218 protein-coding genes and 1 riboswitch (2 of these 219 cut by a window edge) are annotated in these 230686 nt (G+C 37.8%); of the genes, 170 read left to right on the top strand and 48 right to left on the bottom strand.

All coding sequences use genetic code 11. The features are described from left to right. From LG276_RS22855 to LG276_RS22840, 4 genes are all read right to left on the bottom strand, one after another. On the bottom strand, nucleotides 1-60 hold the start of the coding sequence (locus tag LG276_RS22855; protein ID WP_404293019.1) for a hypothetical protein. Its footprint begins 603 nt before the window's first position; 60 of the gene's 663 nt are visible here — the first part of the coding sequence; the start codon lies at nucleotides 58-60; its stop codon lies off the left edge, out of view. 130 nt (nucleotides 61-190) lie between these two features. Further along, complete coding sequence (locus LG276_RS22850; protein WP_224936917.1) at nucleotides 191-1537, bottom strand: GntP family permease; 1347 nt, start codon at nucleotides 1535-1537, stop codon at nucleotides 191-193. 15 nt (nucleotides 1538-1552) lie between these two features. Beyond that, nucleotides 1553-3100: a gluconokinase gene (gene gntK, locus LG276_RS22845; RefSeq protein ID WP_341105249.1), complete on the bottom strand. Its 1548-nt coding sequence runs from the start codon at nucleotides 3098-3100 to the stop codon at nucleotides 1553-1555. After that, nucleotides 3097-3822 (bottom strand): GntR family transcriptional regulator, encoded by a 726-nt coding sequence (locus LG276_RS22840; RefSeq protein ID WP_224936915.1) that lies wholly within the window; start codon nucleotides 3820-3822, stop codon nucleotides 3097-3099. The genes gntK and LG276_RS22840 overlap by 4 nt, the downstream gene beginning before the upstream one ends. Nucleotides 3823-4136: 314 nt before the next feature. Between LG276_RS22840 and LG276_RS22835 the strand changes: the two genes are divergently transcribed. The 3 genes from LG276_RS22835 to LG276_RS22825 all read left to right on the top strand — a co-directional run bounded on the left by LG276_RS22835 (nucleotide 4137) and on the right by LG276_RS22825 (nucleotide 6917). Continuing rightward, nucleotides 4137-4493, top strand: a complete 357-nt coding sequence (locus LG276_RS22835; RefSeq protein ID WP_341105253.1) for a cupin domain-containing protein — start codon at nucleotides 4137-4139, stop codon at nucleotides 4491-4493. A gap of 248 nt (nucleotides 4494-4741) precedes the next feature. Continuing rightward, nucleotides 4742-5014 (top strand): GNAT family N-acetyltransferase, encoded by a 273-nt coding sequence (locus LG276_RS22830; protein ID WP_224936913.1) that lies wholly within the window; start codon nucleotides 4742-4744, stop codon nucleotides 5012-5014. Between the two features lie 532 nt (nucleotides 5015-5546). After that, on the top strand, nucleotides 5547-6917 hold the full coding sequence (locus tag LG276_RS22825; RefSeq protein WP_095371414.1) for a sodium:alanine symporter family protein: 1371 nt from the start codon (nucleotides 5547-5549) through the stop codon (nucleotides 6915-6917). Between the two features lie 93 nt (nucleotides 6918-7010). Here the strand turns inward: LG276_RS22825 and LG276_RS22820 are convergent, their stop codons facing one another. Beyond that, complete coding sequence (locus LG276_RS22820; protein ID WP_224936912.1) at nucleotides 7011-7772, bottom strand: STAS domain-containing protein; 762 nt, start codon at nucleotides 7770-7772, stop codon at nucleotides 7011-7013. Nucleotides 7773-7955: 183 nt separating this feature from the next. Between LG276_RS22820 and LG276_RS22815 the strand changes: the two genes are divergently transcribed. Then, nucleotides 7956-8780 (top strand): methyl-accepting chemotaxis protein, encoded by an 825-nt coding sequence (locus LG276_RS22815; RefSeq protein ID WP_095371416.1) that lies wholly within the window; start codon nucleotides 7956-7958, stop codon nucleotides 8778-8780. A 159-nt stretch (nucleotides 8781-8939) separates the two neighbouring features. Here the strand turns inward: LG276_RS22815 and LG276_RS22810 are convergent, their stop codons facing one another. Beyond that, nucleotides 8940-10028, bottom strand: coding sequence for a sugar diacid recognition domain-containing protein (locus LG276_RS22810; RefSeq protein ID WP_095371417.1), 1089 nt, complete (start codon nucleotides 10026-10028; stop codon nucleotides 8940-8942). A gap of 185 nt (nucleotides 10029-10213) precedes the next feature. Between LG276_RS22810 and LG276_RS22805 the strand changes: the two genes are divergently transcribed. After that, the gene (locus LG276_RS22805; protein ID WP_341105256.1) at nucleotides 10214-11350 is read left to right on the top strand and encodes a glycerate kinase; all 1137 of its coding nucleotides are present in this window, start codon (nucleotides 10214-10216) and stop codon (nucleotides 11348-11350) included. A gap of 23 nt (nucleotides 11351-11373) precedes the next feature. Next, nucleotides 11374-12720 carry a GntP family permease gene (locus tag LG276_RS22800; RefSeq protein WP_224936910.1) on the top strand — a complete coding sequence of 449 codons (1347 nt, stop codon included), beginning with the start codon at nucleotides 11374-11376 and terminating at the stop codon, nucleotides 12718-12720. Between the two features lie 130 nt (nucleotides 12721-12850). Here LG276_RS22800 and LG276_RS22795 read toward each other — a convergent pair whose 3' ends face one another. Then, nucleotides 12851-13759 (bottom strand): LysR family transcriptional regulator, encoded by a 909-nt coding sequence (locus LG276_RS22795; protein ID WP_281202847.1) that lies wholly within the window; start codon nucleotides 13757-13759, stop codon nucleotides 12851-12853. Between the two features lie 222 nt (nucleotides 13760-13981). Between LG276_RS22795 and LG276_RS22790 the strand changes: the two genes are divergently transcribed. The 7 genes from LG276_RS22790 (at nucleotide 13982) to LG276_RS22760 (ending at nucleotide 19870) form a co-directional block, all read left to right on the top strand. Next, nucleotides 13982-14530 (top strand): TetR/AcrR family transcriptional regulator, encoded by a 549-nt coding sequence (locus LG276_RS22790; RefSeq protein WP_281202846.1) that lies wholly within the window; start codon nucleotides 13982-13984, stop codon nucleotides 14528-14530. 185 nt (nucleotides 14531-14715) lie between these two features. After that, nucleotides 14716-15429 (top strand): 5-oxoprolinase subunit PxpB, encoded by a 714-nt coding sequence (gene pxpB / locus LG276_RS22785; RefSeq protein ID WP_341105262.1) that lies wholly within the window; start codon nucleotides 14716-14718, stop codon nucleotides 15427-15429. Further along, entirely contained in the window at nucleotides 15426-16415 is a 990-nt protein-coding gene (locus tag LG276_RS22780) for a biotin-dependent carboxyltransferase family protein (RefSeq protein ID WP_341105264.1), read from the top strand. The genes pxpB and LG276_RS22780 overlap by 4 nt, the downstream gene beginning before the upstream one ends. A 10-nt stretch (nucleotides 16416-16425) precedes the next feature. Continuing rightward, on the top strand, nucleotides 16426-17190 hold the full coding sequence (locus LG276_RS22775) for a LamB/YcsF family protein (RefSeq protein ID WP_251162410.1): 765 nt from the start codon (nucleotides 16426-16428) through the stop codon (nucleotides 17188-17190). After that, complete coding sequence (locus tag LG276_RS22770) at nucleotides 17190-18380, top strand: NRAMP family divalent metal transporter (protein WP_224936904.1); 1191 nt, start codon at nucleotides 17190-17192, stop codon at nucleotides 18378-18380. Before LG276_RS22775 ends, LG276_RS22770 begins: the two co-directional genes overlap by 1 nt. Before the next feature lie 23 nt (nucleotides 18381-18403). Further along, nucleotides 18404-19192 (top strand): putative hydro-lyase, encoded by a 789-nt coding sequence (locus LG276_RS22765; protein WP_281202844.1) that lies wholly within the window; start codon nucleotides 18404-18406, stop codon nucleotides 19190-19192. A gap of 12 nt (nucleotides 19193-19204) precedes the next feature. Beyond that, entirely contained in the window at nucleotides 19205-19870 is a 666-nt protein-coding gene (locus LG276_RS22760; RefSeq protein ID WP_341105270.1) for a DUF3885 domain-containing protein, read from the top strand. 146 nt (nucleotides 19871-20016) lie between these two features. Here the strand turns inward: LG276_RS22760 and LG276_RS22755 are convergent, their stop codons facing one another. From LG276_RS22755 to LG276_RS22745, 3 genes are all read right to left on the bottom strand, one after another. Further along, nucleotides 20017-20901 (bottom strand): D-alanyl-D-alanine carboxypeptidase family protein, encoded by an 885-nt coding sequence (locus tag LG276_RS22755; RefSeq protein WP_404293015.1) that lies wholly within the window; start codon nucleotides 20899-20901, stop codon nucleotides 20017-20019. Between the two features lie 95 nt (nucleotides 20902-20996). Then, complete coding sequence (locus tag LG276_RS22750) at nucleotides 20997-22106, bottom strand: HAMP domain-containing sensor histidine kinase (RefSeq protein WP_341105274.1); 1110 nt, start codon at nucleotides 22104-22106, stop codon at nucleotides 20997-20999. After that, a complete protein-coding gene (locus LG276_RS22745; RefSeq protein ID WP_224936899.1) occupies nucleotides 22099-22788 on the bottom strand; it encodes a response regulator transcription factor in 690 nt (229 codons plus the stop codon). Before LG276_RS22745 ends, LG276_RS22750 begins: the two co-directional genes overlap by 8 nt. Nucleotides 22789-22925: 137 nt before the next feature. On the opposite strand from LG276_RS22745, the gene LG276_RS22740 reads away from it, so the two are divergent. The 4 genes from LG276_RS22740 (at nucleotide 22926) to LG276_RS22725 (ending at nucleotide 26188) form a co-directional block, all read left to right on the top strand. Then, nucleotides 22926-23750: a class I SAM-dependent methyltransferase gene (locus tag LG276_RS22740; RefSeq protein ID WP_404293013.1), complete on the top strand. Its 825-nt coding sequence runs from the start codon at nucleotides 22926-22928 to the stop codon at nucleotides 23748-23750. A gap of 87 nt (nucleotides 23751-23837) precedes the next feature. Next, the gene (locus LG276_RS22735) at nucleotides 23838-24470 is read left to right on the top strand and encodes a LysE family translocator (RefSeq protein ID WP_224936897.1); all 633 of its coding nucleotides are present in this window, start codon (nucleotides 23838-23840) and stop codon (nucleotides 24468-24470) included. 129 nt (nucleotides 24471-24599) lie between these two features. After that, on the top strand, nucleotides 24600-25157 hold the full coding sequence (locus LG276_RS22730) for a class I SAM-dependent methyltransferase (protein WP_404293011.1): 558 nt from the start codon (nucleotides 24600-24602) through the stop codon (nucleotides 25155-25157). Between the two features lie 314 nt (nucleotides 25158-25471). Further along, the gene (locus LG276_RS22725; RefSeq protein WP_404293009.1) at nucleotides 25472-26188 is read left to right on the top strand and encodes a sulfite exporter TauE/SafE family protein; all 717 of its coding nucleotides are present in this window, start codon (nucleotides 25472-25474) and stop codon (nucleotides 26186-26188) included. A gap of 84 nt (nucleotides 26189-26272) precedes the next feature. Here LG276_RS22725 and LG276_RS22720 read toward each other — a convergent pair whose 3' ends face one another. Beyond that, on the bottom strand, nucleotides 26273-27319 hold the full coding sequence (locus tag LG276_RS22720; RefSeq protein ID WP_404293007.1) for a ketopantoate reductase family protein: 1047 nt from the start codon (nucleotides 27317-27319) through the stop codon (nucleotides 26273-26275). Nucleotides 27320-27462: 143 nt separating this feature from the next. Here LG276_RS22720 and LG276_RS22715 point away from each other — a divergent pair, with 143 nt between their 5' ends. From LG276_RS22715 to LG276_RS22700, 4 genes are all read left to right on the top strand, one after another. Further along, complete coding sequence (locus tag LG276_RS22715) at nucleotides 27463-28950, top strand: methyl-accepting chemotaxis protein (protein WP_404293005.1); 1488 nt, start codon at nucleotides 27463-27465, stop codon at nucleotides 28948-28950. A gap of 130 nt (nucleotides 28951-29080) precedes the next feature. Continuing rightward, nucleotides 29081-29265, top strand: a riboswitch (Lysine riboswitch). A gap of 129 nt (nucleotides 29266-29394) precedes the next feature. Next, nucleotides 29395-30240, top strand: coding sequence for a transporter substrate-binding domain-containing protein (locus tag LG276_RS22710; RefSeq protein WP_341105284.1), 846 nt, complete (start codon nucleotides 29395-29397; stop codon nucleotides 30238-30240). A gap of 197 nt (nucleotides 30241-30437) precedes the next feature. Then, on the top strand, nucleotides 30438-31196 hold the full coding sequence (locus LG276_RS22705; RefSeq protein WP_095371435.1) for an amino acid ABC transporter permease: 759 nt from the start codon (nucleotides 30438-30440) through the stop codon (nucleotides 31194-31196). 24 nt (nucleotides 31197-31220) lie between these two features. Beyond that, nucleotides 31221-31955 (top strand): amino acid ABC transporter ATP-binding protein, encoded by a 735-nt coding sequence (locus LG276_RS22700; RefSeq protein WP_095373573.1) that lies wholly within the window; start codon nucleotides 31221-31223, stop codon nucleotides 31953-31955. A 239-nt stretch (nucleotides 31956-32194) separates the two neighbouring features. Here LG276_RS22700 and LG276_RS22695 read toward each other — a convergent pair whose 3' ends face one another. Next, nucleotides 32195-33403 (bottom strand): iron-containing alcohol dehydrogenase family protein, encoded by a 1209-nt coding sequence (locus tag LG276_RS22695; RefSeq protein ID WP_404293002.1) that lies wholly within the window; start codon nucleotides 33401-33403, stop codon nucleotides 32195-32197. A 134-nt stretch (nucleotides 33404-33537) separates the two neighbouring features. Here LG276_RS22695 and LG276_RS22690 point away from each other — a divergent pair, with 134 nt between their 5' ends. The 4 genes from LG276_RS22690 to LG276_RS22675 all read left to right on the top strand — a co-directional run bounded on the left by LG276_RS22690 (nucleotide 33538) and on the right by LG276_RS22675 (nucleotide 36382). Further along, the gene (locus LG276_RS22690; protein ID WP_404293000.1) at nucleotides 33538-34014 is read left to right on the top strand and encodes a methylated-DNA--[protein]-cysteine S-methyltransferase; all 477 of its coding nucleotides are present in this window, start codon (nucleotides 33538-33540) and stop codon (nucleotides 34012-34014) included. Nucleotides 34015-34058: 44 nt separating this feature from the next. After that, nucleotides 34059-34619 (top strand): nitroreductase, encoded by a 561-nt coding sequence (locus tag LG276_RS22685; RefSeq protein WP_281202835.1) that lies wholly within the window; start codon nucleotides 34059-34061, stop codon nucleotides 34617-34619. A gap of 181 nt (nucleotides 34620-34800) precedes the next feature. Next, nucleotides 34801-36024 (top strand): hemolysin family protein, encoded by a 1224-nt coding sequence (locus tag LG276_RS22680; protein WP_224936887.1) that lies wholly within the window; start codon nucleotides 34801-34803, stop codon nucleotides 36022-36024. 28 nt (nucleotides 36025-36052) lie between these two features. After that, a complete protein-coding gene (locus LG276_RS22675; RefSeq protein WP_224936886.1) occupies nucleotides 36053-36382 on the top strand; it encodes a thioredoxin family protein in 330 nt (109 codons plus the stop codon). A gap of 56 nt (nucleotides 36383-36438) precedes the next feature. Here the strand turns inward: LG276_RS22675 and LG276_RS22670 are convergent, their stop codons facing one another. The 5 genes from LG276_RS22670 to LG276_RS22650 all read right to left on the bottom strand — a co-directional run bounded on the left by LG276_RS22670 (nucleotide 36439) and on the right by LG276_RS22650 (nucleotide 41384). Beyond that, nucleotides 36439-38397, bottom strand: a complete 1959-nt coding sequence (locus LG276_RS22670) for an FtsX-like permease family protein (RefSeq protein WP_404292998.1) — start codon at nucleotides 38395-38397, stop codon at nucleotides 36439-36441. Then, a complete protein-coding gene (locus LG276_RS22665; RefSeq protein ID WP_404292996.1) occupies nucleotides 38387-39148 on the bottom strand; it encodes an ABC transporter ATP-binding protein in 762 nt (253 codons plus the stop codon). Before LG276_RS22665 ends, LG276_RS22670 begins: the two co-directional genes overlap by 11 nt. Before the next feature lie 100 nt (nucleotides 39149-39248). Then, the gene (locus tag LG276_RS22660) at nucleotides 39249-40259 is read right to left on the bottom strand and encodes a sensor histidine kinase (protein ID WP_251162397.1); all 1011 of its coding nucleotides are present in this window, start codon (nucleotides 40257-40259) and stop codon (nucleotides 39249-39251) included. 1 nt (nucleotide 40260) lies between these two features. Further along, on the bottom strand, nucleotides 40261-40947 hold the full coding sequence (locus LG276_RS22655; RefSeq protein ID WP_224936882.1) for a response regulator transcription factor: 687 nt from the start codon (nucleotides 40945-40947) through the stop codon (nucleotides 40261-40263). Between the two features lie 101 nt (nucleotides 40948-41048). Then, nucleotides 41049-41384, bottom strand: coding sequence for a heme oxygenase (locus LG276_RS22650; RefSeq protein ID WP_281202833.1), 336 nt, complete (start codon nucleotides 41382-41384; stop codon nucleotides 41049-41051). A 105-nt stretch (nucleotides 41385-41489) separates the two neighbouring features. Here LG276_RS22650 and LG276_RS22645 point away from each other — a divergent pair, with 105 nt between their 5' ends. After that, the gene (locus LG276_RS22645; protein WP_404292994.1) at nucleotides 41490-42164 is read left to right on the top strand and encodes a GntR family transcriptional regulator; all 675 of its coding nucleotides are present in this window, start codon (nucleotides 41490-41492) and stop codon (nucleotides 42162-42164) included. Between the two features lie 21 nt (nucleotides 42165-42185). On the opposite strand, the gene LG276_RS22640 is transcribed toward LG276_RS22645, so the two are convergent. Beyond that, nucleotides 42186-42701: a hypothetical protein gene (locus LG276_RS22640; RefSeq protein WP_404292992.1), complete on the bottom strand. Its 516-nt coding sequence runs from the start codon at nucleotides 42699-42701 to the stop codon at nucleotides 42186-42188. 436 nt (nucleotides 42702-43137) lie between these two features. On the opposite strand from LG276_RS22640, the gene phnG reads away from it, so the two are divergent. From phnG to LG276_RS22580, 12 genes are all read left to right on the top strand, one after another. Further along, entirely contained in the window at nucleotides 43138-43560 is a 423-nt protein-coding gene (gene phnG, locus LG276_RS22635; RefSeq protein WP_251162395.1) for a phosphonate C-P lyase system protein PhnG, read from the top strand. 13 nt (nucleotides 43561-43573) lie between these two features. Continuing rightward, on the top strand, nucleotides 43574-44164 hold the full coding sequence (gene phnH, locus LG276_RS22630) for a phosphonate C-P lyase system protein PhnH (RefSeq protein ID WP_404292990.1): 591 nt from the start codon (nucleotides 43574-43576) through the stop codon (nucleotides 44162-44164). Further along, a complete protein-coding gene (locus tag LG276_RS22625) occupies nucleotides 44164-45255 on the top strand; it encodes a carbon-phosphorus lyase complex subunit PhnI (RefSeq protein WP_404292988.1) in 1092 nt (363 codons plus the stop codon). Before phnH ends, LG276_RS22625 begins: the two co-directional genes overlap by 1 nt. 5 nt (nucleotides 45256-45260) lie before the next feature. Next, nucleotides 45261-46127: an alpha-D-ribose 1-methylphosphonate 5-phosphate C-P-lyase PhnJ gene (locus LG276_RS22620; RefSeq protein ID WP_224936876.1), complete on the top strand. Its 867-nt coding sequence runs from the start codon at nucleotides 45261-45263 to the stop codon at nucleotides 46125-46127. Further along, nucleotides 46120-46959 carry an ATP-binding cassette domain-containing protein gene (locus tag LG276_RS22615; protein WP_404292986.1) on the top strand — a complete coding sequence of 280 codons (840 nt, stop codon included), beginning with the start codon at nucleotides 46120-46122 and terminating at the stop codon, nucleotides 46957-46959. The genes LG276_RS22620 and LG276_RS22615 overlap by 8 nt, the downstream gene beginning before the upstream one ends. A gap of 15 nt (nucleotides 46960-46974) precedes the next feature. Then, a complete protein-coding gene (gene phnM / locus LG276_RS22610) occupies nucleotides 46975-48180 on the top strand; it encodes a phosphonate metabolism protein PhnM (RefSeq protein WP_404292984.1) in 1206 nt (401 codons plus the stop codon). Next, nucleotides 48177-48887: a phosphonate C-P lyase system protein PhnL gene (locus LG276_RS22605; RefSeq protein WP_095371454.1), complete on the top strand. Its 711-nt coding sequence runs from the start codon at nucleotides 48177-48179 to the stop codon at nucleotides 48885-48887. The genes phnM and LG276_RS22605 overlap by 4 nt, the downstream gene beginning before the upstream one ends. Then, nucleotides 48884-49717 (top strand): PHP domain-containing protein, encoded by an 834-nt coding sequence (locus tag LG276_RS22600; RefSeq protein WP_404292982.1) that lies wholly within the window; start codon nucleotides 48884-48886, stop codon nucleotides 49715-49717. The genes LG276_RS22605 and LG276_RS22600 overlap by 4 nt, the downstream gene beginning before the upstream one ends. Before the next feature lie 117 nt (nucleotides 49718-49834). Continuing rightward, the gene (locus LG276_RS22595) at nucleotides 49835-50860 is read left to right on the top strand and encodes a PhnD/SsuA/transferrin family substrate-binding protein (RefSeq protein WP_404292980.1); all 1026 of its coding nucleotides are present in this window, start codon (nucleotides 49835-49837) and stop codon (nucleotides 50858-50860) included. Between the two features lie 21 nt (nucleotides 50861-50881). Then, nucleotides 50882-51643 (top strand): phosphonate ABC transporter ATP-binding protein, encoded by a 762-nt coding sequence (phnC, locus tag LG276_RS22590; protein WP_281202824.1) that lies wholly within the window; start codon nucleotides 50882-50884, stop codon nucleotides 51641-51643. A gap of 11 nt (nucleotides 51644-51654) precedes the next feature. Further along, the gene (gene phnE / locus LG276_RS22585; protein WP_251162387.1) at nucleotides 51655-52443 is read left to right on the top strand and encodes a phosphonate ABC transporter, permease protein PhnE; all 789 of its coding nucleotides are present in this window, start codon (nucleotides 51655-51657) and stop codon (nucleotides 52441-52443) included. Beyond that, the gene (locus LG276_RS22580; RefSeq protein ID WP_251162386.1) at nucleotides 52443-53282 is read left to right on the top strand and encodes an ABC transporter permease subunit; all 840 of its coding nucleotides are present in this window, start codon (nucleotides 52443-52445) and stop codon (nucleotides 53280-53282) included. The genes phnE and LG276_RS22580 overlap by 1 nt, the downstream gene beginning before the upstream one ends. Before the next feature lie 27 nt (nucleotides 53283-53309). On the opposite strand, the gene LG276_RS22575 is transcribed toward LG276_RS22580, so the two are convergent. Continuing rightward, nucleotides 53310-54479: an MFS transporter gene (locus LG276_RS22575; protein WP_224936944.1), complete on the bottom strand. Its 1170-nt coding sequence runs from the start codon at nucleotides 54477-54479 to the stop codon at nucleotides 53310-53312. A gap of 346 nt (nucleotides 54480-54825) precedes the next feature. Here LG276_RS22575 and LG276_RS22570 point away from each other — a divergent pair, with 346 nt between their 5' ends. Both LG276_RS22570 and LG276_RS22565 read left to right on the top strand, forming a co-directional pair. Next, nucleotides 54826-56115, top strand: a complete 1290-nt coding sequence (locus tag LG276_RS22570) for an MFS transporter (RefSeq protein ID WP_095371459.1) — start codon at nucleotides 54826-54828, stop codon at nucleotides 56113-56115. 82 nt (nucleotides 56116-56197) lie between these two features. After that, nucleotides 56198-57187: an ornithine cyclodeaminase family protein gene (locus tag LG276_RS22565; protein WP_224936868.1), complete on the top strand. Its 990-nt coding sequence runs from the start codon at nucleotides 56198-56200 to the stop codon at nucleotides 57185-57187. Nucleotides 57188-57236: 49 nt separating this feature from the next. Here LG276_RS22565 and LG276_RS22560 read toward each other — a convergent pair whose 3' ends face one another. Then, entirely contained in the window at nucleotides 57237-58724 is a 1488-nt protein-coding gene (locus tag LG276_RS22560) for a peptide MFS transporter (RefSeq protein ID WP_404292977.1), read from the bottom strand. Between the two features lie 722 nt (nucleotides 58725-59446). On the opposite strand from LG276_RS22560, the gene LG276_RS22555 reads away from it, so the two are divergent. From LG276_RS22555 to LG276_RS22530, 6 genes are all read left to right on the top strand, one after another. Further along, complete coding sequence (locus LG276_RS22555; RefSeq protein WP_224936866.1) at nucleotides 59447-60622, top strand: ParM/StbA family protein; 1176 nt, start codon at nucleotides 59447-59449, stop codon at nucleotides 60620-60622. Nucleotides 60623-60632: 10 nt separating this feature from the next. Beyond that, a complete protein-coding gene (locus LG276_RS22550; protein WP_289434951.1) occupies nucleotides 60633-61211 on the top strand; it encodes a hypothetical protein in 579 nt (192 codons plus the stop codon). A gap of 1091 nt (nucleotides 61212-62302) precedes the next feature. Continuing rightward, nucleotides 62303-63199, top strand: coding sequence for an NAD(P)/FAD-dependent oxidoreductase (locus LG276_RS22545; RefSeq protein ID WP_404292975.1), 897 nt, complete (start codon nucleotides 62303-62305; stop codon nucleotides 63197-63199). Nucleotides 63200-63219: 20 nt separating this feature from the next. Further along, nucleotides 63220-64881, top strand: coding sequence for an alpha-glucosidase (locus LG276_RS22540; protein ID WP_404292973.1), 1662 nt, complete (start codon nucleotides 63220-63222; stop codon nucleotides 64879-64881). A 46-nt stretch (nucleotides 64882-64927) separates the two neighbouring features. After that, nucleotides 64928-65404 carry a Cys-tRNA(Pro) deacylase gene (gene ybaK, locus LG276_RS22535; protein WP_251162380.1) on the top strand — a complete coding sequence of 159 codons (477 nt, stop codon included), beginning with the start codon at nucleotides 64928-64930 and terminating at the stop codon, nucleotides 65402-65404. 131 nt (nucleotides 65405-65535) lie between these two features. Next, nucleotides 65536-65868 (top strand): hypothetical protein, encoded by a 333-nt coding sequence (locus LG276_RS22530; protein ID WP_224936861.1) that lies wholly within the window; start codon nucleotides 65536-65538, stop codon nucleotides 65866-65868. 61 nt (nucleotides 65869-65929) lie between these two features. Here LG276_RS22530 and LG276_RS22525 read toward each other — a convergent pair whose 3' ends face one another. Beyond that, entirely contained in the window at nucleotides 65930-67270 is a 1341-nt protein-coding gene (locus LG276_RS22525; protein WP_224936860.1) for a YjiH family protein, read from the bottom strand. A 206-nt stretch (nucleotides 67271-67476) separates the two neighbouring features. Between LG276_RS22525 and LG276_RS22520 the strand changes: the two genes are divergently transcribed. From LG276_RS22520 to LG276_RS22510, 3 genes are read left to right on the top strand one after another with little or no spacing between them, the layout of a single operon-like run. Continuing rightward, nucleotides 67477-68280 carry an ABC transporter permease gene (locus LG276_RS22520; protein ID WP_404292971.1) on the top strand — a complete coding sequence of 268 codons (804 nt, stop codon included), beginning with the start codon at nucleotides 67477-67479 and terminating at the stop codon, nucleotides 68278-68280. Between the two features lie 8 nt (nucleotides 68281-68288). Continuing rightward, complete coding sequence (locus tag LG276_RS22515) at nucleotides 68289-69086, top strand: ABC transporter permease (RefSeq protein WP_404292969.1); 798 nt, start codon at nucleotides 68289-68291, stop codon at nucleotides 69084-69086. Nucleotides 69087-69131: 45 nt separating this feature from the next. Continuing rightward, nucleotides 69132-70151 (top strand): ATP-binding cassette domain-containing protein, encoded by a 1020-nt coding sequence (locus tag LG276_RS22510; RefSeq protein ID WP_404292967.1) that lies wholly within the window; start codon nucleotides 69132-69134, stop codon nucleotides 70149-70151. A gap of 34 nt (nucleotides 70152-70185) precedes the next feature. On the opposite strand, the gene LG276_RS22505 is transcribed toward LG276_RS22510, so the two are convergent. The 3 genes from LG276_RS22505 to LG276_RS22495 form a co-directional block, all read right to left on the bottom strand. Beyond that, nucleotides 70186-71919: an ABC transporter ATP-binding protein gene (locus LG276_RS22505; protein ID WP_289434942.1), complete on the bottom strand. Its 1734-nt coding sequence runs from the start codon at nucleotides 71917-71919 to the stop codon at nucleotides 70186-70188. Then, the gene (locus LG276_RS22500) at nucleotides 71894-72688 is read right to left on the bottom strand and encodes a MerR family transcriptional regulator (protein ID WP_404292965.1); all 795 of its coding nucleotides are present in this window, start codon (nucleotides 72686-72688) and stop codon (nucleotides 71894-71896) included. The genes LG276_RS22505 and LG276_RS22500 overlap by 26 nt, the downstream gene beginning before the upstream one ends. Before the next feature lie 444 nt (nucleotides 72689-73132). Next, complete coding sequence (locus LG276_RS22495; protein ID WP_404292963.1) at nucleotides 73133-74452, bottom strand: short-chain fatty acid transporter; 1320 nt, start codon at nucleotides 74450-74452, stop codon at nucleotides 73133-73135. 97 nt (nucleotides 74453-74549) lie between these two features. Here LG276_RS22495 and LG276_RS22490 point away from each other — a divergent pair, with 97 nt between their 5' ends. Then, nucleotides 74550-75614 (top strand): PQQ-dependent sugar dehydrogenase, encoded by a 1065-nt coding sequence (locus tag LG276_RS22490; RefSeq protein ID WP_404292961.1) that lies wholly within the window; start codon nucleotides 74550-74552, stop codon nucleotides 75612-75614. A 117-nt stretch (nucleotides 75615-75731) separates the two neighbouring features. Then, nucleotides 75732-76244: an SRPBCC family protein gene (locus LG276_RS22485; protein ID WP_224936854.1), complete on the top strand. Its 513-nt coding sequence runs from the start codon at nucleotides 75732-75734 to the stop codon at nucleotides 76242-76244. A gap of 58 nt (nucleotides 76245-76302) precedes the next feature. Here LG276_RS22485 and bshB2 read toward each other — a convergent pair whose 3' ends face one another. The 5 genes from bshB2 to LG276_RS22460 all read right to left on the bottom strand — a co-directional run bounded on the left by bshB2 (nucleotide 76303) and on the right by LG276_RS22460 (nucleotide 79213). Next, complete coding sequence (bshB2, locus tag LG276_RS22480) at nucleotides 76303-76974, bottom strand: bacillithiol biosynthesis deacetylase BshB2 (protein ID WP_251162374.1); 672 nt, start codon at nucleotides 76972-76974, stop codon at nucleotides 76303-76305. A 21-nt stretch (nucleotides 76975-76995) separates the two neighbouring features. Next, a complete protein-coding gene (locus LG276_RS22475; protein WP_370873353.1) occupies nucleotides 76996-77349 on the bottom strand; it encodes a YojF family protein in 354 nt (117 codons plus the stop codon). A 189-nt stretch (nucleotides 77350-77538) separates the two neighbouring features. Further along, the gene (pdxK, locus tag LG276_RS22470) at nucleotides 77539-78366 is read right to left on the bottom strand and encodes a pyridoxine/pyridoxal/pyridoxamine kinase (protein WP_224936852.1); all 828 of its coding nucleotides are present in this window, start codon (nucleotides 78364-78366) and stop codon (nucleotides 77539-77541) included. A 105-nt stretch (nucleotides 78367-78471) separates the two neighbouring features. Beyond that, nucleotides 78472-79029 (bottom strand): peptide deformylase, encoded by a 558-nt coding sequence (gene def / locus LG276_RS22465; RefSeq protein ID WP_224936851.1) that lies wholly within the window; start codon nucleotides 79027-79029, stop codon nucleotides 78472-78474. Beyond that, a complete protein-coding gene (locus tag LG276_RS22460; protein WP_251162373.1) occupies nucleotides 79013-79213 on the bottom strand; it encodes a helix-turn-helix transcriptional regulator in 201 nt (66 codons plus the stop codon). Before LG276_RS22460 ends, def begins: the two co-directional genes overlap by 17 nt. Nucleotides 79214-79329: 116 nt before the next feature. On the opposite strand from LG276_RS22460, the gene LG276_RS22455 reads away from it, so the two are divergent. The 13 genes from LG276_RS22455 to LG276_RS22395 all read left to right on the top strand — a co-directional run bounded on the left by LG276_RS22455 (nucleotide 79330) and on the right by LG276_RS22395 (nucleotide 91583). After that, nucleotides 79330-79965, top strand: coding sequence for a molybdenum cofactor guanylyltransferase (locus tag LG276_RS22455; RefSeq protein ID WP_281202813.1), 636 nt, complete (start codon nucleotides 79330-79332; stop codon nucleotides 79963-79965). A 30-nt stretch (nucleotides 79966-79995) separates the two neighbouring features. After that, on the top strand, nucleotides 79996-80460 hold the full coding sequence (locus LG276_RS22450; protein ID WP_095371483.1) for a molybdenum cofactor biosynthesis protein MoaE: 465 nt from the start codon (nucleotides 79996-79998) through the stop codon (nucleotides 80458-80460). Next, nucleotides 80453-80686: a molybdopterin converting factor subunit 1 gene (moaD, locus tag LG276_RS22445; RefSeq protein WP_224936849.1), complete on the top strand. Its 234-nt coding sequence runs from the start codon at nucleotides 80453-80455 to the stop codon at nucleotides 80684-80686. Before LG276_RS22450 ends, moaD begins: the two co-directional genes overlap by 8 nt. Before the next feature lie 4 nt (nucleotides 80687-80690). Further along, nucleotides 80691-81710, top strand: coding sequence for a thiazole biosynthesis adenylyltransferase ThiF (locus LG276_RS22440; protein WP_404292958.1), 1020 nt, complete (start codon nucleotides 80691-80693; stop codon nucleotides 81708-81710). A 521-nt stretch (nucleotides 81711-82231) separates the two neighbouring features. Continuing rightward, nucleotides 82232-82624, top strand: a complete 393-nt coding sequence (locus LG276_RS22435) for an Lrp/AsnC family transcriptional regulator (protein ID WP_233435367.1) — start codon at nucleotides 82232-82234, stop codon at nucleotides 82622-82624. 560 nt (nucleotides 82625-83184) lie between these two features. Then, nucleotides 83185-84126, top strand: a complete 942-nt coding sequence (gene nikB, locus LG276_RS22430; RefSeq protein ID WP_224936846.1) for a nickel ABC transporter permease — start codon at nucleotides 83185-83187, stop codon at nucleotides 84124-84126. 21 nt (nucleotides 84127-84147) lie between these two features. Continuing rightward, nucleotides 84148-85041, top strand: a complete 894-nt coding sequence (locus LG276_RS22425) for an ABC transporter permease (protein WP_251162369.1) — start codon at nucleotides 84148-84150, stop codon at nucleotides 85039-85041. Between the two features lie 19 nt (nucleotides 85042-85060). Further along, nucleotides 85061-86599 (top strand): ABC transporter substrate-binding protein, encoded by a 1539-nt coding sequence (locus LG276_RS22420; protein WP_224936844.1) that lies wholly within the window; start codon nucleotides 85061-85063, stop codon nucleotides 86597-86599. 8 nt (nucleotides 86600-86607) lie between these two features. Continuing rightward, nucleotides 86608-87591, top strand: coding sequence for an ABC transporter ATP-binding protein (locus tag LG276_RS22415; protein WP_251162492.1), 984 nt, complete (start codon nucleotides 86608-86610; stop codon nucleotides 87589-87591). Continuing rightward, entirely contained in the window at nucleotides 87588-88604 is a 1017-nt protein-coding gene (locus LG276_RS22410) for an ABC transporter ATP-binding protein (RefSeq protein ID WP_404292956.1), read from the top strand. The genes LG276_RS22415 and LG276_RS22410 overlap by 4 nt, the downstream gene beginning before the upstream one ends. Before the next feature lie 233 nt (nucleotides 88605-88837). Then, a complete protein-coding gene (locus tag LG276_RS22405) occupies nucleotides 88838-90442 on the top strand; it encodes a gamma-glutamyltransferase family protein (RefSeq protein WP_404292954.1) in 1605 nt (534 codons plus the stop codon). Between the two features lie 74 nt (nucleotides 90443-90516). Beyond that, nucleotides 90517-91047, top strand: a complete 531-nt coding sequence (locus tag LG276_RS22400) for a chromate transporter (RefSeq protein ID WP_404294475.1) — start codon at nucleotides 90517-90519, stop codon at nucleotides 91045-91047. Continuing rightward, complete coding sequence (locus tag LG276_RS22395; RefSeq protein ID WP_224936841.1) at nucleotides 91044-91583, top strand: chromate transporter; 540 nt, start codon at nucleotides 91044-91046, stop codon at nucleotides 91581-91583. The genes LG276_RS22400 and LG276_RS22395 overlap by 4 nt, the downstream gene beginning before the upstream one ends. 274 nt (nucleotides 91584-91857) lie before the next feature. Here LG276_RS22395 and LG276_RS22390 read toward each other — a convergent pair whose 3' ends face one another. Further along, complete coding sequence (locus LG276_RS22390; RefSeq protein ID WP_095371491.1) at nucleotides 91858-92184, bottom strand: general stress protein; 327 nt, start codon at nucleotides 92182-92184, stop codon at nucleotides 91858-91860. A 219-nt stretch (nucleotides 92185-92403) separates the two neighbouring features. Between LG276_RS22390 and LG276_RS22385 the strand changes: the two genes are divergently transcribed. The 10 genes from LG276_RS22385 (at nucleotide 92404) to LG276_RS22340 (ending at nucleotide 101743) form a co-directional block, all read left to right on the top strand. After that, a complete protein-coding gene (locus LG276_RS22385; protein ID WP_289434925.1) occupies nucleotides 92404-94350 on the top strand; it encodes a transporter substrate-binding domain-containing protein in 1947 nt (648 codons plus the stop codon). Continuing rightward, the gene (locus LG276_RS22380; protein ID WP_251162366.1) at nucleotides 94347-95690 is read left to right on the top strand and encodes a sigma-54 dependent transcriptional regulator; all 1344 of its coding nucleotides are present in this window, start codon (nucleotides 94347-94349) and stop codon (nucleotides 95688-95690) included. Before LG276_RS22385 ends, LG276_RS22380 begins: the two co-directional genes overlap by 4 nt. A 142-nt stretch (nucleotides 95691-95832) precedes the next feature. Beyond that, nucleotides 95833-96801: a TAXI family TRAP transporter solute-binding subunit gene (locus LG276_RS22375; RefSeq protein WP_404292952.1), complete on the top strand. Its 969-nt coding sequence runs from the start codon at nucleotides 95833-95835 to the stop codon at nucleotides 96799-96801. 1 nt (nucleotide 96802) lies between these two features. Continuing rightward, nucleotides 96803-97903: an ABC transporter substrate-binding protein gene (locus LG276_RS22370; RefSeq protein WP_251162363.1), complete on the top strand. Its 1101-nt coding sequence runs from the start codon at nucleotides 96803-96805 to the stop codon at nucleotides 97901-97903. Nucleotides 97904-97924: 21 nt separating this feature from the next. Next, the gene (locus LG276_RS22365; RefSeq protein WP_404292949.1) at nucleotides 97925-99025 is read left to right on the top strand and encodes an ABC transporter ATP-binding protein; all 1101 of its coding nucleotides are present in this window, start codon (nucleotides 97925-97927) and stop codon (nucleotides 99023-99025) included. After that, a complete protein-coding gene (locus tag LG276_RS22360) occupies nucleotides 98986-99927 on the top strand; it encodes an ABC transporter permease (RefSeq protein WP_251162361.1) in 942 nt (313 codons plus the stop codon). Before LG276_RS22365 ends, LG276_RS22360 begins: the two co-directional genes overlap by 40 nt. Continuing rightward, entirely contained in the window at nucleotides 99927-100724 is a 798-nt protein-coding gene (locus LG276_RS22355; RefSeq protein ID WP_095371498.1) for an ABC transporter permease, read from the top strand. Before LG276_RS22360 ends, LG276_RS22355 begins: the two co-directional genes overlap by 1 nt. A 129-nt stretch (nucleotides 100725-100853) precedes the next feature. Beyond that, complete coding sequence (locus LG276_RS22350; RefSeq protein ID WP_224936833.1) at nucleotides 100854-101183, top strand: hypothetical protein; 330 nt, start codon at nucleotides 100854-100856, stop codon at nucleotides 101181-101183. A 42-nt stretch (nucleotides 101184-101225) separates the two neighbouring features. After that, the gene (locus tag LG276_RS22345) at nucleotides 101226-101390 is read left to right on the top strand and encodes a hypothetical protein (protein ID WP_404292947.1); all 165 of its coding nucleotides are present in this window, start codon (nucleotides 101226-101228) and stop codon (nucleotides 101388-101390) included. A 185-nt stretch (nucleotides 101391-101575) separates the two neighbouring features. After that, nucleotides 101576-101743 carry a hypothetical protein gene (locus LG276_RS22340; RefSeq protein WP_404292945.1) on the top strand — a complete coding sequence of 56 codons (168 nt, stop codon included), beginning with the start codon at nucleotides 101576-101578 and terminating at the stop codon, nucleotides 101741-101743. Nucleotides 101744-102070: 327 nt separating this feature from the next. Here the strand turns inward: LG276_RS22340 and LG276_RS22335 are convergent, their stop codons facing one another. Next, complete coding sequence (locus LG276_RS22335; RefSeq protein ID WP_404292943.1) at nucleotides 102071-102487, bottom strand: DUF2798 domain-containing protein; 417 nt, start codon at nucleotides 102485-102487, stop codon at nucleotides 102071-102073. Between the two features lie 423 nt (nucleotides 102488-102910). Here LG276_RS22335 and LG276_RS22330 point away from each other — a divergent pair, with 423 nt between their 5' ends. Next, nucleotides 102911-103408: a MerR family transcriptional regulator gene (locus LG276_RS22330; RefSeq protein WP_224936831.1), complete on the top strand. Its 498-nt coding sequence runs from the start codon at nucleotides 102911-102913 to the stop codon at nucleotides 103406-103408. A gap of 170 nt (nucleotides 103409-103578) precedes the next feature. Here LG276_RS22330 and LG276_RS22325 read toward each other — a convergent pair whose 3' ends face one another. From LG276_RS22325 to LG276_RS22305, 5 genes are all read right to left on the bottom strand, one after another. Then, nucleotides 103579-104229, bottom strand: a complete 651-nt coding sequence (locus LG276_RS22325; RefSeq protein ID WP_095371501.1) for a hypothetical protein — start codon at nucleotides 104227-104229, stop codon at nucleotides 103579-103581. A 13-nt stretch (nucleotides 104230-104242) separates the two neighbouring features. Then, nucleotides 104243-104743 (bottom strand): PadR family transcriptional regulator, encoded by a 501-nt coding sequence (locus LG276_RS22320; protein WP_095371502.1) that lies wholly within the window; start codon nucleotides 104741-104743, stop codon nucleotides 104243-104245. A gap of 60 nt (nucleotides 104744-104803) precedes the next feature. Further along, the gene (locus LG276_RS22315; protein WP_404292941.1) at nucleotides 104804-107272 is read right to left on the bottom strand and encodes an ABC transporter permease; all 2469 of its coding nucleotides are present in this window, start codon (nucleotides 107270-107272) and stop codon (nucleotides 104804-104806) included. After that, nucleotides 107235-107966 carry an ABC transporter ATP-binding protein gene (locus tag LG276_RS22310; protein WP_224936829.1) on the bottom strand — a complete coding sequence of 244 codons (732 nt, stop codon included), beginning with the start codon at nucleotides 107964-107966 and terminating at the stop codon, nucleotides 107235-107237. The genes LG276_RS22315 and LG276_RS22310 overlap by 38 nt, the downstream gene beginning before the upstream one ends. Nucleotides 107967-108098: 132 nt before the next feature. Beyond that, a complete protein-coding gene (locus tag LG276_RS22305) occupies nucleotides 108099-108797 on the bottom strand; it encodes a 4'-phosphopantetheinyl transferase superfamily protein (protein ID WP_281202806.1) in 699 nt (232 codons plus the stop codon). Between the two features lie 164 nt (nucleotides 108798-108961). On the opposite strand from LG276_RS22305, the gene LG276_RS22300 reads away from it, so the two are divergent. Genes LG276_RS22300 through LG276_RS22255 form a run of 10 tightly spaced genes read left to right on the top strand, consistent with a single transcriptional unit; the run spans nucleotide 108962 to nucleotide 130931 of the window. Then, entirely contained in the window at nucleotides 108962-110227 is a 1266-nt protein-coding gene (locus LG276_RS22300; protein WP_224936827.1) for a cation:proton antiporter, read from the top strand. 16 nt (nucleotides 110228-110243) lie between these two features. After that, nucleotides 110244-111806 carry an NAD(P)-binding domain-containing protein gene (locus LG276_RS22295; RefSeq protein WP_224936826.1) on the top strand — a complete coding sequence of 521 codons (1563 nt, stop codon included), beginning with the start codon at nucleotides 110244-110246 and terminating at the stop codon, nucleotides 111804-111806. Between the two features lie 60 nt (nucleotides 111807-111866). Continuing rightward, the gene (gene fabF / locus LG276_RS22290; protein WP_404292938.1) at nucleotides 111867-113108 is read left to right on the top strand and encodes a beta-ketoacyl-ACP synthase II; all 1242 of its coding nucleotides are present in this window, start codon (nucleotides 111867-111869) and stop codon (nucleotides 113106-113108) included. A gap of 14 nt (nucleotides 113109-113122) precedes the next feature. After that, the gene (locus tag LG276_RS22285; protein WP_404292936.1) at nucleotides 113123-121264 is read left to right on the top strand and encodes an amino acid adenylation domain-containing protein; all 8142 of its coding nucleotides are present in this window, start codon (nucleotides 113123-113125) and stop codon (nucleotides 121262-121264) included. Between the two features lie 4 nt (nucleotides 121265-121268). Further along, nucleotides 121269-125252: an amino acid adenylation domain-containing protein gene (locus tag LG276_RS22280; protein WP_404292934.1), complete on the top strand. Its 3984-nt coding sequence runs from the start codon at nucleotides 121269-121271 to the stop codon at nucleotides 125250-125252. Then, nucleotides 125221-126714, top strand: a complete 1494-nt coding sequence (locus tag LG276_RS22275; RefSeq protein WP_341108246.1) for a lyase family protein — start codon at nucleotides 125221-125223, stop codon at nucleotides 126712-126714. Before LG276_RS22280 ends, LG276_RS22275 begins: the two co-directional genes overlap by 32 nt. After that, nucleotides 126707-127630, top strand: coding sequence for a kinase (locus LG276_RS22270; protein WP_224936822.1), 924 nt, complete (start codon nucleotides 126707-126709; stop codon nucleotides 127628-127630). Before LG276_RS22275 ends, LG276_RS22270 begins: the two co-directional genes overlap by 8 nt. Then, nucleotides 127624-128679, top strand: coding sequence for a cysteine synthase family protein (locus LG276_RS22265; RefSeq protein ID WP_341108248.1), 1056 nt, complete (start codon nucleotides 127624-127626; stop codon nucleotides 128677-128679). The genes LG276_RS22270 and LG276_RS22265 overlap by 7 nt, the downstream gene beginning before the upstream one ends. After that, entirely contained in the window at nucleotides 128657-129895 is a 1239-nt protein-coding gene (locus tag LG276_RS22260; RefSeq protein WP_404292932.1) for an ATP-grasp domain-containing protein, read from the top strand. Before LG276_RS22265 ends, LG276_RS22260 begins: the two co-directional genes overlap by 23 nt. Beyond that, nucleotides 129876-130931 carry a GntG family PLP-dependent aldolase gene (locus LG276_RS22255; protein ID WP_341105379.1) on the top strand — a complete coding sequence of 352 codons (1056 nt, stop codon included), beginning with the start codon at nucleotides 129876-129878 and terminating at the stop codon, nucleotides 130929-130931. The genes LG276_RS22260 and LG276_RS22255 overlap by 20 nt, the downstream gene beginning before the upstream one ends. On the opposite strand, the gene LG276_RS22250 is transcribed toward LG276_RS22255, so the two are convergent. Beyond that, nucleotides 130918-131928 carry a helix-turn-helix domain-containing protein gene (locus LG276_RS22250; protein WP_251162348.1) on the bottom strand — a complete coding sequence of 337 codons (1011 nt, stop codon included), beginning with the start codon at nucleotides 131926-131928 and terminating at the stop codon, nucleotides 130918-130920. The two genes, LG276_RS22255 and LG276_RS22250, sit on opposite strands and share 14 nt — an antisense overlap. A gap of 112 nt (nucleotides 131929-132040) precedes the next feature. Here LG276_RS22250 and LG276_RS22245 point away from each other — a divergent pair, with 112 nt between their 5' ends. From LG276_RS22245 to LG276_RS22180, 14 genes are all read left to right on the top strand, one after another. Further along, complete coding sequence (locus tag LG276_RS22245) at nucleotides 132041-132190, top strand: hypothetical protein (protein ID WP_224936817.1); 150 nt, start codon at nucleotides 132041-132043, stop codon at nucleotides 132188-132190. 11 nt (nucleotides 132191-132201) lie between these two features. Continuing rightward, nucleotides 132202-132873, top strand: a complete 672-nt coding sequence (locus tag LG276_RS22240) for a LuxR C-terminal-related transcriptional regulator (RefSeq protein ID WP_251162347.1) — start codon at nucleotides 132202-132204, stop codon at nucleotides 132871-132873. A 224-nt stretch (nucleotides 132874-133097) separates the two neighbouring features. Further along, on the top strand, nucleotides 133098-133748 hold the full coding sequence (locus LG276_RS22235) for a GNAT family N-acetyltransferase (protein ID WP_095371516.1): 651 nt from the start codon (nucleotides 133098-133100) through the stop codon (nucleotides 133746-133748). Further along, complete coding sequence (locus LG276_RS22230) at nucleotides 133738-134487, top strand: SDR family NAD(P)-dependent oxidoreductase (RefSeq protein WP_404292929.1); 750 nt, start codon at nucleotides 133738-133740, stop codon at nucleotides 134485-134487. Before LG276_RS22235 ends, LG276_RS22230 begins: the two co-directional genes overlap by 11 nt. A gap of 19 nt (nucleotides 134488-134506) precedes the next feature. Continuing rightward, entirely contained in the window at nucleotides 134507-135454 is a 948-nt protein-coding gene (locus LG276_RS22225) for an ACP S-malonyltransferase (RefSeq protein ID WP_224936814.1), read from the top strand. A gap of 3 nt (nucleotides 135455-135457) precedes the next feature. Continuing rightward, nucleotides 135458-136366, top strand: coding sequence for a hypothetical protein (locus tag LG276_RS22220; protein ID WP_404292927.1), 909 nt, complete (start codon nucleotides 135458-135460; stop codon nucleotides 136364-136366). A 13-nt stretch (nucleotides 136367-136379) separates the two neighbouring features. Beyond that, nucleotides 136380-137816, top strand: a complete 1437-nt coding sequence (locus LG276_RS22215; RefSeq protein ID WP_224936812.1) for a class I adenylate-forming enzyme family protein — start codon at nucleotides 136380-136382, stop codon at nucleotides 137814-137816. Further along, nucleotides 137798-139024: an aldehyde dehydrogenase family protein gene (locus LG276_RS22210; RefSeq protein WP_404292925.1), complete on the top strand. Its 1227-nt coding sequence runs from the start codon at nucleotides 137798-137800 to the stop codon at nucleotides 139022-139024. Before LG276_RS22215 ends, LG276_RS22210 begins: the two co-directional genes overlap by 19 nt. After that, nucleotides 139017-140693 carry a thiamine pyrophosphate-binding protein gene (locus LG276_RS22205; protein WP_404292923.1) on the top strand — a complete coding sequence of 559 codons (1677 nt, stop codon included), beginning with the start codon at nucleotides 139017-139019 and terminating at the stop codon, nucleotides 140691-140693. The genes LG276_RS22210 and LG276_RS22205 overlap by 8 nt, the downstream gene beginning before the upstream one ends. Nucleotides 140694-140702: 9 nt before the next feature. Then, nucleotides 140703-141743, top strand: coding sequence for a 3-oxoacyl-ACP synthase III family protein (locus LG276_RS22200; RefSeq protein WP_404292921.1), 1041 nt, complete (start codon nucleotides 140703-140705; stop codon nucleotides 141741-141743). Nucleotides 141744-141747: 4 nt separating this feature from the next. Next, the gene (locus tag LG276_RS22195) at nucleotides 141748-142002 is read left to right on the top strand and encodes an acyl carrier protein (protein ID WP_095371523.1); all 255 of its coding nucleotides are present in this window, start codon (nucleotides 141748-141750) and stop codon (nucleotides 142000-142002) included. Between the two features lie 4 nt (nucleotides 142003-142006). Next, nucleotides 142007-142402, top strand: a complete 396-nt coding sequence (locus LG276_RS22190; protein ID WP_251162343.1) for a 3-hydroxyacyl-ACP dehydratase FabZ family protein — start codon at nucleotides 142007-142009, stop codon at nucleotides 142400-142402. Between the two features lie 146 nt (nucleotides 142403-142548). Beyond that, on the top strand, nucleotides 142549-145629 hold the full coding sequence (locus LG276_RS22185; RefSeq protein ID WP_404292919.1) for an efflux RND transporter permease subunit: 3081 nt from the start codon (nucleotides 142549-142551) through the stop codon (nucleotides 145627-145629). Between the two features lie 122 nt (nucleotides 145630-145751). Continuing rightward, the gene (locus LG276_RS22180) at nucleotides 145752-146978 is read left to right on the top strand and encodes an MFS transporter (protein ID WP_289434899.1); all 1227 of its coding nucleotides are present in this window, start codon (nucleotides 145752-145754) and stop codon (nucleotides 146976-146978) included. 168 nt (nucleotides 146979-147146) lie between these two features. Here LG276_RS22180 and LG276_RS22175 read toward each other — a convergent pair whose 3' ends face one another. Next, nucleotides 147147-147782, bottom strand: a complete 636-nt coding sequence (locus tag LG276_RS22175; RefSeq protein ID WP_404292917.1) for an aspartate/glutamate racemase family protein — start codon at nucleotides 147780-147782, stop codon at nucleotides 147147-147149. A 122-nt stretch (nucleotides 147783-147904) separates the two neighbouring features. Here LG276_RS22175 and LG276_RS22170 point away from each other — a divergent pair, with 122 nt between their 5' ends. The 3 genes from LG276_RS22170 (at nucleotide 147905) to LG276_RS22160 (ending at nucleotide 149546) form a co-directional block, all read left to right on the top strand. After that, nucleotides 147905-148570, top strand: coding sequence for a uracil-DNA glycosylase (locus LG276_RS22170; RefSeq protein ID WP_404292915.1), 666 nt, complete (start codon nucleotides 147905-147907; stop codon nucleotides 148568-148570). Between the two features lie 236 nt (nucleotides 148571-148806). Further along, entirely contained in the window at nucleotides 148807-149112 is a 306-nt protein-coding gene (locus LG276_RS22165; protein WP_251162341.1) for a YwdI family protein, read from the top strand. A gap of 62 nt (nucleotides 149113-149174) precedes the next feature. After that, nucleotides 149175-149546 (top strand): DUF423 domain-containing protein, encoded by a 372-nt coding sequence (locus tag LG276_RS22160; RefSeq protein ID WP_095371531.1) that lies wholly within the window; start codon nucleotides 149175-149177, stop codon nucleotides 149544-149546. Nucleotides 149547-149875: 329 nt separating this feature from the next. Here LG276_RS22160 and gerQ read toward each other — a convergent pair whose 3' ends face one another. The 3 genes from gerQ to hemQ form a co-directional block, all read right to left on the bottom strand. Further along, nucleotides 149876-150319 carry a spore coat protein GerQ gene (gerQ, locus tag LG276_RS22155; RefSeq protein ID WP_224936801.1) on the bottom strand — a complete coding sequence of 148 codons (444 nt, stop codon included), beginning with the start codon at nucleotides 150317-150319 and terminating at the stop codon, nucleotides 149876-149878. A 20-nt stretch (nucleotides 150320-150339) separates the two neighbouring features. Continuing rightward, nucleotides 150340-150762 carry a cell wall hydrolase gene (locus LG276_RS22150; protein ID WP_224936800.1) on the bottom strand — a complete coding sequence of 141 codons (423 nt, stop codon included), beginning with the start codon at nucleotides 150760-150762 and terminating at the stop codon, nucleotides 150340-150342. Nucleotides 150763-150897: 135 nt separating this feature from the next. After that, nucleotides 150898-151650: a hydrogen peroxide-dependent heme synthase gene (gene hemQ, locus LG276_RS22145; protein ID WP_404292913.1), complete on the bottom strand. Its 753-nt coding sequence runs from the start codon at nucleotides 151648-151650 to the stop codon at nucleotides 150898-150900. A 290-nt stretch (nucleotides 151651-151940) separates the two neighbouring features. Here hemQ and pta point away from each other — a divergent pair, with 290 nt between their 5' ends. Together pta and LG276_RS22135 are read left to right on the top strand one after the other, a co-directional pair. Further along, nucleotides 151941-152918 carry a phosphate acetyltransferase gene (pta, locus tag LG276_RS22140; protein ID WP_281203249.1) on the top strand — a complete coding sequence of 326 codons (978 nt, stop codon included), beginning with the start codon at nucleotides 151941-151943 and terminating at the stop codon, nucleotides 152916-152918. 27 nt (nucleotides 152919-152945) lie between these two features. Continuing rightward, nucleotides 152946-153788: a lipoate--protein ligase family protein gene (locus LG276_RS22135; protein WP_224936797.1), complete on the top strand. Its 843-nt coding sequence runs from the start codon at nucleotides 152946-152948 to the stop codon at nucleotides 153786-153788. A 215-nt stretch (nucleotides 153789-154003) separates the two neighbouring features. On the opposite strand, the gene LG276_RS22130 is transcribed toward LG276_RS22135, so the two are convergent. Further along, nucleotides 154004-154735, bottom strand: a complete 732-nt coding sequence (locus tag LG276_RS22130) for an RsfA family transcriptional regulator (protein WP_263624192.1) — start codon at nucleotides 154733-154735, stop codon at nucleotides 154004-154006. Nucleotides 154736-155089: 354 nt separating this feature from the next. Here LG276_RS22130 and LG276_RS22125 point away from each other — a divergent pair, with 354 nt between their 5' ends. The 3 genes from LG276_RS22125 (at nucleotide 155090) to LG276_RS22115 (ending at nucleotide 157469) form a co-directional block, all read left to right on the top strand. Continuing rightward, nucleotides 155090-156391: an HD domain-containing protein gene (locus LG276_RS22125; protein ID WP_404292911.1), complete on the top strand. Its 1302-nt coding sequence runs from the start codon at nucleotides 155090-155092 to the stop codon at nucleotides 156389-156391. A 45-nt stretch (nucleotides 156392-156436) separates the two neighbouring features. After that, nucleotides 156437-156949, top strand: coding sequence for a YwgA family protein (locus LG276_RS22120; protein WP_224936795.1), 513 nt, complete (start codon nucleotides 156437-156439; stop codon nucleotides 156947-156949). A gap of 178 nt (nucleotides 156950-157127) precedes the next feature. Continuing rightward, nucleotides 157128-157469: a hypothetical protein gene (locus LG276_RS22115; protein WP_404292910.1), complete on the top strand. Its 342-nt coding sequence runs from the start codon at nucleotides 157128-157130 to the stop codon at nucleotides 157467-157469. Nucleotides 157470-157847: 378 nt separating this feature from the next. Here LG276_RS22115 and LG276_RS22110 read toward each other — a convergent pair whose 3' ends face one another. Continuing rightward, the gene (locus LG276_RS22110; protein WP_095371543.1) at nucleotides 157848-158033 is read right to left on the bottom strand and encodes a 2-hydroxymuconate tautomerase; all 186 of its coding nucleotides are present in this window, start codon (nucleotides 158031-158033) and stop codon (nucleotides 157848-157850) included. 222 nt (nucleotides 158034-158255) lie between these two features. Between LG276_RS22110 and LG276_RS22105 the strand changes: the two genes are divergently transcribed. Next, on the top strand, nucleotides 158256-158912 hold the full coding sequence (locus LG276_RS22105) for a site-2 protease family protein (RefSeq protein WP_224936793.1): 657 nt from the start codon (nucleotides 158256-158258) through the stop codon (nucleotides 158910-158912). Nucleotides 158913-158930: 18 nt separating this feature from the next. Further along, a complete protein-coding gene (locus LG276_RS22100; protein WP_224936792.1) occupies nucleotides 158931-159437 on the top strand; it encodes a YwhD family protein in 507 nt (168 codons plus the stop codon). Between the two features lie 195 nt (nucleotides 159438-159632). Here LG276_RS22100 and LG276_RS22095 read toward each other — a convergent pair whose 3' ends face one another. Further along, nucleotides 159633-161711 (bottom strand): transglycosylase domain-containing protein, encoded by a 2079-nt coding sequence (locus tag LG276_RS22095; RefSeq protein WP_281203252.1) that lies wholly within the window; start codon nucleotides 161709-161711, stop codon nucleotides 159633-159635. 419 nt (nucleotides 161712-162130) lie between these two features. Here LG276_RS22095 and speE point away from each other — a divergent pair, with 419 nt between their 5' ends. The 5 genes from speE to LG276_RS22070 all read left to right on the top strand — a co-directional run bounded on the left by speE (nucleotide 162131) and on the right by LG276_RS22070 (nucleotide 167140). Further along, on the top strand, nucleotides 162131-162958 hold the full coding sequence (gene speE / locus LG276_RS22090) for a spermidine synthase (protein WP_224936790.1): 828 nt from the start codon (nucleotides 162131-162133) through the stop codon (nucleotides 162956-162958). A 12-nt stretch (nucleotides 162959-162970) separates the two neighbouring features. Beyond that, nucleotides 162971-163843 carry an agmatinase gene (gene speB / locus LG276_RS22085; protein ID WP_224936789.1) on the top strand — a complete coding sequence of 291 codons (873 nt, stop codon included), beginning with the start codon at nucleotides 162971-162973 and terminating at the stop codon, nucleotides 163841-163843. 272 nt (nucleotides 163844-164115) lie between these two features. Then, on the top strand, nucleotides 164116-164556 hold the full coding sequence (locus tag LG276_RS22080) for a DUF1934 domain-containing protein (RefSeq protein ID WP_224936788.1): 441 nt from the start codon (nucleotides 164116-164118) through the stop codon (nucleotides 164554-164556). Then, nucleotides 164557-166227 carry an arginine--tRNA ligase gene (gene argS / locus LG276_RS22075; protein ID WP_281203253.1) on the top strand — a complete coding sequence of 557 codons (1671 nt, stop codon included), beginning with the start codon at nucleotides 164557-164559 and terminating at the stop codon, nucleotides 166225-166227. Between the two features lie 403 nt (nucleotides 166228-166630). Next, on the top strand, nucleotides 166631-167140 hold the full coding sequence (locus LG276_RS22070; protein ID WP_404292907.1) for a hypothetical protein: 510 nt from the start codon (nucleotides 166631-166633) through the stop codon (nucleotides 167138-167140). Nucleotides 167141-167221: 81 nt separating this feature from the next. On the opposite strand, the gene uvsE is transcribed toward LG276_RS22070, so the two are convergent. Both uvsE and cls read right to left on the bottom strand, forming a co-directional pair. Beyond that, nucleotides 167222-168178 (bottom strand): UV DNA damage repair endonuclease UvsE, encoded by a 957-nt coding sequence (gene uvsE, locus LG276_RS22065; RefSeq protein WP_404294472.1) that lies wholly within the window; start codon nucleotides 168176-168178, stop codon nucleotides 167222-167224. A 17-nt stretch (nucleotides 168179-168195) separates the two neighbouring features. After that, nucleotides 168196-169413, bottom strand: a complete 1218-nt coding sequence (gene cls, locus LG276_RS22060; protein WP_281203255.1) for a cardiolipin synthase — start codon at nucleotides 169411-169413, stop codon at nucleotides 168196-168198. Between the two features lie 241 nt (nucleotides 169414-169654). Between cls and LG276_RS22055 the strand changes: the two genes are divergently transcribed. The 9 genes from LG276_RS22055 (at nucleotide 169655) to LG276_RS22015 (ending at nucleotide 183665) form a co-directional block, all read left to right on the top strand. Continuing rightward, the gene (locus LG276_RS22055) at nucleotides 169655-171763 is read left to right on the top strand and encodes a (Fe-S)-binding protein (RefSeq protein ID WP_251162329.1); all 2109 of its coding nucleotides are present in this window, start codon (nucleotides 169655-169657) and stop codon (nucleotides 171761-171763) included. A gap of 243 nt (nucleotides 171764-172006) precedes the next feature. Then, entirely contained in the window at nucleotides 172007-173194 is a 1188-nt protein-coding gene (locus tag LG276_RS22050; RefSeq protein WP_404292905.1) for an acetyl-CoA C-acetyltransferase, read from the top strand. Nucleotides 173195-173216: 22 nt separating this feature from the next. Continuing rightward, a complete protein-coding gene (locus tag LG276_RS22045; RefSeq protein WP_224936781.1) occupies nucleotides 173217-174068 on the top strand; it encodes a 3-hydroxybutyryl-CoA dehydrogenase in 852 nt (283 codons plus the stop codon). Nucleotides 174069-174163: 95 nt separating this feature from the next. Continuing rightward, the gene (locus LG276_RS22040) at nucleotides 174164-175294 is read left to right on the top strand and encodes an acyl-CoA dehydrogenase (protein ID WP_224936780.1); all 1131 of its coding nucleotides are present in this window, start codon (nucleotides 174164-174166) and stop codon (nucleotides 175292-175294) included. A gap of 23 nt (nucleotides 175295-175317) precedes the next feature. Beyond that, on the top strand, nucleotides 175318-176457 hold the full coding sequence (locus LG276_RS22035) for an acyl-CoA dehydrogenase (RefSeq protein WP_224936779.1): 1140 nt from the start codon (nucleotides 175318-175320) through the stop codon (nucleotides 176455-176457). A gap of 150 nt (nucleotides 176458-176607) precedes the next feature. Next, nucleotides 176608-177240, top strand: a complete 633-nt coding sequence (locus LG276_RS22030; protein WP_224936778.1) for a TetR/AcrR family transcriptional regulator — start codon at nucleotides 176608-176610, stop codon at nucleotides 177238-177240. A gap of 107 nt (nucleotides 177241-177347) precedes the next feature. Continuing rightward, nucleotides 177348-180611 (top strand): fused isobutyryl-CoA mutase/GTPase IcmF, encoded by a 3264-nt coding sequence (gene icmF / locus LG276_RS22025; RefSeq protein ID WP_404292903.1) that lies wholly within the window; start codon nucleotides 177348-177350, stop codon nucleotides 180609-180611. Between the two features lie 630 nt (nucleotides 180612-181241). Continuing rightward, a complete protein-coding gene (gene rpoE / locus LG276_RS22020; RefSeq protein ID WP_224936776.1) occupies nucleotides 181242-181781 on the top strand; it encodes a DNA-directed RNA polymerase subunit delta in 540 nt (179 codons plus the stop codon). 282 nt (nucleotides 181782-182063) lie between these two features. Beyond that, on the top strand, nucleotides 182064-183665 hold the full coding sequence (locus LG276_RS22015; protein WP_095371561.1) for a CTP synthase: 1602 nt from the start codon (nucleotides 182064-182066) through the stop codon (nucleotides 183663-183665). Between the two features lie 674 nt (nucleotides 183666-184339). Here LG276_RS22015 and LG276_RS22010 read toward each other — a convergent pair. Next, nucleotides 184340-184867, bottom strand: coding sequence for a DUF2529 domain-containing protein (locus LG276_RS22010; RefSeq protein ID WP_404292901.1), 528 nt, complete (start codon nucleotides 184865-184867; stop codon nucleotides 184340-184342). 266 nt (nucleotides 184868-185133) lie between these two features. On the opposite strand from LG276_RS22010, the gene LG276_RS22005 reads away from it, so the two are divergent. From LG276_RS22005 to LG276_RS21970, 8 genes are all read left to right on the top strand, one after another. Beyond that, on the top strand, nucleotides 185134-185502 hold the full coding sequence (locus LG276_RS22005) for a response regulator (protein ID WP_095371562.1): 369 nt from the start codon (nucleotides 185134-185136) through the stop codon (nucleotides 185500-185502). 228 nt (nucleotides 185503-185730) lie between these two features. Further along, the gene (locus LG276_RS22000) at nucleotides 185731-186588 is read left to right on the top strand and encodes a class II fructose-bisphosphate aldolase (protein ID WP_095371563.1); all 858 of its coding nucleotides are present in this window, start codon (nucleotides 185731-185733) and stop codon (nucleotides 186586-186588) included. Between the two features lie 459 nt (nucleotides 186589-187047). Further along, on the top strand, nucleotides 187048-188334 hold the full coding sequence (locus tag LG276_RS21995; RefSeq protein ID WP_095371564.1) for a UDP-N-acetylglucosamine 1-carboxyvinyltransferase: 1287 nt from the start codon (nucleotides 187048-187050) through the stop codon (nucleotides 188332-188334). Between the two features lie 92 nt (nucleotides 188335-188426). Then, entirely contained in the window at nucleotides 188427-189389 is a 963-nt protein-coding gene (gene glpX / locus LG276_RS21990; RefSeq protein ID WP_095371565.1) for a class II fructose-bisphosphatase, read from the top strand. A 307-nt stretch (nucleotides 189390-189696) separates the two neighbouring features. Then, on the top strand, nucleotides 189697-190965 hold the full coding sequence (gene rho / locus LG276_RS21985; protein ID WP_095371566.1) for a transcription termination factor Rho: 1269 nt from the start codon (nucleotides 189697-189699) through the stop codon (nucleotides 190963-190965). 155 nt (nucleotides 190966-191120) lie between these two features. Beyond that, entirely contained in the window at nucleotides 191121-191327 is a 207-nt protein-coding gene (gene rpmE, locus LG276_RS21980; protein WP_095371567.1) for a 50S ribosomal protein L31, read from the top strand. 192 nt (nucleotides 191328-191519) lie between these two features. Next, nucleotides 191520-192134, top strand: a complete 615-nt coding sequence (locus LG276_RS21975; RefSeq protein WP_095371568.1) for a thymidine kinase — start codon at nucleotides 191520-191522, stop codon at nucleotides 192132-192134. 144 nt (nucleotides 192135-192278) lie between these two features. Continuing rightward, the gene (locus LG276_RS21970; RefSeq protein WP_251162320.1) at nucleotides 192279-192725 is read left to right on the top strand and encodes a hypothetical protein; all 447 of its coding nucleotides are present in this window, start codon (nucleotides 192279-192281) and stop codon (nucleotides 192723-192725) included. Between the two features lie 12 nt (nucleotides 192726-192737). Here the strand turns inward: LG276_RS21970 and LG276_RS21965 are convergent, their stop codons facing one another. Continuing rightward, the gene (locus LG276_RS21965) at nucleotides 192738-193715 is read right to left on the bottom strand and encodes a multidrug resistance efflux transporter family protein (RefSeq protein ID WP_224936771.1); all 978 of its coding nucleotides are present in this window, start codon (nucleotides 193713-193715) and stop codon (nucleotides 192738-192740) included. A gap of 216 nt (nucleotides 193716-193931) precedes the next feature. On the opposite strand from LG276_RS21965, the gene prfA reads away from it, so the two are divergent. The 39 genes from prfA to murA form a co-directional block, all read left to right on the top strand. Continuing rightward, nucleotides 193932-195005 (top strand): peptide chain release factor 1, encoded by a 1074-nt coding sequence (gene prfA / locus LG276_RS21960; protein ID WP_191816256.1) that lies wholly within the window; start codon nucleotides 193932-193934, stop codon nucleotides 195003-195005. Next, complete coding sequence (gene prmC, locus LG276_RS21955; protein WP_341058100.1) at nucleotides 194998-195864, top strand: peptide chain release factor N(5)-glutamine methyltransferase; 867 nt, start codon at nucleotides 194998-195000, stop codon at nucleotides 195862-195864. Before prfA ends, prmC begins: the two co-directional genes overlap by 8 nt. Nucleotides 195865-196296: 432 nt before the next feature. Beyond that, nucleotides 196297-196980 (top strand): stage II sporulation protein R, encoded by a 684-nt coding sequence (gene spoIIR, locus LG276_RS21950; RefSeq protein WP_224936768.1) that lies wholly within the window; start codon nucleotides 196297-196299, stop codon nucleotides 196978-196980. Nucleotides 196981-197065: 85 nt separating this feature from the next. Continuing rightward, nucleotides 197066-197518: a GNAT family N-acetyltransferase gene (locus LG276_RS21945; protein ID WP_224936767.1), complete on the top strand. Its 453-nt coding sequence runs from the start codon at nucleotides 197066-197068 to the stop codon at nucleotides 197516-197518. 165 nt (nucleotides 197519-197683) lie between these two features. Then, entirely contained in the window at nucleotides 197684-198727 is a 1044-nt protein-coding gene (locus LG276_RS21940) for an L-threonylcarbamoyladenylate synthase (RefSeq protein WP_251162317.1), read from the top strand. Nucleotides 198728-198974: 247 nt separating this feature from the next. Then, nucleotides 198975-199562, top strand: coding sequence for a hypothetical protein (locus LG276_RS21935; RefSeq protein WP_404292897.1), 588 nt, complete (start codon nucleotides 198975-198977; stop codon nucleotides 199560-199562). Nucleotides 199563-199712: 150 nt separating this feature from the next. Next, complete coding sequence (locus LG276_RS21930; RefSeq protein WP_095371577.1) at nucleotides 199713-200264, top strand: manganese efflux pump MntP family protein; 552 nt, start codon at nucleotides 199713-199715, stop codon at nucleotides 200262-200264. Between the two features lie 163 nt (nucleotides 200265-200427). Then, entirely contained in the window at nucleotides 200428-200889 is a 462-nt protein-coding gene (locus LG276_RS21925) for a low molecular weight protein arginine phosphatase (RefSeq protein WP_224936764.1), read from the top strand. A 23-nt stretch (nucleotides 200890-200912) separates the two neighbouring features. Next, on the top strand, nucleotides 200913-202202 hold the full coding sequence (locus tag LG276_RS21920) for a methyl-accepting chemotaxis protein (protein WP_281203296.1): 1290 nt from the start codon (nucleotides 200913-200915) through the stop codon (nucleotides 202200-202202). 100 nt (nucleotides 202203-202302) lie between these two features. Then, entirely contained in the window at nucleotides 202303-202749 is a 447-nt protein-coding gene (gene rpiB, locus LG276_RS21915; protein ID WP_281203297.1) for a ribose 5-phosphate isomerase B, read from the top strand. A gap of 108 nt (nucleotides 202750-202857) precedes the next feature. Continuing rightward, nucleotides 202858-203394: a TIGR01440 family protein gene (locus LG276_RS21910; protein WP_281203298.1), complete on the top strand. Its 537-nt coding sequence runs from the start codon at nucleotides 202858-202860 to the stop codon at nucleotides 203392-203394. Nucleotides 203395-203672: 278 nt separating this feature from the next. After that, on the top strand, nucleotides 203673-204914 hold the full coding sequence (gene glyA, locus LG276_RS21905) for a serine hydroxymethyltransferase (RefSeq protein WP_095371582.1): 1242 nt from the start codon (nucleotides 203673-203675) through the stop codon (nucleotides 204912-204914). Between the two features lie 210 nt (nucleotides 204915-205124). Then, entirely contained in the window at nucleotides 205125-205754 is a 630-nt protein-coding gene (gene upp, locus LG276_RS21900; protein ID WP_095371583.1) for a uracil phosphoribosyltransferase, read from the top strand. A 145-nt stretch (nucleotides 205755-205899) separates the two neighbouring features. Further along, a complete protein-coding gene (gene wecB, locus LG276_RS21895) occupies nucleotides 205900-207054 on the top strand; it encodes a non-hydrolyzing UDP-N-acetylglucosamine 2-epimerase (protein ID WP_341058084.1) in 1155 nt (384 codons plus the stop codon). A 295-nt stretch (nucleotides 207055-207349) separates the two neighbouring features. After that, on the top strand, nucleotides 207350-209596 hold the full coding sequence (locus LG276_RS21890) for a S8 family serine peptidase (protein WP_404292894.1): 2247 nt from the start codon (nucleotides 207350-207352) through the stop codon (nucleotides 209594-209596). Between the two features lie 313 nt (nucleotides 209597-209909). Then, on the top strand, nucleotides 209910-210131 hold the full coding sequence (locus LG276_RS21885; RefSeq protein ID WP_404292892.1) for an AtpZ/AtpI family protein: 222 nt from the start codon (nucleotides 209910-209912) through the stop codon (nucleotides 210129-210131). A gap of 6 nt (nucleotides 210132-210137) precedes the next feature. Next, nucleotides 210138-210527, top strand: a complete 390-nt coding sequence (locus LG276_RS21880) for an ATP synthase subunit I (protein WP_095371587.1) — start codon at nucleotides 210138-210140, stop codon at nucleotides 210525-210527. Between the two features lie 7 nt (nucleotides 210528-210534). Next, nucleotides 210535-211245, top strand: a complete 711-nt coding sequence (gene atpB, locus LG276_RS21875; RefSeq protein ID WP_341058076.1) for a F0F1 ATP synthase subunit A — start codon at nucleotides 210535-210537, stop codon at nucleotides 211243-211245. 79 nt (nucleotides 211246-211324) lie between these two features. Then, nucleotides 211325-211537 carry a F0F1 ATP synthase subunit C gene (atpE, locus tag LG276_RS21870; protein ID WP_095371589.1) on the top strand — a complete coding sequence of 71 codons (213 nt, stop codon included), beginning with the start codon at nucleotides 211325-211327 and terminating at the stop codon, nucleotides 211535-211537. Nucleotides 211538-211668: 131 nt separating this feature from the next. Further along, nucleotides 211669-212187: a F0F1 ATP synthase subunit B gene (locus tag LG276_RS21865; protein ID WP_404292890.1), complete on the top strand. Its 519-nt coding sequence runs from the start codon at nucleotides 211669-211671 to the stop codon at nucleotides 212185-212187. Then, the gene (locus LG276_RS21860) at nucleotides 212184-212720 is read left to right on the top strand and encodes a F0F1 ATP synthase subunit delta (protein WP_224936756.1); all 537 of its coding nucleotides are present in this window, start codon (nucleotides 212184-212186) and stop codon (nucleotides 212718-212720) included. The genes LG276_RS21865 and LG276_RS21860 overlap by 4 nt, the downstream gene beginning before the upstream one ends. Before the next feature lie 24 nt (nucleotides 212721-212744). Next, entirely contained in the window at nucleotides 212745-214253 is a 1509-nt protein-coding gene (gene atpA / locus LG276_RS21855; protein ID WP_095371592.1) for a F0F1 ATP synthase subunit alpha, read from the top strand. A gap of 146 nt (nucleotides 214254-214399) precedes the next feature. Beyond that, on the top strand, nucleotides 214400-215260 hold the full coding sequence (locus LG276_RS21850) for a F0F1 ATP synthase subunit gamma (protein WP_224936755.1): 861 nt from the start codon (nucleotides 214400-214402) through the stop codon (nucleotides 215258-215260). Nucleotides 215261-215292: 32 nt separating this feature from the next. Then, a complete protein-coding gene (atpD, locus tag LG276_RS21845) occupies nucleotides 215293-216714 on the top strand; it encodes a F0F1 ATP synthase subunit beta (RefSeq protein ID WP_224936754.1) in 1422 nt (473 codons plus the stop codon). Nucleotides 216715-216736: 22 nt separating this feature from the next. Continuing rightward, entirely contained in the window at nucleotides 216737-217144 is a 408-nt protein-coding gene (locus LG276_RS21840; protein ID WP_224936753.1) for a F0F1 ATP synthase subunit epsilon, read from the top strand. A 442-nt stretch (nucleotides 217145-217586) separates the two neighbouring features. Further along, nucleotides 217587-217961 (top strand): NADH-quinone oxidoreductase subunit A, encoded by a 375-nt coding sequence (locus LG276_RS21835; protein WP_095371596.1) that lies wholly within the window; start codon nucleotides 217587-217589, stop codon nucleotides 217959-217961. After that, nucleotides 217952-218464 (top strand): NADH-quinone oxidoreductase subunit B family protein, encoded by a 513-nt coding sequence (locus tag LG276_RS21830; protein ID WP_157733862.1) that lies wholly within the window; start codon nucleotides 217952-217954, stop codon nucleotides 218462-218464. The genes LG276_RS21835 and LG276_RS21830 overlap by 10 nt, the downstream gene beginning before the upstream one ends. Nucleotide 218465: 1 nt before the next feature. Next, nucleotides 218466-219755, top strand: coding sequence for an NADH-quinone oxidoreductase subunit C (locus tag LG276_RS21825; protein ID WP_404292888.1), 1290 nt, complete (start codon nucleotides 218466-218468; stop codon nucleotides 219753-219755). 6 nt (nucleotides 219756-219761) lie between these two features. Further along, nucleotides 219762-220862, top strand: a complete 1101-nt coding sequence (locus LG276_RS21820) for an NADH-quinone oxidoreductase subunit D (protein ID WP_404292886.1) — start codon at nucleotides 219762-219764, stop codon at nucleotides 220860-220862. Next, nucleotides 220862-221869: an NADH-quinone oxidoreductase subunit NuoH gene (gene nuoH, locus LG276_RS21815; protein ID WP_095371600.1), complete on the top strand. Its 1008-nt coding sequence runs from the start codon at nucleotides 220862-220864 to the stop codon at nucleotides 221867-221869. Before LG276_RS21820 ends, nuoH begins: the two co-directional genes overlap by 1 nt. Nucleotides 221870-221884: 15 nt before the next feature. After that, nucleotides 221885-222304: an NADH-quinone oxidoreductase subunit NuoI gene (gene nuoI, locus LG276_RS21810; protein ID WP_224936750.1), complete on the top strand. Its 420-nt coding sequence runs from the start codon at nucleotides 221885-221887 to the stop codon at nucleotides 222302-222304. Further along, on the top strand, nucleotides 222301-222816 hold the full coding sequence (locus LG276_RS21805; protein ID WP_251162308.1) for an NADH-quinone oxidoreductase subunit J: 516 nt from the start codon (nucleotides 222301-222303) through the stop codon (nucleotides 222814-222816). Before nuoI ends, LG276_RS21805 begins: the two co-directional genes overlap by 4 nt. After that, nucleotides 222809-223123, top strand: a complete 315-nt coding sequence (gene nuoK / locus LG276_RS21800) for an NADH-quinone oxidoreductase subunit NuoK (protein ID WP_095371603.1) — start codon at nucleotides 222809-222811, stop codon at nucleotides 223121-223123. The genes LG276_RS21805 and nuoK overlap by 8 nt, the downstream gene beginning before the upstream one ends. A 48-nt stretch (nucleotides 223124-223171) precedes the next feature. Continuing rightward, complete coding sequence (nuoL, locus tag LG276_RS21795; RefSeq protein WP_224936748.1) at nucleotides 223172-225037, top strand: NADH-quinone oxidoreductase subunit L; 1866 nt, start codon at nucleotides 223172-223174, stop codon at nucleotides 225035-225037. After that, nucleotides 225037-226530, top strand: coding sequence for a NuoM family protein (locus LG276_RS21790; protein WP_289434861.1), 1494 nt, complete (start codon nucleotides 225037-225039; stop codon nucleotides 226528-226530). The genes nuoL and LG276_RS21790 overlap by 1 nt, the downstream gene beginning before the upstream one ends. A 7-nt stretch (nucleotides 226531-226537) precedes the next feature. Beyond that, complete coding sequence (nuoN, locus tag LG276_RS21785; protein ID WP_404292884.1) at nucleotides 226538-228037, top strand: NADH-quinone oxidoreductase subunit NuoN; 1500 nt, start codon at nucleotides 226538-226540, stop codon at nucleotides 228035-228037. Nucleotides 228038-228246: 209 nt separating this feature from the next. Continuing rightward, nucleotides 228247-228483, top strand: coding sequence for a DUF1146 family protein (locus LG276_RS21780; RefSeq protein ID WP_224936937.1), 237 nt, complete (start codon nucleotides 228247-228249; stop codon nucleotides 228481-228483). A gap of 220 nt (nucleotides 228484-228703) precedes the next feature. Further along, nucleotides 228704-229453, top strand: coding sequence for a YwmB family TATA-box binding protein (locus LG276_RS21775; protein WP_224936745.1), 750 nt, complete (start codon nucleotides 228704-228706; stop codon nucleotides 229451-229453). A 33-nt stretch (nucleotides 229454-229486) separates the two neighbouring features. Continuing rightward, nucleotides 229487-230686 carry the 5' portion of a UDP-N-acetylglucosamine 1-carboxyvinyltransferase gene (gene murA / locus LG276_RS21770; protein ID WP_095371609.1) on the top strand. The gene runs 117 nt beyond the window's last position, so the window shows 1200 of its 1317 coding nt (coding positions 1-1200); its start codon is at nucleotides 229487-229489; the stop codon falls past the right edge of the window.

Genomic DNA, 230686 nt, shown 5'->3' with positions numbered 1-230686 from the left:
TCTTTTGGAGGAGGGAGTTTCAGTTTCTGCCACTATTCCTAGGGTTACTTTGTTTTTCATTTTTTCCATCCCATTCAAGCTTTTATAATTTCGGATCGGCTTTTTGACACGTTAACGTTTCTCTCCGAAATAAAAAGCAAAAAGCCGAGTGAGTGGATCGTAACTCTCTCGTCTTTTTGCTCTTTGTCACTTAAACAATCAAGCTTAATAATAAAGTAAATACTAAGCCTGAAATGGAAATGATGGTTTCTAATAAAGTCCATGTAGCAAACGTTTCTTTCATTGATAAACCAAAATACTCTTTAAACATCCAGAAACCTGCATCATTGACGTGGGATGCAATTAAGCTACCTGCACCTGTTGCGAGTACAACGAGAGCAAGGTTAACGTCTGTTTGACCGAGTAAAGGGATAACAAGTCCAGCTGTTGTTAATGCTGCAACTGTCGCAGAACCTAAAGAAATTCTCAAGATGGCTGCGATGGTCCAGGCTAATAAGATAGGTGAAAGGGTCGTGCCTTCGAATAATTGGGCAACATAATCACCAACCCCACCGTCAATCAATACTTGCTTGAAAGCACCACCGCCACCGATGATCAGTAGCATCATTCCAATTTGTGTGATGGCTGTTGTGCAAGAGTCCATTACTTGTTTAATTGGAATATTACGGCCAATGCCCATTGTGTAAATGGCCACAAGTAGAGAGATCAAGATCGCGATTGAAGCATCACCAATGAACTTAATCACGATAATGATTATGCTATCGCTAAAGCCCATCGTTTCTTGAAGTAAAGTAACGATTGTTGCAATCGACATAAGGATAACTGGTAACATCGCTGTAAATACACTGATACCAAACCCTGGTGTGTCTTCAAGTTTAAATTGTTTTTGCTCACCTAAAGAAGCAATATTTCCGCTCTTTGTGAAAGAGTTGGGTACGATTTTCTTCGCAATTTTAGTGAAAACTGGGCCAGCAATAATCACTGTTGGGATAGCAATAATCATCCCGTATAATAGAACTTCACCGATATTTGCACCGTACTCCCCGGCAATGACGGTTGGACCAGGGTGAGGTGGTAAGAAACCATGTGTAACAGATAATGCTGCTGCCATTGGGATACCGAGGTAAAGAATCGATACTTTTAATTCTCTTGAAATCGCAAATACGATGGGAATAAGTAATACAAGACCTACTTCAAAGAATAGGGCAATCCCGATAATAAAGGATGATACGACAACTGCCCATTGGATATTTTTCTCACCAAACTTATTGACAAGGGTCATTGCAATTCTTTGTGCACCGCCAGCATCAGCGATTAATTTACCAAGCATAGCACCTAGACCAAAGATTAAGGCGATATGTCCAAGTGTTCCACCAAGACCGCTTTCAATCGTGCCAACAATTTCTGATGCAGGCATGCCAAGAGCTAGGGCAACACCAAATGAAACGATAATAAGTGAGACAAATGTGTTGAGTTTAAGCCCCATAATAAGGAGCAATAGGGCGATAATACCTAAAGCAACAATAAATAATGGCATAGTTTTCTCTCCTTTTTATTCGCTATCTTTTCCTATCAAGCCTCTTTGGTAGTTAGCGATTTTTGTATATTCCTCTGTTAATACTCTTGTCAGGTTGATAAAGCTAGGCATTAGTTGACGATACGCATTAGCTGCATCTTCATCTGGTGTATGTTTATGTGTGCTACCGATCATGTCAGAAGCTACTGCAAAATTTTCAATTTCTCCTGTAGCGTATAACCCAAGGATACATGCCCCTAAGCAGGAACTTTCATAGCTTTCAGGTACGACCACTTCAGAATCAAAAATATCCGCCATCATTTGGCGCCAAACAGCAGAGCGGGCAAATCCGCCTGTCGCTTGAATACGCGTAACAGGTTCGTCCATACACTCCATAAGTGCGAGGAAAACAGTGTATAAGTTGAAAATGACACCTTCTAATGCGGCGCGAATCATATGTTCTTTTTTATGTGAAAGGGTTAAACCAAAGAATGAGCCTCTAACATCTGGATTCCATACAGGTGCTCTTTCACCCGCAAGGAAAGGATGGAAAATAAGTCCATTTGCACCTGGTCTCACACGTTCAGCAATTTTCGTTAACACTTCATATGGATCGAGTCCTAAACGTTTGGCAGTCTCTACCTCGGATGAGGCAAATTCGTCACGAATCCAACGGAGGACAATCCCACCATTATTAACAGGGCCACCAATGACCCAGTGATCTTCCGTTAGTGCATAACAGAAAATCCGGCCTTTTTCATCTGTTTGCGGACGATCAATAATCGTACGAATGGCTCCACTAGTTCCGATGGTGACGGCGATTTCCCCTTTGCCAATCGCATTGACTCCGAGATTAGAGAGGACACCATCACTTGCACCGATAACAAAAGGGATATGAGGATCAAGTCCCATTTGTAAGGCAAGCTCACTGTCACAGTGTGTGAATATCTGAGTTGTGGGAACAAGGGTGGATAGCTGGTCCTCGCGAATGCCCGCTATCTTTAATGCTTCTTTGTCCCATGTTAATTCAGTAAGATTCATCATTCCCATTGCTGATGCGATAGAATAATCAACAACATATTGGTTAAAGAACTTCTTGAATATATACTCTTTTATCCCAATGTATTTTTTCGTTCTTTGGGCTATTTCTGGGCGTTCATTTGTAATCCATGTTATTTTACTCAATGGGGACATTGGATGAATAGGGGTCCCTGTACGTTTATAAATCTCATGGCCACCCCATTCATCTTTAATTTTATGTGCCCATGATTCACTGCGGTTATCGGCCCATGTAATACATGGAGTCAATGGTTGATCATTCTCATCGATAGCAATTAAGCTATGCATGGCACTACTAAAGGAAATGAATGCTGGCATCATTTCACTATTTTTTTTCATAATGTTCGTTATCGCCTGCTTGACCGCTTGATAGATTTCTTCAGGGTCCTGCTCAGCTGTAGACATATCTGGTGTATGCAATGGGTAGCCGATGTTTTCTTTTTGAATGACTTTCCCGTCTTTTGTAAAAAGAACAGCCTTTGTGCTGGTTGTTCCAATATCTACACCTAACATATAGGTTGTCATTTTGTTCCGCCCCCTTCTGCAAGAATTTCTTGGGATTTCCACATATCTTCAACTCTTCCTTGCACATCATCAAAATTTTGATGGAGAGATTGAATCATTAATGCTTTATCTTTTTTCTCAATCGCTTCAATATAGAGTGCGTGGTTTGTGAATATGCGTTCGAAATCGTGCTGGTTTTCTTTAAAACGCTTGCGCATGGATAATAGAATTAACCCCTCCATGACTGGTTTTAAATTATTCCAGATCATTAATATATATGAGTGATTAGCGGCTCGAATAATGGTCTCATGAAATTGTAAATCCTGAAGTGAGAATTCATCCGCATCATTATATTTAATAGAGACTTTCATCATTTCTAAAATCTTATTGAGTTCTTTTACAAGGTCTGTAATATCTGAACGTACAAGTCGTTGATAGATAAACGTTTCAATAAGAATGCGCACATCGTATATTTCTTCTATTTCTTTTTCGGATAAACCAATGACGACTGCACCCATTCGTTCTTGGCGAATAATATTTTCAGCAGAGAGAATTTTTAATGCTTCTCTTATTGGTGATCGACTTACTGAAAAGTCAGCAGCTAATTTATTTTCTGAAAGAATGGTACCGCTTTCAATACGTCCTGAGAGAATTTGCATCCTTAATTCACTTACAACGCGCTCACCTGTCGAAGCTTTCGTGAGCCATTTGGAAGGGTAGAGAAATTCTATTGGTTCGTTCATCATAACACCTTCTCATTTTAGTATACTTGTATACAAGTATTATATCTCGAATTTTCGATTATTCAAGGCGTTAATAAGAATTGTTTTTTTTCAGTATGGAGGAAATGGGGGAAGGGTGGTGGACGAATCCTCATAGAAAGGTATTCTTAGCTCAAATAAAGATTTAATTATTATTCACTATTTAAGATAAATCATTCGTCATTATTCCATTTAGGTTACATATAATGAAGCAATTTGATGTTGAAGGAGTGGGAAGGGTGTTTTGTAATGGTGAGAATATTATCTTATTGATTGTCTCCTAAGAGAAGGGTCAAGTGACACCCATTCAATGTCACCTGAATGCTTCTTCGCTCTTATATTGTGTACAGGGGCGAATAGAAGTATCATTTGTTTTACCAGATGTACATCAAATCAAGGTGTTCACTATTTCCCCCAACCAAGTAGTTAATATCCCCAAAGGATGTTGGCACCTTATACAAGCTAAAAAAGATAGCCAGTGGTTTAATGCTTTAGATTGTCCTCTACCTCAAACCATTTTTGCATCGCAGGTACAAGAGTTAAATGAGCATAGAATACTCACGTCAAAAGCACTTCGTCAACATACCGTAACGGCAATTGAAAGCGAACCCTACTATTATCATCATGGTAACTTATCATTTCCAAAAAAATAGAGCCATCGTTCTACCAGGATAAACAGGTGGGACCATGTAGGGCCCCTCCATAGAAAGCAAAGGTGAAGGCCGAACAAGTAGGATTTGCCCGTCACTTAGAGGATAAATACAAAGCGTAAAAAATACATATCCCATTAATCATTCGTACATACTATAATTAAAAAGGTACGCTGCTCTTATAACATGTACGGTTCGTGTTTGAGAAAAGCATAATGAAGGCCATCATATAAAAGAAGGAGGTGTGAGGCGTGGAAATTAAAAAAGCTAGCAATCGTCATTATGGTATTGATGATAGTGGGAAGGAACAAGGAGAAGTTACTTTTTCGGAAAGAAACGATCACACCATTGTTATTGAACATACATATGTAGAGGAAGAAGCGAGAGGTACTGGACTTGCTGAACAACTAGTGGATTCGGTTGTACAAGAGGTGAAAAGTCAAAACAAAAAAATTGTCCCAGCTTGTCCCTTTGTCGCTGCTCTATTTAAGAAGAAAGCAGAATATCGGGAAGTGCAAGCTTAAACCAAAAAAAGTAGGCGACCCCTACTTTTTTTATTTGCTTCAATCAGGTGATCCCTCCCATGTAATGTTCAAATTTAAAACACTATCGTTAGATATGATAGGAGGGTCTACCACTTATGTTTTTCATGAGGTGTTTGAATAAATACAACCCATTCTAGGTTCTTTAAAGGACTCCTATGGGGTAAATCACCTCTCCCTTAAGGCATTGTTCCCGCTTCAAAAGATTTAATTTTACAGTAATATATTCTTAAAACAAAAGTATTGGTTATTTGTTCGACAGAATTCATCATTATTTTGAAGAAAAAAGAGGTGATTCTTATATAAGAAGAGAATTATAGGCTAATAGTTTAGAATTTTTAGACTTTATAAGTTAAGTTAATTTTCTTACTATGATAAAAATTTAGAAAATGTTCAACAAAATAACGTGGTAATGCTTTAATTCGTATTTATTTTTTGTAAAGAATCTATTATAATATAATAATTCAATCTAATTGTTTATTGTTGTATAACAGAAGATTAAAGAGGAGGGAAAATGATGGAATGGCTACAGAACTTAATAAGCGTAGTAGGTAATTTTGTATGGGGGCCAGTAACCCTAGTATTGATAGTGGGAACGGGGATCTTCCTTACTTTTAGGTTAGGATTTATCCAAATAAGGGAACTTCCGTATGCCTTAAAGCTTACTTTTAGTAAAAGTGATAAAAACAATAAAGATAAAGGGGATATATCCCACTTTCAATCTTTGATGACAGCTATGGCAGCCACACTTGGGATAGGAAATATTACCGGTGTAGCGACAGCAGTGATGCTTGGTGGGGTCGGTGCTTTATTCTGGATGTGGTTAGCTGCATTTTTTGGAATGGCGACAAAATACGGTGAAGCCATTTTAGCAGTTAAATACCGTGTGACGAATAGTAAAGGTGAAATCTCCGGGGGACCGATGTATTATATTGAAAAAGGTCTCGGCTGGAAATGGTTAGCTGTATTATTTGCTCTCTTTGGATTTTTGGCTTCATTTGGAATTGGTAATATGACACAAGCAAATACTGTTGCTGGCTCATTTGAAGCTAATTTCGGGGTGAACCCATGGATTACGGGTGTTGTTCTAATGGTATTAACAGGATTAGTACTGTTAGGTGGAATTAAAGGAATTGGTCGAGTTACGGGGATATTCGTTCCTTTCATGGCATTATTTTATTTAGCTGGTGGACTTATTATTATCTTTATGAATATTACTGAAGTACCTCAAGCATTAGGTTTTATTATCTCTGAGGCCTTTAACCCATCCGCAGCAACTGGTGGTGCAGTCGGGATGGCCATTCGTTATGGTATCGCCCGTGGGGTATTCTCTAATGAAGCGGGGCTTGGTTCAGCACCCATCGCAGCTGCAGCGGCTAAAACAGATTATCCTGGTAGACAAGCGTTAGTTTCAATGACAGGAACATTTATTGATACAATTATTGTTTGTTCGATTACTGGTTTAACGATTGTATTAAGTGGTCTTTATGTGGGGCATGAAAATGCTTCTAGTTTAACGGGAGAAGCATTTGAATTCTTCTTACCTGGTGTAGGTAATATGCTTGTAGTTATTGGTATTATGTTCTTTGCTTATTCGACTATTATTGGCTGGTCTTATTATGGCGAGAAATGTTTTGGTTATTTATTTGGTGATCAAAATGCAGTGATATACAAGGTGCTGTTTGTCATAACAGTACTCATTGGCTCGGCTTTAGAGTTAGAAATGGTATGGGGAATTGCTGATATCTTTAATGCACTAATGGCCTTACCAAACTTAATTGCTCTCTTGCTTCTATCTCCAGTCATTGTGGCTGAATCTCGGAAATTCACTGAGATTAGAAAAAAAGAGAAACAAGAAGAGAAGAAACAATCAATGGCAGGATAAGTTGTTGTGTTTATTCATTGAAAGTTTAGCCTGACACCAAAATAATCATTTGAAAAAAATGCAACTGCTATCAATTAGAGTTGCATTTTTCCTTTATTTAGAAGCAATATCAAGAGCAGCTCTAATTGTACTAGCGGTTCTAAGCTTACTTGTAGGTCGATCGGCAAATGTAATTGATTTCTGTGCCATTGCCGGTTTGATTCCACATAATATCATAGACGTACCCATTAATGATAATACATTTGCTAGTTCAATAAATCTTTGCATAATTTCTTCATTATAAGTAGTTAATCCATTTACATCGATTAATAGGGTTTCAGCAAATGTATTCTCTAATGATTGCAATAATTGCGTTGTCATCTTATGGTAACGACTTTCATTCATCTCTCCAACTAAAGGGAGAACAGATACCTTATCTGTGAGTGGAATAATAGGTGTTTCAAGTTCTTCGATTCTCTGTAAGGACTGTAAATACTTTTGCTCGGCCTCTTTCTGTTCAGTTATATCATGTTGAACACCGATAAAAAAATGGGCTTCCTCCTCTTCCATATAAACCGAATCAATTGTTAAGTGATTCCAGAAAATATCGCCGTTCTTCTTATAATTTAGAACTTCACATTGTATGGATTCTTTTCTTGTTACTGCTTCTCTAATACGAGCAATGGTTTCATTACTTGTTTGCTCGCCTTGTAGAAAACGACAATTATTACCGATTACCTCCTCTTTGGTGTAACCTGTCATATCAGTAAAACCTTTAGAAGAATAGATAATAGGGTTATCATGCTGACTCGGATCGGTAATTAAAATACCAACGCGTGTATAATCAAGTGTCTTTAATATGAGTTCCATATTCATTTTATTCAGTGCTAACCCCACCTTTGGCAAATTTCCATCTATTTATTATCTCTTCCTTTTTGGCAAAAAACAAAGGAAAGACCTTTTTGTTTAAGTAGATGAAATAAAACGATATTCTGTTGTAGGTTTCGTTTATGTTTGATATGGGTAAAAAGAACTACTAGCGTATGAAAGGGAGCATGTATGAATACAACAATTGGTTTTCAGGAAAATCATCAAGTGTTAGATAATAATGAAGTGTTAGCATCACTTGAGAGAAATTTAGCCATGATTGAGTTTAATTTGGATAGAGAAGTGATATGGGTTAACGATAATTTTGCTAGAGTACTGGGGTATCAGTCAGGAGAAATGGTAGGAATGGATCATCAGAATTTCTGTACTATTGAAGAGGTGAATGGTTCAACCTATCTTGAGCTATGGCGTAATTTGAGAAGGGGAAGAAAGTTTCAAGAGAAAATCAAAAGAGTGGGTAAGTTTGGCCAATTATTGTGGTTAGAAGCGACATATATTCCTGTTATAGGAACGAAAGGAGAGGTAAAGGGAGTTTTAAAAATTGCCACGGACATTACTGAAAGGGAGCAGCATACAAATGAGATGATCTCAAAATTAAAAATGGCGCCCACACATCTTGTTGAACTGGTATTATCTAACTCTAATGAAAAGGTATTAGCTTTAGAAACGTTGAAACAACAAATGAAGCTAATCGAAGAAACATCTAAACTTATTCGAAATATTGCATCTCAGACGAATTTATTGGCAATTAATGCTGCTATTGAGGCAGCTCATGCTGGTGAAAAAGGAAGAGGGTTTGCCGTTGTTGCCAAAGAAGTTAAAAAGCTATCTGTCTCAGCTGATAATGCGATGAAAGAAGTAAATATAAATATTGAGAATATTACAGAGCAAGTCGTGAATGTGTATGAGATAACTGATGAGCTAAAAGATATTGTTTCACGGACAAAAGATGATATAGATGAAACTTTACAGTCGTTTGCGCGATTGTCTAATTAGTATGGTCCACCAGATTTCGGTTTTTCAAAGTATTGTATTTCATTAATTAGTAGATAGATTAGAAAAGCTCACCAGATGGCGAGCTTATTTTACTTGAAATCACAAATGGTATTTTTTACAAGAGTCAGAGAACATCCATCAAGTGAGGTATTTAACCAGTTACTCTTTATGCATTTGTCTAAGCCAAATCGCAAGTTGCAGTGTAATTGCATCGAGAGTATGCTGTGGGTTATATCCGGTTATTTCTTTGATTTTCTTTAGCCGATAAATGAGTGAGTTTCTATGGATAAATAAACTTTTCGCACATTCTCCAAGGTTTAAATTATTTGCAAACAAGCTTTCAAGTGTCTCAATTAGCTTCTCAGAAAGTCCATTCAGTACTCTTGTATAGTAGTAAGTTTTAGATGCTTCACTCAGTTCATTCAGTAATGCTTGTGCTTCAATATCTTTAAAAGTAGCAAAAATAGAAGACTCTGCACTTAATGTTAAAGCTGAAATGGATTGCTGATAGGAATGTTGAATGTTATTGACAGTCTTTACATTGGAACCCAACCCAATTCTTGCAGTAAGTTGATTTTCTTCTATAAATGAAATGAAACTTTGATACCGATGAATGATTTGTTCCTCTGTTAAGCCTGTATGAAGTATAAATTGTTGATTGATTCCTAGGAAACCAATCAATGTATTTTCTTTGGGAAAAAATCTTTCCACCCATTGGATGAAGTCATTTTTTTTCAATTTGGGCATATCTGTTTTAATGACTGACACTTGAAAGGGGGGCAAAAGATGAATCTCAAATAGTTTAAATCGTTGTTCAATCGATGAATCTTCAATTGAGTCCTGCAATAAATCATCGAATAAATGATCCTTCGCTTTTTGTTGCCACTCTAACTGATCTAAACTAAAGGATTGTTGAATCATCATCTCTGTAATCATTTTTACTAACTCACCAAATTCAAAAATTTCATCTGGGTCACCAGTAATGCCAATCACACCGATGATTTTTTTTTGAAAATGAATTGGTAGGTTAACACCGGGATATGAGTTTTTCCATTGTATATCCTTATCACTAATGGTGACAGCTCTACCAGTACGTAAAACTTCTGTTGCTCCCTCATGAATCATATTGATTCGATCGGGGTTACCAGATGCAATTATTTTGCCTCTATCATCCATAATGTTTATATTTCTATCCAGTCTAACCATGGTTTGCTTAACAATTTCTGCGGCAATTTCACGAGTTAACATATATGGCCCATCCTTATTCTCTTCATTTCGTTTGTTATATATCAGTAAAATAATATCACAATCTGTTTATAATAGATAAAAATTTAACCAAAATAATCTGTTTTTTTGTTCAATCATAACGATGACAAATAGTATGACACATAATTATAATAAGGATAACACAATAGATGTTAGGTGGCGAGTTTATGAAAGTAGTTATTGCACCTGATTCATATAAGGGTAGCTTATCGAGTGTTTCTGCTGCAGAAGCAATTGCTAAAGGTGTTAAGAAAGCGCTTCCTTCGTGTGAAGTTATTTCTGTGCCTGTAGCGGATGGTGGAGAAGGAACAATGGATAGTCTTGTTTCCGCAACGGGGGGAAAAAAGGTAAAAGTTAGTGTAATGGGTCCATTACACAAAAAGGTCGCGGCGGAGTATGGTGTACTCGGCGATGAAAAGACATGTGTTATTGAGATGGCGAGTGCCTCTGGTCTAGAGCTGATAAATAAAAGTGAACGCAATCCACTGATTGCTACAACTTTTGGCACAGGGGAATTAATTAAGCAAGCGTTAGATGATGGTTATCGTCATTTTATTTTAGCAGTTGGTGGAAGCGCTACCAATGATGGCGGAGCTGGTATGTTACAAGCTCTAGGGCTAAAAATGATGAACGATGCCGGAGATGAAATTGGTCTTGGGGGAGAAGCGTTAGGTGAGGTTACGTCTGTTCAATTAGACTCTCTTGATTCGCGGATTAAGGATTGTCAATTTCTAATCGCTTCTGATGTACAAAATCCGTTTATTGGTCCTAATGGTGCTTCTCATGTTTTTGGTCCTCAAAAAGGGGCAAGTCCTGAAGTAGTTGAGATGTTAGATCACTATATGGGTAACTGGGCAGATGTGATTGAGCATGCGACTAAAGTTCGCTTACATGATCGGCCGGGTGCAGGTGCAGCAGGAGGAATTGGTGGTGCTTTCCAAGCCTTTTTCAATGCAGATATGAAAAGAGGGATTGATCTTGTTATTGAGTACACTGGACTGAAGGAAAAAATGGTGAATGCCGATTGTGTATTTACTGGTGAAGGCCAGTGTGATTTTCAAACCGCCTCTGGTAAGACACCTATGGGTGTGGCAGAGGCAGCGAGAATCAATCATATTCCTGTCTTTGTTCTAGCGGGTTCTATTGGTAAAGGTATTGAAGAGTTATATGAATATGGCATTACTAGTGTCCACAGTTTAGTGACAAGCCCTATGGAGTTAGACGAGGCGATGAAGCGTTCAGCAGAATTGCTAGCGGATGCTGCTGAACGAGTAATGAGAACATTTATTGCGTTTCAAAGATAAATCCATTTTTAGGAGGGAAAAGAATGTTATTCTTCATCATTGCTATTGGGGTTTTAATTATCGTATTAGCGACAACAAAGTTTAAGATTCATCCATTTATGTCTTTACTAATAGGTGCTCTATTCGTTGGATTTGCATCAGGTATGCCATTTGATTTAATAGTTGAGAGCATTAATAGTGGATTTGGCGGTGTTATGACAAGTATCGGTCTTGTCATTGTGTTTGGAACAATTATTGGAGTGATCTTAGAAAAAGCAGGTGCGGCTTATCGAATGGCAGAGGTTGTGTTACGTATCGTGGGTCCAAAGAGACCACAGCTTGCCATGAGTATTATTGGTTTCATCGTCTCTATTCCAGTGTTCTGTGATTCTGGTTTTATTATTCTTAATAGTTTACGCCAGGCATTAGCTAAGAGAGCTAAAGTAACGATGGCTTCAATGTCTGTAGCACTAGCTACAGGATTATATGCCACTCATACACTTGTACCACCAACACCAGGCCCAATTGCCGCTGCGGGGAATATTGGTGCAGAAGCCTATTTAGGAACAGTGATTTTAATTGGTTTTATTGTAGCCATTCCTGCTGCTGCCATTGGTTATCTTTGGTCAGTTAAAGTAGCAACAAGAATTGAAGTTCCAGAGGATCGTAACACAGAGGAATTCGATTATGATAAGGTTGTCGCTTCATTTGGTAAGATGCCTTCGACTTTTCAAGCATTCTTCCCAATTATCTTACCTATTCTATTAATCGGGTTAGGTTCAATTGTTGCCGTTCTGGGATACGAAGGTTGGTTTGCACAATTTATTGGTTTCTTAGGTACACCAGTTATAGCATTGTTCATTGGTATTCTCGCTGCTCTACCATTATTACCTCAATTTAATGAGGAAACATTAACTAATTGGGTTGGTAAAGGATTATTAGATGCCGCACCTGTACTTTTAATTACTGGAGCAGGTGGAGTTTTTGGGACAGTAATCAAAAACTCTGGTGTTGCTGATATTATTCAGGGTTGGGACATTTCCGATATGTTTACAGGTGCGCTGTTCTTGATTATTCCTTTCATGATTGCTGCAGCATTAAAGTCAGCACAAGGTTCATCAACAACAGCATTAGTACTAACATCTTCATTAATTGCCCCAATGCTTCCGGTTGTTGGTATTGAAGGAGCAGTACCGCTAGCATTAGTTGTAATGGCTATTGGAGCGGGTGCAATGACCGTTAGTCATGTGAATGATAGTTACTTCTGGGTTGTTACACAATTTACTGGTATGAAGGTAACAGATGCTTACAAAGCTCAAACAATGGCGACATTATTACAAGGACTTGTTTCTATCATCGTAGCAATGATTTTGTGGGTTATTTTAGTATAAGAAGAAAATCCGAACAGTCACTCGAATGCTTTCTTTAGGGTTCGTGTGCGTTCGGATTTTTACCCCTTTAAACCGATGTTCTTAGCCAATTTTCATTTCCTTATGCAGAGGACGTTCCTTTTCATAAATGTCACATCTCGTTTGATTGCGCAATAAGCTTATTCATTTCCTGGTTTAATGTTTCAAGGAAAATATCTGTCAGTCGGTTTATATGTTTTTTCTTTAAATGAACCCAGCCGTAGTGAACTCTTTCTTCTTTTAATTCTTGTATTTTCACCCCGGTAATCCCATCAATATGCTGAAATGAATAATCAAGTCCAATCGTTATCGCATTACCACTAGATACCCATTGGGTAATTGCATTTGTATGATTGGTTTTTACAACTAGATTTCTTTGGCTATTGTTATCAAGAAGCTGTTTGATCGTCTGATTAAGGTAAGCATCTTGATATAAAATAATGGGATATCTTGATAAATCTTTTTTTGAAATAAAAGGCTTTTCAGCAAGTGCGGAATGGGCTTGTACGCCAGCAACCATATAGCCTTCTAGCAGTGGTTCAAAGTGGAATTTATCTTCATTTACTTCAGAAGATGGCCCAACAACAAGCATACCCACGTCCATTTCTTCGTTGATTAGTTTTTCTGTTATCTCCTTTGGTCCTAACTCTTGAAGCTCTATGGAGACATTTGGATGTTCTTTCTTAAAAGAAAATACAGCGGCAAGTAAGGCGTTTGAAGGGCCTGGTATTGTAGAGATACGAAGATGCCCTTGGAGTTTTTCTGTTTGCGCTTGCGCGAATGTTTGAAACTCTTCCGTCATCTTCATGATTTCTTCTGCCTTTTCAATTAATAGAGCGCCTTCAGCAGTTAAATGGGCACCAGAACGGGAGCGTTTAAACAACATCAACCCTAGCTCGGTCTCTAAACTACTGATGGATTGACTTAATGCCGATATAGAAAGGAAAAGTTCATGAGCTGCCACAGTGAATGATTGTGTTTTTGCCACAGTTGAAAAATGTTTTAGTTGATCAAAGGTCATTTACTATCACCTAGTTTTTATGGATTCAAAATTAGTATACTGTTAATTCGTCCATTCTATCTATATATTTTTGAGCAGGTTTTTATAGAGCGTTTTGTGTTAAAATAAATATGTTATAGGTAAAAAGAATGTGTTTTGTTTTAATTAATTGAGAATTTAGAACTAGATTAGAGCAATTGTGTTTATAGAGAAAGTAAATAGATCCTAAAAAGGAGTAGAAAATTGAATGAAGCAACGAATAAGCAAGTAACCAAAACACGTGAGATTGTGTGTAGTGCTTTAATGGAATTGATGAATCAATTTCAATTTCGTGAAATAAAAATTTCAGCAATTACGAAACAAGCAGGGATTGCACGAATAACTTTTTATAGAAACTTTGGCACAAAAGAAGATATTATACGCATCTATTTACGTCAATTGTATAGAGATTTATTCAATATGAGGAAGAAACAAGATAATCTAACTATAGCGCAAATGATCCATATGATGTTTATGATCACAGAACTACAAAAACCAGTATTGAGAAAGCTATTTGCGCATGATTTGGAATACTTAGTTATGGAAGAATTCATTGAAATGATAGAAGAGGGGCTAGCGGAAGTATTCACTGACGTTGATATTGCAGAATACTTAATTCAATTTCAAATTGGTGGGTTCACCAAAATTATACTAAACTGGGTAAAAGAGGATTGCGAGAAAAATGCTACTCATTTTTGTAATCAAATCACGAACTTAATGAATCATTATCAATTAAATACAAAAAACTATTAAGCATTCATCAATAAAGCAACTCTAACAATCTTTATTATTGAAAGATAGTAAATATCGTTAGGGTTGCTTTTTATTTTTAATACTTTATTGTATTATTTAAATAAAATAATCTGTATAAATAGATTATTAGTATAATTGAATTTTTTACAAATAAACTGAACAGCTTAGATAAGGAGGGGTGTAAATTGAAATGGCACTTTTGTCCGTTGGGAGACCAAGCTCTTCTTATAGAATTAGGGGATCAGATTTCATCTGAAACCCAACAACAAATTCAAATGTTCTCGAATTTTCTCGAGGATCAACGCTTACCGTGGATGAAGGAATGCATTCCAGCTTACACGAATATTTCGGTATTTTATGACATTTGGAAGGTTAGTCAATTATGCGATAAAGAGCAACTGCCTTATGAATTTGTATGCGCAGAACTGAATGAATTATTAAAATCTGTGGATACACAAAATCGCCTATCTTCGAGGAAAATTGACATTCCTGTCTGTTATGGTGGGGAATTTGGTCCCGATTTACATGAGGTTGCCCGGTTAAATCACCTAACACCCGATGAAGTAATCGAAATTCATTCAGCTGGTGATTATTTGGTCCATATGATTGGTTTTGCTCCTGGCTTTCCATTCATCGGAGGAATGTCTGAAAAGATTGCGGCACCTAGGAGGAAATCACCAAGGCTACAAATTCCAGCTCGGACTGTTGGGATTGCAGGGATGCAAACAGGTGTATATCCTATTGAAACACCTGGAGGTTGGCAATTGATTGGAAGGACGCCAATCGAATTATTTACACCACAGGAAGAAATGCCAACTTTGTTAAGGGCTGGCGATCGCATTCAATTTAAGCCAATTAGCTTTGATGAGTATAAGCAATTGGAGGCTGAGCAGTCATGATAGAGATTAAGAAACCAGGTTTATTATCGACCCTACAAGATCTTGGCCGAACAGGATACCAGAAATATGGTGTAATCGCCAGTGGTGTCATGGATCAAGATGCGCATAAGATTGCGAATATGCTTGTCGGGAACACCGAAGAACAACCTACATTAGAAATGACATTAATTGGCCCACGCATTGTTTTTCACGAAGATTGTTTGATTAGTCTTTGTGGAGGAGATATCGGTCCGCAAATTAATGGACAGCAAGTAGGGCTGTGGAAACCTATTTGGGTAAATGCCGGAAGTGAGCTAACATTCGCTTCGTATAAAGAGGGCTGTCGTACTTATTTAGCCATTGCTGGTGGGTTTGATGTCGAGTTGGTCATGGATAGTTATGCTACTTATTTACGTGCACATATTGGCGGACATAATGGGCGCGCGCTTCAAAAAGGCGATCGATTAACTTTAAAAGAGAAGAGTAGCTTATCGAAAAAAATGATCGATTCATTAAAACAACCTAACAAGCCATTTGTTGAAGCAAAATGGCATATACCGGTTCAGATGAGAAGGCCCTCTAATCAAAGAATTAGGGTCATTGAAGGGAAGCAATTTTCTCTTTTTAATAAAGAAAGCAAAATAGCATTATTTAATAACCCTTATAAGGTAGCTTCACAGTCGGATCGAATGGGTTATCGCCTGAATGGTAGTGCACTCGCATTATCAGAAGAGAAAGAAATGATCTCAGAGGCTGTTGCTATGGGGACCATTCAAGTACCTCCTGACGGGCAACCAATCATCTTAATGGCTGATAGGCAAACGACTGGAGGATACCCGAAGATTGGACAGGTGGCATCCATCGATTTACATGTGTTGGCTCAAACAAAGCCTGGAGAAGAGGTGTTTTTTGAAAAGATATCTTTTACAGAAGCTCAAAAGCTCTTTATTCAAAAGGAGCAAAGGCTCTATGAGTATAAAAGGAGTATCCAAATAAAATATCGATAGGAGGATAACGATGATAAAGATTGATTTAAACTGTGATTTAGGTGAGAGTTTCGGTAACTATTCAATTGGTAATGATGAAGAAATTTTAAATTATGTGACCAGTGCAAATATTGCTTGTGGCTTCCATGCAGGTGATGCGACAACGATGCGTAAGACGGTGAAACTGGCATTAGAGAAAAAAGTGGGGATTGGTGCTCATCCAGGAACACAAGACTTAGTTGGCTTTGGTAGAAGAGAAATGAATATCTCCCCTCAAGAAGCGTATGATATTGTTGTCTACCAAATTGGCGCATTGTCCGCTTTTGTTCAGTCTGAGGGCGGAAAGTTGCAACATGTTAAACCACACGGAGCCCTTTTCAATATGGCAGCAAAAGACGCTCAGTTGTCTGAAGCTATTGCAGAAGCTGTGTACAAAGTCGATCCCGAATTAATTTTGTTTGGCTTAGCTGGTAGCGAGCTAGTAAAAGCGGGTGCGAAGATAGGTTTAAAAACGGCAAGTGAAGTATTCTCTGACCGTACGTATCAAGATGACGGTTCCTTGACTTCAAGGAGAGAATCAAATGCATTAATTACCGACCAAGAGGTAGCGGTCGCACAGGTCGTTCGTATGGTAAAGGAAGGGAAAGTAGCGTCTGTAAGTGGCAAGGATGTTGACATTTTAGCAGATACTGTTTGTATTCATGGTGACGGCAAACATGCATTGGCATTTGCTAAACTCATTCATGCGACTCTACAAAAAGAAAATATCCAAGTGAGACGAATAGGAGAAGCTTAATGAAAACACAATCAACTAGAAGTATTATTTTAGGTGCAGCCTTCCTAATGGCTACTTCAGCAATAGGGCCTGGCTTTTTAACACAAACAACTGTGTTTACAGAAAAACTAGCAGCAAGCTTTGGGTTTGTTATTTTAGTCTCGATTATCATAGATATCGGAGCACAATTAAATATTTGGCGAATTTTAGCCGTCTCAGAAAAGAAAGCGCAAGATATTGCTAATCAGGTTTTACCTGGATTAGGTTATTTCTTGGCCTTACTCATAGTGATGGGGGGACTGGCTTTTAATATTGGTAATATTGCTGGAGCTGGACTTGGAACGAATGTATTATTTGGTGTTTCTCCAGAATTAGGCGCTTTATTAAGTGGATTAGTTGCTATTGGTATTTTTGTTGTTCGAGAAGCAGGAAAGCTAATGGACCGCTTCACACAAGTGCTAGGGTTTGTCATGATTGGATTGATGGTTTATGTCATGTTTACTGCCTCTCCTCCAGTTGGTGAAGCTGTGACACGTACATTTGTACCAGAAACGATTGATATTTTAGCTATTGTTACACTAGTAGGTGGAACAGTCGGTGGTTACATTACCTTTGCCGGTGGGCATCGTTTATTAGATGCTGGTATTAAAGGGAAAGAAGCTTTACCACAAGTAACAAGAAGTGCAGTGAGTGCCATTGGAATTGCCTCATTAATGAGAATTTTCCTTTTCTTAGCTGCTTTAGGGATTGTTTCTCAAGGGTTAACTTTAAACCCTGATAATCCAGCAGCATCTGTGTTTCAACATGCTGCCGGCAATGTTGGCTATAAAATATTTGGTGTGATTATGTGGGCAGCAGCGGTTACATCTGTCGTTGGTGCGGCCTATACATCCGTTTCATTTATTCGGACATTCACCCATTTCATTGATAAAAATGCAAAATGGTTTACAGTAGGTTTTATCGCAATATCTACCCTTGTATTTGTTATGATTGGACAACCAGTGAAAATCCTCGTATTAGTTGGTTCATTAAATGGACTAATTTTGCCTATCGCTCTAGGTGTGATGTTAATTGCTGCACATAAGGCGAAGATTGTTGGCGATTATAAACATCCGTTATGGTTAACCTTGTTTGGGCTACTAATTGTCATTGTTATGGCATTAATGGGCGGTTACTCTTTAATTAATGGGATCCCACAATTGTTTGAATAATAGCTTGAAAGGTGTGAATAAGATTGAATTTAACAACAGTAAGTCCTGAAGAAGCACGTAAGCAGATTAGGGAAGGTTATTGGAAGCAGCCCACTGCTGGCATTGCTAATGGCTTTATCCAAGCGAATTTAGCTGTATTACCAAAAGAACTTGCCTTTGACTTTTTATTATTTTGTCAAAGAAACCAAAAGTCTTGTCCGATTATCGATGTAACAGAGGTCGGATCAGTTATACCAAAGTTAGCCGCACCAAACGGCAATATTATGACAGATATCCCTAAGTACCGTATATATAAGCATGGAGAACTTGTGGATGAGGTGCAAGATGCAACCGGTTATTGGCGTACAGATATGGTTGGCTTTCTAATTGGTTGTAGCTTTACTTTTGAAGAAGCGCTTTTAAATAATCATATTCCAATCAGACATATCGAAGAAAACTGCAATGTGCCGATGTATGAAACAAATATTGAATGTGTAAAATCTGGTATGTTTGAAGGGCCGATGGTGGTAAGTATGAGACCAATGAAAGAAGCGGATGCGATAAGGGCTATTCAAGTAACGAGTCGTTTTCCTTCAGTCCACGGTGCCCCGGTACATTTAGGAAATCCAGAAAAAATAGGGATTAAAGATATTAACAAACCTGAGTTCGGAGATGCGGTTACCATTAAAGATGGAGAAGTTCCTGTATTTTGGGCATGTGGCGTAACCCCACAAGCAGTGGCGATGCGGGCAAAACCAGAGATTATGATTACGCATGCCCCTGGTCATATGTTTATTACAGATGTGTTAAATGAACAATATGCAATCCTGTAAGAAAGGGCTTCTATGGAGTTATCAAACTATTTGCAGTCTCAATTTCCAGGATTAAAACTAATGCCAAGTATATATCAGCAATGGAACATCGGTATTCCTTTCACGTTCGCTGAAGAAATCTACCAATTTAACGAACAAGGTCAGTTAAATATGGATAGATTTGAGCTTGTTTATGAACAGGCAACAACCCTTTTTAAGGAGTTATTTGCTAGCGAGGATGAAGTGATGTTAGTGACTAATATGTATAAAATGGCTGAAAAAGAAAAGAGAACGAGAAAATTAAAGGTTTACCAATCTCATTTGAAGCAACGTAAAAAGTTGTATCAACTTCAGGTGGAAACCATGCCTTATCCTTTTGAAGTGGAGGATGCAGGCGCATACCAATTACAACAATTCTCTTTATTATGCCAGTGCCGAGACGTACAAATAGATTCACTTATAAAAGCAGCTGCTCATGAAGACTTTCCTTTAAAACCACGTTTTGGTGGTTATCATGTCAATTATCCAGATGTTTTCTTTATTAATTTAACGAGAGATGTCATCTTTTTCATATACGATGATCGTGGTTGTGAAGTCATTGCCCGCAATGTTCAGATTCTGAGACAGCTATATGAAAAGTATGGTAACTGGATTGATGAAGTCGATCGAGCAGATGTGGTTCGAAGATTGGGTTATTAAATGTTTATGGAGAAAGATGTATAATAACAACGGTGATGAAATCCTGCTTAATTTTACTCGAGTGGTGTGCATACTGAATTGTGCACACTACTCGAGTAATTTTCTTGTTTCTCATGTATTAGTATGGTCAAAGCTCTGTTATTTTTTTAAAGAGAGTAAGTAGTGACTATTACACCCTCTTTATTATCACCAGAAATGTGATAGTAATCGTCATCCGGTAAGGTAATAGTTTTGCCATCATGGACCGGGAAATATTGAATATGATAAGTTACATCACCTAATGTAAAGTCAATTGTCTTTTCTGTTTCTAGCAGTTTTAAATATTCCTCTAATACAAGATTTTTCTCATGCATTACTGCACTATGTGGTAAACCAACATAGCGGATATGCCATGGTTCATATGAAATGCCGGTAATATCACTTTTGTTTTCAGGGTATCGTAAAATAAAGCCATACATCCAAGCTTTCTCTTCTAACCATTGGGCTTCCTTTGCTTTATACATAGTGGTTGTTTGAGAACCGACATCAAGGGCTAGTCCGAAATTATGTTCACTATAACCAGCAGGTAGAGCGTAATCCGCCCCTTTTTCCTGATACAGCGTTTGTTGTGCGTCCCAGCTTCGATAGCCACTTGTTAGTAAAAATTGAAAATCTCCTTCTTTGTTAGCTGCATGTATCATATCATTAAATCGATATAATAAATCTATCGACAATTCGATATTAGTATCGATAAGACCAAACTCTTTCTCTAATTCATCATATTCAAATACGTTGACTACATCGTCTAGTATTGTATTTTTCTTCAATGGATGTACTTCATTAACAAGTAATAGCTGACCATCGTTTATCATATCTTCTTCTACAGATAAATTTCTATTAGAAGGTATGGGCTTGAAATCATTGTTTTCGTTCTCCTCATTGGCGTATTCAATATCATCCCTTAATAAATTGGCTTTATTCGAAGTAAGATATTGATTGATGGCTATTAATAAAAATAAAATGATGGCTAAAAAAAATCCCCACTTCTTCATACGTTTATTCCTCCTTCAATTCATAAAATTAAAGATAAAGAATAAAGCTTAAAAAAAAGTAGGGGTAAATATAAAGTTTTTCTTAAATCATCCCTTTAATGATTCAAAGTAGATGGATGAACGGGAAGTCTAATCTCAAAGCTTGTTTGTATGACTGTACTATTGACAGTGATACGACCGCCATGCTGTTCAACAATATTCTTGGCAATAAATAACCCTAACCCTGTTCCACCTTCTTGATGGGCGCGAGAAGGGTCGGATGTGTAAAAGGAATCGAAAATATAAGGTAGGTCCTTTTCTCTGATATCATCACCGTAGTTAATAATCTGCACAATCGCTCCTTCATCGTCTAATGAAGAGTGAATATCGATAAATTGTCCATCCACCCCATAGCGTATTGCGTTATTTAGGAGATTTTCAAATACACGTGCTAATTGTCTCCCATCTGCTTCAATCATTAAGGAGGGTTGTAAATGTAATCTTGCCTCTAAGTGATTCTTCTTTAGGGCAGGATACATTTCCTCACAGAGTTGTAATAATAACTCACTTAAATTAATTTCACTTTTGATAATAGAGAGTTTCCCATAATTTAATTTCGTTATATCAAAAAGATGATCAATTAATTCTTCTAACCGCCCAGCTTTTTTATAGACAATGTTTGTATAATGCTTTTTTTGTTCCTCGGTTAAGCTAGTGTCTTTTTTGATAATATCTAAATAGCCAATGACTGATGTGAGTGGTGTTCGTAAGTCATGGGCGAGATTGACAATTAACTGATCACGGCTTGACTCAGCAAAATCTCCACGCTCAATCGCCTCTTTTAGCTTGAGACTAGCTGTATTTAAATCCATCGCTATTTGGCTGAATTCATCGTTAGTAGAGATTATTGTTTCATATTGAAAATCACTGTTAGCTAATTGCTTTAAACCATGTGAAATATGACTGAAATAAGATGAAAATCGTCTTGTAAGTAATTTGAAAATGACGAGTGTAAATAGAATATATAGAATCGCAAAAATAATAAATAGACCCTTATTTCCTAATGCCCACCTGATTCGAGCTAAAGGATCATCGATGAACACAAACTGATGATAATAATATTGCATAAATGCAAAAAGTGCATAGGTGATTAAGCCAGCTAATATTATGCTAACGAAGACGAGTAGTAATAGTTTCGTTTGAAAATTAATTTTAAATTTAACCATGAAAGGCATAACCTACTCCCCAGACGGTTTTAATAAACTCGTTCTTGTCTTCCCCAAGTTTCTTTCTTAATGTGCGAATATGAACCATCACTGTATTTTGGTTGTCATAATATGCATCTCCCCATACAGTTTGAAAAATATGCTCTGCACTAAAAACCTTATTCGGGTGGTTAGCGAGTAAGAGGAGAATATCAAATTCCTTCGGGGTGAGAGAGAGGACCGTATCATATTTTGTTACTTTATGTTGATCAGGATCAATCGTAAGTCCTCGAAACTCTAAAATATTCTCTTTTGAAGCTGATTGATTATACAGCATTGTCCGGCGTAATTGTGATTTGACGCGTGCCACTAATTCCATAGGATTGAACGGTTTGGTCATATAATCATCAGCTCCAATGACAAGCCCGGTGATTCGGTCAAAATCAGATGTTTTAGCGCTCAAAAAGATAATCGGAAAAAGATAGTTTTGTTCGCGAATCATTCTAGTGACTTCATGTCCGTCTAAACGGGGCATCATAATATCTAAGACAGCCAAATCAATTGGCTGTGATTGTACAATTTTTAATGCTTCTTCTCCATCATTTACTTTGAAAATATGAAAGCCTTCTTTTTCTAAATGGAGCCCTACAAGGTCAGCAATTTCCGCCTCATCATCGGCAATCAAAATATTTACGTGCTTCACGTTGTACACCTCTAATTTTCAGTAAGAATCTCTTATAGTATAGCCGTTAACCCTGTATTCATCCAGCAAGAGAATGATCGTTGCTTTCCTTGAATTCTGTTATAATATGCAATATCTTTCGACTAGGGGGACTTTTTATGTATAAGGAGATTTTAAGCAAAATTGAACAGCCAGAAGCTTTTCAACCATCTGAAAAAATGTTTTGGCAAGATGAGTATATTGCAAAACAGCTTTTAAAAGCACATCTTAATCCAAACCATGAAGGAGCGAGTAGAGAACCGAAATTTATAGATGCTTCGGTAAGATTTATTTCACAGCTTATGAACAGTGGAGATAGAGTAGTTGATCTCGGTTGTGGACCAGGTCTTTATTGTGAACAGCTGGCAATGAGAGGCTATGCGGTTACAGGGATTGATTTCTCCGAGAACTCTATTGCTTACGCCAAAGCCCAGGCTAGTGAAAGGCATTTACCGATACAGTATCGCTTTGAGGATTATCTGAACATGGATGACGTAAATACGTTTGATTTTGCGACGCTGATCTATTGTGATTATGGTGCATTATCGCCAAAGAATCGCAAGCAGTTGTTAAAGAATATTTATCGCTGCTTAACTGAATCTGGACGCCTATTTTTAGATGTATTTACCGTTAATAAGTATCATTCTTTTGTAGAGGGAAAACAATGGTCAATGAATAATCAAGGGGGATTTTGGTCTGCCCATCCTTTCTTGGAAATCTCTCATAACAAAAAATATGATGAGGAAATTTCTCTTGAACAAACTTTGGTACTGACTGAAGAAACTGCTGATGTGTATCACATTTGGCATCAATACTTTACTAAGGAGCGGTTGATAAGAGAGCTCCGAGATGCTGGATTTAAAGTGATTAATGAGTATAGTAATGTGGCTGGAGAGCCTTACACTGATAGAAGCGAGACAATGGCTATCCTTGTTCAGAAATAATTTTTAAAAATATTCTATTTCTTTTCTTGCGAGAGGAGTACAATGGAAGTAATTTTAATACATGTATTGGTTGAGGGGGAAGATTAGATGTTTGGCATCACAAGTTTTACGGTGTTTTTAGCCGCCGCGATTATTATGAATATTACCCCTGGGACAGATACGATGTATATTGTCTCACGGAGTGTCTCACAAGGTAAGAAGGCAGGGTTATACTCTGTTCTTGGTATATCTACAGGAGCAATGGTGCATACATTTTTAGCTGCTATCGGATTATCTCTTATTCTTACAACGTCAGTCATTTTATTTACTATTGTAAAGATGATTGGTGCGGCGTATTTAATTTATCTTGGCGTACGTATGGTCATTCAAAAATCCTCACAATTTGAAGTTAAAAAGACGAAACCTTTAACTGCAAGGAAAGTGTTTGCTCAAGGTTTACTAACCAATCTAACCAATCCAAAAGTGGCGCTTTTCTATATTTCATTTCTACCCCAATTTATATCTGTAGACAATGGATATGGCCCACTTCCTTTTATCATCCTTGGTATGACCTATGTTGTAACAGGAACCATTTGGTGTTCGATAGTCGCGCTTTTTGCCTCTACAACAACGAAAAAACTTAGAAATAATCCTAAAGCAGAATTTATTATTAATAAGGTAACGGGCATGATCTTTGTCGGCTTAGGTATTAAGCTTCTCCAAACAAAGGCCTCCTCATAAAGAAAGGAGCAGAACAAACTCTGCTCCGTTTTTTCATCCATTACAATATTCCCCATTTACAAAGAAGATTAAATAAATTATAGTTATTAAAGAGTGTTTATATCTATAATTAAAAAGGGGTTATTACTTATGAATGAAAAAGTAAAAAGAAAGATTAGTCATCTTGAAAATATTGATCGTTTTTCAGCTGAGGAATTATTTCAATACTTCCCCCTCAATCATAGTGACGTCGTATTAGATATAGGAGCTGGTGCAGGATACGTAGCGCTACCTATAGCAGAAAGGGTAGATTTGGTTTATGCACTTGATTTGGATGAGGAAATTTTAAACTATTTGCAGCTAACAGCAGAGAAGAGAGGGATCACAAATATTCAGCCCGTAATAGCTAATTTTAAAGACATACCATTAGCAGATGAACAAGTAGATATTGCGATCGCTTCAATCTCGCTACATGAAGTAAAACCATTATCCGCTGTACTAGAAGAAATCAAGCGTACCTTAAAATCTCGAGGTACATTCTTATGCATTGATATTGAAAAAACCGCAGATGCCAGAGGACCGAGAGTATCATCTGGGGATATGATGAAGGCAATGGAAAATGCCGGTTTTAGCGATATGAAAATGACCGTTTCTCCACAGAAATTAGGAAGTGAGCCGGTTTATATCATTAGGGCAGTAAAAAAGTAATGAATGTTTACATGTAAAGCAACAGTAAACTAACATCCATTACAAATAGTCGTATATATAAAATAAGGCATGATTGAAACGTGAAATATCCGTATCCAACAAAGCTTTTTTAAACAACAATTCAATAAGGAAAAGTAGTCTTACATCCCTTTAATTAAGAGGCACTTTTTTCTTATCTTAATTAGATAAGTCCCCACAAAAATTTCTCGTTCCACGTGAAACAAACGGTCCATCTTATGAGGGTTTTGTTAGCTGAAATGGTAAAATAGAGGCAGGGGAGAAAGTTTCTGTAATAATGAAGGTGGTTTGCTCAATTGCTCATTTTATATGTACTTCTTATTTTAGTTGCATCTATATTACAGGCGAGTACGGGATATGGATTTTCTATTTTAGCGACGCCGTTTTTACTGCTGTTTTTTGAGCCGATGGAGGCCATTCAAATCAACTTAATCTTATCTTTGTTTATTTCGATTGTCATGATAGGGAAAGTCAAGGTCGATGTTGATCAAAAAGTGTTAAAACGACTCATCATCGGCAGTATTTTTGGTTTACCTTTAGGGATGGTCATTTTTCTTTGGTTACCGCTTAACTGGCTAAAACTAGGGATAGGTATTCTAATTTTGGTTTTGACTGTGTTGATGATTGCTCAATTGAAGATGAAGCAAACGAGAAATAGAGATTATGGCGCTGGTGGGCTATCTGGAACATTAACGACAAGTATTGGGATGCCTGGTCCGCCGTTATTATTGTATTTCTCGGGCACCAAAACGAATATGGAAATTCTCAGAGGAACGACAATTGCTTTTTATTTATATATTTATGTAATCAGTCTGACTATCCAAATGGTTGTCGCCGGTACCACACAAACAGTTTGGCTCGCTAGTTTGGTTGGAGCTCCTGTGGCACTAATTGGCATATTTTTAGGACAATTATTTTTTAAAGTCATGAGCCAAACGTTTTTCTCAATTATTTCATACTCCATCCTTTTATTTACTGGATTATACTTATGTATTAACCAATTATTTCTCTAATGCTGCATGGGAATGAGGAAGGAAAAAAGGCTGGTGAGGGGTTCGATTTCGCACGTCTCACTCAGCCTGTCTTTCGAGTATGGATTAATGAATGGCAAATTCTTTGTTTAATAGGGACTCAAATGCTTTAATATTTTCATTAAAGTCCGGCAGTTGTTTTGTTTCTTCTGCTTGTTTGATCAAGCTTGTGACAAGATCATTTACTGTAGTAGATACTTGTAGGGCGTTCCCTTTTGTTGAAATGTAACCATTAATATAGTCGACTTCTGTTTGTAATCCTTTTTCTAAATCTTGTAGCATACTAGCTTTGAGCAGTGCTTGAGGAGCAAATGCTTGTTTAGCAACTTGGATGACCATTGGTAGGTTGCTCTTGTCTTCGCTAATAGAGAAGATACCTACATTTACACCCGCTAGTTCGCTAAATTGAATGTTATTCGCGTATCCAACTTTTAACGTTTCATCAGCTAACATCACTGCACTTGTGACAGCTGCCTCGTTATTCAAAATATCTCCATATGTACAACCTAGTGCTGCCGACATACCGCTCATCGCTACATTAACAAGAAGTTTGGACCATTTTGTACCGATAAGATTATTTGACACGATTGTGCCACCGACATCTTCAAGAACGGTTTTTACTTGATTCACGCGATCAGTAATCTGTCCGTCTAACTCACCAATTTGAAACGCGTGAGCAGAGAATGCCTCTTTGTCTGATGTTAATTGTGATACACCTGGTTTTACCCAAGTTGCACCAAACTCAACAGAACCACCAATAATGTTGGATGAACCAAGTGATTCTACTAAACTTTCTTCTGGAACACCATTTTGTAAAGAGAGTAATATGCTTGCTTCGTTCATATGCGCTTGTAATTGTAGGAGCACTGATTCATTGTATACTTGCTTTGTTAAAAGTAAGACAAGGTCATAAATGCCATTCATTTCTTGTGGCGTGATGGCTTTTACAGAAGCCTGCAAGTTTACCGTCCCCACAACTGTTGCGCCGTTACTGTTTAAGGCATTGATATGATCAGTATTCACATCGATGCATTCCACATGATGTGCCCCTTTTGATAAGTGTGCCCCAATAATCGTCCCTAAAGACCCTGTTCCCATGATCGCAATTCTCATTATGTATCCTCCTAAAATATTTAGCTATAAAGCACTAACATAATAGTTAATCATACCGAAATAAATAAGAGAAATAAAAGAAAAAAACCCCAAATAATAGGCTTAAAGTCCTTGTTTTTGGATTAATTTAGGAGGAAAAATAATTGGGTACGCAAAAGAACGAATTATTAAGAGTTCATAAAGTGAATATGTGGGGATTGATGACATTAGCTGTTTTATTAGTCTTACCTATTGTTATTGACCGAGGTTTGAGCGATACAATTGTCATTATGTGTGCTGGGATTTCTGTCATTGTCATGGCTATTGTTCTGTACTTTTTGCGTATCAATGATTACGTAAAGGGCTTTTTGTATGCTGCTATACCAAACCTCATTGTGATGATGCTCTTTTTTGTGGACGGATATGCTTTGAATAAGCATTATATTTTATTCTTAACGGTTGCAATGGTGGTGCTGTATTTTAAGAAAGAAATGATTGTTGCTTTTTCTGCATTCTTTAATATTAGTTTTATTGCTACCTGCTTTATAATTGGCCATCAGTTATTAGGAGAAAGTAATAGTGTCCGGAGTATTTTTACTATTATTCTTGTCACCAACGGGATTTTGTACTTATTTTATTTATTAGCTAGTTGGGGTAGGGAATTGATTGACCAAGCAGAGCAAAAAGAAACGGAGTCAAAAGACCTTCTCATACAGTTGCAAGACACCTTTGGTTCAATAGATAAAGGTACAGTGACTCTAGAAAATCATATTGGACTTTTTAAGCAAAATATTGAAACGATACATGAGTCAAGCCAACAAGTATTAGAAGCTGCTCAACAGATGGCTACAAGTATTCAGGAAGAAGCGAATAGCTTAAATATTGTCAATGATTCTATGAGTCAGTCTTTACAAAATACAAAAGAATCTGTTGCCATTTCAGAAGGTGTCGTAGAAGAGTCGAAGAGTATGAATGAGAAAGTACAAGATGGTTTAACTAAGATAGTCGATGTTACATCGCATATGAATACAGTAAATACAACGATTAGTGTGACAGCATCGACGGTATCAGATGTTCATTCTAGTATGGAACAAGTGAATAAATTATTAGCAGGCATTAAACAAATTGCCGATCAAACTAATTTACTCGCATTAAATGCAGCAATTGAATCAGCAAGAGCCGGAGAGCATGGGCGAGGTTTTGCGGTCGTTGCAGATGAAGTAAGGAAGTTAGCTGAGCAAAGTGCTGAAATCACGGTGGCGATTTCTGAAGTGACGAATACTCTTTTCACTCAGTCTCTTGAAGCACGTCAAAGCTCTCTTGAAGGGGAAGGTGCTGTAAAGCAGGGACAAGCACTTCTAACAGAGATATCTGCCTTTTTCAACGAGATCCAAACATCATTACAAGAAAACAACTTAGAGTTAGTGAAAGGTGTCAATGAAGTGTCCGCTGCCACAGAAAAATTTGAGCAAATTCAAGAACAGATTGAAAATATGGCAAATATATCAGAGGAAAACGCTGCAGCTACAGAGGAAATCGTTGCCATCATAGAAGATGAACATGAGATGGTGTCAAAAGTAAACCATTCGGTAGCGGATATTAATCATTTGAGCATCCAGTTAAAAGAGTTAGCTTCAAGCAAACAAGCTTGACATTGGTAATTATGCTCTGGACAAAAGGTTGTGCGAAAAAAGGACCAATTTTCCATAGAGTTTATATTGACAGACGCTATTAAACTATTGTAGCCTAATAGATATCAAATTGAATAAACCTCACTTTTTCTGGTGGGGTAGAGGCGCGGTATTTAACAGTCTTTAGTAGAGTGATAAGGCATGATGAAACTAAAGAGAAGGAAATATCGCCGAAATGTGCTATATCCATTTGTATAGCATGTTGGGTCTGCAGTGAATAATTGCAGGACTGTCTTAATAAATTTACCCGGTTTATTAAGGTGCACTATCTCTAAAATGGGAAAAGTAGAGGATTTAGGCGGAAGAATAACAAGGACCTGAGTTCATCTCAGGTCTTTTTTTGTTATTCTTTTTCTTAATTCGGAATAGTTTAATTAGTAGAAAAATATATTAGGGGGAATAGAAATGAAAAAGAGATTTGCTTTACTAGCTATGGCTTTAGTAATGAGTATGTTTCTAGCTGCTTGTGGTTCAAATGATGAGGCTGAAGGAAGCACAGGTTCAGGTGGAGAAGATAAAGACGTGTTTCGTGTAGGACTAGAGGCGGGTTATGCGCCATTTAACTGGACGCAAATGGATGATAGCAACGGCGCAGTTGCAATTGAAGGTAATTCAGAGTTTGCAGGCGGTTACGATGTTGAGATTGCGAAGAAGATAGCAGAAGGTTTAGGAAAAGAGTTAGTAATTGTGAAAACAAAATGGGATGGTTTAGTACCATCATTAAGTTCAGATAAAATTGACGCCATTATTGCTGGTATGTCACCAACAGCAGAACGAAAAGAGACGATTGATTTTTCTGATAACTATTACGAATCTGATTTAGTCATGGTAGTGAAAAAAGGTAGCGATTACGAAAATGCCACATCCATTCAAGACTTCAGTGGAGCAAAGGTTACTGCCCAATTAAATACATTTCATTATTCAGTAATTGATCAAATTGACGGCGTACAACAGCAAACAGCGATGGAGAGCTTCCCTGCTATGCGTGTTGCATTAGAGTCTGGAATTATTGACGGTTATGTTTCTGAACGTCCTGAAGGTGTAAGTGCTTCAGCTGCTAATGATAACTTTGCGATGGTTGAATTTACTGAAGGATTTGAGACAAGTGAAGAAGATACTGCCATTGCAGTAGGGATGAAAAAAGATAGCGAATTAACAGATAAAATCAATGAAATCCTTGCAGATATTTCTGAAGAAGAACAAAAAGAATTAATGGATGCTGCTATTGAGAATCAGCCAGCGGCAGAATAACTAAATGAGCCGGCTGCATGAGATGTAGCCGGTTTTATATCGAGAAGAAGGTTAGGAGAGACATGAGAAATAAACAACTAGGGTAGCGCATCCTCTCCCTTTAAGTAATAGAAGGACTAATTAAACCTTTGAAGCGCAAATCCTTAGCAGATTGATTGGTAATGGCCAATCATGATGAGAGAAAAGGAGATCATGTTATGAGTATAGAATGGATTATTCGCATCGTAGTCGAATATTGGCCAATGTTTTTACGAGGCGCCGGTGTGACATTAGTCATTGCCTTAATTGGTACCGTTTTCGGTGCCCTAATTGGTTTGTTGTCAGGCATTCTTCGAACAATACCAATACCGGAGAATGGTCCTAAACGGTTGTTATTAAAAATAGTGAATTTCTTGTTATCTGCTTATATTGAATTCTTTAGAGGCACACCAATGATTGTACAGGCAATGGTTATTTTTTACGGGGCAGCAATGGCCTTTGGCTATCAAATGGATCCGCTCATTGCTGGTATCGTTATTGTTTCCATTAACACGGGTGCTTATATGGCTGAGATTGTTCGTGGAGGGATTATTTCTGTCGACCCAGGTCAATATGAGGCAGCCCAAGCCATTGGGATGAACCATTTGCAAACAATGATGAATGTTGTTTTACCTCAAGTCATTCGAAACATTCTTCCAGCTACAGGTAATCAATTTATCATTAATATAAAAGATACTGCCGTGTTAAGCGTGATTTCTATATCTGAATTATTTTTCCAAACGAATTCAATTGCAGGGAATAATTTCCGCTACTTTGAGTCATTCTTTGTTGTTTGTATTATTTATTTCGTTATGACTTATACCGTTACATTAATTCTACGCTATATTGAAAGAAGAATGGATGGACCGGAAAATTACGTCGTTGCAGGTGAAATGGATACGGCAGAAGATATCAAAAGGAAAACAACAGGAGCATAGGTGGCGGAAAGGAGAGTTGGAAAAGTGAATACAGTTGTTGATATTCAAGGGTTAAGTAAGTCTTTTGGTAGTCATGAAGTATTAAAAGATATTAACTTCTCAGTGAATAAAGGAGAAGTAGTTACAATCATCGGCTCATCAGGGTCTGGGAAATCGACCCTATTAAGATGTGTCAATCTATTAGAAAAGCCAAGTGGTGGACAAATTATCTATAACGGTGAAAATATCCTCGACGATAAACATAATGTCCATCAATATCGTAAAAATCTCGGCATGGTTTTTCAATCTTTTAATCTATTTAATAACCATAATGTATTGGGCAATTGTGTTGTTGGGCAAATAAAAGTATTAAAGCGTTCAAAAGAGGAAGCAGAAAAAATCGCGAAGAAATATTTGCGTGTGGTCGGGATGGAGGCTTATGTAGAAGCTAAGCCAAGACAGCTTTCCGGAGGTCAAAAACAGCGTGTGGCGATTGCAAGAGCACTTTCAATGGAGCCAGATGTGATGTTGTTTGATGAACCAACCTCAGCACTCGATCCTGAAATGGTTGGCGAAGTGTTAAAGGTGATGAAGGAACTGGCTGGCACAGGCCTGACCATGCTTATTGTCACCCATGAAATGGAATTCGCCCGTGAAGTGTCGGATCGCGTTGTCTTCATGGATAAAGGCGTCATTGCTGAAGAAGGGACACCAGAGCAACTATTCAATAACCCCAAAATGGAAAGAACCAAAGCTTTCCTACAACGTACACGTAACTAAAAGAAGCTTGCCCGATTTAATAATTAAATTGGGTTGGCTTCTTTTAGTTTTAGCCTCTCGTACGGAACGTTGTTAAAAGCTTTGGAATTGGATCAGAAGTTTGTCGGTCCTTTGGTAGAAGTTGAGCCGCGACAAAGATGAATGAACTACATTCGTAAGATCAACTTATGCTGTCGTATTTCCGCTCCAGAATTAAGCTTATTCATGTCTAGCTCGGAAGGACTGCTCTTTTTTCTTAGTTAATGATAAATTTTCTCGTCTATATTCACAGGTAAGACCTTTTTATAAATGGCTTCAATATCTTCTTTCACTGCTTTTCTTGGATTATAATGTACGGTTCCATGATCGTTCATTGCATCTTTTGCTAGTTGGGCGATATCTTCATCTGTAAAGTGGTGATCGAGATGCGAAAAATCTTGTGGAATATCAATAGAATGCATTAATTCTTCTACTAACGGAATAAGAGTTTTGGCTGCTTGTTGCATACTTACGGAATGTAAGGATGGATCAATCATGCGTGCAATTGTTGCATATTTTTCTGTTGATGCCGGAAGATTGTAGGCAATCACTTTTGGTAATATCACGGCATTCGCAAGTCCATGGGGGACACCGTAGCGTGCAGACATTGGATGTGATAAGGAATGAACAATCCCTAATCCACCAAGGCTAAATGACATGCCAGCCAATGTACTAGCAAGATGGACTTGCCCTCTTGCTTCTAAATTGTCTGCATGAGCATAGGTTTGTGGTAAATAGGTCCAGAGCATGCGAATCGCTTGAAGAGCAAGAGCATCTGTAAAAGGATTAGCAGGTAATGAAACATAAGATTCAATGGCGTGGACAAGTGCATCAGCCCCTGTAGCAGCCACATGCTTGCGTGGTAATCCTAGCGTGAGTGCCGGATCCACAAACACAACTTTTGGTACTAGATAAGGAGACCCTAGAACAAGTTTTCTACCACCGTCGCTATCTGTAATTACACTCGCAATCGTTACTTCAGAGCCAGTACCAACTGTTGTTGGAATCGCAAAAAGTAATGGTAGTTTATCTTCTATTGGCTTACCGCCAAGAGCGTATTCCAGTACATGTCCGGGGTGTGTGACTGCTACAGCCAGCGCTTTGGCAAAGTCCATAGAGCTACCGCCACCAAGGGCAATAATCAAGTCTGCGCCTTCTAGTTGAAAGCTCTTCATGCCTTCCATAACGGAATGAGCAGACGGGTTAGGTTCGATTTCTGCATAAACTGCATATTCAATGGATGCATCTTCTAATACTTGGGTAACTTTTTCTACGACACCTGATGAAATCAGTCCTTTATCTGTACAAACGAAGACCTTCTTCTTTCCTGTCGCTTTAATTTTGTCTGAAAGCTCTTGTTGAACGACCTCATAACCAAATTTTAAATCCGTTTGTAGATTTAAGTGAAATGATGCGTTCAATAAACTCATTCGCTGATCCTCTCCCTCTAATATTTTTTTACTTATAAATAGTTAAGCGCTTACAAGGTGATTTCCTTCTTTCTCTAACTAAATTTTAGAAAGAGTGTTAGAATACAAGTAAAAAATGAGGGAGTGAGCTTGTTATGCAAAAATCGCTTGTACAAATAAATTCCCCTGTAGGTGTGCTATCAATCGAAGGAACAGAAAAAGCCATCACAGCTGTTCAATTTCTTGATAGAACGGAAATCGCAGAACCATTGAGGGATGACTCGCCAGATGTAATAAAGGAATGCGTACAGCAATTAGAGGAATATTTTCAAGGGAAGAGAGAAGCATTTGACATTACTTATGAGCTCAATGGGACAACCTTTCAAACGAATGTATGGCAAGCGTTAACAACAATTCCTTTCGGCGAGACTGCCTCATATAAAGACATTGCCGTCATTGTTGGAAATGAAAAAGCTGTCCGTGCAGTCGGGAGCGCTAATGGAAAAAATAAAATGAGTATCATTGTACCTTGCCATCGTATTATTGGCACAAACGGAAAATTAACTGGTTATGCAGGTGGGATGATAAGAAAAGGCTGGTTGCTTGAGCATGAAAGAAAGTTCAGAAAATAGTATAATAGTTCTGGTAAGTAGAATGTTAGAAGAGGTGACTGGAAATGGAGAGAAAAATCGATGAAATCATCAAGGATCGCCGTTCGATTAAAAAATTCAAACAAGATCCTGTAAGCATAGATGAAATTGTAGAATTACTAGAGGTGGCAAAATGGGCACCAAATCATAAAATGACGGAACCATGGCGTTTATTACTATTCGCTGAAAAAGGGAAAGAGAAGTTTATTGACGCATTTTGCCAAACGCAAAAATTAAAGGATGGGACCATACCTGAAAAAGCACAAAATAAATCCGCTTATTTTCGCTCTATACCGTTGCACTTAGTTGTTGTGATGCCTGAGGACCCTCGTCAAAAGACATGGGATGAGGATTATGGTGCAGTGAGTGCAATGATTCAAAATTTCCAATTAGCTGCATGGGAAAGAGGAATTGGCATGATTTGGCGTACCAATGATTGGATCTATAATCCTGTCTTCCGAGAAGCGATTGGTGTAAAACCAGGGGAGAAAGTAGTAGCTACTTTAATGATTGGTTATGCCGATCATATTCCTGAAGCAAAGCCCCGAACAAGTATGAAAGAAAAGCTGCAAATTATTAAAGAGTAAAATAAGGTGACAATAAAGGCTAGGGCAGGTGCGAAAAGCAGTTCCTAGCCTTTTTTTAGCTGCTAGAATATATAATCCTTTTTTAAAGTCAATCAAATATGTTTGTAGGAAGAGTAGTTAGGTATACTATTGGTATATAAAATATCGATTAATGGCTGTTCATTTGTTAGGGGGACTAGAGTTGATTATTGCTATTATTTTTCTCTTATTTGTTTCATTCTTTTTTTCAGGGAGTGAAACGGCATTAACTGCAACAAATAAGATGAGGCTGCGAACGAAAGCGAAAAACCATGATAAAAAGGCAGAAAAGCTTCTTAATATCGTCTCAAAGCCAAGTGAGTTTATTACTTCTATTCTCATTGGTAATAACATTGCTAATATCTTACTACCAACACTTGTAACAACCCTTGCTATTCAATATGGGTTTAATGTTGCGCTTGCTTCGGCCATTTTAACAGTGGTTATTATTATATTTTCGGAGGTAATTCCGAAATCCATTGCAGCAGCTTTCCCTGATCGTATATCGTATCTTGTATACCCTGTGATTCGGACCGTTATTTTTATTCTAAAACCAGTGACAGTCATTTTAAATGGCTTAACGGGGTTTATTACCCGCATATTATCAAAGGGGCAGAAACAAGAATCATCGATTTCTAAGGAAGAGCTACGGGCAATGGTGGAAATCGCTGACACGGAAGGCATCTTTAAAAAAGAAGAGTCTCATCGTATTAAAGGTGTACTTAATTTTCACAATTTAAATGTAAAAGACGTGCTAAAAACCCCAAGAATAGATCTTGTTGCGTTTCCTATTACAACTACATTTGAAGAAGTAAGAGATACTGTGATTCAACATCCGTATACAAGGTATCCTGTCTATCGGGAGGATATTGATCGTATTGTCGCAGTTTTTCATTCAAAGTACTTATTATCTTGGGCTGCGGAACCACATAAAACACTAGAGGATTATTGTGATACAGATCCCTTAGTTATTTATGAATTTGCTTCTCTTGAGCGTGTTTTTCGCCAAATGACAATGGAGAAAAAACATCTAGCAATTGTCTTGGACGAATATGGTGGAACAGAAGGAATTGTTACTCATGAAGACATTATTGAAGCTATGATTGGGTTAGAAATTGAAGATGAAATGGATCTTGATACTGAAAGGCATATTCATAAGCTGACTGACACAGAAATCATCTGTAATGGAAAAATTACATTATATCAACTCAATTCTGTATTTAAGACAGATATACCAGAGGAAGATGATGTACTGGCAGGTTACATACAAAAGCAAATAGACCATTTTCCGGCGGTAGGTGAAGTCATTGTACAAAACAATCTTACTTTTGAAATATTAGAAGTAAAAGGGAGGGCACTGACCAAAATAAAAATTACTAAAAAATGATGCTGTGCTTTTAAAGGAGTTTGAAAAAGTGAATAAGCATTCAGAATTGAAATCAATTAAAGAAGTTCGAGCATTTGTTCAAGAAAATAACTTTGCCCTCCTTTATATTTGGAGTGATCAATGTAGTGTATGTCATGCATTGTATCCCAAATTATTAGAGAGTGTGAAGGATTTTCAAAAGATAAAACTAGGAAAAGTTAACTATCAGGTTGTAAGCGAAATAGCCGGTGAGTTTTTGGTTTTTTCTGTACCGACAGTCATCCTCTTTAAAGAAGGAAAAGAGTACTTAAGAGAAGGAAGATTTTTGAGAGTACAGGAGTTTAACAAACAATTAAAGCATTTTATTCAAACTTTATGATGTAAAAAAATGCATTAAAAAGGCACCGTTCTTAAATGAACGGTGCTCTTCATTCATTACAATGCATCTTTGATCACTTTCTTATAATGTAAAATCGCTAATAATCCAAAGATGGAATAAAGCACAGTATAGATAACCATGACAATAATAGTTGGTGTCATCATTTCTGTTCCAAACAAGAACCAGCCCGATTTAACAGCGAAGTAACTATGAGACAGACTGAGAACAAGGGGGATACCAAAAGTGAAAAATTGTTTCACGCAAATGCCTTTTAGGAGATCGTTCTGAGTATAGCCAAGCTTACGTAAAATCGTATAGCCATTCTTTTCTTCTTCCCCTTCATCCATTTGCTTAAAGTAAATGATACAGCCTGAAGTGATTAAGAATGTAAGCCCTAAGAAGCCGGTAATAAATAATGTCAAACCGATAAATATTTTTACCCCTTCAAATTCTAATTGTAGGGACCAAGTATTGTGAGAGAAATCCATTGTTTCGTATAGATTATTCGCTTTTTCTATGTCTCCTGTGTTTTGCAGGTTTATTTTATAAAAATGGTTGCCTTGGTCTTGGAGATTTAATTGTAAATCAGCATTTAATTCATTTTGCAATTGCTTATATAGAGTGTCATCGACAACAGCAGTTGGTGAGCCACCGTTTGTGAAATAAAAGGGAATGACAGGTTCATCATTTAAACCAATAAAGTCTAGTTTGTATTCTTTTGCAGTTGTATGCATCACAATAGAGCTATCATGCTTTACTTTCATCAGTGAGTCATACATTGCTGGCCATCCAGCGAAGAACACTTCATTAGGCAAAACATCTAACCCTTCAACAAATTTATCGCTAACTACTGTAGATTCCATCTTCTTTACATCGACTTCTGCTAATTCGGGATCAACAGTTAGTTCAATCAAATCTATCATATTAAAGGTAGTAACTAAGACTTCCATTGTTTCTTCTGTATAAGCGATATTATGATCATTGAATGCCTCTGTTAGCATATTTGCTTCTTTTTCACTATTAGTAGAAAAATCCGCTTGTACACGTTCAAAAGCACTCTTTTCGGCTGAATAGTATTGGATATAAGATAAAGACAGTAAACCAATGGCAAGTGCCGATACCGTTGAAATAACCGTTAATAGTAACGCATTGGATTTCATGCGGAACATAATAGATGATAAGGACATAACATCTGTTATGCTCAAGTAACCACCTTTGCCTTTACGAATGACATTTCCTAAGAAGGTAATAGAACCACGGAAGAATAGGTACGTACCAACAATCACGCTCCCAAGGATGAAAATCATCACTATAAATAATTCATTTATTGAGGTGAAATCCCCACTGAACAGGCGTGATGAAACATAATAACCAGTAAGAATAAAAGCAATTCCTAAAATACCAATAATTATTTCCACAATTGTTACACGTTTGACGGTGCTTTCTGTCGTAGCTTTAACCTTAAACAGTGATAGGATGCTTTGACGATGAATAAAGAAAAGGTTGTTCGCCATAATGAGAAGGTAAATGGCAGCGAACACGATTAATGTCTGTACCAACGCCTGAGTTGAAAATTGTAATTCAGCTAATTCATCCATTGAGATTAACTTAAATAAAATCATTAGCACAAACCTGGAACAAAGAAAACCGAGAAAAATGCCAATGAATAGAGAACCGAAATACAATAAGAAGTTCTCTATTGTGAGTATGCGGAAGATTTGCCCCTTTGTCATCCCAATTAGTTGAAAGAGACCAATTTCTTGTCCACGTCGTTTAATAAAAAGGTTGTTAGCGAATAAAAGAAAAACAGCAACAATTACGATGAGTAGGACAGATGCTGCCCGTATAGCCGCTGCACCTTTTATTGTACCGCTCGCCTCATCTAATGCAGGGTCATATTGTAATGTAACAAAGGCAAAATAAAGACTAGAGCTAAAAGCAAGTGCAAAAACATAAAGGTAATAATTCTTCAAATTCTTCTTTAAATTACGCCAAATGAGCAAATTAATGTTCATTTTGTACACCGCCCAAAATGGCTTGCGTCTTCATAATATCCTTAAAGAAATCTTGCCTCTTCTCATCACCTTTGTTCAATTGGGTGTAGATATGTCCATCTTTAATAAAAATTACGCGACTGCAGTAACTCGCTGCAACAGGATCATGTGTGACCATGATAATCGTAGATTTTCTTGTTTCATTCAGTCGCGTTAATTTATTGAGTAAATCAGAAGCTGCTTTTGAGTCAAGGGCACCGGTCGGTTCGTCCGCAAAAATAATACTTGGCTCATGAATGAAAGCACGTGCTGCTGATGTTCGTTGTTTTTGACCACCAGAGATTTCACTTGGATATTTGTTTGCTAATTCTTCAATCCCTAATTCAGTGGCGATGTCAGAAAAGCGTTCATTGGCTTCAGTCCGTGATACTTTTTTGATTGATAATGGCAGTAAAATGTTTTCTTTTACTGTCAATGTATCAAGTAAATTATAATCTTGAAAAATGAAGCCAAGATAATGTTTACGGAATTCCGCAAGTTGTCTTTCTTTCATTTTCGTCATTTCTTTTCCTTCAATACTAATGGAACCAGAGCTTAAGTGATCAATCGTCGAAAGGATATTGAGCAAGGTTGTCTTCCCTGACCCCGATGCCCCCATAATACTGACAAATTCACCTTGCTTTATATGCAGGTCCAAGCCTTTTAAAACTTCTTGTTTATTCCCTCTACTACCGTAGGTTTTATGAATTTTATGTGCTTCTAATATATTCATGTGAATGCTCCTTTTTCTAAGCTTACCTACATTGTAAAGGGATGGAGGGACTTTCTCCTTCGATTCAGCGAACAAAATATCATTGTGTGTGACATTATTGTCACTTCGTTGTCATTCTTATATGAACGAAATCATTCATTTTAGGGAACACAAGTGTTACTGTCGTCCCTTCATTTATGATTGAACTAACTTGAATGTTTATTTTTAATGTATCAGCTGCTTTTTTGGCCAAATAAAGCCCCATTCCTGTAGCAGCATGTCCTGCATGGTCAGCTGTTGAGGTGAATCCCTTGTCATATATACGCGGTAAATCTTTTTGTGAAATGCCTTTCCCTTTATCTGAAATGGTGAGAACGTTAATGTCTCCAAGTGCCTGTGATTCAATGGTAATTTCGGATGAGTGACTGTATTTTACTGCATTAGATAAAATCTGCCTAATCACAAACCCAAGCCATTTACCATCACTTGTCACTTCTTTCACTGCAAGATCCAGTTCAAAACCAATCCCTTTTTGCATGCACCAAGATTGCAAGTCTCGTATTTCCCTAAATAATATTTCCTCAAGTGAGACCTTATCAATATAAAGATCATTTTCTAAAGTTGGCATACGTTTATGGTGAAGCTGCTGATCAAGCAGTAAATGAATGCGAAGCCACTCGTTAGCTAAAGCTGATTTCGAGCTTGGATGCTCTAGGCGATCAATGATGAGTTTCATTGCCGTTAAAGGGGTCTTTACCTCATGAATCCATCGCAATAATTCATCTTTCTCTTGTTCAATCTCCAATTTGATCTGTTGATTTTCCACCTCTAATTGCTGCGTTTGTTTCTGAAGACTAGATTCAATGATTTTTTCAAAAGGTGAGCCGGCCTCTTCTAAATAGTGGAGATCAAGTCCAGGTGCCCAATTTTCTAATCGGCGGTAGTAGGAGACCTCTTTTATAAACCGCAAGAATAGAAAGATAATGAAAATAACCAGCAGGATCCCAACCATATAGAGGGTCGAATACATTGATAATCCAGGATCAATATAAGCAAATACAATGATAAGCATCAGAGAGAAGAGGAAGAGAAGTATCCAACTTATTCGTTCTTTTAAAAAAGTAAACACCATATTAATAGTCCTCTTCCATTGCCATATAACCTTGTCCTACCTTTGTATGTATATGTTTGCCTAAATCGATTTCCTCCAGCCGTTTTCTTAGCCGGTTCACATTAACGGTTAAAGTATTGTCACTAATAAATCGCTCATCATCCCATAGAGCTTTTATAAGTTCATCACGGCTTAGTGTTTTATTTTTGTGTTGAAGCAATTGTTTAAGAATAAACATTTCGTTCTTCGTTAAGGTAATCTCACCGTGTTCGTTAGAAACCGCATATTTCTCATAATCGATTTTAGCTCCATACCATGTTTGTAGTGTCTGAGAATCAGCCGTATAGTTATAGGCTCTTCTTAATAAAGCTTGGATTTTTGCCACAAGTACATCGAAATGAAAAGGCTTTTGCACAAAATCATCCGCTCCAAGTTGCATAGACATGACCATATCTGTCGGGTGATCACGAGAAGATAAGAAAATAATTGGGACAGTAGAATGGTTACGAATCATACGACACCAATGGAAGCCGTCATATTTAGGCAATTGAATATCTATGATTACGAGGTCGGGCTTAACCTCTGAAAATCGTTCAATTACTTTTGAGAAATCATCAATTCCATTCACGTTATATGACCATTGTTCTAACCTTTCTCTGATCTCCCGATATAAGCTTTCATCGTCTTCTATAAGTAAGAGAGTAAACATCTTTTCACCACACTTGTTTTTCCATATATTATATTAAAAACGAAAGGGAGGACAACCTTCTAGAAAAAAAGAAGACCGTACAGCGACGATCTTCTTATCCGTTATTTTCCGATAGCTTCAACTGTCGTTGCTACTTTCCCGATAACGAGTTCGCTACCAAGCATTGGAGATTCTTTAGGCTCTTCCCCTTGTTTTGGTTCTGGGCGTTTATGTGCTTGTTTGAATATGTCACTTTCCTTCCAAGATTGGAAGCTATCAAGGTCTTCCCAATACATATTCACATTCAATTCATCATGTTCTTCTAAGTTTTGTGTAATAACGGTTTCCACTTTAATGAAACCTTCCATTTCTTGTAGAGGACCTGGCTTGGTGAAGTTAGGTGCTAATCTTTCAGCAAAACCTTTTTTCATTTTAATGCGATTCGTTACAATATACATCATGATTCCTCCTTTTAGTGATCATGCTTTTATTATAAACTTACTTTCATCAATTCTGAAATTAAAGCCCTTCATTTGGTAAAATAAAGGCGAGAGGTGAGAGGGATGTATAGTGAAGCGTTATTAATTGATGAATTAGTGAAAAGAATCATTGCAGGTGAGTATCTATTGAGTGAGAAGTTCCCATCTGAAAATCAATTAGCAGAAGAGTTTCAGTTGCCAAGAATGACTGTGAGAAAAGCGTTACAACACTTAGAAGGTCGAGGCCACCTTTATTCCGTTCGCGGAAAAGGGCGGTATTTAAAGCCTGAATCAGATGTGATTCATTTACACTTATCGGGGGGCGAAAGTTTTACAGATAAAATGCTAGCTTCCGGTTATGATTTGAAAACGGTGAATCTATTTTCCCCAGCTAATGAGATAGATAAAGAGAACCAAACCTATATATTGTCGAGACTTCGCTATATTAATGGGGAGCCAATTGCTATTCATCAATCGTATGTCAATACAGAGGTTTTCCCTACTATTAAAAAAGATGCGCCGACAATTACATCCATGTTCGCCTATTACCGAGCTCATGGTTTTCATCACTTCACCAATAATGGAGCAGTATTAAGCGTACAATTTCCCTCCGCCTATGAGCAAGAGTTGCTCAAGTGCAATAATATTCTCCCACTTATTTGTCTTGAAAGTCATACCGTATGCGAAGACACTGAAAAAATACTAGAACGAACGTGCATTCTTTATAGAAGTGATAAATTTAAGTATCGGCTCCGGTAAAATGGGGCCGATTGCTTGGTTTTAGATATATATAGCTAGAGAGAACGATGAGAGAGAGAAAACATGATTTGCGCGCAATACATAGTCAAATCTATAAGTATGTTGCGTGTAGCTAAGATTTGCACGCAGTACATAGCCAAATCCAAAAGAATGGTGCGTGTAACTAAGGTTTGCGCGCAGAACATAGCTAAATTCAAAAGTATGTTGCGCGAAACTAAGGTTTGCGCGCAGAACAAAGTCAAATCCAAAAGTATGTTGCGCATAACTAAGGTTTGCGCGCAGAACAAAGCTAAATCCAAAAGTATGTTGCGCGAAACTAAGGTTTGCACGCAATACAAAGCCGAATCCCAAAGTATGTTGCGCGAAACTAAGGTTTGCGCGCAATACAAAGCCAAGTCCATCATCCTCTTGCGTGAAACCATGTTTTACACACATTCTCAGTTTTAAACGCTCATATAAGAATATATATTTTGATTGGATGAGGCTGACAACAGTTTGAAGGATATTGTCGCCAAATTTATATGGAGATGCGGACATGATCACCTTGTATGGAAGGGCGTACCAGCCTCTGATACTCCTGGCTTTTGCGGCGGAATAATTATACCCGTAGAGGCTCGATATCAAAGGGTATCATGAAATTAAGGTCATAATTGAACAATATTTCGAAACGAAAACGGAATATGGTAGATAATCGCTTGATAAGCGAGAGCAACCACCGACCACCGATCTACTCACCCTACTAGCTGACAACCACATTAATAACCTCAAAAAAAGCAGCTCAAGCTCGAAACCATTATAGCTATATTCATTTTCAAAGACCCCTCACCACAAAAAAGGAGAGGGGTTTTTTTGCAAGGGTTGATTCTATAAAGGTGTCCGCCATGTAAATCCTTATTTACACAATATTAAAAATAAATTAAAACACAACAGCTTGGCGCCAAGTTACGATGAACTTGCGAGAGGAGGTAGGGAGATGAATCGAAAAAGAAGAACAACGATTTTAGTGAAGGCGGGAGCCTCGTTGGCTAAGGAGATGGCGAGAGAGGTGACCGAACATTACGACGTAAAAGAAATAGTTGCACCGAGAAACGGTTTAACAATGCTGAAGGTAAGAGAAACAGCCAAGCGATCCCTATTTTATCTAGGGGAAGTATTAATGACGGAGACGATGGTAGAAATAGAGGGCAGCATAGGTAAGGGAATGGTCATCGGTCTAGAAGAAGAGTGGTCTCGTGACCTTGCCATCATTGATGCCGCTTATGGCGCAAAATTGCCGATTATGGCGAGATGGAATCAACTTCTCCAAGCGAAAGAAGAAGCAATCATCAATCAGGAAAACAAAGAGCAGGCACAATTAATGGAAACAAAAGTGTCCTTTGAAACGATGTCAATTTAAGGGAGTGAAAATAATGCCACTTGATTATATCCATGACACACAAGCTGTTTTTCGCAAGGTAATGGATGGCATGGCACAGCCTGGTAAAACAAATAGTTTAGCTAAGCAAATGATTCAAATTGACCATCCAATTGATTGTTATCATTCTACCTTTTTAACGATGGTCACCTTACTCGATAGCGAGGCAACTTTCCATATTAAAGGGAACCATACGTCACTCGTCCAAAGAATCTCCCAACTGACATTAGCCAAGCATGTGGAGGAAAGTGAAGCCGATTTTATCATCATTACAGCTGATTTACCACAAGCTGGTCTAATAAGCGCTATCCAATCGGCGAAAAAAGGTAGTTTAATCGACCCTCAACTTTCTGCCACCATTATTATTGAGACCCCAGAGTTGTCATCAGGACAAGAATGGCTATTAAAAGGACCGGGGATCAAGAAGGATAAGCGTTTAAAGCTCGCTTATTCTCAGACAATCAACCAAGCACGTGAAGAGAAAAATCAAGAATTTCCGCTAGGAATCGATATCGTGATAACGGACCAAGTAGGTAAGCTTGTTTGTTTACCAAGGACAACAGTAATCAGTGAGGTGAGTAAGTAATGGGATATGTTGCCGTTAAAGGAGGGACAGAGGCTATCGAAGCCTCCATTGAACGCCTTCGTTATAACCGGCTGAAAGGTGAAAGGCATATAGAAATTGAAACAATTCTTGCCACGATGAAGGGTTTAGTAGATCAGGTGATGTCTGAAGCTAGTCTGTATGCGCCTATGTTAGCTGCGCTGGCTATTAAACAATCGGAAGGGAATATGGAGGAGGCCGTATTTACCTTGCGTGCCCATCGTTCGACATTACCACGATTGTATTATAGCGAAGCAATTCAGACAGAAGATATGCGCATTTCTAGGCGGATCTCTTCTAGTTTTAAAGATATCCCTGGTGGACAAATATTAGGAGCAACAACGGATTATACACATAGATTGTTAGATTTTGATTTATTAATAGAGAATCAACAAGATGAGAAACAATGGTTGCAGCATTATAAAGAAAAAATCGATCAGCTGAGAGAGCAGCCATCATCACAAATTTTCCCTAAAGTTGTGGAATATTTAAGGAAAAACGGTCTTGTGCAAACTTATGTAGATGATAATCGCGAGCCTTTTGATGTCACAAAGAAGAGCCTCCAATTTCCTGCCAATCGAAGTGCAAGGTTGCAGACATTAACAAGGGGACAGACAGGTGCAGTTACTTCTCTTGGTTATGCTTCTATGCGGGGATACGGTCAAGTTCATCCCAATGTAGGGGAGTTGAGGGTGGGTATGATGCCTATTCACATCTCATCGCCACATGAATGTGAGGAAGAGCATTATTATATAGGTGCTATTGAAGTGACAGAAGTGGAGTCATTTGTGCCGGTAAAGGGCGCGAGTGAGGAAAGTGAAGAAGCCCTCGACTTTGAAATCGGCTATGGGATGTGCTACGGGCAAAATGAGACAAAGGCGATAGCGATGAGTATTTTAGATCAATGCTTGCAGCACCCATCATCTGATTTTCCTACACATGACGAGGAGTTTGTTTTATTGCATATTGATTCCGTTGAATCGACAGGGTTCATTTCGCATTTGAAACTTCCTCATTATGTGACTTTCCAATCTAAGCTCGATCGTGCAAGAAAAGGACAGAAAGGAGAGTAATAATTATGACAAGACTCCATCATTTTGCTTTCTTCGATGAAGGCTCAAAAAAAGAGATTAGAAGAACGATCTTAAAAGCGATTAGTATTCCAGGTTATCAAGTGCCCTTTTCTTCGAGGGAAATGCCTATCGCTAGAGGCTGGGGTACAGGTGGATTACAGGTGACGCTATCCATCATTGGCAAAGACGATGTATTAAAGGTGATTGATCAAGGGTCAGATGAATCGGTTAATGCAGTCAATATCAAAAAACTAGTTGAAAAAACGACAGGCATTGCCATTACGGAAGGAACGGCAGAAGCAACGATTATTCAGTCAAGACATCGCATCCCTGAGCAGCCTTTAACAGAAGGTCAAGTGCTCGTCTTGCAGGTCCCTGCTCCAGAACCATTGCGGTCAGTAGAAAAGAGTGAAAGACAAACGAAAATTCTTCATGCGGAAGAAGAATACAGCGGTGCTTGGCTACAGTTATTTGAACAAATTATGAAATATGGTCAGACCAAAACAGGGGCGGACCACCCCGTCTATGTAGCTGACCGTTATGTGATGGCACCGAGTCCTATTCCCCGATTTGATAATCATAAAATGAATCATTCAGAAGCACTTATTTTATTAGGGGCAGGACGAGAAAAGAAAATTTATGCGGTTCCACCTTATACAGATGTCCGTTCATTAGCATTTGAGGATTACCCATTTACTGTCGAATCTTTCGCAGAACAAGCTTGTCATTTATGCGGGTCAACCGATACGTTTTTGGATGAGATCATAGATGCAGATAAGGATAAGGTGTATTACCAATGTAATGATTCTCACCATTGTTTAGCACAAGTAAATGGGGCGATTCAAGGAAAAGGGGATATAAGCTATGCGTGATGAACCTATCTTACAAGTCCAGCAATTAGAAAAAGTGTTTGGAAGAAGCTGTAGTCATTGTCAGCATCAAGATACGAGACAGTTAGAAAAGAATTTTTGCCCTTATTGTGGGACAGTGTATGCCTGTCGAAATATCACGTTTGAATTATTTCCCGGGGAAATATTAGGGATTGTTGGCGAAAGTGGGAGTGGGAAATCTACGCTTATGCAATGTTTATATTTTGATGAGACTGCGACAGGTGGGGAAATGTTTATCAACCATGAAGATTTTAAGGAGAAAAACATTTTTGCTCTTTCGAATCAGCAAAAAAGATATGTGCGCAACCATATCCTCGGAATGGTTTATCAAAATCCAGCAAAAGGGTTGAAGATGAACTTTTCCTCTATTGGAAATATCGCTGAGAAACTCATTGCAGCAGGCAATCGCCATGTCGGTGAAATGGAGCGTGTCGGAACGGAATTGCTCGACAAAGTCCATCTTCCCCTTTTTAGAATGAAAGAAGAACCCAAGCGGTTCTCAGGGGGAATGCAGCAGCGTGTGCAGATTGCAAAAGCCCTTTCTAACTATCCTCCTATTCTTTTCTTAGATGAAGTAACGACCGGGTTAGACTTATCTGTGCAAGCCAGTGTCCTTGATTTAATTAAAACGATTCAACGTGAGATGGGTATCAGCATGATTGTGGTATCGCATGACTTAGCCGTTATTCGTATGCTAGCTGACCGCACAATGGTGATGTTAAATGGGGAAGTAATCGAAAAAGGGCTAACAGATCAAATCCTTGAAGATCCTCAAGACGCTTACACACAACAGCTTGTTTATTCGTTGCTATAAAAGAGGAGGGTGCATATGTATATTATTCATAACGGTGTGATTGTACTTGAAGATAGAATGCTAGAAAAACATGCAGTATTAGTAGAAGAAGAACGGATCAAGGCGATTGTAAAAGAAGATGAACTCACTTCATTTACCAATGTTGAAAGAATAGATGCAAACGGGGGTTATATTTCTCCAGGATTTATAGATATTCACTCTGATTATATTGAATCTATCATCTCGCCGCGACCGACAAGTATGATGAATGTCCAAATGGGCCTGCGTGAAGCAGAAAAGATCCTCATTGGACACGGGATTACAACGATGTTTCATTCACTTTCTTTCTACCGGGAGGATATTTTCACCCATAAGCCGATGCGCTTACCAGAAAATGTACAGAAATTAGTCGAAGCGATTACGGAAACATCCGAGCAGCAACATCTTATTCGCCATCGCCTACATGCTCGTTTTGAAATAGATAATCTGGAAGGTGTCGGCCGTTTAATAGAGAACCTCCGTTCAGGTAAAATTCACCTGCTATCTTTTATGGATCATACACCAGGTCAAGGTCAGTATCGCAATTTAGAAGTTTTTCGTGAAACGATGCGTGGTTATCGTGATTTAACAGAACAGGAGTTAAATCGCATTATCCAAGACCGCCTATCTTCAAAAGTGATGACGATTGACATGATGAAAGAGATTGCTGAAATAGCGATAAGGCAAGGGGTTAGCATTGCTTCACATGATGATGACCACAAAGATAAGATTGACCTCGTCCAATCCATTGGGACAACAATCAGTGAATTTCCAATTACATTAGAGGTTGCTAAAAAAGCGAAGCAGAGCGGTCTATATACAATCGTTGGGGCGCCCAATATCCTTTTAGGCGGCTCGCACTCAGGCAATTTATCTGCAGCAGAAGCGATTCGCCATCAATGTGCAGATATTTTATGTAGTGATTATTATCCATCGGCCTTACTCCATTCTATCTTTACGCTCCATGATAAGTATGATCAGAACCTCCTAGATATGTTCCAAATGGTCACTTCAAAGCCAGCGAAGGCAGTAAACCTTGATCATGAAATTGGTTCTATCAAACCTGGCTATAAAGCCGATTTACTCATCATTGAGAAATTGGATGATGGTTTTCCAACTGTAACATTAACAATGGTTAATGGTGTTGTGATAACGACAACAAATTACCGAAAAAACCTGGCGATGGAGGAGGTAATACGATGACATTCTTAAAAATTGAAGGTCTGGAGAAGAATTTTCAAATTGTGCATTTAGGTCAGACGATTCATGCTGTGCAACAGTTGAACTTCTCAATGAACCAAGGTGAATTTATCGGGATCACGGGCAAAAGTGGCAGTGGGAAATCAACGATCTTAAAAAGTATTTATCGCACATATTTACCTGAGGCGGGGCGGATTTATTTTGACTCAGAGAAATATGGATGGATTGATCTGCAAAAAGCGTCAGAAAGGGAGATCATCTATTTACGAAAATATGAAATTGGGTATGTGTCACAATTTTTAAATGTCATGCCACGAACAACCGCCCGCGAATTAGTAGAGCAATCTGTTTTGGAGACGGGGCGGTCATTATTAGAAGCACAAAAAGAAGCAGAGGAAGTGCTTTCTCATTTTGAACTTGATCGCAAACTATGGGATACGTACCCTAATACGTTTTCAGGTGGGGAAAAGTTAAGGTTAAACATCGCCATCGCAGCCGTTAAAAAGCCAAGGCTACTCCTTTTAGATGAGCCAACAGCAAGTCTTGATCAACAGTCCAAACAAAAGGTGAAAGAAGTGATTCAAAAGTTAAAGGAAAGTGGGACAACATTGCTAGGGGTTTTCCATGATATCGAATTTATGGATGAATTATGTGATCATATTTTTGAAATGAGCCAGCAATCGTTCAAAAGGGCAGGAGCGGCGTTATGAGGAAGGCGGATTTACATGTTCATAGCGATTTTTCAGATGGCGCAGATTCCATTCAAGTGGTTATGGAAAAAGCTGCAGCGGCCGGTATCACACATATTAGCATCGTTGACCATGATACGGTAAAAGGGCAAGGGGAAGCCTTGAAATGGGCCGAAACATATCAGATTCAGCTTATTCCTGGGATTGAAATTTCCGCATTTGATTTCAAAAGAAACCGAAAAGTACACGTACTAGGCTACCATTATGATGCTAACAAAGGGCATATTTTAGCATTATGTAATGAAGTGCTTAAGCGGAGACAAGCCCATTCCATTTGGCAAATTGGGCAAATTCAACAGCAAGGCACCCATTTGTCTATAAAAGCAATAACGCAAATCGCCTCACCAAGTGAGACGATTTATAAGCAACATATTATGGCGGCCATTACGTCAGAACCTTACGACTCAGAAGCATATAAAAAGTTGTATCGTTCACTGTTTAAAGGAGGGGGAGTAGCTGCTGGGGATATTGCTTATGTGGACGTATATGATGCCATTCGAGCGATTAAAGCAGATGGTGGATTTGCTGTAATTGCCCATCCTGGTCAACTTGATTCCTATGATCTGATTGAAGAGCTTGTAGATAGTCAGATTGGATTGGATGGTGTTGAGCGTAATCATCCTGATCATAGTGAAGCGGATCACCAAAGAATTGATATCCTTATGGCAAGGTATGGTCTTCTTATGACAGGTGGTTCAGATTATCACGGTGCATTTGGTTCATCAGTCCGTATGGGGGACTATGAGTCGCCTCTAAACCGATTGTTAACTGATTATTTGGTTTGTAAATGATTAGTGAAAGCCGGTATATTTCGTGTAAAAAGACAGTAAATTCAGTCTTTTATGTAGATTATTATGCTTAAATTAAAGTGAAATAAGTTAAATCGTAAATAAAGGGAGTGAATGAAAATGGGTAAAAAATCATATGGTTGGTTGCTGCTTGTATTATTGACTTTGTTACTTGGTGCTTGCTCAGAAGAAGGAAATAGCGAGGCTTCTGCAAGTGATGATGTTGTCGATATTGTTTGGTATCCAAGTGAATCAGGATCAGATATGAAATCATCAAGAGATGACATTGGTGAGGTAATTGCTGAGGCAACAGGTCGTGAAGTGAAGCACCATTTAACAACGGATTATGCGATTTCTATTGAGACAATGGTAAATAACAATGCGGAGCTCGCTTTTATGGGTGCACAAGGTTATATAGAAGCGAAAGAGCGTAATGACGCTATTCAACCATTAGTTGTTTCAACAGGAGAATCAGGCACGTTAGACGATGCCGTTTATCATAGCTGGTTAGCTGTCAATGTTGATGATGTAAATAACTATAAAGAAAATGGGGAATTTTCTTTAGATACAATTGCTGATAAAAAAATGTCATTTGTATCAAATAGTTCCACATCAGGATTTAAAGTACCTGCCTCTGATTTGATTGCCCATTTTAGTGATAAAAGTTTAACAGAAGAAGATTTAATGGAAGGTGGCCCATTATTCTCTCAGGTATTGTTCGGCAATTCACATCAAGGGTCTGCGGTTAATTTGTTAAAGGGAAGTGCTGATGTAGCAGCTTTTTGTGATACATGTGTAGAAAATTATGTTGAGCTTGTGGAAGGCGAAGCGAATCGTCCGGGTTCGATTTATCGCGTAAAAGATAATGCAGCTGAGCCATTTAGTCTTGTAAAGGGTAAAGAATTTGTGCTCATTAGTGTCACACCGGTTTTAAATGCACCTTTTGTTGGCAATATCGACCTTTTAGGGGAGGATGGTTTTAAAAAGCTACAAGACTACTTATCGAGTGACGAAGTAGCAAATAATGAGAAAATCTTTGTTCCTGAGGGTTCAGATCAATCGGCTTTATTCTTTAAATCTGGTGAAGAAAGATTAGCGCCAGTGGATGATGAATGGTTTAACCCGATAAGAGAGCTATCTAAGTAATCTATGAGGAGGCGAAATCCTTTGGCATTATTAGAAATAAGGGGACTAAATAAATCCTATCAAGATCACCGTGTACTAACAAATATCGATTTTACTGTTGAAACAGGTGAATTTTTATCGGTTATTGGTCCATCAGGAGCCGGAAAATCAACCTTATTGCGATGCATCAATCGCTTAGTGGAAGCGGATAGTGGCGAAATCCTTTTTAATGGGGAAAACATTCTTACACTTGGCAGAAAGTCATTGAGAAAAGAAAGAGCCAATATCGGGATGATCTTTCAACATTATAATCTTGTCCCACGTTTAACAGTTATCGAAAATGTACTTCATGGGCGCTTCGGATATAAGTCAACTTTACAAGGAATGTTCGGTATTTTTAGTGAAGAAGAAAAAGAAAGAGCTTTCTATCTCCTAGAGAAGCTGGGCATCGCTGAACATGCTTATAAACGCTGTGACCAACTAAGTGGAGGACAACAGCAAAGAGTAGGAATTTGCCGCGCACTTATCCAAGATCCGAAGCTCATCTTATGTGACGAACCGATTGCGTCATTAGATCCTCATTCTTCCAAGGTTATTATGGATTATCTGAAGTCTATTACCGAAGAAATGGGTATCACTTGTATCGTTAACCTCCATCAAGTCGAGGTAGCCCAATCCTATTCGAATAGAATTATCGGTTTAAATAAAGGACATTTAGTTTTTAATGGGCCAAATAGACAATTAGACACTCATCATATTGGAGAAGTCTATGGTATGGATACAAGAGAGCTTATAACGGTATGAGGAAGGCGAATATGTTAACAGATCAAAAACGATTAAGTAGAAAATGGCAACATCTCTTCTTGCTGATTATCGTTTGTTGCTTCACATGGTTATCGATTGAGATGGTCCAATTTGACTTTTATCAAAGCTTGTTAGCTATTCCAACAGCTGGTCTATGGATGGTTGAAAATTTATGGATTACGGCGGATACTTGGCGTGAGTTTCCTGACATTATGTTGAAATTGGTAGAAACCATTCTCATGTCAGTAGCTGCGACAACGATAGCGGCATTCATTTCTTTCTTCCTCGGAATATCAGGTTCAACAACGACGAGGCGTAATGGATTAATGGCGGGTTTATCTAGAGGGATAGCTTCTGTCGCGAGAAATATCCCTGTCGTAGCATGGGCGTTAATTCTTCTACTCTCATTTGGACAAAACTCACTAACCGGATTTCTTGCTCTATTTGTTGGTACAGTTGGCTTTTTGACGAGAGCGTTTATGGAAACGATTGATGAAGTGGGCTTAAAGTCTTTTGAAGCCTTAACGGCGACGGGGGCCACATATTTTCAAGTCATCTCTAAAGCCGTTATTCCACAGGCATTACCACAAATGTTGAGTTGGATGTTGTTTATGATCGAAACGAATATAAGAAGCGCAACTTTGGTTGGCATTTTGACAGGTACAGGTATCGGCTATACATTTGACCTGTATTATAAGACCTTAAATTATGAAGCGGTTGCGCTGGTGACATTATTAATTATCCTTACAGTCATCGCCATAGAACTCACATCGAACCGTATCAGGAAGGTGATCTTATAATGGGAATAGCCTATATAAAGCGAGATAAAACGGGTCGAATTAATATAAAAATAGGCAATAAGGTTGACTATACATTAAAGGCGATTCTATGGAGCCTCGGCATTGTAACTGTTGCTGCCTTCCTTTTTTTTGACTATACCGGCTTTCAGTTAACTTCCGCATTAAAGGAGACAATGACGAATTTACAGACAATGTTCCTTACGCCAGCTTTAACTCACTTTTCTTGGGGTGAAGCGTTGTATCAAGTTGGTGTTACATTAGCATTAGCCGTTCTATCGACAGTAATTGGAGCCGTAATTGCCTTTTTCCTTGCATTATTATCAGCGGAAAACTTATCAAATCAAGGTATAGCTAAAGTGATTAAAACGTATGTCGCGTTCATACGAGCGGTTCCAACGGTTTTATGGGTTTTGATTTTTGCTATTGCAGCTGGATTAGGGAGTACGGCAGCTGTTCTAGGCATGCTGTTCCATTCCGTAGCCTATTTGGTAAAAGCTTTCTCCGAATCATTTGAGGAAGTGGATAAAGGGGTGCTTGAAGCGTTACGGTCGACAGGTGCTGGCTGGTGGCAAACTATCGTTCATGCAGTTTTACCATCTACAATGACTTATCTTTTATCATGGACATTTCTTCGTTTTGAAATCAATTTTTCAGTTGCTGTTGCAATGGGGGCGGCCGCAGGGGCAGGTGGCATTGGCTTTGAACTCTTTATGGCATCGGGATTCTACTTTGATTTAAGAGAAGTTGGTTTTATCACCTATTGTATTCTCCTTGTTGCGATACTATTAGAACTTGCGTCGACACAGCTTAAAAAACGCTATTTCCCAAGTCAACATTAAAAGGCTGCCTTACATAGACAGCCTTTTTTAAGCTTCAAAGCTTTTTTTACCTGGTGCTTTCATACGGTAAACTTGAAATAATAATAATGCACAAACGGAAAGAATCATTCCTGAAATATAAGGAAATCCAATCGAAACAGTAAATAATAACCCGCCGAGAGGAGGACCAAGTATTCTTCCTAAGGAATCAAAAGAGGATAAAAGCCCTGTTATATTGCCATGCGCTCCTTTTGCTGATTTTGTTAATAGACTTGACACTGCAGGTCTTATCGCGCCATTGCCCATTCCGAAAATTGTAAGGAAGATTGCCGCGGTTAAGAAGGTATCTAATGTTAAAATAAGCCCCATACCAATCACACTGACGATTATGCCCCCTTGAATGACTGCTCCTTCTCCATATTTCTTAGAGAGCCTCCCGACTAACCCGCCTTGAACAAGAGCAGAACCGAAGCCCATTATCATAAAAATGATACCTAGTTCTGTTGGCTGTAGCCCTGCTTTTTGAAAAGCAAAATAAGCAAAGGTAGCCTCTAATCCTGCAAGAGACAGAGATACACACAGATTCAAGATAAATAAAATGGAGGTCGTGCCTTTAAACGCTTCCCAAAATGAAGGACGCTCTCTACCTTCGCCTGTACCTGTTGCAGGTAACGATTCTTTTAAAACAAAAAGGACGAAAAGACTCGTAATTAGCGAGAGAGTTCCTGCTACATAAAAGGGTGTACTTAAACTTGCTTGGGAAAATACCCCACCTATTGCTGGGCCAAATATAAAGCCTAAACCTGTTGCAGCGCCAATCATCCCCATGCCTTTTGCACGGTCTTCCTCTGTCGTGATATCAGCAACATAAGCCATCGCTGTTGGCATATTTGCTGCAGACAGCGTTCCTCCAATGATGCGTGCGACAAATAACATCCATAATTCACTAGATAAAGCCATTAAGAAGAACGAAAGTGAGAGACCTAATATGCCGATGAGCATGACTGGTTTCCTGCCATAACGGTCAGACACACGTCCCCATAATGGTGCGAAGATAAATTGCATAAGTGAATAAACGGCCATTAATAAACCTAATTGCGAAGGGGTTGCCCCAATTTCTTCTGCATAGAATGGTATAACCGGAATAATGACACCAAATCCGGACATAACGAGAAACATAACAGCAAACAAAATAGGTAAAGCTTTTTTCTTTTCGATCACAAAAGTCACTCCAATACTGATAACAGCTCTATAACATAAATATCATAAGGTCAGAGAAAAAGAAAGTGCTGTAGGAAATCAAAGTTATATACCTCTATTATGTCCAGTAATGCAGGATTTAGTGCAGATAATAAGAAGTATCTATTAATTATTATTCTTATAAAGTGATTTGGTGAGAAAATCTTTTACTAGCATAGCTTCTTGTGCATTCAGTCTATTATGAACCAATTAAATAAGTTAAAAGAACTTTTTTTAGAAAACTATAGATTTTTTTGTATAAATATACTATTATATTGAAAATACAATATTTTGATATTTCTTATAATTATAGGGAGGTGCTAGAATGAGTAAAGCTCAGAATAGAAAAGTATTAATTGCTAGCCTTGTTGGAAGCTCGATTGAATGGTTTGATTATTTTCTCTATGGTACGGTTGCTGCTCTTGTATTTAATGAATATTTCTTCCATAGTGATGACCCAACAGTCGGCTTAATGTTGGCATATGCTTCATTTGCGTTAGCATTCTTTATTCGACCACTAGGTGGAGTAATCTTCAGCCATATTGGTGATAGGGTAGGGAGAAAGAAAACATTAGTATTAACATTAACCATTATGGGTGGATCTACTGTATTAATGGGCTTCTTACCAACGTATGAAACCATTGGTGTCATGGCACCTATTCTGCTGATTATTCTTCGTCTTATTCAAGGAATTGGACTCGGAGGAGAGTGGGGTGGAGCTGTTTTATTAGCTGTAGAATATGCCCCAAAGGAAAAACGTGGATTATTCGGTAGTGTCCCACAAATGGGGGTAACTATCGGTATGCTTCTTGGAACTATTGCGCTGTCTATTATGACATTATTACCTGAAGAGCAGTTTCTTTCATGGGGTTGGCGTGTTCCGTTTATCATGAGTGCATTACTCGTCTTCTTTGGTCTTTGGATCCGTAAAGGAATCGATGAAACACCATCGTTTAAAAAGGCACAAGAAAGTGGAGAGATTGCTAAAATACCAATCGTTGAAACATTTAAAACCTCTTGGAGAGAAGTACTCATTTCAGTAGGAGCAAAAGTAGTAGAAACCGCGCCGTTTTATATTTTCGGTACGTTTATCGTTTCATATGCAACGAGCGAATTAGGCTTTTCAAGAACAGCGACCCTAAATGCTGTGACAGTAGGAACCATTGTTACAACTATTCTTATTCCTATCATGGGGAGTCTTTCTGATAAGATCGGTAGGAAGAAACTCTATATTGGTGGTACAATAGCAATGGCTGTTTTTGCTTTCCCTTATTTTTGGATGTTACAGCAAGGAACGGTTACTTGGCTTGTCATTGCAACTGTCTTAGGATTAGGGATTGTCTGGGCACCGATTACAGCCGTCTTAGGAACAATGTTCTCAGAAATTTTTAAATCAAATGTTCGGTATACGGGTATTACATTAGGTTATCAAATTGGTGCTGCGGTAGCAGGTGGAACCGCGCCATTAATCGCTACTGCATTACTTGCCTACTTTAATGGTTCCTATGTACCGGTGGCATTATATATTATATTATGTGCTGCGATTTCTCTCATTGCCATGATTGCTGTACGTGAAAAAAGTAAACAAGAATTAGATCAAGATGTAGCCATGTAGTAGATTGTTAATTTAAAAGCTCGGTACGTCATCGTATCGGGCTTTATGAGATGTGGTCAATAGTTGTAAGGGAGATGTTTTTATGCTTGTTTTATCAGAGAAAGAAATTAAAACATTATATGTAATGAAAGATGCGATTGAGGATATGGAAGCAGCACTTGTTGCTCATCATCAAGGTAAAATCGCGAGTCCACAAAGAACTGTTTTAGATATTCCTTCAAAAAAAGCATCGGCATTATATATGCCTAGTGCAATGGAGACAATGAAGAAAGCTGCAGTAAAAATAGTCACAATCTTTCCTGAGAACCCTAAAGAAGGGTTAAAAACAACCCAAGGTGTCATCTTGTTATCAGATACAGAAAACGGTACACACGTGGCTTGTCTGAATGCATCTTATTTAACTAGATTAAGAACGGGAGCGCTTAGTGGCGTCGCAACAAAATACTTAGCAAAAAAAGACGCAAAATCTGTTGCCGTGCTTGGTTGTGGTGCAATGGCAGAGGAGCAACTACAAGCTGTATGCGAAGTCAGAAATATTGATCATATATATTTATATAACCGTACAAGGGAAAGAGCGGAGAACTTTTATAACCGAATGAGAGAGATCCTGCCAAATTATAAAGGGAAAGTGGAAGTGGTAGCAGATCCTGATGATGCTGTGAAACGGTCTGATATTGTCAATTGTAGTACACGAGCAGTGGAACCAATATTCAAAGGAGCTAGTTTGCAGCAAGGTACACATATCAATGGCATTGGATCTTATTTACCTAATATGCAAGAAGTGGACGTTGAAACATTAAAACGAGCGAGTAAAGTGGTTGCTGATACGATAGAAGGTGTAAAAGAAGAAGCTGGTGACTTTATTATTCCTAATAATAAAGGTGATTGGCAATTTAATGAGCTACATGGAGAGCTTACAGAATTAGCAGCACATACCATTAAGGGAAGAGAATCAGAGGAAGAAATTACTTTCTTCAAATCTGTTGGAGCTGCTTATTTTGACTTAGCAGCTGCAGCAGCTGTATATGATAAAGCCAAAATACAGGGAATTGGTACAGAAGTAGAGGTTTAAGCGAAAGAAAAAGATGAACCGTCGTATAGGTTCATCTTTTTCTATGGATTTATTTAATTCCTCGCATTTTTTTCTGGATTTTTGGTGCAACCAAGAAAAGAACGAGTGAAAGGACAATGGATAAACCACCAATAATACCGAAATAAAGTACTTCTGTTTCAGCTGAATAAAATCTAACCACTTGTGCATTGATGGCCTGAGCTGCTGCACTTGCTAAGAACCAAAGGCTCATTGTTTGTGCAGAGAATGCAGTTGGAGCTAGTTTTGTCGTTGCTGATAAACCAACTGGTGATAAACAAAGTTCACCAAGTACAACAATAAAATAACTTAATACTAACCAAAGTGGGCTTACTAATGCACCGTCTGCAGCGAAATATCCAGGTACAAGAATAACGATAAAAGAAAGCCCTGCAAATAGTAATCCGAGAGAGAACTTTTGTGGAATCGTAGGTTGACGATCACCAAGCTTCACCCATAACCAAGCAAACATTGGTGCCAATACAATAATGAATAAAGGATTAAGAGATTGGAACCATGCTGGGGAAATAGTAATTCCCATAAATTCTAAATCCGTACGATTGTCTGCATAACTGGCTAAGATTGTTGAACCTTGCTCTTGAATTGCCCAAAACATAACTGCTGCAATGAACAAAGGTATATAGGCAATTAATCTTGAGCGTTCCACATCTGTCGTTTTCTTACTTCTGTACATAACAGTAAAGTATATTATTGGAATTCCTACTCCTAAAATTCCGACAATAAAGACAAGACTTTCAAATGTTAAATATCCAGTAGGAATACCTACAGCAACTAGAATAGCAACAATAAGGATACCTAATCCTATTTGTGTAAATACTCGTTTCTTTTCATTTGTTGCTAATGGGTTAGGTACCTGAGTACCTGCTAGACCTAAATATTTTTTCTTAGTTACTTGGAAAGTGACTAATCCAACAAACATACCAACCGCAGCCACACCAAATCCAAGATGGAAACTTGTATCCATTAGTGAACCAACGATTAGAGGAGAAAGGAAACCACCAAGGTTAATTCCCATATAGAAAATACTGAACCCTGCATCACGGCGACTATCATTTTCACTATATATATCGCCTACAACACTTGATACATTAGGCTTTAATAAACCAGTTCCCAAGACAATTAATACCATGGATACGAAAAACATGGCAACGCTTCCAGGAATAGCCAATGCGATATGTCCAAGCATAATAAGGATTCCGCCATAGAAAATAGCTTTAGAAGTACCAAATATTCTGTCAGCGAACCAACCGCCAATGATTCCAGACATGTAAACAAGTGAACCATATATAGACATTATAGATAAAGCCGTTGTTTGACTAAGACCTAAACCGCCTTGTGAAACTTCATAATACATGTAGTAAACAAGGATGGCTCTCATTCCATAGTAGGAAAAGCGCTCCCAAAATTCAGTGAAAAATAGTGTGAATAAACCTTTAGGGTGTCCAAAAAATCCCTTCTGAGGCACACTATCGACAATACGTTGTTTGTCGTCAGACATATAACTTCCTCCTTTTTTTACTTATACTATAATAATGTTTTTCAGATTTTTGTCAAATCAAAGATAAGTATATTTTAGCCATGTGAACGTATAAATATTGATTTAATGGGAATGATCCTTTTTGAAAAAATTATATTAAGATTATTCGGATAATAAAATAATAATGTTTTAGGGAGAAGTATAATAGGTGGACTTTATCAAAAAGTCTAATCATGTTAATTACATTTCAGCAAATTTTGGTAATTATATGTAAATTCGAAAACCCTCAAGTGGGAACTATAAACCATTGATAGTATTTTCTGCTTAAATGATTCTCATACTTTCATTTATTCACTTTCAATAGACTTCCCTAAGGGCATGATAGTATCGTTCCCTTTAATATTTTTTATAAACAAATAGGAGGTAGGAAGGTTTGTGTTTACATGTATTCTGTAATTGAATGCATGTAAACGAAATAAGTGTGCAAGTTTACGTTATTGTTTACATGTGGTCTTTAATATGTGTACAAGTATGCAAAAGTGTATACATATTGTTATATCAACGTGTGTGCTTGTTGTGTATTCTTGTAAACATTAAAGTATGCAAGTATGCGTAATTTTGCTGTTTGTTTACGTTTTTACGTTTTGGTAACTTTTCACCCTGTTTCATTGCTTATTACTTCATTCTCTATTACTCTTAAACTATTAACTCAAATTTATGAGAATGAAAGGGTTGGATAAGAGATGACGAATACAAGAATTGCGGCTGTCGATGTTGGTAATGATTCGCTTAAAGCTATTTTTGGTAAGGTAGAGAACGAGCTTAATTTACCGAATGTCGTAGCAAGAGATATTGAGGATAGACCAGTCATTGGAATTGAAGAGCTAAATAGTAAGGATCCGCTAGATGGCATACATATTCGTGTCCACTCCCCTGCTTTGAAAGAGAATAATGCAATCTATCGTGTTGGGCATTTAGCAACCAAAAGTGATAACGCGTCAGAGCTTGATCCAGGCAGTAGTAAATCTGAAGAAGATCAAACATTGGTCATGTTATTTACAGCATTGGCATTGGATGCAGTTAACGAAGAAAAAGGAGCTACATTTAAGAGATCTGGTAATGTGGTGGATGCGAATTATTTATTAGGTACAGGCCTTCCATTGAGAGAAGCTAAAGAAGGTAAAGATTCAGGTTATCGTTCTAAATTAATGGGGTCTGTTCATCAAGTTGAATTTTTAATTACGCCTAAATATCAAGGGATAAAGGTTAATATTAAATTTGATGATGTTAAAGTTTATCCTGAAGGCTTTGCTGCATTCATTAATTTGGTGATGGACAATCAATTAAATATTATTAATAAAGACTTAATAGATAAACGCATACTTATTCAGGATATTGGTGGTTTATCAACAGATATCGCAGTTATTAAAGATCGAAATGTGGATGATGATAAAGCTCAAGGCTTTAATTTAGGTGTGTCTGAATCTTTAGAAGCGATTAGAGAAGAAATAAGATCAAAACATGGTATAGAGCTTGATAGCCGCCGCGATGTCGTAGAGATTATTACAAGAAAAAACAATCGCAACCATATTATGGTTAAAGGTAGCCGCACAAGCGTTCATGACATTACAGATCGCATTCTTTTAGACTTAGCGAAGAAGCAATACCGTTTATTAAGAAACGTATGGCAAAAAAATTCGCAAACCGAGATATGCTATTTTGTTGGTGGTGGCTCCATCGTCCTAAAAGATTACCTCAAGACATTGAATAATAATTTAGATGGCTTTAACATCGACTTTTTTGAAGATGAAAAAGAAAGCATTTGGATGATGGCGAATGCCTATTATAAATTGGTTGCAGATTATGCAAGAAGAACAAATAAAGATAAGCAGGATAAGAAACCTGTTAAATCAAACTAGGTGAGTTTTGATGAAAAAACCAGCTTCTTCGGAATTGAAAAGGGGTCAGTCAATTTCATTCCGAATACCATCTGATACACCAGATTATTTACTAAAAGAGCTACAAAGGTTAAAAACAACAGAGAGAAGAAATTTTTCTAGTAAGGTTGCAGAAATTGTCCTTGCGGGAGTCAATCAAAATAAGAGTAATGAGAGAGAAGCTATTACGATTCCACTTCCGAAACACTTAACAAAGGTTCAAAAGGATTGGCTAAAACACGAGCATTCTGAGGCACTACTCGGAAGTATTGTGTACCAGCTTATTTCCGACCCACTCAGAGCTACAGCATTATTAGCCTCTTTAAATAGTGGCTCAGCTAATATCGATGAAGCATTATATTTGCAGGAAGAATCAGGAGCTCGACCTGTTGATGAATGGCAGGAAACTGCTGCTGCGGAAGAACCTGCTGACGATGCGACGTTTGAAGATGAACTAGATAGTTTCGATTGGAATCAAGCGAAGAAAAACGAACCAGAACCACATAAGGAAGAAGCCGAAGAAGATATTGATGATTTATTAGGTGGTTTTTTGTCACATATGAATAAATAGCAGGAAGGTTGCCGACGTGGGTGGGCAACCTTTTTGTTATTTTTGAATCCATGTTGGGTGGGTCTGTGAAGATATGTCTTTAATTAGGGAACAAGAGAGAGAATTGCGACTAAAAAGAGAGCTCCTGAAGAAATAAGTAGGGAAAAAGGGAGAATCGCGACTAAAAAGAGAGCTTTCCAAGGAATAAGTAGCGAAAAGGGGAGAATCGCGACTAAAAAGAGAGCTCCTCAAGAAATAAGTAGGGAAAAAGGGAGAATCGCGACTAAAAAGAGAGCTTTCCAAGAAATAAGTAGCGAAAAGGGGAGAATCGCGACTAAAAAGAGAGTTTTCCAAGAAATAAGTAGTGAAAAGGGGAGAATCGCGACTAAAAAGAGAGCTCCTCAAGAAATAAGTAGGGAAACAGGGAGAATCGCGACTAAAAAAAGAGCTTTCCAAGAAATAAGTAGCGAAAAGGGGAGAATCACAACTAAAAAGAGAGTTTTCCAAGAAATAAGTAGCGAAAAGGGGAGAATCGCGACTAAAAAGAGAGTTCCCCAAGAAATAAGTAGGGGAAAAAGGGAGAATCGCGACTAAAAAGAGAGCCTTCCAAGAAATAAGTAGCGAAAAGGGGAGAATCGCGACTAAAAGAAGAGCTCCTCAAGAAATGAGTAGCGAAAAAGGGGAAATCGCGACTAAAAAGAGAGTACCCAAGAAATGAGTAGCGAAAAAGGAAGAACCGCGACTAAAAGAAGAGCTCCTCCAGAAATAAACAAAGTAAAAAGGAGTGTGCCGCAAGTCTGAGTAACTAAAAAGTTAAAAAGCACGTCACTCGAAAAGAATTTAAAGAATATTAGCACTTATCAACAGTTGTCCACAACAAAAAGTGGATAACTTAAAAAGGTGAAATGGATTCAAAGGAAGAAGTTATTTATATCACGGAGAAAAGCTATTAAACCAAGCGTTTGTTCGTATGTGTATAACCCTGTGTATATATATGGTTTATCCACAAGTTAATGTGTTTATTGTGGATAATAAGTTTTTGTTGCCCTTTTTCATTTTTTTTCATCCGTTTGGAAACAATACAAAGATGAAAATGAGGAGGGATGAGGAGTATGAAATACGAATGCATCATTATTGGTGGTGGAATCGCAGGGTTACAGGCAGCGATTCAATTAGGTCGTTATAAACACCGGGTGTTAGTGCTTGATGATAATCAAGGTCGATCGTCAATCTGTCAAAGTTATCATAATATATTAGGTTATTCTAATGGCGTAAGCGGCCCTTATCTAAGGGAAATCGGGAGAGCGCATGGAGAACAATATGGTGTTCATTATCAAGATGAACGAGTGGTAGACATTGTATACGAGGAAGAGGAGTTCATTATTTACACAAGAAGTAATAAGCAATATAGGGGCATGCGGTTATTACTTGCCACAGGAATCATGGACCATATTCCTCCTTATGAATCGCTCGGCCCATGTCTAGGTTTGACTGTGTATGTGTGTCCAGACTGTGATGGGTATGAGGTGAAGGATAAAACAACGGTTGTGATGGGTTCTGGGAACACGGGTGCTAATATGGCATTGACGCTTGCTTATTGGACGAATTCAATAATATTCGTTAATGATGAGAAAAAAGAGGTTTATCCACAAACTTATCAACAGTTAGAGAAATTAGGAATAGAAGTGATTGAAGAAAAAATAGCGGAAGTATTGGCAGAGGACTCATCGTTTCGGGGGGTTCGATTGGAATCTGGGCAGGTTGTAGAAGGTGAGAGGGGTTTTATTGCTTATGGAGGGAATCAGGTGAAATCAGACTTAGCAGCAAAATTAGGTGTAGAACGTTTAGGTAATCAGCATATTATAACGGATGGGCGCTCGAAAATGACGAATGTCCCTCATGTTTGGGCTGCGGGTGATGTTGTGGCTCATTCAGAACAAGTGACAATTGCTATGGGTGAAGGCTCTCAGGCGGCCATATGGATTCATAAATCATTAATTAATCGTTAGTAGAAGGTGAGGAATGGGATGTGACTTGGTGGAAAAACGCAATTGCCTATCAAATCTATCCGCGAAGCTTTCAAGATTCAAATGGGGACGGCATTGGGGATATTCAAGGCATTATTCAACGTTTATCATATTTAAAAGAACTTGGGATTGATTTAATTTGGATTTGTCCGATGTATCAGTCTCCTAACGATGACAACGGCTATGACATTTCAAATTATCAAGAAATACTAGCTGAATACGGGACAATGAATGACTTTGATCAATTATTAGAAGAAGTGCATCAAAGAGGTATGCGACTAATTATTGATCTTGTTTTAAACCATACAAGTGATGAGCATGCATGGTTTATAGAGTCGAAAGCTAGCAAGGAATCGAAAAAACGAGATTGGTATATTTGGAGAAAAGGAAAAGATGGGCAAGAGCCGAATAACTGGGCCAGTATATTTGGTGGTTCTGCATGGACGTTTGATGAAAAAACGGATGAATATTATTTGCATATATTCTCTAAAAAACAACCAGATTTAAACTGGGAAAATCAAGCGGTGCGTCATGCACTATACGATACAGTCAATTGGTGGCTAGAAAAAGGAGTAGACGGTTTTAGAATTGATGCGATTAGTCATATCAAGAAAAGCCCGGGATTACCAGACATCCCTCCAACTAATAAAGAGACATATGTTCCTTCTTTCTCGAAGCATATGAATCAACCTGGAATCCATGATTGGCTTTTAGAATTAAAAAAAGAAACGTATGGGAAGTACCCTGTCGTTACGGTTGGGGAGGCAAATGGGGTTAGTGCAGAGGAGTCTCTTCTTTGGGTTGGTAAAGATCAAGGGAAAATGGATATGGTTTTTCAATTTGAGCATCTTGGTTTATGGGATGCAGAAGAAAAACCAGTCCTGGATATCATTGCTCTGAAAGAAGTATTAACAAAATGGCAAGTCGCACTAGCTTCAGATGGTTGGAATGCTCTATTTCTCGAAAATCATGATAAGCCGAGAATTGTTTCAACTTGGGGAAATGATAAAGATTATTGGTATGAAAGCGCCACAGCCTTAGCATGTATGTACTTCTTTATGAAAGGCACCCCCTTTATTTATCAAGGCCAAGAAATAGGCATGACGAATGTGCACTTCGAAGGGATGTCCTCCTATTATGATATCCTCACTCATCATCTATATAAGGACAAACAACAGAAAGGTTGGTCACATAAAGAGATTATGAAACTCATCTGGGCTTCTTCTCGTGATAATAGCCGTACACCTATGCAGTGGAGCTCTGATTCAAACGCAGGTTTTACGGAGGGCAAACCATGGATGGAGACAAATGAGAATTATACAAAAATCAATGTTACCCTCCAAAAGAATTCAAATCATTCTGTATTGCAATTTTACAAAGAGATGATTACTTTAAGGAAAACTCACGCTACATTTATTGAGGGTGAATATAATCTTCTTTTTCCAAATCATAAACAGATTTTTGCTTATACAAGAGAAGATGAAGAACAGAGGTTTCTGGTTATAGTAAACCTGTCTGAGTGTAGCGTAACTGTAAATTTAAATCACCAACTTGTCAGGGATAGTGCAAAGCTATTATTATGGAACTATCAAGCACAAGGCGATCTATCGCTATCTAAGAAAATGAAACTCCGTCCATATGAAGCTAGAGTTTATCGAACATAAGCAAATATAAATATATTTTTTCGTTATTTCTAGGAGTTGTAGATGAATGGCAAAAGGAAAAACAAATGCGATGCGGTTATTAGATCAGTCGAAAGTAAGCTATGAGATCATGACTTATGATGTCGCGGATGGAAAAATAGATGGTCTTTCGGTGGCAGAAAAAACGGGGAAATCAGGTCAAACGGTTTTTAAAACATTAGTGACAGCGGGTGCAAGTAAGCAAAACTATGTCTTTGTTATTCCAGTCGATAAGGAACTGGATATGAAAAAGGCAGCTAAGGCGTCAGGTGAGAAAAAAATTGAAATGATTCATGTGAAAGATATTCAGAAGATAACCGGCTATATTCGTGGCGGCTGTTCACCAATTGGTATGAAAAAACAATATCCTACCATTATCGATGCATCAGCAAAAGATTTGAAAAGTATGATTGTTAGTGGGGGTAAATTAGGTACTCAGATAGAATTAACGTTGCAAGACCTCATTAAAATGACAAGTGCAGAATTATACGAGATCGCTCAATAAAATACCAAATGCCTCAGAAGATGTTACTGCAGGCATTTTTTTGTTTTCTGCATAGGGATTATCGTGAATTTCTAAAGAGGTGTGAGGCCAAATAGTCATTTTTCACATAAGATGTGCATGAGGTGATTAATATGAGTCATTTTAACGTACATGAACCAAAAGGTATGAAAGGGAAGCTGTTAAAAAATATGGATATAGGTACATTCCAGCAAACGCCCCCTTCTTATAAACCGCCAAAAAAAATGCCCAATCTACCTGAAGAACAACCTGAATTCATTTTGAAACAAATTTGTGTGAAAGGATTATACCGTATTCACTGTATGGCGCTTAAAAATGGAGAACAACTATGGTTTTGTCCAACCTTCATAAAGGGACAAACGTTGTATGGGTGGAGGTTTTATCGTAACCGATGGATCTTTTTAGTTATACATCTATCAAAAGTTCAATCAATTCAATGTATATAAAAACGCCACCTGTTAGGAATGACAGGTGGCGAAAATTTATTTCCCGAGAAAGAATAACGTGTTAAAAAATAAAATGAGCAACCAATGTAATAATTGGTAAAGCAATAACTGTTCTCAGAATAAAAATGAGTACTAAATCAAAGAAAGATACAGGAATTTTAGAACCTAGTAGTAATCCGCCAACTTCAGACATATAAATGAGCTGTGATACGGATAGAGCAGCGATGACAAACCGTGTCATTTCACTTTCAATTCCTGCCCCCATGACAGAAGGTAAAAACATATCTGCAAACCCAACGAATAATGTTTCAGATGCGGCAGCAGCTTCAGGTAGTCCTAAAAGCTCCAAAATAGGAATAAATGGAATTCCTATCCAAGTGAAGATAGGCGTATATTCAGCTAAAATTAACGCGAGTGTGCCGAGGGCCATAACAATCGGTGCAACACCCATCCACATATCTAAAATATTTTTAAAGCCATCGGTGAAGAAAGCCTTAACATCTTTATTTTTCTTTGCTCTATTAATCGCAGAATCAATACCCCAAGTAAAAGAATTATAGCCTTTAGGAATGTCCTCATCGGCTTCATTTGCTTTCTCTTTATAATAAGTATCCGCTTTTCTTGAAAGTGGTGGGATACGAGGCATAATAAATGCTGCAATAAGCCCTGTTGCTAGTATGGTTAAGTAGAAAGGAATAAAGTAATCCCCCAAACCAACTTGAGAAATAATAACAAGACTGAAAGTGATAGACACAACAGAAAAGGTAGTTCCGATAATAGCCGCTTCTTTTTTTGTATAATAGCCTTCTTCGTACTGCTTACTTGTTAAAAGCACTCCGATTGTGCCATCTCCAATCCAAGAGGCAACACAGTCGACTGCTGAACGACCTGGTAGTTTGAAAAGTGGTCTCATTACCTTGGTAAGTAAAGAACCAAATAACTCTAGTAGACCGAAATTGACTAATAACGGCAAAAGTAAGCCGGCAAATAAAAATACACTAAATAAAACGGGCAATAGATCAAATAATAAAAGTCCACCAGTAGCTGTAGACCAAACTGCTTCAACTCCCCATTGGAGATATGTTAGAACAGCAAATACAGCCCCGATAAAGCGGACAATTACCCATCCATATGTGACATTGAATAGGTTATTTAAAAAGGGTGAGTTTTTGAATATAGCAGGAGATATCTTGGCAATCAAAGTTCCTACTAAAGTAAGGACAATAATAACGACCATAATAAGTGGAATATATCCATTTAATAAATCCTGTATCCAGCCGGATAATATAGCGATAGGAATTGTTACCTCCCCATCAATACTAATAGGAATCATAAAGAATAAGATACCTAGAATTGACGGAATGAGGAAGGTCAACATATCCGATAATTTATATTTACGCATCAGTTGATGTCTCCTTCTAATAAAAATAAGTCAGACTACATTTTAATTCATTCTATATTAATTGCCAACCTTATACTTAAAAATGGTAGAGATGTTATTCTATTGTCAATTTTAATAATTGTCAAACTAAAAGGGGTGAGACTTAGTAAAATTATGTTAAAATGTTTGCAGATGACGTGATTTTTAAAGAAGCAGGTGGGAAGTAGATGTTCAATTATCGATTGTATTGGACGTTTGCCAAAAAGTCTTTTCTTCGTTCGGCTGTGTACCGGTTTGATGTCTGGTCTAGACTCGGTTCTAATGTGATCTTTCTTTTAATGTGGGGTTCTATCTGGACAGCGTTATATGCGGGTAGAGAAGAGGCTGGTGGCGTCAGTTTTCAAGCAATGCTTACATATATTGTAGTAAGTCAATTTCTCTCAGGTGTAAACGGGGCAGGGACTCCTCTCTGGGAAATACAAGAAAAAGTGCGTACTGGTGATATTTCATTGGAATTAATGCGTCCTTTTGATATACCTTTACGTTATTTATTCGCAGACTTTGGCAGTGTGTTTTTCTATATGATTACTGCACTATTACCTTTGTATATTATATTATTTTTCTTCATGGACCTTTCATTACCTAACGATCCACTTATCTGGTTAGCTTTTTCATTTGCCGCTTTTATTGGGTTTTTAATTCGTTATTGTATTGAAATGGCCTTTGGATTATTAACTTTCTTTCTAGTAGAAACCGGCGGAGTTGAGGATATCTTTTATTTTGCGATGTCATTACTATCTGGTTCTGTTATTCCATTGTGGTTTTTCCCAGGTTGGCTCGCGAGCTTTGCCTCATACTTGCCCTTTCAAGGTATTTATTACATACCAAATGCGATCTTTATTGGTGAGATTGCAGGATATCAAATCCTTACTTCTATTGGGGTTCAGTTGTTTTGGGTGGTCGTTACATATATCTTTTTAAGATTAGTATGGAATAAAGCATCGCAGAAGGTAGTTGTTCAAGGGGGATAAGTACATTCATGAGATATATTGATTTATATTTTAAACTTGTTGCTGCTGGTATAAGGGCCCAGCTGCAATACCGATTTGCCTTCTTTATGAGGATTGTAGGGATGCTGACCTCGTATGCAGGAACGGCGATAACGATGTGGGTAATGCTTTATCAGTTTCAGGAGTTAGGTACATGGAATTTTTATGAGATGTTATTTTTATTTGCAATAGCTGTGCTCTCTTGGGGATTTTGCATTATTTTATTTTTCCATTTTCGTAGTCTTGATACATACATTTTGAACGGTACATTTGATCGTTTCTTAGTGCGACCGATTAATCCTTTTTTTCACTTTATGGCGATGAAATTTGATGTGGCATCCTTTGGACAGTTTATTTTTAGTATCTTTATTTTTATTTGGGTAAGTGTAGAATTACACATTCATTGGACCATTGCTAATGTCCTGTTTTTATTGGCCGCAGTGATTGGTGGAGTCCTTATACAAGGTGGCTTGCTCGTGATTATCTCAGCTTTTGCTTTTTGGACAACGAAATCGGAGCAATTTTATTGGGTAGTAATGTATCCAGCAAGAAACTTAACGAATTACCCATTAGTCATTTATCCAAAAATGGTGCAATGGTTTAGGGCGTTTGTTGTTCCTTTTGGTTTTGTGAATTATTTTCCTGCAAGCGTTATCTTGGGTAAAGAAACGCCATACTTTCCAGAAAATATTGGTTATTTTTCACCATTGGTTGGTATTGTTTTCTTCATTATTGCCTATTACATTTGGATGCTAGGACTCAGCCGTTATAAGAGTACGGGCTCATAAAGCGTAGTGAAGGTTGGCAGTCATAAACAGAGTGGAGGGTAAAGAATGGCTATCATAGAAGTAGATCAGTTGATGAAAGAATTTAAAGTTGCGAAACGTGAGACCGGCTTTCTTGGTGCCATGAAAAGTCTGGTAAAACGTGAATTTTATACGAAGCATGCGGTAAAGGATGTAAGTTTCACTGTGGATAAAGGAGAAATGGTCGGCTATATCGGGCCTAACGGTGCAGGGAAATCAACAACGATTAAAATGTTAACCGGAATTCTTGTGCCTAGTGGAGGAACGGTTAAAGTAAATGGCATCGTTCCTTATGAAAACCGCCAAGCAAATGCAAAAAATATAGGTGTTGTCTTTGGGCAAAGAACGCAATTATGGTGGGATTTACCAACGATTGAATCATTCGAATTATTAAAGGAAATTTATCAAGTTTCGCATAGCCGCTATAAAGAAAATATGAATACATTTACGGAAATTCTTGGGCTAGATGAGTTCATCAATACGCCAGTCAGGCAACTTTCGTTAGGTCAGAGAATGCGTGCTGACATTGCCGCTTCCTTACTGCATGATCCTCCCATTTTATTCTTAGATGAACCAACGATTGGGTTAGACGTAGTGGCGAAAGAACGCATGCGTACATTTATAAAAGAAATCAATAAAGAACGCGATATTACAGTTATTTTAACCACCCATGATATGGAAGATATCGAACAACTTTGTAAAAGGATGGTATTAATTGATCACGGGCAGAAAGTGTATGATGGAGAAATGGCTGTAGTGAAAAATCGATTTGGGAAAATTCGTACTCTTGTAGTAGATCTAGAACAACATTCTAAGCCATTGACGCTTGAAAAAGCAGAAGTGTTTAAAGAAGAAGCAGGTAAGTATTGGATACGCTTTAATCGAGAAGATATATCTGCTTCGGGTGTTATCACGCAAATTACACAAACACATAATATTAAAGATTTAACTGTCGAAGAGCCTGAAATTGAATCAATTATTAGTCGTATTTATCAAGAAGGCTTTGACGGTGTTGAGCAACCTATTCCTGTTAAAAGTGGGTCATAAAAGAAGCTGAGTAGAGGTATGCCTCTCTCTCAGCTTACGTTTGACTGATATTTAATTGCTTTGTAGCGAGTTGTACGTATAAAGGGTGTGATTGCAGCAATTCAGCGTGTGTCCCTTTTCCTGTAATTTTTCCATTTTCGAGAACAATAATTTGGTCGGCATCAATGATAGTTGACAGTCTGTGTGCAATGACGAGTGTTGTTCGGCCTTTCATTAAATTTTGGAGAGCTGATTGTACGAGTTGTTCGGATGAACTATCAAGATTCGATGTGGCTTCATCTAATAAAAGAATTTTTGGATCACGAATAATGGCCCTAGCAATGGCAATGCGTTGGCGTTGTCCACCAGAGAGTTTAATTCCTCTTTCGCCTACATCAGTGTTTAAACCATTTGGCAATCTCTCTATAAACTCTGCTGCATGAGCTTGTATAGTTGCTTGCCGTAATTCCTCTTCACTAATTTCTCTTTTCGTGCCATATGTTAAGTTTTCTCGAATCGTGCCAGACATCAGCGGGCTCTCCTGAGAAACATAACCAATTTGTTCCCGCCAATTTTCAAGAGCATACTCGTCTGCAGGATGACCATTTAATAGAATAAGGCCACCATTAGGTTCATAAAAGCGTTCGAGCAGAGCGAATAAGGTTGTTTTACCGCTACCACTTGGACCGACAAATGCCGTCGTTTTTCCAGCTGGAATGTGTAAATTGATATCTTTAATGATCTGGTCATCTTTATATGAGAATTGGAGTTGGTTAAAAGAAATCTCCTCTGGATGAATTATCCCTTTTGTTCCTTCATTCATATTCTCAGTAGGTGTATTTAACATATCCTGAATTCTTTCTGTTGCACCCATTGCTTTTTGATAAGCAGTAAAGAAGGAAGCCATTTGGGTAAATGGAACAACAATCTGGAACATATAAATAATAATAGCTACCAATGAACCTGCAGATAATTCCCCTGAAGCGACTCGTACACCGCCGTATCCAATTAGGACAACAAGAACAAACATCATAATAAAGGTCATAAATGGTGAGACGACAGCCTGGATTTTTGCTTCCTTTAAACCAAATTGGAATAAGCGCTGAATGTTTTTATTCCCTTTTTCAATCTCCGTTTTTTCAGCTTGATAAGCCTTCACAAGTCGAATATCTGATAAGACCCGACCAAGGTTACTTGTAAAGTCAGCCATTTGATCTTGGGTAGATAAAGAGACTTTATATATTTTTTGCCCGAGCGGCATAATTATAAGAACGGCTAATGGAACAGCAATAAGCATGATGAGTGTCATTCGCCAGTCAATCATTAGTAGAATAATAATTGCCCCAATGATTGAAATCATTCCCGTTATAAAAGTAATAATATGTTGGGTAATCAACGTTTTTACTATATTTGTATCTTGTGTGATGCGGCTCATTGTTTCTCCTGATTGATGCTTATCAAAGAAAGGAATTGGGAGATGGATGGAATGTTCCCATAGTTTCCTTCGTAAAGAAGCAACCATTCTCTCTCCAATATAAGTCATTAAATAAAAGGAGAAACCTGAGGCAATTGTTTGGATAATGAACGCGCCTCCTAATAATGCAATGAGCGAAAGTTCAAGGCGAGATGTAGCTAACTGGTCGACCATATTAGCTGTGAATAATGGAACGACTAATCCTGCTGCGGTTTCAAGTAGGCTGAGTAGCAAAGCAACAATTATGATCCACTTTGGTACATTTGCGCCTTTTAATAATGACCACAGACTAGTCGTTTTCTTTTTTGTCTTCAATTTTTTCCATTCCTTTCTTTTCTAGATAAATGGAGATAGCTTGGGCAAGCCATTCTTCTTCTTCCACTGTAAATGGAGAGGGGAAAAGAACAGGAGCTTCGGCAAGATGGCGATCAATATCGTCATTTACTTCTGTTATGCGGAGAATGATTTCCTCTATATTGGGATAAAGGTCATAGAGGATATCCCAAATGGCTGCAACCACTGTTTGGACATGCTCATCATTATGATCAGCGCCCACCAACTTTTTTATGTTTGCAAATTCTTTAGCGACTCGTTTGTTTAGTTGTTGTTGTTTTTCATCAGAAATATTGTAGATATCTTGAATCATATGCTCAGGGATAAAATTCCTCATCCATTCTTTATGCTCCGCCTCCATTTGAATGGAGTTAATAAGCATAATGAAAATATTGGGATCAACTGTTTGATTTTCTTCTAAAATAGAAAGAGCATGGTCTAATGTTTTAATCATATGATTTATTTGCTGTCTTTTGATAACGAGCTCTTCTCGTTGAAACGAAAGAGATTGTCGCAGATCCCACTCATTGTTGTTGAGAAGTTTCTGTATTTTATTTAATGGATAACCCAAGTATTTTAAAGTAACAATCTTTTGAACTGTTAATATTTCGTTTGTAGAATAATATCTATCACCTGTTTTGCTAGTGCGTGCGGGCTTTAATAAGCCAATCTCATCATAATAATGCAATGTACGAATGGTCGTATTTGTTTTCTTAGCAAATTCTCCAATACGGTAATAATCATTTGTCATAAGAGGCCCTCCTTATGTAGTATTATAAAACCTCACGTTACGTTAGATACAATGGTAAAAATAAAAAACTTATTCGATGTTGCTCAACATAATAACTGGTCGAATTTATGGGGGCTTTTCTCTTCACTTATTGGAGAACTAGATGTAAGAAACGGTAGATGAGTTGTTAAACATATCCTTTGGTCTAATAAATATCCCTATAGGGGAGGATAAGCAGAGGATAGGATAAGCGTGCAGAAGTGATGTAGATGCAAGTGGCAGCAAAAAGAGGTGATGTTGAGCGTAAAAGGGTATGCACCAATAGTTGAAAATAGACTTTAGACAAATGATAATGTTACTATGGCGATTAACCAATCTAATTATCACACAGTCTGAAGCGATTTACATCACGAATTGCTTCAGACTGGTGCATAAATCCTCATACTTTTCGTAAATTTGTTTGTTTTATAATAGTAAGAAACCTAACGAAATAATGATTCCACTAGCAATTAATGTAAGTACACAAAAGCCCATAATATCTTTTGCTTTTAGACCTGCGATGGCAAGAGCGGGTAAAGCCCAAAAAGGCTGTATTAAGTTCGTCCAAGCATCTCCCCATGCTACCGCCATTGCGATTTTAGGAATGGAAACATCTAATGCGATCGCTGCATCTAACATAACAGGAGCTTGCACAGCCCATTGACCCCCACCAGATGGTACAAAAATATTGACAAGACCTGCACTCAGGAAAGTAAATAATGGTAAAGTATGTTCATTAGCAATAGAAACAAATCCATTGGATATAACAGCCGCTAGGCCTGAAGCTGTCATCATACCAATAATTCCTGCATAGAACGGAAATTGAATAATAATGCCACTGCCACCTTTAACAGCATTCGTAACTGCCTGCAAGAAGTGACGAGGAGTACGATGAAAGAGAATACCAAGAAATAGAAAAAGAAAGTTTACAATATCTAAATTTAGGGCAAAACCATTAGTAACAAAATAATAAAATAAGAAGATTAATCCCATCACGCCAATAAGTAACGAGAGTATTTGGCTATTCTCTAATTTCTCTGCTGGTGTCATGGAATCTCTTTCTAATGTCGCTGCAGGTAAATCTTCTTTTAATAACGCTGGATCAACTGTAACAGTATCATCTTTAGCTGGAAGCATGAATCGATTGACAATAGGTAAAACAATAAAAAGTGCGATAGTGATAATCAAGTTAAATGATGAAAAGATGGTTTCGCTTGTTGGAATAATCCCAATCAAATCTTCGGAAAAATGACCTGGAGTGGCAATGGTTAGCGGTGTTGATCCTGAAATACCACCATGCCAAATAACAAAGCCTGAGTAAGCGCTTGCAATTAATAGACGATAATCGACTCCTTTTACATGGCGCGCTAACTCTTTTGCAAATAAAGCACCAATGACTAATCCAAACCCCCAGTTAATCCAACTGGCAAGTAGAGATATGATTGTTACAATAATAACAGCTTGCCCAGGTGTTTTTGCTTTTGAAGCTAAGGCACTCAGTCCAGCTTTGAATATAGCACTGCTTGCTAATACATGACCGGTAATTAACACTAGTACCATTTGCATAGCAAAAGATAATAATCCCCAGAATCCTTCACCCCAGAATTGGACCATTTGATATGGACCACTATCAGTAAATATGAGTCCAAGTGCAAACACTAAAAATGTTAAAATGATAACAAATAGAAATGGGTCTGGTAAGTATCTTTGCATTAGACGATTAAAAAAGCTAACAATTATTTTCATCTATCATTCCCCCTTTTGATAGAATTTTATCATATCATTCTGAAAATTATTACTTTAATATAACAAGATTTTTAAAAAAAGAAAGGATGTAGATTTAGTGAAGAAACTGACTATTTTATTTGTTGCAAGTTTCCTACTTATTCTTATGGGTTGTAATTCTAACAATGAAATGGATGAAGAACCAGAATCGGTAGATGTTTCGAATCAGCAAAAGTTAGAAGTGGTGGCAGAAGATCTTGATATCCCTTGGTCAATTAATAAGCGCGATGACGTATTCTATTTGTCGGAAAGAAAAGGGACAATTGCTAAAATTGAAGGGGGAGAATTAACTCGTCAACCAGTAGAATTAGAGAAATCATTATCAACGGCACAAGAAGCAGGATTACTTGGGTTTGTATTAATTGATGATGGTACAAAAGGAATTGCTTATTATACATATGAGCTCGATGGTCAACCGCTTAATCGTGTTGTCACATTATCATTAGATGATCAAAAACAAGTGTGGGTGGAAACGGATTTGCTTTTGGATGAAATTCCGAGTGGTGCTTTTCATCATGGGGGAAGACTAGCGATTGGTCCAGATGATAAATTATATGTCACTACAGGAGATGCGACAGAACCTGAACTTGCACAAGATCAAAATTCGTTAGCAGGGAAGATCTTAAGGATGGATAAAGATGGTAGTATTCCAGAAGATAATCCTTCAAAAGAATCTTATCTTTATAGCTATGGTCATCGTAATCCTCAAGGATTGGCATGGACAGATGAAGGAGACATGTACGCAAGTGAACATGGTCCAACAGCAAATGATGAAATTAATAAAATAACCGCAAATGGGAATTATGGTTGGCCTGAAATTACGGGCACAGAGGAAAAAGAAGGGATGATTGCCCCATTCGTCACCTCAGGAGATGACACAACCTGGGCACCATCAGGTATTGCTTATGCAGATAATAATCTTTATATAGCAAGTTTAAGAGGTACCGCAGTCATGCAGTTAAATTTAGAGACAAATGAAATGTCTACTTTAGTAAGTGACGTAGGTAGAGTAAGAGATGTTTATGTCGATGGCGATCATCTGTATTTTATCAGTAATAATACAGATGGCCGTGGCAATCCGGCAGAACAGGATGATCGTTTATATCGATTAAAAATCAAATAAGTAGCAAAACGATAAGCGAACAGCAGTTAATCTTCTATTCGTCTAAGATGACAGCAACCCCAACTTTATGGTAAGAATGAATGTAGATAGTTAACGAATGGAGTTGTAGAAAACATAATGTCTGACTTTCGCACAACCGTAATTATTCATAAACCAGTTGAAGAAGTTTTTTCCTATATGGTCGATATAGATAATATTCATGAGATCATGCCACTTGTAGTAAAAAGAGAAAAGATCAATGACGAGCCATTAGCTGTGGGTTCAAAACTGAGAGAAACAAGAAGAGTTCGTGCTTCCGATATCACATCTGAAATCGAAGTATTAGCATATGAAACAAATAAGGTATTTGCAACTCGATCCAATTCCAACGGTTTAATCGCAGAATACTATTATCGTTTTGATGAAGTGGATGAAGGTACACAGGTTGATTTAGAAGCCAATATTAAAACAACAGGATTTAAAATGAAGCTTCTACGTAAATTTTTAGTGAACATGGTACATCGTGAAGATGGCTATCAATTAACGAATTTGAAAAATATGCTTGAAGGTACCAAAGAAGTATCTGATGAAGATGTCTCCAAAGAAGGCGAACAGCTAGAAGAAAAAGTTGAAGAAAACCAAACAAAATAAGCTTTCAATAAAAAACAGAACTTCCAATGGTAAATGGAGGTTCTGTTTTTTTAAGTATTTATTCATCAAATTGATAGGTCCAAAAACGTTCTTGGTTAATTCTAGCCATCACAGCAGGGTCCTGTTTCTTAAGGTTTTCTTCCATTTCCTTAATCATTAACTGTGTTTGTGAGACATGGGCTTTTAATGTATTCAATTTAATGTCAGCAACTTCTGTTACATCATGAACAACATCTGCCGCTCCGATTTCTTCCTCACAATTGTTAGAAAAAGCAACGCAATATACCTTTGGACGTTTTTCTTTTGGAAGGCTTTTAACGGCATGAATAACTGCCGCACCTGTTGCATCATGATCTGGATGCACTGCATAACCTGGGTAGAATGTAATGATCAAAGAGGGGTTTAATTCTTCTATGATTTCACCCATATGTTGTGCTAGTTTATCTTCTGGTTCAAATTCAACCGTTTTATCGCGGTAACCAAGCATTCTCAAGTCAGTTATGCCCATCGCTTTAGCGGCATTTTGAAGCTCTTGCTTTCGAATATGTGGCAATGATTCTCTTGTCGCAAAAGGGGGGTCGCCCATATTTCTACCCATTTCCCCCAGTGTTAAGCATGCGTAAGTTACAGGTGTGCCATTTTGAATATGCTTGGCAATCGTACCAGAAACGCCAAATGCCTCATCATCTGGATGAGGAAAAATAACAAGTACTTGTCTTTCTTTTTCCATCATTCTTCCTCCTTCCGCTATTTATTCAAAGGGTGTTTCGCTAATTTCTAAAGAAACCGCTAGTTTACCTTTAAAATCATGACCAGCCATTAATAAGCGATCATGTTCATCTATTTCATAATGGGTAATGCCCTCCGCATAGACCCAACCGATGTCAGTTTTTAACCCGATTCGGTAAGGTCCGTTTCCGGCGATTTTACTATGAATGTATTTTAATTTGGCATTACGAATATAGGCACCTGATGAAAAGAAAGTCTCATCAAAGTGTGAAGCGTAAGCACCGTTTGTTGTTTCAAGGTGGATATAAACGTCCTTATTTGCACGTTCATCCAAAGCCAGCTGTACTTGTTCTTTCATGACGATATCCAAATTCATTTCCCCCTTTCGAAAAGCATTTCTATATAATTTGTCAAAATGAGAATTAAGCTATCCATTTGATTCTTTTATTTTACTAAAAAAAAAGTGGTTTTGCATAATGAGTGACTCAGGAAGCAGGATGATTAGAAGAATGGATCAAGAAAAAAGGAGAATGCTCACTCGAGAGACATTCTCCTTAAAATGTTATTATTGTTCAACCTTCGTACGATCCGCTCCAAAAGTACGGTAAGCACCGTGCATTGTTGGTCCAACATAATCATTTAGTTTGAATCCATGTGTAATGGCTGCAGTGATAAAATCTTTGGCTACATCGATTGCTTCTGTTACCGATTTGCCCTTTGCCAGTTCAGCAGTGATGGCACTTGAGAAAGTGCACCCTGCCCCATGGATGTAAGGCGTATTAATCAGTTCAGCCTGCAAGATTGTGAAATTTTCTCCATCAAATAAAAGGTCGATGGCTTTTTCAGATTGCAGCTTACTGCCACCTTTAATGATGACATATTTTGGTCCGAGTGCATGAATCTTTTCTGCCGCTTTTTTCATTTCTTCAATTGTTTTGATCGGTTTCACTTGTGCAAGTTGTGATGCTTCAAAAAGATTTGGAGTCACAACGGTAGCTAAAGGAACGAGTACCTCACGAAGGGCATCCGCTGTTTCAGGATGTAGTACTTCATCTTCGCCTTTACATACCATTACTGGATCAATAACGGCAGGAACGCCACTCTCTTTAATTGTTTTGGCAGCTGTTTCAATAATTTCCACTGAACCAAGCATACCTGTTTTCATTGCATCTATACCAACAGAAAGAATGGTTTCAATTTGAGCCTCTAATGTACTAATTTCAATTGGAAAAACATTATGATGCCAGTCGTTTTTAGGGTCCATTGTTACAATAGTAGTAAGTGCTGACATTCCGTACACACCAAGCTCTTGAAAAGTTTTCAAATCAGCTTGAATCCCCGCACCGCCACTAGAATCTGATCCAGCTATAGTTAAGACTTTTTTCATAGTCATCTGACGTTTCCTCCCTGGAGTGATAGATTAGACATGCATTTTATCATCATTATAACAATTATTTTAAAAATGTATATGGTCTCTATTTTAATATAGTGAATATGGTTAAATTTTATTTATAATTGGTTGATTTTTATCAATTCTGTCGTAAAACATAATACCGTTTAGATGATCAATCTCGTGTTGCATAAGAATAGAGGCAAATCCTTTAAAAGAGAGCGTGACTTCCTCACCTTTTTCATTATACGCTCTAACTTTAATTTTTTCATAACGTGGCACTTGGCCGAACACTTCACGATTAACGGATAAGCAGCCTTCTCCTTCTGGAATACAAATAATATTTGTTGAATGACTGATAATCTTCGGGTTAATCAATTGGTATTCATATGATTGCCCTTTTTCATCTTCATATTTAGCAGCGAACATTCGTTTAGCAATACCGATTTGATTGGCTGATAAGCCAGTACCAGGGCGTAATTTGTATTTCTTAGCTAATTTCTCATCCTGGCTATTTCGTAAGTATACGAGCATCGCCTGTAGCTCCGCTAAATCTTCCTCAGTTGCCGGTAACCTTAAATCCTCTATTGGTTGATGAAGGATCTCATGCTTTTCATCGACAAAATCTTTCATGGTAATTATCGTATCTTTAGAAATTTTCCTCATAGTTAAAAACCTCTTCTACATTTGTCTGTAATGACCTTGCAATTTTGAAGGCGAGCGTTAAAGTTGGGTCATATTTATCGTTTTCAATACAATTAATGGTCTGCCTACTAACGTTGCATTCCTTTGCTAATGCCTCTTGTGTTAAGCGCAGCTGTATTCTTAGCGGTTTTATCCGGTTTTTCAAATCGTAGTCCTGCCTCTCTTGTCAAAGGTTTTGGACATTGTTTAAATTAACAAACATTTTCCCGTTTGTCTATCTTTCAGTTTTATCCATTGCATAGCCGTCGGAAAATCGCTTTAATGGTATATATAAACGTGAATGGTGAAAAAGGTGGTAGTATGCAGAGTACCGGAATTATATTAGCAGGTGGCAAGTCGAGTAGGATGGGGGAAAATAAAGCTTTGTTAGCGGTCAATGGAGAAACAGTAATCGAACGCCTAGTAAGGGAGTTGCAATCCGTAACGAATGATATTCTTATTGTAACAAATACACCAGAAGATTATCATTTTCTCCCAGTTAAAAAGGTAAGTGATCGCTACCCTAATAAAGGTCCGTTAGCTGGAATTGAGTCTGGCCTATATCATTCTACAAATGATAAAAATATTATCGTTGCTTGTGATATGCCCTTTGTTGCGGCTGAAACAATGGAATGGCTTTTAAGCCATCTCGAAGGTTATTCAGCTGTTATTCCTGAAGTGAATGGTCAAATTCATCCACTTCTTGCTGTCTACCATAAGAGAGTAAGGGAAATAGTAGAGAAATGTTTAGAGGCAAATGATTTGAAGCTACAGATTTTCTTAAATCAGTTAAAGGTAAAAAAAGTAACAGAAAAAGATATGACTCGGCATCGTCTAGTCAATTTTGAACAAAGCTTCTTCAACATGAATGACCCGAGTGATTGGAGGAAAGCAATACAAATTTCTAGTAAGAATTGATAAAATAGAACTTAGATGAGAGGTGTTAAAATGAAGTTTGGAATTTCTAAAGAGCCAATCAATATACAAGAAGTAATTGATCATGTCGTACAAAGAAACGCAGGAGCTATTACGACGTTTATTGGAACAGTAAGAGAATTAACTAAAGGTAAGAAGACTTTGTTTTTAATATATGAGGCATATGAAAGTATGGCTATAAAAAAGCTTGAGCAAATTGGCACGGAAATTAGGGAGCGATGGCAAGGAGCCGAAGTAGCAATTGTGCATAGAGTAGGTAAATTAGATATAACTGACGTTGCTGTTGTTATTGCTGTCTCGACACCTCATCGTGCTGATGCTTATGAAGCAAACCGATATGCCATTGAACGTATTAAAGAAATCGTACCCATTTGGAAAAAAGAACATTGGGAAGATGGGCAAGAATGGATTGGCGACCAATTGGAAAAAGTATCTTATCCTGAAGGGAAACCGGAGGCGAAACATCTAGATGAATAATGTATTGTTTTTTGCTCATTTAAAGGATGAAGTTGGTGCAGAAAGTTTACAAATAGAGGCGAAGGGTAAGAGCGTATTAGCGTTAAAACAAGTAGTGCATGATACGTATGGTTTATCATCAATTGATAGTGTCATGACAGCGATCAACGAAGAGTTTGCTGAAGATGATGATGTGATTCAAGAAGGGGATACGATTGCCTTTATTCCGCCAGTTAGTGGAGGCTAATGTCATGAATGATAGATACTCTAGGCAATTATTATTTTCTCCTATTGGTGAAAAAGGGCAATCACTCATTGGGCGTAAGCATGTCTTAATGATAGGGGCAGGGGCACTTGGTTCTGGCAATGCTGAAGTGTTAGTTCGCTCGGGTGTAGGCAAGTTAACCATCATTGACCGCGACTACGTAGAGGCAAGTAATCTCCAAAGACAACAGCTTTATACGGAAGAGGATGTAAAAGAAAAGTTACCTAAAGCTATTGCTGCTAAGAAGAGATTAATGGCGATTAATTCAGAAGTTGAAGTGGTGGCGATGGTAGCTGATGCTGTGCCGTCCTTGTTAGAAGGTCTCGTGAGTGAAGTTGATTTAATTCTTGATGCGACAGATAATTTTGAAACGAGAATGCTCTTAAATGATATATCACAAAAACATCACATTCCATGGATTTATGGCGCATGTGTCGGCAGCTTTGGAATGAGTTTAACCATAATTCCAGGTGTGACACCCTGTCTGCATTGCTTGTTGAAGAAGATTCCTATTCAAGGTATGACCTGTGATACAGGTGGAATTATAGCTCCTGCTGTGCAAATGGTTATCGCTCATCAAACCGCAGAAGCACTCAAGATACTGGTAGGTGACTTAGATGCCATTCGCACGACTTTTACAAGCTTTGACATGTGGCGAAATCAATATTCGAATATAAAGGTTGCTAAAATAAAGGATACAGGTTGCTTATCATGTGGGGAGGCTCCGACCTATCCGTTTCTCCAACAAGAAAACTTAACAAAGACAACTGTACTTTGTGGAAGAGATACCGTGCAAGTGAGGCCATCGACTGCCCAGCAATTAGACTTGCAAAGGCTATCTCAACAAATGAAGGTGTCGGGCTATGACACGAAAGGGAATCCGTACCTTTTGTCAATTGATCTGAAACCGGAAAGAGTTGTGATCTTCCAAGATGGTCGGGCACTTATTCACGGAACAAAAGACCTGGTACAAGCACGCTCCATCTACCAAAAATTATTAGGTTAATAAGAACCGCATCTTCTGTTTGAAGAGCGGTTTTTCTTTTTTGTTTTTAAGGAGTCAAAAATAAACAACGTGGTGGGTGTTATTGCCGATATGAACATAACAAATAAGAAATCGAATAAGTAGTGTGGGAAAACGGGAAATCTCAACCAACACAGGTCATTTCAGATCGAAAACTGAATTGAGTGTTGAGCTAAAGCGATTTGCAGTTCGGTTAGAAGTGAAAACAGAAAGGAACAAAACGCAATCTGTACACTATATATTATTTCCGTGTTTACCGTCGGAGGTGGCATAATAAGAGATTGAATCATTGTCTCTCATATTGCTAATTGTGTAACGTTGTTTTCTTTAAAAAAAATCTTAAAATGAGACAGCAGTGTAAATAGTATTTGATAATTTATGTTTGATATGTTAATTAAATATACAGGTTAATCTCATTTTTTACATAGTCAAAAGAGAAGGTGGTGTTTTTTTTGGATCAGGTCGATAAGAAAATATTAGATTTATTAATCGAAAATGGTAGAATGTCTTATGTTGATATTGGCAAACAATTAGGTCTTTCCCGAGTAGCCGTAAGGGAAAGAGTGTCTAAACTTGTGGAAGATGGTGTGATTGAACAGTTTACAGTTGTGATTAATAGTGGCAAGGCAGGGAAGGAAGTTTCCGCATTTTTTGAGATTGATTGTGAACCGAGTTCGTTAGTGAAAGTAGCCGAGGCGTTGGCGGAGAATGCAAGTGTCGCTAGTTGTTACCAAATGACCGGCCCCTCTACTTTACATACACATGTGTTAGTAGATAACTTTGATGCACTTGAGCGGTTTATTAACGAAGAACTATATGCCCTAGATGGCATTACGCGTGTGGAAAGTAACATATTGCTGAGAAGATTTAAAAGTCGTCGCGGGTTAAAATTGTAGTAGCATTGCATAATTTGTATCGAATGCAAGCTGCGATAATAACAATTAAGCCAATTGGAACTTCTGATTAGACATTCTGGTAGATAGCGGAGGTAAATCCAAGTTGCACGTCCAACTTCGGAACAACCGAAAAGATAGCTGAACAGCACCAACCAATTTGTCCGTCTTTCTGAAAAGAAAAACTCCTATCTTTGCTAGATTCTTGATTAACGAAATATGATACCCCCTTAAACTTAATATGTTTTAAAAAACAGGTACTCGCCACTGGCGGGTCTTTTTTTGTATTGGACAAGAAATTGGTAAATTACCTTTTGTTTTTGAAAACGCTTTACTCATCGATAACTAAAAGATGATAAATAATTATACTTAAGTTACATAATGAACATTTTTGTCAAATAATGAAAACAAAAGGAAATAGAAATAAAAAATAATTTAAAAAAATGAAAAAATATATAGAATTTTGTATATTTATGTTTTATAATCATTTTTAAATTATTTTAAACATTTAGTAATTAAAGAAAGGAAAATGATTAACAAATGATTTCGAAGGAGGGGTGAAATTGGTCGGTTTTATATTCAGAAGATTTTTTCAACTTGTGATTCTACTATTTGGTATTTCCTTTCTTGTATTCTCATCCATGTATTTGGCGCCTGGTGACCCGGCATCAATGATTGGAGGGCCAACTGCATCAAAAGAAGATGTGGAGGCGATAAGAGATAATCTTGGTTTAGATGACCCTTTTCTTACACAATATGGTCGCTATGTAGTAGATCTTGTACAAGGTGATTTAGGATATTCTTATCAAAACCAACAGTCTGTAGCTGAGGCGATTGGGGTGAGACTGCCAAATACGCTAAAGTTAGCAATTGCTAGTATGATTGTCGCCATTGTTATTGGTATTTTAACAGGGTTGATATCAGCTCTTAAACAAAATTCTTGGCTAGATGTAGGGTCAACAACCTTTGCTCTTGCGGGTATTTCTATACCGAACTTTTGGATGGGTGCTGTCCTTATCCTTATATTTTCCGTTAACTTACAACTACTCCCGGTCGGTGGGTTATCTTCACCATGGTATACCATTGAAGGGATAAAGGAATTAATCTTACCTGCAATCACTTTAGGGACAGGGGCAGCTGCGATGATTGCTAGAATGACGAGATCATCTATGCTTGAAGTAGTAAGGGCAGATTATGTAAGAACAGCAAGAGCAAAAGGTGTAAAGGAACGCGAAGTTATATGGATTCATACATTAAAAAATGCGATGATTCCTGTTTTGACAGTGATTGGTGTGAACTTTGGTTCACTATTAGGAGGGACCATTATCACTGAAAAAGTATTTGCAATTAATGGTGTAGGTAGGCTAATGATTGACGCCATAGCAGCTAGAGATTTTCCGATGGTACAAGGCTCTGTTCTTTTAGTAGCTACACTCTTTGTTGTTGTGAATTTAGTCGTTGATGTGGTTTATACATATATTGATCCAAGGATTAAATATCAGTAATGACGAAGGGAGGAAAAACTGATGCCAGAGGTTGTTCAGGCAACGAATAGTCCAGTAGCAGTAACACCGAAAAAGGATAATGAGTGGTTGTTAATTATAAAAAGGTTGCTACGAAATAAGTTAGCGGTTCTTGGGTTAATCATTATCATTCTTCAAATCGCCATGGCGTTGTTGGCCCCTATTATTGCTACCCACGACCCCGTGAAGCAGGACCTATCAGCTAGTGAATTACCTGTATTTAGTGAGGATCATTGGTTAGGCACAGACAATTATGGAAGAGATGTTTGGAGCCGAATTGTCTATGGCTCCCAAATCTCTCTATTAGTAGGGATCGTAGCTGTAGTGCTCGGCCTTCTTGGTGGCGTTACGCTAGGTTTACTTGGGGGATATTACAAAAAATTAGATGGCATTATTATGAGATTTGTCGATTTATTATTTTCATTCCCAGGAATTTTACTTGCTATGCTCATTATTGCTGTACTCGGTACAAGTTTAGTAAATGTAGCTATCGCTATAAGTATTTGGTCGATACCTTCCTGTGCACGAATTGTACGAGGGTCCGTTTTATCGATAAAGGAAAAAGAATATATTATGGCCATGAAATCGGTAGGTGCTTCAGATCTTCGTATTATGGTTAAACATATATTACCAAATTGTTTTGCGCCTATTATTGTTTTTGCCACAATGCGAATGGCTACGGCTATTCTTTCAACAGCTGCATTAAGCTATTTAGGCTTAGGTGCACAACCACCTACCCCTGAATGGGGATCAATGATTTCGCAAGGTCAGGCTTTTATGTGGTCATCTCCACATCTAACGATTGTACCTGGGATTGCCATCATGTTAACTGTATTTGCTTTTAATGTATTAGGAGATGGATTACGAGATGCCATTGATCCTAATATGAATGTTTAAAAATTGGGGGGAATTAAGAATGAGGAAAAAGTTATTAGCAATACTAGCGGTATTTACACTAATGATTGTATCTGCTTGTTCAAGCGGTAATGAACCGGCAAGTGGGGAAGGTGAAGGGAACGGTAAAATCGATACATTTACATATGCCTCACTATCAGATGCAGTAGGGCTATCACCTATCATGACAAATGATAGTGCATCAGCTAATGTGACTGACCATGTATACGAAAAGTTGTTTGATAGAAATACAGAAACAATGGAAATAGAACCTAAATTAGCTGAATCTTATGAAAATCCAGATGAGAACACTTGGCTGATTAAATTAAAAGAAGGAATAAAGTTCCATGATGGAACAGACTTTAATGCAGAAGCTGTTAAATATACTTTTGATAAATTAAGAGATCCAGAGACAGCAGCCCCACGAGCTTCACTAATGGAGCCGGTTGAATCTATTAATGTGATTGACGATTACACAGTTGAAATCAAAACAAAATATCCATACGGTCCTTTTTTAGCGGCACTGTCACATTCTAACGCAGCCATTGTAAGCCCAACAGCAGATAAAGAGGGAGATTTAAATAAAGAGCCTGTCGGTACAGGGCCATTCAAATTTGCGAAATGGGTACCAGGGGATCAAGTCGTATTAGAAGCAAATGAAGACTATCGTGATGGCGCACCTGCGATTCAACAATTAATTTTTAAAGTTGTTCCAGAGATATCAACAGCGATCTCGATGTTACAAACAGGAGAAGTACAATTTATTGATAACCTTCCTATGGAACAGATTGAAAGAATTGAAAGTCTGAAGAATGTAACAGTTGAAAAGGTGGATGGGACACCAGAATACTATTTCTCTGTGAATCATGGAAAAGAAGAATTCCAAGATGCAAAATTACGTGAAGCTTTTGCTAGCGCGATTGACCGGGATGCTGTTGTCTCAAAAATGAACGGGTTAGGCATTCGCAGTGATAGTGTCATAGGGCCAAAAGTATTTGGGTACGTAGAATCTGCTGCTGAAGCAGGTACACCTTATGATTTAGAAAAGGCTAAAAGTTTAGTAGAGGAAAATGGATTTGGAGAGAAAACGTATAAGTTATTAACACCAAATAGAAGTAATTTCTTACTGATGGCTGAAATCGTTCAAGCGCAATTGTCAGAGGCAGGGTTTAACATCGAAATTGAGTCAATGGAATGGGCTTCATTCCTAGATACAGCAAGACAAGGGAACTTTGATTTAACCTTCTTAAGCTGGTCTAACTTAACAGCTGATGGTTCAGAATTATTTTATCCTAATTTTCACAGTGATAATGTAGGTGCTTCAAATAGAGCACAATATAGTAACGAAGCATTTGATCAATTAGTAGATGAATCGAGAACAACAACAGACCAAGATAAACGGTTAGAACTATTAGATCAAGCTAATCGCTTAATGTTAGATGAAGATGCAGTCGTGATTATGTATCACTCCATCGTAACAGCTGCAATGGATCAATCTTATGAAGGTCTACTTTTAGAAGCAACTGGTAAATGGAATCTATCAGAAGTAACAAGAAAGTAGGTGCAACAATGGGAGAGGCTTTACTAGAAGTGAAAAATATGATTACAGAGTTTCGGACAGCAGACGGGTATTTACCTGCTGTCCGCGATGTTTCATTCTCGCTAAATAAGGGTGAGACATTATGTATTGTTGGCGAATCGGGCTGTGGTAAAAGTATAACTTCTCTCTCAATTATTGGATTATTACCAAGCAACGGTAGAATTGCAAGTGGAGAAATTAAGTATGAGGGAGAGGCTATTCAAAGTCATACAGCTGAACAAATGAGACAGATTCGTGGCAACCAAATCTCGATGATTTTTCAAGAACCGATGACAGCGCTGAATCCTGTTTTAACGATAGGCTATCAGTTAAGAGAACCTCTAATGATTCATGAGAAATTATCTAAAAAAGAAGCCCATAAAAAGGGAATTGATCTTCTGAAAAGTGTGGGTATTCCTTATCCTGAAAAAAGAATGAGTCAATATCCGCACGAATTAAGTGGTGGCATGCGTCAGAGGGTAATGATTGCAATTGCTTTATCATGTAACCCGGGATTACTGATTGCGGATGAACCGACGACTGCGTTAGATGTGACGATTCAAGCGCAAATTCTAGATTTGATTAATGATTTAAAGCAAGAATACCATATGGGTGTAATCATGGTGACCCATGATATGGGTGTTGTTGCAGAAGTAGCTGACAGAGTAATGGTTATGTATGCAGGGAAGAAGGTAGAAGAAGGGACAGTAGAGGAGATTTTTAATCATCCAAAACATCCTTACACAATTGGACTGTTAAATTCTGTGCCAGATGTAGACAAACCGGACTTTGAACTTGAAGCTATTCCTGGTTCTTTGCCTAGTTTAAATCAACAAATTCAAGGTTGTCGATTCCACGAACGTTGTAAATTTGCCATGGAAACATGTAAACAACAAGAGCCACCTGCCTTTGATTTGTCTCACTCTCATTCGGTGAGTTGTTGGCTTGAAGCAGAGGAGGTAACAAATCCATGAATGTCGCAGATGGTAATGGAAGAAGAAAGACCCTTCTTGAAATCAACCAGTTAAAGAAGTATTACCCAATCAAGGGTGGTTTGTTGCAAAGGGTACAATCTCATGTGAAAGCAGTAGAAAATGTTTCTTTTAAATTATATGAAGGTGAAAGTTTAGGTGTTGTAGGCGAGTCAGGGTGTGGAAAATCGACGTTAGGAAAAGCCATTCTAGGATTAGAAGAATTAACGGGCGGGACAGTTAAATTCAAAGAGACCGAAATACAATCATTAAGAAAAAAAGAAAAGCTAAAATTTGTGAAAGAAATGCAAATGATCTTCCAAGATCCCTTTGCTTCTTTAAATCCTAGACAAAAAATAGGTCCAGCTATAGCAGAGGTTTTTTCCATACATACATCTATGTCCAGTAAAGAAAAAAAGTTAGCGGTTTTAGATTTATTAAAAGAAGTAGGTTTAAAAGAAGAGCATTATGATCGTTTTCCTCATGAATTCAGTGGTGGACAAAGGCAGAGAATTGGGATTGCACGTGCCATCTGTTTAAATCCATCCTTTATCATTTGTGACGAGGCAGTATCTGCTCTCGACGTATCTGTCCAAGCACAAGTGTTAAAGTTATTGAAAACCTTACAGCAAAAGTTACAACTATCTTATATGTTTATTTCTCATGACTTAGGTGTTGTTCGTTATTTTTGCGATAGAGTACTAGTGATGTATTTAGGGAATACGGTTGAGGAGGGAAAGGTAGAGGATTTATATAATGCTCCCCTACATCCCTATACACAAGCATTACTTTCTGCTATTCCTAGACCCTCTATTGAAAAGAAACGAAATAGAATAAGATTACAAGGTGATTTACCGAATCCGGCGGATCCTCCTTCTGGATGTCCCTTTCATACACGTTGCCCGATAGCGAGGACACAATGTATGGAAGAGAAGCCTCAATGGAGAGAGTACGGTGAGGAACATTATGCAGCTTGTCATTTTGCTGGGGAATCTATTTTTAAAGAAGCGAAGTGAAATTCCTTTGAAGAGCGAGGTGCTGTTAGCTAGCATCTCGTGTTTTTATTGTAGGTTAACATTTGTGTAAGAATAATCAAGATAATTCTACATATTGATTTTAGAGAATTTAAATATATTAGATTTAAATCCTATTATTATCACTAATTTTATTCTATAATCTGTAATGTGTAATATACATTACGTAAGTTAAAATTGATTTTATATTTACAAATGTAAAAGGAGAGGTTAATTTGGATTACTTACATCACCCATTTTCGGCAAAAAGACATACAGTGTTCGCTAAAAAAGGAATGGTAGCGACTTCACAGCCTTTAGCAGCACAAGCAGGTATTGAGATATTGCAAAAAGGGGGAAATGCGATTGATGCAGCGATTGCAACAGCTGCAGCATTAACAGTCGTTGAGCCAACTTCGAATGGAATTGGTGGAGATGCCTTTGCTCTCGTTTGGGTAAAAGATCAACTCCATGGATTAAATGCTTCTGGCCCTGCACCTCAATCGATTTCTGCTGATGAGGTAAAAAAGCGTGGATTCACAAAAATGCCAACATACGGTACCGTCCCTGTTACTGTACCCGGGGTACCAGCCGCATGGGCAACGTTATCGAAACGGTTCGGTAAACTATCTTTGCTTGAATCATTAAAGCCAGCGATTAGATATGCAGAAGAGGGCTATCCGCTGACACCGATTCTAGGGAAGTATTGGAAAAGGGCATATACGAAGTTTAAAGAAGAATTTACGGATGAAGCTTTCGAAGGATGGTTCGAAACGTTCGCACCGGGGGGGAAGGCACCAGAAATCGGTGAATTATGGCGTTCAGAAGGGCACGCCAAAACCCTTCAAGCAATTGGGGAGTCGGAAGGCCGCTCCTTTTATGAGGGTGAATTAGCTGAACAAATGGATGCTTTTATGAAGAAACATGAAGGTTTTTTAACAAAAGAAGATTTGTGTAAATATGAGCCTGAATGGGTAAATCCTATCTCTACTCAGTACAGAGGTTACGATGTATGGGAGATACCTCCGAATGGTCAAGGTATGGTTGCGTTGATGGCACTAAATAATTTTGAGAGATTGTCAAAGCCACAATGGCAATCAGCACAAACGCTTCATGAACAAATTGAATCGATGAAACTTGCCTTTACCGATGGAAAAGCATTTATTACAGAGGCAGCAGATATGCCTATTGAAACAGAAGAGTTACTTTCTAAGGAGTATGCGGATAAACGCAGTCAAACCATTTCGGATATCGCTTCCAATCCGGAACCTTATGAGTTGCCGAAAGGCGGTACGGTTTATTTAGCTGCTGCGGATGAAGAAGGAAATATGATTTCTTATATTCAGAGTAATTACATGGGCTTTGGCTCAGGAATTGTGATCCCAGGTACGGGCATTAGTTTACAAAATAGAGGTCATGATTTCTCATTGGATGACAATCATCCGAATTATTTAAAAGGTGGCAAACGGACTTATCATACGATCATCCCTGGCTTCTTGACAAAAGATGGTAAGGCAGTTGGTCCATTTGGTGTAATGGGAGGCTATATGCAACCACAAGGTCATTTCCAAGTAGTAACCAATACGGTAGACTATGCCTTAAATCCGCAAGCTGCACTAGATATGCCAAGATGGCAATGGATGAAAGAAAAATCTATTTTCGTAGAACCAGAGTTTCCTAATTATATAGTGCAAGAGTTGGAAAGAAGGGGTCATCAAGTTACAATTACACCGGATGGAGGAAGCTTTGGGCGTGGGCAAATCATTTGGCGTAATCCTGAGACGGGTGTATTAATGGGTGGAACTGAATCCCGTACGGATGGTACGATTGCCGCTTGGTAGCATCAGCGAAAGAAAAACAACGGGAAGAAGCTAAGCCTAAAACACGCCAAGGCTTACGTTTACAAAAAGAATTAATGATTGGGAACCTCCGTACTGGAATGTTAGGGTTTGGCGGTGGACCATCCTCTATACCACTTTTCCAGCAAGAAGCAGTAAAGAAATATAAATGGATGACAGAAGAAGAGTTTGCCGATACTTTGGCATTGGCTAACACGATGCCAGGCCCAATTGCGACAAAGATGGCCGGTTACATTGGCTACCGTGTCGGAGGAATCGTAGGAATGATTAATGCCCTTGTTTCTTCCGTTCTCCCTACTGTTATTATCCTTATAAGTCTTCTGCAAGTTTTACAAGCTTATAAAGATATTCCATGGGTAAAGCATATGTCAGCATCGATTGTCCCGGTTGTAGCTGTGATGCTGGCGCAAATGACTTGGGAATTTGTAAAGAAATCGGGCACGACGCTTGGGTGGAAGAAAGCGATTATTCTCATATTAACGTCTTTCTTACTTACAGAAGTGACGCACTTACATCCAGGTATTCTCATCATGATATTAATTATTTCCGTCTTTATTCCTTTTAAGAGGAAGGAGAATCCATCATGATTTATTGGGAAATCTTTTTAGCCTTCTTTATTCCAGGTATTCTTGGTTACGGTGGTGGACCTGCGACCATTCCCTTAATTGAAAATGAAGTCGTCGGTAAATATGGCTGGATGTCCACTCAAGAATTTAGTGAAGTCCTGGCGATTGGGAATTCCTTGCCAGGTCCGATTGCGACGAAAATGGCCGGTTATATCGGTTACGCAGAAGGGGGAATTGTAGGGAGTTTCGTCGCCCTTTTTGCTACCATAGCTCCTTCGATTATCTTAATGCTCGTATTGATGGCGATTTTAATGAAATATAAAGACACCCCACAAGTCAAAAATATTTCTAAAATTGTCCGTCCAGTGATTGCAGTGTTGCTAGCCGTCATGACCTTCCAATTTCTGAAGGATTCCTTTACTTCATTAGGGATGATTTATTCTCTTTTGATGGTCATTGGTAGTTATTTTTTATTAGAAAAAATGAAAATGCACCCGGCCATTGTTATTAGTATCGCTTTAGCCGTAGGGGCCATTTCGGGATTGATTATCTATTAGTCTAGGTGAGGGAGCGTAAGACCGAATGAAAAACTGTCTTTGGTTCAACTAGTTATCAGAGATATTTGCAGATGGATTCGTAGCTTCATTCTTTAATCTGAGAAGGACGATTGCCCTGTTTGCAAGATGCTCATGCTGAAATGAAGTCATCAATAGAAGGGAATATGAGAAAAATCTATTAATCTTTCATCCTTCTCTTTAATTATAAAAACCGGTAGCAATTCGCTACCGGTCATATATAGTGAAATGGGGGGAATGATATTAGACATAAAGATTAGTTTTTAGTAGAGCCGACAACAACAAGTTTACCTTGATCAAGTACTTCTTCATACCTCTCAGCTTCAACATCAGTCATACCAACTGATCTCATTTTAGAACGTAATTCATCGCCTCGGCTTTTGAAGACGTTTCCGATGGAGTCAAAAACACCTTGTTCTTTCATACCAATATCATTTGTATCTGTTGCATCTGTTAAATTTTCTGAGCGGTCTCTGTCATGTGCGAATAAGTATATATCCTTCTTAGTATAACCTTCGTTTTCAAGAGAGTTAATGATGCTAACCGCCTGTACTCCGTTTTCTACAACTTCGATTTTATACATAGTTTACATCCTCCTCTTTTTTGAAGAGTATCTTGTGTCTCTTCTTAGTGTATATATATCCGTTCTACAATAGATTAAACCTTAATGTTTATTGGTAAAAAAATAGAATCATTAATTGATAGATAAAAATGTTCTTTGGAGCCTTGTGTTATGAAAGTGATTTATTTATTATTTAAATATAAAATATTTATAATTTTCTAACATAATAAGGAGATCATTTTGCGCAAAGTATTGCTCGCTTTCATGTTTTTCACTCTCTTCCCATTCACTCATGTCTTAGCAGAAGAACAAGTGTATCGAATAGGAGCAGAAAAAGCGTTTCCACCATTTTCTTATCTTAATCAAAACGGAGAGCTACAAGGCTTAAGCATTGCCGTCTTAGAAAGGATAGCCGACAAAAATGATGTGAAGTTTGAGTTTATCCCAATGGATGGAAAGCAAGCTGAGGAAGCGTTAAGAAAAGGAGAAATAGAAGGTGTTGCCGGGGTCACCTATAGTATAGACAAGGAGAAGTATATGGACTTTTCCACCCCTTATTTTACGATGTCGGATTCTTTAGTGATACCTAGGCGCTTGAAAGACGAAGTAGAGAATATAGAAGATTTGCGGGATACGCATATAGTTTTAAAAGAAGATACGGCTGGATTAAATACATTAATAAACTTGCGAAATAATAACTTTACCGTGACGACTAACCAATACAACGGTTTATTTATGCTTTGGAATGGCCGCGCGGATGTTTTTATTGGCAACAAGTGGACCTCCTATTTTTTTTTAGATCGTTATGAGTTAGAGAAACAATATGTTGTGTTAGATATCATTTTGGATCCTGCAGATTATGCTGTAGCCGTACAAGAAGGGGATGAAGAATTTCGACGGTTCTTAGATAAAGCCATCATTGATTTAAAGGCAACAGGGGAAATGAACCAGCTGGTTGATTTTTGGACGAAAGGTGAAAATGAAGAGGAAATAACAAGGTTAAAGGATTTTATTACTATTTTATCAATATTTATGGCCATTGGTGGTTTTATTCTTATTCTCATTTATATATGGAATTATCGGTTGAAATTAGCTGTCAATAAACATACGAAAGAACTGACCCTTTTGAATGAGGATTTGCATGATCAACGGCAACGCACCGCTGATAGCAATGCTTTTAAAGATCAAATAATCAATAATATAGATGCTGGTATTATTACTTTTGATTTGAATTTTATGATGACGAGTTGCAATCCAAGGGCACTTGATATTCTAGAGTGGCCCCAACAAGAGGGGGTTGAGCAGTCACCTATTTTTAATGAAATACGAACGCATTTCTATCATGATCGTGCCAAACAATTCGTGTTTCACCGAAACGGTCAACGGAAAATTATCTATTATTCACTGAACGAAATGTATAATTCTTTGGAAAATCAAGCAGGGTATTTGCTTACTATCAGAGATGAAACGGAAAAGGTCCAATTAGAGCAGAAGTTACTCACACAGGAAAAGCTTCATGCGCTTGGACAGTTAGTCGCCGGTGTTGCTCACGAAATAAGAAACCCATTAACATCCATTAAAACATTTATCAATTTAATTCCAAGAAAAATAGCACAAAAAGACTTTCAAGAGATGTTAGTCGAACATTTACCAAAAGAAGTTGACCGGCTAAATCAGATTGTCACCGATCTTATTGATTATGCGAGACCAAGCACACCACGTATTCAGCCATGTACTGCATCGGAGTTAACCACTATGCTGACTTTCTTACATGTAACGATGAAGGATGAGCACATTGACTTTCAATTAAAAGTACCAGATGGGTTAGTCTTTTATATTGATCCGCAACAAATTAGACAAGTGCTTTTGAATATTTTACTGAATGGTGTGGATGCAGTAAAGAACGTTACTAGGAAGCGTATAGAGTTAGAGATGTATCATCTAGATGAAGAGTGTGGAGAGATTTCTATTAAAGATAACGGAGAAGGGATGAGTGTGGAGCAACAACATCATATTTTTGATCCGTTTTATACGACAAAAGCAAAAGGAGTCGGTCTAGGGCTTACACTTTCTTATCATTTAACACAAGAAAATAATGGGGACATTAGCGTAACAAGTACGAAAAAAGAAGGGACTAGGTTCGTCATTACTTTACCCATTTATCGAGAGGAGGATTCGCTCAAATGAAGCCAGGTCTACTCGTCATTGATGATGAAGCTGCGATTTGTATGTCAATTAAGTTTGCCTTAGAAGATGATTATCAAGTATATACAACCATAGACCCAAAGGAAGGAATAGAGTGGGTGAAAAGTAAACGAATCGATATCGTCTTATTAGATTTAAGAATGGGGGCTGTTAGCGGTCTAGATATTTTAAAGAAAGTGAAGGAAATACGTTCGGAGCTCACGGCCATTATGATGACAGCTTTTGCTAGCATTGAGACATCGATTGAGGCAATTAAGCAAGGTGCCTATTATTATATTGAAAAGCCGATTGATATGGATAAATTATCTGTATTAATCATGCGCGCACTGCAATATAAACAATTCTCCAATCGGCTGGAGTCAAAAGATAAACAACTGGAAGCACGTGCATTTTTAGGGACAAGCAAGGCGATGCAACAGGTATTCTCAATGATTGATCGCATTAAGGACATCGATTCAAGCGTCCTTATTACGGGAGAAAGTGGAACAGGCAAAGAATTAGTTGCGAGGGAAATTCATTTTTCGGGTAGAAGGTATCAAGGTCCATTAGAGATTGTCAATTGTGCGGCTATTCCTGATAATTTACTAGAATCAGAGCTGTTTGGTTACGAAAAAGGAGCCTTTACTGGAGCCACTCAATCGAAGGATGGCAAATGTGTTGCAGCTAACGGCGGGACATTATTTCTAGATGAAATGAGTGAATTGCCTCTGTCTCTACAAGCAAAGCTTTTACGAGTCATCCAAGAGCGCGAAGTCACACCACTTGGATCAAATAAGAAAAAGCAACTCGACATCCGTATAATTAGTGCAGCCAACAAAAATATCGCGCAAATGGTCAAAAACGGTGAGTTCCGCGAAGATTTATACTTTCGCTTAAATGTGATTCCTATTCATATGCCACCGCTTAGACAAAGAAAAGAAGATATCCCGCTACTCATCAACCATTTGATTCAAAAATTTAATCAATCTATGCACAAACAAAAAGAAGGTTTGACCCCAAAAGCGATGGAAGTCCTTCTCCATTATCCCTATGCAGGTAATGTGAGAGAACTCGGCAATATTATCGAGTATGCCGTGGCATTATCAATGAATCAATTAATCGATGTCACAGACCTTCCGCATTTCGTCCAAGGTCACGCCGAACATCCGATTGAAGAGGATGAAATGATTCAATTACCACTTGGCATTCCGATGAAAGAGGTAGAGAAGCGAGTCATCACTGCTACACTCAAGCACTATAAAGACCATAGGCAAAAAACCGCTCACTCCTTGCAGATCTCTGAGAGGAGTTTGCGGGATAAGTTGAAGAATTATGAGAAATAAAAGAACCGGCAATATTTTCTGCCTCATACGGAAAAAATTGCCGGTTTTTCTTTTGATAAAATTGTAAGCGTATACATAAAACAATATTATGAATTTTGGCATAATATTTGCATTAATAAAAATAAGGAGGATGTTAGTAGGGATGAAGTCATTTTTATGGGTGGCAATTATTTTTCTGTTAAGCGGTTGTTCAAATACTCATTCCGAAATCCAATCTACTTATGATACAAGTAGGGCCCCATCAGAAGAGTTAGCGGTTGGGAAAAAGTCAATCGTGCTGGCAACAGGTGATGTATCGGGTGTGTATTATCCGCTAGGTACGGGATTAATGGCGATTTTAGAAAAATATAATAAGGCTGCTTTTGGTACGAGAGTGACAAATGCTTCGATTCAAAATGCGAAGCTCGTAAGTAGTAACGAGGTAGAACTTGGGATATCGATGGCTGATGTATTGTATTCTGATGAACTATCACAAAAACATTTAAAGGTATTAACCAATCTTTATCGCAACTATATGCAAATCGTTACGTCAGATCCATCCATTGAATCCTTATCTGACTTAAAAGGGAAGCGAGTCAGTTTAGGTGCAGAAGGAAGTGGCACAAGATTTACGGCAGAAAGGCTATTAGAAGCAGCAGGGCTTAGTCAAGAGACAATGGATATTTCGTATTTATCCTTTACCCAATCGGCTGCGGGTATGAACAATGGTACCATTGACGTTGCCTTCCTCTCTTCCGGGTTACCTAATCCAGTGATCGAACAATTACTAGAGGAGGAGAATCTTACGTTAGTTAAGGTAGATGAGGAAACAAGTAAGCGCTTAAATCAGCAATACGAGGGTTATGAGTGGCAAGAAATTCCGAGCCATACATATGAGGGAATAACGGAGCCGACACCGACAGTTACAGTGCAAAACGTGCTGTATGCGAATGAAGAATTATCTAATGAGCTGGCTTATCATATTTTAAAAGGTATTTATGAGCACTTAGATGAATGGGCCGTCTATCATCCAGCCGTAGCAAATATGACGGTTGAAGAATCAGCAACTAATATAGCGATTCCGCTTCATCCAGGTGCCAAACAATATATAAACGAAGTAGGGGGAAAGTAAAATGAAAAAAATCATTACGGCATTATCTATTTTTATGTTGCTATGCCTAGCTGCTTGTGGGGCGCCGACACCACAAAAATCCGGTGAACAAGCAAGTTCAGAAGGCGGAGACTCAGATAGTAAGTCAATTACGGTAGCGGGCAATGGTGGCGTTATTGAACAAACGATAAGAGATGTAATCGCACCGAAATTTGAAGAAGAAACCGGTATTAAAGTGAATTATGTCCCAGGCTTATCAGGAGAGATTCTTTCTAAAGTAGAGCTACAAAAGAATGCGCCACATATTGATATCGCTTTCTTTGTACCAACTGATGTTTATCGGGCGAATGAAAAAGATTTAACTGAGACATTAAGTGAAGAGAATGTACCGAACTTCTCCAATGTCATTGATGATTTCGTTTCTGTTGAGGGTGCGGGGGCACCAGTTTTTGGCTTAGCTATTGCCCCAGCATATAATACGGAATCATTCGAAAAAAATGGTTGGGGACCAATTGAATCTTGGAATGACCTTGTATCCGGAGATTATGAAGGAAAAACAGCATTTGTTGATATCACAAATGACTGGGGATTTAATACATTAAACGCGTTAGCAATGGCAAATGGTGGGAGTACAGATAACGTTGATCCTGGTATAGAAAAAGCGAAGGAATTGGCAGGTTACTCAACCACTTTCTATAAAAACTCAACACAAGTGATGCCAGCGATTCAACAAGGTGCTGCTGACCTATCTGTTTTAGGTTCTTATGTAATTAGTGATTTAGCTGAATCAGGCATACCAATTAAAATGGCGATACCAAAAGAAGGTGTTCCCCTACAAGCCTTTAGTGCAACTTTAGTGAAGAACACACCGAAAGAAGAGCAAGCTCTCCAATTTATTGATTATCTTGTGAGTGAGGAAGCACAATCGTTAATTGCAGAGGAAGGATTCTATCCAATTGCTGAAGGAGTAGAACTACCTGAAAAATATCAAGAATCTATTGGGATAGCAGAGGATGATCCAACATTTAAGCCAGATGTCCCTCAATTCGCAGAAATTAGAGCGGAATGGTCAGATCGTTGGAATAAAGAAGTCGTTCCTGAAATTGGCAAACTACTAGAATAATAGAAGAGGAGGCATAAGGAGATGACGACAGCGATAAGCGACGTAGAAATTAAGGGAGCTATAAAAAAATTCGGATCCAATATTGTTCTTAATTCCATCGATTTAGAAGTAAGGCAGGGTGAGCTTCTCACCTTGCTTGGCCCTTCTGGATGCGGAAAATCGACCACTTTAAATTTAATTGCGGGATTTCTTGAGGCAGACCAAGGAGAGGTGTTTATTAAAGGAAAAAAGGTGACAAAGGTGCCTCCATATAAAAGAGATTTGGGCATGGTCTTCCAAACGTATTCTCTTTTTCCACATATGACGGTTTATGACAACTTAAGCTTTGGTTTAAAATTAAGAAAAATTGCCAAACCAGAACAAAAAAAGAAAATCGATCGCGTCCTTGAACTTGTAAAGTTATCAGGGTTAGAACAACGTTATCCTCGAGAACTGTCAGGTGGGCAAAGACAGCGAGTAGCCATCGCTAGAGCGTTGGTTGTCGAACCGGAATTATTATTATTGGATGAGCCATTATCGAACCTTGATGCGAAGTTAAGGCATGAGCTTCGCTTAGAAATCAAAAGGTTACAAAAGGAAATCGGTGTAACGACTATCTTTGTTACCCATGATCAGGAAGAAGCACTATCGCTTTCCGATCGTGTCGTAGTAATGAATGCAGGTAAGATTGAACAAATTAGTACACCGACATCCATCTACAAACATCCAAAAACAGAATTTGTTTTTCAATTTATCGGTAAATCTAACTCTTTTGAAGGTATGGTTACATCAACAGATCAAGACCGGATTATGGTTCAAGCGGGTCAAGAAGTCACATCAGTAAGTTGGAATAATGTGATTGGAGAGAATCGCGCGTTCCAAAAAGGGGATGAAGTGAAATTATACATTCGCCCAGAAAACATTCATATTTCTGAGTCACAAGAGGCTGTTGATGGATATGAACTACATCGTGCGAAAATCACACAACTGAATTACTTAGGGACTTCTTGGGAAATAGATGTCGCATTTATGGGGAAATCTCTGCAAATATTAACAAATGAGTACCGTTCATCATGGAAAGAGGGAAGCGAGGTGTTTGTAGGATGGAAGCCGCAAGAGCTCAAAATCATCAGAAAAGAGTAGCACCTGAGGGACAACCGCCGCAACAAGAGAAGCGCGCGAAAAAACGGAAGCCATGGGCACCTGGCTTATTGTTATTAACACCGATCCTCTTGTTCTTATTCGGATTTTTTGTTGTACCGATGTTATATATTTTGTACTTAAGCTTTATTTCAACTGATAGCTTAAGTGGTGAAGGAGCTAGTTACAGTTTATCAAATTATATCACGCTCTTTACGGATAGCTATTATTTAAACTCTTTATGGATTACGGTTAAGATTAGCTTATTATCTAGTCTGGTTGCGCTCATACTGGGTTATCCGATCGCTTTAACGATGGCAAAGGCTTCAGCAAAAATGCGCGCACTTATTACACTACTGATTGCTTCACCGCTTTTAGTTAGTATTGTTGTTCGTAACTTTGGCTGGTATTTATTACTTCTACCTAATGGGACCGTTAATACACTATTAATGGATATGGGTCTAATTAGCAAGCCTATGAATCTATTGTTTTCAGAGGTTGGTGTCATTATAGGTCTTTCAAACGCCTATTTACCATTTATGGTACTAGCTATAGTCACAAGCTTATACAATATTGACCCATCATTAGAGAAGGCATCGGCCATCTTAGGTGCAAGTCCATTAAGAAACTTCCTTTCGATTACATTACCACTGAGCTTACCAGGTATTGTCTCTGGTTGCGTTTTAGTCTTTAGCTTATCGATGAGTGCCTACGTAACACCGGCACTTATGGGTGGAGCGAATGTGCCTGTGATGCCAGTTGTTGTATACGATCAAATTAATAATCTCCTGCAATGGACATTTGGATCGGCATTATCATACGTTTTGCTTGGGACAACGCTTCTATCAGTCTTTTTATTTACTCGAGGGTTTGAGAAGAGTAAATTCAAGGAGGTGTTCCGTTAATGAATGCCATTGGGAAATTACGCGGAGCATTGGCTGTTATTGGGATTATCTACATCTTGATACCACTAATCGCTGTCATCCCTGCATCGTTTACAAAAGCAAGCTATCCAAGCTTTCCGCCAGAAGGATTTTCGTTTCAATGGTATACGAAAATCTTGGAAAGACCTGAATTTATTGACGCCTTCATGAATAGTTTGCAATTTGCAGTGCTTGCAGCACTATTTGCCGTTATATTCGGCACACTAGGTGCGCTGGCAATTGCCAAGTATGATATTCCCGGAAAGTCAGCGATTACATCCTTTTTAACGGCGCCACTTAGTGTACCTCAGCTTGTATTAGGGATAGCGTTATTAATATACTTCACACCATTAATGCTTGCGGGTACGTCAATAGGATTCCTGATTTCACATATTATCATTTGTATTCCATACGTGATTCGTTTAGTGTTAACCGGCTTAAGCGGTTTTGATTATAATTTAGAAAAAGCGGGAGCAATCTTAGGCGCCAATCCATGGACCGTCTTCTGGAAAATCACGCTCCCATTAATCCGACCTGCAATTATCTCCGGTGGCCTTTTCGCTTTCTTAACCTCCTTTGATAATGTAACGGTCTCACTCTTTATGATCTCACCTGAAACACGCACTTTACCAATTGAAATATTCTCTACCATGCAAGATGCTTATAATCCAATTGTTGCCTCTGTATCCAGTGTTGTTATATTCATCTCCGTGATACTCATCGTCATCTTAGAGAAAATCCACGGTGTCGGAAAAGTTTTTGGTGGGGGCCATCATTAATTATATCTTTAGTCAGGATTAGCGCGCACATTAATATGTGCGTGCTTTTGCTCGTTCATAACAACAATAGCAGGAATAAACAAAGCGCGTCTTGAAAGTTAGACTAATCAATAATAAGGGTGAATATAAATGAGAAGATTAAAAGAGATTTATAGATATATATTATTTCGGCTGTTTGGGAGAAATTCTAGAAGAGCAGGATGGACATTATTTGCTCCACTAAAGATACTCCCTGAATATATAGTTGATACGGAAAATGGTCAAGTGACTGGGTTAGTCATGTATGATGAGAAGGTTTACTTGACCGTTGTTGTAGATGTTCTGAACGAAAAAACTTCCGTAAAAGGAAGCCTTAGAAGAATCCATAAACTTACGAAACCTTTTAAAAAGCACAACTATATAGAAATGATTGAAGAAGAAGCTAAATATTTGCTTGAAAATAAATGCCCAAATGAGTAATCTCCTCAGGAGGTCTAGAGTAAAGTGGGGGTGTAGTAATAATTGTATAATAAGATAATGGAATATAATCGATACGAACCTGGAAGTTTCAAGTTTCCCTTAACAGCAATTAAAAGAACAGATATTACTACAGTCGGTCATAAAGCAGGGCTTTTCATTATTAATAAAAAGAAATATTTTTATCCTATCATAACGAAGAACAAGTAGTACTCCTTCGTTTAAATAACTTGAATTTGATAGGTGAGTAATTGAAAAAGGTGATCTAAAAAAACTCGAGAAAAGCATGGTGAGGCGCTGTGGTCATATGAATAAATTAAAGTACTGTTTATTAAAGTAACAATCTAACAACTTAGAGAATGGGCAATGATAGATCTAAAGGTAGGAGAATGAATTTGAATAGGATTATTAGTATTACACTTGCCATAGTATTTTTTGCTTTCCTCTTTGGATATGAACCAATACAACTTATTTTTGAAGATGTATTTGCATTGATGTACCCATATTTAATCTTAATAGGCTTTATCACATTAATCATTATTCTAGGGGTGTTTATAAAATAGATCTGAAGATGGCATTCTATCTCTATAAGGATTGATCGGGATGATTAGGGGTATGAAGTGTCTAATCAGTCGGTTTTTTTGTGATTTATATCCTTATATGAAAAAAATAGAGGAATAGAGCAAAAGACACTCGACTCCCTCAGGGAAATAGAGGGAAATTTGAGACCTCACAGGTAATGTAGAGAAGGCTCAAGCGTTCCCTCCCAGTGGAAAGCGAATGTCTGTTAGTGCAATGGAACGGACTTTTTGGCAACTGATTTTTTATAGATTATGATTTGTTTTTGTTCGTTTTGAAGTTAGGTCATTTAATTTTGTCCTACCCCGTTTTTATCCATTTAGTTCTGGTTTTTGTATCGCCGGTTTTATATATTTACATAGTAATTTCCTCGAGATAGGGCCAACGATTAATAACTGTGATGGAAGGGCCACAATAATATTTAAAGCTAATGTCTTTAGATAAGCGGTAAAGATAGAACCTTCAATCCCGATTGTTATCAAGGTCAAGATGATTCCGTATGCTGACATGATGCCAACCATTATAGGAACCATACAAAGAGCAAAAACAATAATAAAGTTGAATTCTTTTGATTGATCATAAGGTAAAGATCTTGCAAGTTTGTGTGCGACTGGCTCAACGAAAGACTCTGCGATAAAAGCAACAATAAACGTTATTGCAAATTGAATCAATGCACTACCTAAGCTATACGATGAAAAGCCGTGTAAAGCAGAGTTGTAAACGGACATGATTAAAACCATCCCAAAACACATGAATAGGCCAAAAATAAGGCCTTCTTTTTTATTACTAGGCAAATGAAAAACAACCTTTCTTTTAAGAGAATAAATGTAATTATATCGGTTCAAATTTTTCTTCATAAGTGACATATTTGTGAATTTTACTAAGAGATTTCATTTCCTTATATATCTTTTGGGGTTTTTTAACGAAATTAGTTTTGCTAGTTTAAATTTAAAAACATATAAGTTTAACTAATAGGGCTCTCGTTAAAAATCGTTCTTTTGAGGGCATTTGTCATTTGCCCATAGAAGGAGTGAAGTTGAAAAATTGTTTAATAAATAGGGATGGAAGCTTCTCATTACGAATATCCGCTTTTTTAACGAAATATTTAAAATTTATAAATAACTACTATATTGAATGTTGAGGAATATGTTATGGTAAAGTTACACAATGAAAAAATATTGCGAAATGAGAGGATGACCATTAAAAAGACTAAATATTGGACAGTTGGAGACTTATCAAAACTAACGGGGCTTACGTTTCGAACTTTACGATATTATGATCAAATTAGTTTATTATCTCCATCTGAATATTCCGAATCTGGACATAGGTTATATGATGAGGAAGACATTTTAATTTTATTTCAAATTCTTACTCTGAAAGATTTGGGGTTATCACTCGAAGAGATTAAATCTACTTTGAAAGATGAAGATTACACACCTAACAAAGTCATTAACCTTCATATAGAGCGGCTGAAAATTGCGATAAAAAATCAGGAAGGTCTTTTAAAAGAATTACAAAATTTATCTTCTCTTATGCAACTAGAACAACATATATCATTTGATGATTTAGCCCAGGTTTTAATGATGAAAAAGAATGCAACACCTACCCAGAGAAGAAGTAAAGCATTAACCTTTAAAGAAATCACATAGTATGATATTTGGTAGAAAGAAGGAGCCCATTTTTCAACATATGTATTATTACTTTGATATTTGCATGGTTTGAATCATAGGTTCAAAAAAGTAAGTAAAAAGCCCGATTACCCTCAAAAAACTGGTAAACGGACTTTTGTTTTATAAATGTGATGGAAAATCATTTCTAATTATGACGATGCGTGTTTTTTCGATTCTTTTGGAAAAATTGTGTAGGAAAAAGAAATTAATCCATCAATAACTAAAATAATTGTCCAAATCCTACTTAAGTTATTTGTTGCTGAATGATCAAAAGGGAACGCAGCGTTACTTGATGCAAACCATTGTTGAAAGAAGTCCCCTATAGAACTAATCGTGGAGAATTGGTTTGATAATCCAAGAAAAAGGGCTAAAAGAATATGCACACCTAAAAATATGAGAAGATGCATAAAAAAGTGTTTTCTTTCTACAGCAGCAAATTCCTTTCCATCCAACTCTTTTACTTGATCTTCTATATTAATTGTTTCGCCTCTCCAGTTTGCTACTTTTTTCTGTATAAATCGATCAAGCTTTCTGAAATCTGATTTCCCATAGGTAAATGCGTATACAATCACAATTAATATAACAACCTGGTAGCTTGTAAATTCACCAGTTCTCATATAATCCATAAAGCCCATTGTGGCAATCCATAGGTCGTTCACTATAAAAATGCCGAAGAACAGAAAACTGAGCTTATTTAACTTGAACCAATATCTTAAAATGAGAAAAGATAGTATTGAAATCCAGAAAATAACTTCAGCAGCAATAAAGAACTCCCATTTATGGTCTAAAATAAAATCCATTTAGTAAACCCTCCTAATTTTCTGTAAGCATTTCTATCCATTTCATGTCAGCTTCAAGATGCAGTATCTTACCATCAATTAAATAATGAATGGCCTCATTTTCTTCAGAAAATACGTGACTATTTCTTAGCTGTTGTAATTGAAAGATGTTTTTAATGATAAGTTCCTTATGTTGTTTAATCATCTCGCCAAGATTTTTAAATGATAGTTGTTTTGCACAAAGTAATTTAAAGTAAAACTCATCTTGAAGGAGAGAGCTTTCAACCGGTAGCAATAGCCATTTTTGAAGCTCAGCTTTCCCCTTTGGTGTAATGCGATAAATTTTCAGTTCTGACTCTTTTTCTTGTGCTTCTTGTACAAATTCATCTCTAATTAATCGATCAATCGTTGTATATATTTGTCCAGCGTTTAAATCCCACTGTTTATAAACCATAGATTCGAAAGAGACTTTTAAATCATAACGATGGCGAGGAGACTGGGATAAAAGCGTCAATATGGCATGCTTTACTGACATATAAATTCCTCTTTCCTCTTTTTAATAATATGAATGGGTAGTTGTAAAAATTCTACCCATCTAATCTTGTTTAAGTGATTTTGATATCGTTATTTTATTCACTGTATATGAAGGTAATACTGAAGCTGCTATGCTGACAATTAAGCCACAAATGATAGAAATAAGTATTGTCTCTATTGGTACAATAAATTCTATCAGTATATCCTCTGAGGTTTTGGCGTTTAAATAGATTGTGGCAATTCCAAGAAATATGCCAATCAAAATACCGTTTAACCCAATAATAAGCCCTTCACTTATGATGGTTTTATAGATTTGCCATCTTGTAAAAGCAATAGCTCTCATCACGCCAATTTCCCTAACTCGGTCCATTACATTCATTGTTAATGTGTTTAATATACCAATTCCCGTTATGATGATAGCAATCATTAATAATCCACTGAAGAGTGATTTTACGCCTGGAAGGGCACGCTCTTGTTTAGATATTTCCTCATTTAAAGTCTGTACAGAGCTTAAATCAAAAGGAAAAGTGTTAAGAAGTTCATTTTTTACAGAGCTTTCATCTGTATATTCATCTAAGAGTATTAATCCCTTAGAAGGAGACACATTGGGATGCAGTTGGTTGATATTCTCTTCTGAAATAAACGCAGTATAACCACCATATTGTGTTGTATTAACTCTCCCAACAACTCTTAAGCTGTTTTCTTTTCCGTTTTGATAAATAGTCATAGTATCGCCTATTTTTCCGCCCCACTCACGAAACGCATATTCTCCTAGTAAAATGGTATCTTTTTCTTCAAGGGCATCCAATATTTGCTTTTGCTCAGATGCATTAGCGTAAAATAAAGGATTATTACTATACCAATCATTCTTCACTTCTATCATTGTAAATTGGCGATTCTCATCGCCTATGCTCCAAGTGGCTTGGCTTTCGCTATAAGCCATAACATCTTTTACACCATCCATCTGACTTATCTGTTCTAGTTTTTCATTAGAGATCGATGTCTCACTGCTAAACTGAATATTACCACCAAAGGAACGGATGACATCTCGGCTTATGTTTTGTTCTAAAGAAGTAAAGATAGATGAAACGAGTAAGCCAAGACAAATAGCAATGGCAAGAATTAATGACATATTTGAAGAACGATTTAATGTAAGCAATGTGCTCTTTCCGGCAATACTTCCTTCGTATCCCAAAAATGAGGTTTTAGAAAAGAGAATCGTCAAAGCCTTCATCATTATAGGATATAAAAGGATAACAGCTACTAAAAGACAAACGATGGATATGGCATGAGGAATAAACACACCTAATAATACAATACACCCAATGATCGTTCGCTTTTTTTGACCGCTGACCTTTTCAGTAGGTATGGACTTTAAGCTACTAATCACATCTACTTTGCTAGCATAAGTAACCGGAATTAAAGATGCGAGCATAGGTATGATAATACCTAATAAAATGGAAAGGGGAAGTGCATACATGAATTGCATTTTGACTTCAATGTTTGTTTGGAAAGAACCGAATAACCCATCTTGGAGTAAGTTTGCTAGCATAAACCCTGATGGAATGCCAAGAATAAGTCCAATAATTACGAGATATAAGACTTCCATAAGAAATAGGATTTTGACTTGGTTAGGTGTATAACCGACAGTCTTCATGATGGCTATTTCATTCTTTCGTTCCGATACACTAACATAAAGGGTGTTGTATAAAATGAAAGCCCCAATAAGCATGGCGAGTCCACCAATGGCATAAAGCATGAAATACAACTCTTCTAATTGATTGGTTTGTCTTTCATCTAAAACGACCTTTTGAAATATGAGTTCTTCATTTTGTAAGCTGTCCTTTATTGCTGTTATACTGCTTAATTGTTCCACATTCTCTTTAAACTTTATTCTTATTTCACCAATTTGGTTTGGTGCATGATACAATTCTTGAATATTATCTAAAGTTGTAAGAGCTCGCCAATTCTTATTACTTGCCTCATTCCAGCTTGCTGGACCTTCCAACAAAGCTGTATCAGCTACAATTGCTGATATGGATACATCTTTATTACCTTTAGGAAGTTGGATATTCAATATTTCCCCTGCGCGTAGATTCCACAAATCGGCGGTAGTCTCTGATATAATAATGCCCTTTTGATCAAGGTTACCAGCAATGACATCTAATGATAATAACTCGTTATCAAAGGAAGAAAGCCCGGTTAATCTCAGATTGCTTTCAGCGGAATGATGTGCACTATCTAAATTAATTTTTGTTTGTCTATGGACTAGCCCTGTTATGCTACTAATATCTGAGTTTGTTTCAACTTCATCCAATATTTCTTCTGAAAAAGTATTGGATGTTGAATTTATGGTATAATCAGCGTTCCCTGTGAACTCCTTTAGTTGCTCCGTTGTAAGATATTTTGCCGTTTCGACAGTGCTGATAACTGCGAACATCGTGGTAATGCCAATGAGAATGGCCAATAAAGTAAAGAAGGAGCGTGATTTTTTACGAATTAAGTTTCGTAATGATGCTAGCCATAGCATTTTGATCCCCGCCTTCTGCTTGCTTAATATCCGATTCAATCATTCCGTCTTTTAACAAAATAATACGATTCGCAAAGCTTGCTGCATACATATCATGAGTAACCATGATAATCGTGAGTTTCTGGTCTTGGTGAAGAGAAGAGAGTAGTCTTAATATCTCTGTTCCCATTTTCCTGTCAAGATTGCCAGTCGGTTCGTCTGCGAGTACTAACTTTGGTTCCATTGATAATGCTCTTGCTATGGAAACACGTTGTTGTTGACCACCACTTAATTGCGAAGGATAATTTTTTTCTTTGCCTTCCAGTTTTGTGGATTGGATGAGATTAGTAACAGTTGTTTGAATACTCGCTTTTGGCAAACGATCGGCGTGCATAGGAAAAGCAATATTTTCTTCAACTGTCATGTTAGGAAGAAGCTGATAATTCTGAAATACAAATCCAATATTCTTTCTGCGGAAAAGTGTTCTTTCCTTTTCTGACATGTCTTGAAGTTTTGCATGATTAACTTGGATGTTTCCAATATCCGCTTGGTCAAGGCCACCAAGGAGGTTCAATAGCGTACTTTTTCCAGAACCCGAGGGTCCCATAATTGCAATAAATTCCCCTTCATTTATTGTTAAATCAATGCCCTTTAATACTTCGTATGATTCCTTTCCAATTTGATAAGTTTTCTTTATACCTTCTATTTGAATCATATAAAGCCTCCTATTCCGTATATACTCAGTATATATGTTGTATACTCAGTATATACCACTAATATATACTGAGTATACACTAAATGCCAATTTTTAATAAAAATAGTTCAATCTCCCTGTTAATACATTTCACTAAAAGAATGAGTCATACTTATAAAAGAAGGGGGAGACAGGCTGTGATGTACAAAGCGACAATATATAACTAGAAAGAGTGTAAGTATTTAAAAATAATGAATCAGTAGGATAGTTTCTTAAACAAACATCCTTTGAAATGATGGTATGAATTAATTTAGGGTCAGTATAAAACCCAACACCTAATTGTTTTAGTATGGATTCCTTTTGTGTCCAGCAGTGGATGAAAGCTCGTTCGCCATCTGATTCTATTTTCTTCAACTGGTCCAATTCTGTATTGGACATGAATAGCTCAGCTGTGTCATTCATATCAGGTTGGTAAGGTTTGATTTCCTCGATATCAATTCCAACTGAATGGCTTAAACTAATTGCAATACAAGCCCAATCATTTGAGTGGCTTATATTAAAAGTATAAGGATGTTTATGCTTGTTAGATATGTACGGTTTGCCGTATTTAGAGTATTGGATATGGATTGAAGCAGGAGGAGTATGCAAATAATACCCGAGCAGATTTCTAAGTGCATATCTACAGGTTAAATAGCGATGTCTTTCCTTCTTATGTATAAATTGATTGGCTTTAGTGATTTCAACTGCTGAAAGTATACTGTATTGTTCCGTGTATATTTTACTCAGGTCAATTAACCATATGGCACATTCCCCGTCTATGATGTGATGCATCTTCTCTTTAAAAACAACCATTTTCCCACCTTCTCGTTTTTTTATTTACATTCTCATACTAATAACTTACTAAAATATGGCTATAACGCAATAGAATCAATTTAATTTTGCGTAAAATACGGATTTTTGAAACCCTTTAGACTATTAAACTTTAGGAGAAATAGTACAAGAAAAGGAGCCGTGATATGGGAAATGAGATGCATATATTTATAAAAATGTTAGTAGTTTTTATCCTAATATTGATTGCCTCCAGAAGTGTCGGAAGGTTATGCACTTATGTCGGACAACCACGTGTATTAGGGGAAATGTTAGCAGGGGTAATATTAGGACCAACATTATTTGGAGCAGTATTTCCGGGCCTGTATGCAAATTTGTTTGATGCTGATATTAAAAATATCCTGTACATGTTTAGTCATTTAGGGCTGGCACTTTATATGTTTCTAGTTGGTATAGAGGTTAATTTTAAAAAGTATGATAAAAAGTTTTATCGAAACTCAGCAAAATTATCGCTATCAGGTTTTTTAATACCCTTCGTAGCAGGAATCGCTTTGGCTTTTATTTTGAAGGATGCTTTCTTTCAAGGGGGGAATTTCCTCCATTTTGCATTGTTTATTGCCATTGCAGTTTCCATGACAGCTTTTCCTATGTTGGCACGTATTCTCCAAGAAAAAAACATGATGAAGACAAAAATAGGTGGAATTACACTTTTATCTGCGAGTGTGATAGATGTCTTAGGCTGGTTGTCGCTAGCTGCAGTTATTGCTTTAGTAGAGACAAATTCCCTCAAAGGTGGAGGCGTGACATTCCTCGGAACGATAATCTTTGTCATTGTTTTATTTAAAGTATGTAAACCGTTACTAGAGAGAATATTTGTAAGCGTAGTAGAAACAGGAAAGATGCAACAGGGGCTTTTAGCGCTGATACTTGTCCTCGTTTTAAGTGCAGCAGCATTTACTGATTATATAGGGGTGTATTCAGTATTTGGTGGTTTTATGATGGGGCTTATTATGCCTAAGAATAAAGTGTTTGAACAGCAGGTTCGATCAAAATTAGAAGACATTGTAGTGGTCTTTCTTGTCCCCATTTTCTTTACGTACTCTGGGATCAACACGCAATTTACTACATTGAACATTTCGATGCTCATCATGTTTTTGATCATTCTTATTTTTTCTTCTATCAGTAAATATGCTAGCTGTTTGATTACTATGAGGGCAGCTGGATTTGGATGGAGGGAGTCATCAGGGGTAGGTTCTCTAATGAATGCCAGAGGATTAATGGAATTAATCGTACTTAATGTTGGCTTAACATATAACATTATTTCTCAAGACTTATTTAGTTTAATGGTTTGGATGGCAATTATCACGACTGCGATGGCGTTACCTGCTTATCATTTTTCGGAAAAATTTAAATTCAAGAAGGCGCTACCTTCAAATACTATCACAATAAAATAAAAGGAGAGATTTATATATGGAAGTAAAAATGGACAATCATATCTATGATGTATTGATTATTGGTGGAGGACCAGGTGGAATACAAACGGCACTTACTTATTCAGAGGTTTGCAGAGAGAATGGGACTGAACCTAATATGGTCGTCCTAGAGGCTTTTAACAGAGCTGGATATAGCTTCACAAAATATCCCGTTCACGAAAAACTGATTAGTAATAATAAATTGTATACCGGCAAACCATTTAAAAGCCGATATGCAGAAAGGTTTGATTGGAATAGCTTAATTACAAAAGAGAAGAATATATTAATGAGAAATTATAGCCAGGATTTTTATCCAAATAGGAAAGCAATTGTTGATATGTTAAATGATCTTATTGATGAATGTCATATTCCTATTAGTTATGATACTCAGTGGATTCAAACGAATAAAACAGAACAAGGGTTATTTGAGGTTGTTACTACTAAAGGAACCTTTACAAGCAGAACAGTTGTTGTAGCAACAGGTCTAAAACCTGTTATCCCAAAAATAGAGGGAATAGAGCATATAACTATGTATGAAAATATGAAAACAAAAGAATCATACAGAGACAAGCGTGTTCTTATCTTAGGGAAAGGCAATAGTGGACTTGAATGTGCGCAGGAGATATTAAATGAAGCGAATGTGATTATGGTAGCAAGCCCCTCCTCAGCAAAAATGGCTTACAAAACCCACTATGTTGGAAATATCCGAGCGGTTAATTCGATTTTTGCAGAAAACTATCAACTTAAACATCAAGCAGCACTACTTGATTGCCATATAAAGAGTATAGAGAAAGTAGCAACAGGATTTAATGTAACCGTTGAATATATTCATGCAGAAGGTGAAGTTGAAACACTTTTTTTCAATGAAGTAATTGCAGCAACAGGCTTTAAGTCAAATATAGATCAACTGATAAAGGATTTTAACATCCAGTTGATGCATAAAAAATTCCCATCGATCAATGGGGTATTTGAATCGACAGAGGTATCTAATTTGTATTTTGCTGGGGCACAAACACATGGTCTGGATTATAGAGGATATTCTACAAGTGGATTTATTCACGGGTTCCGTTATAACTCTCGAATCCTTGCAAACCATCTAGCTGAAAAATTTAATATCAGTAAAATGGAAAAGTCATTAGTACAAGATCCATCCAAGAGGATATTAGATGAGTTGAATGAATCGCCAGAATTATGGCTTCAGCCTGGATATGTGGGCTACCAATTGAAATTTGATGGGCATCATTGGTATGAGAATGGTCATCGGACAATCAATGAATTTAAAGATTCAACATTGAACACTAATGAATTAACCTTCTTTATTTCGCTGGAATATGGGGACATTAGGAAATTTGAAGAAACATTTAGTATTCCAAGAGTACCAGGGGATGCTACACAAAGTGTGCATATTCATCCAGTGATTAGAGTGAAACAGGGCGACGAAATAATTAAATATGACTTAGAAGAACATTTGGAATCAAAATTTGATGATGATCTTTATATTCCAGTAATAAAAGAGATCGTGACAAATGCATTGGAAAAGGAGTCGTCATTATCCTACTAGACTATTGATTTTTTTTACCAGTTTAAAAATCTATTTTTGCAGTAATTAGGAGGATAAACATTGAAACAAAAAGCAGTTGTAACCGGGATGGGTGTTGTCACCCCTATTGGAATTGGGGTAGAGCAATTTTGGGCAAATTTAATTCGTGGTAAAAGCGGGGTAGAGGCCATTTCTAATTTTGATACGGAGCCTTTTACAACTAAGTTTGCAGCACAAATCAAAGATTACCAAGCCGAAGACTATTTTAATAGTAAGGAAATAAAACGTATGGATGCATATACTCAATATGCATTAATTGCGACAAAAGAGGCACTTAAACAATCACGTTTGCCCTTACAAAATATTGACCCCTATCGGATAGGTGTAATCGTTGGTTCGGGTTCTGGCGGGCTTAATACTGTATTAGAAAATGATAAAAGGCTGATTGAGCGAGGGGCTAAAAGGGTCAGCCCCTATCTTGTTTCATCTATGGTAGTAGATGCAGCCTCAAGTGAAATCACTTTATTAACTGGCGCTAAAGGGAAGAGTGGCGCATTTGTTACTGCCTGTGCCACGGGTACAAATTGTGTAGGTGAAGGTTTAAGAGCAATCCAGTGGGGTGAAGCAGATGTAATGATTGTTGGCGGAGCAGAAGGAGATTTGACCCCATTAGATCTTGCGGGATTTTCTAATATTAAAGCACTATCCACTAGAAATGATGACCCACAAGGTGCAAGTAGACCATTTGATAAAGATAGGGATGGGTTTGTACTAGGAAGTGGTGGGGGAGTTCTTATTCTTGAGTCTGAAGATTTTGCAAGAAATAGAGGGGCTACTATTCTAGCTGAAGTCGCTGGATATGGCTCTACTTCAGATGCCTATCATCAGACTGCTCCTGACCCAAGTGCTGAGGGAATGATGATGTCAATGAAGAAAGCTATTGAGGATGCTGGCGTAGAACTCTCTGAAATTGATTATATCAATGCTCATGGTACGAGTACAAAATACAATGATTATTATGAAACAATGGCCATTAAAAAACTGTGGGGTGAAGCAGCAACACATATTCCCATAAGTGCAACAAAATCAATGACAGGCCATTTACTAGGGGGAGCAGGAGCGGTTGAACTAGTAGCAAGTATCTGCTCTATAAGGGAAAATCTTATACATCCTACAATCAATTGTGATCATATTGATCCTGAATTAAATCTTAACTTTGTCCCACATGAGGCAGTAGCGAAACAGGTAAAAGTGGCTTTGAGTAACTCATTTGGGTTTGGTGGTCATAACGCAAGTTTAGTAGTGAAAGAATGGAATGTGTAAAGGGAGGGTGGATTATGGATATAACGAAGAAGGGTTCATCATCAATTGAAATAAATTTTCCGAATAGTGATAAATGTATACATGAATTAATTGAACTGCAAGCGATTCAAACACCTAACCTTCCTGCAATTATTTTTGAAAACAAAGCTATGTCATATGCTGATTTAAATCAAAAAGCAAATCAGTTGGCAAATTATCTACTCAGTGAAGGTCTTCAGCCTGAAGAACCTGTACTTGTATGTTTAGATCGTTCCTTTAATATGGTAATCACGCTTTTAGGTATTTTAAAAGCAGGAGGCGCTTATGTGCCGTTAGATTCAGATTATCCATCAGATAGGCTGTCATATATGGTGGAGGATATTCATTCGCCATTTTTAATTACCTCAAAAGAAAAAGAAAACTTATTTATAGCAATGAATAAATTAATAGATAAAAAAATTCTAGTAGATGAGGAGAAATGGAGAGTTCACTCTGGAGAATCCCCTTTGGTACAAGGAGATAACAATCGTTTAATGTATATTATTTACACTTCGGGCTCAACAGGGAAACCTAAAGGAGTGGCAAATACACATCAAGCATTAAACAACCGCTTACAGTGGATGCAGAATGAACATGTCTTAGGAACTGCCGATAGAGTACTCCAGAAAACCCCGTACAGTTTTGATGTTTCAGTATGGGAAATCTTTTTGCCATTAATGACCGGTGCTGCTATCGTATTGGCTAAGCCAGGAGGACATAAAGATCCCACTTACTTGTTGAATGTAATTAAAGAACAGAACGTAACAACCATACATTTCGTCCCGTCCATGTTATCTGTCTTTCTTGAAGTAATTCCAGCTAAACAGAAAACATCATTGAAAAGGGTGATTTGCAGTGGTGAAGCCCTAACAAAGAAAATTGAATTAGATTTTTTTTCTAAATATGAAAACACCAATTTATATAACTACTATGGTCCAACAGAAGCAGCAATAGATGTTTCATTTTGGAAGTGTACAGGTGATGAAAGTGAAAGAGTTGTACCTATTGGTTATCCGATAAGTAATACTCAACTATATATTTTAGACGAAAACCTCGCACCAGTTGTTCCTGGAGAGACTGGGGAATTATATATCGGAGGGATTGGCCTTGCAAGAGGTTACTACAATCGAGAGGAATTAACTAGACATTCCTTTATACATCATCCAAATAAAGAGAGGGGCCGTTTATATAAAACAGGGGACTGGTGTAAGGAAAGGTCAGACGGAGCAATAGAATATATAGGGAGAAAAGATTTTCAAGTAAAGGTTCGTGGTTTTCGAGTTGAACTCGGAGAAATTGAAGCTTCTCTAGAAAAAAGAAAAGAAATAAAAAGGTGCATAGCAACACCGTGGGACCAATCTGGAGAAATGAGTATAGTAGCATATGTGCAATTTAGTAAAGGTTTTGTGCTCGAGGAGTCTGAATTGAGAGATGATCTTAATACTAAGTTGCCTGAACATATGATTCCTTCCGTATTTATAGAAGTGGAATCTATCCCATTATCATTAAATGGAAAAGTGGATAGGAAGAAGCTACCAACGCCTTATAGAAGCAATATAGAAAGTGTCCCTGCCAATATAACAGAGGAAAAGGTGGCTGCGATTTGGAAACAACTTCTAAGCTTAGAGGTTGTTGATATGGATACGCCTTTTATCAAATTAGGTGGTAACTCTCTTTTCGTAGCAAGGTTAGTAGGAAGAATTAATGGAACATTTAACCTTTTCCTTACTTTAAAAGATGTTTTTGAAGCAAAGACGATAAGACAATTATCTATTCTCATAAATGAAAAGTATCAGGATGGTAAAAATGAGGAGTTGGCATGCAAAGAAATACAGAACGGCGAACCATCTTGCCTATCAGATGCACAAAAACGTTTATGGTTTTTAAATAAATTGGAAGGTGACAGTCCTTTATATAATTTACCTCATTATATAGAAATCAATGGACTCTTGGATACTGTTGGTTTAAAGGCGAGTCTTCATCAAACATGTATAGAAAATGATATTTTTTCCTACCGGTTTGGTGACAAGGATGGAGAACCTTACCAATATAAAGATGTCATTGAAGGTATAACTGTATCGGAAGTTGATCTGTCAGACTACCCATTAGAATTGGCAAGAGAACAGGCAGTTAATTTTATGAAGATCGATGCAAAAATTCCTTTCTATATACAAAAAGAAAGGGTTTTTCGATTCAAGCTTTATAAATTAGCAAAAAATACGCATATTTTTTATTTTAATTTTCATCATATCATTTCAGATGGTTGGTCTGATCATGTTTTTATTCAAGCGCTCTTTAGACATTATCAATCATTTATGCAAGAAAAAGAATTGAAAGAAAAAACGAAGGTAACATACCAAGATTATATTTCAATGCAATCTGCCCATTGGAATCAGCCATATATGGATGAGCAACTTGCCTTTTGGAAAAAGGAACTAGAAAAAGAGCAACCGATAGTAAACTTATCAGCTGGTAAGCAAAAGCAATCCAATTCAATGCAAGGAGAAGAAATTACCTTTTCATTACCAGAAGGAATAATAAAGGAGCTAAAAAACTATTGCAAGCATAAGGATGTAACGGTGTACACTGTATTTTTGGCTATTTATATTATATTTCTACATAGACTTTCAGGTGAACATGATATTTCTGTAGGGTCCCCTGTGGCCGGAAGAAAGCAAGCAAATTTTGAAGACATTATTGGCTTATTTGTTAATACGGTTGTGATACGAAATGAAATAGATAATGATAACAGCTTTGAACAATTCTTAAAGCAGATAAAAAATAAAGCGATGAATGTGTTTTCAAATGATGATGTTCCTTTTGAAAAGGTTGTTGAAGAGGTTAGGCCTAATAGGAAGTTGTTTGGAAGTCCTTTCTTTCAATATATGTTTGCTTTTGAAGAAATGCCAAATACAGATGTTACAGTTGAAGATTTAAACCTCAGCCCCATTAAATCTGTTTTTAATGGTTTATCGAAATTCGATTTAACATTATTTATTAAAAAAGAAGGGGCAGAATATCTAGGCAAGTGGGAATATAGAAGTGATTTATTTAGTGAAAAGATTATGAAGCAATATAACAATATCTTTCTTCAAATCCTTCAATCGGTGATGGAAAACACGCAAATCAAAATTAAAGATATTTCTATCATCAAGGAAGAGAGTAAAAGGGAGTTAATAGTAGATTTAAATAATACGAAGGTGGATTTTCCTAACTGTTGCCTACATGAGCTTTTTGAAGAACAGGTCAAAAAAACGCCTTCTGCTACTGCAGCAATCTTTGAAAATGAGATTTTAACTTATGAAGAACTAGATAAGCGCGCCAATCAATTAGCACATGTTCTGATAGAAAGAGGTGTGAAACCTGATCAACCGGTAGGGTTAAGGATGGATAGGTCCTTGGGGCTTGTGGTTGCTATGCTTGGTATTTTAAAGGCAGGAGGCGCCTATTTGCCAATCGATAAGGAAGCACCTGTACAACGTGTGTATAGTTTATTGAAAAGTGCTAAATCAATTGTTTGTATCACAGATGAAAAGGGATTAGCAGCTACAAATACTACATTTATAGAATATGAATTAATAGATTCTTTCAGTACCTACAAGAGTGAAAAGCCAACGGTGAAAATATCTCCAGATCATTTGGTATCTGTATATTATACTTCGGGATCCACTGGCACCCCTAAAGGAGTGAGTAGTACACATAGGGGTTGGGTTAATCGTATGTGTTGGATGCAAAATAAACATAAACTACAAGAAAATGAAGTAGCCTTGCAGAAGACAACTTTAACTTTCGATGATTCAGCAGTAGAGTTTTTCTGGCCATTGATGATAGGAGGAGCAGTCGCATTCATTCCTCCAGGTGCACATCGTGAACCGACAAGTATTATCGAATATGCAATACGATACAAGGTGGCTCTGCTACAATTTGTGCCAAGTATGCTCAAGATGGTTATTGAGGAAATCACACCTTTGCAGAAAGAGAAATTATCTAATTTAAGGGTTGTTGTATCTAGTGGTGAGGCATTAAAGGCTTCATTGGTCAAAAAATTCTACGAAAAAATGCCTGGTAAATTATTTAATTCCTGGGGAGCAACAGAGGTATCTATTGATTCAACGTGTTATGATTGCACGCCTGATGACGAATTTGAAACAGATATTGTATCAGTTGGACGCCCTATTGATAATAATCGGGTATACGTGCTTGATCATCAATTAAATCCACTTCCATATGGGGTTCCAGGAGATCTTTATATAGCTGGCATTGGTCTTGCCAGAGACTATTTGTATGACCCTAAAAAAACAAATGAGTCCTTTGTTGCTGATCCTTTTTTTGAAGGGGAGAAGATGTATAGAACAGGGGACAGAGGATATTTAAATGAACATGGCGAGATTATGTTCCTCGGAAGAGATGATAATCAAATTAAAATTCGAGGAATGAGAGTAGAACTTGGAGAGATAGAAAGTAGTATTGCAGCTTTAGATTTTATAAAAGAAGCCATTGTCACTGCAAATGGACAGCAATTAAGTTGTTATTACATTTTAAATGTAGGTGAAGATAAGCAGGCTGTTGATATAAGAGAACATCTAACAGAACACTTACCTTCTTATATGATACCTGCCTATTATATGAAGTTAGAGAGTTTTCCGCTGAATGCAAATGGAAAAGTAGATAGAAAAGTTCTTCCTCAACCCAATGCGGAACATCTTATGATTAATCAGGATTACGCAATCCCTGAAAGTGAGATAGAGAAGAAAGTAGCAGATATTTGGAGTGAAAGATTAGGCATTGATTCTGTTGGACTGAATGATCATTTTTTTGAATTAGGCGGCCATTCCTTATTAGGCGTACAGATTATCTCGCAAATAAACAAAGCCTTTCAAATCTCTTTAACCGTACGATCATTATTCGAAAATCCTACAGTTAAACAATTATCCAATTTGATTCAAGCTTCTACTTCTATTTCAGAATTGTCACCGATTGTTAAGGTAGCAGATAGACAAGATTGGCATCCTTTGACTGATGCACAGCAAAGAATTTGGTTTTTAGAAAAATTAAATACAGATAATACGAGTTATAACCTTCCGCTTATCTTAAAATCAACTGGCAGGTTTGATATAAATCGTTTAAATGATGCAATAAACAAACTTATTATTCGGCATGAATCATTGAGGACTCAATTTTTAGAAATCGATGGTTTTCCTTTTCAGAAGGTCATTCCTGGATATGAACAGTGTGTGAAGGTTATAGAGGCAAGTGAGGCTACTTTACAAGAGTGCATTAATCTTGAGATGAAAATGAAATTTAACCTAGAAGACCCGCCGTTAATTAGAGGAAGTGTTTTGCGATGTGAGGAACGAGATATCTTCGTACTAATACTTCACCATATTATTTGTGACGGTTGGTCTATAAATGTACTAAAAAATGAGCTTATTCAAGTTTATATGGGGAATGAGGATTGTTTTGCAGAAGAGCCAATTCAGTATTTAGATTATACTTATTGGTTGTCTAATAAGCAGAGTAAAATCCAACATCAACTAGAATATTGGAAAAAGATATTTAATGAAGATATTCCAATTATTCAGCTTCCAATGGATCATTTAGAAAATAACACAAGATATAATCATACGATTCACAAAAAAATTGATTTGAATAAAGCCAATGAAATTAGGGCTTTTGTTAGAAGCAATAAAGTAACCCCATTTATGTTTTTCTTGAGTGCATTTTATGTTCTTTTATCCCGCTTAAGTGGGCAAAAGGAAATTACTCTAGGTACACCGATTATTAATAGAAGTAATACCGAATTAGAAAAGGCAGTAGGGTTATATTTAAATACGCTACCACTTAAAGCGGATATCAATGAGCATTTGAGTTTTACCGAGTTTTTAATGAAGACAAAAGCAATTGTCTTGGGCGCATTCGAAAATCAAGATATTCCTTTTGAACAAATTGTTGAGGCTGTTCAACCTGAAAGAAATATAGACCGGAATCCGTTATTTGACATATTAATAAATTATCGGAAGTTTGAAGAGCAAAAAACGTTCAGCGTTCATGGTGAGGAAATAGCTGAACTAGAAGTAGCGGATATAACGTCTAAATTCCTGATGACTTTATATATTGAAGAGACAGCAGATCAATTTAAATTCAGTATAGCTTATCAAAATCATTTATTTTCAGTGGAGCGAATGGAAGACTTTTTTGAACAATACTTGAGTCTATTAAATACTTTTATCGCTAACAAAGAACAATCGATCCTACGACCGAGTTTAATGACGGGAAAATCAAAAAAAATATTGCCTAACCCAGAGAAACCACTGTACAAAAAAAGCTATCCTTCTGTTACCGAACAGGTTGAATATTGGGCAAAGAACACGCCCGAGAAAATCGCCGTGGAAGAAGGTAATAAATTTTACTCGTATACGCAATTATCTAATTATTCTAATAAAGTGAGCATTGGTTTACGAAGATGTGGCATTAAACCAGGGGATGTTATTGCTATTCAAGGCAAAAGAAGTTATTCGATGATAGGCACAATCGTAGGTGTATTAAAGGCAGGCGGAACGTTTTTAAATATTGATAATGACCTACCTGCACAACGGGTTACTCAAATGATTGAGCAGTCGAAAGCTAAGGCAATTATTCTTACTGACAATTTAGGCATTCATCAGAGCGTTTTTTCAATTAGTACTCTCGCTACATACCATGTAGATGAGTTTGTTAATAGGTTGGAGAATTCAAGAAGTATGAAACCTATCAATCATGACAATGCTTATATATTCTTTACTTCAGGTACTACAGGTCAACCGAAAGGAATATTAGGATCTCATAATAGCCTTTCACATTTTCTCAATTGGCAAAGAAACCATTTTAGTGTCAGTAATGAAGATAGAAGTGCCCAGCTGACTCATACAACGTTTGATGTATACTTACGTGATATATTTTTACCGTTAACAAGTGGATCTACAGTTTGTGTACCTGTAGAGGATGAGGAGGAAGATATTTTTCATTGGCTCAATGAGAAAAAAATCACGCTCCTTCACGCTGTCCCGTCTATTACCATGCACTGGTTTAGAAGCGGTTTGAAGATAAAATTGCCTTCATTAAGGCACATATTTTTTGCCGGTGAACCGTTACCTGATTATTTGGTAGAGAAGTGGAGAGAGGTAACAGGTGCCCAGGTCAATAATTTTTACGGTCAAACGGAAACAACTTTAGCCAAGAGCAGTTGTCCCATCGATTCAGCATTACAAAGTAATACAGTAATGCCTATTGGTAGCCCTATTTCTGATGCTCAACTTCTTATTGTGAATAAAAGTGGTGATCAATGTGGAGTTGGTGAAATGGGTGAAATTACAATAAGAACACCTTATATGTCTAAGGGCTATATTAATTCCCGAGACAAGATATTTGAACAACATAAATGGTCAGGTTCTTCAGATGATGTGTTATATAGGACAGGTGATTTGGGGAGATATCGTCCAGATGGATTAATTGAGATTTTGGGTAGGAAAGATCATCAAATAAAAATAAGAGGTGTAAGAGTAGATAAGAATGAAGTAGCAGCGGCTATTGTTAATGAAACTCAAATTACTGATTGTGCAGTAATAGATGTAAATACAGATGACGATGTTCACTTAATTGCTTTTGTCGTAGTAAACAAGGAAATGTTTAATCCGAATGAACTACGGATTCGGCTGAGAGAAGTACTGACATTGTCGATGATACCTAACAAATTTATATCCATACCAGAAATTCCTGTTACGAAAAATGGAAAAGTAGATGTATTGAAGTTAATGGCTTGGTCTAGTCAACAGGAACACACGGGCTCTTATTCTTTTCAAACAAAAATGGAAAAGGATATGAAAAGAATATGGGATCATCTTCTACCAGGAAAAGTGATACGTCCCGATGACAATTTCTTTGAATTGGGTGGCTATTCTTTGCTAATTGTACGTATGATTGCCGCTGTAAAAGATGAAATCGGCAAGGATTTATCCTTAATTGATATTTTTAAATACCCTACGATACGAAGCTTAACGGCCTATCTTTCTCTAAAAGCAGGTCAAAGTGATAATAAGACCGTAGCTGTGAGAAAAGTTGAGCGAATAAAAAGAACAGTTACTTATAGTGGAAAGGAGTGAAAAAATGGACGAGTCATTAGAAGAAAATGTGTATCTTCTCCCGGCTTCTTTTGGACAAAAGAGAATATGGTATTTTGAAAAGTTATTTCAAAAGAGTCCAACTTATAATATTCCTTTTATCTTTAAGCTTAGTGGTAGATTAAATGAAAACATACTAGAACTTTCAATTATGAAAATGATTGAAAGGCATGAAATATTTCGAACGACATTTCTTGAAGTGGATGGAGAGCCAGTACAAAAAGTTTCTGTCTCTTCTCCAACTTTTAAATTGATAATGAAAAATAAGCAAGAAATTGAAGAAGAAGTAAAGTTAGAAGAGTATATACAGAGCTTTGCAAAAAAAGCATTTGATATCGAAAAGGGTCCTCTCATTAATTTTGAATTAATTAAAATCGATGAGCATTTTCATTACTTTCTTTTTAATGTACACCATATTATTTATGATGCGTGGTCCTTAGATATATTCAAAAAAGAACTTTTAAATATATATACCCACTTAGAAAAAGGGGATGAGCTTCAAATTAGCGATCCTGAATATCACTATGCGGATTTTGCTAATTGGGAAAGTGAGTCACTTCTTGATGGGAAACTAGAACAGAGTATTGGCTTCTGGAAGGAATACTTGAAAGATGCTTCTCCCTTTTTACAATTACAAGCTGATTTCCCAAGACCAAGAGAACAAACCTACAGCGGCAACAATATTAGGCTATCTTTTCCTAACGTGTTGGTAGGAAAGGTAAGGGAGTATACTCAAAAGAGTGGATCCACAATGAACGCCTTTTTTATGGCAGCCTATTTTATTTTACTTTATAGATATACCGGTCAAAAAGATATTGTCATAGGTAGTCCAATATCTAATAGAAAAGCAGCATTTACCGAAGATATGATTGGATTTATTGTTAATACACTTCCTATCCGTATGTCTTTAAAACCCTATAGTAAATTTTCATCCGTATTGAAAAAGACAATCAAATCTTTTCTAAATGTATACGAAAACAGTACGGTTCCATTTGAGAGAATTGTCCAAGAGGTTAACCCCAAAAGGGAAAACTCTTATCATCCGATATTTCAGGTTCTATTTACTTACCATGAGCAAGGAACAGAAGGTGAACAATGTTTAAAGGTCGAGTATGAAAAAATTAATACAGGTACATCAAAGTTTGATAAGGTCCTGTATATAAATGCTGAAGGAAATCAAGCATATGCAGAAATTGAGTACAACCCTGATATTTTAAGCAAGCAATCAATGGAAAGGTTCATTAATCATTATATTCAATTAGTTCAAGATATTATGGCGGATCCTAATAAGCCAATATCTAAATTGAGCTTTATGAGTAAACATGAAATTGCCGAATTAACAAGCTTTAATATGAAGGGAAGGCCGCCATCTTATATCCATGATAGGATTGCCTATCACTCTCTTTATAAGCCAAATGCCTGCGCTGTCAAAACAGATTCAGGCAGTTATACTTTTGCAGAATTGGAGAGAAAGAGTAATCAGATTGCAGCCATAATAAGAAGAAACGGTAGTAAACAAGGGAGCATAATAGGTCTTTCGATGAGTCGGACTTTAGATCAAATAGCGGCAATATTGGGAATTATCAAAAGTGGGTGTGCGTATTTACCAATTGATCCAGCGCTTCCTGTAAACAGGATGAATTATATGCTTAGTGATGCAAATGCCCCGCTTTTGTTGACTGATAAAGTAGTGAATCAACATGGGTTCCCTTATCAGATTATAAACATAAAAGAGGCAATGCAATCAGAGCTGGATAAACCACTCCTGTGTTTAAAGGAATTGCCTCCAGATGAGATGCTAGCATATGTAATATATACATCGGGTTCATCCGGCAAACCAAAAGGAGTTAAAGTTACACATGCATCATTGCTCAATCATATTGATGATTACTTAGAAGTGTTTCCTTATCAAGAAAGTGAAAGGGTCTTACAAAACATAAATTTTACTTTTGATGCGTCAATAACCGAAATATTTGGTTCGCTGATAGGAGGAGGTACATTGGTTCTCACGAAACAAGAGAATCAATTTGATATCGCTTATTTAGCGAATTTAATGTATCAAGAAAGAGTCACGAGAGCACAGCTGTTTCATAGTTTAATAGATAAATTGAATGATCAATCTCTATTTAATAATAATGACTCGCTTCGACTGGTTTTCACAGGAGGTGAAGCACTCAATAGGAGAATAGTAGAAAAATTCTATGGGTCGATTAATATCGATGCAACACTAGTCAACTTATATGGGCCAACAGAAGCGACTGTTGCGGCAAGTTATCATATATGTAGTAAAACATACCCTAACGTAACGATGCCAATAGGGAAAAACTTTGGAGGTTACCAACTAATAGTATTAGATGAGAATCTTCAACTCGTTCCTAAAGGCGTTGAAGGAGAATTGTTTATTGGTGGTCCAAGTGTATCACAGGGGTATATTAACAATGAAGAGTTAACAAAAAACACATTTATTACTTTAGATGTAAGTGGAAAAAATCAAATGTTTTACAAAACAGGGGACATTGTGAAGCAACTGGCAAACAATGAGTTTTTGTTTATATCAAGGAAGGATTCCCAAGTAAAGATTAGAGGTTTTCGAATAGAATTAAACGAGATAAAAAGTACAATTCTAGATTACCCTGAGATAACAGATGCTGCAGTCGTTACACATATAAATAATGGAGAAAATCAAATCTATGCTTTTCTTGTTAAAAATAAAGATAGTCAAATAATAGCTGCAAACATAAAACGGAGACTGCAACAAGTGCTTCCGCATTATATGGTACCAGCATCCTTTGTTTGGGTGGATGAAATTCCCCTCTCCTCAAATGGTAAACTTCTCGTCAACGAATTGCCTTTTGAGCGAAATGACCTTGTGAGCAAAGTGAAGTTAATGCCAAAGAGCCATGTGGAAATCAAACTTTGTCACATTTGGCAAGAGGTATTAGGTATTAAAGAATTGGGGGTTAAAGAGGATTTCTTTGATCTCGGTGGTTACAGTATAAAAGCCATTGAAGTAGTTGCTGCCGTTCGAAAAGAGTTTAATATCAGTATGACGATTTCTGATTTATTTAAGTATAGAACGATTGAACAATTGAGTGAATTTATTGAAGATGGCAACAAAGTGAAAGTTGATAATAATGTAGTTGTTTTAAAGCAATCAGATACAACTCACCCCCCATTATTTTTGATTCATCCTGGAGGTGGGGGGGCACTCTGTTATATGCCTCTCGTGAAAGATATGTCTATAAATCTTACTATATATGGAATAGAATCCATTGGATATGGAGATAATCAGCAACCATTAAGTACTATACAAGAAATGGCAGTTAAATATGTGGAGGAAGTATTAAAAATTCAAACAGAAGGTCCGTACAGAATAGCTGGTTGGTCCATGGGTGGGACAATTGCGGTAGAAATGGCAAGAATATTAGAAGAGCGAAACTATCATGTGTCATCAGTGATACTTTTTGATGCTCACCCTTTTCATAACTTGCAGTCAGTAACTAATAGGGATCCATTGATCGTATGGGCACATAGTTTAGGGATGGACTTAGAGGCATTTAGTCAACTTTCAAATAAGGATAAATATGCAGAAGTCTTAGAGAGAGCGATTAGAAAAGGTGTACTACCTAAAGGCTCAGAACAAGAGGATGTCAAAAGAATCATTGAAGTAATGGGGCAGAATAACATTGCATGTGAGTCGTATAAGTTTGTTCAAGAAATTACTTCAGATTTAATTCTTTTTAAATGTCAAAAGATTGATGAGACTCAGCCTCATGCACTTGTAGATGAAAACATTTGGCGGAATAGGACGTTAGGCAAGGTAACGGTCATACCAGTTGATGGTAATCATAATAATTTACTGGAATCTCCACATTCTGTAGTAATAGGAACAATGATGGATCAATTATTATCGTTAAAGGAGATGAAGCAAATTGAGAATGACAGGAAGAGTCAAGAGTCCCCCGCATGAAATCATGAATAAGCTTATATTATATCCGCAGCTATTGTTTGAGTCAGAAAACTATCTAGAACATTATCTTTCTATTGAAAAAGTGCTCATAAAATCTTATGAAGAAATGAATTTAATTAATACAACAGATGCTGTAAAACTCTTAGAAAGCGTAGAATCTGTACAAAAAGAAAATATTATTAAAAGCGCCTATTCTAATATGAATGATATTGCCTTTTCTATTGAAAAGGCAATTGATGAGAACTTGGGTAAGCCAGTATTAAATTGGCATTTAGACAGAAGCAGAAATGATTTACAGGCATGCGGACAGTTAATGTATGCAAGGGATTCATGGATCAGTCTCATTCAAAAATTTCAAAAGCTCTTGATAGAGTTATGGGCACTGGCTTCTAAGTACAAAAGGACGATTATGCCAGGCTATACACACTTTCAAACGGCGCAGGTGATGAGTGTAGGATTCTATCTGACTGCCATAAGCCGTCATATACAGAAGACATTAGAGAAAATGGTTCTTTGTTTGGAGTCTATAAATGAAAGTTGTCCATTAGGCTCTGGGGCAATGTCAGGTCAGGAGTATCCATGGGATTTGGAAATGATGGCAAATGATCTAGGTTTCGATTCATTTGGTGGACATGCTTTAGTATGTGTGGCATCACGGGATTGGATCTTAGAAATAGGAGAGAGTCTGGCATTCTTTGGTGTGAATATGAGCCGTTTCATGACAGATATGATGAACTGGGGGAGTAGTGAATATCAATTCCTTCATTTTCCTGATGAACTAGTAGGTATCTCTTCCTCCATGCCACAAAAAAGAAATCTTCCTATACTAGAGAGAATTAGAGGAAAAACAAGTCATCTAATTAGTTATTATCAGGATTTTATGTTGGGTCAACGGAATACACCCTTTAGTAATCTAGTGGAGGTTTCAAAGGAATCATCGAGCAACCTTCCACGGCTTTTCCAAACAGCAAATGACATTGCTGATCTTCTGCTACTTATTTTTGAGAATATTGATTTCAACATAAATAAGATGAAAAAAAGATGTGAAGAGGATTACCTTGGTGGATTTACGTTAGCCAATTATTTATCAGCTAAAGAAGGCATTCCTTATCGTAAGGCCCAAGTCATTTCAGGTGAATTCATCACCTTAGCAATCAATGAGGGAATTGCGCCAAAAAAACTACCTATTTTATTATTATCACAAGTCTGCGAGCGGTATGGCTATAAACAGCTTCAGATGAATCAAGCTACTTTAGTTGATATATTTGACCCAGAAAAGGCTTTGTTAGTAAAAATTACAGCCGGCTCTGTTCATCCTGAAGAAGTAAATGAAATCATAGAGTGTCAGAAAAGGCAAAACGCAGAGTTTATTCGTCGTTTTAATCGGATAACAGAAAAGGTGACCGAGGCAAAGCAGAGATTGAATAAATGGGTGCCCGGAAAGGAAAATGTAAATGATTAAGGAAGCCAAAATGGTATGTGATAACGAAGTGATTACCGGTGTTGGTAGAGCATGTGGTACCTTTGGAGAATTCCTACAAGGGATCCTACCAGATAATCAGGAATTTTTAGTCACTTTTCCGATTAATCGGTTTTCGACTTGCTATTTTAACTCATCCCCATCTGCTCAAGAGTTAGAAGTTTTTCCTCCCCATAAGAAAAAAACTAGACAATTAGCTATTAATATTTTGTCTTATTTTAACTTACCTACAGGAGGAAGACTGGAAATAGATAGTGAGCTTGTTGAGGGGAAAGGGTTGGCGAGCTCGACTGCTGATATGGTGGCAGCTATAAGGGCAATAGAAGACTGTTACCCAATTAAGATTCCTATTTATCTTTTAGAAGAGATGATGAGAAGAATTGAGCCCTCCGATGGCATAATGTATGAAGGCGTTGTGTCTTATTACCATCGCGAAGTTAAGATCAGAGGCAACTTTGGTAGTTGTCCACCATTAACCGTTCTTGCAATTGATGAAGGTGGGGTAGTAGATACAATTGAGTTCAACCACCAAATTAAACCATTTAATCAAAAAGAAAAGGTAGAATATGAACGTCTTTTACAACAGGCAGAAGGTGCTATTGTAGTAGGCGATGTGAACTTACTGGGGCAGGTAGCGACAAGAAGTACAGAGATGAATCAAAAGGTTAGACCGAAATTGTTAATAGATAAAATGAAAAGAATTAATCAAGAAATAGGAGGGATTGGTATAGTTACAGCTCATAGTGGTACTTATATTGGAGTTTTACTATCGGATACGGATCCCAATTATATAGATAAATTGAAAAAGGGTATTGAAAAGTTTAAATCCTTTGGACTAAGTGCTGAAGTCTTTCACTCCCTACCCTCTACAAGAGAAGGCGGGGGGTGGCTTTGGTGAATGATAGTATGATCAATCTGATAGGTAGGACACCAGCAGTCAGGCTACGGCTTGAAGCAAATAGTGTCGCACCGGTTTATGCAAAGTTAGAGATGAATAATCCTTTTGGTATGAAGGATCGAGTAGCAAAAAAGGCAATTTATGAAGCAATCAATGCGGGAATTTTAAAACCTGGAGGCGTCATTGTAGAAAGTTCTTCAGGTACATTGGCTATGGGAGTTACATTAGTAGGAACGTATCTCGGCTATGATGTGCATATTATTACGGATCCACGTATTGATCAGTTAACGTTGGCAAAAATGAAGGCTTTGGGAGCCCATGTTCATATTGTAAAAGAAATGGAAGAGGAGGGAGGGTGGCAAAGGGCGAGACTTAATTACCTTCATCGCTTTATGGAATCCCATCCCAATGCCTTTTGGCCAAGACAATATGAAAATCCTAATAACCCCCTTGCTTATGAGGATTTGGCCAATGACTTAATCAATGATATCGGTAGAGTTGATTATTTGGTAGCGGCAGTGGGAAGTGGAGGGTCCTTATGTGGAACGGCTAAAGCTTTAAAAAAGGAGAATCCCTCATTAAAGGTTATTGCAGTAGATGCAGTAGGAAGTGCGATTTTCCAACAAAAAGATCAGCCCCACAGACTGCAAGGAGGATTGGGGAATAGCTTGAAGCCGCAAAATGTTGATTACTCCATAATAGATAGTGTGCATTGGCTGAATGATCAGGAAGCTTTTTCATGGACTCTAGAACTTGCTAGACATGAGAAGATATTTGCTGGAAATAGCTCGGGGAGTGTTTATGCTGTAAGTAGATGGCTAAGTACACAAGTCAACAAAGACAATGTGATTGTTGGCATTTTTCCAGACAGAGGGGATCGCTATTTTCATTCAATATATGATGAGAAGTATTTAAGGAAACACGGTATCTTCAGCAATTGTTTAAACATGAATCCTGTCGAGGAAAAGGATATTAAGGATGTGTGTAATTGGTCATATACCCATATCAATCGAGGGGAGAAAGTGAATGAAGAAGTTGCTGTTTATTGAATCTAATACGACTGGTACAGGAATGCTGGCACTGGAAAAAACGGTGGAACTAGGGTTAAGGCCAGTGTTCATAACAAATAATTCTAGCCGTTATGAGCAATTGACATTAATTGATTGTGAGGTTGTTATAGCAGAAACGAATGATTTAGAAGGTTTGAAACATACAATTTTGAATCACTTTGCAATAGAAGAGATTGCAGGTATTACAACAACAAGTGAATTTTATATTTATACTGTCGCATGTTTGAATCGCTTTTTTCATTTTTCTGGGAATTCGCCGGATACAATCGAAATTGTAAGAAATAAGTCTGCTGTTAGACAGGTATTAAGAGAATGCTCAGAAGTCTATCAACCATATTTTAGATTAGTAGAATCAGAGCAAGACTTAGAATTATTAAAAGGTGAACTTATTTATCCAGTCATTGTAAAGCCAATTGATGATAGCGGGTCCAATTTCGTACGTAAATGTATGGACTATCCATCATTATCTGCATATGCAAAAGAGATAATGAGAATTACTCATAATGTCAGAGGTCAAATGAAAAAACAAGGAGCTTTGATCGAAGAGTATATAGAAGGGCAAGAATACAGCGTAGAAGTTTTTTCCGTTAAAGGTAAACATCATCTGATAGGAGTGACAGAAAAACAATTAAAGAAGGGCGATTTTTTTATAGAAAGTGGTCATGTATTTCCAGCTAGGATAGATGAAAATCTTAAAGGAATAATTGAAAAAGGGGTTTTACTTATTCTTGAAAGTTTACATTGGAAATCAGGACCTGCTCATCTAGAGATAAAGATAAAAGATAATAAAGTATTTTTAGTGGAGTTTAATGGGAGACTTGCAGGAGGTATGATACCTGAACTTATAAAATATGCAACTGGAGTGGATCTGCTTAAAGAACAATTAAAGAATGCATCAGGAATTGAACCGATAATTGAGAAAAAAAAGTCTTTAACTGCAGGTATCAAATTTTTAGTGCCTAGTGTGTCAGGGGAAATAAAAGAATTGCATAATGTTACATCTCATAGTGATATAAAAGAGATTCGTTATTCTAAAGTACCTGGTGACTATGTAAAGAAAGCGGAAAATGCGTATGGCCGAATAGGTTATATGGTGGTAGCCTCACAAACTTATAGTGAAATGAAATGTTTATTGGATGGTTTTGAACAATCAATGCGAATTGAGGAGTGTGTACATGATCAATTATTTAAGTGATACAATTACGTTGCCAACAGATGCCATGATGCAATCAATACAAGAAGCAAAGCTAGGTGATGATGTCTATGGGCAGGATGAAACAGTAAATCATCTTGAAGAATTTGCTGCAAAGTTAACAGGGAAAGAAGCGGCCTGCTTTATGCCAAGTGGTACAATGGCGAATTTAGCATCTATCATGGCATACTGCCCAAGAGGAACAAAAGCACTTGTTGGCGATGAATCTGATATCTATATTTTTGAAGCTGGAGGAGCTTCCGTTTGCGGGGGGATTATGTACGAACCTATTCGTACACAGTCAGATGGAAGTCTCTCTATAGAAGATTTAGCCAACGCAATTCCAATTGATAAGAACGATCCTCAATTTGCTCTGCCGGCATTAATTTGTCTTGAGAATACACATAACAGGTGTGGAGGGAAAGCGTTAAGCTTAGATTACTTAAGTAAGATAAAGCGTTTTGGGGATGAAAATCATATTCCTATCTATATGGACGGGGCCCGTGTTTTTAATGCAGCTCTCTCATTGGGTGTCGATATAAAAGAGATTACACAGCATGTGGACTCTTTACAATTTTGTTTATCAAAAGGATTATCGGCACCTGTAGGCTCGATTGTATCAGGAACAAAACAACACATTAACGAAGTACGAAGAATTAGAAAAATGTTGGGTGGAGGAATGCGCCAGGCGGGAATTTTAGCAGCTCCCGCCTTGGTGGCCCTTCAAACCATGATAGATAGACTGACAGAAGATCATCAGAAAGCGAAAAGACTTGCGAAAGAATTAGAAGCGATTGATGGGATTGAGGTTGAAACAAAGGATGTACATTCAAATATAATCATGTTCAAAATCAATAATGAAAATTTCACTTGGAAGTCATTTCTTGAGGCTGCAGAAAAAAATAATGTAATATTTTCTGAGATGGGATATGGTAGAATACGAGCGGTTATTCATAGACATATTACAGATGACGATATCACTTCAACAATTAAGATCATAAAAGAGATACTACACTCTACTATTATTAAATCCTACTAGCATACTGTTTTTTAGTATGCTTTATTTCTTTTTTGATGGCGTTAGATATTTCTTGATCATTAATTGAATCTGCTATGCTTAATGCTTTGTTAACATGTAACTCACCATTTCTGGAATCCCCTTTTAAATAGTGAATTTCTGCAAGGGAGTGTAGTGATTGGCTACAGAAAGCATATTTCCTTTCAAAAGAAAATATATTTACTGCTTCATCGAAGTATTGTTGGGCGATATCTAAATCGTTTTTTCGCTTATGTAGAATGCCCAATAGATATCTTACTTCTCCTGCACAATAAAATAAGTGATTAGATTGTAAGTAGTACTCTAGGCGATAACAAATATCAAAGCATTCACTATCTCTATGATTTTCATAGTAAAGACAGGCCAGATTATAGGCTACTCTAGGGAAGAGGGACTTATCCTCAATATAGGGACTATTTTCTAAAGCTTTGTATGATGAGCTAAAAAGACGAAGAGCCTCTTTTAATTTATTTTGTTCCAAGAGTAATAATCCAAGAGAATTCGTTATATTAATATCTATTTCGTTAATAATTTTACCGTTTTGGATGAGTTTTCGTAGCAGTATTTCAGCCTTTTCAGGGTTTTGATCTCGTTTATGATAAAGAACTGCCTCAATCCAACTTAGAAATCTGAGGAATTGTCGGTTGTTTAATAAAGGGTTGTTATTAGAGAAATTTTTTGCCTCTTCATAGTGGTATTGTAAAGTGATAAAATCTAATTGATAGAGACTCTCACGGCAAAGCCTCTTAAATTTTTGTACGTAGGATATAAGTTCTGCTTCATCATTATCTGATAAAATGTATTCAATAGGGATATTAAGTTTCATGCAGATCTCTTTCAATATATCCAATCTAGGCAGTTGCTGTCCTTTTTCGATACGATATAAAGTGGATTCATCACATATATTATCAGCTAAATATTGCCTAGAAAACCCGTTTTTCTTTCGATAAAAGGCAATTTTTTCACCTGTTTTCTCCAAAAGACCAATCCTCCTAATGAAATATGTCTAAATATTGCGTAAATACATATACATTTTAACAAATTTTTGGGTGATAATGGTATTAGATAATCAAAAGGAGGGGAAAAAGAGGATGAAAGTCCTAAATAAATTTATTGTTGGTTTACTACTTACTATAGGCGTATTTAATGGAGTGATTAAATCTGAAGTAGTACAAAGTAATGGTGCTGATAACATCGGTATAGGTATATTCGAAGATAAACCTATCCCAGGCCATCACTAGGAGAAAAAGTTATGAAGCCTAAAAAAGTTTTGATTGTGGGGAAAGAGAAGGCGTTCAAAAAAGGCTCGATACATTCCGTATTATTGAATAAGGAAAAATATCAGCTTCATTACTTAAACAATGAAAATCTTTTACAAGATCCACTATTTTTAAAGGGATTCTCCTTGGCAATTATTAATAAAGTTAAAAGCATTTATATAGACAGTCTTCTAGAAAATAAAGTTCCTAGCATTGTATTAATTGGAAAAAGGGAGCAGCATTTAATCTCTGTTGTAAGTAATGTCCAAGGAATCGTTTCAAAGGAAAAACCAGAAGAGATACATTTTGCTATTGAAATGATAGAAAAGGGCGGCTTTTACTTTTCGACAGCATTAAAGCAATATATCTTTCCTTTAATGGCTAATAAAATTCCGTTTGATCTTGACGAAGAGTTGAAGTATATACCTACGATTTTAACTGAAATGGAGTTAAAAGTCGTAGAAGAGTTAATAAATGATAAAACCAATCAACAAATCGCAGATACTTTGTATTTAAGTAAGCGGACAGTTGAATACTATATTACATCTAGTATGCAAAAATTAAAAGTAAACTCAAGAGTGGGTCTGGCGGTTAAGATGACGAAGGCCATACTATTGCAGAATCAATCAATAAGTATAAGAAAAGTTCAAACGGTATATGCATAGAGTCTGACCAAATGTCAGACTTTTTTTTATGGAAAAAATAGAGGGAAATAGTTCAAAAGTGAGGTTCACCTCCACTTTATTTATACAGTATACACATCCCAACTAGTAACACAGAACTAAGATAGGAGAATGTAAGAAGACGACTTACATTTGCGTGATTTACGGGTTCTTTTGACCCACTCCTATTTTATGATGAGCTTAATAAATACAATTAGGAGGAAATTATGAAAGGTAATTTTGTTAAACTACAGGCTCTTGAAGAAGAAGATTTTAAGTTGTTCTCAAAATGGGTTTGTCCATCAAAAGTAAGTGCATTGGCGAGAGGAGCCCAAGACTTTGCCACATTGGAGGACATTAAGGCTGATATTAGAACAGGGAATACAAATTATGCCACAGTGCTTACACATGACAATGAAAAGATAGGATTTATTTCCTGGCAGCCTCAGAAGTATGAAGGAAGTTATTTACTTGGTGGTGTAATAGGAAATCCCGATTTATGGGATATGGGTTACGGGGCAGAAGCCTCATTATTGATTTTAGATTATTTATTTCATTTTAAAAATGCTCACAAAGTTCAATTCATTAATGGTTTATACAACTTGAGGACTATTCGTTTTCTAATAAAAAATAAAGTCACAATAGAAGGGGTGCTACGTGACTATTTCTTCTTAGATGGAGAGTATCATGATGCTGTGGTTTCTTCTATTTTGAGGGAGGAATATTACTCTCAAGATGAGGGGAATCTGCCAGAGGATATGATCCCCAAAAGTGAAAAGGAGAAAACTAGAAAAGAATTATATGAATATCTCAATCATCAATGGAAGGATGAGTGCTTTCCAAGTTTGGTAAAAGGTGTTGGCGTTAATGTGGAGTGAAAAGGTAGTAGTCATAACAGGAGCTTCAAAAGGAATAGGAAAAAGTATGTCAAGGCATTTTACTGAATTAGGTGCAACTGTAATCATGCTATATCGATCTTCTTTATCAGAAATCAAACAAGTAGTTGAGGAGATAAAAAAAGAAACGGGTCATGAGCGTGTGTTTTTTGAAAAACTGGATGTCAATGATATTGAAATGGTCAAAAATGTTTTTCAAAATATAATATCCACGTATAAGCGAATTGATGTACTTGTTAATAACGCGGGAATCAGTTTTGGTGGTGCATTAATTCCAAGTAACCCGGTAGAGATGTGGAAAGAGATTGTGGACACCAACATTATGGGAACAATTAATTGCATTCATGCCGTTTCTTTTCACATGTTGTTAGCACAAAGCGGTTCAATTATTAATATATCATCCCTTTCAGGGTTGGTAGGAATAGAACGACTAAGTGCATATAGCGCAAGTAAAGCGGGAGTAATTGGTTTAACACGTTCACTTGGAAAGGAGTATGCCCCTTATAATGTCAGGGTGAATGCAGTTGCTCCAGGATATATTGAAGAAACTGGAATGGTAGATCGAATTCCAGAAAAGCAGATGACTGAGTTTCGAAAGAAAATCGCCATGGGCAGATTAGGGACTGCAAAAGAAGTTGCTGAAGCTGTATCATTTCTTGCTTCAGACAAATCAAGTTATATCACGGGGCAAACATTAGTCGTTGATGGAGGACTAATGTGAATGGATGGAGGTAGAAAAATTGAGAACAGCCATATTGTTTCCCCCTTTAATGAAACTTAAAAAGGGCGATTTCAAAAATTTATATGATTGTTTCCCTATAGTAAGAGAACAGTTTGAACAAGCAAGTGACATTATCGGTATAGACTTAGCAAAAAGTTTTTTTTTAGAAAATGAGGCCATGACAAATCGTGGGGATATTGCCCGAACGAGCATTGTAACAATCAGTTCAGCTTTATATAAGCTGATTAGAAATGAAATTAGTCAGCCAGATTTTTATTTAGGTCCAAGTCTAGGCCAAGTAAATGCTATTCATTGTAGTGGAAGTCTAGATTTTACAGATACTGTTAAAATGATTCAAGCTATGTGCTTAATGGAGGCTGAGGAGAAGAGTAATAAGGGCAATGGAGTTTATTTCTTCTACAACATTGATACCGAGGTACTGGATTACCATATTGCTGAATTACGTAATAAAGGCTGTACGCTAGAACCATGTATGTACGGAACTTCCAATCAAATGATTGTTAATGGAGATACCAAAAGTCTTGAGGAGCTAAGTAGCAAAATATCACCACTTGGGGGCCTTGGAATCACAATTCCTTATGGACCACCAGGTCATTGTTCTCTTCTTCAATCTGTCAAAGAGAGATTTGAGAATGAATTCATGCCCATGATCAAGCCGGTGAATCCCATTAAACCTTTGGTTAGTAACGTAACTGCCACGCCCTTATATACCGGGAAAGAGATAGCGAATGAGTTGGTTAATCAGTACACCAAACCTGTTCAATGGTATCAATCGCTAAAGTTTTTAGCAGAAAATAATGTGCAAAAGTTGATTGTGGTAGGCCCTGGGAATTTTGTAGCCAAATCACTACAATTTACGGATATTGATTTTGAAGTGGAATCATATCTTGTGGCGGAGGAGATCAATAAAATATGTACAAGAAGTAGTTCGTCTATTGGAGGTTAAAAGATGATAGGTCTAGTATTTCCCGGTTTAGCACCATCATACTACGAAGATATTAAAACTTTTATGCAAAATAGCCCATTTTCAAAAAGAAGATTTGAAGAGGCGAGTGAGGTTTTAGGTTTTTCATTGACTGAGGCTTTCAAAAATGTAGGAGATAAAGATTACGTAATTATGGAATGTGCCTTCCTTGCCAATACAATGGCAATGTTAGACCATTTCTATGAGGAATATCGCCTTTCTCCTCAAGTGGTCATTGGTCCGAGTTTTGGTGGAATTGTTGCAGCGATTTACGTGAAAAGCATTTCTTATAAAGAAGCTGTGTGGATAACAAAAGAATCCAATAAATTATCAGGTGAATGGTATGAACGGCTGGGGGATTTCAAAACTCACTTTGTTTATAATCTTTCATTGAATGAGTCCAATAAAATCATTGAGGATTTCAAGTCTAAAGGGCACTTTTTAGAATTGGTTGGAAATATGGAGAGTGTAATGTGTTTTTGCGGTAGCGCTTCTACAATTGATCTATTAAAAAGAACCTTGAATAATAAGCCAAAGTGTTTTTCTCTTCATACTATGGGACACCCCATCCATAGTGAGATATTAACTCCTTTACGACTAGATGTAGAAAGGGAAGTTTTTGCTAATGTTCAATTTAAGCCGCCTACTCTACCCATCATCTCGGATGTAGATGGAAGATTAATTAATCAGTCAGAGCAATTAAAAGTGATGATGTCGGAAGGATATGACCTCCCTGTACGTTGGGACTTAGTAACTAAACAGATGGAATCTCTCGGAGTCAAAGAGGTATATGTTGTAGGTCCTAAAAATTTATTTTACCAACTTCTGAAAAATAAAATTAAGACCATTAAGGTTGATCCTGATTCGATAATTAAACAGGCAGTGACCCATTAAAGGACGGAATAAAATGATATTTACAGAGAGTGGATCCTATACAAAACAAATACTCTTCCATGATATAAGACAATCTATCGAAAGTTTATCTTTTCACAGTATCTCCAGTGGAGATCGAGTTGTAATTTCCGCAGAAAATTCTTATGAGTTTATTGTTACCCTATTTTCGCTAATCCATTTAGACTGCTCCATTATACTTCTAGATGGTCAGGTAGGGGAACAAAAAATTAAGAGAGTTATGGAAGAAACCAATGCAAAGATTTGCTTAATAGATCGTGATTTGCCTATCGTGAATACAATAAGTATAAAGCCATTGGCCTCACCAGATGAAATATCGTATATAGAATTTAAACTAAATATAGAAAAATGGAAATCGAGAAAGGATGCACTAATACTATATACATCAGGTTCAACGGGCCAATCCAAAGCAATAATTAAGTCTGGGCAGTCCATGTTTATCAATTTAGAAAGTACGATGAAAAGCATGTGCTACCTTCGAAACGACATATTATTACCGGTTATCCCTTTTTCCCATTTTTACGGATTATCTTTGGTGTTCATTTGGTGGATGATGGATTGTCATTTGGTCTTATGTGACTACAAGAAAGTAAGGAAAATTCTAAAGGCTATCTCTGATTACAAAGTAACGGTTGTTGATGCTATTCCTTCTACGTATCATGTTTTAATACAGCTAATGGAAAAAAGGCAAGAGGTTAGAAATGATTTAAAAAGATCAAGTGTTAGATTGTGGTGTATTGGAGGTTCTCCATTATCGGCTAAATTAGCTGCTGATTTTGAAGGTTATGTAGGCAGGCCCTTGCTTGACGGCTATGGTCTATCTGAAGCAGGAAATATAGCTTTAAATACAGGTAACGAGAAAGGCTGCGGTAAAGCTTTAGAGGGTGTAAGAATAATGATAATGGATGAATATGGAAAAGAAGCTCAAGCTGGAAACATTGGTGAAGTGTTAATAAAAAGCCCAGGATTAATGGAAGGATACCTTGGTTTAAAGAAAGAAACAGAAAGAGCCTTTCTAGATGGATGGTACCGTACAAGTGATTTGGGATATATGACACCAGATCAGCATCTTTATGTAGTTGGACGAAAAGGGGAGGGGTTCCTAAGGAAAGGTTATCTCATATACCCAGCAACAATTGAAAAAGAAATATTTGATTCTTTGGGATATAGAGGGAAGGTCTTTTCCTTTAAGGACGAAAAGAAAGATTCATATGTACTTATCTTTATAGAGGAAGATCCTGCAAATATAGCTGAAATTAAACGAAATATTTATACACATATAGATCCATTCTATCAGCCTAATAAAATCTTAGTGTTAAAGGAATTTCCATACTTGTTAAATGGAAAGGTTGATCAGGTTGGATTACAAAAACTTGCATCACAATGGAATCAAAATAGAGAGGAGGATTCAAATTGCATAGCACTATCATAGTTGATCCTTTCCCATCTTTAGTTCTGGAGAGAAAGGAAGCGATTGAGCGTACAATTGAATATCTCGAAAAAAACAGAGAATGTATGATGGAAATATTGACAGAGGTTTCACCTTATCATACAGCTAAAGATGAAATAAATATATCTATTCAAGCTCTCACCCGCGCGATTGCAGAGGTTAATGAAAATAGGCCACCAACATTGAATAGTATGTCAGTATTTATGCCATCAAACGTTTTGTTATACTCATATGTCCTCTACTTGTTAATCCCTTCGCTTTATGTAGAAAAAATTGAATTTAGGGGATCAGGGCTTGTTATTGAACAAGTTAGACAGCTACACAATTTGTTAAAAGAAATACATCAGTTGCCTATTCAATTATTAGAATTGTCTCATCGAAAGTACATTAAAGAATCAGCTCTACAGGCGGAACTAGTCATTTTTACTGGTGCCTATAAAAATGCTGAGGAAATTAAATTCCAACTTTCAGAAGATCAATTCTTTGTTTTCTTTGGTCACGGAGTCAATCCATTTATCTTAACTGAATCAGCGGATGTAGAAAAATCCATTAATGACCTTGTTTCTATACGAACATATAATTCCGGGCAAGACTGCTTAGGTCCAGATGTTATTTATGTACCAGAACATTTGAAAGATCCATTTGTTTCAATGTTAAAACAAAGATTAGAGGTACTCAAATTCGGTAGCAATAAGGACGGAGCAATGGATTATGGCCCTATTCACTACCTATCTGCAATAGACGTTGTGGCCGTACATTTAAATCAATTTAGTAACTATATCTACTCAGGGGGTAATATTCATTATCGTGAAAGAAGAATAGAACCAACGATCTTGTTAAGCAAAATAGAGGATGATTTGCCAATGGCGGAATTCTTTTCTCCTATCTTTAATGTGGTTACGTATAAGTCTGAGGAGGAAATCTTGGAAGTTTTTAAAACAGGTTATTTTCTTGAGAGAGCGATGGGGGCAACGGTGTATGGAGACTGCAATAAAAATTTAATTGATGCATTACATAAGAGGCATACGGTATCAATAAATAAAACCTTATTAGATATAGAAAATGGAAATGCCCCGTTCGGAGGTTATGGACCGATGGCTAATTATGTTTCTTATAAAGGTCAATTAATCATTAAGCCTATTTTACTTTCGAAAATCCTCCATGATTATTGGGAGTCGAAGCATGACTAGTAATACAGTGTGGTATGCAATTACACAAGCCCTAAAATGCAATGGAGTAACTCAAGTTTTTGGTTTGCCTAGTGATGATCTTGCGCTAATGATAGAAATAAAAAAGAATAACATTGATTTTTTAATAACTAAGGATCAAAGAAATGCGATGTTCATGGCAACTGGTTATAGTTTAGCCATGAATCAATTAGGTGTATGTGTTGTTGGAAAAGGACCAGCAATGATGAATTGTATGACGGGTGTCCTTGAGGCAGATGCACAATGTGCACCGGTTTTAATCATTGCAACTAGCACGAAAACAGAAAAATATGGCTTTAATAGGTCTTTCCAGGAAGCTAATCAATACGAAGTTGTGGCTCCTCTAGCAAAGTGGGCCCACCGTGTGGAGAGTGCTGATTCAATTCATTGGGTAATGAAGAAAGCAATATTTCTTGCCACATCAGGATCACCTGGACCTGTATATATAGAAATACCAGAGGACATTGGTTTTCAACAGATGCAGAAAAATGAAGTTTCCTCATATATACCTACCATTCATTCAAAGCTTTCTGCAGATGTAGAAAATATAAACAAAGCAAGAAGGATGATTAAAGAATCAACAAAACCGATCATCATTTACGGGGGAGGAACGAAACGAGGAAGAGATAGACATCTATTAAAGGCATTTGCGGAATGGCTTAAAGCACCTATTTTTGTAACAGCCTCAGGACGTGGTGCGATTTCTGAAGAGGATCCTCTTTTTTGTGGTTTAGCAGGATTATATTGTCCAGCTCATATGATGGGACTTATCACACAATCAGATTTGTTTATATCAGTCGGCAGTAGACTCGAAGAAACAGCTACTTTCGGTTGGGAACCCTCACTAAGAGCAAATAAAATGATACAAATTAATATCAGTGAGCAAGGTTTCAATCTTTTGTATGATAGTTTCAATCTCCAGGGGGATGCAGAAGAAATTTTAAGTAAATTAATGGAGACTAGTATTCCAAGAGAAGATTCATATCAGTGGATTGAATTCACGGAAAATTTAAAGAATCATCTCTTTAGAGAAAAGGATGCAGTAACTTATCATTATAATCAATTAAGGGTTGCTGACATTCTTAAAGTGTTAAATAGTTATTTACCAAAAGAGGTTGTTTTTGTTCATGAAAATGGTTTGCAAGACATGTGGAGTTATTTCTATCCTTATCATGCTCTAAAAGCGGGTCAGGATGCTATTACTCCTAGCGAACAAACGCCCTTAGGATTTGGGGCAGCAGCAGCAGTAGGGGTTGCCCAAGCTCAAAAAGAAAAAATGGTTGTGGCTATAGTAGGAGACGGTGCATTTACTCTTTTCCAAAGCGATCTTTCAACTGTAGTACAGAATAAAATTCCCATCATATATGTTGTTTTAAATAATGGTGGATATGGATGGTTAGCTTATCAAAATAAAAATAATGAGGCATCTTCCGTTTTTATTCATGAAGAGGAATCGGCGCTTATAGGTGTACATTCAAATCTGCATCACCTACAAGTAAAATCCTGTCATGAACTAGTAGATTCAATTAAAGAAGCTATAGCTGCGTATAGAGTAGGTAAATCAGTTGTACTAGAATGCTTTGTACAAGTAAAGGATGTAGCATCTGCTTTAAAAGATATATATGGGGATTTTCCACTAAAGGAGAGGTGAATAAGGTAAATGGAAGCATTACTCACTGAAAAAATATTGAATCAAACAGGGTTAGAAATCCCAGTTAATATTCAAGGGATAGGATTTCGTGTACCAGGCAAAATTGTCAAAAATGAAGATCTAGTGAAAGAACTAGATACAAGTGATCAATGGATACAGGACAAAACCGGAATAAAGGAAAGGAGGTACTTAGAAGAGGAGTATGTGACTTCTGATCTCTGTGCAAGTGCAGCGGTGGAGGCACTCCTGGATGCTGATATTCAAGCAGAAGAGATTGATGCCATTATTGTCACCACTACTTCACCTGATCAAGCATTACCTTCAACTGCAATGATTATCAAAGAAAAAATAGGTGCAGAAAAAGCGATTCCGATTGATCTTACGCAAAGTGGCTGTGCAGGTGGGATTTATGCTATGTATGTCGGGACTCATCTACTCCAAAATAGCAATGTGAAAAATGTATTAGTGATCGGTTGTGAAATCCTTTCGAGGATTAGTGATCCAAAGGATCGCACTACACGTGTATTTTTTGGTGATGCAGCTGGAGCAATGGTGTTGCAAAAAACAAGAGAGGGTGGAGGCATTCTTTCCTTCCATTTAGATTCAGAGCTTAATTATGCAGTTCAAATCCCTGGAGGCGGGACAGTACCACTGGGTGAAAATGAAGATTATAGAACAAGCCAATTTGTTAAGATGAATGGTCGTGAAGTCTGGAATACTGCAACAAGAGTAGTTCCAACTTCTATAAGGGAAGCCATAGTATCTGCAGGATTATCAATAGGTGATATTGATCATTTCTTAGTCCATCAGGCAAATCTTAATATAGTAAAAGAAGTTATGCATGATTTAAATGTCCCACTCGAAAAAACGACCATAACTGTACAAGAATATGCCAATACTGGTTCAGCGACATTATATTCAGTTTTATATAAAGCCTTGAAAGATGGAAAAGTGAAAGAGGATGATACGATTGTTCTTTCAGCTATTGGCGCGGGTTTCTTATGGGGTTCTATCTGCTTAAAATATACTAAAAATGAGAAAAGGGGTTAGGAAAATGAAAGAAAAAATAAAAGAGAAATTTATTGAGGTCTATAAAATGGATATTAAACCGGAGGAATTATTGGATGATAGCTATTTATTTGGGCCAGATTCAGTATATGGTTTAGATTCTATGGATGTTTTGGTGTTCATTAATGAATTAAAAAAAGAATTTGGCTTAGAATATAGCACATTAGATACTGATTCCTTTATGACTATCAATAATATTATTAGTTTTATTGAGAAACAAAAAAAATCTGAATCTGTTTAAGGTTATGGAAAGCTTATCGTATTTACCGCACAAGTATCCTTTCCTATACGTAGATCGAGTAGTTGAAAGAGAACCGATGATGTGGGTAAAGGGTTATAAAAATATAAGCTATAATGAATGGTTTATTAGTGAAAGTCAAAAAAGTATGCCTTCTACACTTATTATTGAAGCAATTGGGCAAATCGGCGCTTTTGTTCGCGTTGAAAAATCAGAAAAATATGAAATATTAGCCGGGATTAATGGCGCACAAATACATGGTTCAGCTTATCCAGGGGATAGGTTAGATTTGTACTTTGAGGTTACAAGAATAAGGAATGGATTAATGAAAGGGAAGGGTATTGCTTCAGTTAATGGTTCTGTAATTGTGTCTATAGAAGAAATTACAACTGTTTACCTATGAAAAAACCTCCTTTTTTAGGAGGTTTTTAGCATTTTTTAATAACAGGCGAAATTTGCGTGATACTCTAATCTTTTTGTTGTTCAAACTGAATACAATAGAGAGGTGTTTGTAGGTGATAATAAGTAAAATATAGAAGGAGTCGAAGAATGAAGTCAATTATTAATTTTTCAATTAAGAACAAGCTCGCAATTTGGATCGTCACAATCTTTATTATAGTCTTTGGTATGTTTTCTGCCTTTCAAATGAAAATGGAGCAACTCCCAAATATTAATGAGCCAATCGTTGATATTACAACTATTTATCCCGGTGCATCGTCTGAAGAAGTTTCAGATAAAATTACCAATCAGATAGAAAATGGTGTGCGGAATTTAGATGGAGTAAAAAATGTGGTATCAACTTCCATGCAAGACGCGTCATCGATCCAAGTAGAATATGGATTTGATAAGGATCTTAAGGAAGCAGAACAGGAAATTGAAGAAACGATAAAAAATTTGAATCTTCCGGAGGATGCCCAGACACCAAAGGTTGCGAGACTTAGCTTTAATGATTTACCAATTTTAGTTGTATCCGTATTAAATCAGAATAGTAACCTTTCAGAAGTAAGCAATCTCGTTAAAAATGAAATACAGCCGGCTTTTGAAGAAATTCAGGGAATCTCTACAGTAAATATCGTTGGGAATGAGTCGAAAGAGGTCAGAATCAATCTTTTACCGGAAAGACTACAAGAATATCAACTGCGTGATCAAGACGTAGCAGAATATTTGAATAGCGTATTAAATGAATTTTCATTAGGTGTGAAAGAGGTTGATAATCAAGAAAAGGTCGTTGCGATTCAAAGCGAAGTGGATATAGAAAAACTAAAGGATATCAGTGTGCCAATTAATCCGCAATCTGTAATAGAAGGAGTAGATCAAACAGCAGAAGCAACACCTACCCTTAGTGATATTGCTGAAGTTGAGTTAGAGCAAAGCTCATCGTCCATCTCTAGATTTAATGGGAAAGAGTCAATTGGTATACAAGTAGTACAAGGAGTAAACGGGAATACGGTTGAAATTATTGACGCAATAACCAATAAAATGGATGAGTTTGAAAAACAATATGACGGTTTAACATTTGAAACAGTATTGAATAGTGGCGATCCAATAAAAGATTCCATCAGTATGATGTTCAAAAAGGCTCTAATAGGAGCCGCCTTTGCAGTATTGATTATATTACTGTTTCTGAGAGATATAAAATCTACCCTTATATCGGTTATTTCAATTCCCCTATCATTACTCATTGCATTATTGTTACTTCATCGGATTGGAATAAGCTTGAACTTAATGACAATTGGAGCGATGACAGTTGCCATTGGAAGAGTAGTTGATGACTCGATTGTTGTTATTGAGAACATTCATAGAAAAATAAAGTTATCTAAAGAACCATTGAGTGGAAATGCATTAATTGTAGCAGCTACAAAGGAAATGTTTTCACCAATTATGTCCTCTACGATTGTAACAATTGCAGTGTTCCTTCCATTAGGGCTTGTTGATGGTCCAGTAGGAGAACTATTTTATCCTTTTGGATTAACAATCGTATTTGCCCTTTTAGCCTCACTGTTAGTTTCTATAACAATTGTGCCAATGATGGCTCATTTTATGATGAGTAGAAAAGTGGAAAAGCGTGCTTCTAGAGATAAGAAACATAGAGGAGAAACGTATAGAAAGATACTAAGATGGAGTCTTAATCATAAAATCGTATCTTTCACATGTATCAATATTCTTTTAATTGGTAGTTTGTTTTTGATTCCATTTATTGGCGTCACCTTCATACAAGAAGATGAAAATAACTTACTTATTATCACTTATGATCCAGAAACAGGTGATACAAGAGAAGAAATTAATGAGCAAGTAGAGACTGTAGAAGATTATTTGCTTGGTAGGGAACATATAGAGCTCGTCCAATCATCACAAGGTGGAGGAAATCCACTTAACCCAGCGGATACCCGACAAGTTCTATTCTTCATTAAATATAAAGGAAGCGTTGAAGACTTTGGAAAAGAGCAGGAAGTAATCTCTGCTGAAATTCGGAAGCAAACCGAGGGAGAATGGAGTTTTCAGGATTCTGGTTCAGGCAATAGTCAAATGAATATTTATGTTTACGGTAATAATTTTGAAGAGATTAATCAGTCAATAGGTCAGATTGAAGATAAACTATCAAATAGAGAAGAAGTAAAGAGCATAAAAACCAATGTCTCTGAGTTGCATGATAAGCTTGGTTTTCAGCTGAAACTGGATGAATTAATCAATAATGGCGTGCACCCAGAACAGGTTTATTCAGCACTAGGTGGAGGGGTGGACATGAGACTCACCACTATAAATGAGGAAGGAGACGACTTACCTGTTTACTTGAATACAGCAAAAACGATTGAAAAACAGGAGGATTATCTTAAGTTGCCTATCTCCACTTTGTCTGGTGAAGAGATAGAACTATCAGAGGTGACAGAACTCATTGAGCAAGAAGCTCCCTCAGCTATATACAATCGTAATGGCAAGCAATATGGTGAAGTAACGATTAATGTTCAAAGCAATGATATCAATAAGACAATCAAAGATTTAGAAAGTGAATTAAAAGGAATTTCATTTGGGAATGGAGTCAACCTCGAATTTGGCGGTGTTTCAGATCAAATTGAAGACTCTTTTAATCAATTAATTATTGCTTCAGGTCTTGCTATCTTCGTTGTATTTTTCGTTTTAATTGTCACATTTGGAGGTGGTCTAGCACCATTTGCTATCCTATTCTCCTTGCCATATGCAATTATTGGGAGTTTGGTTGGACTCTTGTTAACTAGAGAACCAATTAGTATTTCAGTAATGATCGGTGCCTTAATGTTAATCGGAATAGTTGTAACAAATGCGATCGTTTTAGTGGCGAGAATTATTCAGAATGAAAAAGAAGGTATTGATTTAAGGGAGGCAATATTAGAAGCGGGTACAACACGTTTGAGACCGATATTAATGACTGCTTTTGCAACTGTAGGGGCATTAGTTCCACTTGTGTTTACTGGTGAGACGGATGGAAGTGGCCTAATTTCGAGGGGATTAGGGATAACAGTCATTGGTGGTCTTACAACGTCAACAATACTCACTTTGATTGTCGTTCCAGTTGTTTATGAAGCTTTAATGAAGATGAAAAAGAAGTTTAAAAAGAAAAGAGCTCAAAAAGAAGAAGTAAACATTGAGGCTTAGTGGTGTTTTCACTAAGCTTTCTTTTTCTCAATTCTGTGGGTATTTTGGACGAGGATAAGATCTGTTTTTTAATGGTTATGATTTAATATTTAGGTGAAAGTATTCAAAAAGGAGAATGAAAGGTGAGTTCAATTTTTAAAAACCGCTTTATTTATTGTATCCTTTTCTCTGCCTTATTTCTTCAAATGGGTATTTGGATAAGGAACTTTTCGATATTACTATTTGTTACTGAACAAACGAATGGAAACGCTATAGCCATTTCTTTTATAATGCTTGCGGAGTATGCCCCCATTTTTTTGTTTTCTTTCCTAGGAGGAACATTTGCAGACCGTTGGCGACCAAAGAAGACGATGGTATGGTGTGATATTCTTACGGCAATATCAATTTTTGCTATTTTTGCTGCGCTACTTTTTAGTACTTGGAAAGTTGTCTTTTTTATTACTTTAATTTCTGCAGTGCTTTCCCAGCTTTCACAACCAGCGGGTATGAAGTTATTTAAGCAAAATCTCCCAGACAAACTATTACAGCCTGCGATGTCTCTTTATCAAACCTTATCTGCTGTTTTTATGATAATGGGGCCGGTCATTGGTACCATTGTTTATGAAAACTTAGGCCTTCTCCCTTCCATTTTAATCACTGGAAGTGCCTTTCTATTATCTGCTCTTTCGTTGGTTTTCATTACAGAGAGTAAAAATATTGAAAGGGAGTCGTCCATACATATAGCCAATATTTTGGATGATATGAGGGGTGGAATAAAATACGTCCTTAAAAATAATCAATTAAAAGCGCTGGGGGCATGTTTCTTATTTGCAGGACTAGCAGTAGGGCTCATTCAACCAATGAACATTTTTATTGTCATGGAAAAATTGTCATTAGGAACAGAGTATTTACAGTGGCTTCTAATGATAAATGGCTTAGGAATGGTGATTGGTGGAGTAATATCATTTACTTTATCTAGTAAGATACAACCGATGAAGTTTTTAGCAATAGGAGTGGCAATGACCGCGATATCTATAAGTATAATTGGCTATTCAACAGTACTTACGCTAACACTATTAGGACAATTTTTATATGGGGTATTTCTTCCGGTTATTCAAATAGGCATTCATACAATGGTATTAAAAAATACAAATGATCATCTTATAGGAAGGGTCAACGGTATTTTAGTGCCTCTGTTTAGCGGGTCTATGGTAATGAGTATAACATTAGTAGGCATATTAAAAAGTGTGGTATCAGTAACTTTTATCTTTCAAGTGTCTGCTTGTTTATTCCTTGTTGCTTTGGCGATTATTTTACGAAACACAAAGCAGCAGTCATTGAATGAACCAGGACAAGCTAGAAATGTTTAATGTGTGAAGCTACTAAATAGTGAGCAACTACTATATGAATTTATCATTCCTTGTGAATAGGTGGCTTCATTTGAATCCGTATCGATACAAACATTTCTTAATAAAAATGAACAGTAGAGCAATTTAGTGAATAAAAGAAACAAGCAGTGATTATGCTTGTTTCTTAAATCATTTTTGCAGTATATATTGAAAACACCGTTTCGCAGTTGCTTCCGGTGCAACAAGAATAGGGGTGTTGGGTGTCACTTGGTTAGCTACATGTGCCATGCTGTATTGCGAGAGGGCGATGACATCTACCTTCCCATCCATTTCCGCCACCATTCTCCTGACTCTTTCGTCATGTTCTTCTTTTTTTCCTTCAAAAAGTAGATGGATGATGCCAGGATCAACAACAGATTCAATGGCACAGTTCGGCTGACGTGCTTGTAGGTAATTAATTAGCGCTTCGGGTGTTTCTCTGACGGTAGAAATTAAACCGATTCGATTATATTCTAAAGCCTCATCTAGCATCGCTTCGTCTGAACGGAACATTTTCACTCGACAAAGTGGTTGAAGGATAGCTGTTAAAGGATTGAATGCCGAACAAGTTAGTTGAATACAATCAGGGCGAGCTTCCGCTGCTAAAGAGACAGATTTTGAAAAGCGCCGAGCAATTTCTGGTGTCAATGAGCCGCTTTCTTCAATCATCGTCAGTAAGTGAGTATCCATGAAATGTAATAATTCAACCTCAGGCGCCACTTTTCTAAACGCTTCTTCTATAGGCTTTAAAGCAGTCGTTGTTGCGTGTATTAAGGCAACCTTCATTTTATCTATCACCTCATCCTTTCCGCTTTCGTGCTTTCATTTCCGAGCAGTTAATTGTATTCTCTATAGTATATCTAATAATCAATGAAAATAGTATAAAAACTAATGAAGGAGAGAAAGAGATGAATTCGGATTGGCAGAAAAGACTTTCTCCGGAGAAAGAAAAGCCTTACTTCCAAAAGTTGATGAGCTTTTTAGAACAGGAATATCGGAATCATACGATTTATCCTGTAAAGGGAAATATCTTTAATGCATTGGAATATACAAGCTTTGAAGAGACAAAAGTGGTTATCCTTGGTCAAGACCCATATCATGGTGCCAATCAGGCGCATGGCTTAAGCTTTTCGGTACAACCTGGTGTGAAAATACCTCCGTCTCTACGAAATATATATAAAGAATTAGCAACAGATATTGGTTGTCCCATACCTAACCATGGTTGCCTCATTTCTTGGGCGAAGCAGGGGGTATTATTATTAAATACGGTATTAACAGTAAGAGAAGGAGAGGCCAATGCTCATCGTGGACAAGGGTGGGAAGAGTTTACGAATCATATTATTACTACTTTAAATCATAGAGAGAAGCCTATTATTTTTGTGTTGTGGGGGAAGCCCGCGCAAGCGAAGTTAAAGTTAATTAATACAGAAAAACATGCCACTATCCTCGCGCCCCATCCGAGTCCGTTATCTGCTCATAGAGGCTTCTTTGGTAGCAAGCCATTCTCAAAAATTAATCAAAAATTGTTAGAATGGGGAGAGAAACCGATAGATTGGAAAATAGACAATATATAAGACTTTTCGTCATGTTTCACGTGAAACGAGAGGGGTGCTGTCGAAATGCCGGAGAAAAAGGTAAGCTGTGTCAAATGTAAGTATTTCTATGTTACATGGGATCAAAGATTTCCCAGAGGCTGCAAGGCATTTGGTTTTAAAACAAAAAAATGGCCATCGATGGAGGTTCATACTGCGTCAGGGCAATCGTGTTTGCGTTTTGAAAAGAAGAACTGATACACTATAGGAAGAAAAAGATGGTAGATGAAGTAGGTGAATACATGAGTATTTCAATCGAGAAAATGCTAAGTAAAATGGAAGCTGAGATTATTGAGGCGAAAGGGTTAAATGAATCGGCAGTAAGAGAAAGAGTCCATGCTATTAAAACGTTGTGTGAAGTGATTCTTGATCAATCAACGGGAGTAGTACGGACTGCGCAAACGCAGCAACAACCGATGGTAACTCCTCAGACGAATATCCCCGGTCCTCAACAGGTAAGCCTGAATGAAAAACCAATGAAAATGGGTGATGAGGCAAACGGTGAGTCGATTTTTGACTTTTAAGGAGTAGCTTTACTTTACCTGTTATACTAAATACATACTTAAAAGAAAGAGGCTGAAAATAAATGAAGCTTTTCATCATTATTGGGGCGATTTTTGCCTTTCTAGCTGTTGCATTTGGTGCATTTGGAGCCCATGCTTTAGAAGGTAAAGTAGTAGGCAAGTATATGGATAATTGGCAAACGGCTGTACAATATCAAATGTTCCATGCTATTGGAATTTTTATTGTTGCTTTATTATTATCGAAAATGCCAGACTCTTCCTTATTAACTTGGTCTGGCTGGTTAATGGCATTTGGTATCTTATTTTTCTCTGGAAGTTTATATATCTTAGCATTAACGAAAATATCCATATTAGGCGCCATTACACCTATTGGTGGTGTAGCATTCCTTGTCGGTTGGGTACTTATTCTTGTATTTGCTGTAAAACACTTATAATATAATGAAGGGCTGAACATTTATGATGTTCAGCCCTTTTTCAACAGAAAGTATAAAATTTTTCAATGAGTTATCATGTCTAGCTCCAGCGTCATGGAGCTCGAGGTCATAAGTCAAAGCTGTCTATGAGGTAAAGGGCAACCTCAAAGCCATCTTCGTCTTATGCTTGTCGCTCCAGAGCGAGCCGCTTCCGCTTTTCATCATGTCTAGCTCCAGCGTCATGGAGCTCGAGGTCATAAGTCAAAGCTGTCTATGAGGTAAAGAACAACCTCAAAGCCATCTTCGTCTTATGCTTGTCGCTCCAGAGCGAGCCGCTTCCGCTTTTCTGCTTACCTTGGGTTGTATTGTGTTAATTGCGCTGGATAATAGTATTCAATCTCCTCAGGGAAAACAACATAATCTAAATAAATCATTGGGATTAAGTAGCGCTCACCTGTTTCGGGATCACTAATAATGACATGATCACGTCCAGCTGCTTCAATGATTCCTTTAAACACTTTGGCATTCCATTGTGAATTATTTTCAAATGTTGTATAGATGGATGCAAGCTTGCCGCGATTTAATCTGAGAATATTTTCAATAAAGGATTGTTCCATTGGCAGTTGACCTGTTGATTGACCTTGAACGTTTGTTGGCATCCCTTGTGTTGGTATGTTTACTGAAGGTGGTTGAGTGTTGAAATTCTGTTGAGGCTGCTGCTGATATTGGTTGTTGTATTGCTGTTGTTGTTGTTGGGGATTCCCACCATAATAAGGATAACCTTGTTGAGTCATTGCACTTCCCTCCAAATAAATTAATAAACAGATGGGCAATCTGATTCGGTAGGGATGTAGAAACAGTGTGATTTGAACCTACCTGAATTCCATTGGTTATACCATTGTGCTGGACAATCGCCACCTGGTCTAAAAAACCATAAAGCATTACTAGCAGGGTGTTGCCTTTCGCCTTTTAAAGCTCTTCTTGCTAAGTTCAATTCATTCGATCGTGCCGCTTGATAAAAATAGCCTTTCTGCGTTGCTTCAAACCCACCAGGATTTTGAAAAACCATTTGCCTAATGGATGTAATGTCTTTAAAATCCAAGCAATTACCAAGGACGCGATTGACGCCGACATTGCCAACCATTAACATACCAAGATTTCCTTCACCTTCTGCTTCTGCACGCAAAAGTCTTGCTAGTAGCTTTACATCTGCTTCTGTGTAGGCTATCACGCCCATACAATCACCTCTTAAAAAGTTTGCCATGTTGCTAGATAGAGGCTTATTCATAAACTCACTATTTATAACTATGTATAAGCCTTTTCTTTTATGACAAAAAAACTCCCGCCAATAAATTGACGGGAACGATATCGATTAATTAACATGTAAAAACTTACTTAAATCATTTTCTGGTAAAATGTTACCTACATAGAAGGCACCGAACTCTCCGTAACGAGCACTTACTTCATCAAAACGCATTTCGTATACGAGCTTTTTGAATTGTAGCACATCATCGGCAAATAAAGTGACGCCCCACTCATAATCGTCAAATCCGACTGAGCCAGTGATGATTTGTTTAACTTTGCCAGCATAAGAGCGTCCGATGAGACCATGGCTGCGCATTAATTCACGACGTTGATCCATTGGGAGCATATACCAGTTGTCCTCACCTTGTCTACGCTTATCCATTGGATAGAAGCAAACATATTTCGCTTGTGGAAGTGTTGGATATAATCGACTTCTCACATGAGGATTCTGATAAGGGTCTTCATTAGAATCTCCTGCCATATAGTTACTTAATTCAACGACAGAAACGTAAGAGAAAGTCGGAATCGTATATTCTGCTAATTTTGTTTTATTGAATTCATTTTCTAGCTCATTTAATTCTTCCATTGTTGGGCGTAAAAGCATCATCATAAAGTCTGCTTTTTGACCGACAATTGTATATAGTGCATGGCTACCTTGCTCGGCAGCTTGCGTGGTGTTCCATTTATCAACCAGTGATAGAAATTCGTGAATAGCGGCTTCACGCTCATCGCTAGAAATCATTTTCCATGTAGTCCAATCGATGGCACGGAAGTCATGGAGACAATACCAGCCGTCAAGAGTTTTTGCTGCTTCGTTCATTGTCATCGCTCCTCATATATGTACTATTTACTTCATGTTTACTATACCATAGTTTAGCCAGCAAACCACACGATTAAAACCAGCTAGTGTTGATTAGTTATTTTGCTTAATGGATAGGTTATAAGTATGATATGAATGAAGCGCTTCAGTGCACTGTTTTATTAAAAAGAATTCATTTTTTAGAATTAACCGACATTTGCCTTTTCTATTGCTATTTAACGAGCGGTCTATTGTAATGGAAGAAGAGAAGAAATAATTGTATTTTAAATGATTAATTGGAGGGGCTTAATATGAGCAACTTATTTGAAATAATGAAAGCAAAAATAAACGGGAAGAGTTTGAAAATCGTTTTTCCTGAAGGCACAGACGATAGAATTCTTGTAGCTGCCAGTCGCTTAGCTGAGGAAGGCATTCTTGTACCTATTTTACTTGGAGATGAAGAGGGAATTACTAATCAGGCCACTAAATTAGGGGTTTCTTTAGAAAATTGTACAATCATTGACCCGAAAAATAGTGAGTATATGGATGAATTGCTTCCTGTATTCGTCGACAGGAGAAAAGGGAAAGTAACAGCGGAAGCAGCAAAGGAAATTCTTTTGGATGGAAACTATTTTGGAACGATGCTTGTTTATGCAAACAAAGCGGACGGCTTGGTAAGTGGCGCGGCACATTCAACAGCAGACACTGTCCGACCGGCATTACAAATCATTAAAACAAAAGCAGGGGTGAAAAGGACCTCTGGTGTATTTATTATGGTTCGTGGGGAAGAACAATATGTCTTTGCTGACTGTGCGATCAATATTTCCCCTGATGCAGAAGGATTAGCAGAAATCGCTGTAGAGAGTGCCAAAACAGCAAAAATGATGGATATTGATCCTCGTGTGGCTATGTTGAGCTTTTCGACAAAAGGATCTGCAAATTCTCCAGAAACTGATAAGGTCATTGAGGCAGTAACTATGGCCAAAGAAAAAAATCCAGAGCTTGTCATTGATGGAGAACTTCAGTTTGACGCAGCGTTCGTACCTTCTGTCGCAGAGAAAAAAGCGCCGGGTTCACCAATCAATGGCCAAGCTAATGTCTTTGTATTCCCAAGCCTTGAAGCAGGGAATATTGGCTATAAGTTAGCGCAAAGATTAGGCGGATTTGAAGCGGTAGGTCCGATTTTACAAGGTTTGAATCAACCGGTTAATGATCTTTCCCGCGGTTGTAATGAGGAAGATGTCTATAAGCTTGCGATTATTACGGCTAGTCAAGCTTTAGTCGAATAGTTCTTAAATGGTAAAGGAGCAGAAGGAATGGAAGAGGCTTTAAATTTATTAGAACAAAAAGAATGGCGTATAATTGATCAGTCGCAATCAGGGCGATTTGTCAGTGCACTTCACTCTTTCGGTATGGATGATACTTTATGCGCTTCGGTTGGAGCGGGACTCTCTCCTGCTACTGCGAGAAGCTGGGTGCATGACCGCACAATCGTACTTGGTATTCAAGATACAAAACTGCCTTTTATTAACGCAGGGGTTCAATTTTTACAGCAACAAGGTTATGACTGTATTGTGCGGAATTCAGGTGGGCTTGCGGTTGTTCTCGATGAAGGTGTCTTGAATATTACTTTAGTGCTGCAGGAAACGGAAAAAGGTATTGATATTAACCGTGGATATGATGCGATGTGGTTTTTAGTGAAAGAAATGTTCGCTGATTTTCCCGTAGAAATTGAAGCGAAAGAGATCACCAAGTCCTACTGTCCAGGGAGTTATGATCTAAGCATTGGTGACCAGAAATTTGCAGGCATTTCACAACGCAGATTGAGAAAGGGTGTCGCTGTGCAAATCTACCTTTGTGTAAATGGCAGTGGCAGTGAACGAGCGCAACTCATTCAAGAATTTTACCGTATTAGTAAAGAGGATGAGAAGACTAAGTTTACTTATCCTGACATTGATCCAACAGTGATGGCTTCGCTAGCTGAACTACTCCAAACGGAATTCACCATAGAAGATGTGATGCTCCGCTTCCTACAAACATTAAAGAAATATAGTGGCACGCTTCATTCAGGTCAGTTAACCGTTACTGAAGCACCAATGTTTGAAAACTATTTCGACCGTGTAGTCGATAGAAACGAAAAAATCATGAACAAGAAATAATATGAGTCCAGACAGCTCCCGAATAATTTGCAGATTTTAGAATGAAACAGGTGCTCTTTTGCTTGTTTTACCACTGGTGAAGAACTTATCAAATGTACGAATAAATCTTAATCTAGTAAGTCACGCAAAATAGAAAGAAAATAACTGAGTAAGCTGATTCAGCCTTTTACTCAGTTATTTTTATAAGTGATTGTGGTAAACCACAGTCTAATCATTTATTCTGCTAGTTTTTCTAAATTGCCATTACGATCCATTTTGAATTTAGTGGCGGTTCTTTCCTCATCATCTAAAATCGCTAATTTTCGAGCACGGTTCATAATATTCATTAATGTCTCGTAATCTTCTTGGATAGTGACACTATTCTGCTCTAGCTTGCTTACTCTTGCCGCTAATTCTTGGTTTCTAGCCTTTAAAGAAGCATTCTCGCGCTTAAGTCTTTCATTCTCATTTTTTAAGATATCCAGTTTAATACTTGAGTGACTTAATGATTCAAGGTATTGAATGACACTTGCCATCGTCATATTAGATGATGAAGTTTCCTCCGTTTTGAATACAGGTGTTTCCACTTCTTCAGTAGGAGTCGCATTAGTTGTTGTGACTTCAGGTTCTTCAAATAGCAAATCATTCATCGGCTCCATCGCTGTTTCTACGTCATCTAATGTAGGAACTGGTGGTGAATATAATAGTTTTTTCTTTCCACCTTGCTCTTTGCCAAGCATTCTTTGTCGTTGCTTTCGTTGTTTTTTTGCTAGTTGAAGGGCTTTTTCATATTGGTGCCGTACAACTGCATTCCAGCGAAACCCGCAAGCAGCTGATGTGCGATTCAACTTATCTCCAACTTCTTCAAATGCATTTAATTGCGTACTACCTTCACGTACATGCCTTAAAACCGTTTCTGCTAATAATAAATCATTTTCCTCTGACCATGCATCTTGACGTACTTTCATGATCTCAACTCCCTAAATTTTTATAATAGTTAAGCTTTAGCAATAGGATTGTCAAGAATAAAAGGTTTTATACATTCTATGTTTGAAAGGATAGTAGAAGATGATTTCTAATAGATACGTATGGTAAATCATGTTAAAAATGTCGAAAAAAATTCTCATTTCGCCAAAAAACAACTAGGACAGGGGTTCGTATGTGCAGGAGAGGTTGGTCTATTACATTCGGGGGGTGAAACAAAAGAAAGAGAAAGATATAATAGGGGAAGAAAAAAACAGATGAAGAGCAGTCAAATGTTTGAATGTAAAAAAAGAAGTTAATATATTGGTTATGTCTATATAAAAAAAGGAGGTGTCATGATGTCATATGCGACAGAAAAATTAACTGAAGAAAAGGTATTTAAAGATCCTGTTCACCGTTATATTCACGTGAAAGATCGTCTTATCTGGGATTTGATTGGTACTAAAGAATTCCAACGTCTAAGAAGGATTAAACAGTTAGGAACAACCTTTCTTACCTTTCACGGAGCGGAACATAGCCGGTTTAATCATTCGCTTGGTGTCTATGAAATTGTTAGGCGAATTGTCGATGATGTCTTCAAAGGACGTCCAGAGTGGAATGATGACGATCGTTTATTAACCCTTTGTGCAGCATTGTTACATGATTTAGGTCATGGGCCGTTCTCGCATTCTTTTGAAAAGGTATTTGGCTTAGATCATGAAAATTTTACAAAGAAAATTATTCTCAGTAACACAGAAGTCAACAATGTGTTAAGAAGAGTAAGTGATGATTTTCCAAAAAAAGTAGAAGAAATAATTGCGAAAACGTCTAAAAACAAATTAGTTATCAGTTTAATCTCTAGTCAAATTGATGCCGACCGGATGGATTACTTACAAAGAGATGCCTATTTTACAGGCGTGAGTTATGGTCATTTTGATATGGAACGTATTTTACGAGTGATGAGGCCAAGGGAAGACCAGGTTGTGATTAAACAAAGTGGCATGCATGCTGTTGAGGATTACATAATGAGTCGATACCAAATGTATTGGCAAGTGTATTTTCACCCTGTAACGAGAAGTGCAGAGGTAATCTTAACAAAAATTCTCCATAGGGCAAAGGCTCTATATGAAGCATCTTATCAGTTCAAACAAGCCCCTGCTCATTTTTATTCTTTATTTAAAGGCGAAATAACGGTGGATGATTACATTCATCTGGATGAATCAATTTCTCTATACTATTTCCAAATGTGGCAGTGGGAAGAAGATGAGATTTTAAGTGATTTAGCGCAACGTTTCTTAGACCGTCATCTCTTTAAGTATGTTGAATTTGACCCAGCCAAGGAATATAAGAAACTGTCAGAGCTGTCTATATTATTTTTAAAAGCGGGAATTGACCCTGAATATTACTTAGTTGTCGATTCTTCCTCTGATTTACCTTATGATTTTTATCGACCGGGTGAAGAAGAGGAGCGTTTACCGATTCATTTATTATCGAAAAATGGAGAGGTAAGGGAATTATCTCGGGAATCATCGATTGTTGATGCTATCTCAGGTAAAAGAAGGACCGATCATAAATTATACTATCCTGCCAATCTCCTTCATGATGAAGGGCCACATAAAGAGATTAAGAAACAAATACGAAAATTACTAGACTTAGAATAAAAAAGTTCGAATCGAACGTAATAAATAATTAGGAGATGAATCAATGTGCTGAAAGACCATGCAAAAATCATTCATGCCATTGCTGCCTCGGATGAAATTGTCGGCCGTAAAAAGCTACAAAAAATGATTTACATTGCAAAAAAAATCAATTATCCTTTTCATGAGAAATTTGCCTTTCACTTTTATGGACCTTATTCAGAAGAACTCACTCTTCGTATTGAAGAACTATGCAATATGGGATTCTTGAATGAAATTAAAGAAAAAAAAGGTGGATACTATCAATATCGTTATACACTAACCGAATCGGGAACAGAATTTCTAGAATTAAATGAAGTAAATATGCCTCATTTAAAAGACTGTCTCGTTGATATGAATGAACAATCAGCAAGATTTCTAGAGCTAGTATCCACTGTCTTATACTTCGAGGAACTGCCTAAAGAAGAAGTAAAGGAAAAGATCTTCACGCTCAAAAGCAAACAACGATATACAGAAGAAGAGATTAACCAAGCTTATCACTATATCGATGCCTTAAATACAAAAGCCGCTATCCTATCATAGGAGCGGTCTTTTTCATATTGAGGTTGTTTATATTTATGCTCGTGTGGAAATGATATTGCGTGACTTAATCGTTAATAAGAATTGAGTGCTTCTGTTTTGATGGATTAGAGTTTGTGAGTCACTCAGAAAGAGAAAAGGAACTGAGTGCTTCGCAAATGAGGTTTGTGAGTCACTCAAGGTGAGAAAAGAGAATGAGCGCTTCGCAGCTGAGGTTTGTGAATCACTCAGAAAGAGAAAAGGAACTGAGCGCTTCGCAAATGAGGTTTGCGAGTCACTCAAGGTGAGAAAAGAGAATGAGCGCTTTGCAGCTGAGGTTTGTGAATCACTCAGAAAGAGAAAAGGAACTGAGCGCTTCGCAAATGAGGTTTGCGAGTCACTCAAGGTGAGAAAAGAGAATGAGTGCTTCGCAAATGAGGTTTGCGAGTCACTCAAGGTGAGAAAAGAGAATGAGCGCTTCGCAAAAGAAGTTTGTGAGTCACTCAGAAAGAGAAAAGGTACTGAGAGCACAACTAAACCGTAAAAATACACATATTTCATGCTGTATTTTTACGCTCTTACTTACGCGCATAAAATTTAATTTGTTCCGGCTTATCCTCACCCTGGAAAGTTTCTTCATGTCTGAAAAGAAAACGTTGTATTTCCCTCAGAATGGCGTAGTTCTCTTAAATCTAATGGGATCCGGAAGGCGGAGCGAAAATTTGATTGGATTCGGCCGAAAATGAGTGAAAAAAAGGATCCGAGAGGAAATTCTGATATGAAGAACCTAGGCAAAATCAATAATAGTGTACAAGAACAATAGAGAATCGTACATGAAGGAATTCACCAGGAACACAAAAAAAATAACCGGCACCAACGAATAACTAACATTGTCAGTGCCGATATATTTCAATCTTGTATTTTATTGGTCGCTCAGACGCTTGCCACCAACAGCATAATGGTTCTTGCTCATTTCTTCTATAAATACAGTGATTTTTTCATTTGGAGCACCTGTTGTTTCGCTCACGGCTACTGTGACTTTTTCTACGAGTGCTTTCTTTTGATCTTCTGTACGTCCTTCAAGCATTTTAACAGTTACGTATGGCATAAGTTCTTCCTCCTAAATGAATTCGCGCTGTTTCTGAACAACGATTATTTTAAGTTTTCCATATTTTCTTCATTTAGACAAGCAAATTTATAGTAGCGCATGATTTCCTTATTGCAGGAATGATGCGTTATACTTTAATATGTATGACAAAGATAAGGTTTACATATGGTTAATGAAAAGGTATAAAACACTCATTCATGAGTTAAAAAAGGGGATTAAAGTGTGGAACAATTCTTAGCCTATCCACTTAGGGATATTCCCTATGTAGCTATCACGTTAATTATTGCCTTCACTCTTCATGAGCTTGCACATGCTTGGGTCGCCTATAAATTTGGTGATCCAACGGCAAAAAATCAAGGCAGATTGACGTTGAATCCCATTAGTCATTTAGATCCAATTGGGACACTCTTAATTTTTATAGCGGGTTTTGGGTGGGCGAGACCAGTCCCTGTTAACCGCTTCTTTTTTAAAAATCCGAGGCTTGCTGGTGTATGTGTTTCTTTAGCTGGTCCATTGAGTAATTTTGTTTTGGCTACATTTGCTTTAGGTTTATGGTATTGGTTAATTGGAAATGGTTATACAGTGCCGGAGTCGTTGCTCGCGTTTCTCAATATTTTTATTGGTCTAAATATGCTTCTTTTCATATTTAATTTAATCCCTTTGCCGCCTTTAGATGGCTATCGGGTGATTGCAGATTTAGTACCAAATGATTGGCGAGCGAAGATGACGTCAATTGAGAATTATGGAGGTCTTATTTTTCTCATCCTTGTGATTACACCGCTCAGTCAATATACGATTAGCCCTATCCTGAATACATTACTTCCAGCGATTATGGAAAACCTAAGCGCATTCTTTTATACATTATTTGTGAGATCATAGATGAAGGAGGAGTTTCAAATGGCAGAGAATAAGAAAAAAATGGAGTTTAATATTATTAAAAGTGACCCAACCGAGGGGCATGGTGGATTCGGGGCCGGTGCTTTTAGTTTAGATAATGTCTCGCCGGTTATTATAGATGTCAATGAAAAAGAGGCTTCAATCGAGGTTGGGGCAATGCATGCCCGCAGCCCACAAGAAAAAGGCATTAAGTTTTTAAAAACAAAAGAAGAAGTCCCTAATGGAAAGCCGTACTGGTTAATCTGGGTAACGGTAGAACGTGGGGAAGAAGGTACGTATTATGCGGGTGTAACAGCTTGTGAGTTTACAGTTGATCGATCAATTAGAAGAGGGTATAAGTCACTTCCTGAACATGTGAATCGAATGGATAAATCAATTAAAGGTCAAGTAATCGTGGATCATATGGATGTTTCTTCTAAAGAAGTATTAGCAAAATTCCTACAAGATTATGATGCAGGTATGTGGGAGAGATCATCAGAACAACTAAAAACAGATTTGCAAGCATAAGAGACAAATTCAGCCATAATTGTGGCGTATTTGTGACAGTTTATTGAAGGAATTTACAAAGTATTGCTTCAAGTGGATAAAAAAAGTAAACTTAATATTAGTGCGAAGCACTGTATAGAACTAGGACACGAAAAACCTCGGCAGCTACTGTCGAGGTTTTTCATTATTTCTACTATTGTCATGTTTGTGTGCGAATTATGAAGTCCATGGTAATATCTTCTTGTACCAAGGCTTTTTCTCCTTAGGGGTTGGCTCTTTCTCTATTTGTTTTTCCTCTGCATGGTATTCAGGCAGGTGAAGCGAACAGTATTCAGTTGGTTCGGTTCCCTTAATAAAGTAGGTAAGACGTTTGGCAGGGCAATTTTCTGTTGCTAGTTTGCCAGTGGAAGGTTCAACATAAACGCCTACTGTATTCTTTGTTGGTGTGAACTGGCGAATTGGAAGTCCCTGGTGGGCATCTTCCATATAATTCCCCCAAATCTCCTTTGCAAACGCCTTTTCCTTCACAAGGTCGATCGTTTGATTATCATCATAACCTGTCCATACAGCAGTAACGAGCTGGGGAGAGAATCCAGCCATCCAGCTATCAGTCTCCGTCGAACCAGATTTTGCTGCGTATGGTCTTGTGAGTTGATTGCTAATAGTAGATCCAGTCACACTAGCATAACCATTTAATGTCTGATCAAAAATGCCCGTCATCATCTCTGTCACGACAAAGGCTGTATCCTTATCTAATACTTGCTCATTTGATCCCTTAGCCTCGTAAAGGACATCGCCTTTATAATCCTCAACTCTTGTTATAAAAACAGGGTCAGTACGCTTCCCACCATTAGCCAACATGCTGTATGCATTGGCAAGCTCTGTTACTCTTAATCCGGATGTACCCAGGGCGAGTGAAGGGACTTTGGCCATCTTAGACTGAATACCAAAATCTTTAGCGGTCTTAACGAGCGTTTCTTCACCTAAAAAAAGGTGGGTTTTCACAGCATATATATTATCCGAGAGCGCTAGTGCCTGCGCCATCGTTATATCTCCATCTGCATATTTATTATTATAATTATGAGGTGCATATGTTGATTGTCCATCGTCAAACCGAAAAGTAGTAGGTTTGCTCATTACTGTTGATGCTGGTGTAAATCCTTGTTTAATGGCCGCGTAATATAAAAGGGGCTTCATCGTAGATCCAGGCTGTCTAATCGCTTGTAAAGCTCTATTAAATGAGCTCTCTTCATAATCTGTACCTCCAACCATGGCTTCTACATGTCCATTTTTAGGATTCATTGATACGAGCCCGACTTGCATTGAAGTATCTTCTGTCATCACTTCTTCAATTGTTTTCTCTGCTGTCTCTTGTTTTTGGCGATCTAGTGTTGTGTAAACTCGTAATCCACCAAGTTCAATCATTCTTTCATCAAGGTCTAATTGAGATTTTAGTACAGCTTTGACTGCATCCTGAAAGTAGGGGGCAATAGTGTTCACGTAATATTGATGCTCACCAACGAAAGTAAGCTCTTCATTAAAAGCATTTGCCATTTCCTTTTTCGTAATATATTGATTCCCTACCATAGAAGTTAAGATTAACTTTTGCCTTTGTTTCGCTTTCTCAAATGAGGCAAGAGGTGAGTAGGCACTTGGTCCTTTTGGAATACCTGCGAGCATAGCGGATTCGGCTAAAGTTAAATCAGCTGCATCTTTTCCAAAATAAAACTGACTAGCTGCTTGTGCACCGTAAGCCCTGTTACCGTAATAGATTGTATTTAAATAGCCTTCTAGTATTTGCTCTTTTGTGTAACTCATTTCTATTCTTAGGGTATAAAACGCTTCTTTTATTTTCCTTGTCCACGTTTTATCTTGATCGAGAAAAAGGTTTTTAGCGTATTGCTGACTAATTGTACTCGCACCTTGTACCTTTGCCATTGCTTTTAGGTCTGCCAGCAAGGCGCCAGCAATTCTTTTATAATCAAAGCCATGATGTTCATAGAAACTCTGGTCCTCAATCGCGATCGTCGCATGAATTAAATCTGGGGAAATATCAGTAATATCTGCCCAATACCTTTTCTCCCCTGTGTGACTTTCACCAATAATAGATTCGTCACTTGCCATATATAAAGTGGATTGTGGTACGGCAAGTGGTGGTGGACCTAAAATTTTGGCATAAATGAAAATACCGATGAGCAGGCAGACCACTAACGCTGAACCTATTAAGCTACAAATGACGAGTGCTCGCAAATATTTACCTGCATTTCTAAAGCGCTGATTTGTCATGATTTCCACATATACCACCCCCATTTTAATGTGCTTCGTTTACATATAGTATTGAAAACTATAGGGTATTTTAAACATGCATATTTGTGATTACACGAATCTATAAAGTCTGCATGAAACCCCCGGAATGGGTCAAACATGAATAGTAAAGTCAAAGCCATGAACATAAAAGAGAAAGTCAGGTCATCAAACATCTAAATCGGTTCAATCATATAGCCAAAAAGTCAAAGACGGGTCCGATTTCATAATGAATGAGTGCGAAGATTCTATTAGCCCACTCTTCTTTTTAACGGGTATCTGCTTTTTAACAAAATTTTCACTTGCAATTTTGCTAGAATCCTCTATACTTTTCTCATGTTTGTCATTTTGCTTTTCGGGAACGATAAGGTTAAATGAGGCACTTTTTTAATAGAAAGGATTGAAGAATAATGAGCATTTGGTTTACTGAAAAACAAACAGAGAACTTCGGTATCACGATGAAGGTGAATCGAACTTTACATACGGAACAGACAGATTTTCAAAAGCTAGACATGGTAGAAACAGAAGAGTGGGGCAATATGCTTCTTCTTGATGATATGGTCATGACTTCTGTGAAGGATGAGTTTGTTTATCATGAAATGGTCGCTCATGTGCCTTTATTTACTCACCCAAACCCTGAGAATATCCTCGTTGTCGGTGGTGGAGACGGAGGCGTTATTCGTGAAGTGTTAAAGCACCCTAGCGTGAAAAAAGCGACACTTGTAGATATTGATGGGAAGGTTATTGAATTCTCGAAAAAATACTTGCCAGAAATTGCAGGAAAGCTTGAAGACCCGCGTGTAGAAGTAAAAGTGGGCGATGGCTTCATGCATATTGCTGAAAGTGAAAACGAATATGACGTTATTATGGTCGATTCAACAGAACCAGTGGGCCCGGCAGTTAACTTATTTACTAAAGGTTTTTATGCAGGTATTGCTAAAGCATTGAAGGAAGATGGTTTATTCGTAGCGCAGTCAGATAATCCGTGGTTTAAAGCAGACTTAATCCGCAATGTTCAAAAGGATGTAAAAGAAATTTTCCCAATTACACGTCTGTATGTGGCGAATATCCCTACTTATCCTAGTGGATTATGGGCATTCACTATCGGTTCGAAAAAGCACGATCCACTAAAAGTGGAAGAAGAGCGTTTCCACGAAATTGAGACGAAATATTATACAAAAGAACTACATCAGGCTGCATTTGTACTACCAAAATTTGTTCAAGATTTAGTGGAATAAGGAGGACTCTCTATGCGTTTTGATGAAGCTTATTCAGGAAATGTGTTTATTAAAAGTCATCCGCATTATGAAGACAGCAGTGCTGTTATTTATGGGATGCCAATGGACTGGACAGTCAGCTATCGTCCTGGTTCAAGATTCGGCCCAACAAGAATAAGAGAAGTGTCCATCGGCCTTGAAGAGTATAGCCCTTATTTAGATCGGGAACTAGAAGAAGTGAAATTTTTCGATGCAGGAGATATTCCATTACCATTTGGAAACCCTCAAAAAAGTATCGATATGATAGAGGAATACATTGACGGACTACTTGCAGATAATAAATTCCCTATTGGTATGGGTGGGGAGCATTTAGTTAGCTGGCCAGTCATAAAGGCGATGTATAAGAAATACCCTGACTTAGCGATTATCCATATGGATGCACATACAGATTTACGAGACGATTACGAAGGCGAACCACTTTCTCATAGCACACCAATCAAGAAGGCGGCTAATCTCATTGGTCCAACAAACGTCTATTCATTTGGGATTCGTTCTGGTATGAAAGAAGAGTTTCAATGGGCTAAAGAAGTAGGGATGCATATTTCTAAATTTGAAGTGTTAGCACCTTTGAAGGAAGTTTTGCCACAATTAGCTGGTCGTCCTGTCTATGTGACAATTGACATCGATGTCCTTGATCCTGCACATGCGCCGGGTACAGGTACTGTGGATGCTGGAGGCATTACTTCTAAGGAGCTTTTAGCCTCTATTCATGAAATTGCTCGTGCCAATGTGAATGTAGTTGGCTGTGACCTAGTTGAAGTGGCACCCATTTATGACCCATCAGAACAAACTGCCAATACAGCTAGTAAGCTTATTCGTGAAATGATTTTAGGTTGGGTGAAATAAATTGATGATGCGAACAAATTCTATTATTGGAGAATTTGTTCGTTTTTTATTTGGTTTTGTGTGATATCTTGTGTTTAGTTCAAAAATACAAACTACGTGAAAAGCTTCATCATACGCTTTTCATCAGAAAAGTCCTGTGGACGCCCGTGGTATACTAGTGGTCAAAGTTGTTATTGTATAATTATTCATGACTGGAAGATAACATTAATTTGTTTTATACTAATAAGGTTATAGAAATTTCGTTTGAAACGGTATAAAAGGATGTGGAGGGATTGTCGAAAGTTTTAGATGATCAAATTCCTGTAAAAATAAATGTGAAAACGACCATCCATGATGGGAATAGTAAGGATACTTTTGAATTAACGGCGGTTGGTCGATACTATAAAAAAGGAAATGCTAGATATCTTCAATATGAAGAAGAGATGGATGTAGGCATGGTGAAAACCATTGTAAAAATGACTGAGGATGACGGTTTAATCTTACGAAGTGGTTCGATAAAAATGCGCTTGCCATTTAAAATGCATCAGTCTTTAAGAGGCAATTATACGACCCCATATGGTGTATTTAATTTAAAAACTTTAACGAAGAGAATGGTGCATGAGTTTAAAGAAGAGACAAGCACTGGCTCTATTGATTTGATGTATGATTTAAACATGCAAGGAGCTAAAGCAGGAACCTATCATCTAACCATCGCATTTGAGGAGGAAAACTGAGTGAATATCGTTGAACAGGTGCAACACAATTTGAAACAGGAAATTAAACAAGCTGTCATAAAAGCTGGCTTAGCTGAAGAGGGACAAATTCCTGATGTTATTCTAGAAATACCAAAAGACAAAACGCATGGTGATTATTCTACAAATATGGCAATGCAACTTGCAAGAGTGGCAAAAAAAGCGCCAAAAATGATTGCTGAAGATATCATTACTCACTTTGATCAATCAAAAGCTTCGATTGAAAAGATGGAAATCGCTGGGCCAGGATTTCTGAATTTTTACATGGATAATCGTTATTTAACGAACTTAATTCCTACCGTGTTAGAAGCAGATGAAGCCTACGGTCAAACAAATGTAGGTAATGGCACAAAAGTTCAAGTAGAGTTCGTATCTGCTAATCCAACAGGTGATTTACACCTAGGGCATGCGCGCGGGGCAGCTGTTGGTGATTCATTATCCAACATTCTAGCGAAGGCAGGCTATGATGTTACGCGTGAATACTATATTAACGATGCCGGCAATCAAATTAATAATCTCGCTTATTCTGTAGAAGCCCGTTATTTCCAAGCGTTAGGTATGGAAAAAGAGATGCCGCAAGACGGTTATCATGGGAAAGATATTATTAATATCGGTAAAACACTTGCTAAAGAACATGGTAATGAGTATGTCGATTACGATGCCCAAAAGCGTTTTGACACTTTCCGTGAGTATGGTCTGAAATATGAAATGGAAAAATTAAAAAATGACTTGGAAGATTTTCGTGTTCCTTATGATGTATGGTATTCAGAGACTTCACTTTATCATAATGGAAAAATCGACCGTGCATTGGAAGCATTAAAAGAGAATGGTCATATATACGAAGAAGATGGTGCGACATGGTTCCGCTCTACTACTTTCGGTGATGACAAAGATCGTGTTTTGATTAAAAATGACGGCTCCTATACGTATTTAACACCAGATATTGCTTATCATAAAGATAAATTAGAGCGTGGCTTTGAAAAAATTATTAACGTTTGGGGTGCAGACCATCATGGTTATATCCCGCGTATGAAAGCTGCCATTCAAGCACTTGGCTATAGTAAAGATGCCCTTGAAGTTGAAATTATTCAGCTCGTTCATTTATATAAAAATGGCGAGAAAATGAAAATGAGTAAACGTACAGGTAAAGCAGTAACCATGCGTGATCTTGTAGAGGAAGTCGGTTTAGATGCGACTCGTTATTTCTTCGCGATGAGAAGTGCAGACACTCATTTAGATTTTGATTTAGATTTAGCTGTATCACAGTCTAACGAGAACCCAGTATATTATGCACAATACGCACATGCGCGTATTTCAAGCATCTTAAGACAAGGTGAAGAACAAGGGTTAGTTCTTGACGCCCAAGCTGACTTATCTTTTATCGGAGCAGAAAAAGAACTAGATGTATTGAAGAAAATTGGCGAATTTCCACAAGCAGTAGCTGAAGCAGCTGAGAAGCGCATGCCTCATCGAATTACCAATTATATCTTTGACTTAGCATCTACTTTCCATAGCTTCTATAATGCTGAAAAAGTTTTAGATAGCGAACAGCCTGAAAAGTCAAAAGCAAGACTAGCGCTAATTAAAGCGGTACAAACAACATTGAAAAATGCATTAGCATTGATCGGTGTATCAGCTCCTGAAAAAATGTAAGTGCCGTACAGCAAGCGTCCCACTCATGTAGTGGGCGCTTTTTTTCTTGAAATAAAAATAGATTCACACAATATATTCAGGCTTTGTTGGTTGCTTGCAGAGTAGTAATAGGAGAATTAAAAAGTTTCATAAATATCAAGAGGTGCGAAGCGAATTGCACTGTAGAGGATTATCTATCATGACCAAATATGACCTTATTTTATATTAGGATGGGGAAACTACAGGTAGATTTCCTTAACCGAAAAAGGAAGTAGATGCTGGTAGACTAAATAACGCTATCATTCCCACCTCTCTTTATAAAATCTGAAGTTAGTAATTTTCAAAATATTGAAAGATTCATCTCGAATCAATAGAGTAACTAAGTTGTGTTTGCACGCAAAAGACAAAGGGAGAAGGAGAAGAATTGCGCGTAAGTCGTGTTTGCACGCAAAAGACAAAGGGAGGAGATGAAGAATTGCGCGTAAGTTATGTTTGCACGCAAAAGACAAAGGGAGAAGGAGAAGAATTGCGCGTAAGTCGTGTTTGCGCGCAAAAGACAAAGGGTGGAGATGAAGAATTGCGCGTAAGTTATGATTGCACGCAAAAGGTAAAGGGAGGAGGAGAGGAATTGCGCGTAAGTCGTGTTTGCGCGCAAAAGACAAAGGGAGAAGGAGAAGAATTGCGCGTAAGTCGTGTTTGCGCGCAAAAGGTAAAGGGAGGAGATGAAGAATTGCGCGTAAGTTATGTTTGCACGCAAAAGACAAAGGGAGGAGGAGAAGAATTGCGCGTAAGTCGTGTTTGCACGCAAAAGGTAAAGGGAGGAGATGAAGAATTGCGCGTAAGTTATGTCTCCGCAGTAAAAGACAGAAGAAAGGGGAGGATGTTATTAAGTTTTTACATGGCATTTCTATCATTACACATAGAAAGAACCTAAAGCAGATAAATAAGATCATTAGTCTACTTTAGGTTCTTTTATTTTTATCGGTATGCATCAGAGTATATATTGTCTTATCCGCTATTTCCATTCAACCTTTCCACCACCAACACGCTTTACCCCGCGAATGCTAGCGACATCTTCAACAAGTTGTAAACAGGCTAAGTTCTTTGCTTTCGCTTCAATCATTAAATCAACATCTTGTCCTATTTCATGGAGAGTCGAGAGCAGTGGCTTAACAAATTGGAAATCTACATAGTCAGCATGTGATCGGTAGGCTTTATCTGACTTAGGCGAAGACACATGAATTTTTGGTCGCAAACCAATATGGCTCCATGTTTGAAACACGCGAGGTAATAATTCTATTAAAGGAATGTCCACGAGATTAGCCATATGGTGATGATAATCAAAAATCATTGGCACCTTTTCTTCTTCACATACAGCAAGTGTTTCCTCGGCATTATAGGTTTTATCATCGTTTTCTAACGTCATTCTCGACTTGATATGAGTGGGTAAAGTTTTAAGGTTTTTCTCGAAACGTTCTAGTGAGGTTACCTTATCACCGTAAGCACCGCCTATATGTATATTAATAATTGCTGTATCGCTTAGACCCATTGCTTGTAGCATGTCATAATGGTACTGCATATCAGTCACGGCATTCTCTGTCACTCCTTGTCTTGGAGAAGTAAACAAAGTAAATTGATTAGGATGGAAGCTTACCCGTAATTGATGGTCTGTAATTAATTTACCTAATGCATGCCACTCGTCCTTAAATGGAGTTTGGAAATCCCATTTCACATCAGGGTGTGTCGCAAGTGGCACGATCGAACTTGATAATCGGTATAATGGGATTTCATGAGCAATATTATAATGAACCATTCGCCTTGTGTGAGCAAGATTAAGTGCAGTAATTTCCTTGAGTTTATCTAATCTTTCATGAGCACTTAATTGTTGATAGCGGGCGTAAGTAAGTGTTTTTGCAGGGGAGGCATCCCATAATGTAATCGCATGAGATACATACCCGAAACGTATTGAAATCAATAGTTATCGGCTCCTTATAAAAAGAGATCTACACATCGTGCTAATAATTCTTTCCCTTGCCTCTTCAGGTTGAAACCAGAAATATCTTGATATTGTAGTTTTTCTGCATAGGCTAAATCCTTATGAAATACTTCACTTAGTTCTTTATGAAAATGAGGCTCCTTACTATAACAATTTATTTCATCATTAAGAAAGAAGCTTCTTTTATCAAAATTAGCTGTTCCGACAACAGCCACTTCATCGACGATCATTGCTTTTGCATGATAAAAACCTTTTTTATACTCATACACTTCTGCCCCTGCCTTCAGTAATGGACGTAAGTAACGATGGGAAGCTTCTTTGACAAGAAAGTGGTCGCTCGTATAGGGAATCATAATCGTTACTTTTACCCCTCTTGTTAATGCGGACAATAGATGCTGCATTACTTCTACACCGGGAATAAAATAGGGTGTACCAATTTCAATGAATTGTTCAGCATTTTCAATCAGTGTGATATATTCCTCTTTCAAGAATGCGCCATCAGTCACTTTAAACTGATGTTGTACACTGCCTTTTGTTATATCTTCTGGAAAATACTTTTCAGTTTTACTTATTAGTTGGTTGCTAGCATCTGCCCAATCTTGTAGGAAAACACTTTGTAAAGTATGTGCACCTTCTCCACTTACTTTTAAATGGTAGTCTCGCCATGGTGTGAGTTTACGGTCAAGGTTTATATACTCAGGGCCTACATTAAATCCACCTAAATATCCTACTTTTCCATCAATTACAGAAATTTTCCTATGATTTCTTGCTTGTACGTTGTAAAATAGAAAGGGAAACGTAGGTGTATGGGCAAAGGCTAATTGAATACCATTAGATCGTAACTCTTTTTTGAGTTTAAAATTCAGAATAATCGGTAAACTACCTGCCCAATCTAATAGCAGACGTACCTCTACACCTTCATTTGCTTTTTGCTTTAAGATAGTTAAAAATTCCTGTCCTATTCCTTCGTCTTTAACAATATAAAAGAGAATATGGATATGGTGTTTTGCTTTTTTTAATTCCGTAAAATAATCATCAAATAATGAAGGTCCGTCCGCAAAAAGGACAAAGTTAGCGAAAGCGGGGGAGGGGTTCATTCGGCTGACTGTTTTTAAATGTTTTTTACGACCAAGGGCATAATCGACCCACAGAAGAAAAATAAATACGATAGCAATCAGCAAGATGACCGCAACAGAAAGAAGGATTGTCAAGTTGATCATCTCCCAAAACAGTATGTTTAAATAGTATCTCCATAGAGACCTATTCTATTATCGCTTTTATTGACTGAAGAAAAAAGGATAAAATAAATAAAAAGTAGTTGACTGAATGCTCATTCATTATATAATGGAACTAAGATTTAAATTCAGAAAATTTTAATACGATAAAATTTTCTTTTTACATTGAATAATCTTCTTATACACATGGATTAGACGAGAAAGGAGTAGAACACACGTGAATGCATTATTATGGGTTAACCTTATTGCGACCGTTCTTGTAATCGCTTACGCACTTAGTTTGTTTGCTTATTTGCTCAAGACCAGATATGAGTACATTAAGCTTGGAAAGAAAACGGCATTTGACAATAATGTCAAAGAGCGTATGAACAAAATTTGGGTCAATGTATTCGGACAAAAAAAGCTTTTAAAGGATAAAAAAAGTGGCGCTATCCACGTCATGTTCTTCTATGGCTTTATTTTAGTACAGTTTGGTGCAATCGATTTTATTATCAAAGGAATATCGCCTGGATCACATCTTCCATTAGGTCCGTTGTATCCAGGATTCACTTTTTTCCAAGAAATCGTTACTTTAATGATTTTGGTTGCCGTCATCTGGGCATTTCACAGAAGATATGTTGAAAAGCTTGTTCGTTTAAAAAGAGGTTTTAAATCAGGGATTGTTTTAATTTTTATTGGCGGCTTGATGTTATCTGTTTTATTAGGAAATGGCATGTCGATGATTTGGCACGGACATGATCCTGTATGGACCGAACCGGTCGCTTCGCTTTTCGCCATCGCCTTATCATGGATTGGTGAAACAGCTTCTATTGTAGTCTTTTATGTTTCTTGGTGGATTCACTTATTATTCCTACTCGCTTTCCTAGTCTATATTCCACAATCGAAGCATGCTCATTTGATTGCAGGACCAGTAAATGTATATTTCAATAGATTAGATAACCCAGGAAAGTTAAAACCAATCGATTTCGAAGATGAATCACAAGAGACATTTGGTGTTGGACATATTGAGGAGTTTTCGCAATTACAAATGATCGACTTTTATGCTTGTGTTGAGTGTGGTCGTTGTACAAATATGTGTCCGGCGACTGGAACAGGTAAAATGCTTTCTCCGATGGATCTTATCATTAAGTTGCGTGACCATTTAACATTCCACGGGGCAGCGGTGACTAGAAAACAACCATGGGTACCGACATTTGCCTTTTCGAATACGAAGGGAAATCAAATTGCTTTAGCAGCTGGGGCAGAGGGAGCTGAAGAGGCGGCAGCGAGCCTCGCTTATAGTCCGAGTTTGATTGGAGAAGTCATTACAGAAGAAGAAATATGGGCATGTACAACTTGCCGTAATTGTGAAGACCAATGCCCAGTTATGAACGAACATGTAGATAAAATTATTGACCTACGCCGATATCTTGTTTTAACAGAAGGTAAAATGGATGCCGATGCACAACGTGCGATGACGAATATTGAACGTCAAGGAAATCCATGGGGACTAAATAGGAAAGAGCGAGAAGATTGGAGAAGTCTTCGTGAAGATGTACATGTTCCTACAGTGAAAGAAATGAAGAAAGCAGATGAATCTTATGAGTATCTGTTCTGGGTAGGAGCAATGGGTTCTTATGATAACCGTAGCCAAAAGATTGCCCTTTCCTTTGCTCGCCTTTTGAATGAGGCAGGAGTTAAATTTGCTATCCTTGGCAATAAAGAAAAGAACTCAGGTGATACACCAAGGCGTCTAGGGAATGAGTTCTTATTCCAAGAGTTAGCAACAAAGAATATCGAAGAGTTTGAGAAAAATGAAGTGAAGAAAATCGTAACAATCGATCCACATGCTTATAATATCTTTAAAAATGAATATCCAGACTTTGGGCTTAAGGCCGAGGTATACCACCATACAGAAGTATTAGCGAAATTGGTGAAGGACGGTGTGTTAAAACCACAATATGCCGTAGAAGAAACGATTACCTTCCATGATTCCTGTTATCTAGGACGCTATAACGAAGTATATGATCCACCTCGTGAAATTTTAAAATCGATTTCAGGTGTGAAACTGATTGAAATGGAGAGAAATCGCGAAAAAGGAATGTGCTGCGGTGCTGGTGGTGGATTAATGTGGATGGAAGAAGAAACAGGCAATCGTGTCAATGTTTCACGTACAGAACAAGCATTAGCGGTCAATCCAACGGTTATTAGTTCAGGGTGTCCATATTGCTTAACGATGTTATCAGATGGAACAAAAGCAAAAGAAGTAGAAGAAAATGTACAAACATATGATGTAGCTGAGCTTTTAGAAAAAGCTGTTATCGGTGAACAAACACTCGCTTCATAGAAATAAGGAGAGAGGAATTGAAACGTATAAAAATTCAGTAAAAATAAATTTTATGAATTTTTAGGATATTGTTTTAATTCTTCTCTTTTTTCGTGTAAAATAAAGTAAATAAAGCGCTTTCATGATATTTGCAGAAATTCTTCTTTTTCTGTGGACATCCTTTGAGCGAGCGTTCAGTCAATAGCCTCTTTCGTTAAAAGAAAATTAATTGAATAAGAGATAAATAGGAATGGAGTGAAAGTTTTGAGTAAAACAGTCATTGTTGCAGGTGCAAGAACACCTTTTGGTAAATTTGCTGGTGGGCTAAGCTCTTTCACCGCTTCAGATTTAGGCGGAATCGTTGTTAAAGAAGCTCTAAAACGAGCGAATGTTGCTGGGCAAGATGTGGGCGAAATAATATTAGGCTCAGTCTTACAAGGAGGACAAGGACAGCTCCCTTCAAGGCAAGCGGCGCGAAAAGCTGACTTACCTTGGGAAGTGAAAACGGAAACAATCAATAAGGTTTGTGCTTCAGGAATGAGAAGTGTGACCTTAGCAGATCAAATTTTGAGACTAGGTGAAGAAGAGATCATTGTTGCCGGTGGGATGGAATCGATGAGTAATGCTCCTTATCTTCTGCCAAAGGCTAGATGGGGATTAAGAATGGGCGATGGCAAAGTGCAGGATTTAATGACATATGATGGTTTAACTTGCAGCTTTTCTGGCGTGCACATGGGCACTTATGGGAATGAAACAGCTGAAGCATTCAACATTAGTAGAGAAGAACAAGATAGATGGGCATTGAGAAGTCATCAGCGTGCATCAGAAGCAATTAAATCAGGTAAGTTAGCTGAAGAAATTGTGCCAGTTGAAGTACCGCAAAGGAAAGGTGAGAGCATCGTCGTTTCAGAAGATGAAGCGCCTAGGAAAGATACATCCTTAGAAAAGTTAGCTAAATTAGGTTCCGCGTTTGGTCCAGGTGGAAGTATTACTGCAGGAAATGCTCCTGGTGTAAATGACGGTGCGGCTGCCCTTGTACTGATGAGTGCAGAAAAGGCAGAGCGTGAAGGAAAAGAGATAGGGGCAGTAATTCTCGGTCATACAGCAATTGCGGTAGAAGCAAAGGACTTTCCGCAAACACCTGGCTTAGTCATTAATGAGTTATTAAAAAAGACAGGTAAAAGCTTAGATGATATTGATTTATTTGAAATAAACGAAGCCTTTGCAGCAGTTGCCTTAACGAGTGGAAGAATTGCCAATTTAGATGAAGAGAAGGTAAATGTGAATGGCGGTGCGGTTGCCCTCGGTCACCCGATTGGTGCAAGTGGTGCAAGGATTATTTTAACACTCATGCATGAATTAAAGCGCAGAGGTGGCGGTATTGGCATTGCTGCGATTTGTTCAGGTGGAGGTCAAGGTGACGCAGTAATGATAGAAGTGGCCAAACAATAATTTTCCTGGAGGGGATAAATAAATGAGTATCAATACAGTAATGGTTATCGGTGCAGGACAAATGGGTTCAGGGATCGCGCAAGTTTGTGCGCAAGCGGGATTCAGTGTTTATTTAAATGATTTAAAGCAGGAATTTTTAGACCGCGGATTAAGTGTGATTAAAAAGAATTTAACGAGACAAGTAGATAAGGGCAGAATGCAAGCAGAAGAAATGGAAAAAGTTCTTGCTAATCTGATTCCCTCTACTTCATTAGAAGATGCAAAACTGGTGGATTTAGTGATAGAAGCAGCTGTTGAAAATATGGAAGTGAAGACAAAGATATTTAACCAACTAGATGAAATTACGCCAGCACATACGATATTAGCATCAAATACATCTTCTTTACCGATTACTGAAATTGCCGCAGCGACTAAACGTCCCGATAAAGTGATTGGTATGCATTTTATGAACCCTGTACCAGTCATGAAATTAGTCGAAATTATACGTGGTTTAGCAACAACAGACGAAGTGTATCAAGCCATTGAGGACATGACGAAACAATTAAACAAGGTGCCAGTAGAAGTGGAGGACTTTCCAGGTTTTGTTTCTAACCGCATTCTCATGCCGATGATTAATGAGGCTGTCTATACATTATATGAGGGAGTTGCAACGAAAGAAGCAATCGATGACGTTATGAAACTGGGTATGAACCATCCGATGGGACCGTTGACATTAGCTGATTTCATCGGTTTAGATACGTGTCTCTATATTATGGAAATTTTACACGAAGGCTTCGGTGATGATAAGTATCGTCCATGTCCTTTACTAAGAAAGTATGTAAAGGCTGGATGGCTAGGTAAGAAAACTGGTAAAGGTTTTTACGAATACGCTTAATGATTAAGTAAGTTAAATAATTAGTCGAAGTGGATAAAAATCTGTTTTGAACCTTGCTAAGACACATACAATTGACGACATCGGGGGTTAAGTATATGCATTTAAAGTTTACTGAAGAGCAAGAGATGATGAGAAAAATGGTGAGGGATTTTGCTCAAGCTGAGATAGCTCCATATGTGGAAAGGATGGAAGCGGGCGAATTTCCACGGGAAGTCTTGAGAAAAATGGGAGAGCTTGGATTAATGGGGATTCCCATTCCGGAAAAATATGGTGGCTCTGAAATGGATTTTATGTCCTATATAATTGCTATTAATGAAATCTCTAAAGTAAGTGCAACAATTGGTGTGATTCTATCTGTCCATACATCTGTAGGTACGAATCCAATTGTTTATTTCGGTACAGAAACACAAAAACAAAAATATGTTCCCAAGTTAGCTAGTGGAGAATATTTGGGTGCGTTTTGCTTGACTGAACCAAGTGCAGGTTCTGATGCAGGCAGCTTAAAGTCAAAAGCGGTAAAAAAAGGTGATCAATACATCATCAATGGCTCTAAAGTATTTATTACAAACGGTGGGGAAGCGGATGTCTATATTGTCTTTGCTTCCACAAACACAGCATTAGGGACAAAAGGAATATCGGCTTTTATTGTTGACAAGGATACCCCTGGACTAGTCATCGGAAAAGATGAACATAAAATGGGACTTCATGGTTCAAGAACTTTACAGCTTAGCTTTGAAGATATGGAGGTACCTTCGGAAAACCTTTTAGGTGAAGAAGGTGAAGGCTTTAAGATTGCCATGTCTAATTTAGATGTGGGGAGAATCGGCATTGCTGCCCAAGCCCTGGGGATTTCTGAAGCTGCCCTTGACGCAGCCACTCTTTATGCTAAAGAAAGAGTCCAATTTGGTAAGCCGATTGCAGCCCAGCAAGGTATTGGCTTTAAGTTAGCAGATATGGCAACGGCAGTTGAAGGGGCAAGACTACTAATCTATCGTGCTGCTCATATGAGACAAAACGGTCAAAAATGTGGGAAAGAAGCATCAATGGCTAAATTGTTTGCTTCTAAAACAGCTGTTGAAGTCACAACGGATGCGATTCAAGTATTTGGTGGGTATGGCTATACAGAAGATTATCCTGTAGAAAGGTATTTCCGTGATGCAAAGATAACGGAAATCTACGAAGGTACAAGTGAAATTCAAAAGCTAGTAATCAGTAAACAACTTTAACAACTTATCTTGGAGGAATAATCATGAATTTTCAATTAAGTGAAGAGCATGAAATGATTAGAAAAATGGTAAGAGATTTTGCTCAAAACGAAGTGGCGCCGACTGCTGCTAGTCGTGATGAAGAGGAACGCTTTGACCGCAATATATTCAATAAAATGGCTGAGCTAGGATTAACAGGTATTCCTTGGCCAGAGGAATATGGTGGTATTGGGAGTGATTATTTAGCATACTGTATAGCGGTGGAAGAACTGTCACGTGTATGTGCATCTACAGGTGTAACTTTATCTGCACATACATCCCTAGCAGGATGGCCAATTTATAAATTTGGTTCAGAGGAACAAAAACAAAAATATTTAAAGCCGATGGCACAAGGTGAAAAAATAGGTGCTTATGGTCTAACAGAACCAGGTAGCGGATCTGATGCTGGCGGCATGAAAACAACGGCGAGATTAGAGGGCAATCATTACATTCTTAATGGCTCAAAAATTTTCATCACAAATGGTGGTGAAGCAGAAATTTATGTTGTATTTGCTTTAACTGATCCTTCAAATAAACATAAAGGAACAACGGCCTTTATAGTCGAGTCTAATTATGAAGGATTCTCTGTCGGTAAAAAAGAGAAAAAGTTAGGTATTCGTTCTTCTCCTACAACTGAAATCATTTTCGAAGAATGCAAAGTACCAGTTGAAAATGTGCTCGGTGAAGTCGGTGAGGGCTTTAAGATTGCGATGATGACGTTAGATGGTGGTCGCAATGGTATTGCTGCACAAGCTGTTGGAATTGCTCAAGGTGCGTTAGATGCGGCAACTGCTTATGCAAAAGAGCGTGTTCAATTCGGCAAACCGATTGCGACTCAGCAAGGAATTGGTTTTAAGTTAGCAGATATGGCAACAAGTGTGGAAGCAGCTAGACTATTGACCTATCAAGCAGCTTGGTTGGAATCTGCCGGATTACCTTATGGAAAAGAATCAGCTATGTCTAAACTTTTTGCTGGCGATGCAGCGATGAAGGTGACAACGGATGCTGTGCAAGTATTTGGTGGCTATGGTTATACAAAGGATTATCCTGTCGAGCGTTATATGAGAGACGCAAAGATTACACAAATTTATGAGGGTACTCAAGAAATTCAAAGATTAGTCATTTCAAGAATGGTTACGAAATAACAAATAAAGAAATGGGGCTCCGATTATGTTGTGGTACGTATTTAGATCGTTGCCCCGCATTAAATGATTCTTCTCGTAGATCCATTAAGTAAAGAGAGGTTTATACAGTCATCAACATGGATGGAGGGTATAAAAGGACGGTAGATAATCATGTCAAAGAGAGAAGTACAGGCCTCTGTCAAAGATGAAAAGCTTGTAAAAAAAAGAAGAGATCAAATGATCAAAGGAGCGGTGAACCTATTCATCGAAAAAGGGTTCCACCGAACGACGACAAGAGAGATTGCGAAAGCCTCTGGATTTAGTATTGGTACATTATATGAATATATCGGAACAAAAGAAGATGTACTATATCTTGTCTGTGACAGTATTTATGATAAGGTTCGGGAGCATCTACAAAAGGGGCTAGACACAAAAAAGGGAACGATTGATAGCTTGAGACAAGGGATAGCAGATTATTTCCGAGTCGTTGATGGCATGCAGGATGAAGTGCTAGTAATGTATCAGGAAGTAAAGTCTTTATCGAAAGACGCGTTACCTTATGTTTTAGAAAAAGAAATTGAAATGGTGGCAATGTTTGAGAAAGTAATCGTTCTTTGCATAGAAAATGGAGAGCTTTCATTACCTGAGACAAAGGTCAAGATGATCGCTCATAATATTTTTGTCCAAGGACAAATGTGGGCGTTTAGGCGTTGGTCATTACAAAGAATGTTTACGATTGAGGAATATATTGAACTACAAACAGATTTACTTTTTCAAGCAATACATGCAGAGAAACGAGAATAGGTTACCTGTAAAGATAACTGAAAATAAAATATTTTCACAACTAAGTTTGCCTTCACCGAAAGAAAGAAAAGTGATGATTAATGCTGTATGAAGAGGAGGATTTATCCATGAGTACGATAGAGGTTTATAAACCAAAGAATCATGTCCGATTTGTAACCGCTTCAAGTTTATTTGATGGTCATGATGCATCTATTAATATCATGAGGCGTATTATTCAAGCGAGCGGGGCAGAGGTCATTCATCTTGGGCATAATCGGTCAGTTGAAGAAGTAGTGAATGCCGCGATACAAGAGGATGTCCAAGGAATTGCCATGTCGTCCTATCAAGGAGGTCATGTTGAATATTTCAAGTATATGTATGACCTCTTACAAGAAAAGGGAGCCCCTCACATTCGAATCTATGGTGGCGGTGGAGGCGTGATTATCCCACGTGAAATTAGAGAATTGCACGAATATGGCATAGCAAGAATTTTTTCACCTGAAGACGGCAGAAAGAATGGCTTGCAAGGAATGATTAATGAAATGCTACAAGAATGTGATTTTCCTACGTTTACTCAACAAGATGATAACCTAGTTAAGAAGCTTCCAGAAGGCAATGTGAACTCGATAGCAAGGTTAATTACAATCGCTGAACATCACATTAGTTTAGAGAAAGAACTTGCGGTCAGTCTGGATCCCGTAATGGATAAAGTGAAGAAACTAGAGAAACAAGTCCCGGTCGTTGGTATCACTGGAACAGGGGGAGCGGGTAAAAGTTCATTAACGGATGAACTAATTAGAAGGTTTATTCATGATATCCCTGATAAGAAAGTAGCTATTCTTTCAGTTGATCCGACAAAACAAAAAACAGGTGGGGCATTACTCGGAGATCGGATAAGAATGAATGCGATTTTTCATCCGAGAGTCTATATGCGAAGCCTGGCAACGAGAAAAGCGAGAAGTGAATTGTCACTGGCCATTAAGGATGCGATTTCAGTAGTAAAAGCTGCTGGTTTTGATTTAGTTATTGTCGAAACAAGTGGTATCGGTCAAGGGGATGCAGGTATCACGGATATTTGTGATGTCTCTATGTATGTGATGACTAGTGAATTTGGCGCTCCTTCACAGTTAGAAAAGATTGATATGATTGATTATGCTGATTTAATTGTTATCAATAAATTTGAACGTAAAGGGTCGGAAGATGCGAAAAGACAAGTGCAAAAGCAATATCAGCGCAGTCACATGCTATTTGAAAAAGAACTTGATGACATGCCTGTCTTCGGTACGATTGCCAGTCAATTTAATGACCCGGGCACGAATGCCGTATTTGCTAATCTCGTTGAAATCATAAATAAACAAGCGGGTTTAAATTGGGTAACCACTTACGAGAAAACGGCTGATGTAGAAAAACAAAATGTCATCATTCCGAATGATCAACGTTACTATTTAAGAGAAGTTTCTGATACGGTACGCACCTATCATAAAAAAGCCGAAGAACAAGCGGATTTAGCAAGAAAGCTTTTTCAGCTAGAGGGTGCAATGACCATGTTATCTGAAGAAAAAGATACAAGTGCGCACAGTGCCCTGCAAATGTTAAAAGATAAGACATATGAACAATTAACGATTGAATCTAAGAAGATATTAGAAGGTTGGGAACAGTTAAGAGAGCAATACAAAGGCGATAGGTTTGTCACGAAAATAAGAGATAAAGAGATAGTAACCATTCTGCGGACGAAGAGCTTATCTGGCTTAGAGATCCCGAAAGTAGCTCTACCGAGTTATAAAGATTACGGGGAAATTATCAAGTGGGTTTATAAAGAAAATGCACCAGGCTCTTTCCCTTATACAGCTGGTGTTTTCCCTTTTAAACGAGAAGGAGAAGATCCGAAGAGACAATTTGCAGGTGAAGGTACACCTGAAAGAACCAACCGTCGTTTTCATTATTTATCTAAAGATGACGATGCGAAACGATTAAGTACAGCTTTTGATTCAGTTACTTTATATGGAGAAGACCCGGACTATCGCCCAGATATATATGGAAAAGTAGGAGAGAGTGGCGTAAGTATTTGTACACTTGATGATATGAAGAAGCTCTATGCGGGCTTTGATCTTTGTCACCCTACGACTTCTGTCTCTATGACAATAAATGGTCCGGCCCCTATCATCCTAGCGATGTTTATGAACACAGCCATTTCTCAGCAAGTTGAAAAGAAAGAAAAAGAACTAGGTAGGGTTCTCACAGTAGAAGAGTTTAAAGAAGTCAGAGCTTTCACTTTACAAACTGTACGCGGAACCGTTCAGGCTGATATTTTAAAAGAAGACCAAGGCCAGAATACTTGTATATTCTCCACTGAGTTTGCCTTAAGAATGATGGGAGATATTCAACAATATTTTATTGATCAAAAGGTTCGAAATTATTATTCTGTTTCAATATCTGGCTATCATATTGCCGAGGCGGGAGCGAATCCTATCTCTCAATTGGCGTTTACTTTAGCCAACGGTTTTACTTATGTGGAATATTATTTAAGTAGAGGGATGAATATCAATGACTTTGCGCCAAACCTTTCATTTTTCTTCTCGAACGGTTTAGACCCAGAATACACTGTTCTCGGTCGAGTCGCGCGACGTATATGGGCGACAGTTATGCGCGACAAATATGGTGCAAATGAGCGAAGTCAAAAATTAAAATACCACATTCAAACATCTGGTCGTTCTTTACATGCACAAGAAATAGACTTTAATGATATTCGTACAACGCTTCAAGCGTTAATGGCACTCCAAGATAATTGTAATTCTCTTCATACTAATGCATATGACGAGGCGATTACAACACCGACAGAAGAATCAGTTAGACGAGCGATGGCTATCCAAATGATAATTACAAAGGAACATGGATTGTCTAAAAATGAAAACCCTTTACAAGGTGCATTCATTATTGATGAATTAACAGATTTAGTCGAAGAACAAGTATTAGTTGAATTTGAGCGAATGAATGATCGCGGTGGCGTACTAGGTGCGATGGAGACGCAATATCAACGCGGCAAAATTCAAGATGAATCGATGTATTATGAAATGAAAAAACATACAGGAGAGCTGCCGATTATTGGTGTTAATACGTATATCAATCCAAATCCACCAGCAGATGATGCAGTTGACAGTATGGAGATTGCCAGGGCATCTAAAGAAGAAAAAGAAACACAAATACGTAATCTGCAACTTTTCCAAGAAAGAAATCAAGCAGTTGCTCAAGAAGCACTGCAACGATTAAAAGAGGTTGCAGTAAGCGGTGGGAATATTTTTGACGAACTAATGGAAACGGTTAACGTAGCAAGTTTAGGACAGATAACAAATGCATTATATGAAGTGGGCGGACAATACAGACGGAATATGTAAATTGTCATAACTGAATAATAACCCGAACCATCTAAAAATGTTAAAGGTGAGTTCGGGTTTTTAAACGTCTAGAGAGGATATTTTATTCATTGACTTTTCCGGAATGAATAAATTGGGTACAATGGAGTAAAGTGATCGTATTCAGCAAAATTTCTTGAGTAAATAAGATATACAATTGCTAACCATCATCATATAATAGTATCGGTATGGATTTTGTTTTTTAAGGTGGGTGCGAGTGTGAAGCAAATTATGATTGTTTTTGCATTCATAGTGTTTATCATATGTGCACGATATCTTTATTCAATACAACTAGGGGCCATCCCCTTCTTTTTGTTGTCTGTCTTTTTTACACTTTTAGCAATAAGATTGTATCAAAAGGAGAGACAACTCGAAGGTCAATGTAAAAAGTAGGAAAACTTATCGTTAAAGGTAGCATAAACACTAATAATTTGTTTATAATGAAGAATATGCGTTTTTTTCTTTTAAGAAGGCACCGCTGCTTGTAACCTAGAGATTGGACGAGTATGTTTAGGTTGTCTTTTTTATTTTTAGCGTTATACTATTAGGCACGAAATATTTGATTACATGTTGCTAATACATAGCTTGATATAGGGAAAGGAAGTGCTGGTCTTGAGTTTAAAAGGATACTCAAAAGAGCAATTAAAAGAAATGGCATTAATTGAAGTGGCTCATGAATTATTAAATGAAAGAAAAGAGCCTTTGGCGTTTGCTGACATTGTGAGTGAATTAAAAAACCTTTTGGATCTTAGTGAAAAAGAATTCCAAGAGAAGATTGCCCAGTTCTATACAGATTTAAATATCGAAGGGCATTTCATTGGTCTTGGAGACAATCGTTGGGGACTGCGTGCATGGTACCCTGTAGAACAGTACGAAGAGGAAGTTGTTACAGTTATTAAGCCGAAGAAGAAAAAGGCGAAAAAATCTGTAATAGATGAGGAAGAGGAAGATTTTGAAGAAGAAGACATCGATTACGATGATTTAGAAGATTACGATGATCTAGATGAAGACGACGATGTGGATGATCTTCTTGATGATGAAGACGATGACGATGAAGATATCGAAGAGGATTTCGATGAAGACGATGAGCTCATCGATGATTTAGAAGATGATGATTTAGATGAAGATGAAGACGATGAGGACAGAAAATAATAGCCTTGACTTTTTTCTTGTAGCCTTGTAGAATCATTTTTGGGCTCCTTTAAAAAGGAACGATCATAAATTGATACGCTAAAAGCGCTCCCTTACTTAAGTAAAGTAAGCGGGGCGCTTTTTATTTTTTTGAGTAAGGCTTGATAGTTGAGCATATGCTGCTTCTACCAAGTTTTTCAAATAAAAGGTCGTGCATGGGGCAATTTTTTATGAAAGATAAGATTCATCTTTTTAAACAAAGGATAAATGCACAAGCTATGAATAGTTAAGGGGGAATCATTCATGACAAAATATATTTTTGTTACAGGCGGCGTTGTTTCGTCATTAGGTAAAGGAATCGTTGCAGCATCTTTAGGACGTTTGTTAAAAAATAGAGGGCTTAGCGTAACGATACAAAAGTTTGACCCGTATATCAATGTGGACCCAGGTACAATGAGTCCTTATCAACACGGTGAAGTTTATGTAACAGGAGATGGCGCAGAAACGGATTTAGACTTAGGTCACTATGAGCGTTTCGTAGACATAAACTTAACTAAATACAGCAGTGTAACAACTGGGAAGATCTACTCAACGGTTCTACGTAAAGAGCGTCGTGGAGATTATAACGGAGGAACGGTTCAAGTAATCCCTCATGTTACAAATGAAATTAAAGATAAAGTTTTCCGTGCGGGACATGAAACGAATGCAGATGTCGTTATTACTGAAATCGGTGGAACTGTCGGTGATATCGAATCATTACCATTCCTAGAGGCGATTCGCCAAATTAAGAGTGATATCGGCCGAGATAATGTTATGTATATTCATTGTACATTGGTACCGTATATTAAAGCGGCTGGAGAAATGAAAACAAAGCCGACACAACACAGTGTAAAAGAATTAAGAAGCTTAGGTATTCAACCAAATGTTGTCGTTGTCCGTACAGAAATGCCTATCTCTCAAGAAATGAAAGACAAGCTTGCACTCTTCTGTGATATTGATAAAGAAGCAGTTATTGAATGTAGAGACGCTGAAACACTTTACACTATTCCATTAGCTTTACAAGAACAAGGCTTAGATAAACGTGTATGCAAAGAAATGAAATTAGATTGTGCAGAAGCAGATATGACTGAGTGGAAACAACTTGTAGACAAAGTGCTTCACTTAACGAAGAAAACAAAAATTGCACTTGTAGGGAAATACGTTGCTCTTCAAGATGCTTATATTTCTGTTGTTGAAGCATTAAAACATGCAGGTTATGCACATGATGCAGATATTGATGTGAAATGGATCAATGCAGAGCATGTCACTAAAGAAAATGTTGCTGAACTTTTAGGGGATGTTGACGGTGTTCTTGTACCAGGTGGATTTGGCGATCGTGGGATTGAAGGAAAAATCCTAGCAACACAATATGCCCGTGAAAACAATAAACCATTCTTAGGCATTTGTCTGGGTATGCAACTTGCTACTGTTGAATTTGCTCGTAACGTTCTTGGATTAGATGGTGCACACTCAGCGGAAATCAATCCTGAAACGAACCACCCAATCATTGACCTTTTACCTGAACAAAAAGATGTTGAAGATTTAGGTGGTACACTACGTTTAGGCCTACAAGCATGTAAACTAGAAGAAGGTACAGCTGCTTATGAAGCATACCAAGATGAAGTCGTTTACGAACGTCATCGTCACCGTTATGAATTTAATAATCACTACCGTCAAGAAATGGAAGAAAAGGGTCTTGTCTTCTCTGGTACAAGCCCAGATGGTCGACTAGTAGAAATCATTGAATTGAAAGATCACCCATGGTTCGTGGCATCTCAATTCCATCCAGAATTCACATCTAGACCAACACGTCCACAACCACTTTTCCGTGACTTTGTCGGTGCTACAATCAATATCAATGAATAAATTGTTATAAGGAGGAGATTTCCGGATCTCTTCCTTTTTTGTGTAAAATTAAGAATTCAAAAGGGTACAAAAATAAAAGTTGGTATTTTTATTACAATCAATCTTCATGAAGCTAGCTTCTGTAAGTGGTATGACGTCACTCAGAGAGAAAACCAAAGGAGAGCGCTTCGCAAAAGGGGTTTGCAAGTCACTCAGAGAGAAAACCAAAGGAGAGCGCTTCGCAAAAGGGGTTTGCAAGTCACTCAGAGAGAAAACCAAAGGAGAGCGCTTCGCAAAAGGGGTTTGCAAGCCACTCAGAGAGAAAACCAAAGGAGAGCGCTTCGCAAAAGGGGTTTGCAAGTCAATCAGAAGGAAAACCAAAGGTGAGCGCTTTACAAAAGAGGCCCGCATGTCGTTCAGAAAGAGAAACATGTATCAGTGTATATCGTAAATTTGTCACTGAAAAATGTATGAACGAAACAAAAGTTCACAGTAAATAATTTAGAATCGCTTCACACTTGCAAAGAAAAGTAATATTGGTTTAAAGAGACAGTAAAACAAACACTAATCATTTATTTCAAAGCCGTTGTGTAGTTAAGAATATATGCGCCCGAGAAATAAGCCCTTCTATAACATATAAAAAAAGCAAGGAACCCCGTCAAAACGGAACCCCTTGCCTCATATAAATACACATTTTAATAATCTGCTAATATCTCGTCTAACGTAAATTTAATTCCATGATAGATAAATAATGCTCCAATTGCAGATGGATAACCAACTCGTTCCCCGCTTTCATTTGGAACAAGTCCTTGCTTCAGTTGTAAGTCGAAATGTACATCGGAATAGGAGGCTAATTGTTCCGTGCTATCAGATGGAAGGGCACTTATTGTTGCAAATGGTATGAATTGATTACTCAAATGTTGTGCTAATAGGAGTGCTTCCTGGTCATCACTCTCTCTAGTGATAATGAGAAAACGGTCACTAGCTGAGATATCGTCAAATGATGCAGAAGAATCCCAGACTTTTGCGTTTGCCAGTGCGTCTACTCCCTCAGTTGCTTCGATACCGACAGCGTGCATCTCCTGTGTTCCGTAAATATATATATGGCCCTCACCGACACTCGCTTGAGCTAAAATTCGAGCAGCATCTTCTATTGATTCTTCATGACTGTCTTGCCATTTTTTAAATAAGCCGAATAATTGTGTAGAAAAAATCTTTAACATTAATAATTCCTCCTGTACTTCTCCCAATATTATCATTATATTGAAATAAGACGAAATCACAAAATAATCAGGCTGCACACTTTGGTATTTAGTGCGACAGTATTTGATTGATACACAACGAAAAGAGAACCATCAACTTGTCGAAATATAGCAATTAACGGCGATGACTCATTCTAGTTATTTTCCTAACAAATGCAGGAAAAAAACACTTAGGGTCGAATTAAAAAACATTAAGTATTCTTGATTAAACGAGAATGGGGTGTATTATGAAAGGGAAAATATTGATTGTCGATGATCAGTTTGGTATAAGGATTCTATTAAATGAAGTTTTACAGAAGGAGGGCTATGAAACGTACCAAGCAGCAAACGGAATTCAAGCCCTTGATATTGTAGCGAAGCATGACCCAGACTTAGTATTATTAGATATGAAGATCCCAGGTATGGATGGAATTGAAATTCTAAAGAGAATGAGAGAAGGGCATCATGATATAAGAGTCATCATTATGACTGCTTATGGAGAATTAGATATGATTCAAGAGGCAAAAGATTTAGGTGCTTTAACACATTTTGCTAAACCATTCGACATAGATGACATTCGGGCGGCGGTCAAGAAGTATTTACCAGTACCTAAATAAGGTTATACAATTATGCCTTTTTTAATTAATAGTACATCTTATTTATGAAAAGTTATAACCTAATCATAGATTTTCTCTGCACATTTTGGTATGATACAAATGGAATTTATATGTTCATTTCATTTTTTCCGTTTGATGGAGAGCTATTAGGGTACATAAACATGTAGCTGGAAGGAAATCCTTTAAAAGGAATGACTGAAGTGAATAAGACAAGGAGGATTTTTACATATGCCTTTAGTTTCTATGACTGAAATGTTGAAAAAAGCAAATGCAGAGGGCTATGCAGTTGGTCAATTCAACTTAAATAATTTAGAGTTTACACAAGCAATTTTACAAGCAGCTGAGGAAGAAAAATCACCTGTAATTCTTGGTGTTTCTGAGGGTGCAGGTCGTTATATGGGTGGATTTAAAACGGTTGTTAAAATGGTAGAAGGTCTAATGGAAGACTATAATATTACTGTTCCAGTAGCCATTCATCTTGATCATGGTTCAAGTTATGATAAATGTAAAGAAGCAATCGATGCTGGGTTTACTTCTGTGATGATTGATGCTTCTCACGATCCATTTGAGCAAAATATCGAAATCACTTCTAAAGTAGTAGAATATGCGCATTCAAAAGGCGTATCTGTTGAGGCTGAGCTTGGCACTGTTGGTGGACAAGAAGATGACGTTGTTGCAGATGGCGTTATTTATGCAGATGCAAAAGAATGTGAAGAATTAGTTCAGAGAACAGGGATTGACTGCTTAGCGCCTGCTCTTGGGTCTGTCCATGGACCATACAAAGGTGAGCCTAACTTAGGGTTTACAGAAATGGAAGAAATTCGAGGATTAACAGGTGTGCCACTTGTATTGCATGGTGGAACAGGTATCCCAACAAAAGATATTCAAAGAGCAATTTCTCTAGGAACAGCAAAAATTAACGTAAATACAGAGAACCAAATTGCATCTGCGAAAAAAGTACGTGAAGTCCTTGCAGCAGATGAAAAAATGTACGATCCACGTAAATATTTAGGGCCTGCTCGGGAAGCGATTAAAGCAACAGTAATTGGCAAAATGCGCGAGTTTGGTTCTGCTAACAAGGCATAAAATAGAAAAGAAGCCGTTGTTCATTCAACGGTTTCTTAAGCTTATTTAAAGCAACTTCTCAATTCAATCCCTCTTGACTCTAGGAAAACTCATTAGTCAACAATTTCCATCGGTGAATGAATCCATGATGCAAATGTTTCCTTAAAAATTTACATATTCATAACAATTCGAAACAACAACTACATTTCCAATTGTTATGGTGTAAAATAGAAAAAAGGAAGATGCATCTAAATGCCTATCATATGTGAGCTTTTTAAAAATTGTTAGACATGTTAACATAAAGATGCTTATTTTTTCAATAGATAGACAACAATGGTAATGTAGATTACACCTGTGTTTTTTTAAAAATGCGGGTTTGTTTTATGACTGATAGAGCAAAGATTCCACATAGGACAAGCTTATTCTTATAGAGCATCCTCTATAAAGGGGTTGCGTTAACGGCTTAGAAGGGAGTTCAAAATGGAAAAGCTTATGATTGCAGGCGGATACCCATTAAAAGGAACAGTGAGAATTAGCGGCGCGAAGAATAGTGCAGTTGCTTTAATACCGGCAACAATACTGGCAGATTCGCCTGTAACAATAGAAGGTTTACCAGATATTTCGGATGTGCAAATCTTAAAAGGTTTACTAGAGGAAATCGGTGGTGAAGTAACATTCGCTGATGGAGATATGCAGGTTGATCCTTCTGCAATGATCTCGATGCCTATGCCTAATGGCAAGGTGAAAAAGCTTCGTGCTTCTTATTATTTAATGGGGGCCATGCTTGGACGATTTAATAAAGCAGTCATTGGACTTCCGGGTGGTTGTCATTTAGGACCGAGACCGATTGATCAGCATATTAAGGGTTTTGAGGCACTCGGCGCAAGTGTAACAAATGAACAAGGCGCGATTTATTTACGTGCAGATGAACTAAGAGGTGCACGTATTTATTTAGATGTCGTCAGTGTTGGTGCAACCATTAATATTATGCTCGCTGCTGTAAAGGCAAAGGGTCGTACGGTTATAGAAAATGCGGCTAAAGAACCTGAAATTATTGATGTTGCTACATTGCTGAATAATATGGGTGCAAAGATAAAAGGCGCGGGTACTGATGTAATCCGTATTGATGGTGTAGATCAGCTCCATGGATGCCAGCATACAATTATTCCTGACCGTATTGAAGCTGGGACTTATATGGTGCTTGCTGCAGCTTCTGGAGAGGGCGTTTTAATTGATAATGTTATTCCCCATCATCTTGAATCATTAACGGCAAAGTTAAGAGAAATGGGTGTGCAAATTGAAGCGGGTGATGATCAAATTTTTGTCGGTCCCGCTGAAAAAATGAAGGCAGTAGATATTAAGACACTTGTATATCCTGGTTTTCCAACTGATCTCCAGCAACCATTAACGGCATTGTTAACGAATGCAGAAGGAACAAGCATGGTAACTGATACGATATATGGGGCTAGATTTAAGCATATTGATGAATTGAGAAGAATGAATGCCAATATTAAAGTGGAAGGTCGTTCGGCTATTATTAACGGCCCTATGAAATTGCAAGGTGCCAAAGTAAAGGCAAGTGATTTACGTGCTGGAGCAGCGCTAGTCATCGCAGGCCTTATGGCTGAAGGGGTAACAGAGGTTACTGGCGTTGATCACATTGATAGAGGTTATAGTCATTTAGTTGAAAAACTCAATGGTTTAGGAGCAACGATTTGGAGAGAAAAGCTAACTGATCAAGAAATTGAACAAATGAATAATGCTTAATGATGAATTGACAATGTTATAAATGTACATCTAGATTCCGCATCGATTTCAGTACATACTGAGACGAAGTGAATATTGGGGAGGAAGTAAAAATGGAAAGAAGTTTATCAATGGAGTTGGTTCGTGTTACAGAAGGTGCAGCACTAGCATCTGCTCGTTGGATGGGCCGTGGATTAAAAGATGAAGCAGATGGTGCAGCAACTGAAGCAATGAGAGATATCTTTAATACAGTTCCTATGCAAGGTAGAGTAGTGATTGGTGAAGGTGAAATGGATGAAGCACCAATGCTATATATTGGCGAAGAGCTTGGAACAGGTTCTGGCCCTCAAGTTGATATTGCAGTCGACCCTGTCGAAGGTACAAGTATTGTTGCCTCTGGTGGTTGGAATGCGCTTGCGGTTCTGGCAGTGGCAGATCGAGGTAACTTACTATATGCACCAGATATGTATATGGATAAAATTGCCGTTGGACCTGAGGCGGTTGGACAAATCGATATCAATGCTCCAGTGATTGATAACTTGAGAGCTGTTGCGAAAGCAAAAAACAAAGATATTGAGGACGTTGTTGCAACTGTACTTAATCGTGATCGGCACCAACATATTATTGAACAATTGCGTGACGCTGGCGCTAGAATTAAGCTAATTAATGAAGGCGATGTAGCAGGAGCCATTAATACGGCGTTCGATCATACAGGCGTAGATATTTTATTTGGAGCAGGTGGTGCCCCTGAAGGTGTTGTTGCAGCTGTAGCATTGAAATGTCTTGGTGGTGAATTGCAAGGTAAACTGCTTCCCCAAAACGATGCGGAACTAGAAAGATGTATTAAAATGGGATTAGATGTTAACAAAGTATTATTGATGGAAGACCTAGTTAAAGGTGATGACGCAATCTTTGCTGCGACAGGTATTACGGATGGAGAACTTTTGAAAGGCGTTCAATTTAAAGGATCTTACGGTTCGACGTCTTCAGTCGTTATGCGTGCTAAATCGGGCACAGTAAGGTTTATTGATGGTCGTCATAGCTTGAAGAAAAAACCTAATCTTGTAATTAAATAATTGCTGATAGACCTAAGAAGTGCATCCTTGCATTTCTTAGGTTAAATTAAAATAGAAAGAATCCTTCCAAATATCCTACTATAAAATGTAGTTGCCTAACATAGAGGTTAGGGGTAAAATAAAAGATATTTTCAAAGGAAGACCAATCATTCCTCTATTACAAGGAGAGTTGACTAAATCAAACTCTTCGTTTACTTCAGGAAGCCTCAAACATACTTTCCTTTCCAACCATATTCGAATATATAATGAATCTTATTTTTTTAGCATATGGGGGAAATAATCGAAAAATCTAAAGAGTGGTGTAGAAATGGGACTAAATATTTCAAGTCTAGAGAATATGAAATTGAAAGAACTTTATGAACATGCAAGAGAATATAAAGTTTCTTATTATAGTAAATTATCAAAGAAAGAACTTATTTTTGCGATATTAAAAGCGAGAGCGGAACAAGAAGGATACTTCTTTATGGAAGGTGTTCTAGAAATCATTCAATCAGAAGGTTTCGGTTTCTTAAGGCCGATTAACTATTCGCCAAGTTCAGAGGATATTTATATCTCTGCATCGCAAATTCGTCGCTTTGATTTAAGAAATGGTGACAAAGTTTCTGGTAAAGTTCGTCCGCCGAAAGAAAATGAACGTTATTTTGGTTTGCTACAAGTGGAAGCGGTTAACGGAGATGATCCAGAGACATCAAAGGAACGTGTTCATTTCCCAGGTTTAACGCCTCTATATCCTGATCGTCATATGAATTTAGAGACAAAAACAAGACATATTTCCACTAGAATTATGGACTTAATTTCACCAGTTGGTTTTGGACAACGTGGCTTAATTGTCGCTCCTCCAAAAGCAGGGAAAACGATGTTGTTAAAAGAAATTGCCAACAGTATTACAACGAATCATCCTGAAGCAGAGCTTATCGTATTACTTATTGATGAAAGACCGGAAGAAGTAACAGATATTGAACGCTCTGTTGCTGGTGATGTTGTTAGTTCAACATTTGACGAAGTGCCGGAAAATCATATTAAAGTGGCAGAGCTCGTATTAGAGAGAGCGATGCGTCTAGTTGAGCATAAGCGCGATGTTGTCATCTTAATGGATAGTATTACACGTTTAGCTAGAGCTTATAACTTGGTCATTCCTCCAAGTGGTCGTACGTTATCAGGCGGTATTGACCCAGCCGCATTCCACCGTCCGAAAAGGTTTTTCGGTGCCGCAAGAAATATTGAGGAAGGCGGAAGCTTAACTATCTTAGCTACTGCTCTGGTTGATACGGGATCACGTATGGATGATGTGATTTATGAAGAGTTTAAAGGAACGGGGAATATGGAGTTACATCTTGATCGTTCGCTTGCTGAAAGACGAATTTTCCCTGCAATTGATATTAGACGATCTGGCACCCGTAAGGAAGAATTGTTGATTCCTAAGGATCATCTTGATAAACTATGGGCAATCCGTAAATCAATGACTGATTCTCCTGATTTTGCGGAAAAACTCATGAGAAAATTAAAGCAAACGAAATCGAATGAGGATTTCTTTGCCTTATTGAGTGAAGAGATGAAAGCAAAGCGCTCTCATTAGGTTTGGAATCAAATGGTAAAGCTCATTCGTAATCGATGATTGCAAATTAAGCTCGACCTTGTTATAATGATTCCAGTGCGTTTCTAAGATTACGGTGAATCCGTAACTATATAACTCTGTTTCAGAATGATTCAGGGCGGAAGGAGATGAAAAGAATGAAAGCAGGAATTCATCCTAACTATAAAACAGCAATGGTGAAATGTGCATGTGGTAACGAATTCGAAACGGGTTCTGTACAAGAAGAAATCCGTGTAGAAACTTGCTCAGAATGCCACCCATTCTATACTGGACGTCAAAAATTCGCTGAAGCTGGCGGACGTGTTGACCGTTTCAATAAAAAATACGGCATCAAACAGAAGTAATTTAAATAACAATCAAAGCAGGCAAGTCATGATACTTGCCTGTTTTTTCATGAATGTCGAAAAATAGTGGTGCACACCACCACTATTTTTCGGCATTTAACATAAGAATGTTTCTTTTGTGAGACCTTAACAGTAAGGACTGTAATAGGTGTTTATAGATAGATTAGATTGTTGCGGAAGGAGAGACCTTTCATGTATGTTATCAATCATCATGGATGGGTTGAGGTAATTTGCGGGAGTATGTTCTCTGGTAAGTCAGAGGAGCTTATTCGCAGAGTAAGGAGGGCACAATTTGCCAAACAGCAAATTGCTGTATTCAAGCCTCAAATCGATAAACGTTATAGTGAAGAATCAGTTGTTTCTCATAATGGGGCATCGTTTATTGCTCAACCTGTAGCCTGCTCAGAGGATATTTTGTCATTTGTTACGTCTGATACAGAAGTCGTAGCTATTGATGAAGTTCAGTTTTTTGATAATCAAATCATTGAAGTTGTGGAGATGCTTGCGGGAAACGGTCATCGTGTCATTGTGGCTGGGTTAGACGTTGATTTTCGTGGTGAGCCTTTTGGTCCGATGCCAGATTTAATGGCTACTGCTGAGTTAGTGACAAAACTACAAGCCGTTTGTGCTGTTTGTGGATCACCTGCTAGTCGAACACAGCGTTTAATTGATGGTAAACCGGCATCATATACAGACCCCACTATTCTTGTGGGCGCATCTGAATCGTATGAACCTCGGTGCCGTGAACATCATGAAGTGATTGGCAAACCAAAAAGTATTAAAAATCACACGGAAATGATGAAATAACACATTTTTGATTGGAGACGCTAACTTTGGCGTCTTTTTTGGAACGAAAAACTCCCTGGCATACATTTTTTTACATAGGAAAAATTGCTTGCTGAAATTTTAAAATGAATGGGCATTTTATTTAGTAGGGGGTGCCATTCATTCATGAAAAAAACCATTACAGGTGTTTTGTTAATCAGTCTACTAACTGGTTGTTCTTATAATTACGGTGCAAATGCTGATAAAACTTATGATATCAACAAACATACCGAAACCGTTAGAATAAGCAGCCCTTCTGGTCATCGTTCCGAAGATGTTCAGGAATGGTCAATGTATGAACAAAATCCCAACTTATTAAATACCAATGGCGATAAAAAATCTGACCGTAGCGATATTAATCAAGCAAGATCAACGATTAATAAGCTTACTGATTATGAACCAGGTGGTATATGGATTGACGGGGAATATATGCATGTAACTGTGTATACGAATAAAGACTTTTCCTCAAAAGCGGAACGTGAAAAAGCTGAGGAAAGTTTGCAAAAAAAATTAGTTGGTGCGGTGCCGACCTATTATATAAATGTGAAAATTAGAGAAGATCATACAGATTAAAGAGACGGTGAATTAAACCGTCTCTTCTACCTTTTTCTTTTTGAATCCCTTTTGAGGTAAATTGGATACATAACTATGAAGTGCCATGCCGAGTATTACTAAACTGATCCCAACCGTAGCAGTAGCAGAAGGAAGAGGAGCAGATAAAATGATCACTTCACCAATCATTGCGAAAAGCACTTCAAAGGACTGTGTTGCCTCCACAGCTCCAAGTTTTTGCATGTTGCCTTGAACGAGATCGGTGGCAGCAAAGAATAGTACTGTTGCAAAAACACCGGAAAATAAGGCTACTAACCCCGATTGATAAACTTGACTCATCGATGGCATGCCAGCTGTTTGTAAACCAATAAATGCAAGTAAGAGCCAAAAGGGAAGGCTAGCTATTGTCATACCAAGCACTCTTTGATAAGGATCTAAGCGCTTGTTTGTTAAGGCCATCATTTTTCGATTCCCTAGAGGGTAAGCAAACGATGCAATAAGAATGGCTAAGGTGCAAATAAATGTATCTTTCACCGATACAACAGAGGCATGGTCCCATTGGATAACAAATACGCCAACTAAAATAATGAGACTCATGAGTAGTCCTCTAAAAGGAATTTGCCCTTTTATGCGAATGACTCCTTTAGAAGTCTGGCGCATTTCATAAAATAATGGGGCAAGTAGACTGCCAGAAATAATTGTGATTTGCCAGGTGGCAGCAATTAGCCAGCCGGGACCATAGGCAGCAGCAAAACATATAGGGGCATAAAATAGCCCAAATCCAATTGTGCTCCATAGTATCCATTTTCCAGGGGCTTTTTTCATTTCAATCATAAGTGCACGTAAGCTCTTACGGTATAAAACAATGATAAGTAGAAGTGGGATCATAAAGAAGTAACGGAGCGATGCACTCCAATACCAGCTTCCTCCATTCATTTCCATAGCTGCATTTAAAACAAATGTAAAAGCAAAAAAGAATGCGGAGAGTATTCCAATCATAATGGCTTTCATGTGCTGCACCTCATTTTTAAGTAGATAACTTTACTATAGTAAACGATGAAAGATTCATCAATCGAATAACAGAAATTTCTAAAATAATCTAAAGTGGTTTTGACTGAACAAGGCGGCTATACTATAATTAGAATGTTATACGTTGGAAATGAAACTGCATACTGATAGCAGTGATAAGATAGATGCATGTTAATAATGAATTAGAGGTGAATAACCGTGTTTGATCGTCTTCAATCTGTAGAGGAACGCTATGAACGTCTTAATGAATTGCTTAGTGATCCAGAAATAGTAAATGATCCAAAAAAATTACGTGAGTATTCAAAAGAACAGTCTGATATCCAAGAAACAGTGGATACATATCGTGAATATAAAGAAATACATGAACAATATACAGACGCAAAGGCCATGTTGGAAGAGAAACTAGATGCTGAAATGCGTGATATGGTGAAAGAAGAGATTTCTGAATTAGAGGAAAAAGTGGAGCAATTAGAAGAAAAATTAAAAATCCTTCTCATTCCAAAGGACCCTAATGATGACAAAAACGTTATCGTAGAAGTTCGTGGTGCAGCTGGTGGAGATGAAGCTGCACTGTTTGCGGGTGATTTGTACCGTATGTATAGTCGCTATGCTGAAGTCCAAGGTTGGAAAATTGACGTCATTGAAGCAAGTAGTACAGGGGTCGGTGGCTATAAAGAAATTATCTTCATGGTAAACGGCAACGGTGCTTACTCTAAATTAAAATATGAGAATGGTGCGCATCGCGTGCAACGTGTACCGGAAACAGAATCAGGCGGTCGCATTCATACGTCTACGGCAACAGTAGCGGTGTTACCTGAAGCAGAAGAAGTGGAAATTGAGCTTCATGATAAGGATATCCGTGTGGATACTTTTGCTTCTAGTGGACCGGGTGGACAAAGTGTTAATACGACTATGTCCGCAGTAAGACTTACCCACCTTCCTACGGGAACTGTCGTTTCTTGTCAGGATGAAAAGTCGCAAATTAAGAACAAAGAAAAAGCGATGAAAGTTTTGCGTGCACGTGTATACGATAAATTCCAACGAGAGGCACAAGCTGAATACGATCAGCAGCGTAAATCAGCTGTAGGGACAGGGGATCGTTCTGAACGTATCCGTACGTATAATTTCCCACAAAACCGTGTAACTGATCACCGAATTGGTTTAACTATCCAAAAGTTAGATCAGATCCTACACGGTAAGATTGATGAAATTATTGATGCTCTTATTTTAGAAGAGCAATCGGCTAAACTAGAAAGTGCGACTAATGAGTAATCGCAGAGTATTCGAAGCCCTTAACTGGGCTTCTTCTTTTTTAGAAGAAAATCAACGGGAAGCATATGCTGCTGAAATTTTACTAAGACATTATATGAAGATGAGTCGAGCTGAATTCTTAACAAGATTACGTGAAGAACTTCCTGAGGAGATCGATCAACTTTTTTCAAAGGCGATACTCACTCATATTGCTGGTGAGCCTATTCAGTATATTATGGGCTATGAGGAGTTTTATGGTAGAAAATTTATGGTGAATAAGGAAGTTCTAATTCCTAGGCCAGAAACAGAGGAGTTAGTCCTTGCTACGCTTGAGCGTATTCGTGCACGTTGGCAAGACGATACAGGATTAAAAGTGGCCGATGTTGGTACAGGTAGCGGTGCAATCGCTATTACTCTGAAACGAGAAAACCCTCAGCTTGATTGTTTTGGAACTGATCTATATCCTGCAAGTTTAGAAGTAGCTAAGGGTAATGGGGCTTATTTAGACGCAGACATAAATTGGATAGTAGGGGACTTGCTGCAGCCTTTTATCAACTCTGGAGTAAAATTAGATGTAGTTATCTCCAATCCCCCTTATATTCCAACTGCAGATCGTTCGTGGATGTCAGAGATTGTAACTGAACATGAGCCTAATCGTGCCTTGTTTGCTGGAGAGGATGGTTTAGACATCTATCGCCGTTTAGTAAATGAATTACCACATGTACTAAACGAACAAGCACTTGTTGGATTTGAAGTAGGTGCAGGGCAAGGGGAATTGGTCGCAAACTTATTAAAAGGTGCCCTCCCACAAGCACAGGTCGAAGTCGTCTTTGACATCAACGGGAAAGATCGAATGGTTTTCGCTGAAATAAGTGGCTAATGTGAAGAGAGTTTATATCATTAGGAACTAAGTGAAATGTTAAATGGTGTCTGTGTAAAAACCACCGCTCTCTGTAAGGAAATAGGAACAGAGCGCGGTGGAAAAAGAAAAATGACGGCACTTGGTGAAACGTCCAAGAGTAAGACCGTTGCAAAATGAACGGTCCTCGGTAAAAAAGCCAACAGCCGTACAAATGTAAAAACCCCCCAAAGATATTTTCTGCAAGCTTCTCCCATTATAAAAGAAAAAAGACCCGCCATGGACATATGTATGGATTATTAACATAGTAACGCTTGATACATGTTAACTTAATCCGTTTACCATCTAAATGGGGTCTATCTTTCCTTCTTATTTTATAAATTTTTAATTTTAATAGTTTAAGATGTTCTCTTTCTGACCACACTGTGGATAGTGAAGGGATGGTGCAGGAAGATGAAAACGAAATCGATTGTGAACTTATATATCTTAATTTTATCATTAGGTACTTTATTTAGTTTATATATTCCGCAAACAGAGGTAGTGGCTGATGAATCACTAGTCATTCCTAACGAAGCAATCCGTTTAAGAATTCTAGCAAATAGCGATATGGAGAAAGATCAAAAGATTAAACGTGCGGTGAGAGACGAAGTAAATGCAAATATAACTGAGTGGGTATCTGATTTAACCTCTTTAGAAGAAGCAAGAGCATTGATTCAATCAAAATTACCAGAAATCCAAAAAATAGCCGAACGAGTTGTAGCAGAAGCGGGCTCTAAACAAACAGTTAAGACGGAGTTTGATAAAGTAGATTTTCCGACGAAACTTTATGGCCAGTTTTTATACCCTGCTGGTGAGTATGAAGCGATTCTAATTACGCTTGGTGATGGAGACGGTGCGAACTGGTGGTGTGTTTTATTTCCACCATTATGCTTTCTTGATTTTTCAAATGGTGTGGCTGTGAGCGAAGGGTTTAGTGATGAAGAACAGCAAGAGGAAGAATTAGTAGTGGAAGAAGAGAATGTAGAGGAAGAAATGACCGAAAAAGAAGAAGACCCTGTTTATGCAGGTGAACAAGATGAAGAAGAAGTGGAAGTAAAATTCTTTTTAGCAGAGATATGGGATAAGCTATTCGGATAATATTTTAACTCTAGCAAATTTTTAGTTCTATCAATTTCAATTAACTCATATTCATAGACTATAAAATGAGTAGAGGGTGAAGTGAATGAAAACAAGTATTGTAAGAGTTGCACAGAAGCAAGATGAAAACGAGCTCATGAAATTTTTAACAGAAGCGTCAGTTCGATCGGAAGGTGTGGCGGACTTAATTGATTACTTTTTAATTATGGAAGATGAAGAGGGAGAAATAAAAGCGACAATTGGCATCGAACCTTACGAAACGGTTGGTTTGTTACGCTCGCTTGTTATGAAGTCAGAAACAACCGTGCAGACAGATTTATTGTATTTATTGCAACAAATTTTTCTATTAGCAAAAGAAAAAGGGTTATCCACAGTATATTTAGGATCAAATCGCAAAAGTACACTACAATTATTTTTATTAATGGGTTTTCAACAAGTGGATAAATCGGAATTGCCAACATTTTTAGTAGAAAAAGAACATATTAAAAATGTCCAATCTGTGGATAACTCTTTCTTTTTGAAATATTCACTCGAATAATGTGGATATATCCACAAAGTTATACACAAAAACGATGTATTTATTCACAATTTGTGGATAATACCTTGAGTTATCACCTTGCTTCTTTTATACTGTCTTAGATGATAGACTGAAAATAGGGGGATTTCTCCTATTTAGAATGAAAGATATTGAAGGTGGATAACAATGAAAACAATTAGATGGTCAGTGGATAATAATGTGGATAATTTGAATAGTTACCCACAAATTGTCCAAGCCTCTGATTTACTTAAAGAAAATGAGGTTGTTGCTTTTCCAACTGAAACCGTATATGGGTTAGGTGGGAATGCAAAAAGTGACGGTGCCGTAGAGAAAATTTTTGCTGCCAAAGGAAGGCCGGCAGATAATCCCTTAATTATTCATATAGCAAAGAGAATGCAACTGCAGGAACTGGCTGAAGAGATTCCATTAAAGGCAGAGCAATTGATGGATGCCTTTTGGCCAGGACCATTAACGATTATTCTTAAGAAAAAAAGGGGTAGCCTTTCTGATTTAGCAACAGCAGGATTACAAACCGTTGGCTTCCGTATGCCGGATCATCCTGTAGCGTTAGCCATTCTTGCCCAAACTGAATTACCAATAGCTGCTCCAAGTGCAAATAGCTCGGGAAGACCGAGTCCAACAACAGCGGATCACGTGTGGGAAGATTTAGAAGGAAAAATTGCTGGTGTGGTAGACGGAGGAGCTACTGGCGTTGGTGTGGAGTCAACCGTTATTGATTGCACAGAAGAGATACCTGTTATTCTACGGCCGGGTGGTGTGACCAAGGAACAGATGATTGCGGTGATAGGTGAAGTAAAATTAGATCCCGCGCTACATAATCAACAAGCCAAACCAAAATCGCCTGGTATGAAATATACACATTACGCACCAGATGCACCATTAACATTAGTCGATTCAACTCCGATGCAGTTGCAACAATTGATCAATGAAAAAAGGGCAGAAGGACTGCGAGTAGGTGTACTGACAACAGATGAAAATAAAGATTTCTATGAAACGGATGTTGTCCTTTCTATGGGTGCGCGGGAAGCGCTAGATACGGTGGCTGCTGGTTTATACTATGCCTTGAGAGCATTTAATCATGAGAATGTCGATATCATTTTAGGTGAGGTTTTCCCATATGAAGGTGTCGGTGTGGCGATTATGAATCGCTTAGAAAAAGCAGCAGGCCATCGGCGCATTCAATTATAAGTAGACTTGAAGATGGGTGTTTCAGAACCTGAACAAAAATTGTTCAGGTTCTGATTTGTTATCCCTTGACCTTAGAAACTAAAACAGAAGCTCCAATGTTGGTTACTAAGATTTTTTCAATGATTCCTATAGCGTGCTATTTCATTAGAAATCCGGTAAGTTGTGTGGGTAAAGTGATCATATTCCGATTGTATTACTTATTAGCGGGGCTTTTTTATTTTGTGCGACTAAAAAAGAAGCACCGTCCTTGATAAGTCGCGAAAAGAGGAAATACGCGACTAAAAAAGCAGTGAAACTTTTTATAAGTCGCAAAAAGGCAAGAATCGCGACTGAAAAAGGAGAACCAGCTAAGATAAGTCGTGAAAAGGTCAAATACGCGACTAAAAAAGCAGTGAAACTCTTTATAAGTCGCAAAAAGGCAAGAATCGCGACTAAAAAAGGAGAACCGACTATGATAAGTCGAGAAAAGAGGAAATACGCGACTAAAAAAGCAGTGAAACTCTTTATAAGTCGCAAAAAGGCAAGAATCGCGACTAAAAAAGGAGAACCAACTAAGATAAGTCGTGAAAAGAGCAAAAGCCCTACTAAAAAAGAAATCTCATGCCAAATCATTCGCGAAAAGCCTACTCAAATAATTTACATTTCATCATCTATAAACAACGTTTGTTTCCTTCTTTACTACAAGATATCCACCGCAAGCAACTCTATTGATGCATCTTTGCTAGTGAAGATCACTATGAAAACAGAAAAAATCTACCTTAATTGTGAATCCTCTGGCAAAACAACCATACAAAAAGTCCCCGTATTATGCATTTTGCATGATCCTGCCGCGTAACTACATCTCCCAGCCTATAGAGAGGCGCTGAGTTTTTAACCATCATATTTGATTCTATCGAAGCTGTTTTGTTTTCGCCTAAAAAAACAATTCTAATTCTCCTTGGACATGCATATCTTCAAAAGAGCAAGTCCCGAGGAGGCTAAAGAGATGACGTTGTTAGTAGGTGAAGTCTTAACTTTAAGTTTAATGGCGTTTGCCTTAGGAATGGATGCATTTTCAGTTGGATTAGGTATGGGGATGTACAAATTAAGGTATCGGCAAATATTATATATAGGCTTTACGATTGGAGTATTTCATGTCATCATGCCATTGTTAGGAATGATGGCAGGGAAGTTTTTATCAGTTTATTTTAGTGAGATTGCTGCCTATATTGGTGCCGGTTTGTTGATGCTTCTGGGCCTGCAAATGTTCTGGTCAAGCTTAAAGGCTGAAAAAGAAAGTCTGTTAACCCCTGTAGGTTTTGGTTTATTAATTTTTGCTTTAAGTGTAAGTTTAGACAGCTTTTCAGTCGGGCTTACATTAGGTGTATTGGGGGCAAAAACGGCTCTTGTTCTTACATTATTTGGTGTAATTGCGATGGTTCTTACTTGGGCAGGATTAATGATAGGAAGAAGAATGCAAGGGTGGTTCGGTAAATATAGTGAGACACTTGGAGGGGCGATTCTTTTTGCTTTTGGCGTCAAAATGTTATTCATGTAATATGGTTAAAATTTCCTAATAAAAAGCAGTTAAGGTGCGTATTATTGATGTATTTCGACAAAAAATTCTTAAAATTGTCGAAATATGTCGGTGATAGACACCTTATTTTGTCTATATCAAATAGGAGTTTTGGATTATAATGTAAGAGAAGGAGGCGAGCTTTATGGCTCACGTTTTATTTATTTGTACAGGTAACACTTGTCGAAGCCCCATGGCTGAAGCGATATTACGTCATATAGACATTCCTGATGTGAAGGTGAAATCTGCGGGGATTTTTGCAAGTCAAGGTGGACCTGCATCTGCTTATACATCGCAAGTTTTAGAAGAAGAGGGCATAAGCATCAATCATCAATCAGCTCAATTGAATGAAGAGCTTATTCAATGGGCGACACATATATTAGTGATGACTAATGGACATAAACATGCGATTTTATCACATTTTCCTAATGCTAAGGGAAAAGTTTTTTTAATAAAAGAGTTTGCTTATGATGGTAAACAAGAAGATATCATTGATCCATTCGGGGGGACGTTGCAACAATATAAAGAAACCTATAATGAACTACAGGGAAGCATAAGAAAAATAGCAGAAATATTAAAAGATAGGAATCAAGATAAACAAAGATGAACAGGTTGAAGTAGGGGGCAATCATGGAGACGCGTAAGATGAAATTTAGTTTAAGAAAAAAATTGGTTCTTCTCATCTCAGTATTAGCCGTTATTACATACTCAATAAGCGCGATATGTATTCAGTTCGTATATCCTTTAATGGGAAATATGCCGATAAGTAAAGAATTTTTTACGATTATTGTCCTTTTGCTTGGAGCGATATGGTCTGCGATCTTAGCGTTTATTGCAGCAGGGTTTATTACAAAACCACTTAAAGACTTAGAGCATTCTGCTATAAAAGCAGCGAATGGTAATTTACAAGAAAAGGCAAAGGTGTCGCGTTCGGATGATGAAATACGTTCTTTAGGATTAGCCTTTAATCAGATGCTAACGAGTTTAAGAGAAATGATTGAACGAATTGATGAGAACTTTGCTATGACAAATAAAAAAGTGCACGAAATTTCCTCTGAGTCTTCGGTTGCTAATGAGCAGGCTGAAGCAATTGCTACAACTATCTCAGAAATATCTCAAGGAGCAGAAAACTCAGCGGTCGCAACTCAATCTGTTGCCGAACTTGTTGATGAAGTCATTCGAATTGCTGAAGAAGTTCAGGTGCAGGCAAAGCAATCTGAGCAAGTATCTGAAGAGCTTTTCGGTGATCTGAATAAATCCAAACATGCCATGCATTCACTTATTTCTGGAATAGAAAAACTAGCAGTAGGTAATCAGAAATCGTTAGAGACTGTAAAAATTTTAGAAGAAAATGCAGTCAAAGTAGAACAAATTATCCAACTTGTTGGCGATATTGCTACGCAAACAAACTTATTAGCATTAAATGCTTCTATTGAAGCGGCGAGAGCAGGAGAGCATGGGAAGGGCTTTGCTGTAGTAGCCGAAGAAGTGCGCAAGTTGGCTGATGAAAGTGCGAAAGCTGTGCAAGGAATATCGGAATTAATTAAAAACATTCAAGAAGAAGTGCGTAATGTGGTCAGTCAAATTTCTAATCAAGTGGAGTCTGCCAATCAAGAAGCACAAAAAGGGACCGAGACACATGCCGTCATTGAAGAGATGACGCAAACTGTAGATCAAATGAATGCTGCAGTGACCATGATTAAAGATCTAGTAGATAAACAAATGCATGCCATGCAGGAAACTTCAGCCCAATCGCAGCAAGTAGCAGCGATTGCGGAGGAAACGTCTGCTGGTGCACAACAAGTTGCTGCTTCAACTGAGGCTCAAACATCTGTGATTGATACAGTCGACATACTAGTAAAAGAATTACAAGAGCAAGCAAACCAGTTAAAAACAGATATGAATAAATTTAAAGTGTAGCCTACCCAACTGAAAAGTAATTGCATCTTTATAATTTTTAAATTTTGTGTCAGAATAAAGTGATAATCATACAATCAAGTTTGATTGGAGGCATAAAAAAATGAAAGTTGCAATTGCATCAGATCACGGTGGATTAAACATTCGTGCGGAAATAAAATCATTATTAGAAGAACTCAATATTGAATATGAAGATTTTGGTTGTGAGTGTAGTACTTCTGTAGATTACCCTGATTATGCTTTGCCGGTTGCTGAAAAAGTAGCGAGCGGTGAATTTGATAAAGGTATTCTCGTTTGTGGGACAGGGATTGGGATGTCTATAGCAGCCAATAAAGTGAAAGGTATTCGCTGTGCGCTTGTTCATGATACTTTCAGTGCGAAAGCAACCAGACAGCATAATGATAGTAATGTGTTAGCGATGGGAGAAAGAGTCATTGGCCCAGGGCTTGCAAGAGAGATTGCCCAAGTATGGCTTGGCACGGATTATGAAGGCGGTCGTCATCAGAACCGTATTGGGAAGATAGATCAATACGAAAAAGAAAATTTATAAAACTTTGTTGCATATGTTGACTTCATGAAAGGAAGGAAGACATATGCATCTTTTTTATCTATTAGCTAAGGTTATGAATAAATCTGAGAAGAGAGGGAGCATCTGACGATGGAAGAGTTAAAACAACAATGGCGGGATATTTTAACAGAGTTTACACAAAAAGTCTCACTAAACGAAGACAAATTAATTGTTATTGGCTGTAGTACGAGTGAAGTGATGAGTAATCATATCGGCACGGCTGGTTCAGAGGGAGTGGCTGAATTCATCTTTTCAGAACTAATGAACTTACAAAAACAAACAAATGTTCAAATCGCTTTTCAATGCTGTGAGCATTTAAATCGCGCCATTGTTCTCGAACGGGCATCCGCTAAGAAGTATAACTTAGAAGAGGTGAGTGTTGTGCCAATCCGAAAAGCGGGTGGTGCGATGGCGACTTATGCGTTTCAACATTTGGATGACCCTGTTGTAGTCGAGCATATAAAAGCTGATGCAGGGATAGATATCGGTGATACCTTCATTGGCATGCACTTGAAGCATGTGGTTGTACCTATACGTCTTTCATTAAAAGAAGTAGGTGGTGCACACGTCACATTAGCAACGACTAGGCCGAAGTTGATTGGAGGAGAAAGAGCGGTCTACCAATAGAAATAGTCATTGTCTGATAATGTGCCGCTAGCGATAAGTAGATAAATGACGTATGTTGCTCATTATTTCTGCACACCTTTTATCAAAAATACCAACTTTACCCTCTATTTCATAATCATTTACATGTAACCGTTTTCGGTTAGTATGGATAATTTTTTTCTCTCAATAAACAGTAAGCTTGCCTGTATCCTCCCGAAAAAACATGATAGAATAAAGGAGAATTTTCATAATAGCTATTCATTTTTGATAGTGTGGTAGAGATAAGGGAGGATTATTGTATGAAGCATTTAGCGCAGCAGGACGAGCAAGTTTTCAAATCAATTCAAGATGAATTAGGACGTCAAAGAAGTAAGATTGAATTAATCGCTTCAGAGAACTTTGTGTCAGAGGCGGTAATGGAGGCACAAGGATCTGTTCTCACGAATAAATATGCTGAAGGGTATCCTGGTCGTCGTTACTATGGTGGCTGTGAGCATGTAGATGTAGTGGAAGATTTAGCTAGAGATCGTGCGAAGCAAATCTTTGGAGCCGAGCATGCGAATGTTCAGCCTCATTCAGGTGCGCAAGCAAACATGGCAGTGTACTTCACGATTTTAGAACAAGGTGATACTGTCCTTGGTATGAATCTATCCCACGGTGGCCACTTAACGCACGGGAGTCCTGTAAACTTTAGTGGTGTCCAATATAATTTCGTTGAATATGGTGTAGACGAAACATCTCATACCATCAATTACGATGATGTATTAGCAAAAGCGAAAGAGCATAAACCGAAGCTAATTGTAGCAGGTGCAAGTGCGTATCCTCGTGTAATTGACTTCAAGCGTTTCCGTGAAATTGCAGATGAGGTTGGCGCTTATTTAATGGTCGATATGGCTCATATTGCGGGCTTAGTGGCAGCTGGTCTTCACCCTAATCCAGTACCATACGCTGATTTCGTAACAACAACAACTCATAAAACATTAAGAGGTCCACGTGGTGGTATGATTCTTTGCAAAGAAGAATTTGCGAAAAAAATCGACAAATCGATTTTCCCAGGTATTCAAGGTGGTCCATTAATGCATGTCATTGCCGCTAAAGCTGTAGCTTTCGGAGAGGCATTAGAAGATAGCTTTAAAGAATATGCGGAAAGCATTATCACAAATGCTAAGCATTTAGCAGAGTCACTTAAAAAAGAAGGCATCGACTTAGTATCTGGTGGAACAGATAACCATCTTTTACTTGTAGATGTTCGTTCATTAGGTTTAACAGGTAAAGTAGCAGAAAAAGTACTTGATGAAGTAGGTATTACTGTTAATAAAAATACAATTCCATTTGATCCAGAAAGCCCATTTGTGACAAGTGGGATACGTATTGGTACAGCTGCAGTTACTTCTCGTGGATTTGCAAAGAACGATATGGAAGAGATTGCTTCTATTATCGCGTTCACGTTGAAAAATGCGGAAGACGAAGAAAAGTTAGCTGAAGCTTCACAACGAGTCGAAGCATTAACAAGCAAATTTATTTTATATCCAGAAAGATAATCATCTAGTTTATCCAGCCTTCTCTTGAGGGCTGGATTTTTGTTAAGTTATGCCAACTATAACGAATGTTCTAAAAGCATCTTCAACATTTTCTTTTCTTCCAATGGCAATAAATGTTTCTATGTCAAGAATCGTAGTTGCCCCACAAACATTTTTTCTGTAAAATAGTACGAAGTGTGATTTGTACAATCAGTAAAAGGAGAGATATTTATGGCAAAAGTATATGTTTTCGATCATCCATTAATCCAACATAAGCTTACATACATTCGTGAAAAAAATACAGGTACGAAAGAATTCCGTGAACTCGTTGATGAAGTATCAACTTTGATGGCATTCGAAATCACGAGAGATATGCCTTTAGAAGAAATTGAAATAGATACACCGGTTCAAAAAACAAATTCAAAAGTGCTTTCTGGAAAGAAAATGGGAATTGTACCAATTTTACGTGCGGGTATTGGGATGGTAGACGGTATTTTGAAATTAATCCCTGCAGCTAAAGTAGGACATGTTGGCCTATATCGTGATCCAGAGACTTTAAAGCCAGTTGAGTACTATGCAAAATTCCCTGGTGATATTGAAGAGCGTGATTTCATTGTTGTTGATCCAATGCTTGCAACAGGCGGATCTGCAATTGAAGCAATCAATTCTTTGAAAAAACGCGGAGGAAAAAGCATTAAATTCATGTGTTTAATTGCTGCACCTGAAGGGGTAGAAGCATTAAAAGAAGCCCATCCAGATGTGGATATATATATCGCTGCATTAGATGAAATGTTAAACGAAAAAGGCTACATCGTTCCTGGTCTTGGGGATGCGGGAGATCGTTTATTCGGTACGAAATAATAAAATAAAGTTAATTATAGAAAATGAGCCCGTCCTTGGACGGGCTTTTTTACAAGAAGTGGATCTGATAAAGATCTGTTCGACAGCTGTTTGTCGGAAGGTGAGTGCAACCAGCACTTCTTTTAGAAAGGTGGACGAGTGTTTTATGCAAAGACCGATTAAGGTAATGAGTATATTTGGAACAAGACCTGAAGCGATAAAGATGGCACCGCTTATTCTTGAGCTCAACAAGCACCCACAAGACTTTCATTCTATCGTTACAGTGACTGCTCAACATCGAGAAATGCTTGATCAGGTGCTTAGGATTTTTCAAATAGAACCGGATTTTGATTTAAATATTATGAAAGCAAGACAAACGTTAGTAGAAGTGACAAACCGTGTATTGTCTGGTTTAGATGAAGTAATGAAAGAGGTTGAACCAGACATTGTTCTTGTTCATGGGGATACAACAACATCATTTGCGGCCAGTTTAGCAGCTTTTTATAACGGGATTACTGTCGGTCACGTGGAGGCAGGCTTACGCACTTGGAACAAATTTTCTCCTTACCCAGAAGAAATGAATCGTCAGCTGACAGGTGTAATCAGTGATCTTCATTTCTCGCCAACAGAGAAATCGGCCGATAATCTATTGCGGGAAAATAAATCTGCAGAGCAAATATTCATTACGGGTAATACGGCGATTGATGCGTTAAAAACAACAGTTCGACCGGAATATCAGCATGAGATTTTAGAGAAAATTGGTGACGATCGCTTAATCTTGATGACAGCCCATCGCAGGGAAAATCTTGGCGAGCCGATGAGACATATGTTTAAAGCGATCAAAAAAATTGTCGAAACGCATGAAGATGTACAATTAGTATACCCTGTTCACCTAAACCCTGCTGTAAGAGAAGTCGCGAATGAAATTTTACAAGGGCATCCTCGGATTCATTTGATTGAACCACTAGGAATGATCGACTTTCATAATTTTTCCTCGCGTGCCCATTTAATTTTAACTGATTCAGGTGGTGTACAAGAAGAAGCACCATCGCTAGGAGTGCCTGTGTTAGTGTTGCGTGATACAACAGAACGCCCTGAAGGTATTCAAGCAGGTACATTGAAACTCGTTGGTACAGATGAGGAAGTTATCTATGCAAACGCTCATGAACTATTAACTAGTAAACAGGCGTACGATATGATGTCGAAAGCTTCTAATCCATACGGGGATGGTCACGCTTCTGAAAGAATTGCAGAGGCCATTAGGTATTATTTTCGTGAAGGTTTAAAGAGGCCAGCTCCATTTAATCCCTTAATATCATAACGCTATTTTCGTAACGGATGTAGCTTTTAACTACTTATGGCACTTGATTCTTTTCATTGTGCACTAGACACTCGCTTTTTCGCGAAGATCATATAAGCATCCTCGGGTTTTGCCTGCACGGTAACTCGAGGATTTCTGCTCCATTCCACATTGGTTTTAAACAGCCTGTAATAAAAAAGGTGATTGCCTAAGTTTAAAAAAGGTATTCACCTTTTTTATTTGCGCTTCCCATTAAATTCCGTAGTATAGGGAGGCAAGAAATCGAAGACGCTAACATAAAAAAGGAGGCGTCGTAATGAAGAAAAATCTATTTATTCTCGTTATTATTCTTTTTCTTTTTCCTTGTACGTTAGGTATGAGCGCATCTTCATCTCAACTAATAGTGCCTTCCTTGGATGAAATTCAAACAGAAGAACAAGTAGCTATCATCGTTTATAGTGATGACGCTGACTTACAAGTAGAAAAGGAGAAGCTTAAAGCACAAGGTGTCGCAATAAGATACATATTTAACTATGCCCTCAAAGGATTTTCAGTTGAAGCAACAAATGATAAGTTAGCACAAATAGAAGGGAATCAACCAATTCATCACCTTACGACCGTACAAAATTATACTGTGCAAGCAGAGAATGACAATATTCAGCTGATTGGTGGAGAAGCCATTAGAGGATATTTTGATGATGATAATCACCGCCTCACTGGAGAAGGTGTTAAGGTTGGCGTCATTGATACGGGAATTGATTATCGTCACCCAGATTTACGCATTAGTTATAGTGGTGGGAAAGACCTCGTGGACCAAGATGACGATCCGATGGAAACAGTGAATATGGGACGGTTGGATACATTGCACGGCACCCATGTGGCAGGTATCATTGCAGCCAACGGAAAAGTAAAAGGTGTAGCACCAAAAGCTGAGATTATTGCCTATCGTGCTTTAGGCCCAGGAGGAAGCGGGACGACAGAGCAAGTGTTACAAGCAATAGAACAAGCAATGAAAGATAAAGTAGATGTCATTAATCTTTCATTGGGAAATAATGTGAACGGACCTGATCTCCCTATTAGTCTTGCTTTAAATAAGGCAGTCGATAGTGGAATTGTTGCTGTTACATCATCGGGTAATTCAGGGCCTGGCATATGGAGTGTTGGCTCACCGGGTACGGCTGCCAAAGCGATATCTGTAGGAGCTTCTACCCCTACATTAAAAGTACCTTATTTACATATTGGTAAAAAAGAAATGAAGTTGTATCCACTGCAAGGAACGATTCCGTGGGATTTAAACAAATCATTTGAGTTATATAACGGTGGCATTGGGAAAGAGGAGCAATTAAAAGGGGCTAATGGAAAAGTAGTTATTGTTGAGAGAGGGGAATTAACTTTTACGGAAAAAAGTAAGAATGCCAAGGAAGCAGGAGCAATTGCTTTGCTCATTTACAATAATACACCGGGCTCCTTCATGGGCAATTTAGAAGAGCTGTTAGATATCCCGGTTGTGTCCTTAACGAAGGCAGATGGGGAAGAGATTAATCAAGAGCTTTCACAAGCTAAAAGATTATATGGACAAACAGTGATAAAGGAAGAAAAAGACATCTTAGCTGAATTTAGCTCAAGGGGTCCTGTGACTTCTACTTGGGAAATAAAGCCCGATGTGGTTGCCCCAGGAGTAGCCATTAATAGTACGGTACCTGGTGGGTACACACCATTACAAGGAACAAGTATGGCAGCGCCTCATGTGGCGGGGGCAGCCGCTTTGTTAATACAGGCTCATCCTGATTGGCGACCTGAACAAGTAAAAGCAGCACTCATGAATACGGCCTTATCTATGGTGAATGAAGATGGTACACCTTACCGGACCTTTGAACAAGGTGCGGGCCGGATTCAATTGAAGGAAGCATTAATGACATCCACATTGATCTATCCATCGTCCATACAGTTTGGTAAGTTTAAGTTATCAGAACAACATCATGACCATGTAGCAAAAATTACGGTAGAAAATACAACCGATGAAAAGCAGTCCTATGCTTTTGAAATCCCGAAAAAACAAAAGGGGATTGAATGGCGTCTACCATTATCATTTATGCTTGAGCCTAAGGAGAAGAAAACCATTCGTTTACATATGATCGTTAATCCGAAAGAACTCACTGAAAAACTGGCAGACGGTACGATTCGATTGAATAGTAATAAGCAAACGATTCAGCTTCCTTATTTATACGTATTGGAAGAACCGGATTATCCCCGTGTCATGGGCTTTAGTTTTGGTAAAGGTGATAGTAAGAAAACGTATCGCTATGAAGTATATTTACCAGGTGGAGCTGAAGAGTTTGGGATTGCTTTATTCGATTCAACTTCATTAACTTTTATAGGCATGCTCGATTGGAAGAAAGATGTAAAGAAAGGCCAGGTAGAAGAGGATTTATTCATAAGCGATTTACCACAACCTGGTTTGTATATTGCAAAAGTATTTGCTCGCAAATCTGGACAAGAAGATTGGATAGAGACCCGTTTATTCATTGGGGCTAATGGTGAATTAGAAATGATAGGGAATTAAGTAGTATAAAATTATTATAATTGAAAAACAATTGGCAAAAATAACGCATAAATTTTCTGAATTTGCAAGAAAAATCTAGTGAAGATTTTATGAAAAAAGTGTGAACATCCATATTTTGCCCAAAAGAGAACTGGCGAAATTCCCATTAAACGCATTGACATTGACATGCCCCTATTGTATGCTTACAAAGGGTATTATTGATAAGGTTTTCATGAGCAGATTTTATAGTTTTATATCATATGAAATTGACGATTTAACATACTGCTTTCCTCAGAAAACCTCTTACCATTCTCGACTGAGAGGATGCGTTTTAATGCGTCATAATGACCGTCGCCCTTTTAAAGCGATGGCACTCATGTCCGCCATTCTTTCCCAATTAGTAGGCGCCATCCTTCTAGGTATTTTTGCTGGAAGATGGTTCGATCGGTTACTAGAGACCGAACCACTGTTTCTAATAATCGGTTTATTACTAGGTTTGACCGTGGGCATTTATGCCATGCTTCGTTTAATCCAACAATTTTTTTCAGGAGAATAAACAAATATGCCGGAAATACAAGAAAGATTCAGTAGACAACGTAAATACATGCTTTTCTTGTTGTCGTTCTTTGTACTCGGCTGGGGCTTTACGTCTTATCAATCTATCTTTCTTGGCCTGATTTTGGGAACCGTTCTCAGCTTCTTTAATCTTTGGTTAATTGTAAGGAAGATGATTCAGTTCCGAGAAGCAGTAGAGAAAGAGCAAAAGGTGCGTTCACTAGGAACAATGTCGCGAATGGCATCTGCCGCTTTGGCAGTTATCATCGCACTGGAGTATCCAGCGTATTTTCACCTTATAAGTGTAGTGTTGGGATTAATGACGTCCTATTTAGTCATTATGATAGATTTTTTTCTTCAATCTTTTCATTTACGTAAAAAGCGGGAAGAGAGGTGAATAATTTATGGATCATGGAGCTCCATTGAGAGAATTTATGGGGTTAAACTTCAACTTATCTAATATTCTGATGATAACAGTAGCAAGTGCGATAGTTTTCTTAATTGCTGTCATTTCAACTCGTCGTTTAGCAATGAAGCCGACAGGCATGCAAAACTTTTTTGAATGGGTGATGGACTTCGTTAAGAACATCATCAACAGCAACATGGCATGGAAAGATGGTGGTAGATTCCACGTGCTTGGAATCACACTCATCATGTACGTATTTGTATCGAACATGCTAGGACTTCCATTTGCAGTCACCTATAACCACGAGCTATGGTGGAAATCACCAACAGCTGATCCGGTCGTAACGCTTACACTAGCAGCGATGGTGGTAGGTCTTTCACATTATTATGGTGTGAGAGTGAAGGGTCTGAAAGAATATGGGAAAGATTTCTTCAAGCCAATGTGGTTTATGTTCCCATTGAAAATCATTGAAGAGTTTGCCAACACATTAACACTTGGTTTGCGTCTTTACGGTAATATTTATGCAGGGGAAATCCTACTGACATTACTTGCAGGATCACTTGCAACAGGGTTCTTAGGAACGGCTGTAGCAGTATTACCAACATTATTATGGATGGGATTCTCCGTATTTATCGGTGCTATCCAAGCATTTATTTTCTGTATGTTAACAATGGTTTATATGTCTCACAAAGTGAGTCACGACCATTAATATATACCTGTTCATTACATGAACAAAACATGTTTGTTAAAAATAATTATATTCCAAAATTTTAAGGAGGAAACAAATAATGGGTCTTATAGCAGCAGCAATCGCAATCGGTTTAGCAGCACTTGGTGCAGGTATTGGTAACGGATTAATCGTTTCAAAAACAGTTGAAGGTATGGCACGTCAACCAGAAGCTCGTGGTATGCTTCAAACTACTATGTTCATCGGGGTAGCGTTAGTTGAGGCGATTCCGATCATCGGCGTAGTTATCGCATTCATGGTTATCGGTGGCTAATTTTTTGTATTTGTAAAATGGCGAAGATCATCACAAGTGGACCTTCGCCTTTCCTTTATGTGAAAATCAATCGAATGACTTTAAAATAGTTTGACCTTAAGTGAACGTCTCTTGAAGGGAGTGAATCGAGGGTGTTATTAGATAGTTATGTATTAGGTGCATCTGGCGGCTTTAATGGTGGCGACATCGTATTCCAATTGATTATGTTCATCATTTTGTTAGCTTTAATTAAAAAGTTTGCATGGGGCCCACTTATGGGAATCATGAACCAACGTGAAGAACATATCGCTGGTGAAATTGAAGCAGCAGAAGCAAGTCGTGTAGAGGCGAAGAAATTACTAGAAGAGCAAAAAGTTCTATTAAAAGAAGCGCGTACAGAAGCGCAAACGTTAATTGAAAGCGCGAAAAAGCAAGGTGAAGCGCAACGCGAAGAGATAATTGTTGCGGCACGTGCTGAAGGCGATCGTTTGAAAAATTCTGCAAAACTTGAAATCGAGCAGCAAAAAGAACAAGCTGTATCAGCTATTCGTGAACAAGTTGCTTCATTATCTGTCCTAGTTGCTTCGAAAGTTATTGAGAAGGAATTAAGTGCAGCCGATCAAGAAAAACTAATTAACGAATATATTCAAGAGGCAGGCGAGAAGCAATGACGAGCTCAATAGTGGCAAAACGTTACGCGTTAGCTCTATTCCAGCTTGCGAATGAACATCAGCTTCTTGACCAAATGGAAGATGAGCTTCGTGCAGTGAAAGACGTAGTGAATCATGACTCTGAATTTAAAGCAGTGCTAAAGACTCCTAAGCTCTCTATTCAAAAAAAGAAAGAGATCGTAAAAGAAGCTTTTGCATCTGTTAACACATATGTGATAAACACTTTACTCATCATGGTGGAGCGTCATCGTGAAGATGAAATCACAGGTATGGTCGAGCATTTCTTAGACCTATCTGATGAGCAAAAAGGAATTGCTGAAGCGAAAGTTTACTCTGTTCGTCCTTTAACTGATGAAGAGAGAAGCGCTTTATCTGCAACATTTGCAGCTAAAGTGGGCAAGCAATCCCTTCGTATAGAAAATATCGTTGATTCAAATTTATTGGGCGGTGTCAAGCTTCGCATAGGAAACAAGATTTTCGATGGCAGCTTACGTGGCAAGCTAGATAGACTTGAGCGACAATTGTTAGGCTAAGATTCGTAGATAGGGGTGAAACTCATGAGCATCAAAGCTGAAGAAATCAGTGCGCTGATAAAAAAGCAAATTGAAGGTTATCAGTCGGAAATTCAAGTGAGTGATGTCGGTACAGTTATCTCAGTAGGTGATGGTATCGCGCGTGTTCATGGTTTAGATAACGCCATGGCTGGCGAACTTGTTGAATTTTCGAATGGCGTTATGGGTATGGCGCAAAACCTTGAAGAAAGTAACGTCGGTATTGTTATTTTAGGACCATTCACAGAGATCAAAGAAGGCGATGAAGTACGCCGCACAGGACGCATCATGGAGGTACCAGTAGGTGAAGAACTTATTGGCCGTGTTGTAAACCCTCTTGGACACCCTGTTGATGGAATGGGACCAATCAATACAACAAAAACTCGTCCGATTGAAGGACCGGCTCCAGGTGTTATGGATCGTAAATCTGTACATGAGCCATTACAAACAGGTATTAAAGCGATTGACGCATTAGTGCCAATCGGTCGTGGTCAACGTGAGTTAATCATCGGTGACCGTCAAACAGGTAAAACATCTGTTGCAATCGACACCATTTTAAACCAAGCTGACCAAGATATGATTTGTATCTATGTTGCAATTGGTCAAAAAGAATCAACTGTACGTAATGCTGTTGAAACATTACGTAAAACAGGTGCACTAGATTACACGATTGTTGTAACTGCATCTGCATCTCAACCAGCTCCATTACTTTACTTAGCACCATACGCTGGGGTAGCAATGGGTGAAGAGTTCATGTATAACGGTAAACATGTACTAGTTGTTTATGATGACTTAACAAAACAAGCATCTGCTTACCGTGAACTTTCATTATTATTACGTCGTCCTCCAGGTCGTGAAGCATATCCAGGGGATGTATTCTACTTGCACAGCCGTCTTTTAGAGCGTGCAGCTAAACTAAGTGACGCAAAAGGTGCCGGTTCAATCACTGCGCTACCTTTCATTGAAACACAAGCAGGTGACGTTTCTGCCTATATTCCAACAAACGTTATTTCTATCACTGACGGACAAATCTTCCTTCAGTCTGACCTATTCTTCTCTGGTGTTCGTCCAGCGATTAACGCAGGTCTTTCTGTATCACGTGTTGGTGGTTCTGCACAAATCAAGGCAATGAAAAAAGTAGCTGGTACATTACGTCTAGACCTTGCTTCATTCCGTGAACTTGAATCATTCTCTCAATTTGGTTCAGATTTAGATGCAGCAACACAAGCGAAGTTAAACCGTGGTGCTCGTACAGTTGAGGTTCTTAAACAAGACCTTAATAAACCACTTAAAGTAGAAAAGCAAGTTGCGATTCTTTATGCGTTAACTCGTGGTTTCCTTGATGATATTCCAGTTGAAGATATCCGTCGTTTTGAAGAAGAATATCTTACTTGGTTAGATCAAAATCATAAAGAATTGCTTGACCATATCGCTACAACTCAAGGTCTTCCGGCTGATGAAGATATGGCAGCTGCAATTAACGAATTCAAGAAAACGTTTGTGGTTTCTGAATAATCATTGCAGAGTTAGACAGGATGGGATTGTTGTCCCTTCCTGCCTTTTCATGCATTGTTTTTACAGGATCTAATGATATATAAGGGTTGGGACAGCCTATGCGCTAACCAATCAAACACACTTAAGTATAAGGGTGGTGAGAACCTGTGGCATCATTACGTGATATAAAGAACCGAATCAATTCTACGAAGAAAACAAGTCAAATTACTAAAGCTATGCAGATGGTATCAGCTTCAAAGATGACTCGTGCGGAAATGAATGCAAAAGCATTTGTACCTTATATGGAAAAAATCCAAGAGGTAACAGCTTCTATTGCACTTGGTAGTGCAGATGCATCACATCCAATGTTAGTGAGCCGTCCGGTTAAGAAAACGGGTTATGTCGTCATTACATCTGACCGTGGACTAGCTGGGGCATTTAACAGTAGAGTTCTAAAAGCCGTTAACCAAACAATTCAACAAAGACATAAGTCTAATGATGAGTTTGCGATAATAGCGATTGGTAGAATGGCCGTTGATTTCTTCAAAGGAAAAGGGATGAATGTAATCGTCGATATCGTCGGCGTAGCAGACCAGCCATCATTTGCTGAAATCAAAGACTTAACAACTAAAACGGTTGGTATGTTCTCTGATGAAACATATGATGAGCTATACATTTATTACAATCACTATGTCAGCGCAATTACTCAAGAAGTAACATCGAAAAAAATCTTACCACTAACAGACATTTCTAGTGGATCAGACCAGTTAACTTCGTATGAATTTGAGCCTTCCGCTGAAGAAATTTTGAAAGTATTGCTACCTCAGTATGCTGAAAGCTTAATCTATGGTGCATTATTAGATAGTAAAGCTAGTGAGCATGCCGCGCGTATGACAGCGATGAAGAATGCTACGGATAATGCGAAAGATCTAATCAATGCATTAGACTTAAGCTATAACCGTGCGCGTCAGGCTGCAATTACTCAAGAGATTACTGAAATTGTCGGTGGAGCAGCTGCTCTAGAATAATTAAATAGCATTTCTTATTAGGAGGGAAAAAGATGAACAAAGGACGCGTTCTTCAAGTTATGGGTCCGGTTGTTGACGTAAAGTTCGAAAACGGTCAATTACCAGCAATCTATAACGCATTGCAAATTGATAACACTTCGCGTAACGAATCTGAAGTTGGAATCAACTTAACCCTTGAAGTTGCCCTTCATTTAGGTGATGACACTGTACGTACAATTGCTATGTCTTCAACAGATGGTTTACAACGTGGAACTGAAGTATTAGATACAGGTGCAGCCATCTCTGTACCAGTAGGTGATATCACTCTTGGTCGTGTATTTAACGTACTAGGTGATACAATTGACCTGGATCCAGCCATTACGGGTGATGCTCGTCGTGACTCTATTCATAGAGAAGCACCTACATTCGAAAAACTTTCTACAGAAGTAGAAATTCTTGAAACAGGAATTAAAGTAGTAGACTTACTTGCTCCTTACATCAAAGGTGGTAAAATCGGTCTATTCGGTGGTGCCGGTGTTGGTAAAACCGTTTTAATTCAAGAGTTAATCAATAACATCGCTCAAGAGCACGGTGGTATTTCTGTATTCGCTGGTGTTGGTGAGCGTACACGTGAAGGTAATGACCTTTACTATGAAATGACTGACTCAGGCGTTATTAAGAAAACAGCAATGGTATTCGGACAAATGAATGAGCCGCCTGGAGCACGTATGCGTGTTGCCCTAACTGGTTTAACAATGGCTGAATATTTCCGTGATGAGCAAGGACAAGACGTTCTTTTCTTCATGGATAACATCTTCCGTTTCACGCAAGCAGGTTCTGAGGTATCTGCCCTACTTGGTCGTATGCCATCTGCCGTTGGTTACCAACCAACACTTGCTACTGAAATGGGTAAATTACAAGAACGTATCACTTCAACGAATGTTGGATCTGTTACATCAATCCAAGCGATTTATGTACCTGCCGATGACTATACTGACCCGGCTCCAGCAACAACTTTCGCTCACTTAGATGCGACAACAAACTTAGAGCGTAAATTATCTGAAATGGGTATTTACCCTGCCGTGGATCCATTAGCATCTACATCACGTGCACTTTCACCTGAAACAGTTGGTGAAGAGCATTATGAAGTAGCTCGTACTGTACAACAAACATTACAACGTTACAGAGAGCTTCAAGATATTATCGCGATCCTAGGTATGGATGAGCTTGGAGACGAAGATAAGCTTATCGTTGAACGTGCGCGTCGTATCCAATTCTTCTTATCTCAAAACTTCCACGTAGCAGAGCAATTTACAGGCCAACCAGGTTCTTATGTTCCTGTAAAAGAAACTGTTAAAGGATTTAAAGAAATCCTTGAAGGTAAATATGACCACCTACCAGAAGATGCTTTCCGTCTAGTTGGTCGTATTGAAGAAGTAATTGAAGCTGCTAAAAAAATGGGCGTAGAGGTATAATTTAGGACCAGGAGGGTAAAAAATGAAGACGATTAAAGTCAGTGTTGTTACTCCCGATGGCCCGGTGTATGAATCCGATGTGGAAATGGTAAGTACCAAAGCTGAAAGTGGAGAGCTAGGTATTTTAGCAGGTCACGTCCCTATGGTTGCACCGTTACAAATTGGAGCTGTCCGTCTAAAGAAAGAAAATCAATCTGATTTGGTTGCTGTTAGCGGTGGTTTCCTCGAAGTACGTCCGGACCAAGTAACGATTTTAGCGCAATCTGCGGAACAAGCGACTGATATCGATCTTGATCGTGCCAAACGTGCAAAAGATCGTGCAGAACAACGTTTGAATGAAACAAAGCGTGAAAACGTCGACTTCAAACGTGCAGAACTTGCACTAAAACGTGCGATGAATCGTATCAATGTTTCGGAGAGAAATATATAATCATCACGAACACGAGCCAAAATGCTGCTGCTGAAGCAGGATTTGGCTCGTGTTTTTTTATGTACGAATTAGTGCGACTAAATATTAAATCCCTTCATGTGATGAAATCCCTTTGGTTTGAGGATTTCTTAAAAGAGTCTAAAATCAGTTCTCAACCCTGTTTCCGTCGTTCATCATTGACACAAAGCTATATTCGAACGATTTTCTCCCAACTCTATCCATCATTCACATTCTCATTTCAAGATAACAAAAGCAACAATCAATCATTTTTTCAAATAAGATTGAGTAAAAAAGATATATCCTAAACAACTTGTCATATAAATGAGTAAGGACAGGTGGAATTGATCTTTGGATTATCGACAGAATATGGCAGGAATGTTATAATGTATCCGATTACATTTTAAAAATTATGAATAGTTTTATTATTGCAGGGGGGATGATATTGGAATTATGGCATCTGTATCAAAATAATTATTTGATAGTCCTTTCTTTTATAATTATCGGTGTGCTATTACCATTAGTTGCTCTATTTTTCGGGAAATTATTGCGACCATATCAACCAAATGAGAATAAGTATACTACTTATGAAAGTGGAATTGATCCCTTTCAAGACTCAAGGGTACAATTCACGGTTCGTTATTACATGTTTGCTCTTCTTTTCGTCATTTTTGATGTGGAGACTGTGTTTTTATATCCATGGGCCGTAGCATATGAAAAATTAGGCATATTTGCTTTAATAGAGATGCTGATTTTCGTGTTTATGTTAGTGATAGGTTTAATATATGCTTGGAAAAAGAAGGTGCTGAAATGGATTTAAAATTAGACCAAATGAGTGAAAAAGAAATGGCTGAAATTCAGCGTAATATATTCATGTCTACATTAGAGCAGCTAAAAGGATGGGCTAGAAGTAATTCATTATGGCCGATGACGTTTGGGCTCGCCTGTTGTGCCATTGAAATGATGGGTGTAGGTTCTTCTCACTATGATCTCGATCGTTTTGGCTCTTTTTTCCGCACTTCTCCACGACAATCTGATGTCATGATTGTATCTGGTACCGTCACGAAAAAAATGGCTCCAGTCATTAGGCGGCTTTACGATCAAATGCCTGAACCGAAGTGGGTGATTGCCATGGGCTCTTGTGCGACTGCAGGTGGTCCATATGTTTATTCTTATTCTGTTGTAAAAGGGGTAGACCAAGTGGTCCCAGTTGATGTGTACATACCTGGTTGTCCACCTAATCCTGCAGCACTCATTTACGGTGTCAATAAGTTAAAGGCAAAAATCCGTTATGAGGCGAAAACAGGAAAGCGGGTGATCTGACTTGGATGAAAAAGATAAAGAGCGGTTAAAAAAGGAAGCAGCGGAAAAAGCAAGAGCAGCTGCACAAAGAAAACGGGAAGAGAGGGAAAAGAAAAAAGAAGAACCGCATGACTCAGTATCGGAAGTGAACCAAACAAAAGATGATGTTACATCCAATCAAGATCTAGAAAAACAAAAAGCAGCGGCCGCCGCTAAGGCAAAAGCAGCCGCAATAGCAAAGAAAAAAGCAAAAGAAGCAGAAGGAACAGAAACAGAGCCAACCTCCAATCAAGATCTAGAAAAACAAAAGGCAGCGGCCGCCGCCAAGGCAAAAGCAGCCGCAATAGCAAAGAAAAAAGCAAAAGAAGCAGAAGGAACAGAAACAGAGCCAACCTCCAATCAAGATCTAGAAAAACAAAAGGCAGCGGCCGCCGCCAAGGCAAAAGCAGTCGCATTAGCAAAGAAAAAAGCAAAAGAAGCAGAAGGAACAGAAACAGAGCCAACCTCCAAACAAGATCTAGAAAAACAAAAGGCAGCGGCCGCCGCCAAGGCAAAAGCAGCCACAATAGCAAAGAAAAAAGCAAAAGAGACAGAAGGAACAGAAACAGATTCAACATCAAACCAAGACTTAGAAAAACAAAAGGCAATCGCTATTGCCAAAGCAAAAGCAGCCGCTGCAGCGAAACGAAAGGCAAAGAACGCGAATGAAAGTGGCGATTCAGAGAAGGCTAAAGCGATCGCAGCCGCTAAAGCCAAGGCAGCTGCAGCAGCAAAGGCAAGAGGGAAAACAACTCAAGCAAAAGAAACAGAAGAGCCAGAACCTATCACACCATCACCTCAACAACCAATCTTAGATCGTTACCTCAACATTGTAAAAGAACACTACAAAGATGATATTTTAGAAGATTCCTATATTAATCGTATGAGCAAGCATGTGCCAACTATTGTTGTTAAGCTAGAACATTACTATTCCCTTGCCTTGTTATTCAAACAACATAGCGGTCTTCATTTTGAATTTTTATCAGAACTACATGGAACTGATTTTGAAACATATATGGAGATTTATGTTCATTTATACTCCTTTAAAAATAATCAGTCTGTCGCTTTGAAAGTGAAAATGGATCGTGAAAATCCAAGGGTTGATTCTATTGCATCTATATGGCCAGGTGCGAACTGGCCAGAGTGTGAAGCATATGACCTCCTTGGTATTCAATTTACCAACCACCCTGACCTACATCGCATTATGCTTGGGGAAGATTGGGTTGGTCATCCTCTCCGCAAGGATTATGAACCTTATGATGTGGAGGTGTAAAAGGCAATGATTAGAACAGAAGAGATGTTATTAAATGTGGGACCACAGCATCCCAGTACACATGGCGTTTTTCGTCTTGTTATCAAAATAGATGGAGAAATGATTATTGATGCCAAACCAGTCATCGGTTATCTCCATAGAGGAACAGAAAAAATAGCTGAAAACCTGCAATATACACAAATTATTCCCTATACAGATCGCTTAGATTACTTGGCCGCGATGACAAATAATTATGTGCTTTGCCATGCAGTTGAAACGATGATGGAGCTAGACATTCCTGAACGAGCGGAATACCTTCGCATCATCACGATGGAACTCGGTAGAATTGCTAGTCATCTTGTTTGGTGGGGTACATATTTGCTTGATTTAGGGGCGACAAGTCCATTTTTATACGCTTTTAGAGAAAGAGAAATGATCATTAATTTATTAAATGAAATCTCAGGTGGCCGTCTGACATTTAATTATATGAGAGTAGGCGGAGTGAAGTGGGATGCACCAGACGGTTGGATAGAAAAAGTGAAGGCGTTTATTCCTTACATGAGAGAGCAGTTATCGGGTTACGGAGATCTCGTAACCGGGAATGAAATTTTCCTTAATCGTGTAAAGGGTATCGGTCAATACACAAAAGAAGAGGCAATGGACTATTCCTTAAGCGGAGCCAATTTACGTTGTACTGGGCTTGCTTGGGATTTACGGAAAAGTGAACCTTATTCCATTTACGACCGTTTTTCTTTTGAAATATGTACAGCAGATACAGGTGATGCATGGGGAAGGTACCAAGTGCGTATCCAGGAAATAGAACAAAGTTTACGGATACTCGAGCAAGCAGTGGAGCAATTCCCTGAAACAGGTGAAGTCATGGGTAAGGTTCCTAAAGTCATTAAACCGCCTAAAGGAGAAGCATTTGTACGCATTGAGTCTCCTCGAGGAGAGATCGGTTGTTATATTGCCAGTGAAGGTAAGAAAGAGCCATATCGTCTGAAATTTAGGCGGCCGTCTTTTTATAATCTGCAAATCTTACCGAAGTTACTAGTTGGACAGAATATGGCTAATTTAATCGCGATCCTTGGCGCAATTGATATCGTGCTTGGGGAGGTGGACGGATAATGATTGAAGGATTATTAACCTCTGAAGCGACATGGCTCCATTTCTTCATTTATTTTGCATTAACGGTTCTGCTGTTATTTATTGTTCTAGGCTTTGTCACTTATGCCATTTTAGCAGAAAGAAAGGTTATGGGCTTTATGCAATTGCGGCATGGGCCTAACCAAGTAGGAGGAAGATGGGGGCTATTACAAACAGTTGCGGATGTCTTGAAACTACTGATTAAGGAAGATGCCATTCCGCGAGCAGCAGATAAACCATTATTTATTCTTGCGCCGTTAATTGCTTTTACACCTGCTTTTATGGTTTTAGCAATCATTCCATTCACTGATCGATTTCAATTCGCTGATATCGGTGTTGGTTTGCTTTATTATATTGCTGTCTCTGGTATTACGACTGTCGGAGTTGTGACCGCAGGGTGGGCTTCGAATAATAAATATGCATTAATGGGGGCAATGAGGGCAGCCGCACAGATGATATCATATGAAATTCCACTAGTTATGTCGGTCATTGGTGTCATTCTCCTGACAGGAAGTATGAATTTAAATGATATTGTGTTAGCACAAGAAAATGGCTGGTATATTCTTTGGCAACCGATTGCCTTTATCGTCTTCTTTATTGCAGCAGTAGCTGAATTGAATCGGGTGCCGTTTGATTTGGCTGAAGCGGAGTCGGAACTTGTTGCAGGTTATTTTGTTGAGTATACCGGTTTTCGTTGGGCGTTCTTTATGTTAGCTGAGTATGTGTATATGTTCGCAATGTCAGCGTTAATAACTGTCGTCTTTTTAGGTGGTTGGCTACCATTACCCTATTTAGGGTTTATACCGGGAGCCGTTTGGTTTGCGCTTAAATTTATGGTTGTTATCTTTCTGCTTATTTGGTTCCGTGTTACTTTCCCAAGGATACGTGCCGACCAACTAATGGAATTCGGCTGGAAGGTATTATTGCCAGTAGCAATTGCGAATATCTTCCTCACTGCATTATTAAAAGAATGGATCAATCTATTTTAAAGGGGTGACAAAGGTATGTTTGGATTAGCAAAAGGATTGAAATACACGTTGAAAAATATGACGCGCAAGAAACTAACCTATGATTATCCTAATGAACCCTTACCACTTCCCGATCGCTTTAGGGGAATTCAAAAATTTTACCCAGAAAAATGCATCGTCTGTAATCAATGTGCCAATATATGTCCGACAGATTGCATTACACTCACGGGGAAAAAGCATCCCGATTCAAGTAAGCGGGGGAAAATTATTGATACGTATGATATAAATTTCGAAATTTGTATTCTATGTGATTTATGTACGGAAGTTTGTCCTACTGAGGCAATCATTATGACAAATCAGTTTGAACTCGCAGAATATAGTCGTGATGAATTATTTAAAGATCTTGTGTGGTTGGATGAAAATGATACCCAATTACGAAAGGAGAATAAGGCATGAGCGGCGAGTTTTTCATATTTATTGTTTTATCACTCATCGCTATAGGCGGTGGGATCATGATGATCAACTTAACGAAGGTTGTTCATATGGTCGTCGCTCTCGTCTTTACTTTCATTAGTATTGCTGGCATTTACGTCATGCTTTCTGCAGAATTTATTGCAGTAGTTCAAATCCTCATCTATTCAGGTGCAATCACAATTATGATGCTTTTTGGCATTATGTTAACGCGTCATAATGACAAGAACGAGACGAGTGGAGGAGGCTTTAGAAAATTTCTCATCTTTCTTGCCATCCTTGGGTTCGGGCTCGTCTTCTACTTAGGTATATACCAACTTGAACTAGGGGAACCATCCACTTCATTGCATGAAAATAATACAGAGCAAATAGGGATTGCCCTTTATTCGAAATATATTATTCCTTTTGAATTAACTTCGGTTATTTTACTCGTCGCTCTTATTGGTGCGATAGTGTTAGCGAAACGGGATGATGAGGAGGGGGAAGAACGTGAGTAGTGTGCCGTTATCTGCCTATTTAACACTAGCCATTATCCTCTTTTGTATCGGATTATACGGGGCATTAACGAAGAAGAATACTGTCATTGTACTTATTGCCATTGAATTAATGTTAAATGCGGTTAATATTAACCTCGTTGCTTTTAGTAAGTATGGCATGATGCCTTCAATAGATGGTCAAATATTTGCCCTTTTTGCCATTGCAGTTGCTGCGGCTGAAGCGGCAGTTGGGCTCGCTATCCTCATAGCTATCTATCGAAACCGTAAATCCGTCAATGTAGATGATTACAACTCTTTGAAAAATTAGCTTGAATGAACATACGTCATTCGTATGAATAAAAGGGGACATGAAGAAATGATGGAGATTGCATGGATCATACCGCTTTTTCCGCTTTTCTCCTTCTTAGTGCTACTTATTTTTGGAAGGAAGTGGCGGAGAGGGCAAATTGATTTCGCAGTAATTCTTTCCTTGGTTAGTTTTATATGTGCCTTACTGGTTTTATTTGCGCGTTTCACACAGGAAAATGTAAAGGTAGAGTTCATATGGCTAACCATAGGGGAGACTCAATTGACTGCAGGCTTTGAGGTCAATCAATTAAATGCCCTAATGCTTGTCATTGTTTCGCTCGTTAGCTTCCTCGTACATATGTATTCAAAGGCATACATGGAGGGAGATGAGCGCATAACAGTATTTTTCTCCTACTTAGGACTATTCACCTTTGCGATGCTTGGACTTGTTCTTTCTCCCAATCTATTACAAACATATATATTCTGGGAGCTTGTGGGCGTTGGGTCATTTCTATTAATCGGTTTTTATTTTTATAAAGAAGAGGCAAAAGTAGCTGCCAAGAAAGCATTTATCATGACGAGAATTGGTGATGTCGGCCTTCTCATTGGTATGATTCTTCTCTTTTGGCAAGTAGGGAGCTTTGAGTATGATGAGATTTTTGCTGCTATCTCAGCGGGTGATCTATCAGAAACGATGGCTACCTTAACAGCTATTCTTATCTTTATCGGAGCCGTTGGGAAGTCTGGTCAGTTCCCGTTGCATTCGTGGTTACCTGATGCGATGGAAGGACCTACGCCTGTATCGGCATTAATCCATGCTGCCACAATGGTAGCAGCTGGTGTTTACCTTGTAGCAGCGCTTTATCCGTTATTCGCCTATAGTGAGGTGGCCATGCTTACCATAGCTATTGTGGGTGGTTTTACCGCCATTTTTGCTGCAACGATTGGGATGACCCAAAAAGATATTAAAAGAGCATTAGCGTATTCTACTGTAAGTCAGCTAGGTTATATGATGCTTGCATTAGGGGTGGGAGGTTACGTGGCAGGTGTTTTCCATTTAACAACACACGCCTTTTTTAAGGCACTATTGTTTTTAGCTGCTGGTAGTGTCATCCATGCTGTTCATACCCAAGATATTGAGAAAATGGGTGGCTTATGGAAGAAGATGAAATGGACTGCGCCATTCTTTCTAATCGGGACAATGGCGATTAGTGGAGTACCTTTATTATCAGGGTTTTTTAGTAAAGAAGAAATATTAGTGTCTGCCTGGGTGAGTGGTCATTACTTATTATTCACACTTGCAATCGTTGCTGCTTTCTTCACTGCATTTTACATGTTCCGCCTATTTTTCTTAGTATTTGGTGGAGAAGAAAAGAAAGAGCATTCAATGGTCAAAGAATCATCCAATTGGATGACTGTTCCCATGCTGGTTCTTGCTTTGTTAGCGATTGTTGCTGGTTATATACAAACCCCTTGGTTCGGAACATTTTTAGGAGATTGGTTAACAACGGGCATAGCTGCAAATGTACATGGTCATCTCGATGGTCCGCTTTGGGTGATGATTGTAGCCACGGTTGTAGCATTCTTAGGTATCTTGCTTGCTTGGTTAATGTATAGTAAGAAAGTGATTTCCCGAGATTGGTTTACATCAAGAGCTCCTTATACGTATCAGCTGGTAGTAAATAAATATTATATCGATGAAGTGTATCAGTATATCTTTGTTAAAGGTAGCCGCTTCGTAAGTCAAGTACTACATTTCGTGGAGGTTTATTTGATTGAAGGTCTCATTTCTCTCGTAACCATCACAATTAGACAGTTGAGCATGCTTGGTTCAAAGTTCCAAAATGGGCAGACTCAATTGTATGGGACGGTTGCTTTTGTTGGGTTAGCCATTCTGATTGTAGTGTTTGCATTGACAGGAGGTGGCTTATAGTGGGATTTCCGTTTATATTGAGCATTATTGTATTTGCGCCCCTTCTCGGTCTCTTATTATTAACACTGGTTGCAAAAACGAAGGAGAAAACGATTAAAACAGTCGCTATACTTAGTACCCTTCCTTCTCTTTTTCTATCAATCTACTTAATTATCTCATCTAAGATGGGTGTAGAATTAGTTAGTTATTCTGGGAAATTAAGTTGGATGCAATTTGGTAATCCCGAAGTGTTTGGCAAATTATACAGTATTGATTATGAATTAGGAGTAGACGGTTTTTCTCTTACTCTATTGTTATTAACTGCCTTACTCTCTACGTTAGCCGCTTTTGCTTCATTTCAGATCAAAGCAGGGTGGAAAGGATATTACATGCTATTTCTATTATTAGAAGTTGGCATGCTCGGGGTGTTTGCTGCTGAGAACTTAGTTTTATTCTTTATCTTTTTTGAAGTGACATTAGTGGCAACCTTCTTTTTAATAGGTAAATGGGGGCTATATGAAAAAGAACGAACAGCCTTCTCTTTGCTCATTTATAACGGGATTGGGTCAGCAATCCTTTTAGTTGTCATCATGGTATTGTTTGCCAAAACAGGTACAGCGAATATCGAGGCCTTAATGTCTATTTTAAGTGCGGATGATGGAACGGTTTTTTCGCCAAAAGTGAAAACAGGCTTGTTGCTTGCCTTATTCATTGCCTTTGGGATTAAGCTTCCTATTTGGCCGTTTCACAGCTGGATGGTTAAGGTTCATTCTGAAGCGCCAGCAGCAATTGTCATGCTTCATGCAGGTGTACTATTGAAAATTGGCGCCTATGGTCTCATCCATTTTGGTTTAGGTTTCTTTCCTAACCAGTTTCAATCGCTCACTTTATGGCTGGGGATACTCGGTGTAATCAACTTGCTTTATGGTGCATTTTTAGCATTATCCCAACAAGAACTGAGAAAAATTTTAGCTTACTCATCGATTTCACATATGGGTATCGTGCTTATCGGTTTGGCTGCATTAAATGAAGCGGGGATACAAGGAGCGATGTTTCAAGTGGTCTCACATGGGTTAATTGCCGCCTTATTCTTCTATCTTATCGGCATCTTTTACGAGAGATATCAATCTAGTTCCATGGATGATTTAAATGGGCTAGCGAAAACAATGCCAATCGCTTCAGGTTTTTTGTTAGTAGCAGGTCTCGCCTCATTAGGTTTACCCGGTATGTCAGGGTTTGTCGCGGAATTTCTCGTGTTCCTAGGTCTATTTCAAGAATGGCCAGTGCTTGCAGTAATCGCATGTTTAGGCATTATATTGACGGCTGTATATATATTACGAGCAGTGCTAGGGATTACTTTTGGCCAACAAGAGAAGGCGAAAAGGGTAAGAGATATGACGCCATTAGAGATTTGGCCAGCAATTATTTTGCTTTTGTGTATTGTTGGTATTGGTGTTTATCCGGATATTATCAGTTCAACTTTAAAATCAATCATCATTGGATTAGGGGGGTGAAATAAAAATGGATCTTGATACATTATTATCATTTAGTTGGCATGCGATGGTGCCAGAATTCATTATTCTTGGTACAGCTACTCTACTATCCCTCCTAGATTTATTTCTACCGAGGTCGTTTCATCGGAAATGGCTCGGTTGGCTTGGTGTAGGAAGTATCATTGCAGCTTTAATCTTTTTACTTACACTCATAGGGGACACACCTTTTGCGATCCTTTATGACACCTTCCGATTAGATTCCTTTGCGATTGCTTTTAAATTAGTGTTATTAGTTGCAGCAGGCTTTGTGTTGTTGTTAGCTATTTCTTATGAACCGAAAGAAAAATTAACGGAGTTCAGGGGAGAGTTTTTCTATTTATTTTTAGTGGCATTACTTGGTGCGATGATTATGTCCTCCAGTGCTGATTTAATTACTCTTTTTGTAGGTTTAGAGCTAATGACCTTATCATCCTATATATTAGTAGGAATAAGAAAGAAGCATCTCCCTTCAAACGAGTCAGCAATGAAATATGTCATTAATGGAGGAATTGCCACAGCTATTACCTTATTCGGCATGAGTTATTTATATGGGATTGCTGGGACAACCAATATTTTAGAAATGGCTGGTAGGCTTCAAGAGTTAACGAATACTCAACATCTATTTTTATTAGCACTAGCTTTTCTAATGATTTTAGTTGGTTTATCATTTAAAATCGCTGCAGCACCTTTTCATATGTGGACACCAGATGTTTATGAAGGAGCGCCGATACCAGTTACCGCTTTTTTGAGTATTATTTCAAAAGCAGCAGGGTTTATTTTAATCATTCGAATGTTCATCACAGTTTTTTATCATATTCCGGATGTGAGTAACAATTCTTCTTTATTAATGGCGCTGCAAAACTTTTTAGCCGTTCTTGCTGCCGTGACGATGATATGGGGGAATTTAGTGGCTCTAAGGCAAACGAAGATTAAGCGGATGCTTGCTTATTCAAGCATTGCGCATGCGGGATATTTATTAGTTGCGGTAACAGCTTTCTCAGCCTTTATGGTAGAGACGATTTGGTTTTATTTAACCGCCTATTTATTTATGACAATCGCTGTTTTTTCCTTATTACAATTAATGAGTATTGAAGAGTTAAAGCAATTGTCTGGGCTTTCCAAACGCGCTCCCCTTTTAGCTGTTGCACTCGCACTTACTATGCTAGGGTTAGCGGGAATACCTGGAACATCAGGGTTTATTGGCAAACTGAATATTTTTCTAGGCGCATTAAGCACAGAACCAACGCATTATCTATTAGCTGTTATTCTAATCGCCACTACGGTGATATCTTATATATATTATTTTAAGTTGATTGTTTACGCCTTTTTCCGAGAAGCGAATCATACTTTTCAAATGAGTGGGAAGAAGTTGAATGGCGTTATCATAAGTATTTGCGTGATGATGACAATACTACTTGGCGTTTTTCCACAATTAGCTTATGATTTCCTCCATCAAAATTTTTTATCATTTTATGATTTCTTACAGTAGAAACGGGTATAGAAGAAGGGAGAGCTCCTTCTTCTTTTTAATTTATGGAAAGCAAAGGGCTTAAAGTAAAGTAAATTATGGAAAAATAAATTTAGGTGAAACGAAAAGTGAAACAAAAACGTCAATTGTTAAGAGGGTGTGTGCTATCTTTCTGAAGGTGATTTGAGTTAAAATAAATGGTGTAGTTTTTGATTGAAGGAGTGGGTCATGTGATCTCTGGATTTGGCCAACAGGCATTGGTTAGTATTATTGTACATTTAATATTTATTGCTGTAGCTTGGTATGCTTTGCAAGCGATTAAAATTGATACGTGGATCAAGGCGAACCATGTTTTTCAAGCAAGGGTATTATATGTATTGTTATCGATCGCACTTGGATCGATTGTCGGTAACTTTGTGCTTGATTATCTTCTTTGGTCTCAACAACTTCCATTTATTTTGCAATAATCCATTTGTCAAAAAATAGACCTGAAATATAGGTCTTCGTACATGTTTTCATTTGCTCAAAGTTTGAGTACAATGCATGATGTTGCTATAAATTTTCTTAAAACTATACATATAAACTGACTTAATCTTCACTCAACTAGTGGATGTCAAAATGTGACGATAATTCCCAAGTATGCGGATCTCTCCTTTGGTAACAATGGTAGTAAGGGAGGGAGTTTAAATGAAGAAGTATTCATTTATATTTTCTATAATGGGAATTGTCGGGTTAGTTTGGATTATTTTCGGCAATCATTCGGATGCAGCATCTGTAGAAGAGCTTTCACTAATACAAATCGCTCAAACTGTACAGGACGAGAATATTTTGATTCAAGAATGGTCAGTTCATGCAAGGGAAAACTTGGAAACATTACAAACCTTTGCAGAAGTAAAAGCATATACTAAAGAGATGAAAAAGAGTTTTACAGACTGGAAATGGTCTGTCCAAAAGGAATCTCAAGAAAGATATGAAGTCATCGGGACGCTTAAAAAAAATGATCTGACTGAAACGATAAAAATACTTTCAACCGACACAAAAAACAATGTACAAACGTATGTCATTTATGAGGCGAAAGGTGCTGGCTACAAAGGCAGTATCCAGGAAAATATGGGGAACTATATGAAAAGTCAGATGTCTGACATTTTTACTAAAAAACCCAATATTTTCTCTTGTATCATTGGTCATTATGATGGTAATATGAGGGAGTCTATGCTTGAACAAATGAACGGATTATTGTCCACATTTAATGCGAAAGAAATAGAAGCGTTAGAAGAAGAGCAATTTATTTCGACATCGGCATATTCACCTATGTTCAAAGAGTCTGTTACAACGGATGGCAAAGATATGAATTTACAAATTGGCTTAAGAAAAGAAGGGTTGGGCGCTAAGACAACTATTGTTATCGGCACACCCATCATAACGATTGAATATTAATATAGAGAAAATGGACGCGGAGGGGAATACACTTTGGAAAAAATCATCGTCCGCGGCGGAAATCGGTTAAGTGGCACAGTCAAAGTAGAAGGCGCAAAAAATGCTGTTTTACCGGTAATCGCTGCAACATTGTTAGCAAGTGATGGAAAAAGCGTAATTCGTGATGTCCCAACTCTCTCCGATGTATATACAATTAATGAAGTATTACGTTTTTTAAACGCCGAAGTGGGGTTTGATAACAATACAGTAACTGTTGATGCATCTAGAGAGTTAAAAGTAGAAGCACCATTTGAATATGTTCGAAAAATGCGTGCATCTGTTTTAGTCATGGGTTCACTATTAGCGAGAAATGGAAGAGCAAGAGTAGCATTGCCAGGCGGTTGTGCGATTGGTTCACGCCCGATAGATCAACATTTAAAGGGTTTTGAAGCAATGGGTGCAACAGTTAAGGTTGGCAACGGTTTTATTGAAGCAGAAGCTCCAGAAGGAAAACTACATGGTGCAAAAATATATCTTGATTTTCCTAGCGTAGGCGCAACAGAAAATATTATGATGGCCGCTACATTAGCAAAGGGTACAACGATTCTAGAAAATGTAGCAAAAGAGCCAGAAATTGTGGACCTTGCGAACTTCCTTAATAAAATGGGTGCAAAAGTTCGTGGTGCTGGAACAGGAACGATTCGTATTGAAGGTGTGGATGTATTATTTGGTGCTGAGCATCATATTATTCCAGACCGAATTGAAGCAGGTACATTTATGGTAGCAGCAGCCATTACAGGCGGCGATGTTCTTGTCAAAGGTGCTGTACCAGAACATGCGACATCTTTAATTGCAAAAATGGAAGAAATGGGCGTTCAGTTTATCGAAGAGGAAGAAGGCGTTCGCGTCATCGGCCCGTCAGAGCTTAAAGCTGTAGATATCAAAACGATGCCTCACCCAGGTTTTCCAACAGATATGCAATCTCAAATGATGGCACTATTGCTTCATGCCAAAGGCACAAGTGTTATTACGGAGACTGTATTTGAAAACCGCTTCATGCATGTGGAAGAATTCCGTCGCATGAATGCAGATGTGAAAATCGAAGGTCGCTCTGTTATTATGGAAGGACCATCCAACCTACAAGGTGCAGAAGTTGCCGCAACCGATTTACGTGCTGCAGCTGCTCTCATCTTAACAGGACTTGTAGCAGACGGCATAACACGTGTAACAGAATTAAAACATCTTGACCGTGGC

Origin of the sequence: Cytobacillus kochii (genome assembly GCF_044790165.1) — a bacterium.
GTDB classification, from domain to species: domain Bacteria; phylum Bacillota; class Bacilli; order Bacillales; family Cytobacillaceae; genus Cytobacillus; species Cytobacillus kochii.
This window is presented reverse-complemented; position numbering and strand designations above follow the sequence as displayed.

Coding starts and splice junctions, on each gene's coding strand:
- LG276_RS22310 (WP_224936829.1), bottom strand. CDS start 107,966: ATGATTCAAATAGAAGGTATAAAGAAAACTTATCAAATTGGAAAGGAA.
- LG276_RS22190 (WP_251162343.1), top strand. CDS start 142,007: ATGGAAAGCTTATCGTATTTACCGCACAAGTATCCTTTCCTATACGTA.
- spoIIR (WP_224936768.1), top strand. CDS start 196,297: ATGAAAACGAAATCGATTGTGAACTTATATATCTTAATTTTATCATTA.
- LG276_RS22420 (WP_224936844.1), top strand. CDS start 85,061: ATGAGGAAAAAGTTATTAGCAATACTAGCGGTATTTACACTAATGATT.
- phnE (WP_251162387.1), top strand. CDS start 51,655: ATGTTAACAGATCAAAAACGATTAAGTAGAAAATGGCAACATCTCTTC.
- rpmE (WP_095371567.1), top strand. CDS start 191,121: ATGAAAGCAGGAATTCATCCTAACTATAAAACAGCAATGGTGAAATGT.
- upp (WP_095371583.1), top strand. CDS start 205,125: ATGGCAAAAGTATATGTTTTCGATCATCCATTAATCCAACATAAGCTT.
- LG276_RS22230 (WP_404292929.1), top strand. CDS start 133,738: ATGTGGAGTGAAAAGGTAGTAGTCATAACAGGAGCTTCAAAAGGAATA.
- LG276_RS22555 (WP_224936866.1), top strand. CDS start 59,447: ATGACGAATACAAGAATTGCGGCTGTCGATGTTGGTAATGATTCGCTT.
- def (WP_224936851.1), bottom strand. CDS start 79,029: ATGAGGAAAATTTCTAAAGATACGATAATTACCATGAAAGATTTTGTC.
- LG276_RS22795 (WP_281202847.1), bottom strand. CDS start 13,759: ATGACCTTTGATCAACTAAAACATTTTTCAACTGTGGCAAAAACACAA.
- LG276_RS22275 (WP_341108246.1), top strand. CDS start 125,221: ATGACAGGAAGAGTCAAGAGTCCCCCGCATGAAATCATGAATAAGCTT.
- LG276_RS22730 (WP_404293011.1), top strand. CDS start 24,600: ATGAATGAAAAAGTAAAAAGAAAGATTAGTCATCTTGAAAATATTGAT.
- speE (WP_224936790.1), top strand. CDS start 162,131: ATGAGCATTTGGTTTACTGAAAAACAAACAGAGAACTTCGGTATCACG.
- LG276_RS22350 (WP_224936833.1), top strand. CDS start 100,854: ATGAGAAGATTAAAAGAGATTTATAGATATATATTATTTCGGCTGTTT.
- LG276_RS22815 (WP_095371416.1), top strand. CDS start 7,956: ATGAATACAACAATTGGTTTTCAGGAAAATCATCAAGTGTTAGATAAT.
- LG276_RS22750 (WP_341105274.1), bottom strand. CDS start 22,106: ATGGTTAAATTTAAAATTAATTTTCAAACGAAACTATTACTACTCGTC.
- LG276_RS22005 (WP_095371562.1), top strand. CDS start 185,134: ATGAAAGGGAAAATATTGATTGTCGATGATCAGTTTGGTATAAGGATT.
- LG276_RS22455 (WP_281202813.1), top strand. CDS start 79,330: ATGGTATATATAAACGTGAATGGTGAAAAAGGTGGTAGTATGCAGAGT.
- LG276_RS22560 (WP_404292977.1), bottom strand. CDS start 58,724: ATGTCTGACGACAAACAACGTATTGTCGATAGTGTGCCTCAGAAGGGA.
- LG276_RS22850 (WP_224936917.1), bottom strand. CDS start 1,537: ATGCCATTATTTATTGTTGCTTTAGGTATTATCGCCCTATTGCTCCTT.
- LG276_RS22775 (WP_251162410.1), top strand. CDS start 16,426: ATGATAAAGATTGATTTAAACTGTGATTTAGGTGAGAGTTTCGGTAAC.
- LG276_RS22500 (WP_404292965.1), bottom strand. CDS start 72,688: ATGACAAATGATTATTACCGTATTGGAGAATTTGCTAAGAAAACAAAT.
- LG276_RS22235 (WP_095371516.1), top strand. CDS start 133,098: ATGAAAGGTAATTTTGTTAAACTACAGGCTCTTGAAGAAGAAGATTTT.
- LG276_RS21965 (WP_224936771.1), bottom strand. CDS start 193,715: ATGAAAGCCATTATGATTGGAATACTCTCCGCATTCTTTTTTGCTTTT.
- LG276_RS22015 (WP_095371561.1), top strand. CDS start 182,064: ATGACAAAATATATTTTTGTTACAGGCGGCGTTGTTTCGTCATTAGGT.
- LG276_RS22335 (WP_404292943.1), bottom strand. CDS start 102,487: ATGTCCGTTTACAACTCTGCTTTACACGGCTTTTCATCGTATAGCTTA.
- LG276_RS22735 (WP_224936897.1), top strand. CDS start 23,838: ATGTTTGGCATCACAAGTTTTACGGTGTTTTTAGCCGCCGCGATTATT.
- wecB (WP_341058084.1), top strand. CDS start 205,900: ATGCAAAGACCGATTAAGGTAATGAGTATATTTGGAACAAGACCTGAA.
- LG276_RS22040 (WP_224936780.1), top strand. CDS start 174,164: ATGCATTTAAAGTTTACTGAAGAGCAAGAGATGATGAGAAAAATGGTG.
- LG276_RS22165 (WP_251162341.1), top strand. CDS start 148,807: ATGGTAGATGAAGTAGGTGAATACATGAGTATTTCAATCGAGAAAATG.
- glpX (WP_095371565.1), top strand. CDS start 188,427: ATGGAAAGAAGTTTATCAATGGAGTTGGTTCGTGTTACAGAAGGTGCA.
- LG276_RS22640 (WP_404292992.1), bottom strand. CDS start 42,701: ATGTCCGCATCTCCATATAAATTTGGCGACAATATCCTTCAAACTGTT.
- LG276_RS22010 (WP_404292901.1), bottom strand. CDS start 184,867: ATGTTAAAGATTTTTTCTACACAATTATTCGGCTTATTTAAAAAATGG.
- LG276_RS22380 (WP_251162366.1), top strand. CDS start 94,347: ATGAAGCCAGGTCTACTCGTCATTGATGATGAAGCTGCGATTTGTATG.
- LG276_RS22720 (WP_404293007.1), bottom strand. CDS start 27,319: ATGAGAATTGCGATCATGGGAACAGGGTCTTTAGGGACGATTATTGGG.
- LG276_RS22495 (WP_404292963.1), bottom strand. CDS start 74,452: ATGAAAATAATTGTTAGCTTTTTTAATCGTCTAATGCAAAGATACTTA.
- LG276_RS22510 (WP_404292967.1), top strand. CDS start 69,132: ATGGCTATCATAGAAGTAGATCAGTTGATGAAAGAATTTAAAGTTGCG.
- LG276_RS21995 (WP_095371564.1), top strand. CDS start 187,048: ATGGAAAAGCTTATGATTGCAGGCGGATACCCATTAAAAGGAACAGTG.
- atpE (WP_095371589.1), top strand. CDS start 211,325: ATGGGTCTTATAGCAGCAGCAATCGCAATCGGTTTAGCAGCACTTGGT.
- LG276_RS22320 (WP_095371502.1), bottom strand. CDS start 104,743: ATGTCAGTAAAGCATGCCATATTGACGCTTTTATCCCAGTCTCCTCGC.
- LG276_RS22605 (WP_095371454.1), top strand. CDS start 48,177: ATGACATTCTTAAAAATTGAAGGTCTGGAGAAGAATTTTCAAATTGTG.
- LG276_RS22130 (WP_263624192.1), bottom strand. CDS start 154,735: ATGAAAGTACGTCAAGATGCATGGTCAGAGGAAAATGATTTATTATTA.
- LG276_RS22660 (WP_251162397.1), bottom strand. CDS start 40,259: ATGGTGTTTACTTTTTTAAAAGAACGAATAAGTTGGATACTTCTCTTC.
- LG276_RS22300 (WP_224936827.1), top strand. CDS start 108,962: ATGGGAAATGAGATGCATATATTTATAAAAATGTTAGTAGTTTTTATC.
- LG276_RS21930 (WP_095371577.1), top strand. CDS start 199,713: ATGACGTTGTTAGTAGGTGAAGTCTTAACTTTAAGTTTAATGGCGTTT.
- LG276_RS22220 (WP_404292927.1), top strand. CDS start 135,458: ATGATAGGTCTAGTATTTCCCGGTTTAGCACCATCATACTACGAAGAT.
- LG276_RS22270 (WP_224936822.1), top strand. CDS start 126,707: ATGATTAAGGAAGCCAAAATGGTATGTGATAACGAAGTGATTACCGGT.
- LG276_RS22515 (WP_404292969.1), top strand. CDS start 68,289: ATGAGATATATTGATTTATATTTTAAACTTGTTGCTGCTGGTATAAGG.
- LG276_RS22655 (WP_224936882.1), bottom strand. CDS start 40,947: ATGTTTACTCTCTTACTTATAGAAGACGATGAAAGCTTATATCGGGAG.
- LG276_RS21805 (WP_251162308.1), top strand. CDS start 222,301: ATGAGCGGCGAGTTTTTCATATTTATTGTTTTATCACTCATCGCTATA.
- prmC (WP_341058100.1), top strand. CDS start 194,998: ATGAGTAATCGCAGAGTATTCGAAGCCCTTAACTGGGCTTCTTCTTTT.
- LG276_RS22260 (WP_404292932.1), top strand. CDS start 128,657: ATGAAGAAGTTGCTGTTTATTGAATCTAATACGACTGGTACAGGAATG.
- LG276_RS22580 (WP_251162386.1), top strand. CDS start 52,443: ATGGGAATAGCCTATATAAAGCGAGATAAAACGGGTCGAATTAATATA.
- LG276_RS22100 (WP_224936792.1), top strand. CDS start 158,931: ATGGCAGAGAATAAGAAAAAAATGGAGTTTAATATTATTAAAAGTGAC.
- gerQ (WP_224936801.1), bottom strand. CDS start 150,319: ATGACTCAACAAGGTTATCCTTATTATGGTGGGAATCCCCAACAACAA.
- moaD (WP_224936849.1), top strand. CDS start 80,453: ATGAATAATGTATTGTTTTTTGCTCATTTAAAGGATGAAGTTGGTGCA.
- LG276_RS22620 (WP_224936876.1), top strand. CDS start 45,261: ATGACAAGACTCCATCATTTTGCTTTCTTCGATGAAGGCTCAAAAAAA.
- LG276_RS22600 (WP_404292982.1), top strand. CDS start 48,884: ATGAGGAAGGCGGATTTACATGTTCATAGCGATTTTTCAGATGGCGCA.
- LG276_RS22485 (WP_224936854.1), top strand. CDS start 75,732: ATGTCTGACTTTCGCACAACCGTAATTATTCATAAACCAGTTGAAGAA.
- LG276_RS21925 (WP_224936764.1), top strand. CDS start 200,428: ATGGCTCACGTTTTATTTATTTGTACAGGTAACACTTGTCGAAGCCCC.
- LG276_RS22740 (WP_404293013.1), top strand. CDS start 22,926: ATGTATAAGGAGATTTTAAGCAAAATTGAACAGCCAGAAGCTTTTCAA.
- LG276_RS21975 (WP_095371568.1), top strand. CDS start 191,520: ATGTATGTTATCAATCATCATGGATGGGTTGAGGTAATTTGCGGGAGT.
- LG276_RS22205 (WP_404292923.1), top strand. CDS start 139,017: ATGACTAGTAATACAGTGTGGTATGCAATTACACAAGCCCTAAAATGC.
- pdxK (WP_224936852.1), bottom strand. CDS start 78,366: ATGACTATGAAAAAAGTCTTAACTATAGCTGGATCAGATTCTAGTGGC.
- LG276_RS22530 (WP_224936861.1), top strand. CDS start 65,536: ATGAGTCATTTTAACGTACATGAACCAAAAGGTATGAAAGGGAAGCTG.
- LG276_RS22175 (WP_404292917.1), bottom strand. CDS start 147,782: ATGAAGGTTGCCTTAATACACGCAACAACGACTGCTTTAAAGCCTATA.
- LG276_RS22110 (WP_095371543.1), bottom strand. CDS start 158,033: ATGCCATACGTAACTGTTAAAATGCTTGAAGGACGTACAGAAGATCAA.
- icmF (WP_404292903.1), top strand. CDS start 177,348: ATGAGTACGATAGAGGTTTATAAACCAAAGAATCATGTCCGATTTGTA.
- LG276_RS22315 (WP_404292941.1), bottom strand. CDS start 107,272: ATGCTATGGCTAGCATCATTACGAAACTTAATTCGTAAAAAATCACGC.
- LG276_RS21775 (WP_224936745.1), top strand. CDS start 228,704: ATGAAGAAGTATTCATTTATATTTTCTATAATGGGAATTGTCGGGTTA.
- LG276_RS22355 (WP_095371498.1), top strand. CDS start 99,927: ATGAATGCCATTGGGAAATTACGCGGAGCATTGGCTGTTATTGGGATT.
- LG276_RS22160 (WP_095371531.1), top strand. CDS start 149,175: ATGAAGCTTTTCATCATTATTGGGGCGATTTTTGCCTTTCTAGCTGTT.
- LG276_RS22030 (WP_224936778.1), top strand. CDS start 176,608: ATGTCAAAGAGAGAAGTACAGGCCTCTGTCAAAGATGAAAAGCTTGTA.
- LG276_RS22370 (WP_251162363.1), top strand. CDS start 96,803: ATGAAAAAAATCATTACGGCATTATCTATTTTTATGTTGCTATGCCTA.
- LG276_RS21940 (WP_251162317.1), top strand. CDS start 197,684: ATGAAAACAATTAGATGGTCAGTGGATAATAATGTGGATAATTTGAAT.
- LG276_RS22615 (WP_404292986.1), top strand. CDS start 46,120: ATGCGTGATGAACCTATCTTACAAGTCCAGCAATTAGAAAAAGTGTTT.
- LG276_RS22395 (WP_224936841.1), top strand. CDS start 91,044: ATGATTTATTGGGAAATCTTTTTAGCCTTCTTTATTCCAGGTATTCTT.
- LG276_RS22565 (WP_224936868.1), top strand. CDS start 56,198: ATGCTTGTTTTATCAGAGAAAGAAATTAAAACATTATATGTAATGAAA.
- LG276_RS22595 (WP_404292980.1), top strand. CDS start 49,835: ATGGGTAAAAAATCATATGGTTGGTTGCTGCTTGTATTATTGACTTTG.
- LG276_RS21890 (WP_404292894.1), top strand. CDS start 207,350: ATGAAGAAAAATCTATTTATTCTCGTTATTATTCTTTTTCTTTTTCCT.
- bshB2 (WP_251162374.1), bottom strand. CDS start 76,974: ATGGAAAAAGAAAGACAAGTACTTGTTATTTTTCCTCATCCAGATGAT.
- LG276_RS22840 (WP_224936915.1), bottom strand. CDS start 3,822: ATGAACGAACCAATAGAATTTCTCTACCCTTCCAAATGGCTCACGAAA.
- LG276_RS22650 (WP_281202833.1), bottom strand. CDS start 41,384: ATGTATATTGTAACGAATCGCATTAAAATGAAAAAAGGTTTTGCTGAA.
- LG276_RS22360 (WP_251162361.1), top strand. CDS start 98,986: ATGGAAGCCGCAAGAGCTCAAAATCATCAGAAAAGAGTAGCACCTGAG.
- pta (WP_281203249.1), top strand. CDS start 151,941: ATGAGCAACTTATTTGAAATAATGAAAGCAAAAATAAACGGGAAGAGT.
- LG276_RS21920 (WP_281203296.1), top strand. CDS start 200,913: ATGGAGACGCGTAAGATGAAATTTAGTTTAAGAAAAAAATTGGTTCTT.
- LG276_RS22135 (WP_224936797.1), top strand. CDS start 152,946: ATGGAAGAGGCTTTAAATTTATTAGAACAAAAAGAATGGCGTATAATT.
- LG276_RS22330 (WP_224936831.1), top strand. CDS start 102,911: ATGGTAAAGTTACACAATGAAAAAATATTGCGAAATGAGAGGATGACC.
- LG276_RS22550 (WP_289434951.1), top strand. CDS start 60,633: ATGAAAAAACCAGCTTCTTCGGAATTGAAAAGGGGTCAGTCAATTTCA.
- LG276_RS22325 (WP_095371501.1), bottom strand. CDS start 104,229: ATGGATTTTATTTTAGACCATAAATGGGAGTTCTTTATTGCTGCTGAA.
- LG276_RS22410 (WP_404292956.1), top strand. CDS start 87,588: ATGAATGTCGCAGATGGTAATGGAAGAAGAAAGACCCTTCTTGAAATC.
- LG276_RS21830 (WP_157733862.1), top strand. CDS start 217,952: ATGGATTTAAAATTAGACCAAATGAGTGAAAAAGAAATGGCTGAAATT.
- LG276_RS22390 (WP_095371491.1), bottom strand. CDS start 92,184: ATGTATAAAATCGAAGTTGTAGAAAACGGAGTACAGGCGGTTAGCATC.
- LG276_RS22375 (WP_404292952.1), top strand. CDS start 95,833: ATGAAGTCATTTTTATGGGTGGCAATTATTTTTCTGTTAAGCGGTTGT.
- LG276_RS22810 (WP_095371417.1), bottom strand. CDS start 10,028: ATGTTAACTCGTGAAATTGCCGCAGAAATTGTTAAGCAAACCATGGTT.
- LG276_RS22000 (WP_095371563.1), top strand. CDS start 185,731: ATGCCTTTAGTTTCTATGACTGAAATGTTGAAAAAAGCAAATGCAGAG.
- LG276_RS22400 (WP_404294475.1), top strand. CDS start 90,517: ATGATTGGGAACCTCCGTACTGGAATGTTAGGGTTTGGCGGTGGACCA.
- LG276_RS22825 (WP_095371414.1), top strand. CDS start 5,547: ATGATGGAATGGCTACAGAACTTAATAAGCGTAGTAGGTAATTTTGTA.
- atpB (WP_341058076.1), top strand. CDS start 210,535: ATGGATCATGGAGCTCCATTGAGAGAATTTATGGGGTTAAACTTCAAC.
- LG276_RS22520 (WP_404292971.1), top strand. CDS start 67,477: ATGTTCAATTATCGATTGTATTGGACGTTTGCCAAAAAGTCTTTTCTT.
- LG276_RS22685 (WP_281202835.1), top strand. CDS start 34,059: ATGGAGAGAAAAATCGATGAAATCATCAAGGATCGCCGTTCGATTAAA.
- LG276_RS21860 (WP_224936756.1), top strand. CDS start 212,184: ATGACGAGCTCAATAGTGGCAAAACGTTACGCGTTAGCTCTATTCCAG.
- LG276_RS22200 (WP_404292921.1), top strand. CDS start 140,703: ATGGAAGCATTACTCACTGAAAAAATATTGAATCAAACAGGGTTAGAA.
- LG276_RS22150 (WP_224936800.1), bottom strand. CDS start 150,762: ATGGGCGTGATAGCCTACACAGAAGCAGATGTAAAGCTACTAGCAAGA.
- ybaK (WP_251162380.1), top strand. CDS start 64,928: ATGGCAAAAGGAAAAACAAATGCGATGCGGTTATTAGATCAGTCGAAA.
- glyA (WP_095371582.1), top strand. CDS start 203,673: ATGAAGCATTTAGCGCAGCAGGACGAGCAAGTTTTCAAATCAATTCAA.
- nuoH (WP_095371600.1), top strand. CDS start 220,862: ATGATTGAAGGATTATTAACCTCTGAAGCGACATGGCTCCATTTCTTC.
- LG276_RS22760 (WP_341105270.1), top strand. CDS start 19,205: ATGGAGTTATCAAACTATTTGCAGTCTCAATTTCCAGGATTAAAACTA.
- LG276_RS22415 (WP_251162492.1), top strand. CDS start 86,608: ATGGGAGAGGCTTTACTAGAAGTGAAAAATATGATTACAGAGTTTCGG.
- atpA (WP_095371592.1), top strand. CDS start 212,745: ATGAGCATCAAAGCTGAAGAAATCAGTGCGCTGATAAAAAAGCAAATT.
- nuoN (WP_404292884.1), top strand. CDS start 226,538: ATGGATCTTGATACATTATTATCATTTAGTTGGCATGCGATGGTGCCA.
- LG276_RS22305 (WP_281202806.1), bottom strand. CDS start 108,797: ATGGTTGTTTTTAAAGAGAAGATGCATCACATCATAGACGGGGAATGT.
- LG276_RS22045 (WP_224936781.1), top strand. CDS start 173,217: ATGAGTATCAATACAGTAATGGTTATCGGTGCAGGACAAATGGGTTCA.
- LG276_RS21885 (WP_404292892.1), top strand. CDS start 209,910: ATGCGTCATAATGACCGTCGCCCTTTTAAAGCGATGGCACTCATGTCC.
- LG276_RS22525 (WP_224936860.1), bottom strand. CDS start 67,270: ATGCGTAAATATAAATTATCGGATATGTTGACCTTCCTCATTCCGTCA.
- phnG (WP_251162395.1), top strand. CDS start 43,138: ATGAATCGAAAAAGAAGAACAACGATTTTAGTGAAGGCGGGAGCCTCG.
- LG276_RS22770 (WP_224936904.1), top strand. CDS start 17,190: ATGAAAACACAATCAACTAGAAGTATTATTTTAGGTGCAGCCTTCCTA.
- LG276_RS22240 (WP_251162347.1), top strand. CDS start 132,202: ATGAAGCCTAAAAAAGTTTTGATTGTGGGGAAAGAGAAGGCGTTCAAA.
- phnM (WP_404292984.1), top strand. CDS start 46,975: ATGTATATTATTCATAACGGTGTGATTGTACTTGAAGATAGAATGCTA.
- LG276_RS22365 (WP_404292949.1), top strand. CDS start 97,925: ATGACGACAGCGATAAGCGACGTAGAAATTAAGGGAGCTATAAAAAAA.
- LG276_RS22450 (WP_095371483.1), top strand. CDS start 79,996: ATGAAGTTTGGAATTTCTAAAGAGCCAATCAATATACAAGAAGTAATT.
- LG276_RS22705 (WP_095371435.1), top strand. CDS start 30,438: ATGAGTATAGAATGGATTATTCGCATCGTAGTCGAATATTGGCCAATG.
- LG276_RS22255 (WP_341105379.1), top strand. CDS start 129,876: ATGATCAATTATTTAAGTGATACAATTACGTTGCCAACAGATGCCATG.
- LG276_RS22280 (WP_404292934.1), top strand. CDS start 121,269: ATGGACGAGTCATTAGAAGAAAATGTGTATCTTCTCCCGGCTTCTTTT.
- LG276_RS22035 (WP_224936779.1), top strand. CDS start 175,318: ATGAATTTTCAATTAAGTGAAGAGCATGAAATGATTAGAAAAATGGTA.
- LG276_RS22645 (WP_404292994.1), top strand. CDS start 41,490: ATGTATAGTGAAGCGTTATTAATTGATGAATTAGTGAAAAGAATCATT.
- LG276_RS22570 (WP_095371459.1), top strand. CDS start 54,826: ATGAGTAAAGCTCAGAATAGAAAAGTATTAATTGCTAGCCTTGTTGGA.
- LG276_RS22780 (WP_341105264.1), top strand. CDS start 15,426: ATGATAGAGATTAAGAAACCAGGTTTATTATCGACCCTACAAGATCTT.
- LG276_RS22820 (WP_224936912.1), bottom strand. CDS start 7,772: ATGAATATGGAACTCATATTAAAGACACTTGATTATACACGCGTTGGT.
- LG276_RS21840 (WP_224936753.1), top strand. CDS start 216,737: ATGAAGACGATTAAAGTCAGTGTTGTTACTCCCGATGGCCCGGTGTAT.
- LG276_RS22435 (WP_233435367.1), top strand. CDS start 82,232: ATGTCTTATGTTGATATTGGCAAACAATTAGGTCTTTCCCGAGTAGCC.
- LG276_RS22755 (WP_404293015.1), bottom strand. CDS start 20,901: ATGAAGAAGTGGGGATTTTTTTTAGCCATCATTTTATTTTTATTAATA.
- LG276_RS22170 (WP_404292915.1), top strand. CDS start 147,905: ATGAATTCGGATTGGCAGAAAAGACTTTCTCCGGAGAAAGAAAAGCCT.
- LG276_RS22440 (WP_404292958.1), top strand. CDS start 80,691: ATGAATGATAGATACTCTAGGCAATTATTATTTTCTCCTATTGGTGAA.
- LG276_RS22195 (WP_095371523.1), top strand. CDS start 141,748: ATGAAAGAAAAAATAAAAGAGAAATTTATTGAGGTCTATAAAATGGAT.
- LG276_RS22295 (WP_224936826.1), top strand. CDS start 110,244: ATGGAAGTAAAAATGGACAATCATATCTATGATGTATTGATTATTGGT.
- LG276_RS21910 (WP_281203298.1), top strand. CDS start 202,858: ATGGAAGAGTTAAAACAACAATGGCGGGATATTTTAACAGAGTTTACA.
- LG276_RS22185 (WP_404292919.1), top strand. CDS start 142,549: ATGAAGTCAATTATTAATTTTTCAATTAAGAACAAGCTCGCAATTTGG.
- LG276_RS22475 (WP_370873353.1), bottom strand. CDS start 77,349: ATGAATTTGGATATCGTCATGAAAGAACAAGTACAGCTGGCTTTGGAT.
- gntK (WP_341105249.1), bottom strand. CDS start 3,100: ATGACAACCTATATGTTAGGTGTAGATATTGGAACAACCAGCACAAAG.
- LG276_RS21820 (WP_404292886.1), top strand. CDS start 219,762: ATGATTAGAACAGAAGAGATGTTATTAAATGTGGGACCACAGCATCCC.
- phnH (WP_404292990.1), top strand. CDS start 43,574: ATGCCACTTGATTATATCCATGACACACAAGCTGTTTTTCGCAAGGTA.
- LG276_RS22125 (WP_404292911.1), top strand. CDS start 155,090: ATGTCATATGCGACAGAAAAATTAACTGAAGAAAAGGTATTTAAAGAT.
- LG276_RS22800 (WP_224936910.1), top strand. CDS start 11,374: ATGTTATTCTTCATCATTGCTATTGGGGTTTTAATTATCGTATTAGCG.
- LG276_RS22245 (WP_224936817.1), top strand. CDS start 132,041: ATGAAAGTCCTAAATAAATTTATTGTTGGTTTACTACTTACTATAGGC.
- LG276_RS22805 (WP_341105256.1), top strand. CDS start 10,214: ATGAAAGTAGTTATTGCACCTGATTCATATAAGGGTAGCTTATCGAGT.
- LG276_RS22670 (WP_404292998.1), bottom strand. CDS start 38,397: ATGAACATTAATTTGCTCATTTGGCGTAATTTAAAGAAGAATTTGAAG.
- nuoL (WP_224936748.1), top strand. CDS start 223,172: ATGATGGAGATTGCATGGATCATACCGCTTTTTCCGCTTTTCTCCTTC.
- LG276_RS21945 (WP_224936767.1), top strand. CDS start 197,066: ATGAAAACAAGTATTGTAAGAGTTGCACAGAAGCAAGATGAAAACGAG.
- LG276_RS21880 (WP_095371587.1), top strand. CDS start 210,138: ATGCCGGAAATACAAGAAAGATTCAGTAGACAACGTAAATACATGCTT.
- speB (WP_224936789.1), top strand. CDS start 162,971: ATGCGTTTTGATGAAGCTTATTCAGGAAATGTGTTTATTAAAAGTCAT.
- nuoI (WP_224936750.1), top strand. CDS start 221,885: ATGTTTGGATTAGCAAAAGGATTGAAATACACGTTGAAAAATATGACG.
- LG276_RS22625 (WP_404292988.1), top strand. CDS start 44,164: ATGGGATATGTTGCCGTTAAAGGAGGGACAGAGGCTATCGAAGCCTCC.
- LG276_RS22690 (WP_404293000.1), top strand. CDS start 33,538: ATGCAAAAATCGCTTGTACAAATAAATTCCCCTGTAGGTGTGCTATCA.
- LG276_RS22425 (WP_251162369.1), top strand. CDS start 84,148: ATGCCAGAGGTTGTTCAGGCAACGAATAGTCCAGTAGCAGTAACACCG.
- rpiB (WP_281203297.1), top strand. CDS start 202,303: ATGAAAGTTGCAATTGCATCAGATCACGGTGGATTAAACATTCGTGCG.
- LG276_RS22285 (WP_404292936.1), top strand. CDS start 113,123: ATGGATATAACGAAGAAGGGTTCATCATCAATTGAAATAAATTTTCCG.
- LG276_RS21970 (WP_251162320.1), top strand. CDS start 192,279: ATGAAAAAAACCATTACAGGTGTTTTGTTAATCAGTCTACTAACTGGT.
- hemQ (WP_404292913.1), bottom strand. CDS start 151,650: ATGAACGAAGCAGCAAAAACTCTTGACGGCTGGTATTGTCTCCATGAC.
- atpD (WP_224936754.1), top strand. CDS start 215,293: ATGAACAAAGGACGCGTTCTTCAAGTTATGGGTCCGGTTGTTGACGTA.
- LG276_RS22215 (WP_224936812.1), top strand. CDS start 136,380: ATGATATTTACAGAGAGTGGATCCTATACAAAACAAATACTCTTCCAT.
- LG276_RS22665 (WP_404292996.1), bottom strand. CDS start 39,148: ATGAATATATTAGAAGCACATAAAATTCATAAAACCTACGGTAGTAGA.
- LG276_RS22710 (WP_341105284.1), top strand. CDS start 29,395: ATGAAAAAGAGATTTGCTTTACTAGCTATGGCTTTAGTAATGAGTATG.
- LG276_RS22545 (WP_404292975.1), top strand. CDS start 62,303: ATGAAATACGAATGCATCATTATTGGTGGTGGAATCGCAGGGTTACAG.
- rho (WP_095371566.1), top strand. CDS start 189,697: ATGGGACTAAATATTTCAAGTCTAGAGAATATGAAATTGAAAGAACTT.
- LG276_RS22695 (WP_404293002.1), bottom strand. CDS start 33,403: ATGAGTTTATTGAACGCATCATTTCACTTAAATCTACAAACGGATTTA.